Source organism: Chitinophaga sancti (assembly GCF_034087045.1).
GTDB classification, from domain to species: Bacteria; Bacteroidota; Bacteroidia; order Chitinophagales; family Chitinophagaceae; genus Chitinophaga; species Chitinophaga sancti_B.
The window spans coordinates 5,699,499-5,930,184 of sequence record NZ_CP139247.1 but is presented as its reverse complement, the minus strand read 5'-3'; the positions used below and the strand labels follow the sequence as shown (position 1 = coordinate 5,930,184).

201 protein-coding genes and 1 pseudogene (2 of these 202 only partly in view) are annotated in these 230,686 nt (G+C 43.0%); 93 read left to right on the top strand and 109 right to left on the bottom strand.

What is annotated here, in order from left to right; genetic code table 11:
• The 14 genes from SIO70_RS24045 to SIO70_RS23980 form a co-directional block, all read right to left on the bottom strand.
• Positions 1-855: the beginning of an alpha/beta fold hydrolase gene (locus tag SIO70_RS24045; protein ID WP_320575044.1), read on the bottom strand. The gene continues 6,093 nt to the left of window position 1, outside the view; the window shows 855 of its 6,948 coding nt (coding positions 1-855); it begins with the start codon at positions 853-855; its stop codon lies beyond the left edge, outside the window.
• A 74-nt stretch (positions 856-929) separates the two neighbouring features.
• Positions 930-1,424 (bottom strand): hypothetical protein, encoded by a 495-nt coding sequence (locus tag SIO70_RS24040; RefSeq protein ID WP_320575042.1) that lies wholly within the window; start codon positions 1,422-1,424, stop codon positions 930-932.
• A gap of 83 nt (positions 1,425-1,507) precedes the next feature.
• On the bottom strand, positions 1,508-1,936 hold the full coding sequence (locus SIO70_RS24035; protein WP_320575040.1) for a hypothetical protein: 429 nt from the start codon (positions 1,934-1,936) through the stop codon (positions 1,508-1,510).
• Positions 1,937-1,979: 43 nt separating this feature from the next.
• A complete protein-coding gene (locus SIO70_RS24030; protein ID WP_320575038.1) occupies positions 1,980-3,434 on the bottom strand; it encodes a hypothetical protein in 1,455 nt (484 codons plus the stop codon).
• Positions 3,435-3,444: 10 nt separating this feature from the next.
• Complete coding sequence (locus tag SIO70_RS24025; RefSeq protein ID WP_320575037.1) at positions 3,445-7,440, bottom strand: hypothetical protein; 3,996 nt, start codon at positions 7,438-7,440, stop codon at positions 3,445-3,447.
• 10 nt (positions 7,441-7,450) lie between these two features.
• Positions 7,451-8,362, bottom strand: a complete 912-nt coding sequence (locus tag SIO70_RS24020) for a hypothetical protein (protein ID WP_320575035.1) — start codon at positions 8,360-8,362, stop codon at positions 7,451-7,453.
• On the bottom strand, positions 8,359-9,879 hold the full coding sequence (locus SIO70_RS24015) for a hypothetical protein (protein WP_320575033.1): 1,521 nt from the start codon (positions 9,877-9,879) through the stop codon (positions 8,359-8,361). Before SIO70_RS24015 ends, SIO70_RS24020 begins: the two co-directional genes overlap by 4 nt.
• Entirely contained in the window at positions 9,876-19,490 is a 9,615-nt protein-coding gene (locus SIO70_RS24010) for a DUF6603 domain-containing protein (protein WP_320575031.1), read from the bottom strand. Before SIO70_RS24010 ends, SIO70_RS24015 begins: the two co-directional genes overlap by 4 nt.
• A gap of 43 nt (positions 19,491-19,533) precedes the next feature.
• Positions 19,534-21,126, bottom strand: a complete 1,593-nt coding sequence (locus SIO70_RS24005) for a lipase family protein (protein ID WP_320575029.1) — start codon at positions 21,124-21,126, stop codon at positions 19,534-19,536.
• A 156-nt stretch (positions 21,127-21,282) separates the two neighbouring features.
• Complete coding sequence (locus tag SIO70_RS24000) at positions 21,283-21,927, bottom strand: hypothetical protein (RefSeq protein WP_320575027.1); 645 nt, start codon at positions 21,925-21,927, stop codon at positions 21,283-21,285.
• A gap of 15 nt (positions 21,928-21,942) precedes the next feature.
• Positions 21,943-22,584, bottom strand: coding sequence for a hypothetical protein (locus SIO70_RS23995; RefSeq protein ID WP_320575025.1), 642 nt, complete (start codon positions 22,582-22,584; stop codon positions 21,943-21,945).
• 51 nt (positions 22,585-22,635) lie between these two features.
• Entirely contained in the window at positions 22,636-23,307 is a 672-nt protein-coding gene (locus SIO70_RS23990; RefSeq protein WP_320575023.1) for a hypothetical protein, read from the bottom strand.
• 21 nt (positions 23,308-23,328) lie between these two features.
• A complete protein-coding gene (locus SIO70_RS23985) occupies positions 23,329-23,460 on the bottom strand; it encodes a hypothetical protein (protein ID WP_320575021.1) in 132 nt (43 codons plus the stop codon).
• 44 nt (positions 23,461-23,504) lie between these two features.
• On the bottom strand, positions 23,505-24,116 hold the full coding sequence (locus SIO70_RS23980; protein WP_320575019.1) for a hypothetical protein: 612 nt from the start codon (positions 24,114-24,116) through the stop codon (positions 23,505-23,507).
• A gap of 1,015 nt (positions 24,117-25,131) precedes the next feature.
• On the opposite strand from SIO70_RS23980, the gene SIO70_RS23975 reads away from it, so the two are divergent.
• The 3 genes from SIO70_RS23975 to SIO70_RS23965 all read left to right on the top strand — a co-directional run bounded on the left by SIO70_RS23975 (position 25,132) and on the right by SIO70_RS23965 (position 30,684).
• Positions 25,132-26,187 (top strand): hypothetical protein, encoded by a 1,056-nt coding sequence (locus tag SIO70_RS23975; protein ID WP_320575017.1) that lies wholly within the window; start codon positions 25,132-25,134, stop codon positions 26,185-26,187.
• A 12-nt stretch (positions 26,188-26,199) separates the two neighbouring features.
• Entirely contained in the window at positions 26,200-27,159 is a 960-nt protein-coding gene (locus tag SIO70_RS23970; RefSeq protein ID WP_320575016.1) for a hypothetical protein, read from the top strand.
• An 852-nt stretch (positions 27,160-28,011) separates the two neighbouring features.
• On the top strand, positions 28,012-30,684 hold the full coding sequence (locus SIO70_RS23965; protein WP_320575014.1) for a gliding motility-associated C-terminal domain-containing protein: 2,673 nt from the start codon (positions 28,012-28,014) through the stop codon (positions 30,682-30,684).
• A gap of 214 nt (positions 30,685-30,898) precedes the next feature.
• On the opposite strand, the gene SIO70_RS23960 is transcribed toward SIO70_RS23965, so the two are convergent.
• Positions 30,899-31,288, bottom strand: a complete 390-nt coding sequence (locus SIO70_RS23960; RefSeq protein ID WP_320575012.1) for a helix-turn-helix domain-containing protein — start codon at positions 31,286-31,288, stop codon at positions 30,899-30,901.
• A gap of 130 nt (positions 31,289-31,418) precedes the next feature.
• On the opposite strand from SIO70_RS23960, the gene SIO70_RS23955 reads away from it, so the two are divergent.
• Together SIO70_RS23955 and SIO70_RS23950 are read left to right on the top strand one after the other, a co-directional pair.
• Complete coding sequence (locus tag SIO70_RS23955; protein WP_320575010.1) at positions 31,419-32,216, top strand: SDR family NAD(P)-dependent oxidoreductase; 798 nt, start codon at positions 31,419-31,421, stop codon at positions 32,214-32,216.
• Positions 32,217-32,227: 11 nt separating this feature from the next.
• Entirely contained in the window at positions 32,228-32,602 is a 375-nt protein-coding gene (locus tag SIO70_RS23950) for a DoxX family protein (RefSeq protein ID WP_320575008.1), read from the top strand.
• Positions 32,603-32,818: 216 nt separating this feature from the next.
• On the opposite strand, the gene SIO70_RS23945 is transcribed toward SIO70_RS23950, so the two are convergent.
• The 5 genes from SIO70_RS23945 to SIO70_RS23925 all read right to left on the bottom strand — a co-directional run bounded on the left by SIO70_RS23945 (position 32,819) and on the right by SIO70_RS23925 (position 40,046).
• The gene (locus SIO70_RS23945; RefSeq protein WP_320575006.1) at positions 32,819-35,920 is read right to left on the bottom strand and encodes an efflux RND transporter permease subunit; all 3,102 of its coding nucleotides are present in this window, start codon (positions 35,918-35,920) and stop codon (positions 32,819-32,821) included.
• Positions 35,921-35,926: 6 nt separating this feature from the next.
• On the bottom strand, positions 35,927-36,997 hold the full coding sequence (locus SIO70_RS23940; protein ID WP_320575004.1) for an efflux RND transporter periplasmic adaptor subunit: 1,071 nt from the start codon (positions 36,995-36,997) through the stop codon (positions 35,927-35,929).
• 1 nt (position 36,998) lies between these two features.
• Positions 36,999-38,342, bottom strand: coding sequence for a TolC family protein (locus SIO70_RS23935; RefSeq protein ID WP_320575002.1), 1,344 nt, complete (start codon positions 38,340-38,342; stop codon positions 36,999-37,001).
• An 85-nt stretch (positions 38,343-38,427) separates the two neighbouring features.
• Positions 38,428-39,123 carry a LytTR family DNA-binding domain-containing protein gene (locus tag SIO70_RS23930; protein WP_320575000.1) on the bottom strand — a complete coding sequence of 232 codons (696 nt, stop codon included), beginning with the start codon at positions 39,121-39,123 and terminating at the stop codon, positions 38,428-38,430.
• Positions 39,117-40,046 (bottom strand): histidine kinase, encoded by a 930-nt coding sequence (locus SIO70_RS23925; protein ID WP_320574998.1) that lies wholly within the window; start codon positions 40,044-40,046, stop codon positions 39,117-39,119. The genes SIO70_RS23930 and SIO70_RS23925 overlap by 7 nt, the downstream gene beginning before the upstream one ends.
• A gap of 471 nt (positions 40,047-40,517) precedes the next feature.
• Between SIO70_RS23925 and SIO70_RS23920 the strand changes: the two genes are divergently transcribed.
• Positions 40,518-41,816: a hypothetical protein gene (locus SIO70_RS23920; protein ID WP_320574996.1), complete on the top strand. Its 1,299-nt coding sequence runs from the start codon at positions 40,518-40,520 to the stop codon at positions 41,814-41,816.
• A gap of 486 nt (positions 41,817-42,302) precedes the next feature.
• Positions 42,303-44,804 carry a cation-translocating P-type ATPase gene (locus SIO70_RS23915; protein WP_320574994.1) on the top strand — a complete coding sequence of 834 codons (2,502 nt, stop codon included), beginning with the start codon at positions 42,303-42,305 and terminating at the stop codon, positions 44,802-44,804.
• Positions 44,805-44,850: 46 nt separating this feature from the next.
• Here the strand turns inward: SIO70_RS23915 and SIO70_RS23910 are convergent, their stop codons facing one another.
• Genes SIO70_RS23910 through SIO70_RS23900 form a run of 3 tightly spaced genes read right to left on the bottom strand, consistent with a single transcriptional unit; the run spans position 44,851 to position 47,420 of the window.
• Positions 44,851-45,828: an MlaD family protein gene (locus tag SIO70_RS23910; protein WP_320574992.1), complete on the bottom strand. Its 978-nt coding sequence runs from the start codon at positions 45,826-45,828 to the stop codon at positions 44,851-44,853.
• Entirely contained in the window at positions 45,825-46,601 is a 777-nt protein-coding gene (locus tag SIO70_RS23905; protein WP_320574990.1) for an ABC transporter ATP-binding protein, read from the bottom strand. Before SIO70_RS23905 ends, SIO70_RS23910 begins: the two co-directional genes overlap by 4 nt.
• 15 nt (positions 46,602-46,616) lie before the next feature.
• The gene (locus SIO70_RS23900) at positions 46,617-47,420 is read right to left on the bottom strand and encodes an ABC transporter permease (RefSeq protein ID WP_320574989.1); all 804 of its coding nucleotides are present in this window, start codon (positions 47,418-47,420) and stop codon (positions 46,617-46,619) included.
• 356 nt (positions 47,421-47,776) lie between these two features.
• Here SIO70_RS23900 and SIO70_RS23895 point away from each other — a divergent pair, with 356 nt between their 5' ends.
• The 18 genes from SIO70_RS23895 to SIO70_RS23810 all read left to right on the top strand — a co-directional run bounded on the left by SIO70_RS23895 (position 47,777) and on the right by SIO70_RS23810 (position 60,952).
• Positions 47,777-48,454 (top strand): BON domain-containing protein, encoded by a 678-nt coding sequence (locus tag SIO70_RS23895; protein ID WP_320574987.1) that lies wholly within the window; start codon positions 47,777-47,779, stop codon positions 48,452-48,454.
• Positions 48,455-48,541: 87 nt separating this feature from the next.
• Positions 48,542-48,697 (top strand): hypothetical protein, encoded by a 156-nt coding sequence (locus tag SIO70_RS23890; protein ID WP_320574985.1) that lies wholly within the window; start codon positions 48,542-48,544, stop codon positions 48,695-48,697.
• 99 nt (positions 48,698-48,796) lie between these two features.
• On the top strand, positions 48,797-49,510 hold the full coding sequence (locus SIO70_RS23885) for a DUF6629 family protein (protein ID WP_320574983.1): 714 nt from the start codon (positions 48,797-48,799) through the stop codon (positions 49,508-49,510).
• A gap of 729 nt (positions 49,511-50,239) precedes the next feature.
• Positions 50,240-50,485 carry a BON domain-containing protein gene (locus SIO70_RS23880; RefSeq protein ID WP_320574981.1) on the top strand — a complete coding sequence of 82 codons (246 nt, stop codon included), beginning with the start codon at positions 50,240-50,242 and terminating at the stop codon, positions 50,483-50,485.
• Positions 50,486-50,541: 56 nt separating this feature from the next.
• Entirely contained in the window at positions 50,542-50,910 is a 369-nt protein-coding gene (locus SIO70_RS23875; RefSeq protein WP_414017876.1) for a BON domain-containing protein, read from the top strand.
• A gap of 286 nt (positions 50,911-51,196) precedes the next feature.
• A complete protein-coding gene (locus SIO70_RS23870) occupies positions 51,197-51,958 on the top strand; it encodes an SDR family NAD(P)-dependent oxidoreductase (protein WP_320574977.1) in 762 nt (253 codons plus the stop codon).
• 102 nt (positions 51,959-52,060) lie between these two features.
• Positions 52,061-52,285 (top strand): hypothetical protein, encoded by a 225-nt coding sequence (locus tag SIO70_RS23865; RefSeq protein WP_320574975.1) that lies wholly within the window; start codon positions 52,061-52,063, stop codon positions 52,283-52,285.
• Positions 52,267-52,647 carry a hypothetical protein gene (locus SIO70_RS23860; protein ID WP_320574974.1) on the top strand — a complete coding sequence of 127 codons (381 nt, stop codon included), beginning with the start codon at positions 52,267-52,269 and terminating at the stop codon, positions 52,645-52,647. The genes SIO70_RS23865 and SIO70_RS23860 overlap by 19 nt, the downstream gene beginning before the upstream one ends.
• Positions 52,637-52,765, top strand: coding sequence for a hypothetical protein (locus SIO70_RS23855; RefSeq protein ID WP_320574972.1), 129 nt, complete (start codon positions 52,637-52,639; stop codon positions 52,763-52,765). The genes SIO70_RS23860 and SIO70_RS23855 overlap by 11 nt, the downstream gene beginning before the upstream one ends.
• A gap of 317 nt (positions 52,766-53,082) precedes the next feature.
• The gene (locus SIO70_RS23850; protein ID WP_320574970.1) at positions 53,083-54,357 is read left to right on the top strand and encodes a dihydroorotase; all 1,275 of its coding nucleotides are present in this window, start codon (positions 53,083-53,085) and stop codon (positions 54,355-54,357) included.
• Between the two features lie 44 nt (positions 54,358-54,401).
• Complete coding sequence (locus tag SIO70_RS23845) at positions 54,402-54,932, top strand: DUF4199 domain-containing protein (protein ID WP_320574968.1); 531 nt, start codon at positions 54,402-54,404, stop codon at positions 54,930-54,932.
• 24 nt (positions 54,933-54,956) lie between these two features.
• Complete coding sequence (locus tag SIO70_RS23840) at positions 54,957-55,904, top strand: glycosyltransferase family 2 protein (protein WP_320574966.1); 948 nt, start codon at positions 54,957-54,959, stop codon at positions 55,902-55,904.
• A gap of 6 nt (positions 55,905-55,910) precedes the next feature.
• Complete coding sequence (locus SIO70_RS23835) at positions 55,911-57,041, top strand: glycosyltransferase (RefSeq protein ID WP_320574965.1); 1,131 nt, start codon at positions 55,911-55,913, stop codon at positions 57,039-57,041.
• A gap of 70 nt (positions 57,042-57,111) precedes the next feature.
• Entirely contained in the window at positions 57,112-58,128 is a 1,017-nt protein-coding gene (locus tag SIO70_RS23830) for a dehydrogenase (protein ID WP_320574963.1), read from the top strand.
• Positions 58,129-58,139: 11 nt separating this feature from the next.
• Positions 58,140-58,718: a D-sedoheptulose 7-phosphate isomerase gene (locus SIO70_RS23825; RefSeq protein WP_320574961.1), complete on the top strand. Its 579-nt coding sequence runs from the start codon at positions 58,140-58,142 to the stop codon at positions 58,716-58,718.
• Positions 58,715-59,407 carry a nucleotidyltransferase family protein gene (locus SIO70_RS23820; RefSeq protein ID WP_320574959.1) on the top strand — a complete coding sequence of 231 codons (693 nt, stop codon included), beginning with the start codon at positions 58,715-58,717 and terminating at the stop codon, positions 59,405-59,407. Before SIO70_RS23825 ends, SIO70_RS23820 begins: the two co-directional genes overlap by 4 nt.
• On the top strand, positions 59,404-59,946 hold the full coding sequence (locus tag SIO70_RS23815; RefSeq protein WP_320574958.1) for an HAD-IIIA family hydrolase: 543 nt from the start codon (positions 59,404-59,406) through the stop codon (positions 59,944-59,946). The genes SIO70_RS23820 and SIO70_RS23815 overlap by 4 nt, the downstream gene beginning before the upstream one ends.
• Before the next feature lie 28 nt (positions 59,947-59,974).
• The gene (locus tag SIO70_RS23810; RefSeq protein WP_320574956.1) at positions 59,975-60,952 is read left to right on the top strand and encodes a hypothetical protein; all 978 of its coding nucleotides are present in this window, start codon (positions 59,975-59,977) and stop codon (positions 60,950-60,952) included.
• A gap of 9 nt (positions 60,953-60,961) precedes the next feature.
• Here the strand turns inward: SIO70_RS23810 and gpmA are convergent, their stop codons facing one another.
• The 5 genes from gpmA to SIO70_RS23785 all read right to left on the bottom strand — a co-directional run bounded on the left by gpmA (position 60,962) and on the right by SIO70_RS23785 (position 66,040).
• Positions 60,962-61,651 carry a 2,3-diphosphoglycerate-dependent phosphoglycerate mutase gene (gpmA, locus tag SIO70_RS23805; RefSeq protein WP_320574955.1) on the bottom strand — a complete coding sequence of 230 codons (690 nt, stop codon included), beginning with the start codon at positions 61,649-61,651 and terminating at the stop codon, positions 60,962-60,964.
• A gap of 24 nt (positions 61,652-61,675) precedes the next feature.
• Positions 61,676-61,954 carry a DUF3175 domain-containing protein gene (locus tag SIO70_RS23800; protein ID WP_320574953.1) on the bottom strand — a complete coding sequence of 93 codons (279 nt, stop codon included), beginning with the start codon at positions 61,952-61,954 and terminating at the stop codon, positions 61,676-61,678.
• Positions 61,955-61,958: 4 nt separating this feature from the next.
• Positions 61,959-62,141 (bottom strand): hypothetical protein, encoded by a 183-nt coding sequence (locus SIO70_RS23795; RefSeq protein ID WP_320574951.1) that lies wholly within the window; start codon positions 62,139-62,141, stop codon positions 61,959-61,961.
• Between the two features lie 453 nt (positions 62,142-62,594).
• Entirely contained in the window at positions 62,595-63,752 is a 1,158-nt protein-coding gene (locus SIO70_RS23790; RefSeq protein WP_320574949.1) for a zinc-dependent alcohol dehydrogenase, read from the bottom strand.
• Positions 63,753-64,030: 278 nt separating this feature from the next.
• Positions 64,031-66,040, bottom strand: a complete 2,010-nt coding sequence (locus tag SIO70_RS23785; protein WP_320574947.1) for an OmpA family protein — start codon at positions 66,038-66,040, stop codon at positions 64,031-64,033.
• 207 nt (positions 66,041-66,247) lie between these two features.
• Here SIO70_RS23785 and SIO70_RS23780 point away from each other — a divergent pair, with 207 nt between their 5' ends.
• Positions 66,248-66,679 (top strand): response regulator transcription factor, encoded by a 432-nt coding sequence (locus SIO70_RS23780; RefSeq protein ID WP_320574945.1) that lies wholly within the window; start codon positions 66,248-66,250, stop codon positions 66,677-66,679.
• Positions 66,680-66,807: 128 nt separating this feature from the next.
• Here the strand turns inward: SIO70_RS23780 and SIO70_RS23775 are convergent, their stop codons facing one another.
• Both SIO70_RS23775 and SIO70_RS23770 read right to left on the bottom strand, forming a co-directional pair.
• Positions 66,808-68,223, bottom strand: coding sequence for an alpha-L-fucosidase (locus tag SIO70_RS23775; RefSeq protein ID WP_320574943.1), 1,416 nt, complete (start codon positions 68,221-68,223; stop codon positions 66,808-66,810).
• Positions 68,224-68,377: 154 nt separating this feature from the next.
• A complete protein-coding gene (locus SIO70_RS23770; protein WP_320574941.1) occupies positions 68,378-69,874 on the bottom strand; it encodes a S8 family serine peptidase in 1,497 nt (498 codons plus the stop codon).
• 204 nt (positions 69,875-70,078) lie between these two features.
• Here SIO70_RS23770 and SIO70_RS23765 point away from each other — a divergent pair, with 204 nt between their 5' ends.
• The 5 genes from SIO70_RS23765 to SIO70_RS23745 all read left to right on the top strand — a co-directional run bounded on the left by SIO70_RS23765 (position 70,079) and on the right by SIO70_RS23745 (position 74,528).
• The gene (locus SIO70_RS23765) at positions 70,079-70,984 is read left to right on the top strand and encodes a hypothetical protein (protein ID WP_320574939.1); all 906 of its coding nucleotides are present in this window, start codon (positions 70,079-70,081) and stop codon (positions 70,982-70,984) included.
• 137 nt (positions 70,985-71,121) lie between these two features.
• The gene (locus SIO70_RS23760; RefSeq protein WP_320574937.1) at positions 71,122-72,063 is read left to right on the top strand and encodes a glycosyl hydrolase family 18 protein; all 942 of its coding nucleotides are present in this window, start codon (positions 71,122-71,124) and stop codon (positions 72,061-72,063) included.
• A 59-nt stretch (positions 72,064-72,122) separates the two neighbouring features.
• Positions 72,123-72,539 carry a hypothetical protein gene (locus SIO70_RS23755; RefSeq protein WP_320574935.1) on the top strand — a complete coding sequence of 139 codons (417 nt, stop codon included), beginning with the start codon at positions 72,123-72,125 and terminating at the stop codon, positions 72,537-72,539.
• A 20-nt stretch (positions 72,540-72,559) separates the two neighbouring features.
• Positions 72,560-72,982: a secondary thiamine-phosphate synthase enzyme YjbQ gene (locus SIO70_RS23750; RefSeq protein ID WP_320574933.1), complete on the top strand. Its 423-nt coding sequence runs from the start codon at positions 72,560-72,562 to the stop codon at positions 72,980-72,982.
• Positions 72,983-72,992: 10 nt separating this feature from the next.
• A complete protein-coding gene (locus tag SIO70_RS23745; protein ID WP_320574931.1) occupies positions 72,993-74,528 on the top strand; it encodes a M1 family metallopeptidase in 1,536 nt (511 codons plus the stop codon).
• A 17-nt stretch (positions 74,529-74,545) separates the two neighbouring features.
• Here the strand turns inward: SIO70_RS23745 and SIO70_RS23740 are convergent, their stop codons facing one another.
• Positions 74,546-75,016, bottom strand: a complete 471-nt coding sequence (locus SIO70_RS23740; protein WP_320574929.1) for a hypothetical protein — start codon at positions 75,014-75,016, stop codon at positions 74,546-74,548.
• Between the two features lie 224 nt (positions 75,017-75,240).
• Here SIO70_RS23740 and SIO70_RS23735 point away from each other — a divergent pair, with 224 nt between their 5' ends.
• The 8 genes from SIO70_RS23735 to SIO70_RS23705 all read left to right on the top strand — a co-directional run bounded on the left by SIO70_RS23735 (position 75,241) and on the right by SIO70_RS23705 (position 87,109).
• A complete protein-coding gene (locus tag SIO70_RS23735) occupies positions 75,241-76,659 on the top strand; it encodes an arylsulfatase (RefSeq protein ID WP_320574927.1) in 1,419 nt (472 codons plus the stop codon).
• A gap of 7 nt (positions 76,660-76,666) precedes the next feature.
• On the top strand, positions 76,667-79,348 hold the full coding sequence (locus SIO70_RS23730; RefSeq protein ID WP_320574925.1) for a glycosyl hydrolase: 2,682 nt from the start codon (positions 76,667-76,669) through the stop codon (positions 79,346-79,348).
• Positions 79,349-79,618: 270 nt separating this feature from the next.
• Positions 79,619-80,977 carry a 3' terminal RNA ribose 2'-O-methyltransferase Hen1 gene (locus tag SIO70_RS23725; protein ID WP_320574924.1) on the top strand — a complete coding sequence of 453 codons (1,359 nt, stop codon included), beginning with the start codon at positions 79,619-79,621 and terminating at the stop codon, positions 80,975-80,977.
• Positions 80,978-80,983: 6 nt separating this feature from the next.
• Positions 80,984-83,527, top strand: coding sequence for a polynucleotide kinase-phosphatase (locus SIO70_RS23720; RefSeq protein ID WP_320574921.1), 2,544 nt, complete (start codon positions 80,984-80,986; stop codon positions 83,525-83,527).
• Between the two features lie 183 nt (positions 83,528-83,710).
• Complete coding sequence (locus SIO70_RS33495) at positions 83,711-84,109, top strand: ADP-ribosylglycohydrolase family protein (RefSeq protein ID WP_414017875.1); 399 nt, start codon at positions 83,711-83,713, stop codon at positions 84,107-84,109.
• On the top strand, positions 84,043-84,945 hold the full coding sequence (locus tag SIO70_RS23715; protein ID WP_320574919.1) for an AraC family transcriptional regulator: 903 nt from the start codon (positions 84,043-84,045) through the stop codon (positions 84,943-84,945). Before SIO70_RS33495 ends, SIO70_RS23715 begins: the two co-directional genes overlap by 67 nt.
• A 368-nt stretch (positions 84,946-85,313) precedes the next feature.
• Positions 85,314-86,147, top strand: a complete 834-nt coding sequence (locus SIO70_RS23710) for an SDR family NAD(P)-dependent oxidoreductase (protein ID WP_320574918.1) — start codon at positions 85,314-85,316, stop codon at positions 86,145-86,147.
• A 152-nt stretch (positions 86,148-86,299) separates the two neighbouring features.
• A complete protein-coding gene (locus SIO70_RS23705) occupies positions 86,300-87,109 on the top strand; it encodes an SDR family NAD(P)-dependent oxidoreductase (protein ID WP_320574916.1) in 810 nt (269 codons plus the stop codon).
• 60 nt (positions 87,110-87,169) lie between these two features.
• Here SIO70_RS23705 and SIO70_RS23700 read toward each other — a convergent pair whose 3' ends face one another.
• Positions 87,170-87,751, bottom strand: coding sequence for a TetR/AcrR family transcriptional regulator (locus tag SIO70_RS23700; protein WP_320574915.1), 582 nt, complete (start codon positions 87,749-87,751; stop codon positions 87,170-87,172).
• A 73-nt stretch (positions 87,752-87,824) separates the two neighbouring features.
• Between SIO70_RS23700 and SIO70_RS23695 the strand changes: the two genes are divergently transcribed.
• From SIO70_RS23695 to SIO70_RS23685, 3 genes are all read left to right on the top strand, one after another.
• The gene (locus SIO70_RS23695; RefSeq protein WP_320574913.1) at positions 87,825-88,643 is read left to right on the top strand and encodes an SDR family oxidoreductase; all 819 of its coding nucleotides are present in this window, start codon (positions 87,825-87,827) and stop codon (positions 88,641-88,643) included.
• 643 nt (positions 88,644-89,286) lie between these two features.
• Positions 89,287-91,044: an ABC transporter ATP-binding protein gene (locus tag SIO70_RS23690; RefSeq protein ID WP_320574912.1), complete on the top strand. Its 1,758-nt coding sequence runs from the start codon at positions 89,287-89,289 to the stop codon at positions 91,042-91,044.
• Positions 90,986-92,782, top strand: coding sequence for an ABC transporter ATP-binding protein (locus SIO70_RS23685; RefSeq protein WP_320574911.1), 1,797 nt, complete (start codon positions 90,986-90,988; stop codon positions 92,780-92,782). The genes SIO70_RS23690 and SIO70_RS23685 overlap by 59 nt, the downstream gene beginning before the upstream one ends.
• A 21-nt stretch (positions 92,783-92,803) precedes the next feature.
• On the opposite strand, the gene SIO70_RS23680 is transcribed toward SIO70_RS23685, so the two are convergent.
• The 5 genes from SIO70_RS23680 to SIO70_RS23660 all read right to left on the bottom strand — a co-directional run bounded on the left by SIO70_RS23680 (position 92,804) and on the right by SIO70_RS23660 (position 97,504).
• Positions 92,804-93,205, bottom strand: coding sequence for a DUF1634 domain-containing protein (locus SIO70_RS23680; protein ID WP_320574910.1), 402 nt, complete (start codon positions 93,203-93,205; stop codon positions 92,804-92,806).
• A 1-nt stretch (position 93,206) separates the two neighbouring features.
• Entirely contained in the window at positions 93,207-94,043 is an 837-nt protein-coding gene (locus tag SIO70_RS23675) for a sulfite exporter TauE/SafE family protein (protein WP_320574909.1), read from the bottom strand.
• A gap of 10 nt (positions 94,044-94,053) precedes the next feature.
• Positions 94,054-94,734: a FadR/GntR family transcriptional regulator gene (locus tag SIO70_RS23670; protein WP_320574907.1), complete on the bottom strand. Its 681-nt coding sequence runs from the start codon at positions 94,732-94,734 to the stop codon at positions 94,054-94,056.
• Between the two features lie 100 nt (positions 94,735-94,834).
• The gene (locus SIO70_RS23665) at positions 94,835-95,764 is read right to left on the bottom strand and encodes an acyl-CoA desaturase (RefSeq protein ID WP_320574906.1); all 930 of its coding nucleotides are present in this window, start codon (positions 95,762-95,764) and stop codon (positions 94,835-94,837) included.
• A 63-nt stretch (positions 95,765-95,827) separates the two neighbouring features.
• A complete protein-coding gene (locus tag SIO70_RS23660) occupies positions 95,828-97,504 on the bottom strand; it encodes a TPM domain-containing protein (protein WP_320574905.1) in 1,677 nt (558 codons plus the stop codon).
• Positions 97,505-97,643: 139 nt separating this feature from the next.
• Here SIO70_RS23660 and SIO70_RS23655 point away from each other — a divergent pair, with 139 nt between their 5' ends.
• From SIO70_RS23655 to SIO70_RS23630, 6 genes are all read left to right on the top strand, one after another.
• Positions 97,644-98,471 carry an ABC transporter permease gene (locus SIO70_RS23655; protein ID WP_320574904.1) on the top strand — a complete coding sequence of 276 codons (828 nt, stop codon included), beginning with the start codon at positions 97,644-97,646 and terminating at the stop codon, positions 98,469-98,471.
• Between the two features lie 2 nt (positions 98,472-98,473).
• Positions 98,474-99,205 (top strand): ABC transporter ATP-binding protein, encoded by a 732-nt coding sequence (locus SIO70_RS23650; RefSeq protein WP_320574903.1) that lies wholly within the window; start codon positions 98,474-98,476, stop codon positions 99,203-99,205.
• Positions 99,206-99,211: 6 nt separating this feature from the next.
• The gene (locus tag SIO70_RS23645) at positions 99,212-100,024 is read left to right on the top strand and encodes an MlaD family protein (RefSeq protein WP_320574902.1); all 813 of its coding nucleotides are present in this window, start codon (positions 99,212-99,214) and stop codon (positions 100,022-100,024) included.
• Positions 100,025-100,121: 97 nt separating this feature from the next.
• On the top strand, positions 100,122-101,141 hold the full coding sequence (locus SIO70_RS23640; RefSeq protein WP_320574901.1) for a zinc-binding alcohol dehydrogenase family protein: 1,020 nt from the start codon (positions 100,122-100,124) through the stop codon (positions 101,139-101,141).
• A gap of 38 nt (positions 101,142-101,179) precedes the next feature.
• Positions 101,180-101,725, top strand: coding sequence for a hypothetical protein (locus SIO70_RS23635; RefSeq protein WP_320574900.1), 546 nt, complete (start codon positions 101,180-101,182; stop codon positions 101,723-101,725).
• Between the two features lie 141 nt (positions 101,726-101,866).
• Positions 101,867-102,130 (top strand): hypothetical protein, encoded by a 264-nt coding sequence (locus SIO70_RS23630; protein WP_083724621.1) that lies wholly within the window; start codon positions 101,867-101,869, stop codon positions 102,128-102,130.
• A 76-nt stretch (positions 102,131-102,206) separates the two neighbouring features.
• Here SIO70_RS23630 and SIO70_RS23625 read toward each other — a convergent pair whose 3' ends face one another.
• A complete protein-coding gene (locus SIO70_RS23625; protein ID WP_320574899.1) occupies positions 102,207-103,541 on the bottom strand; it encodes a HAMP domain-containing sensor histidine kinase in 1,335 nt (444 codons plus the stop codon).
• Positions 103,542-103,762: 221 nt separating this feature from the next.
• On the opposite strand from SIO70_RS23625, the gene SIO70_RS23620 reads away from it, so the two are divergent.
• Both SIO70_RS23620 and SIO70_RS23615 read left to right on the top strand, forming a co-directional pair.
• Positions 103,763-104,023: a hypothetical protein gene (locus tag SIO70_RS23620; RefSeq protein ID WP_320574898.1), complete on the top strand. Its 261-nt coding sequence runs from the start codon at positions 103,763-103,765 to the stop codon at positions 104,021-104,023.
• 162 nt (positions 104,024-104,185) lie between these two features.
• Positions 104,186-105,535, top strand: a complete 1,350-nt coding sequence (locus SIO70_RS23615) for an acyl-CoA dehydrogenase family protein (protein ID WP_320574897.1) — start codon at positions 104,186-104,188, stop codon at positions 105,533-105,535.
• A 40-nt stretch (positions 105,536-105,575) separates the two neighbouring features.
• Here SIO70_RS23615 and SIO70_RS23610 read toward each other — a convergent pair whose 3' ends face one another.
• Genes SIO70_RS23610 through SIO70_RS23600 form a run of 3 tightly spaced genes read right to left on the bottom strand, consistent with a single transcriptional unit; the run spans position 105,576 to position 107,105 of the window.
• Positions 105,576-105,968, bottom strand: a complete 393-nt coding sequence (locus tag SIO70_RS23610; RefSeq protein ID WP_320574896.1) for a hypothetical protein — start codon at positions 105,966-105,968, stop codon at positions 105,576-105,578.
• Between the two features lie 16 nt (positions 105,969-105,984).
• Entirely contained in the window at positions 105,985-106,518 is a 534-nt protein-coding gene (locus SIO70_RS23605) for a YceI family protein (RefSeq protein WP_320574895.1), read from the bottom strand.
• A gap of 14 nt (positions 106,519-106,532) precedes the next feature.
• Entirely contained in the window at positions 106,533-107,105 is a 573-nt protein-coding gene (locus tag SIO70_RS23600; protein ID WP_320574893.1) for a YceI family protein, read from the bottom strand.
• Between the two features lie 434 nt (positions 107,106-107,539).
• Here SIO70_RS23600 and SIO70_RS23595 point away from each other — a divergent pair, with 434 nt between their 5' ends.
• Positions 107,540-107,932, top strand: coding sequence for a helix-turn-helix domain-containing protein (locus SIO70_RS23595; RefSeq protein ID WP_320574891.1), 393 nt, complete (start codon positions 107,540-107,542; stop codon positions 107,930-107,932).
• Positions 107,933-108,067: 135 nt separating this feature from the next.
• On the opposite strand, the gene SIO70_RS23590 is transcribed toward SIO70_RS23595, so the two are convergent.
• The 8 genes from SIO70_RS23590 to SIO70_RS23555 all read right to left on the bottom strand — a co-directional run bounded on the left by SIO70_RS23590 (position 108,068) and on the right by SIO70_RS23555 (position 119,075).
• The gene (locus SIO70_RS23590) at positions 108,068-108,640 is read right to left on the bottom strand and encodes a hypothetical protein (RefSeq protein ID WP_320574889.1); all 573 of its coding nucleotides are present in this window, start codon (positions 108,638-108,640) and stop codon (positions 108,068-108,070) included.
• A complete protein-coding gene (locus tag SIO70_RS23585) occupies positions 108,637-109,203 on the bottom strand; it encodes a hypothetical protein (protein WP_320574887.1) in 567 nt (188 codons plus the stop codon). The genes SIO70_RS23590 and SIO70_RS23585 overlap by 4 nt, the downstream gene beginning before the upstream one ends.
• A 90-nt stretch (positions 109,204-109,293) precedes the next feature.
• Positions 109,294-113,478, bottom strand: a complete 4,185-nt coding sequence (locus tag SIO70_RS23580) for a DUF6531 domain-containing protein (RefSeq protein WP_320574885.1) — start codon at positions 113,476-113,478, stop codon at positions 109,294-109,296.
• 60 nt (positions 113,479-113,538) lie between these two features.
• Positions 113,539-115,386: a type VI secretion system Vgr family protein gene (locus tag SIO70_RS23575; RefSeq protein WP_320574883.1), complete on the bottom strand. Its 1,848-nt coding sequence runs from the start codon at positions 115,384-115,386 to the stop codon at positions 113,539-113,541.
• Between the two features lie 331 nt (positions 115,387-115,717).
• Positions 115,718-116,524 carry a phytanoyl-CoA dioxygenase family protein gene (locus SIO70_RS23570; protein ID WP_320574882.1) on the bottom strand — a complete coding sequence of 269 codons (807 nt, stop codon included), beginning with the start codon at positions 116,522-116,524 and terminating at the stop codon, positions 115,718-115,720.
• Between the two features lie 273 nt (positions 116,525-116,797).
• Complete coding sequence (locus SIO70_RS23565; protein WP_320574880.1) at positions 116,798-117,571, bottom strand: SDR family oxidoreductase; 774 nt, start codon at positions 117,569-117,571, stop codon at positions 116,798-116,800.
• Between the two features lie 527 nt (positions 117,572-118,098).
• Complete coding sequence (locus SIO70_RS23560; RefSeq protein ID WP_320574878.1) at positions 118,099-118,509, bottom strand: DUF6691 family protein; 411 nt, start codon at positions 118,507-118,509, stop codon at positions 118,099-118,101.
• Positions 118,506-119,075: a YeeE/YedE family protein gene (locus SIO70_RS23555; protein WP_320574876.1), complete on the bottom strand. Its 570-nt coding sequence runs from the start codon at positions 119,073-119,075 to the stop codon at positions 118,506-118,508. Before SIO70_RS23555 ends, SIO70_RS23560 begins: the two co-directional genes overlap by 4 nt.
• Positions 119,076-119,192: 117 nt before the next feature.
• On the opposite strand from SIO70_RS23555, the gene SIO70_RS23550 reads away from it, so the two are divergent.
• From SIO70_RS23550 to SIO70_RS23540, 3 genes are all read left to right on the top strand, one after another.
• Entirely contained in the window at positions 119,193-119,645 is a 453-nt protein-coding gene (locus tag SIO70_RS23550) for a MarR family winged helix-turn-helix transcriptional regulator (protein WP_320574874.1), read from the top strand.
• 26 nt (positions 119,646-119,671) lie between these two features.
• The gene (locus SIO70_RS23545) at positions 119,672-120,040 is read left to right on the top strand and encodes a hypothetical protein (protein ID WP_320574873.1); all 369 of its coding nucleotides are present in this window, start codon (positions 119,672-119,674) and stop codon (positions 120,038-120,040) included.
• A gap of 153 nt (positions 120,041-120,193) precedes the next feature.
• Complete coding sequence (locus tag SIO70_RS23540) at positions 120,194-122,428, top strand: cation:proton antiporter (protein WP_320574872.1); 2,235 nt, start codon at positions 120,194-120,196, stop codon at positions 122,426-122,428.
• Between the two features lie 371 nt (positions 122,429-122,799).
• Here the strand turns inward: SIO70_RS23540 and SIO70_RS23535 are convergent, their stop codons facing one another.
• Complete coding sequence (locus SIO70_RS23535) at positions 122,800-123,609, bottom strand: hypothetical protein (protein WP_320574871.1); 810 nt, start codon at positions 123,607-123,609, stop codon at positions 122,800-122,802.
• Positions 123,610-123,839: 230 nt separating this feature from the next.
• Here SIO70_RS23535 and SIO70_RS23530 point away from each other — a divergent pair, with 230 nt between their 5' ends.
• Positions 123,840-124,673 (top strand): protein-glutamate O-methyltransferase CheR, encoded by an 834-nt coding sequence (locus SIO70_RS23530; protein WP_320574870.1) that lies wholly within the window; start codon positions 123,840-123,842, stop codon positions 124,671-124,673.
• Positions 124,670-125,236: a chemotaxis protein CheB gene (locus tag SIO70_RS23525; protein WP_320574869.1), complete on the top strand. Its 567-nt coding sequence runs from the start codon at positions 124,670-124,672 to the stop codon at positions 125,234-125,236. The genes SIO70_RS23530 and SIO70_RS23525 overlap by 4 nt, the downstream gene beginning before the upstream one ends.
• Positions 125,237-125,339: 103 nt before the next feature.
• Here the strand turns inward: SIO70_RS23525 and SIO70_RS23520 are convergent, their stop codons facing one another.
• From SIO70_RS23520 to SIO70_RS23505, 4 genes are all read right to left on the bottom strand, one after another.
• Positions 125,340-126,911 carry an ATP-binding protein gene (locus tag SIO70_RS23520; protein ID WP_320574867.1) on the bottom strand — a complete coding sequence of 524 codons (1,572 nt, stop codon included), beginning with the start codon at positions 126,909-126,911 and terminating at the stop codon, positions 125,340-125,342.
• 148 nt (positions 126,912-127,059) lie between these two features.
• Positions 127,060-131,652, bottom strand: coding sequence for an efflux RND transporter permease subunit (locus SIO70_RS23515; protein WP_320574865.1), 4,593 nt, complete (start codon positions 131,650-131,652; stop codon positions 127,060-127,062).
• A 215-nt stretch (positions 131,653-131,867) separates the two neighbouring features.
• Positions 131,868-132,974 (bottom strand): efflux RND transporter periplasmic adaptor subunit, encoded by a 1,107-nt coding sequence (locus SIO70_RS23510; protein WP_320574863.1) that lies wholly within the window; start codon positions 132,972-132,974, stop codon positions 131,868-131,870.
• A gap of 125 nt (positions 132,975-133,099) precedes the next feature.
• Positions 133,100-133,690, bottom strand: a complete 591-nt coding sequence (locus SIO70_RS23505) for a hypothetical protein (protein ID WP_320574861.1) — start codon at positions 133,688-133,690, stop codon at positions 133,100-133,102.
• Between the two features lie 122 nt (positions 133,691-133,812).
• Between SIO70_RS23505 and SIO70_RS23500 the strand changes: the two genes are divergently transcribed.
• Positions 133,813-134,439, top strand: coding sequence for a hypothetical protein (locus SIO70_RS23500; RefSeq protein ID WP_320574859.1), 627 nt, complete (start codon positions 133,813-133,815; stop codon positions 134,437-134,439).
• A 40-nt stretch (positions 134,440-134,479) separates the two neighbouring features.
• Here the strand turns inward: SIO70_RS23500 and SIO70_RS23495 are convergent, their stop codons facing one another.
• From SIO70_RS23495 to SIO70_RS23460, 8 genes are all read right to left on the bottom strand, one after another.
• Positions 134,480-134,791 (bottom strand): iron-sulfur cluster assembly protein, encoded by a 312-nt coding sequence (locus tag SIO70_RS23495; protein WP_414017937.1) that lies wholly within the window; start codon positions 134,789-134,791, stop codon positions 134,480-134,482.
• Positions 134,779-135,204, bottom strand: a complete 426-nt coding sequence (locus tag SIO70_RS23490; RefSeq protein ID WP_083724671.1) for a SufE family protein — start codon at positions 135,202-135,204, stop codon at positions 134,779-134,781. The genes SIO70_RS23495 and SIO70_RS23490 overlap by 13 nt, the downstream gene beginning before the upstream one ends.
• A 76-nt stretch (positions 135,205-135,280) precedes the next feature.
• Positions 135,281-136,510, bottom strand: coding sequence for a cysteine desulfurase (locus SIO70_RS23485; protein ID WP_320582071.1), 1,230 nt, complete (start codon positions 136,508-136,510; stop codon positions 135,281-135,283).
• A 99-nt stretch (positions 136,511-136,609) separates the two neighbouring features.
• Positions 136,610-137,935, bottom strand: a complete 1,326-nt coding sequence (gene sufD, locus SIO70_RS23480) for a Fe-S cluster assembly protein SufD (RefSeq protein WP_320574855.1) — start codon at positions 137,933-137,935, stop codon at positions 136,610-136,612.
• A 38-nt stretch (positions 137,936-137,973) separates the two neighbouring features.
• Positions 137,974-138,738, bottom strand: a complete 765-nt coding sequence (sufC, locus tag SIO70_RS23475) for a Fe-S cluster assembly ATPase SufC (RefSeq protein ID WP_320574853.1) — start codon at positions 138,736-138,738, stop codon at positions 137,974-137,976.
• A 56-nt stretch (positions 138,739-138,794) separates the two neighbouring features.
• Positions 138,795-140,237 (bottom strand): Fe-S cluster assembly protein SufB, encoded by a 1,443-nt coding sequence (sufB, locus tag SIO70_RS23470; protein ID WP_320574851.1) that lies wholly within the window; start codon positions 140,235-140,237, stop codon positions 138,795-138,797.
• 45 nt (positions 140,238-140,282) lie between these two features.
• Positions 140,283-140,567 (bottom strand): iron-sulfur cluster assembly accessory protein, encoded by a 285-nt coding sequence (locus tag SIO70_RS23465; RefSeq protein ID WP_320574849.1) that lies wholly within the window; start codon positions 140,565-140,567, stop codon positions 140,283-140,285.
• A 74-nt stretch (positions 140,568-140,641) separates the two neighbouring features.
• Positions 140,642-141,199 (bottom strand): NADPH-dependent FMN reductase, encoded by a 558-nt coding sequence (locus SIO70_RS23460; protein WP_320574847.1) that lies wholly within the window; start codon positions 141,197-141,199, stop codon positions 140,642-140,644.
• A 123-nt stretch (positions 141,200-141,322) separates the two neighbouring features.
• Here SIO70_RS23460 and SIO70_RS23455 point away from each other — a divergent pair, with 123 nt between their 5' ends.
• Positions 141,323-141,982 (top strand): metalloregulator ArsR/SmtB family transcription factor, encoded by a 660-nt coding sequence (locus tag SIO70_RS23455; RefSeq protein ID WP_320574845.1) that lies wholly within the window; start codon positions 141,323-141,325, stop codon positions 141,980-141,982.
• Here the strand turns inward: SIO70_RS23455 and SIO70_RS23450 are convergent.
• The 4 genes from SIO70_RS23450 to SIO70_RS23435 all read right to left on the bottom strand — a co-directional run bounded on the left by SIO70_RS23450 (position 141,962) and on the right by SIO70_RS23435 (position 145,606).
• Positions 141,962-142,453, bottom strand: coding sequence for an N-acetyltransferase family protein (locus SIO70_RS23450; protein ID WP_320574843.1), 492 nt, complete (start codon positions 142,451-142,453; stop codon positions 141,962-141,964). The genes SIO70_RS23455 and SIO70_RS23450 overlap by 21 nt on opposite strands.
• A gap of 450 nt (positions 142,454-142,903) precedes the next feature.
• On the bottom strand, positions 142,904-143,479 hold the full coding sequence (locus SIO70_RS23445) for a GNAT family protein (RefSeq protein WP_320574841.1): 576 nt from the start codon (positions 143,477-143,479) through the stop codon (positions 142,904-142,906).
• A gap of 2 nt (positions 143,480-143,481) precedes the next feature.
• Positions 143,482-144,558: an AI-2E family transporter gene (locus tag SIO70_RS23440; protein ID WP_320574839.1), complete on the bottom strand. Its 1,077-nt coding sequence runs from the start codon at positions 144,556-144,558 to the stop codon at positions 143,482-143,484.
• A 118-nt stretch (positions 144,559-144,676) separates the two neighbouring features.
• Entirely contained in the window at positions 144,677-145,606 is a 930-nt protein-coding gene (locus tag SIO70_RS23435; protein WP_320574837.1) for an AraC family transcriptional regulator, read from the bottom strand.
• Between the two features lie 451 nt (positions 145,607-146,057).
• Here SIO70_RS23435 and SIO70_RS23430 point away from each other — a divergent pair, with 451 nt between their 5' ends.
• The 4 genes from SIO70_RS23430 (at position 146,058) to SIO70_RS23415 (ending at position 150,619) form a co-directional block, all read left to right on the top strand.
• Positions 146,058-146,939 (top strand): DUF6089 family protein, encoded by an 882-nt coding sequence (locus SIO70_RS23430; protein ID WP_320574835.1) that lies wholly within the window; start codon positions 146,058-146,060, stop codon positions 146,937-146,939.
• Between the two features lie 602 nt (positions 146,940-147,541).
• Complete coding sequence (locus SIO70_RS23425; protein WP_320574833.1) at positions 147,542-147,862, top strand: hypothetical protein; 321 nt, start codon at positions 147,542-147,544, stop codon at positions 147,860-147,862.
• 374 nt (positions 147,863-148,236) lie between these two features.
• Positions 148,237-150,162 carry a menaquinone biosynthesis decarboxylase gene (locus tag SIO70_RS23420; RefSeq protein WP_320574831.1) on the top strand — a complete coding sequence of 642 codons (1,926 nt, stop codon included), beginning with the start codon at positions 148,237-148,239 and terminating at the stop codon, positions 150,160-150,162.
• The gene (locus SIO70_RS23415; RefSeq protein WP_320574829.1) at positions 150,134-150,619 is read left to right on the top strand and encodes a DUF6265 family protein; all 486 of its coding nucleotides are present in this window, start codon (positions 150,134-150,136) and stop codon (positions 150,617-150,619) included. Before SIO70_RS23420 ends, SIO70_RS23415 begins: the two co-directional genes overlap by 29 nt.
• A gap of 267 nt (positions 150,620-150,886) precedes the next feature.
• Here the strand turns inward: SIO70_RS23415 and SIO70_RS23410 are convergent, their stop codons facing one another.
• A complete protein-coding gene (locus SIO70_RS23410) occupies positions 150,887-152,470 on the bottom strand; it encodes a peptide chain release factor 3 (protein WP_320574827.1) in 1,584 nt (527 codons plus the stop codon).
• 47 nt (positions 152,471-152,517) lie between these two features.
• Between SIO70_RS23410 and SIO70_RS23405 the strand changes: the two genes are divergently transcribed.
• The 5 genes from SIO70_RS23405 to SIO70_RS23385 all read left to right on the top strand — a co-directional run bounded on the left by SIO70_RS23405 (position 152,518) and on the right by SIO70_RS23385 (position 157,743).
• Positions 152,518-153,825 carry an ABC transporter permease gene (locus SIO70_RS23405; RefSeq protein WP_320574825.1) on the top strand — a complete coding sequence of 436 codons (1,308 nt, stop codon included), beginning with the start codon at positions 152,518-152,520 and terminating at the stop codon, positions 153,823-153,825.
• A gap of 194 nt (positions 153,826-154,019) precedes the next feature.
• On the top strand, positions 154,020-155,024 hold the full coding sequence (gene tsaD / locus SIO70_RS23400) for a tRNA (adenosine(37)-N6)-threonylcarbamoyltransferase complex transferase subunit TsaD (protein ID WP_320574823.1): 1,005 nt from the start codon (positions 154,020-154,022) through the stop codon (positions 155,022-155,024).
• Positions 155,025-155,026: 2 nt separating this feature from the next.
• A complete protein-coding gene (locus SIO70_RS23395; protein WP_320574820.1) occupies positions 155,027-155,851 on the top strand; it encodes a tRNA1(Val) (adenine(37)-N6)-methyltransferase in 825 nt (274 codons plus the stop codon).
• Between the two features lie 21 nt (positions 155,852-155,872).
• Complete coding sequence (locus tag SIO70_RS23390; RefSeq protein ID WP_320574819.1) at positions 155,873-156,922, top strand: mechanosensitive ion channel family protein; 1,050 nt, start codon at positions 155,873-155,875, stop codon at positions 156,920-156,922.
• A gap of 320 nt (positions 156,923-157,242) precedes the next feature.
• Positions 157,243-157,743 (top strand): hypothetical protein, encoded by a 501-nt coding sequence (locus SIO70_RS23385; protein ID WP_320574817.1) that lies wholly within the window; start codon positions 157,243-157,245, stop codon positions 157,741-157,743.
• A 48-nt stretch (positions 157,744-157,791) separates the two neighbouring features.
• Here SIO70_RS23385 and SIO70_RS23380 read toward each other — a convergent pair whose 3' ends face one another.
• The 3 genes from SIO70_RS23380 to SIO70_RS23370 form a co-directional block, all read right to left on the bottom strand.
• Positions 157,792-158,991, bottom strand: a complete 1,200-nt coding sequence (locus SIO70_RS23380; RefSeq protein ID WP_320574816.1) for an NAD(P)-dependent oxidoreductase — start codon at positions 158,989-158,991, stop codon at positions 157,792-157,794.
• A gap of 116 nt (positions 158,992-159,107) precedes the next feature.
• Positions 159,108-159,503 (bottom strand): hypothetical protein, encoded by a 396-nt coding sequence (locus SIO70_RS23375; RefSeq protein WP_320574814.1) that lies wholly within the window; start codon positions 159,501-159,503, stop codon positions 159,108-159,110.
• 17 nt (positions 159,504-159,520) lie between these two features.
• Positions 159,521-159,718 carry a hypothetical protein gene (locus tag SIO70_RS23370; RefSeq protein WP_320574812.1) on the bottom strand — a complete coding sequence of 66 codons (198 nt, stop codon included), beginning with the start codon at positions 159,716-159,718 and terminating at the stop codon, positions 159,521-159,523.
• A 246-nt stretch (positions 159,719-159,964) separates the two neighbouring features.
• Between SIO70_RS23370 and SIO70_RS23365 the strand changes: the two genes are divergently transcribed.
• Complete coding sequence (locus SIO70_RS23365) at positions 159,965-160,366, top strand: NUDIX domain-containing protein (protein WP_320574810.1); 402 nt, start codon at positions 159,965-159,967, stop codon at positions 160,364-160,366.
• Positions 160,367-160,656: 290 nt separating this feature from the next.
• Here SIO70_RS23365 and SIO70_RS23360 read toward each other — a convergent pair whose 3' ends face one another.
• Positions 160,657-160,941 (bottom strand): pyrimidine/purine nucleoside phosphorylase, encoded by a 285-nt coding sequence (locus tag SIO70_RS23360; protein ID WP_320574808.1) that lies wholly within the window; start codon positions 160,939-160,941, stop codon positions 160,657-160,659.
• A gap of 383 nt (positions 160,942-161,324) precedes the next feature.
• On the opposite strand from SIO70_RS23360, the gene SIO70_RS23355 reads away from it, so the two are divergent.
• From SIO70_RS23355 to SIO70_RS23335, 5 genes are all read left to right on the top strand, one after another.
• Positions 161,325-162,341 (top strand): proline iminopeptidase-family hydrolase, encoded by a 1,017-nt coding sequence (locus tag SIO70_RS23355; RefSeq protein ID WP_320574807.1) that lies wholly within the window; start codon positions 161,325-161,327, stop codon positions 162,339-162,341.
• Positions 162,342-162,888: 547 nt separating this feature from the next.
• Positions 162,889-163,410, top strand: a complete 522-nt coding sequence (locus SIO70_RS23350) for a hypothetical protein (RefSeq protein ID WP_320574806.1) — start codon at positions 162,889-162,891, stop codon at positions 163,408-163,410.
• A gap of 554 nt (positions 163,411-163,964) precedes the next feature.
• A complete protein-coding gene (locus SIO70_RS23345; protein ID WP_320574804.1) occupies positions 163,965-165,248 on the top strand; it encodes a glycoside hydrolase 5 family protein in 1,284 nt (427 codons plus the stop codon).
• Between the two features lie 9 nt (positions 165,249-165,257).
• The gene (locus SIO70_RS23340; protein ID WP_320574802.1) at positions 165,258-167,489 is read left to right on the top strand and encodes a glycoside hydrolase family 3 N-terminal domain-containing protein; all 2,232 of its coding nucleotides are present in this window, start codon (positions 165,258-165,260) and stop codon (positions 167,487-167,489) included.
• 97 nt (positions 167,490-167,586) lie between these two features.
• A complete protein-coding gene (locus SIO70_RS23335) occupies positions 167,587-167,880 on the top strand; it encodes a hypothetical protein (RefSeq protein ID WP_320574801.1) in 294 nt (97 codons plus the stop codon).
• Here SIO70_RS23335 and SIO70_RS23330 read toward each other — a convergent pair.
• The 4 genes from SIO70_RS23330 to SIO70_RS23315 all read right to left on the bottom strand — a co-directional run bounded on the left by SIO70_RS23330 (position 167,864) and on the right by SIO70_RS23315 (position 171,568).
• Positions 167,864-169,339: a M28 family metallopeptidase gene (locus tag SIO70_RS23330; RefSeq protein WP_320574799.1), complete on the bottom strand. Its 1,476-nt coding sequence runs from the start codon at positions 169,337-169,339 to the stop codon at positions 167,864-167,866. The two genes, SIO70_RS23335 and SIO70_RS23330, sit on opposite strands and share 17 nt — an antisense overlap.
• Positions 169,340-169,521: 182 nt before the next feature.
• The gene (locus tag SIO70_RS23325; RefSeq protein WP_320574797.1) at positions 169,522-170,463 is read right to left on the bottom strand and encodes a 3',5'-cyclic-nucleotide phosphodiesterase; all 942 of its coding nucleotides are present in this window, start codon (positions 170,461-170,463) and stop codon (positions 169,522-169,524) included.
• A gap of 195 nt (positions 170,464-170,658) precedes the next feature.
• Positions 170,659-171,090, bottom strand: a complete 432-nt coding sequence (locus tag SIO70_RS23320; RefSeq protein WP_320574795.1) for a hypothetical protein — start codon at positions 171,088-171,090, stop codon at positions 170,659-170,661.
• Positions 171,091-171,202: 112 nt separating this feature from the next.
• Positions 171,203-171,568: a hypothetical protein gene (locus SIO70_RS23315; RefSeq protein WP_320574793.1), complete on the bottom strand. Its 366-nt coding sequence runs from the start codon at positions 171,566-171,568 to the stop codon at positions 171,203-171,205.
• 395 nt (positions 171,569-171,963) lie between these two features.
• Between SIO70_RS23315 and SIO70_RS23310 the strand changes: the two genes are divergently transcribed.
• The 3 genes from SIO70_RS23310 to SIO70_RS23300 all read left to right on the top strand — a co-directional run bounded on the left by SIO70_RS23310 (position 171,964) and on the right by SIO70_RS23300 (position 174,514).
• Positions 171,964-173,082: a 5-(carboxyamino)imidazole ribonucleotide synthase gene (locus tag SIO70_RS23310; RefSeq protein WP_320574791.1), complete on the top strand. Its 1,119-nt coding sequence runs from the start codon at positions 171,964-171,966 to the stop codon at positions 173,080-173,082.
• Positions 173,083-173,087: 5 nt separating this feature from the next.
• Complete coding sequence (purE, locus tag SIO70_RS23305) at positions 173,088-173,582, top strand: 5-(carboxyamino)imidazole ribonucleotide mutase (RefSeq protein ID WP_083727663.1); 495 nt, start codon at positions 173,088-173,090, stop codon at positions 173,580-173,582.
• A 203-nt stretch (positions 173,583-173,785) separates the two neighbouring features.
• Positions 173,786-174,514 (top strand): acyl-CoA desaturase, encoded by a 729-nt coding sequence (locus SIO70_RS23300; protein WP_320574787.1) that lies wholly within the window; start codon positions 173,786-173,788, stop codon positions 174,512-174,514.
• A 152-nt stretch (positions 174,515-174,666) separates the two neighbouring features.
• Here SIO70_RS23300 and SIO70_RS23295 read toward each other — a convergent pair whose 3' ends face one another.
• The 4 genes from SIO70_RS23295 to SIO70_RS23280 form a co-directional block, all read right to left on the bottom strand.
• Entirely contained in the window at positions 174,667-174,972 is a 306-nt protein-coding gene (locus tag SIO70_RS23295; RefSeq protein WP_320574785.1) for a hypothetical protein, read from the bottom strand.
• A gap of 122 nt (positions 174,973-175,094) precedes the next feature.
• Positions 175,095-175,361 carry a hypothetical protein gene (locus SIO70_RS23290; RefSeq protein ID WP_320574783.1) on the bottom strand — a complete coding sequence of 89 codons (267 nt, stop codon included), beginning with the start codon at positions 175,359-175,361 and terminating at the stop codon, positions 175,095-175,097.
• 59 nt (positions 175,362-175,420) lie between these two features.
• Positions 175,421-175,702 (bottom strand): RNA-binding protein, encoded by a 282-nt coding sequence (locus tag SIO70_RS23285; RefSeq protein ID WP_320574781.1) that lies wholly within the window; start codon positions 175,700-175,702, stop codon positions 175,421-175,423.
• Between the two features lie 90 nt (positions 175,703-175,792).
• A protein-coding gene (locus SIO70_RS23280) for an IS630 family transposase (RefSeq protein ID WP_320574779.1) occupies positions 175,793-176,925 on the bottom strand; the annotation gives its coding sequence in 2 pieces (ribosomal slippage) (positions 175,793-176,502 and positions 176,502-176,925; 1,134 coding nt in all).
• A 307-nt stretch (positions 176,926-177,232) separates the two neighbouring features.
• Here SIO70_RS23280 and SIO70_RS23275 point away from each other — a divergent pair.
• The 3 genes from SIO70_RS23275 to SIO70_RS23265 all read left to right on the top strand — a co-directional run bounded on the left by SIO70_RS23275 (position 177,233) and on the right by SIO70_RS23265 (position 181,013).
• Positions 177,233-177,787 carry a dihydrofolate reductase family protein gene (locus tag SIO70_RS23275; protein WP_320574778.1) on the top strand — a complete coding sequence of 185 codons (555 nt, stop codon included), beginning with the start codon at positions 177,233-177,235 and terminating at the stop codon, positions 177,785-177,787.
• A gap of 41 nt (positions 177,788-177,828) precedes the next feature.
• The gene (locus SIO70_RS23270; RefSeq protein WP_320574776.1) at positions 177,829-179,481 is read left to right on the top strand and encodes a hypothetical protein; all 1,653 of its coding nucleotides are present in this window, start codon (positions 177,829-177,831) and stop codon (positions 179,479-179,481) included.
• Positions 179,482-179,924: 443 nt separating this feature from the next.
• On the top strand, positions 179,925-181,013 hold the full coding sequence (locus SIO70_RS23265) for a ketoacyl-ACP synthase III (protein ID WP_320574774.1): 1,089 nt from the start codon (positions 179,925-179,927) through the stop codon (positions 181,011-181,013).
• Positions 181,014-181,129: 116 nt separating this feature from the next.
• Here the strand turns inward: SIO70_RS23265 and SIO70_RS23260 are convergent, their stop codons facing one another.
• From SIO70_RS23260 to SIO70_RS23225, 8 genes are all read right to left on the bottom strand, one after another.
• Positions 181,130-183,109, bottom strand: coding sequence for an SEL1-like repeat protein (locus SIO70_RS23260; RefSeq protein WP_320574772.1), 1,980 nt, complete (start codon positions 183,107-183,109; stop codon positions 181,130-181,132).
• Positions 183,110-183,268: 159 nt separating this feature from the next.
• Positions 183,269-183,844 (bottom strand): hypothetical protein, encoded by a 576-nt coding sequence (locus SIO70_RS23255; protein ID WP_320574770.1) that lies wholly within the window; start codon positions 183,842-183,844, stop codon positions 183,269-183,271.
• A 143-nt stretch (positions 183,845-183,987) separates the two neighbouring features.
• Positions 183,988-187,950: an alpha-glucan family phosphorylase gene (gene glgP / locus SIO70_RS23250; protein ID WP_320574768.1), complete on the bottom strand. Its 3,963-nt coding sequence runs from the start codon at positions 187,948-187,950 to the stop codon at positions 183,988-183,990.
• A 716-nt stretch (positions 187,951-188,666) separates the two neighbouring features.
• Positions 188,667-189,653, bottom strand: a complete 987-nt coding sequence (locus SIO70_RS23245) for a DNA/RNA non-specific endonuclease (protein WP_320574766.1) — start codon at positions 189,651-189,653, stop codon at positions 188,667-188,669.
• Positions 189,654-190,123: 470 nt separating this feature from the next.
• Positions 190,124-191,527, bottom strand: a complete 1,404-nt coding sequence (locus SIO70_RS23240; protein ID WP_320574765.1) for an MBL fold metallo-hydrolase — start codon at positions 191,525-191,527, stop codon at positions 190,124-190,126.
• A gap of 660 nt (positions 191,528-192,187) precedes the next feature.
• Positions 192,188-192,508 (bottom strand): hypothetical protein, encoded by a 321-nt coding sequence (locus SIO70_RS23230; protein ID WP_320574764.1) that lies wholly within the window; start codon positions 192,506-192,508, stop codon positions 192,188-192,190.
• A gap of 215 nt (positions 192,509-192,723) precedes the next feature.
• The gene (locus SIO70_RS33490; protein WP_414017874.1) at positions 192,724-192,819 is read right to left on the bottom strand and encodes a hypothetical protein; all 96 of its coding nucleotides are present in this window, start codon (positions 192,817-192,819) and stop codon (positions 192,724-192,726) included.
• Positions 192,820-193,033: 214 nt separating this feature from the next.
• The gene (locus SIO70_RS23225; protein WP_320574763.1) at positions 193,034-193,627 is read right to left on the bottom strand and encodes a Crp/Fnr family transcriptional regulator; all 594 of its coding nucleotides are present in this window, start codon (positions 193,625-193,627) and stop codon (positions 193,034-193,036) included.
• Positions 193,628-193,950: 323 nt separating this feature from the next.
• Between SIO70_RS23225 and SIO70_RS23220 the strand changes: the two genes are divergently transcribed.
• A complete protein-coding gene (locus tag SIO70_RS23220) occupies positions 193,951-195,126 on the top strand; it encodes an IS701 family transposase (RefSeq protein WP_320574761.1) in 1,176 nt (391 codons plus the stop codon).
• A 192-nt stretch (positions 195,127-195,318) separates the two neighbouring features.
• Here SIO70_RS23220 and SIO70_RS23215 read toward each other — a convergent pair whose 3' ends face one another.
• The gene (locus tag SIO70_RS23215) at positions 195,319-195,918 is read right to left on the bottom strand and encodes a hypothetical protein (protein WP_320574759.1); all 600 of its coding nucleotides are present in this window, start codon (positions 195,916-195,918) and stop codon (positions 195,319-195,321) included.
• A gap of 161 nt (positions 195,919-196,079) precedes the next feature.
• Between SIO70_RS23215 and SIO70_RS33485 the strand changes: the two genes are divergently transcribed.
• Complete coding sequence (locus tag SIO70_RS33485) at positions 196,080-196,385, top strand: transposase (RefSeq protein WP_414017873.1); 306 nt, start codon at positions 196,080-196,082, stop codon at positions 196,383-196,385.
• Between the two features lie 192 nt (positions 196,386-196,577).
• Here SIO70_RS33485 and SIO70_RS23210 read toward each other — a convergent pair whose 3' ends face one another.
• The 4 genes from SIO70_RS23210 to SIO70_RS23195 all read right to left on the bottom strand — a co-directional run bounded on the left by SIO70_RS23210 (position 196,578) and on the right by SIO70_RS23195 (position 202,407).
• Positions 196,578-197,090, bottom strand: coding sequence for an AAA family ATPase (locus SIO70_RS23210; protein ID WP_320574758.1), 513 nt, complete (start codon positions 197,088-197,090; stop codon positions 196,578-196,580).
• Positions 197,091-197,285: 195 nt separating this feature from the next.
• Positions 197,286-198,728, bottom strand: a complete 1,443-nt coding sequence (locus SIO70_RS23205) for a hypothetical protein (protein ID WP_320574756.1) — start codon at positions 198,726-198,728, stop codon at positions 197,286-197,288.
• A gap of 752 nt (positions 198,729-199,480) precedes the next feature.
• Positions 199,481-200,821: a hypothetical protein gene (locus tag SIO70_RS23200; RefSeq protein ID WP_320574754.1), complete on the bottom strand. Its 1,341-nt coding sequence runs from the start codon at positions 200,819-200,821 to the stop codon at positions 199,481-199,483.
• A 389-nt stretch (positions 200,822-201,210) separates the two neighbouring features.
• A complete protein-coding gene (locus SIO70_RS23195) occupies positions 201,211-202,407 on the bottom strand; it encodes an IS4 family transposase (protein ID WP_320574752.1) in 1,197 nt (398 codons plus the stop codon).
• A 459-nt stretch (positions 202,408-202,866) separates the two neighbouring features.
• On the opposite strand from SIO70_RS23195, the gene SIO70_RS23190 reads away from it, so the two are divergent.
• Together SIO70_RS23190 and SIO70_RS23185 are read left to right on the top strand one after the other, a co-directional pair.
• Positions 202,867-203,670: a toll/interleukin-1 receptor domain-containing protein gene (locus SIO70_RS23190; RefSeq protein ID WP_320574750.1), complete on the top strand. Its 804-nt coding sequence runs from the start codon at positions 202,867-202,869 to the stop codon at positions 203,668-203,670.
• 432 nt (positions 203,671-204,102) lie between these two features.
• Positions 204,103-204,843 carry a Cthe_2314 family HEPN domain-containing protein gene (locus SIO70_RS23185; protein ID WP_320574749.1) on the top strand — a complete coding sequence of 247 codons (741 nt, stop codon included), beginning with the start codon at positions 204,103-204,105 and terminating at the stop codon, positions 204,841-204,843.
• A 526-nt stretch (positions 204,844-205,369) separates the two neighbouring features.
• Here SIO70_RS23185 and SIO70_RS23180 read toward each other — a convergent pair.
• The 3 genes and pseudogenes from SIO70_RS23180 to SIO70_RS23170 form a co-directional block, all read right to left on the bottom strand.
• Positions 205,370-206,089: a hypothetical protein gene (locus SIO70_RS23180; protein ID WP_320574747.1), complete on the bottom strand. Its 720-nt coding sequence runs from the start codon at positions 206,087-206,089 to the stop codon at positions 205,370-205,372.
• Between the two features lie 145 nt (positions 206,090-206,234).
• Positions 206,235-206,657: a hypothetical protein gene (locus SIO70_RS23175; protein ID WP_320574746.1), complete on the bottom strand. Its 423-nt coding sequence runs from the start codon at positions 206,655-206,657 to the stop codon at positions 206,235-206,237.
• A 49-nt stretch (positions 206,658-206,706) separates the two neighbouring features.
• Positions 206,707-206,850 (bottom strand): annotated as a pseudogene (locus SIO70_RS23170) (transposase); the annotation flags it as partial.
• 282 nt (positions 206,851-207,132) lie between these two features.
• Between SIO70_RS23170 and istA the strand changes: the two are divergent.
• The 4 genes from istA to SIO70_RS23150 all read left to right on the top strand — a co-directional run bounded on the left by istA (position 207,133) and on the right by SIO70_RS23150 (position 211,929).
• Positions 207,133-208,683: an IS21 family transposase gene (gene istA / locus SIO70_RS23165; RefSeq protein ID WP_320574744.1), complete on the top strand. Its 1,551-nt coding sequence runs from the start codon at positions 207,133-207,135 to the stop codon at positions 208,681-208,683.
• A gap of 11 nt (positions 208,684-208,694) precedes the next feature.
• Positions 208,695-209,426: an IS21-like element helper ATPase IstB gene (gene istB / locus SIO70_RS23160; protein WP_320574742.1), complete on the top strand. Its 732-nt coding sequence runs from the start codon at positions 208,695-208,697 to the stop codon at positions 209,424-209,426.
• Between the two features lie 332 nt (positions 209,427-209,758).
• Positions 209,759-210,298, top strand: a complete 540-nt coding sequence (locus SIO70_RS23155; protein ID WP_320574740.1) for a hypothetical protein — start codon at positions 209,759-209,761, stop codon at positions 210,296-210,298.
• 512 nt (positions 210,299-210,810) lie between these two features.
• Positions 210,811-211,929, top strand: a complete 1,119-nt coding sequence (locus SIO70_RS23150) for a hypothetical protein (protein ID WP_320574738.1) — start codon at positions 210,811-210,813, stop codon at positions 211,927-211,929.
• Positions 211,930-212,102: 173 nt separating this feature from the next.
• Here SIO70_RS23150 and SIO70_RS23145 read toward each other — a convergent pair whose 3' ends face one another.
• From SIO70_RS23145 to SIO70_RS23120, 6 genes are all read right to left on the bottom strand, one after another.
• Positions 212,103-212,294, bottom strand: a complete 192-nt coding sequence (locus tag SIO70_RS23145; RefSeq protein ID WP_320574737.1) for a hypothetical protein — start codon at positions 212,292-212,294, stop codon at positions 212,103-212,105.
• 227 nt (positions 212,295-212,521) lie between these two features.
• Positions 212,522-212,794: a hypothetical protein gene (locus tag SIO70_RS23140; protein ID WP_320574735.1), complete on the bottom strand. Its 273-nt coding sequence runs from the start codon at positions 212,792-212,794 to the stop codon at positions 212,522-212,524.
• Between the two features lie 1,023 nt (positions 212,795-213,817).
• A complete protein-coding gene (locus SIO70_RS23135) occupies positions 213,818-214,990 on the bottom strand; it encodes a hypothetical protein (protein WP_320574733.1) in 1,173 nt (390 codons plus the stop codon).
• An 87-nt stretch (positions 214,991-215,077) separates the two neighbouring features.
• On the bottom strand, positions 215,078-215,827 hold the full coding sequence (gene istB, locus SIO70_RS23130; protein ID WP_320574731.1) for an IS21-like element helper ATPase IstB: 750 nt from the start codon (positions 215,825-215,827) through the stop codon (positions 215,078-215,080).
• 23 nt (positions 215,828-215,850) lie between these two features.
• On the bottom strand, positions 215,851-217,386 hold the full coding sequence (locus SIO70_RS23125; RefSeq protein ID WP_320574729.1) for a DDE-type integrase/transposase/recombinase: 1,536 nt from the start codon (positions 217,384-217,386) through the stop codon (positions 215,851-215,853).
• Positions 217,387-217,657: 271 nt separating this feature from the next.
• Positions 217,658-218,002, bottom strand: a complete 345-nt coding sequence (locus SIO70_RS23120; RefSeq protein ID WP_414017871.1) for a transposase — start codon at positions 218,000-218,002, stop codon at positions 217,658-217,660.
• A gap of 167 nt (positions 218,003-218,169) precedes the next feature.
• Here SIO70_RS23120 and SIO70_RS33480 point away from each other — a divergent pair, with 167 nt between their 5' ends.
• Positions 218,170-218,349: an IS3 family transposase gene (locus SIO70_RS33480; protein WP_414017870.1), complete on the top strand. Its 180-nt coding sequence runs from the start codon at positions 218,170-218,172 to the stop codon at positions 218,347-218,349.
• Positions 218,350-218,494: 145 nt separating this feature from the next.
• Here the strand turns inward: SIO70_RS33480 and SIO70_RS23115 are convergent, their stop codons facing one another.
• From SIO70_RS23115 to SIO70_RS23085, 8 genes are all read right to left on the bottom strand, one after another.
• Entirely contained in the window at positions 218,495-218,794 is a 300-nt protein-coding gene (locus SIO70_RS23115) for a phage antirepressor KilAC domain-containing protein (RefSeq protein ID WP_320574727.1), read from the bottom strand.
• 209 nt (positions 218,795-219,003) lie between these two features.
• Positions 219,004-220,536, bottom strand: a complete 1,533-nt coding sequence (locus tag SIO70_RS23110) for a hypothetical protein (protein WP_320574726.1) — start codon at positions 220,534-220,536, stop codon at positions 219,004-219,006.
• 419 nt (positions 220,537-220,955) lie between these two features.
• The gene (locus tag SIO70_RS23105) at positions 220,956-221,408 is read right to left on the bottom strand and encodes a hypothetical protein (protein ID WP_320574725.1); all 453 of its coding nucleotides are present in this window, start codon (positions 221,406-221,408) and stop codon (positions 220,956-220,958) included.
• 73 nt (positions 221,409-221,481) lie between these two features.
• Positions 221,482-223,038 carry an IS5 family transposase gene (locus SIO70_RS23100; protein ID WP_320574022.1) on the bottom strand — a complete coding sequence of 519 codons (1,557 nt, stop codon included), beginning with the start codon at positions 223,036-223,038 and terminating at the stop codon, positions 221,482-221,484.
• Between the two features lie 453 nt (positions 223,039-223,491).
• Positions 223,492-224,295, bottom strand: a complete 804-nt coding sequence (locus SIO70_RS23095; RefSeq protein WP_320574724.1) for a hypothetical protein — start codon at positions 224,293-224,295, stop codon at positions 223,492-223,494.
• An 872-nt stretch (positions 224,296-225,167) separates the two neighbouring features.
• Positions 225,168-225,608: a hypothetical protein gene (locus SIO70_RS23090; RefSeq protein ID WP_320574723.1), complete on the bottom strand. Its 441-nt coding sequence runs from the start codon at positions 225,606-225,608 to the stop codon at positions 225,168-225,170.
• A gap of 687 nt (positions 225,609-226,295) precedes the next feature.
• Positions 226,296-226,475 carry an integrase core domain-containing protein gene (locus tag SIO70_RS33475; RefSeq protein WP_414017869.1) on the bottom strand — a complete coding sequence of 60 codons (180 nt, stop codon included), beginning with the start codon at positions 226,473-226,475 and terminating at the stop codon, positions 226,296-226,298.
• 38 nt (positions 226,476-226,513) lie between these two features.
• A complete protein-coding gene (locus SIO70_RS23085) occupies positions 226,514-227,062 on the bottom strand; it encodes a hypothetical protein (protein WP_320574720.1) in 549 nt (182 codons plus the stop codon).
• A 470-nt stretch (positions 227,063-227,532) separates the two neighbouring features.
• On the opposite strand from SIO70_RS23085, the gene SIO70_RS23080 reads away from it, so the two are divergent.
• The 5 genes from SIO70_RS23080 to SIO70_RS23060 all read left to right on the top strand — a co-directional run.
• Positions 227,533-228,207 carry a hypothetical protein gene (locus SIO70_RS23080; RefSeq protein ID WP_320574718.1) on the top strand — a complete coding sequence of 225 codons (675 nt, stop codon included), beginning with the start codon at positions 227,533-227,535 and terminating at the stop codon, positions 228,205-228,207.
• Positions 228,208-228,258: 51 nt separating this feature from the next.
• The gene (locus SIO70_RS23075) at positions 228,259-229,158 is read left to right on the top strand and encodes a transposase (protein WP_320574717.1); all 900 of its coding nucleotides are present in this window, start codon (positions 228,259-228,261) and stop codon (positions 229,156-229,158) included.
• Positions 229,159-229,169: 11 nt separating this feature from the next.
• On the top strand, positions 229,170-229,364 hold the full coding sequence (locus SIO70_RS23070) for a hypothetical protein (RefSeq protein ID WP_320574715.1): 195 nt from the start codon (positions 229,170-229,172) through the stop codon (positions 229,362-229,364).
• A gap of 413 nt (positions 229,365-229,777) precedes the next feature.
• Positions 229,778-230,038 carry a hypothetical protein gene (locus SIO70_RS23065; RefSeq protein ID WP_320574713.1) on the top strand — a complete coding sequence of 87 codons (261 nt, stop codon included), beginning with the start codon at positions 229,778-229,780 and terminating at the stop codon, positions 230,036-230,038.
• A 2-nt stretch (positions 230,039-230,040) separates the two neighbouring features.
• On the top strand, positions 230,041-230,686 hold the 5' portion of the coding sequence (locus tag SIO70_RS23060) for a hypothetical protein (RefSeq protein WP_320574711.1). It continues 608 nt past the right edge of the window; 646 of the gene's 1,254 nt are visible here — the first part of the coding sequence; it begins with the start codon at positions 230,041-230,043; its stop codon lies off the right edge, out of view.

Sequence of the window (230,686 nt, the reverse complement as noted above, 5' to 3'; positions counted from 1 at the left end):
CTTCCAGGAAGAGAGTTGCAATCCTTCTGCACTGCTGATTTTATTACAGCAGTGGTCAAATGCAAAAGGTGGGGCCGCAGCTGCATTGGCCTGGTACTGACCGATGATCTTCAGCCAGAGGGCAGGAGCAGACATAAAGGATTGTGGACTGATGAAAACGCCGAAACCATGCTCAAAGAGGACGGTGAGCAGATGTCCGATCAATCCCATATCATGATGGAAGGGCAGCCAGCCGGCTACTCTTACAGATTCGCTGCGTTGGAAGACCTTGTACATGAAGGCGAGGTTGCTCATGGCTTGCTGATGTTTTATCAGCACTCCCTTCGGCGTACCGGTAGATCCGGATGTATACTGTATATAGGCAATATCTGTTTCATCGATTTCAGGCAGCGCCACGGCGGTAATACCTGGATGCTTGAGTCGTTCCAAAGGAATCAGTCGCACCTCCGAAAGATTGGCTGCCTGCAAGGTTTCCCGGAATAAGGATACCTGCTCATCCGGCAGGATAATCGTATGTATATGCTGTTGCTGCAGTATGCGAACAATGCGTTCTAGTCCGTTCTTATCCTTGTTATTACGCACAGGAGGCATGGGTGCTGGGATAATGCCTGCCATCATGCAACCAAAGAAGGTAATCGTGAAATCTGATTGTTCCGGTGCACACAACAACACCATCTCCCCAGGAGGCAAATGTGCATGTAAGTTTTCAGCGATTGTAGTACATTGCTGTTTCAGGGTACGGTAAGTGAAAACCTGTGACTCATGACCATTGTGATCCAGGAAAACAAGCGCCTTTTCATTTGCTTTGCCGATAGGGAACCTGGAAATAAGATCGATGATAGTGGTATGCTCCATGAAAGAAAATTTGAGGATAAGGTCTGAAAAAAGCTGCCGGCACTTAACCGTAGAAATGCCGGCAGCAGTAGATTTTACCAGGTCTGTTTTCCAAACTTGGTACAGATGGTACCGGTTTTGTGATCAACGCACCAGTAGATTCTTTTGCCACTTTCAAAACCGAAGTATACATCATACGTACTTCCACTGGCATCGCAGACTATGGTGTCCTTCAGTACATTTTGGGTAAAGCCCATAGCTGGGCCCAGTTCGCCGGCATTGTTGACCTTTTTGCCATTGATGACGAGATTTTTAGTTTCATCCAACATGGACCAGTTTTCATTCCACGTGCCAATGTCTCCCACAATTATCAATGTATTGCTGGTCCCTTTATTGGCAATGAGGTAATCGCAAATCTGTTTCAGGTTGAGTTGCGGAGATGCGGGAAACATCACTGCGTGTCCGCCTACTCTTTTGTCATCTGCGAAAACGGCAGTGAGAGACAGGCAGCTGTTGATATCAGGGTATTTCAAGGTGTCTTTCCCTGTAACCTGCTTTGCTTCGCCTTCTTTAATGGATATTTCTGCCATAAGAAATAATTTTATAGGGTTTACTAATGGTGTGAGCTAAACGAAAAAATGGGCTTGCAAAATCGCCGACCCGGATAAGTTGTCTATTTGCAAGGTCCATTTACGTCTGTTATTTTTTGGGTAGACAAGCTGTCTTCCAACGCTCTGCGTACCATGCGTTGAACGTACTGCTGTCTTTCTGTTGTAGAGGCTGTAGCAAGATTACCTTGTACCAGTGTAGCAGAAATGGTGGAGTTCCCGTTTATGCCATTGATCTGTACTTGCCAGTTGCGGCCGCCGCCAGCAATGGCGCCTTGTATATCGAGGCGCACAGTACCTTCCTCAATTCTCCATGGTGGCAGTCTCCATATATCTGCAAATGTCAGTCGACCGATGGCATTCTGCGCATCTACGATATTCCTGTTGGATACTGCGGAAGGGTAGTTGGGAATATTATTTCCAGCTGCAATGGTGATGGTACAATTAGGGTCTACCAGAATTTTTGGTTCGAGGGATTGGGGGTTCTCTGCCATAGCATGTGTTTTTAAAGGTGAAAAATGAATCGTTATCGATTTTTTATTTACCTGTATAAGGCACATTCAGCACACTGTCTATCTTACTGCCATCTGAGGCCTGCCCAGTAAGTCTGTATTGTGCCGCTTCCAGCTTTAATGTTTGAGATCCATTTTTAATCTGGTCGCCGGTAATACTGATATTGCCCGGATTGAGGGTAAGACTGGTGAGATTCGCAGTTATCCAGCTGAGTTTGTACTGGTCGCCGCTGACTTTGGTGTAATCGAAATACTGTATCTGCGGATGCGTATCATTGCTTCCCAGATAGTATACATCGAACTTTCCGCCAGGCTGCCATATCGTAAAAGTATATGGCTGTTGTGCCGGTATTTTTATTTCCACTGCCGGCCAGTCTGCCGGATCTGTTTGCCATACGACCTGCGTAAGGGCAGGATCCTTGAATTTGAAGTAGCCTATGCCTACCGGTTTGAGTTTGAAACTGATGGTCTGGCTCGGGTTCCTGTCTTTAAATCCAAAGGCGGTCAACTTATAATCGGATGTTGCCGGCATGCCACCGTAATTGCCCTGAAAAGCCTGTACTAAATCCATTCCCGGCGTTACCTTCCGCGGGGTAATCGGATTATTCAGCGGCTTGCCCGGAGGCTTCAGCTGCCAGCGGGAAGCATAAGTCAGATACCAGTAGAGCGTGACAGACTGGTCTACCGCGAGTGGCGCTGATCCTACTTCGTTATGCTGGCTCAGATCACCCGTATTATAAGCAACAAAGGAATTGATTTTTGCATCGCCATGATACAGCACTACGTATGTTTGCACACTTGGATCTGAGTTACCGTTGCCGTTGTATGCTATCAATGTGTAGGTGGTGCTGTCTAAGTCGGCGGCAATATCCACAATGCATGATCCTTTATATGGTGGCTTGTCGCCCTGCACAGGGAAGGTCCGCTGCTTGTCGCCGGTGGCGAATCCTGTTACAACTACCCTGGTGGCGCCGGTAGAATACCAGGTAAGAGTGGTTGTCTGATCCAGTCCTACCACCTGCTGCTGCAAATAAGCCATGATACTCAGGGCAGCCGGCTGGGTTTTAACGATATCCTTAGTACCAGTGGCAAAATCGGCGGATCCGAGGTATTCTGTAATGGTAACAGGGGCCGTGCCGGGCGCATCATTGATAGGTACCCGAAGAAAGATGATATGAATCTGCCCGCCTTTTGGAATAGGCACATTCATATTAGCAGTGATGACATAATCATCATTGCTGGCACTTTTTGCACAGCTGAAATACTTTGTATCTGAATCGGCGGTAAAACCAACATTGGTTACCAGTTTCGTAGCACCCGATCCCTGCGGGAAATTGATATGGATTTCATCACTGTCGGGGGCTCCTTCGAATTCAATGGTATCATTCGTATTGTTGGTCACATATAGATTCAGGTCCACTACCGAGTTAGTGAATATTTCGGATGGCTGGAACGAATAGTCAAAGGTCAGATTTGCCATAATCCTGTTTTTAATTATTTTCTGATAGTTGATTATTTGCGCCCGACAAGGTGATCCAACCTTCTGTCAGCCGCAGGTTATCCTGATCCGATGTCGCTATCGGCGTATATTGTTCGATAGGTTCTTCCGGTCTCCAGGTGGTCACATCTTTGCGGGCTACCCATCCCCATCTGCCGTTTACTTCGGCAGGTGTAGGCATCTTGATCTTGTCGGGATCGAGCAGCAGCGGCCCTGTCCGGAAGGTAGACTTCAGGTTCGACAACGCAGTGGATATTGGCCCTGTAGGCAAACTCACGCTGAACGTAGGCTGACTGCCAGGAATAACAGGGATGCCGCCGGAGGTATCTACCAGCATAGTGAGCTTAATGGCATTTCGTTGAGGCGTCAGCATTACTGTATGTCCTTGCTGTACATAGTTGGAGAGGAAGTCGGCACCGGTGAATTTTTGTGCAGCAAATCCCGCTAAATTGATCTTTCCCCTTGCATTGTGGGAAAACATCTTACGGAGCTCGTTTGTCTGACCATTGGCGCCATATACCGCATAGAAGGTATCGTAGTTATCCGCTTCAAAATACCCGATGGCGCCATTCCCTGTCAGGTAGGAATCGCCGATTCTGACAGGAAAGGGCGTATTCATATACGGAGGATCTACTGGTTTATAGTTCTGGTTGTCGTCATAATAGATCCCGGTGTCAATCCAACTTTGATTATACACAGGCGTTCCTGCCAGCTCCATATGCACTTCACCCCTTACCACCGCCAGCGGCCGGCCTAATAATACGGACTGGTTGGCAGACTGGCTTTGAAAACTGGTCATGGGCCATAGGGTAACGTCAATGACATTCATCAGGTCATCATAGGCGGCAGAACCGCTGAATCCTGTTTTCAGGAGACTGGTAATAAATGCCTGCAGGTGTTCATTCTCCAGTTCAGGTGGTGCTCCCAGCTTGGTATTGCTGCCAGGTACGGCATCCCATCTGACAGTATATTGAAAATCGACTTCTTCATTTCCATCCTCAATCTGCCTTTGTACTTTGATAATTGCGCCCTGGTTGCGGCCATTGGCATCAAATACCATGAGGGAATTATCGATATGATTAGGCATTACCCAGCCACAGATAGGACTGGTAAGGTCGGAGGAATTGGTATGAATAGCGTCGTTGTTCTGCTGTAAGAGGTTTAAATGCACAATCGCGGGTTGGGATACTCTTGGGGAGAGTTGTCCGTAATCCTTGATGTCTGGGTTTTTATAGTTAGGACTGCTGGTGGTTAAGTTCTCAGACCATAACACGTTCGGGAGTGCATCCAGTGGTCCGGCAAACCTGTCCTTGGTGGTTAATACCTGCCCAAAAGCATCTACTACCCAGAGATTCACCAGTTGGAAGTGTCCGGAGCGAATAGGGAAGAAAGGCTGTGAATCCACGTAGTTCACCAGCTTCGGTCTGTAATTAAGTTGGCTATCGCCCAACAGCTTTTTCACACTGGCATCTTTGGGCGCTGTATTGATGGAGATCAGCGAAGTAATGAGTTGTTTGGTGAAACCGCTCATAGACTGGGTCATTAAATCCAGGTGTCCTACCATGCCGGCTACTCTTTGAAGATCATCCAGCACATATGGCGGAATACCGTCAAATATAGGATCCTGCTGGAAGGAAGCCATTTTGGATTTGATTACCTGGGACGATTTCAGGTTCATCACCGCCCGGCCCAGCAGCACAATATTATTGGCGGGTGGTGTAAGGTTATCGCCTGTCCAGTCGAAATCAATATCTCCCAGTTTCCAGTTGTTTAGAGAGTTGGTGGCATCCATGGAAGAAGGAATGTATTGGATCTTCCAATCCATGTAGATGGGCGTCCATGGTTGTTGGGTAATGAATGCTACCGCAAACGGTGACGGAATTACGCCTTCTATACCAGAAACGGCTTTAAGTGCCTGGGGATGGAAACCCAGGGATGCAGAGTCATTCCAGACAGCCGTTTGTTGTGCCTGAATCTGTTGGGTAAGTTGTCGCATCTGGCTGTTACTGGGGGAGACGCCCGTCTTGCTGAACCAGATGGAAGCTATCAAAGCAGCGCAGGAAGTATCCAGTATCATGGTTTCCACCCATAGGTCCATGGCCTCTTTCGGGAAAATGTTCCAGGTGGGTATGGTCACCTTGTTCAGCAGATCTTCTGCTGCTATCAGCTGGGTTGTGGGGTTATTATTAATGGTGAAGGTTACACTGATACCTGTAACGGTTTGTCCCGTGAAGCGTACAAAGAGTTCTGTAGCATCTGTGTATTGATCCGGCGAGGTCAGTTTGGTATCGATATAAGCGCCGCCTACCATAATCACCGGATCTACGGGAGCTGCGGAAGGCAGCAGGTCTACTGCTTTCAGAACGAAATTGGCGCCCAGTTTTGTTGCAAAGGCAGCGGCATCTGTGCTGATTTCTGCCTGCTTCTGATCCCTTTCTATTGTTTGTGTTTGCAAAGCCTGGGTGATAGCCGCCATACTGTTGTTGACCTGGGTTTTGGTGGCTGCCGGCGTAGATTTTACAAACAGACTTTGTTTTACATGCAGCTGGAACATTTCCTGTCGCAGTGTGGATAGGTTCTGGTTCAGCGTATTCAGTTCCTGTTGCTTGCTGTTCAGCTGGGTCAGCGTTGCTGTATCTGCAGTGCTAAGGGGAATAGTTTGTTGTCCACCGGTACCCAATATATTTTGATTGGTACTTTCCGGACGTACTACTATCCATTGCTGCCCACTGTAATGTTGTTCAAAGCGATCAGCGTGGATAGCCATTTCAACGGCGGTAGGATCGTCGTTGAGTTGTGCGAGCATATCTTTTTGAAAGGCTTCCAGGGCTCTTTCCACGATGGGTATATTTGCAGGATTCTGCTGCTGACTTTCTACTACCTGTGTGGCCATGTAAGCGGAAATAGCTTCCATGGCGTTATTACCCACAGATATGCTCACGCCGCCTTCCGGGGTGGGAACGCCCGTGCCATAGGCTATCGTGTCTCCCTGCCATGCCACAGTAGCCATCGACTGGCAAATACACTGCCTGGGCAACGGAGGCTGATCTTCTTTCACCCCATATTGCTGACGCCAGGCATTCCAGGCAATCATTGCATTTTTAATCTGTGGCGGGAGTTGCAGTTTATTGGGATCAAACGGACCATCAAGGCCATGAGATTTTTGCCATGCCAGCCAGTCGTCTACCGCTTCCTGCACTTCTGCATATCCACCAACTGTCCAGCCAAACTGGCCCTGCAACATTTCCATCCAATCTTCATTGCTGCTGGTAGAAATGTCGTACAGCAAATCATCTGTAGGTTCATCATACCAACCCAGCAGGGAATAGGTATACTGTGCGGCAGTACTGTCTGCCGGATCATGGAGTGTAAATACATTCTTCACATTATCGTAGGCAACAGACCAGGATACATCACCAGGACCTACTGCCCTGATGATGGCTTCACCTAAGCGGGCTTCTCCTTTCCAGCTGGCCAGCGGCATAGCCTGGCCTATTCCTTTAATGGGGAAAGTAGGATCATCCGGATATGGATACTGACTGGCACCTGCTGTGGAGCCATTGTTGGTGGCATCCCGGATATCAAACAAGGTATCGCTGCAAACGATAGTGGCCTGCAGTTGCGGAGGCGCGGGATTGGGATTGTTTTTATCCTGTACCGGATAAGTAAACCGGGTAATCAGCCAGCGGTTGGGAACAAAAGGAAAGTTCACATTCATATCCGCAGCATCTTCAGCGGATTGTTTTCCCTGCCGCATACTAAAAGGGAGCGTCCACATGAGGTGTACACCTACATCCGGACAAGTACCCTGTCCAAATGGTGGCGGGTCGGGAATTTGCTTCATCCACAGGTTGTAGTAATTATTTTTGTTGGTGGCCCAGATGGTAGTAGAGTTTGTATCTGGTTTACCTATACGAAGTATGTCTATCGGCACCGGCACCATCACTACAGGGCCCGGCCAAACGGGGATATATTGGGAGTTTGCCATGATTCAGGGTTTAAGGTTGAGAAATGGAGCCTTCACATGCCGGCGAATTCATATCATATGGCTGCTTGCCTGCTCCGCGCACCATTTGTATGGCCATAGCGCCTGGCGATAATTTACCATCGGGAAGAGCGCCCGCTGGCATAGCCTTGGTGATGTTGTTTTTAAGGCCGGCGATATCAATCACTCCTTTCACGCCACTTCTGAATCCGCCGGATGCAGCCACAGGATCGGGACCATTAAAAATCTGCTCGCCGGCAGGATATGGATTAGTGGTAGGATATCCCAGGCCTCTCAGATATACTTTGAAGGTATCGGCGCCCGGATCCATGATAACGCCAAAATGAAGCCCTTCAGAAGGCTCAATGAAATTCACGGTATCTGGAAGGTCTTCCCAGATACAGAGCATGGTGTTATCAGACAGGCGATCCATACGCAGTATTCTCAGTAGCACTTTGTCTTTATACGCTTCTATTTCCAGCCCCGGCCATCCTGATACTACAGCGGAACGGAATATAACGCCTGTCATGCCACCACCGGCGGCTGTTACAGCAGGAGGTGTTTCATTCCTCAGATTGGCACGCAGCTGCATTTGCCGTACGTCTATCTGGGCATAGATGTCTTCGTAGAAAGTTTCGTTGAACACCTGCTCCCTGGACGAAAGCACGCCTACGCTGAGGGCGCCGTCTACCAGCCGGTCCAGCCAGTTCCTGTCTATGTAGAAGAACCGCATGGATTCCAGCGGTAGCATACGATTATCTGCTACCATGTATTCTACTGGTACGCCATACAGCAATGTGAGCTGGGCCAGCCAGTTAGTCAGGTTGTCCGGCAAATCGGGGAAAGGATAGTTTCCTTCCCTGGCGGCTAACAATTTCCTTGTTACGTCTGTGATGATGGCATCTCTGTTTCCCCATGATTTCATAGCTGTTCTCCTTTTATTTTTTTAACAAGCATCAATAGTGGATCTGCGTCATTTTCTACAATGGCGATTTTCTCTTCTTCGCTCAGTACGCCGGGTAGTCCTTCCTGTAACACTCTTTCTGTGCGACTCAAAATCTGTGGCCATTTTACTTTACTGAATCCGCCTGCCAGCAGCATACCCACTGCTGCGCGGGCATGCGCTGTAGGCATCATGTTATGTGCTTCTCCGGCAATGGCAATCATTTTTTCCCTATCCAGTTGTTTGGTGGAGTTGACAATACTGTTGAGATAATTATTCCTCCAGTTGAACATGGCGGATGAAAAATTGGAATCGGACAATGCCAGTAAACGGCCTGTCTGCCAGGCACTGCTATAGGCATGATTAAACAATCCGTTTTCCGGATCATAATGAATAGCATGGTCGCTGTAATGATAGGGACCATAAGAGAAATCGCGCTTGGTAGGAGAGGGTACGAATGGTCCTCTGTACCAGGAGGTACTTTCTTCTCCCTGCCGCATGTTATTCTGCATGGGCACATAACCCATCTGAATAGCTTTCTGCGCATCTTCGGATATCTGCCCGGTTTTGTCTGAGAGAGGCATCTGGAGCAGTTTCACCCCACCTCTGCCGGGTAAACAAAGATTTGCCATCAACTGGATGAAACTGCCTTGTGCATCCAGTGCCTTAAATTGCCAGGTCCCCAATAATACCAGTCGTATTTTGGTGTAGTCGCTACTAATAGTACTTCCATGAAGATGTGCCTGGTGTCCTTCATAAGACACGAGGTACATGGTATTCTGCCCGGGCGCCATCGGTAGCCTGTTGCTGAATACAAGGGAAAAACAGCCATCGTCTTCCATGCCCAGCAGAATTTTTCCATCCGTATTTACTTCACGTGCATGGGCCAGAAAGGGTAGCTCATCGATGCTTGGACAGATCGACTGGAAATAGGCAATATCGAGGTCTACTACAGAGACCTGCGTATCTTCTGCCCCGAATAAATCGCCCAGCGCGGGTGGAAGTATTTTGGGGTCTTTAGGACGAACCAGTTCAGATACGGTTACAGTTTGTGGTGCGCCTGCTTTTGCAGTACCGCTATTGGCAACCAGTTCATCGGGGTATATGGTTAGTAATCCAATCCATGGAATGGGGTTGCCATCGCCATCTTTGGCGGAGAGATTATTGTTTGTTTTTACCGCAGGGTCGATGTCTCTTGCCCAGGGAAGTGCAAAATTGGTAAATACCATATTGGGCATCACTGTATCATAGCGCCCTTCCTGGTTAGCGGGAGGGTATACCATATGAATGTCAGCAGGACTGATATTATACCTGGGGCCATCCACGACCAGCTGTTGTGTGGCCACATAGGGCGGCGGTGCTTCTCCCGGCAGGTCTTTGACCTGCTGCTCGGCTTTAAGGGTATATTCGCCGGCTTCCAGCGGATTAAGGATTGCATCGTAGAAGCGTATCATACCTGGGCCGATGGTGCCGGGATTGGTATCAAAACGGGATGTCATAGTGCCTGATTTTTGGAATGAATAGTGACAACAGTGGATTTTACATCTGAGTTGGTAAGATCCAGTCCTGCATTACGCAGATGCATAAAGTTGCTGACGATTGGCTTGTCTGTCGGTAATGCCGGCAGGCCATACATACCGAGTATCTTTACTTTATTATCTTTTGGTATGGCCAGAATGGCATTGTAACTATCAGATGGTGTACAAGGGTAAATCAGCAGCGTGCCTTTCTCTGTTTCGTGTACCTGTGCTGGTGGCAGATTGGCGCCCTGCATAGGAATAGTGCCGGCAGCAACAGCTACATCGAGCCTATCTGCACCTGTCTGTTCTTCCAGCAATACGCCGATGTAGTTGATGTCTGCAGGGAATACAGATTGTATCCAGCCACTAAGGGTATTTTGGTTGAGGTCTGTTACCTGGTTGTGTGACAGCAGATCAGCCGCATCTATCAGCCCTATATTGGACTTGGTACTGCGAACTCGTATACGTTGACTATTCTGTACCCTCACCATGGCAGCATCACCGAGTGCCCATACGGTGTTGGTCTTAAACAACTTTGAATCGATTTCCCAGCCACTGAATCCTTCTCCTGTGGCTTCATAACCCTGAACGGCCACCTGTGCTGTACCTTTGGCTATGCTCACACTTTGATCACCCACTACTGAGTATATGCCTGTGAGTCGGCCATGACGGTCGAAGCTAACAATGCGCAGCGCCAGATTTCCTTTCAGATGCAGCCTGGTGGCTGCCTGATGATCCACTGCCCAGAGTATGGACGTTCCATCGTAAAGCAATTTGGTGGTACCCAGGGCTTCAGCGGCTGCGCTGTCAATCGCCAGCCGTTTCGCTTTCCTGGTAATGTCGTTGTGCGCCTGATAATGGCTCCTGACAGTAGTTTGAAGCTTACCTGATTTGGTAGCCTGGTTACGGTTCACTTTGTACCTTTTCACCAAACCTACCAGCTGAGGCGCTTTCAGCTTTTTGACGATACTTGTTGCAGCCAGCGGTATTGCAGGTGGCTGTATTTTCCTTGCAGCTTCCAGTTCGCCATTGTTTTGGAAGACGGCCAGTCGCGCAATCACAGGAAGCGCTTGCAGAATCATGTCTGCAGAAGATGCCATCACACTGAGGTCCGGATTGAGCGGCGCCAGTATGTTGCTGGCAGCGATGCCCCCAAGGATCTTATTGCGTTGAATGATAACAGGATCACTCATGATGGAATGCATGATCACGTGATAGGCATTGTTCTGATCGCTTGCCGGATATCTTGCTGCTGGCGGGAATTTGATAACCGCCTTGTAAGGCAACATGCGGTAAGCGCCAATTTCATATTTGAGATTCTCTATGTTGAATGCAGGTACATTACCCAGGTAATTGTATTCATCACCATCCAGTATGATACCGAAAGTAGCGCCAGGGATTAGCATATTATCGCTCTGTGGCGGTTTGTTGCGGTCCAGCGGATCCTGGGACCACATCGCGGATGGCGCGCCATTGGTATCCACGATCATTTTAATTTTGCGGGCCGAAAGATCTACCGGATTACCTTTGCTGTCTGTCAGCGTAATCACCAGTGCAGCATTCAGGTTATCTACATAGCCCATTGGCCGTACCCCAACGGGAACGCCTTTCTGACTGAAGTTACTGTTGGTGACAGCCACATCAGATGCAGGAATCGATGATTTGGCACTAAGGGCGAAAGGATAGGGTTGAATGGTCCAGAGACTGTTATTATCGCTCAGCAGACCATAATCCGGATTGAGTTTCACAACCTGTTGTACAGGCACTTCATCTGCTGCTTTCACTTTCCGTTTGGCATTGCCCATCGTACTTCCCGGTAATGCAGGAGGTGGCAGGAAGGCGTCGGCAAATGCTTTCCAGGTGATATTATTGTCATTGGTTGCAGTTTCTCCTGAGCCCACAGGGATGGTGAAGGAAATTACGTACCAATCCACTTTCACATAACCATGTGTTGGCGGCCCTTCCAGGTGGAGAGTAGCACCAAGTTCTGCACGAATGGTGATGGAAACACCGAGGATGGTGGTTCCGAAAGATGCGCCCACTGTGATGCTAATACCTACATTGAAGTAGAATGGATTCCATTCGATGAGGAAATCTGCAGATGCATTCAGCCATGCTTTCAACGGGCCCAAATCATACGCAACGTTGAGGTATCCGCCCGCCATAACAGCCGTAGGACATAATGCAAAGTATGCGCCTCCGGCAATACTGATACTGCCTACGGAGATATCCATCTTCCACTGCATACCGAGTCGTGGAACAGTAGGATACCATGCGGGCTTATTGAAATCAGGATGGTAGCCACCCAATGAGATGACGAAATCACCGGCAGGTATAGTATAGGTGGATGTTTTAATATTTTTAAACCATAGGAAGAAAGCAAACCCTCCGGTCACTTTCACATCTTTCGATAATACGAATGAGTTGGGGGTCAGTTGTGCTTCTGCGGAAAGTATTCCATCTACTGGAAGGAAGGATATTTTGATAGCCAGCTCGAAGTAGGCCAGCGCCAGATTTCTTGGAATCTTTGGTGGCAGGGAGGTAAAGCTAAGCCCCAGCAAATTGACTTCCCATTCCTTGCCAAAGCTGAGGAACAGCAGGGCGGAGGTGGTCAACAGTTCGAAGGAAGTAAACTTCACACCTGCTGCCAGCCAGTACTTTCCTATTTCCGGATGTACTACTGAACTCAGTTGCTGCAGCGCCTTGCCCGGATCTTCTCCTTCTGCAAAAGTGCCATCCACGAGGCCTTTCAGCAGCGGGAAGTCCTGCACCTGGGTAATATCAGGAATCACCAGCGAACGGTTAAAACTAAAGCCCGCCGCGATACCTGTAATAAACAGGAATGGAGGGCCACCCAATGGCGAATTCAGCACAGCGAAAATGAACAGAGAAGGCATGGTGGCTGCACCAGGGGCAGACGATACCGGCACTTCCGCGTAAGAGCCCAATGCCATCAGCGAGAAGGTACCTGCTTTAATCACCGCCACACCGTTGTACATAATAACCTTCGCATTGTTGACAATGGTTTCTGTTTTTAAGAACCCGCCATTGATGGCAACAGCACCTCCATTGAAACTGATATCCAATCCCTGGAGGTCTGCCTTATATAAACTGAAGTTCGTTGGGTCAGTAACTGGAACGCCTACTGTTAAGCCTACTACGGATGCTTTAAGACCTGCCAGGGCCACATTACCGGAGAAGAGGAAGTCAAGTAGTTTATTCGTGTCTTCCCAACCTAAACCCAGACTATCAATATACAATGGACCAAAAGAACGTTCTATCGGTACAATTACCTGCGCACCATTACCCGTATTGGATTTCAGATTCACCCACAGTTTTTCTGTATAGGCAGTACTGACAGAAAATTCAGGATTTACAGGCGGATTACCAGCTGTACTACCTGAGCCGAGGAGGTTATTGGCAATAGGGTTGGTGCCCGCGGAACCAGCCAGTTTATCCGGCGCGAGCGATAATCCGATGTTCGCCAAAGTGACGCCTGCACCGAATTGTAAGCCAGGTTTTGCATTGCCTTTGAAGTCCAGTTCAAATACTGTTCTAGGCTGTACTGCACCAATTTTAAATCGCGGCTGATCCACAATAGGCTTGCCATTGGTACCAACTACATCAAAACCGAGATTATACAACAATAAATTGAACAGAGAGAAGTCTACATTCAGTTCATTGTTACCCGACTTAGTAATAGGCAGGTAGAAACCTATGCCCGGTTCTCCTGTGATTTTATTGGTACTGGATTTATCGATCCATTCGGTATCATCTGCTCCTATTTGTACTACGAGATTAGGCAGGGCTGCGAGTTTAAGGTTAGGTGCTGCCACTCTTACGCCATAGTAATCCTGCTTGCCCGCACGCGGTCCTACGGTAATTTTACCACTGTTCTTATCACCGAATTGCAACAGGGTTAATTCTGTCTGCATCAGCGTATAGAACAGATTGCCAAAGAACCCGGAGGGTGTCAGCTTGGTAAGATTATCGATACTGTTCAGTTCATATTTTCCATTGTTTTTCAGGATGAGAGACGTCGCTATCAACAGTGTAGCAGGTGTAGGCGCACCGGTAACAGAAGTCACGATAGGGGCTTCCAGCCAGTCTTTCACTTTTTGGATGTTGAGCACCAGGAGAGAAACGTATCGGGGTAGCACTACTTTTACTACTTGCAACAACCAATCGGTCACGCCCTGTTGCATGGCGCCCAGATCAGCGGTAGGTTTGCTGAAGAAATTCGGTAACAGTTCTACTGCCAGATCTGAATGTTTGGAGAAATCGGTACTATCACTGGTTGGGTCGAATACGAGATTGAATCCTTTGTTTAAATCATATGCAAACGTTAGACCCGGTCCGCTTTTATCATCTACAGGGATCAGCATATCCAGTGCAAAAGAGAAATCAAGTGTTCCATCTAGTTTCACACCTACGCCGGTTTCCGCAATTTGTATTTTCAATACCTGTGTATCAGGAAGAGTGAAGGTAGCCCACAGTCCTAAAAACCCATTGTCATTCAATCCTGCGAGAATGGTGATCGGTATCTTAATGTCTGGTGTAAATGCTAATCTGCCACCTTGTGCAGACACACCGGGCATTACATCTTTGAGCAATGTAATTAAACCCTGTACCGTTATTGGAGCGCCTGTTGGGGTAAATTTTTCCTGTAACCACGCGAGGGCAACCCGTTCAATCTGCTTGAGCAGATCCTGCTGTGATGTAGTCGCAAATGCAGATGGCGTAAGTACTTTGATGATGTTGTCTACCAGTTCTGTGGTATTGACGGTATCGCCAAATGCAATGAGTTTATCTACAAATACTTTGGCTCCGCTGTCGGATAATTTTTGTAATACAATCGGAACAAGGTTCTTCAAAGCCGCTGCAGCTGCGAGCCGGGCTGCCTGTTCGGCCAGTGTACCCCACCCAATGAAAGGCAGTAGTTGCAGCGAGAGGCCATTTGGGGTGCCTGGTTTGCCCTGCGCGATGTTGAGGAAAAAGTCGTTGTTATATCCGGTGTTGACAAAAAATGGAACGGTTATTTTTGAACCGGTGGAAACGGTAAGTTCACCAGCGAAAGAAGGCTGATAGTTACTATCCACACTCACCTGGAAAGACAGGATATTCAAAGTGCCCCACTGGTCGCTGATAACAAGGTCTTTGGTGTCAAAACCGAAAGTGGCTACTTCATTTTCTCCACTCATGGAAATTTCAAAGCCATAAGGCATGCCGCTGATGGTCATACCTTTGTTATCAGGCGTTACTTTGATGCCATTGGAGGCTTGTACTGCCGGCAAATGACTGAGCATTTGCACCAGTTTAGAGATACTGAATCTGCCGTTGGTGCCTAATACATCGTCGGAGAGGAGCCATCCCAAAGGATTTTCGAGAATGCCCATGAGGGCTGGCATCTGCCACTGCTGATCGGCAACAGATGTAGCAATAGCATGCCGTCCGTTCACCGCTTTTTGTACTGCCTGACTTTCTGTCTGTATTTGTTCTCCCAATCCCAGCCCAATGAAAATTTGTTGGATGAGCGGATATTTTTTCAGCAGCTGTTCTTCAAAAATGGCGTTGAGAAAGATATTGAGGGTAAAAGCTGGAGCCAGATCCGCGACGTTGTTGAGGAAGTCGCTGGTGTTAAACGGTATAAGATGGAGGGCTTGCGCGGCTGGTTTGCTGCCGTCCCCCCATATCGCTGATGCTTTAAATGCAGGCTTAAGTACGCCGGCTTCCAGCTTCAGGGTAAATCCACATCTCAGGGTTATACCTACGTTTGCGCAGTAAATATCCATTGTTCCTTCCAGCTTTTCGTTGCTGAGGTCTAGCTGTATGCCGCCACTGGTAAGGAGGAAGGAACCCAGCTGGAATGCGTCGGCTGGTAAAATACCAAAGGATATAACGCCGTTGGAATCGGTGCTGAAGGTCCAGCTGCCGGTCTTATACGGGCCCAGGTTCCTGGACAGATGCGCCGCCAGTTGTTTCAGGTTGGCGACGTTTGCGATATCAAACAGTTGCTGATAAAGTTGCTGGAATGTTTTGTACGGATTACTGATTAAATCAAGTAACACATACGGATAGACGGTATATCCATCCTCAGCAGGACCGCAGATGCCCATGCCCTGTAACAGCTGCAGCACCGGCTCAGGGAAGTTCGGGAACTGTATGCCGAAGATCTCAGACAGGAAGTTGAATAGCAGACTACGCTGTTCTTTTATGGCCAGCAGGCTATTGAACTGGGTTTGTATATAAGTGTCGAAATTCGCGAGTAGTCCATTCCAGCCTGCGGTGTTGATGCCCAGCAATCCGTCTGTGATATTGTTCTGCTGGATGTTGCGGAGGTCTGTTTCTCCATCGTGCGTTATCGTTAGTCCCAGCATGGACAGCAGGCTGTAGGCCTGCTGGAAGAGCGGTTTGGCTTTCACCTGTTCAAATGCCGCTTGCAGACCTGCATTCAGTAATACCATGAAGCCATTTTGGAACGCAGCTGTAAAGCCTGGATCCAGGAAGTCCTGTAAGGTTAATAGTGCTTTTGGCTGCTGGCCAGGTAAGGTGACGTTGACCAGCGTTACAACGGGTTCGAAATGAAATGACTTTTTGGTGGTATCGTAAGAGAGATTACAGCCAACGATCACTTTTTCGACGCTGCCCAGCGATGCTGGTAAATTAACCAGCATGCCATTCGGGTTGTAGAGAACTCCTGTCAGGCTGAATGAAGGCACCTGCCCATCGAAGAGGAGGTTACCGGTGGAAAGATTATATTTCAGTGCGTTTGCACGGGCGAGTAAATCGAATCCAAATTTCGTAGTGTCGTTGCCATTAGTAATCTGATATTGCCAGGAATTGGATCTGCCTGCGCCGAGACCTAATATCTGTCCGGTACCTTCATACCAGGCGATTCCTTCAAAACCTAATGGCAGCGGGAATATCCATGGATCGTCGAAAGTGCCGGTGCCACCGGTGGCAGGAGCTGCTTCAATCTGCGTGTTGATTACATAGGAGAGTAAGGAGAGCAGGCTTTTGGCATTAGCTGCTGAACCAAAGGTGGCCGACAGGTAGTTGCGCAGGTCCGGCCATGGATTACTCAGGCTGTTGAGTTTGAGTTGTTGGAAGCCGGTCCAGCTCAGACCTGTAGGGAATACCGGCGATTTGGTAATATCCGGAACCAGGCCCAGTGCACCAATGGTGAAGAGGGCAGCCCTGTTTTCCACGCGCATCAGTAAAGCACCGAGTGCACCTACCAGGAAAGGACTGAAAGCTGGTACAGCGTTTAGTACCAGATCTTTCAGGTTGGTTTGCTGATCGAAATTCAGGTTCTGTCCGAGGATAATATCCTGTCCGTTGATGATGAGTTTCGGTGAATCCACAAACATGGACCATCCCCATCCGCTCTGGCGGTTCCATTCGGCCGAGAGTTGTGATTTACTAACGCTAACGACTACACCTCCAATAGCCGGCGTCATGAATCCGTTTGGAAGCTGTAGCTGGGCGCTGACGGCAGGCAGCCAGGATGCATCTATACCAGCGCCGTTTGCAGGGAAATTCAGCGCAAGTCCTCCCATGTTCAGCGATGGCGCAATGTCTACACCAGCCACTGTAATCGTAGGCTGGAGCATCAGTCCCATCACCAGATCGATACTGTTGTCTGTATTTACCTGTTTGAAGGCCGTTAGGAAGGCTGGGAGACTACTGCTGCTCAGCGCAATACCGGCCATCCAGGGATCGTCTTTGGTACCGCTTCCTGTAACGGTTACATTAAGTCCTGATACAGTTTGTTGCAGTAAAAGCGCCATTTCCTGGATGATATAGGCAAATGCCGCCTTACCGTCTACCGGGTTGGCATATTGTAAGACTGCGAGATAATAATCTGCCCAGGCCTTCACCGGATTCAGGATGGAGTGAGCCATCTGCGTGCCGGAGAATGGCGCTGGGAGTGTAGCTGGCCAGTTACTCTTTGCACTGGCAGGCGTGATTAATCCGATCAATGCCCCTATGGTGTTGGCAAAATCGCTGGTGCCAATACCAATGAGGGTACCCAGTGCAGCACTGAGAGCAGCCGCGCCGGCTTCTGCCAGTTCGCCAGGAGATAAGAGATTTACTTTATCAAAAGAAGTTGTAGTGGTAATAACCTGGTTCAGGGAAAAATCAGGAACGATTTTTCCGTCGGAGCCCAGGATCAGTCCTGCCGTGAGGGAACCTACGCTGTTGCCATCATAGGATACCAAAGGCTGACCGGTCGTTCTATTTTGCAGAGCGAACTGGAATTGAAAATTTATTTCAGGAGAGGCAGTAACTGCCTGCGCGCTGAGTCCAAACTGTCCCAGTTCAAGGTTGGCCTGGGCGGTGAATACAGCAGGGGAGCTGCCTAAAGGCACATTGCTGCCGGTGAAGGAAAAACCGGGATAAAAGTAGCGGATGCCCCCTTCATCTACCGTGGTAGCCACGGCAAAATCCAGTTGCCCTATACTGCTGACATTCAGGATGCCTAACCGGAATGGATTTATACGTGTACCCGTTCCCGCTATTTGCAGATTGGAATTGCCGAGGAATCCGCTGAGAGCGGAGATCCATCCTTTCAGCGCATCGGGATCTGTACACAGTGCATTAAACCATTTAAAGAACAGCGTTTTAACACCTTCCGGATATTTCGCAGGATTGGAAGCTACCTCAAAAAGGTTATACCACTCCATTACAGGAAGGGTGATATTTGGTAGATTAGGTACCTGCGAGGTGAGGCCAAGTAAAGGAGTGATATAATTGAGGTATTGCTGTTGATTCGGGAAGACATAGCTAAGTGCTCCCATAAACAGGTTGGTGGCTATTTCCAGCATTTCTTGCCCGCTGATGGCCAGCAGGTCTGCGAGGGATTTATTGGCAGGAGGAGCGCTACCGAGCTTTAACGACAATACTTCCAGGGATACACTAAAAGGATCACTGGCGGCAACGTCTATCATGGCGCTGAACTTCACCCCGTCGAAAGAGATGCCGTTGATATCCACCAGCGGGAGTTTTGGATCGCCGCCCTGTGTGGCTACACCCAGACTTATGGGATAGCCCTGATCAGCAAAGGTAATTTTAAAGCTGCCGTTACCAATGGCTACGAAAGGCATTAAGCCCCAAACATTTACTGTAAGGAGCGGGGCGCCGGGAGGCACTTTCCAGGTATGCAGGACGCCCAGGCCCAGTACCGTTTCTTTTAAGCCGTTGTTTTCTTTCTGATAGCTGACCAGGTAAAACCCCGTAGGGTCATTACCATTTTTAATGGGATACCAGGTGCCGAGAAGCGCTGCATCCTGTATGGGAATGCCCAGGGCATTGCCTCCGATTTTACCCAGTATGGAAGTTAATAACTTTTCGAATTGCTCCGGATTGGCAGTAATACCCTGCTGGGTATTATTGATAGGATTGGCGAACCAGTTGGGGTTTAGCTGATAAACTTCCTGTTGAGGATCGGGCTGGGTGAGTAAACCTATCAATATTCCCATGCTGGCAAGTACGGGATCCAGGCCGGCAAAAGTTAAACCATTATCACCGATGCCGGCCATCGCCTGTTTATGTCTGGCTGATTTGGCGGCGCTTATTTCATTAATCATCGTCAATGATTTGTGGGTCAGGAAAATCGGAAATCACCTGGCATTATAAAAGTGCTGTGTCCAGTAGTTTCATGTAGTTGAGCAGATTGTGATAGTCCGGATCTTCATATTTCAATTGTCCCTGCAGCAGCACGGGAGTATTCACCTCATAATATCCGATGCTCATAAATCCTATGGCGAGAATATCATTCGGTCTTCTTATCTGGTAGCTGTTGCTGCCAAGCGCATTATTAAATACGGTGGAGAAATCAGCGTTGGCCGACATTAAGCTGCCAAAAGTGTACACTGCTTTCACCGTTTGAATTTTGGAGATTGCATAATTGGATGCGGCAATATTGGCGATAGCACCACCAAGACTGTGTCCTGTGAAGTAGAGATCTCTTGTGCTGTATGGTTGTAATGCAGTTTTGAGGGCATTGGCAAGGCCTGCATAAATGTTATATGCACCTATATTCACCTGCGCGGAACCCATTGGGCTCCATGGTGGCATGGTAAAGCCGGTGAGGGCTGTGTAGGTATTAAACTCTGTCCAGTTGATTTCTCCACGGAATACGACCACAATGGAGTTATTGGTGTCGCCTTTAAAGAGATAAGCCCAGGTGCTGCCGTTACTATCAATTTTTGTTAAATATTGATAATTGGCAGGTGCATCAGCGCCGCTGCTGTCGGGGTGCTGTGCCCAGTGATAGGAGAGCATGGCGAGTTTGGATAAGGAGAAAGCCATGTCTCTGGAGAATCCTGCGGGAGGATTAATATTTACAGGCTCAGGATCATTCTGAATCGGGCTACCACCCAGTGTTTGAGTATAGTATATAGTGGCTCTTTCCCACCATGGATCATCTGCATTTGGATCAAGACTCGCATTCACCGGGTTGTAGGTGCCCAGTAAGGAGAAACCAGCGGGAGAGTTGGGCCACTGATCTACATCATTGCCAGCATTGCCTGCTCTGGTAACCGTTACTGGCGCAGTGATGGTATTGGTAAAATAGGTAGCCATGTCGCTGTTCGCGAAGCTGGCATTGGTGAAAGTATAGCAGGGAGTAGGCGTAGAGGGCGCATTGGGTTTGATGCCTGTATTGGGATCGGTAGGACCCTGGTTGCCAATACGCAGATCCAGTGCAGCTATCTGTGCCAGTGGCGCACCTACTCCAAATCCGCAGATATACAGCGGACGGGAAGGATCTTCTCTTTTAATAACCGCATTCCATATCGGTCTGCGTAGGAATTGATAGGCGATGGAATACATAGAAAGTACTTGTGCTGTTGCCGGAATGGATTTTCCGGCAATGTCTGTGGGTAAGGTCTCCAGTTTAAAAGCACCATCATATTGGTACAGTAAAAATTTCAGCCAGGAGATGCCGACAGCCAGAATATCTACCTGGACTTTATTGCCGTCGTTATCCTGAACGGTTATTTTGACCATGTATCCCTGAGATGGGATAGGAACGATTTTATCGGTAGCGGGATCATTTTTGAATGGTCGTATGATGACATCCCACCCGGGAGGTAGGCTGGGATCATCGTCGAGTAAATCATAAATGTTTGCCTGTGCCGCAATCATTTCCAGGCTGGCGAGAGGAACATGAATATTGGTAGCCAGCGCAGTTGGTTCAGGAGCTGAATTAGTCTGTGCCATTGTATGAAGACGTTTTATGTCTGGAGAACAAATCTCCTTTTGTTCCCCAGACAGGTAATTGAAGAATTGATCGGAAAACCGGTCCCGGATTTGTAATAAGTCATTAGCGGGACCAGACCATGTTGATTTGCTATCGAACGAAAATATTTGCAGGAGTTATTCTTTGCGAATGATGATACTGGAAGGTGCGCCTGGATTTCCGGGGCCGCCTGGATTTCCGGGGCCAAAATTCCCACTGCTGCTAACGCCTGGCAGGCCGGCAGTACCTGGTGTGCCTGGAGCGCCATTAAATTCTTTTGCGATGATGTTGCCGTTGGGTCCGAGGCCTTTGTAGTATACCATGAGCGTATCACCATTACCACCGTCGCCACCACGTCCGCCATTGCCGCCCTGGCCACCATATCCCTGTGGGCCGTAAGAAGCGGGCGTGCATGTACTTTTGCTGTCAACTGCTCCTGGCGGTCCGCCCGGACCGCCGTCTCCCCCTACGCCGCCGGCGCCACCAATCTGGCCGTCGCCGCCACCTGCTTCTACAGTGCATTCACCTGTAACGATGCCGAGATGAATATCATTCAGCGGCATAGGGTTGCCTTTGCCACCTCCAATACCAGTACCACCTGTGGTGCCGGTAGTACCCATTGAGCCATTGGTAGGAGGACTTTGACAGTAGTAGGTACAGTTGGTACTGTTGTAAGCATATTGGCCGGCAGCTCCCTGATTACCGATGTTGCCGGCAGCCCCTTTTGTTCCAATCTGAGCCGGACTTGTATAAGGCGCGCCGATAATAAAAATTGAAGACATAGTATTTTTAATTTTTTATGGTACTTGACGAATAATCACCTGTGATGCGCTGCCTTTGGCGCCGGAAGGGCCATTGCTGCCATTTGTGCCCGTAGGATTTCCCGGTCCACCATTGCCTAAGCCACCAGGAGTACCTGGGTCTCCGAAGAAAGGATCCGGTGTGATAGAACCGCCGGAGATCTTGGTGTAATTGACGGTTACGGTAGTACCATCGCCTCCATCGCCGGCTTTACCCCCGTTGCCGCCAGTTCCTCCTCTCCCTTGTGGACCCTGGCTGGCAGATGTACATTTCCCTTTAGGATCCAAAGCACCGGCATTACCACCAGGTCCGCCATTGCCGCCAATGCCTCCATTACCGCCATCCTGGCCTCTTCCGCCACCCACACGAATGATTATGTTATCGGTTACTACGCCAAGATTCAGGGTAGTGGGAGGAGCAGGACGTCCTTTAGCCCCGGCAGATCCGGTGATACCAGTTGTTCCCTGACCGCCCTGCCCACCATTGCTAGGACCTGAAAGGCAGTAATAAGTACAGTTACTGCTATTGTAGCCGGTTTCGCCTGCAACACCCGGACTACCTTGTGTGCCGGTGCTGCCATTCCCGCCATTCGGGGCCGGGCTGGAATAAGGCTCTCCAGTAATTAAAATAGTAGCCATGATTTTATATTTTTTTGGTTTAGATAAGGGTGAATGAACGTAAAGTTCTTGCTAGGGTTCCTGACGTATGATGATGCTGGAGGCTGTGCCGGGATTTCCGGGAGCTCCGGTGTTGCCAGGGCCCAGATTACTGTTATTACTACTACCACCAATGCCTCCAGGACCGGGGGTTCCAGGAGTGCCATAAAAAGTAATAGGTTCAAGTTTACCATCGTTGATAGACGTATAGAATGCCATGATAGTAGCACCGTCCCCTCCATTGCCTGCATTGCCGCCATTGCCTCCTTTTCCGCCGGGGCCCTGCGCTCCCGCTACCCCGGCTGTACAAGGATATACAGGTGGGATATTAAAAGGAGGAGGGAAGGTGAATGCTGGATTATTACCAGGTTGGCCACCTTGGCCGCCAGTACCGCCTGTCCCTCCCTGTCCACCATCCTGGCCGGTGCCGCCACCTGCTTTAATAGTGACAGTACCGGTTACTACGCCTAAGTGAAGAGTACTGGGAGGAGCAGGACGACCTTTAGCGCCGTCCGCAGCGGTGGAACCGGTGGAACCGCTGTTTCCTACCTGCCCGTTGCCAGGCTTCCTGGTACAAACTATGTTGCTGTTTTCCACTGCAAAGGCGCCATCCACGCCACTTGCACCAATGGAACCGGTAGAACCCATGCTACCAGGGGTGCCTGAACTCGTATACGGTTCTCCTGTGAATAAGAAGGTTGTCATAAGAATAGTTTTTGTAACCGATTATTTCCCTGTAACCTTTATGGTACATTTTCCACCAATGCCATTGGCGCCACTTCCACCTGAATTCCCGGCGATGCCAGCATTGCCAGGATGACTATAAGGTCTTCCAGTAACATTGAATGTTGTTCCCATAGGAAATTTTTTGGATACGGTGAACAATGCAGGTACTGAACGTACTACAGCTGGGTGAAGTATTGTGTATGCAATGAACAATTGGTAGTGATCATAATTTCTGCATTCTGGCCTTCCGTAATTTCTTCGAAATTCATTACAACAGGATCTTCTCCTTTAATAGTGTAAGTTTCGTCTGCAGGGATATTCAGGTCTTGGCCAGTGAATACGGCTATTCTGCCAGGGAACATGAGGGAATTAATCAGTGGCTCGTATTCCTGCACTTTACGGGAATTCCCCATCACATAAGCATAAGCTGCTTGTCGCATTTTATCGTGGAGGTCTTCATCCATTCTGCCCAGTAATTCTGCTTTGGAGCCCACACTGGCCATCAGCTGGCGATGTTGATCCTCCAAAGGAGAAGGATAGTTGACGTGACTGTCATCCTGGTCATCAGGGACACCTACCATTTTTTTAAATTCCGCGATGGATCCAACACTGACATGAATTGGAGGAACGTCAGATTCAAGTGGATCGGAAGAAAATACCAGGTTCTTTTTTTGCTGTTGGATACTTTTAATTTGCTTGTTGAGCGTGAGGTGCACATCTGGCGCCAATCCCAGACGCTGATTAACGGATGCATGATTGTCTTTCTGTGCTTGTGTGAGCGTGTTCATAAGAGTATTTCATTTATGGAATAAAGAATAAAGAAATATTGCGGCTAAGTAGATGCACTTCCCGAAATTGCTCCAGGCTGAGTTTTCAAAGGATGTGTCATTTTAACAACAGGGGTATTGCTATTCAGAAAATGGAACGAGCGGATTAGAGATACCACTGCATCAGGAAAATTCCGGCTGTATAAAAGAAGTGTTATTGAAATGAATGGCGAAGGGAAAGTTACCACCGACCGGCATTTTGAGGGTAATTTCACAACGTTTATATCACAGTTAATTGAGGTTTAGAGTGATGAAAAATGGTAAACAATAACTTTGATGTGATCGAAAATAGATAAAAAAATCATTTCGCCAATAGGTCTATCCAGAGCGAATTTTTAATGTGTATTAATTTTATAAGTGTTTAAAAAATAATTTGGTTGTTGATACAGATGGTTTGGTAGTCGCATCTATTTTAGCGAAAGTGTGGCCAGGCTAAAATAATTTAAAAAAGGGTGATAACACCTATGCTGTTACCGAGCTTAACAGGGGGATGAAATAAAAAAACGCCGGTAGCATTAATTTGCAATTACAATTGCCGGCGTTTTCAAAGGGCATGGATTATTCCGCGTGAAGGTATTTTACTGGGTTGGCCAATGCTGCGCTAATAGTTTGTATGCTGATTGTAACGAGTGTAAGAGTGATAGCCATCACACCTGCTACGCCAAAAACCCACCATGGGTTAACCTGACGATCGCCAAAAGCGCCAACGTATTTTTGAAGGGTGGATGCATTCAATGCAGGGGATTTTCCGATCCAGAGGTCAGTTCCTTCGCCCATTGCAGTGTACGCTGTAAATAATTACCTCTCCCATCACTTACCGAGTCTACTATTACAAGTAATATTCTACCCCAAAAAATACAGTAAATTGCTCCTCATAAGGGGAACCAATACAATTATTCCTATTTCTTTCATGCTGTACCTCTCTGCCTGGAATGTGTAGCATTTCTTCAAAAAAATAAAACTAAACACCCAAAAAATGAAAACTACAATCTCCCTGATTGTTTGTGGGGTGGCCTTTGTCCTGTACTGTTCTTCTTGTCAAAAGAATTCAGACACCAAACCTACCTCAACGACCTCGTCCACCAAAAAAGTGATGGTAACCCTCCAGCCCGGAGGTGAATTTATCGTCGATCAGTCTGCCCGAAAGGTAAACGGTAGTATTTCCGCCAAAACAATACGGGATAGTGCCTATTATTCTGTAGAGATATGGAACGGTTCTACCAAATATGCATTAGGCATCTTTGACAACCCCGACTCTATCCATTTCCTGCTGGACCCTGCCTATACCTACAAAATTCGGCTGGTAGTATTGCAAAAAGGTACCGGCCCCGGATTATTTTATGATCTTTATCAATGGGGATCGTTGTATGGAAATACACAGGATGACGGCAAACCCCTATTCAACTATCCCATCGGTGGCATCCTGCAAAACCATATGGATTACACCCCCAACATTCCTAACTACGCTTATGGATTTGGAGAAAATGGCACCGATTATCAGACCTATACCAGTGACAGCACCAACGAGATCGTGACCCAAAGCTTAGGAGAAGCCACTACCTACGCCGGAGATGTACAAGGTTACACCGTCGATACTACCCACCCCAGCATCACCATTCCCATGCGCCGGCTGGTATTCGGCATTAAATACATCTGCCCCCAGCTTACACAGGGACGACTGGTAATCACTTTCGGCTGGCCTAATTATTTACCCGGGAAAGTATTGTATCCAAACACAATCGACAATAATCTGAGCATCTATTCTGCCGTTGGATTCTTAACAGCAGATACTTTGGTAATGGATGATGGCATCTATAATATCAGCGCAAGCATCAAATGGGAATTACCTGATGGCCGGACTTACAACATAGGAAGCAGCACGACTGCACTCCCTACGCCAGACCGGAATCACCTCCTCAATGTGAATATCACACTGCCCGTACTGGACAGTAGTGCTACTTCAGGCAATAGTACGCTAAGCCTGAAATATTCAACTACATCATGGTCAACAAATACTCCTATCAGATTCTAAGCAATTTTCATTATGAAAAATTACCTACTCATACTGGCAGCACTTTTTCTATCCTGTAAAAGAGATGCTACCACGCAACCTACTCCTCCTCCCACTACTGCTGAAAAGGTGACCATACACTTACAGCTTAGTGGCGACATTACTACCAGCATAGGCGACCTTCGCAAAGCATGGATCGCCGCCAGATCAGCCTATGACAGCACCATTTATGGTGTGAATATCAGAACAGGCCAGGGCACATTATACGCACAGGGATTATTTGACAACACTGACAGTATCAGCATCGATCTGCTGAAAGACAGTTCCTACATCGTCAACGTAGCTGCCATCAAAAGAGGCAGTAGCCTGGGATTATGGTGGCAACTTTCTACAGATGGGTATAAGCAATATGCTTATCCTATACATCGTACCCTGCGCAATCATATGTATTATGCTGCAAATGAAACAATGGAAACAGGTTTCATCGACTCTCTGAACAATATGAGTATCGTAACCGATACCCTTACAAATACATTTGCTAAATATCCCTTGTCAGAAGCCGATACTTATTTCGGTAGTACTAACTACACCGCACGCGATTCAAGCAATACGACGATTAGTCTACAGTTAAAAAGACTGGCTTTTGCCATCCGCTATGATATCCACAACCTGACCAGTGGATTTTTACAAGCTACCTACGGCGGACAAATGATCCCCGATACCATACATACAAACGATACTCTCCCCATCCAGATATACACTGCTGATCTTTTCAGAACACAGGATTCTATCCCCGGTGCACAGCTACAGGTCACACTTACCTGGATCAATGGAAGTGGAAATGCGGTCGTATTAGGTACCAAACCAATCCGGCCAAAACGTAGCTCGCTGACAGCTATCTCCGTTTTTCTGACTACAGATTCGTTGAATGTAACGCCCAATTTTCAGTTGACAGATACTACCTGGACAGGAACAACAGATTTTGATTTTTAAAAACGCAATAAGGACTATCATCAGCAGTGAAATGAAGATAGCCCCTTTTTTACACCATTCCATTGTTGCAAAAAAACAATCAGGTAGTCAATTTATAAAACCATTTCTTCACTAGCAGCTCTTCCAACTGTGTTGTATAGGAATTAAGTCTTGTTTTTCTGGCAGCAGTATTTGCGGAGTGGGTTCAAAGCTGTTCGCAACTGTCAAAACCTACCCTGTGTTTGGGCAGGGAATGATTCAATAAATTGAATAAGTGCAACGCTTTCTATGCTTTATTGACAACCCGTGCCTTAGTTTTAATAAAGGAGCCAACATTGTCACCATTCGTTGCCGGCACTGTGATTTCGTGGTAGGTTAGCCTGATTAATCAGTGAGCCAGGTTGTATTAATCAGATTCATTAAAACATACTAAAAGCTAAGATTAATATTGCTTTAGCTACAAATGTGGTTTATAAATTACATTAATAATTTTAAATAAATAGGGACTGAATATTTAAAAAAAAATATAATTTTACCGTTATAACGCCAACTGCGTAGTTAAACCATGAATGTTCCAGATAGCAGGTTGTAAAGCACGCTTTACGCTCGAAATTGAGCAAAACAACATTCATTTATAAACGGAAGTAAAGACAAGAAATTTGTCATGTTTATAACCGGAAATCTTCGAAGACCCAAAAATTTTATCCGGAAAGGGCTGCAATAAGTTATTCCGCAGTTCTATTCTTAATTGTTCGAACCTACAAATAATGAGACAATTACTATAATCCGGACGTGCTTTGTACTCCGATAATGTAATTAGGGACAATATATTTTTTACCCAATTGTAATGAGGTACTTACCTTATACCTGAACATGAAGCGTATTTTTATTTTTTGTCTGGCTATGTTCATTGCAGCAAAGTTATTCGCACAGGCATCATTTACAGCCCCAGATACGGTATGTATCAATCAACCTATCAGTATCGCCAACACCTCTACAGGAGTATCCACATATTTCTGGAATTATTGTGGCACTGATATTTATAGTACCCCAAAAATTACCAATATGGGGAACATCCAGAATATCCTTTTCACTCCCAGTTTCATGTGCCTGGCACAGGATGGTGATAATTATTACGGCTTTGTATCAAACTATGGCAATGCACGCCTGTTCCGGTTAAACTTTGGTACAAGTTTGCTCAATACCCCTACAATCGACGACTTAGGTACATTTGGTGGTATCGTTCCTCTTTACACACAGGGTGCCCAGGCAGTGAAAGATGCAGATGGATGGCACGTACTTGAATGTGGTGGATTAGGAGAAAGTATGGCGCGTATCATCAAAATTGATTTTGGTGGTTCTCTGGGCAATGCCCCTCAGAGTTGGGTAAACTGGGGCAATATCGGTACCCTTAACTTCCCTTCGGAACTGAATGTATTCCAGGAAAATGGCATCTGGTATGGACTTACTGTAAATTCCCAATCCAATACAGTCACCAGACTGACGTTTGGTACAAGTTTCGCAAATCCGCCTACCGGCGAAAATCTGGGTAACGTAACAGGTACCCTCAATTGGCCTACTGGCGTGTATCGCATGATGGACAATGGTAATTTATACTTCTTTATAGCCAATACCTATACTCAGTCAATCGTGAAAATGGCCTTTGGCAATTCCATCACAAATACACCGGTATCTACGGACCTGGGAAACGCCAGTGATAAACTAGCCGACCCAAGAGATATCGTCATGATAAATGAATGTGGTAACTTATATGGGCTGGTAGTCAACCATACAACAAATGATCTGGTAAAGGTGAGTTTCCCCGATGGTGTAAACAGTACTTCTATCACAGGTGAAGTTGTTGCTAACAGCGGTTTTGACTTCCCGGTATGTATGACTCCGCTCATACGCCAGGATAGTAGTCTGGTAGGGATCATCACCAGTGCAGCTGATAACTCCCTGGCAAGAATTCAGTTTGATGCCTGTGGCAACCCGCACCAGCCAACATCCTCTCTGGAGACGGCAGTTTCTCCTATCACTTTCAGTACACCTGGGGTGAATAAGATTCAATTGCTCACAGATGTAGACCTACCTACCCAGACATCCTATTGTAAAGATGTCGTGGTATTGGCTTATCCCAAACCAGATCTGGGGAAGGATACTTCCTTGTGTGGTGGTAATACCATTACGCTGGATGCCGGATTATACAGAAGTTATTTATGGAGCACAGGGCAAACAACCCGTATTATCAACGTAAACACATCCGGTGACTATTCTGTAACTGTCAGCAATGGCTATTGCACCGGCTCCGATACTATCTCCGTTTCCGGTAATGCTGCACTGGACATCAGCACCAGTGTTGTAACCAATATCGATTGTGGAGTAGAGTGGGGGCAGCTGGAAGTTATGCCTACAGGAGGAATCTATCCTTATACTTATTACATGGATGGGGTGTATAAAGGTGATGATTCCCTGTATCGTAAGCTGAACCCGGGTACTTATACTGTTACAGTCATCGACTCTGTGGGTTGTAAAACATCCGGTGATTTTACGGTAATAGAACATACCGACCGCATTATCCGTGCAACTGCCAGTGGGACTTTACCCACCTGTTATGATGCTACGGATGGCGCTATTACTGTACAGGTCAATAAGGGGGTCGCCCCATTTGAATACTGGATTGCAGGAAAGGAAAATACCAAACAATCCAATCCTGTATTTACCGGATTAACCAAAGGGGATTATAAAATCTATATCAGTAATGCGGTTTGTATGGATAGTGTGTTTATTGCATTATCCGTACCAACTGCATTGAAGGCAGAGGTTACCGTAACCGATGAGCTGTGTGAACGTGGGAATGGTAGTGTTGTGCTGGTAGCAACAGGTGGTACATCGCCCTATAAATATTATTGGGAGAATGTGCTCATGACCAGTAATCCGATGAATGATCTGTCTGCAGGTACTTATGCAGTAAGAATAACAGATGCTCATGATTGTGCATGGGATACGACGCTGAATGTATTAGATGTAATCACTTTACCAGTCACCATCTGGAACAGGGATACCACTATCAACATAGGTGAATCTGTCACATTAAAGGCTGCCAATGCAGTAGATTATGTCTGGACCCCCGCTGATGGACTGAGCTGTGTGGATTGTGCATCGCCAGTGGCTTATCCAGGTGAAACGACGACTTATGTAGTATCCACCTTAACCGGCAATAATTGTGTAGCTGCCGATTCGGTGACGGTCACCGTGACTTATAATAAGCACATATTCATCCCTACCGCATTTACACCGAATGGAGATGGGCAGAATGATGTGTTCAGAGTGAAAGGGAAGGGGATTGCTTATTTTCAGATGTCGGTTTACAATCGTAATGGCAATCTGGTATTCCAGAGCCGGGATATAAATCAGGGTTGGGATGGAAGATTGAAGGATGGATTATTGCCAATGGGAACATATGTATATATGATTCAGTTTGGTTATTATGGTGAAGAGAATAAGGTGAATATGGAAAAGGGTGTGGTGACGCTTATACGATAATTTATTTTTTGAATAAATGAAAATTCACTTACTTTTTATACCTATTGATTGTAAACAGGATAAAAGTTTTGGGATGTAGCAAAGGCCGGTAGCGAATGGTACGGGGCGCCCTGGCCTGGTCTGATATTCACGCTATGGGCCAAAATATAACTCGCTGACCAATCATTGGCAGTCATATTTTATTGACCTTTTCACAAACCCATCAAGGTTAAATTTACAGCGCCTTGCTCAATTGTTTTTGAAAGCGTTTCCGTGATTCTTTAATAGCAGGCATACTTGCATTCGCCCAATGGTAGAGAGTCATTAGTGGAGGAACCAAACTCTCGCCAAGCGGAGTAAGCGCATACTCAACTTTAGGCGGAATCTGTGGATACATTTTTCTTGAAACCAATCCGTCTGCTTCTAACGTCTTTAAGGTGACGGTTAGCATTCTTTGTGAAATAGTGTCGATCAGTTGATGCAGTTCATTAAACCGGAGGGTACCATGATCGCTTAACATGATCACCGTTAACATTGACCATTTATCACCTACCCGGTAAAGAACATCCTTTATCGGGCAATCTTCCCGGTCTTCTGCACATTTTTTTGAATTTTCTTTTTTCATATCTATTTGGTTATCAGCAATAGTTACATTGACGTAAGTGACTGATTTACAAATGCCTTCTTGTCTTATACTTAGTTACCAGGTATTTTTGACTTACAAAAAGTAAGTTAAATAGCAAAAGTAACAAATTATGGACTTAAAATTAAAAGGTAAAAGAGCACTAGTAACCGGATCAAGTTCGGGCCTCGGCGAAGCAATCGTAAGTTTCCTGGCTACAGAAGGTGCGTCAGTGATCGTACATGGGAGAAATGAAAAGCGCAGCACGGCAATTGCTGAAAGCATCCGGGAAACCGGCGGGAGCGCTGAATATGTCATAGGCGACCTGTCAACAGATGAAGGTGCTGATACCGTTGCTGAAGCTGCACTGGCGGGTGGTCAGATCGATATTTTAGTGAATAATATGGGCATTTATAATCCGCAGCCCTGGATGAATGCGACGGTGCATAATTGGAAGGATACTTACAACAACAATGTACTGTCGTATGTGCGAATGATCCATCGCCTGGTGCCGCAAATGAAAGGATTGGGGTGGGGACGCATCATCCAGATAGGTTCATCTGTGGCCATTCAGCCGATGAGTGTACAGCCTGATTATAGCGCCTCAACGGCTGCCCGGCATAACCTGACAGTTTCACTGGCACGGGAGCTTAAAGGGACAGGTATTACTTCCAATACAGTTTCTCCTGGTGCCATGTTAGTGGAAACGACTAAAAACATGCTGCTGGGTATGGCTGAAAAATTTGGATGGGGACAAGACTGGGCAGACATTGAAAAGAATGCGATAGCACAACTTGCATCAAATGATATCGGACGCTTAGGACGTCCGGAAGAGATCGCAAGTGCCGTGGCTTACCTGGCCAGCCCTTTGGCAGATTACATCAGCGGAACTGTGGTACGGGTAGACGGCGGTTTGGTACAATCCATTTAAATTTAAAACAAATGAGTACTAAGGCAAAGTATATCACAGGTTGGGTATTGACAGGCATTATTGTATTGATGCTGGTAGCCTCCGCAACAGATAAAATACGTAGTAGTGAACACGCTCTTGAAATGGCTGGGTCCTTTGGGATTAAGGCGGGAGTTTATCAGGTACTTGGTATGATCGAACTGCTGTCAGTTCTGCTGTTTGCTATTCCCAGAACCGGGATTTTAGGAACTTTACTTTTAGCATCCTACCTGGGAGGTGCATTAGCGACACATTTGCAACACCAGCAAAGTATTCTGTTTCCTATAGGAATTGAAGTGCTAGTCTGGATTACGGCTACCATCAGATTTAAGGAATTGGGCAATCGTCTCTTTCATCCGGGTATATGAGATAAAGGCGCTTGTTGCAAAATGACAATAAAGTAGGCAACCCCGAACCCGGAAAATATTAGGACGAAGGCATTTTGACGTAACAACAAATATGCCCGCCCTCGACAAGGCAGGCATTCACTTGCATACTGTTTTACGAAAAAGAGCCATTTAACCAATCTTACACTTTGGAATAAATGGCTCTTTTAATTAAAACCATATATCAAAAAAATGAGCTTATTTTTTACTGAATAATTTATTTACCCTTACCCGCCAGCCTTCAATTATCATATAAACACAGGGTACCAGTATCAGGGTAAACATCATGGAACTCGTCAATCCGCCAATGATCACCCAGGCCATTGAACCTTTCGTTTCCGAACCTGCCCCTGTAGACAGTGCCATGGGCAACATGCCGAATATCATGGCCAGGGTAGTCATCAGGATCGGGCGAAGTCGTTCTTTACCCGCTTCTATAAGTGCATTTTTTACAGGTAATCCTTCTCCTTTCTGTTGATTGGCGAAATCGACTATCAGAATAGCATTCTTCGCCACCAGACCTAACAGTAGAATAATACCTAACAAAGAAAAGATATTGATCGTTTTCAGCGTAAGGGCCAGGGCCAGGATTGCACCTATCAATGCCACCGGCAATGAAAACAGGACTACAAAAGGATACACCACGCTTTCGTACAGGGCTACCATTATCATATACATCAGTAGTATCCCGATTCCGATAGCCAGGAAAAGATTTTTGAATGAATCTGTCTGGTTTTTATTCATGCCCTCTTCTGAGACTTCTACACCAGCCGGCAATTTTACTTTTGCCAGCTTCGCCTTTATTTCCTCCATAATGCTACCTGCCGGCCGGCCTACCGTGGCGGCATCGACTTCCATTGAATTCATCCTGTCCTTTCTCTCGAGCACACCCTGCATCTGAATCTCCTTTATCACTGCAATTTCATTGAGAGGAACTATGCCACCCCTGTCATTATATATATTCAGGTTCCGTACATTGGAAATATTACTTCTGTCAGCATTATCCATCTGCAGGTTAATATTATACTCCTGCCCACCTTCCCTGTATTTCGTATTGTCATTACCTTTGAATGAATATTGGATGGCAGTACCTACGTTCTCCACAGATACACCCAGCTGTGCCATCTTATCTCTGTCCAGCTGGATGGAAATTTGCGTTTTAGCTTCTTTGGTACTATACTGTACGTAGTCAGCTCCTGCTGTACCGGCAACAATCTCCTTCACAATCGCTGCTGCTTTTGAAATGGAGTCCCTGTTATTCCCCTTCACCGCCAGCTGCACACCATAAGATGCATTTCCAGTGATGCCGGTTAGTTTAATGGTTGGTTTTACACCGGGAACAGTATTGATTTCTTCGCGCAGCAACTTCCCGAAGTCCTCGGTTTTAATCTTCCGATCTTTTTTGTCTACCAATGTAACTGTCACTTCTGCCAGGTTACTGTTATTGGATGCATTTGAACCAATACTCGCGCCGGACTGAGTGCCCACATTTGAAAATACATCCTTCACTTCCGGATGTTTTAAGATGAGCTCCTCTACCTGGGATACCACCTGGTTGGTCTGTTTCAATGAACTTTGTGAAGCCAGGTCGAGCTGGATATTTAATTCTCCCCTGTCACTCTGCTCCATAAATTCAGCACCAACAAATCCCGCCGGTACCAATGCAATGGTACCTAAAATGAGGAATGTGATAAAGATGATGACATATCTTTTATGCGTCAGTGACCAGTTCAATATTGTGACGTAGAACTCCCGCAACTGGTTGATTAATGACTCAAACCAGCCATTAACTCTTCCCCACAACGTATCATTTGTAAAATGACTCAGTTTGCCCCACCTGGATGCCAGTAAGGGCGTTAGAGTAAATGCAACAAATAAACTGAGCAGGGTGGAGAAAACAACCACCAGGGCATATTCTTTCACAATGTTTCCAATGATTCCACCTGCCAGGGCTAATGGAAGGAAAACAACCACGTCCACCAGTGTAATGGCAATGGCGGTAAACCCGATCTCTTTGCGGCCATCGATCGCAGCACTCCGTTTATCTTTCCCCATTTCAAGGTGCCGGTAAATGTTTTCCAGTACAACTATACTATCATCTACCAGGATCCCTACCACCAATGACAAACTCATGAGTGTCATCATGTTTAGGGAGAATTTGAATGCCCACATCAATATAAAGGTCGGTACCATGGCAGACGGGAGCGCTACCAGTACAAAACTTGAGCTGCGAAGACTATGCAAAAAGAACAACATCACCAGTGCCACAATCACAATCGCCAGAAATATATCTTCAATTACCGCATCTGCCGATTCCAGTGTGTAAATGGACTGGTCAGAGGCGATATGGTACTGCAGGTTATTATCTGCATATGTTTGTTTTAATGATTCCAGCTTTTGTGCTGCCAGCTGACAAACTTTTACCGTATTGGCATCAGATTGCTTTTTAATCTCTATACCGATCGCAGGTCTTCCGTTCAGACGGTTCAGGGTGCTTTCTTCCTCGTGCCCATCTGTAACCGAAGCTACATCACTGAGTAAGACCCTGCTACCATCCTGGTTCTGCCTGACAATAATCTGCTTTAATTCTTCAGGACTGGATACTTTTGCATTCAGATCAATAGAATACCGTGTCTGGTTATCGGAAAGTGACCCAGCAGGATAAGTTGCACCACTGTAAACAACCGCCTGGTTGACCTCGCTGATGGACAGGTTGTAGGCTTTCAGTTTATCATTGTCCAGCATCACATTAATTTGCCGCTCTATGCCCCCCGTAATATCTACCTGTGCGACGCCGGGAATGTTGGTCAACTGTGGCTTTAACTCATTATCAACAAAGTCATACAGCTTGGTATCAGACAAGGACGATGTCAGACTGATCTTCATAATAGCCTGATCATCTGTACTGAACCTGGACACAACCGGGTCATCCGCATTATCGGGAAGACTTGACTTTATCTGGTTTATTTTTCTTTCTGCATCCAGCTGTGCCTGTTTTACATCCGCATCATTTGTCAACTCCACAGAAACGCTTGACGCGCCCTCCTGTGAAGAAGAGCTCACCCTGTCAACACCCTCAATTGCGGTTACCGCATCTTCTATCGGTTTAGTCACACTGGTCTGCACCTCCTCTGCCGAAGCGCCGGAGTAGGAGGTGGTTACACTAATCATATTCGTCTCGAACTTCGGTAGCAGGTTATAATTCAGGCTACGATAACTTAGGTATCCAAACAGTAGTAAACATGCAAATATTACCGTAATGAATAGTGGACGTTTTATTGAAAATTCTGTTAAACTCATACGGAACTATTTGCTTTTGTTGATCGCATGTACGTTATTTCCTGAAACAACATTTATAAGGCCACTGGTGATCACCACCTGTCCTTCAGACAGGCCGCTCAGTACCTCAATCATATCATTGTTTTCCCGGCCAACCATAATCTTTACAGCGACTGCTCTATTATTCACGATGGTATAGACATATGGATTTTTTACTCCTTCAACCAGTGCAACTTTAGGTATCTGCAATGCATTCACTATCTCATTTTCCATCAGAGTAGCTTTCACATATAAACCTGCTTTTAATAGATGACCGTTGGTATTGTCTACCACCAATTCTACTGTAAAATTATGATTGTCATCCCCTTTGGGGCTGATGAAAGCAACCGTACCATGAAAGACCTTTCCTGGCAAAGATTCGGTCGTGATCACAGCCTTTTGACCGGGCTTTATTGCCATTATCCTGGATTCAGGCACATAAATCCGTGCCTTCAAAATCATTGTATTGAACACGGAAGCGATGGATCCGCCCGTGGTTACATATTCACCTGCTAATACTTTCTTTTCTATAATTGTACCTGAAACGGGTGAGATAATATTGGCTTTACTGATAGTGGCACGTAGCTGATCGGCATCCAGTTTTTTACTGTCCAGGTCATACCTGGCATCACTGACAGCATTTGCATTGGTGGCATTTCCCTGTAGTAACACTTTGTTGCGTTCATAATCCTGTTCCAGCTTTGAAATGGATAATTCTGTCGCACTCAGTTTTATTTTGTTCTCCGTCATGTCGATGTGTCCAACCACTTGTCCCTTGTTCACATATGTACCAAGCTCTATATGCAATACATCAATACGACCTGAGGTCTCGGCGGTAATGGTACCTTCATCCTTTGCGATGAGAGTGGCCGGCAATTGCAAGGTGTTGGATAAAGGTTGTTTCCTCACAGTATCTGTAAGTACATTGACCGCTATCTTTGACCTGTCTTCCGGTTTTTTATCTTCGTCCAGTTTCTTTTTGTTTTTGGTCAGTGTTAGAAAAATAATACCGACTACCACAACTGCAACGACTATAGTTATTATTCTTTTTCCAGTCATATTATTCAAGATTGTTAACGTAATTCAATAAACTGCCGTTTGCCTTTTCCATGGCTACTTTGGCATTGAGGTAATCTATCAGGGAATTAATGTAGTTACTCTGAGATTCTTTGTAAGAATATTCTGTGTCCAGGTACGATGAAAGGTCTGTTTTCCCTTCTTTGAATTCCACGGTGGCTTCAGAAAGGAGTTCTGATGCCAGTGATAGATTTTCTTTATTTTTTATCAAGGTCGTATAGGAGCTATATAAGTTCGCATTCGCATCCTGGAAATCAAGCTTATATGTTCTGGCATTTAAGGTGGCAGTCAGCTGCTGATTGGTCAGTGCTATTTTACTTTGCTGGTATTGACTTTGCTTTTTGAACCCACTGAAAATAGGCACACTTAGTTTCATGCCTATGACAGAATAGTCAAACCAGTCATTAAACGCATCTGAAGATTTAGTTCCATATGCATTGACTCCATACTTTGCATACAGGGAAAGCGTAGGAAGGAAGGCCGCCTTTTTCTGTTGTGCAGCGATCTCCTGCTTACGCAATTGTTGTAAATCAATGTTATAATCAGTAAGTTGGGTTAATGGTAAATTGGTGAAGCCAGGTGATGGTGCTGATTCATCGAACCTGATCCGGGTACTGACCGCTACTTCCGTTTCAAGATCAGCCCCTATTTCTTTTTTCAGCTGGTTTAAAGCCAGCCGGTAGTAATTTTCATTTGAGCTGATTTCGGCCTGTATATTATTCAGGTCCAGGCGGGTTTTATCGTACGAGCTTTTCTTCACTACACCCTGCTCATACCTAAGTTTCAGAATTTGCTCGAGTTGAAGATATTCTTTTTCATTCTCTTTCAGTAACCGCACTTTCTCTGCGTAGGACAATACGTTGTAATATGCCTTTACGGTATTATATACAATTAGTTCCTGCTGTTTCTTTAAGTTCAGATCGGCCAGGTCTTTGTCTGTTTTAGCGGATTTTATATTCAGCCAGTTAGCTTTATCAAAAAGGGTTTCATCGGCTTCCAGGTATGCCCCCGTGCTATACCTGCTACCCATCTGCAAGCGGAGTTCTTTGTCTGAGAGCGCGCCGGCAGGGATGACGGACGTTTGAAGTTTAAGGTTATAATCAAATGACGCATTGCCACTAACGGTCGGCAATAGTACTGATTTACTTTCCCGGATAGCTTCTTTCGATGCTGTTACTTTGTTTGCATAGATGAGGGAATTTTCATGATGGGCAAGTGCAAACTGTATGCAATCTTTAAGCCTTAACGTATCTGCCTTTTCCTGTGCTGCACTGTTGGCCTGAAAGAGCAGCAACCATGAAACAAAGCCAAGCATCATTCTTTTCATATAAATTTGAATTGATGCTCAAAATTAGGGAGGCAGGGGAATGGATTCAAAATAATCGGGTGAACCCATGCATAATATTGGAGAATCAGCTATTCTTGCTTTTAAGAATCTGGGCTATGTTCGTGCGATATGTATCCCCGATAGGAAGTGCGATACTTTTCAGTTGCACCATTTTACTGTTATAGGATACGATATCACTGACAGGGATGATGAATGAGCGGTGTATTCTAAGGAAAATCTGCTGGGGAAGTTTCATGGCGATCTCCTTCATGGACATTAAGGCGATGATTGGTTTGGATTCCTGGCGGGTAAAAATCTTAACATAATCATTTAACCCTTCCACATACAGGATTTCCGATAGCAAAATGTTCTTTAACTGGTATTTATGGCGGATGGTAAGAAATGACTGAACATCCGGCTGTATGTTCTTCATTCTCAACAAAACCCGGTTTACTGATTGTTGTAACCGCTCCGGGTCTATGGGCTTCAACAGGTAATCGACCGCGTCCAGCTCAAAACCTGCTACAGCATAATTGCTGTAGGCGGTAATAAATATAACCGGGGGTTTCCTGGTGAGCGATCTGTAAAAATCAACGCCGTTGAGATCCGGCATTTCAATATCCAGAAAAATAAAATCTACCGGGTAGTCGGATAGATAGTTTTTCGCTTTTTCCTTACTGGTAAAAGTCTTAAACAATGTCACCTCCGGAATGAGCTGTATGTACTCTTTCAACACATCTAACGCCAGTGGTTCATCGTCAATTGCAATACAACTTAACATAAAAGGTCTATTTTTAATTCCACATAATATTTCCCTTTTCTGGCAAGATGTGTGAGCGAATACTTGCCGGGATAGGTCATATCCAGTCGTTTGATAGAATTGCTGATGCCAATACCCGAGTGAAAAGAGGGCATATTGTTCTCATTTATATCATTGATACAGGAAAAGAAAATATAATTGTCAATGTAATGGATATCTATAATTATACTGCTTTCCACTTCTGAAGAAATCCCGTATTTAAAAGCATTTTCTATAAAAGGAATAAACACCAGCGGAAGTATATTTACCTGTGACATATCACCTTTCACAGTGACGGATACATGATTATTTTCGCTGAGCCTCATTTTCTGCATTTCAACATAATTCGTTACATAGTTGACCTCTTTTTCGAGTTCTACCAACGTATTGTCGGAATCATATAGTACATACCGCATGAGGTTAGACAATAATAACACCGCCTTAGGGGCCATTGGCGACTTTTTAATGATCATTGCATAAATTCCGTTCAGCGTATTAAAAAAGAAATGCGGATTCAATTGCTTTTTTAAATAAACCAGCTCTGTTGCTTTTATGGTATTCTCCAGCTCTTTTTTTTCCTCCCGCATTCTTTTCCAGTCTTCAGAGAATCGCATGGCAAATGCCAATACTAACCCCATAGCAGACATCAGGATAGTGCCTATGATGAAATTTGTTGGGCGGATATCAGGGTTATGTCCGTAAAGGTAGTCAAGTACTACATTTACTAAATTGGGTGTTGCTAAACAGGCTAATGCAATGGGAATAGTGTAAATTATATATTTATAATAATTTCCTGAAAGTATGAACCTTGGTATTAGCAGGCTGTAATTGATATAAAATACAAATACTGCAAATAGATTGTTGACGATGATTGTTACCCGCCATTCATCTGGTTTAATTTTCATGGGAAAGTCGGGAATAATAAATAAGGGCGCATAAAAAAATGCTGCTAAAAATAACACATGAACGATAATCGTGATCAATCTTGCTCTCATCTGGGGGGAAAGTAAAAAATTTCAATCATCCAATATAAAATTAATCGATCAATCCACCAATTTACCGGTAAATATGCTGCCGTTAATCCACTGATTTACTTTCTGTTTGTGATACATTTAATTCTCCCTGACAATTGGTTGGTTTATCCATTTTTTTGCCGAATAGTTCGTTTCACCGATAGATTTGTATGATACGAACAACAATTTATGAAGTGCTACCTACAAATTATTATTTATTGCCTTTCTGTTTCCTTTGCCTACGGCCAGTTACCTGCAACGCAAAAAGTACTTATTATTAAAAACGTTCAATCAGGGAAATGTGATACTATAAAAACAGGTAGCTTCATAAAATTATGGTTCTGGTCAGATAAAAAGATAAAGATGGAACAGCCCCTTACCAGGACTGATTTTAACAGACATACCTATTATGTTGAATCTGTACTTGTCGGTATAACTGACTCATGCCTGGTATTTATTAAACGGCCACCATTTATCCCTATACCTATTCCTGTTAAACTAGGGGCGCCAAGCTTTGACAGTATTAAATTTGAAAATATCAGGTCGATAAAACCACTCAATAGAAATGTGGATGCCGCTGCGAAGGGAGCAGCTATGGTGCCGGTGATGTCTTTTTTACCGGAATATTTTTCTTCTTCCCCTGGTATCTGGATCATGATGCCATCTATGCAACTGGCTACCACTTACTTTGGTGATGCCATGTTTCCGTATCACCATGTAAACAAAAAAAACAGTAACTATAGCCTGCTTACGGGTGAAATTCCGGCAGATACGATGTATTATGTTCAGAAAAGGAAAATGAATGGAGACAATGACTACGAATGGGAAATTGAAAGACTGGCACGGTACGAAAAAATGTATAACCATGTACGCAAGGAGATGACTGACCAACTGCTGGATTCCTATTTAAGCAACAGGGTCATCAGTATTACATTCGGTAATACCTATATTCCGCGTAGTTATCAAACGCCTGAGGATGTGAAAACGAGGATAAACATTGCAGAAAAGAAATTTTACTTTGGTATTGCTTCGGAGAGTTTTATCTCAGATAGACATCGGATAGGAACGGAGATCCAGATGAATAGAACAGAACGCTATAAGGCACTGATTGGCAGTAATGGTTCTTCCATCAGTGCGAGCACGGGTTTTATTTTATCTAATTATTCCTATTTTAAATGGGGGCTGGGAGGAATCTATAGCAAGCGATACAAAGCGAATCAGTGGATGAAGATCAGGGCACTGGATGAGGAAATTGCGAAAGAGAATGATGAAATAGAACTTGGTTATCTGAATAGCCGCAGAAGTTTCCTGAGAGGCTTGTTAGCCGCAGAACCAAGACCTTATTTAATGTTGGGTGTGGGGGCCGTAAATACAACCCTGATTAAAATAAAGGGGACCATGGCAGATATTGACGCCAAGGATTATTCGCAGAAGCGTTTTTCTATGGAAGCGGGAGTAGGTATGTTTACCAGGGCAGGCAAAAGATTCGCCTATGATTTGTCTGTTAAATACTTGTGGACACCTAAATATGATCCTTATATCGGGGGGTTGGAACGGTATAATGGATTTAGGGTACAGCTGAATATCGGGTATATTATGGGACCGGCATTTGCCCGGTATAAAAAAATGTTGAAGCAGGTGGCAATGAACCGGGAGCATTAACTCACTGGCATCTGCACTGACACTATTATTATTATCTGATTTGAATGTTGACGGGAAAGAATTTGTTAGCGGTTGTGACAATCGTTATTCTAATCCCAGTTTTTTGCTGGGAATGGAATATATCAGGAGCCTTACTGTAAGCAGGGAAAGTTTAAGGCCATTGCTTTATACAACTCATGGAAGGAATTGGACCGTCGACCATATTAAATTTCATGAATTAACGCATTTATTTGATGAGATTGATAAATCCAATGATGTAGATGAAAGACATATTCTTCATGGAAGATTTAAATCAAACTATAATAACAATGTCTATGCCTTTGAGTTTTTTGTAAAGTATGCGTCAGAAGAATTATAGCACCTCATAGAATCAAACGCTACCTCGCATTAAGAATCACCACCCTTGATGAGTTTAATCATTTCATTTCCCCTGAAACTTTACTAACTTACCAGAGTCCTCCATCCAATACCAATAAATCAGCCGGCATGAAAAACGTCAAATTAGAACCAGGGTTTTCAGGTTTGAGAAGCATGGATGTACCTGCACTTGTCAGGCAATATGGTAAGAACCAATTCATAGCAGCCCGGGAACATGGGTTTGCCAGGATGGTATGGGAGATCGTAAAAGAACCTATGTTTCTTATGCTTCTGCTTGCCTGCCTGCTATATTTCTTCCTGGGAGAGGTAAAAGAGGGACTACTCATGCTGGCAGCGATGGTTTTTGTCGGAGCTATTTCCATTTTTCAGGGCGTCAAAAGCTCCAAAGCCCTGGCGGCGCTCAAACAATATACACAACCAAGGGTTACTGTAGTCCGGGATGAGAAAGAACAGGCTATATTCTCGGAGGACCTCTTACCTGGCGACATATTATTGCTGGCAGAAGGAAACAGCATCCCCGCCGATTGTAAAATTGTACACGCCAATGATTTGAGTATTAATGAATCAATTATTACCGGCGAATCTCAGCCGGTGGATAAAAGTGCAGCTGAGGGGCACAACCTGCTTTTCCAGGGCACAACCGTCAATTCGGGAAGTTGTTACGCAATCGTCACTGCCATTGGCAACAGCACAGTTCTGGGAAAGTTGGGCAAATCGATCACAACTATTTCAACCCCGGGAACGTTGTTGCAAAACCAGATCGCGCAATTCGTGAAAATTATGGCGGCCATTGGGTTTATCACCTTTGCTTTAATCTGGTTAGTCAATTATCTTCATTCCGGAAGTATTATTCAAAGTCTCCTGTTAGGTCTTACCATCGCGATGGCCGTTATTCCGGAAGAAATTCCCGTAGCGTTTTCTTCTTTTATGGCACTCGGGGCATACCATATGTCAAAACTGGGCATCATAACACGCCAACCGCTAACGATAGAAAATCTTGGGGCAGTAAGTGTCATTTGCCTCGATAAGACGGGCACGATCACCGAAAATAGAATGGAAGTCAACAGTATCTATGATTTTGAAAACGACATTACAGAAATTATAACACCGGAAAGTGCTATTAAGAGCAGTAAAGTGCTTCGTTATGCGAGGCTGGCCAGTGAACAGGAGGCTTTTGATGCAATGGAAAAAGCCATCATAGCAGCTTATGAACGGGTTCCCCGCATAGAAGCCGAAAAGGAAGAAATGATCCGGGAATACCCATTAAGCGGTATGCCACCCATGATGACACATGTATACAGGATGAAGGGCAACATCATTGTTGCAGGAAAGGGAGCACCCGAGAGAATCCTGGCTGTCTGTAAAATGTCCCCGGCGGCTACCGAAAAAATAAATGTAGTTATCAGCAGTATGGCTGCCAAAGGACTTCGGTTACTGGGCATTTGCTCCGCCACCTTTACCGGAAAGGATTTCCCGGAACTGCAGCAGAACTTTAACTGGCAGTTCGAGGGGATTGTAGCTTTGTATGATCCTCCTAAGCAGGGAATAAAAAACGATTTTGACCAATGGTATGCCGCAGGTATAAAAGTAAAGCTCATAACAGGCGATAATAAAGAGACTGCTATGCATATTGCTAAGCAGGTAGGTATGCAATTGAATGGTGCCGCTATCACGGGCGAAGAATTAATGACCATGACTTCAACCGAAATTGTCAAAGTTGTCAGGGAAGTAGTTGTTTTTGCACGGATGTTTCCAGAGGCCAAGCTGAAGATCATTGAAGCATTGAAAGAAAGCGGTGAGACCGTTGCCATGATGGGAGACGGAGTGAACGATGGCCCGGCCCTGAAATCAGCCAATATCGGGATAGCGATGGGGGGGAGGGGCACGGAGATCGCGAGAGAAGCTTCGGACCTTATTCTCACGGATGACCGCCTGGAAAAAGTAACAGAAGCTATCAAACAGGGAAGAAAGATCTACTATAACCTGAAAAAAGCTGTTCGCTACATCATTTCCATTCATATACCGATTATACTTACGGCATCCCTTCCTTTATTACTGGGTTGGAGGTACCCTAATATCTTCACCCCCATTCATGTGATATTTCTTGAACTGATCATGGGGCCAACCTGCTCGATCTTTTTTGAAAAAGAGCCGGTGGAAAGCTCCATCATGATCCAGCCACCCCGTAAGAAATCGCAAAGTATATTCACCGGAAAGGAACTGCTGATCAGCCTTATTCAGGGTTTCATCATCGCATTCGGAATCCTTTCCCTGTACTATGGTTTTATGCAGAGCGGTAATACGATCGAATACGTGCGCACAATTATATTCCTTACGCTTGTAATCAGTAATGTATTTCTCACTTTCGTGAACCGGTCCTTCCAGGAAAATATTTTTAAAACCTTTCGGTTCAAAAATAATCTTGTCCCTTTTGTCTTGTCTGCCTCATTGGTTTTTCTGGCAGGAATAACTATTATTCCGTTTGTACAGCGTGCGTTTCAATTAACCCGGATCAGCGCGCGGGATTTTATTCTTTGCACGGGGGTAAGCCTGGTTATAACAGGATGGTTTGAAGTTTATAAAACGCTTTTAAAAAAGAAGTTAAGGTAGTTTCAAATACCTGTCAAACTGGTTGTTAATCCGTATCACTTGTTTATTATTTCTTTTTCCTGAAATAGCCTCTTAATAAAAAATTGTGTTGCAATGCCTCAAGGTCTGCATCTAATTTCTGGCTGCTGGTTTCCAGGTTCTTTAAAGTGATTTTAATGGAGGCGGCTGTGAGTGAATCGTTCAATAACACTCCTGCTACATTGTTATCCTGGTTTAGTCTTTCACTTGCCTTTTCGAGGTTGCCAGTAAATATGGTCACCGCATCAGCTGCTTTTTTCAATTGGAATAATGTTCCTTTAATAGAAGCATACATGACAGTATCTGTAACCACATCATTTATTGAATTACCTGGCTTATTGATTTTGTTGGAAAAATCTTTGAGATTTAATAAAACATCTTTACTGTTAATAGAAACGGCTTTAAAATTTGATGCGGTAGCCTGTAGGTTGTCAAACGTGTTGGAAAGCTTATTGGCCATTGCAGGATCATTTAATAATGTAGCTAACGTACCTTTCCCACTATCGATCTTTTTACTTATACGCTTAAAATCGTTTGTTATTTCCAATAGATTTATATTGTTGGCCTGTAAGGTTGCCAGCATATCATCAGTGCCAGCTATGTTTTCGACATGTAGAAGATCATTTGCCTCTGCCTGGGGCATGTTTTCACTTCCTCCATAAATAATTACTATTTTGTTGCCTATCAGTCCATCTGAACCGATTTTTGCCATTGCATCTTTATGGATATGTGATTGAGCTTCTTTCTCAATGTTCATCGTAACCAGCACCTGCGAGTTTTGATAGAATGTGATGTTCTTGACCGTACCCACTTTTACACCAGAAAACCAAACATTGCCCCCTTTTATTAAACCTCCTACATCATTGAAAACCGCATATATGGTATACGATTTTACGAATGTTTTTTTCTGCCCCCCTAAGGTGAAAATGGTAACCACTAATATCGCAAGGCCCAGTAGTATAAATATCCCAACAATTACGGGGCGGTTATTTTTAAATGTAGTCATTTGTCGTTGATGAAATTGTAATCATAAAAGGATTTTGCATTTGTATTTTTTTTATTGAATATTTCGCTAAAACTTCCGGGTATCAAAAACCTGCCATCTACTATCATGGTGACTTTGTCAGCAGTAGCTTTTGCACAGGTTAAATCATGTGTAATAATAATTGAGCTGGCGTTGTATTGTTGGCGAACCTTCACAATCAGGGCATTTATCTCTATGCAGGTGAGGGGATCAAGCCCAGATGTAGGCTCATCATACAACATTATTTCCGGCTTCATTATCAGCGTACGGGCAATGCCGATACGTTTTCTCTGCCCTCCGGAAAGTTCTGCGGGCATTTGGTTGATGGTTTGTAATAAATCCACATCATTCAAAACCGATTCAATGGCTTCATTCACCTCCTTTGTTTTTAAGTTACGTTTATTTCTTACCAGTGGAAATGCGAGATTTTCTCTGACGGTCATACTGTCGTACAAAGCACTGCTTTGAAAAGAGAAACCAATTTTTAATCTTAGTGCCTGTAATGCCTTCCCGGTTAATTTATTTACTTCCTGACCCAGCACTTTTACAGTACCACTATCAGGTTTTAGCAGACCGGAGATTATTTTTATCAGTACGGATTTTCCACTTCCGGAACGACCCAGCACCGCAAGATTTTCTCCTTTTAAAATATCAATGTCTATCCCATTCAGTACAATGTTCGTATCAAAGGATTTCTTTAAATCTTTAATAGAAATTACAGTGTCGTTATTGTAATTTGTTGCTGCTTCATTCATAACTCACTATTCAATTTATCTAAATGCATTTACAACCTGTACAATTACCATTTCCTCCACGAAAATCATAAACATCGAAAGGACTACAGCTACATTTGCAGCAGTACCTACGCCCTTGGTTCCATTTTGTGCATAATAACCCTGGTAACAGCCGGCTACGCCTATAGTAAAACCATAACACACTGCTTTGAAAACGGAAGCGGTAATATCAAGAAATGAAATTGTTTTGAAAGCACTGCTGATAAAGGCAGGAAAACTTGTCAACTCATTTTGATGAATATTTAGAAAAGACCCCAGCATCCCGATCAGGCCGGTGTAAATCACCAATATAGGAAGCATTAAAGTGATAGCTGTGATTCTTGTTACAACTAAATATTTAAATGGATTGGTACCGGATACTTCCATAGCATCAATTTGTTCGGTTACTTTCATGGAGCCCAGTTCGGCTCCCATATTAGAACCTACTTTTCCTGCGGCAATCAAAGCCGTAACCAACGGAGCAAGTGCACGGATGATAGCAATTGATATCAAAGAGGGAAGCCATGAGGTAGCTCCAAACTCTGACAGGGATGGGCGGGATTGCTTTGTAAATACGGTGCCGGTTATAAAGCCTGTTAACGAAATTAGGGGTAATGATCTGTAGCCAACCTGGTAGCACTGGTTGATTAATTCCTTCCATTCAAATGGTGCTGAAAAGAGTTCCTTAAAATACTGTAAGATGAATATATAAACGTTATAGATATCCCTGAAGAATGAATCTGCTTTTTTGGATAGTAAAAATTTTCCCGGTTTGGAGGTTACAGGTATTTCTGATTCCATGACGTTGTTTGATCGTTTCAAATATTTATTAATTTCACCATTCCTTTTACTTTATGATCTACCCATTTTAGAATCGCTGTTAGAACGGTTCCCTGGCAAACCTTTATTACCGCCTAAAAAATCCAAGTTACTTATAATACGTAACACAGTCATTCAAATGTGTGAATAATACAACTCATTCTTTTTATTGTGTAATACTTTCCAGTCCGGATAGACCGACCTTTACTAAATAATTAACCAAATCACTCCTCTTGCAGCCGTGAATACGAGAGAATAATGACAGTAAAGGAGTGCTGTATGATATAAACTGACCTTACATAATTGTAAGATTCATTTGCAATTTCAATTTTAATAAAATGAAAAATTACACAGACTTACAGAAGGATGTTCAGGATGCCATCAAATGGGAGCCTTTATTGAGCGCAACAGAAATTGGCGTAATCGTAAAAGATGGTGTAGTAACACTTACCGGTGTGGTAGATAATTATACTAAAAAATCTGAAGCTGAAGATGCTGCAAAGAATGTAGCTGGTGTTATGGCAGTTGTTGAAAAAATTGAGGTTAAATTCAGTAGCTCTTATGCTCCAAATGATGACAATGAGATTGCTTCCGAAATATTAAATGCTTTTGAATGGAACTGGCGTGTGCCAAATGACAATGTGAAAGTAAAAGTTGAAAAAGGATGGGTTACATTGGAAGGAGAATTTCAATGGCATTATGAAAGAACAGCTGCTAACGATGCTGTAAAGAATCTGTTAGGGGTAACGGGGGTTTCAAACAATATCAAAATTAAATCTGATTTAAATGCAGCCATTGTTAAAGCAGATATAGAAAGCGCACTTAAACTTAACTGGTCAATTTATGAAAATGACATTGATGTTAAGGTGTCTGGTCATAAGGCTACATTGACAGGTACTGTGGATTCCTGGTGCCAGAAAACTGAAGCAGGACGGATTACCTTTAATGCACCTGGCGTATGGTCAGTAGATAATGAACTGGTGGTTTATTATGATTATTCATTAATGGATGAATGAGTTTAAAAGAGAAGAATGCTTACCGTTTTTTTTAATTCATTAAATACAGTACAAGTTGAATACTACATTCAAATCAAATCATATATCATGAAAACGAAAGAGATTAAAGAATTGAAGGAAAAGCTGATTGTTTCAGTAAAGAAAACCCTGACTGCTAATAATAAAGGCCTGATTAATACACTTGAGAAAGACCTTGATAAATCTATTAAGGCTTTTTCAGTCAGGCACACACAAAAAACATAACCAACTGCCATCTGCCAATCCTTTTCCGGAGAGGGCCTGAAGGGTAGCATATTAATGAACTAATTGGTTGTTTAAATTAATTCAGCAAAAAAAAATCCTATGTGCTTTTCAGCCACTGCAAGCTTTAGCGCAGGTGTTGTGCTTGCCATTATTGGAGTGGCCACTTTTAAAAAAGTGAAACATTCCTCTCAGACTATGTTTGCGGCCATACCCCTTATTTTTGCGGTACAGCAATCAGCAGAAGGAGTACTATGGCTATCCTTACCCAATCCGGCATATTTGGCAACCCAGGTTTCCTTTACCTATATTTTCCTTTTTTTTGCACAGGTGGTCTGGCCTATTTGGGTGCCGGTTGCCATATTGCTGCTGGAAGAAGAAGCCGGCCGAAAACGGATGGGGCGTTACTTTGTTGCTGCAGGATTAATAGTAGGAGTATATTTTGCCTGGTGTTTAATAAGATATCCGGTTAAGGCTGATATTGTTGGGTACCACATTGCATATACATTAGATTTTCCTCCATCACTCAGAAAATATGGTATTGTATTATATGCACTTGCCACCGTTGTTTCTCCTTTCTTTTCATCCATTAAAAGAATATGGATGCTGGGTTTGGCGATTTTGACTTCATATATCATTTCTGCAATGTTTTATGAACACTATATACTTTCTGTCTGGTGCTTTTTTGCATCTATCATCAGCATAGCAGTATATGCAATTATGATAGAAATGGATAGGAATTATACGGCCGGCAAATCCTTGTACGCAGCACCGATGCCTATTTTTAAAGTGCAGAAATTGAAAAATAAGAAATGATACACTTTTGGAAGGTATCAGATTAAGGTAATGGTTGTTCCCACTTTTTTTCGATTGCTTTATCATTATTGCATTTACGCTGGTAAAAATAGGGGAGGAACTATACTGACTATCTTATTTATCAAAAGAAACCAACACTGGTATGACTATTTTTTTGCAAACAGCGTGGCTTTTTTTGTTGGCAATACCCGTTGCCTGCATAGCATGGACAGTTACACATGAAGAGGTATTCAGGGAACCAAGAGACTATTGCAGTAAAAAAAGTAAAACAGCCAAAACCTTATTAGTGCGGAAGTTTTTTTACCTGTTTACTTGTGAATATTGCTTTAGCCATTATATAGCTATAGCAACCCTCTTTTTAACAGGTTATAAATTACTAATGGATGACTGGCGTGGATATTTAATTGCGGGGTTTTCATTGGTCTGGGTAGCTAATTTTTACATGAGCCTGTTCAGTTTTATTCGCCAGAACATTAAAAAGGAGAAAACAGAAATTGAATGTATGGAGAATGGAAGGAAAATATAAATTTGCTTTGATGTATTGCTCATTCAGATCCGCCAACACGTCTCCACTACAGAATTCTGAAATACCATTTTAAGCGTCATGAAATTCAAAGTAATGTGTGAATCATGCAACTTATTTTAGTAACTGTATAACAATTTAAAGTACCCAAATCTTCACCTTTGTGTTATTGCAACATTTTCGCTGCAATCCATAATTATTCCGAAATGAAAAATAATGCAGAATTACAAAGGGATGTTCAAAATGCCATCAAATGGGAACCATTATTGAATGGAGCAGAAATTGGTGTTACAGCCAAAGACGGTATTGTTTCTTTAACAGGAACAGTAGATAGCTACGCTAAGAAATTGGAAGCCGAAAATACTGCCAAAAAAGTAATCGGGGTAAAAGCCGGGTTGAAAAAATCGCTGTTAAATTTCCAAACTCATGGATTAAAACAGATGGTGAAGTAGCCAATGAAGTCCTGGTTGGATTGAAAAATAACTGGGCAATTCCTAAAGACAAGGTAATGGTAAAAGTAGAAGAGGGGTGGGTTGCATTAGAAGGTGAATTACCATGGCATTACCAGAGAGAAGTAGCACAAAATGCTGTCAGTTATCTAACTGGTGTGAAAGGTGTAACCAACAACATTCAAATCAAACTGGAAAGCCACTATGTGATTGAAAAGAAAAAAGTTGAAAATGCCATTGCCAGAAACTGGTCCGTAAAGGATAATGATATTAACGTTTCTGTATCTGGAACAACTGTTACATTAACTGGAACGGTCAATTCCTGGTACCAGAGGGATGAAGCAGGCCGTATCGCCTGGAAAACACCTGGTATCCTGGATGTAAAAAATGAATTAGTTGTTGACTATGAATTTATGCTTATCGACTAAAAAATATTAAAACGGTGGAAGCGTTATTTTCCACCGTTTTTATTCCTTATGGAATAATATACCACCTTTTAAATTCCATTTATTCAATGTTCAACGCAAATTCAAAGTATCTACTTCTGCAAGCCGAGTAGTATGTTGATTTAAAAAAATTACAGGTAAGTAGTTTGAAATGCTATTAATTTCCTCAACGGTTTCAAAATGTTGTACTGCTGCTACCTGTCAATGGATCATTTTGAGATTGAATGAACAGGAATTGATATAACAGATATTAGAAACACAAAACAATATGAAAAAGTTAGAAAATAAAGTTGCGGTTATAACCGGTGGCGCAGGCAGTATAGGGAAAGTAACGGCAAAATTGTTATTAGAAGAAGGCGCAAATGTATTGCTGGTTGACCTTTCGGAAGACGCATTGAAAAATTCTGTGGAGGAATTAAACAGTGACCAGGTAAAATATTGTACTGCAGATGTGTCAAAGGCAGTTGACGTGGAACGTTACATCAATGAAGCGGTAAGTTTATTTGGAAAGATCGACATTTTTTTTAACAACGCCGGTATTGAAGGTGTGGTGAAACCCATTACAGATTATCCTGAAGATATTTTTGACAGGGTAATTGCCGTAAATGTAAAAGGAACATGGCTGGGCAATAAATATGCCTTACCCCAAATGAATACAGGCGGAAGTATTATCCTGACCTCATCAGTAGCAGGGCTATTAGGCTTTGCTGGTTTAAGTGCCTATGTAACCAGTAAACATGCTGTTGTCGGTATTATGAGAACAACAGCCATTGAAGCGGCGCCCCTGCATATCAGGGTTAATTCTATTCATCCGTCGCCGGTAAACAACCGGATGATGCGTTCGATAGAAGAAGGTGCATCCACCGGTCATGGCGAAGAAATAAAAAAGAAATTTGAGGCTGCTATCCCATTGGGTCGTTATGCTGAGCCCATTGAAATTGCAAAATTGGTATTGTTTCTAGCCAGCGATGACAGTCAGTTTATTACCGGTACAACACAGGTAATTGATGGTGGAATGTGTGCACAATAAATATTTTTAAAAACCTGTTATTTCACAGTTTAAAATAAAATAATAGATCGCTTTTTATATTATAATACCTGAAGGGGTTTTACTTAAATAAATGATAAAAATATGAAAACAGAAAATGAAATTACTAATGCCATTATGAATACCACAATGGGTATTCACCAGGATTTTCCGGAATTATCCAAATACATTATTGAGATGCCTGTTACAATTCCAAATGTAGCGAAGCCGGTTATCACCGTTGGCAATTTAGACGACTACAATACATTGCTAAACGAATTTGTTTCAAATTATTCAAAAGTAGAAAAGTTATGGAAAAAAAATATATAGGTATCTGGATGGATCATGCAAGTGCCTACCTGATGGAAATGATAGGTAGCGAAATGAAAATTAAAACTATCAATTCAAAATTTACCTACGAGGAAAAGAAGGAGACTTTGAATAAAGGTGAAAAAGCAATGCACCATAAAGAGCAGCATGAAGAATCTGCTTATTATAAAGAGATAGCTGCCGTCATAGAAAACTATGATGAGGTGTTAATTTTTGGCCCTACTGAGGCTAAAACTGAGCTGGTAAATTTGCTGAAAACAGATCATCATTTTGATAATAAAAAGATCGAAACCATGCAAGCTGATAGGATGACAGAAAATCAGCAGCATGCTTTTGTTAAAAAATATTTCTTTGCCCATTGATCAGGTATCGTATATCGGGTTATTAATGATGATGGATATCGCCAGCGTGACCTCACTCAATCTTACCACTTATTATCGCACTGGTAATGGATATCGCCAGCGTGACTTTACTCAATAACTGGTTTCAGGCCATTGTCAGCCTCCATATTACTTATCACATGAGAAACGCTCATCTAAGCGTAAATGGGTATTTATACCACCATCCGGCCATAGCCGATTCCAGCAATCTATGCCCTGAAGCCTGGCCCTTGCCTGCCTATACAGCGTGAAAACAACTTTCTCCCACAGTAGGAGGGGGCTTAGCAGGATTCAACACCTCGAAAGGGGCATCCCACACCCCATCAGCTTTTTTATCCCCGCCTGCACTCCTTACCCCGAATTTCTATTACTTTTGTCCCCGGTATTTCAGAACGGTTTAGACTCAGTTAGTATAGCATGCATATATTACTCAAAAACGTACAGATCACAGCTCCTGGTGCTCCCAACCATGGCCAGCAACAGGACATTTTAATCGAAAATGGCATCATCAGCCACATTGGAAACAACATCTCTGCGCCCAATGCCCGGATCGTAGAAGGTAAAAACCTCTCTGTGTCTCCAGGATGGACCGATGTATTCGCTCACTTTTCTGATCCTGGTCAGGAATACAAAGAAGACCTTCAAAGTGGCGCCGCCGCTGCTGCAAAAGGTGGGTATACCACTGTACTCATCGTACCCAATACCCAACCCGCCCTGCACACCAAGCCGCAAATCGAGTACGTCATCAGCCGTACCCGCCATACCGGGGTTCAGGTGCTCCCCATTGGTGCTGTTACCAAAAATATCGAAGGCACTTCACTGGCAGAGATGTACGAAATGCGCGAAGCCGGCGCTGTAGCCTTCTCGGATGGCCTGAAACCCATCCAGAGCCCAGGTATCATGCTCAAAGCTCTCCAATACGTAAAAGCCATCGACGGTACTATCATACAAATGCCTGATGACCTGAGTATCTCTGCTCACGGCCTCATGAACGAAGGCATCTACAGCACACAGCTGGGTATGCCCGGAAAACCTGCCATCGCGGAAGAACTGATCATTCAGCGGGACCTGGAACTGGCAGCATACACCGATTCCAAAATTCACTTTACCGGGGTAAGTACCGCCAAATCTATCCAGCTTATATCCGAAGCGAAGAAGAAAGGCGTAAAAGTGACCTGCTCCGTAACTCCATACCACCTGTCACTCACTGACAATCAACTGGAAACTTACGATTCCAACCTCAAGGTCAATCCACCCCTCCGCGGCAAGGAAGATGTAAAAGCCCTGCAACAAGCGGTGAAAGATGGGCTGATCGACTGCTTTGCCACCCACCACCTGCCACAGGACTGGGATGCCAAAGTCCTTGAATTTGAATATGCTAAGAATGGGATGATTGGTCTGGAAAGTGCCTTTGGCGTACTCCGTCAATACCTGCCGGAAGTGCCGCTGGAAAAACTGATCGATATGCTGGCCATTCAGCCACGGAGGATCTTTAACCTCCCTGCTCACAGTCTGGCTGTAGGTGCGGTCGCTAACCTCACCATCTTTGATCCGGAGGAAGAATGGACGCTGACCACCGCACATCTGGCGAGCAGGTCCAAAAATTCGGCGTATCTTGGCGCCCGGTTAAAAGGGTCCGTGAAAGGGATTATTAGTGGCACCAATACCCGGATCGCTGGCATAGAGGCTTAAGAAACCGGCACCAATGCCCAACTATAATAAATGTCATTTTGAGTATGAGTAATGCATCTTCTCCCAACCAGGGCGTTAAATGGGGTTTAATAGCAGGATTATCCGTCGTTGCTGTCGGGCTGATCTTCTATTTCACCAACCCGATCAAACTGCAAAGCCTCCTTTTCGGCGGCATCGAACTCGCAGTTACCGCCATCTGCGCCCTCCTGGCTGGCCTGGAACGCAGAAAGGCCCATGGGGGAAAAATAGATTTTAAGACCGTTCTGCAGCCTATCTTTACGACTTTCGTAATTTCACTGCTGATCGGGGTCATTTTTACCTATGTCCTATTCAATTTTATCGATCCTTCACTGGTAGAACAGATGAAACAGGCACATATTGCCGATGTGAGGGATATGAAAAACCTTTACAAAGCATTGGGTTACTCTGAATCCGATTACAACAGGGAACTAAAAGAGGCGGAAACAGGTGAATATGGCGTGACAATTGCAGGCAGTGTCATAAATTATCTGCAAAAGCTGATTAAATCATTCATCCTTTCTGCGATACTTTCCCTGATTGTTCGTAGAAAGTAACCATTTAATACATAGTAATTTAAGATGGATATTTCCGTAATCGTTCCCTTAAAAAACGAAGATGAATCACTGCCGGAACTGGCAGCATGGATAGACCGTGTCATGAAGGAGAACCAGTTTTCCTATGAAGTGTGGATGGTAGATGATGGTAGTACTGACAATTCTTGGGAGGTGATCCAAACCCTGGCCGCTGCCAACGCCAATATCAAAGGCATCAAGTTCCAGCGCAACTATGGCAAATCTGCCGCCCTCAACGAAGGCTTCAAGATGGCCAAAGGCGATGTGATCATCACCATGGACGCCGATCTGCAGGATAGTCCTGACGAAATACCAGAGCTGTACAGCATGATCAAAGAAGGCGGCTTCGACATCGTGAGCGGCTGGAAAAAGAAACGATATGATAGCGCCCTGACCAAAAACCTCCCTTCTAAATTATACAACTGGACCACTACCAGGATGAGTGGGGTCAAGCTGCACGACATGAACTGCGGCCTGAAATCCTACCGTAAAAAAGTGGTAAAAAGCATAGAAGTATATGGTGAAATGCACCGCTACATCCCGGTTATTGCGAAATGGAATGGTTTCCGCAATATCGGAGAGAAAGTGGTGGAACACCGCGCCCGTAAATACGGAGTATCCAAGTTTGGCCTGGAACGCTTTATCAACGGCTTCCTGGACCTGGCTACCATCATGTTCATCGGGAAGTTTGGCAAGCGCCCTATGCACCTCTTTGGCGCAATGGGTACCTTGTGTTTTATGATCGGTTTCGTCATCGCAGCATATCTCGGTTACGAGAAGATCTTCAATGATGTCTTTAAAATGACTGAACGCCCGATCTTCTATCTGGCACTGCTGGCCATGATCATTGGATCTCAGCTGTTCCTCGCTGGTTTCATTGGAGAACTGGTGACTAGAAATGCCGTGGAACGAAACGACTACCTCGTTGAAACTACTTTAGACCGCACGAAATAATTGCTGATGGGAAGAAAGAAGATACTTATCCTGGGACCCGCCTGGCCTTATCGTGGAGGTCTTGCCGCCTACAATGAAAGACTGGCTGAAGAACTGCAAAAGGACGCAGATGTAGAGATCTGGACCTTTACCCTGCAATACCCGAAATTTATTTTCCCCGGCAAAAGTCAATATGCGACAGAAGCGGCGCCGCCTCACCTGCATATCACCAGAAGGATTAATTCTATCAATCCGCTGAACTGGTTGAAAGTGGGCCGACAAATCCGCAAAATGAAGCCAGACCTGGTCATTGCCAAATTCTGGCTGCCACTTATGGGTCCTGCCCTGGGTTCCCTGCTGCGTTTAGGTAAAAGAGGCAATACCAAAGCCCTTTCTATCCTCGACAATGTGGTGCCCCATGAAAAACGTCCGGGCGATGTGGCCTTTACTAAATACTTCCTGAAACCGGTGGATGCCTTCATCGCCATGAGCCAATCCGTACTGGATGATCTCAAGGTGTTTGAACCAAATAAACCAGTATCACTCATACCTCATCCCATTTACGACAACTATGGCACGCCGATTTCAAAACCGGCCGCCAAAGCGGTATTGAAGCTGGATGAAAACAAAAAGTACATTCTCTTTTTCGGCTTTATCCGCCAATACAAAGGCCTCGATCTGCTCATGCAGGCTATGGCAGACGAAAGAATGAAAAAGCTGGATGTACACCTGATCGTAGCAGGCGAATACTACGAAGACGCCACCCCTTACAAGGAGTTGCTCGCCAAACTACAACTGGGTGACCGCATTCTCATGCACACCGATTTTATTCCAAACGACGCTGTTAAGAACTACTTCTGTGCTGCCGACCTGGTGGTACAACCTTATAAAAGCGCTACCCAGAGTGGCATTTCACAGATCGCTTACCACTTCGAAAAACCAATGGTTGTGACAAGGGTAGGAGGATTAGTCGAAATGGTGCCTGACAATGTAGTGGGTTTCCAATGCGAACCTGATCCTGCAGATATCGCTGCCGCCATAGAAAAATACTATATTGGCAACAGGGAAACCGATATGACAGCGGCTGTTCACATAGAAAAGCAAAAGTATTCCTGGGACAGACTGGCAAAAGAAATTCTCCGCCTGACAGGTTTGTAAGATATTTTAACGGTTTTTTAAATGTTCGGCCACAGGAATCATTTATCTTGCCGGTCCATATTATTTAAACATGATCTATCGTAGTAAAGCACCATTACGCCTGGGACTGGCAGGCGGTGGTACCGATGTAAGTCCATATTCTGATATGTTTGGTGGCGCTATCCTGAACGCTACTATCTCGTTATACGCCAGAGCAGCCATAGAGCCGATTGCTGAAAACAAAGTCCTTTTTGAGTCGGCAGACAGAAAAGAACAACTGGAATGCGAAGCCGTTTTCCCGCTGGCCTATGATGGTAAACTGGATATCCTGAAAGGTGTCATCAACCGTGTGGCAAAAGATTATGGTATTCCATCGGGTTTTAAACTCACTACCTTTGTAGATGCTCCGGCTGGTTCCGGTCTGGGTACCTCTTCCACACTGGTGGTGGCGGTGCTGGGCGCATTTGCAGAGTGGCTGAAACTGCCGCTGGGTGAGTATGATATGGCACACCTGGCTTATTGCATCGAGAGAGAAGACCTGCAACAGGCTGGTGGTAAACAGGATCAGTATGCCGCGACCTTTGGTGGTGTAAACTTCATGGAATTTTACGGCGATAAGGTGATCGTGAATCCCCTGCGCATTAAGCAAAAATACCTCGATGAACTGGAGAATAACCTGGTATTGTACTATACTTCTACCAGCCGTTTGTCCAGCAGCATTATTTCTGAACAACAGAAGAATGTAACGGATAAGAAAGAATCCAGCATTGAAGCCATGCACCACCTGAAAGAGCAGTCAGTGATGATGAAAGAAGCCCTGCTGAGAGGTGAGATCGATAAAATCGGAGAGATCCTGGACTATGGTTTTCAGCATAAGAAAAACATGGCCAAAGGCATTTCCAACACACAATTAGACGAAATTTACGAAGCGGCTAAAGGTGCCGGTGCTTCAGGAGGCAAGATCTCCGGTGCTGGTGGCGGTGGCTTTATGATATTTTACTGTCCACGGAATACACGTTATGCCGTAGTCGATGCCCTGAATGCCTTTGGTGGCCAGGTAAAACGCTATCATTTTACGCATCAGGGAGTGAACACCTGGACCATTTAAAAGCAGCAACAATGACAGAGAAAATAATTAAGACAATACAGGAAAGCATCGCGGTAAAACAGGCGATTATCAACGACGACGAATTAGTGAGAACCATCGCACAGGTAGCTAGTGTGATGACGGGTTGCTTCCAGCAAAATCATAAAGTATTATTTGCGGGGAATGGCGGTAGTGCTGCGGATGCGCAACACCTGGCCGCTGAGTTTTCCGGACGTTTTTATAAAGACAGAACACCACTGTATTCCGAAGCACTGCATTGTAATACCTCATTCCTGACCGCTGTCGGCAATGACTATGGTTACAGCGAAGTGTATGCACGCATGCTGCGTGGTATTGGTCAGGCAGGCGATGTGTTTGTCGGCATTTCTACCTCAGGCAATTCTGCCAATATCCTGGAAGCCATTAAGGTGGCCAAGTCCAAAGGAATGATCGTGGTAAGCATGACAGGGCAATCTGGTGGTAAAATGAAAGATGGAAGCGACTATCTGCTGAACGTACCTTCTACCGATACACCGCGTATCCAGGAGTCGCATATTACTATTGGTCATATCATTTGTGAAATTGTAGAAAATAACCTTTTCGGATCATGATTACAGAATGTATTGTATTAGCAGGAGGGCTGGGTACCCGGTTGCGTAGTGTGGTGGCGGATAAGCCTAAATGCATGGCCCCTGTGGGCGATGTTCCTTTTATAGATTACCTGTTGCGTTACCTGCTCAAAGAAGGAATGACGCATGTGGTATTATCATTGGGACACCTGTCAGAACAGGTGATAGAATACATTGAGTCCAACGAATGGATGTTGAAGGTGGATTTTGTGATCGAGGAAGAACCGCTGGGTACCGGTGGAGCGATCATGAATGCACTGGAAGAGTTGGAAGAAGATGCATTCTTCATCATGAATGGGGATACCCTTTTCAATGTAGACCTGTTTGATTATTCAAACTTTCACGAAGAAAAGGGGAGTGCATTGTCACTGGCATTGAAGCCGATGAAACAATTTGATCGTTACGGCAGTGTAAAGCTGGATAACAATAAAAGGATCACCGCTTTCCTCGAAAAGGAATATTGCGAGGAAGGGCTGATCAATGGTGGTATTTATGTGGCGAACAGGGAGTACCTGGAAAGTTTGGATCTGCCAAAGAAATTCTCCTTTGAAAAAGATGTACTGGAAGCACAGGTGCAAAGTGGTAAAGTGTACGGTTTTGAGAGTGATTCCTATTTTATAGACATTGGCGTACCGGCAGATTATGAGCGGGCGCAGCAAGAACTGGCATGATAGCAATAGATAATAGCTGGACGTTGTTCCTGGACCGCGATGGGGTCATGAACGAGGAGATTAAAGATGGGTATGTGCTGCAATGGGATATGTTCCGGTTTTCGGAAGGTGTACTGGCGGCAATGCCTGTGTTGAATGCCCGTTTTGGCCGTATTGTGATCACAACGAACCAGCGTTGTATAGGAAGAGGGTTGCTGACAGAAGAAGGGTTGGAAGATATTCATAGGCATATGCTTTCCGAAATCCGTACCCACGGGGGTAGGATAGATGCCATTTACCACTGTCCGGATGTGAATAATGACAGTCCCTGCCGTAAGCCGCAGTCAGGTATGGCGATGCAGGCCAAGGCAGCATTTCCTGAGATAGATTTCAGTAAATCAATAATGGTGGGGAATACCATGGGAGATATGAAATTCGGGAAACAGTTGGGAATGAAGACGGTATTTATCCCTTCTACCAAACCGTGGCAGGCATTTCCTGATCCGATGATCGATTTTAAGTGTGACAATTTATTGGAATTTTCGAAGATCATACAATAAATTTGTTTCATATAACGTAAATAAGGCTATGAAGAAAGTGCGCATAATTGGGTTATCCTGTCTGCTGTTTGTGGCTGCTACTGTACGGGGGCAAAGAATCAGTGCGACTGATGCGGCATCGTTGAACGCGCAGCAGGACTCACTGAAATACTTATCTGACCTTATTTTACGTGGCAGAGATGAAGATTCCCGGCAGAATGCAAGTGACCGTTTCATCCCAAAACTGGTGCAGGCGCTGAAGACCCCGAATTCTTTCTATTTTCCTTTTGATTCAATTACAACAGTTTCTATTCAATATCCGCAGGATAGTACATTCCGTATTTTTACATGGGGGGTGGAGCGGGAAAATACTTTTTTCCACCATTATGGGGCGATACAGATGCGTACGGAAGATGGGAAGCTGAAGTTGTTCCCGCTGTTCGATGCGTCTGATTATATATTGAACACGGATACGATTACGGATAATAAGAACTGGTATGGGTGCCTGTATTATAAGATATTGCAACGCAGGTTCTTTAATACGGATTATTATACCTTGTTTGGGTGGGATGCAAATAACCTGAGAAGTCAGAAGAAGATGATAGAGATGTTGTCATTTAAGGATGGCAAGCCTGTGTTTGGCGGACCATTCTTTAGTTTTGCGGAAGATACAGTGCCGAAGCCGCTGAAGAACAGGTTTATATTGGAGTATAAGAAGGAGGCGACGATTAGTTTGAGTTATAATGCGGAGATGGATATGATCGTGTATGATCATCTGATCTCTGAAACGAATCAGAAGGGGAAGCCATCTACGTATGTACCGGATCTGGATTATGAAGGGTTTAAGTGGAAAGGAGGGAAGTGGGTGCATATAGATAAGGTGTTTCACGATGCGTTGCAGTTAGGAAAGTATCCGGTGGGACAACCGTTGGATATGAAGAAGAAGGACCTGACGAATCCGAAGACAGCGGAGGATATGAATGAGGAAACGATGCAGCAGCAGTCATCGAAGAAGAAGCCGAAATAACGGTTATCCTCAGTGCAGATAATAATGCCTGATCCTGCTCAGATCATCATTCAACTCATACACCCACGGTGTTCCTGTAGGAATATCTAAATTTGTTACTTCCTCATCAGATAAGTGATCGATATACTGAATCAGTGCCCTTAGGCTATTGCCATGAGCCACAATGATCACTTGTTTTTTCTGTTTCAATGCAGGAATGATGGTATTTGTCCAATAGGGGAGTACCCGATCCATTGTCTCACTTAAATTTTCAGTAAAGGGCAATTCAGTGGGTAACAGATCTTTATACCTTGGGTCGTTTCCGGGAAAACGGGCATCTGTTTGGGCTAATTTTGGCGGGTGTTCGTGCGGATCCCTTCTCCATTTGTGCACCTGTTCTTCACCATATTGCAGCACAGTCTCTGCTTTATTCAACCCTTGTAAAGCACCATAGAAACGTTCATTTAAGCGCCATGATTTCTCTTCAGGAATGTACAACTGATCGAGAGATTCTAATGCTAAATGAAGTGTCTTGATCGCTCTTTTGAGCACAGAGGTAAATGCGATGTCAAAATGAAACCCATTATCAGCGAGTAATTTTCCTGCATGTATGGCCTGTTCAATGCCAGTTTGGGATAAGTCTACATCAGTCCATCCGGTAAACCTGTTTTCCAGGTTCCAGAGGCTCTCGCCATGGCGTAAGAGTACTAATTTTTGCATGCATAGGAATGCGCAAAAATGATGCTATTTTTTATGGCCAAAGACTTCCCTTAGTTTGTCCTTTGCTTCTTCCAGTACCTTTAGCTGCTGCTCAGGTAAATTTTTCCCTGCCCTGTTAATATAAAAATTTAACATAGACATGGCAGATCGGAAAGGCGTTGTTTTTCTCCGATGACTTTTATTAGCAGAGCGTTTGAGTGATTTCGCAATCTCTTCCGGATCATTCAGGGTAAAAACATCTTTTTTAAGATCCATTGCATCACTGGTCTCTGTTACATGTTTAGACCACTTTTTCTTAGCCATAACATTATTGTTTTGATACTTTCCAAATCGTATTCCCCGCATCATCCGCAACCAGCAAGGATCCATCTTTTGCTACAGCTACGCCTACAGGTCTTCCATACACCTCATCACCCTCTTTAATATACCCGGTCAGAAAATCTTCTGCAGGTCCCGAAGGCTTGCCATCATTAAAAGGAACAAAGATCACCTTATATCCGGTTAACACAGAGCTATTCCATGACCCGTGCTGGCCTATAAAAGCCCCTCCGTTATATTTGGCTCCCCATGAGTCGCCATTATAAAATGCCAGCCCTAATGAGGCCGTATGTGCCCCTAAAGGGAAATCAGGTACAATAGCTTTTTGCTAATTTGTCTTTGTCCCAACCTACTACCTTACTAAAGTTTTTTACCGACTTTTCCGGCGCAGGTATTAAGGAGTCTTTAACAGTATTCGTCTCCTGTTTTTGCCCATGATTACATGCGAACAGCGCCATTGAGAAAATTAAAACAATATATTTCATCTTCTAACTAGGTTAAAGCTGCAACGCCTGCTCTGTATTTCCGGAAAGCCAAATCAACCAAACAGTAGCTTTACAGCCCAGCAGGAGGAAAGAACCGACTTCCGGAAATGCAGATACAAGCGATGCTGCTATTAAATTTATTATGGTTTAAGGATCACCTTTACGCAATCATCTTCCTTATGCTTGAAGATATCATACGCATGTGACACATCTGCCAATGGTAATGAATGACTCACGATATCGTGCAACTTTACCTTTCCGGTCTCTACCATCTCCAGCAAGTGATCAATATAATTCGTAACCGGCGCCTGTCCCATCTGTATTTTAATCCCTTTATCAAATATCCTGTGTAGGGGGAAATTATCATAAGGACTGCCATACACCCCTACTACAGTAACCGTACCACCTCTTCTCACTGCTTTAAAACAGGATTCCAACACCTTCATTGTTCCTTTTTCAAAATTGATCACAGTCTTTACCTTGTCAAAGAAAGATCGCTCTGCCTCTGTACCCACCGCATCTACGCACACATCCGCACCTCTGCCACCCGTCAGCTCCCTGATCAGTTCCACCGCATTCACTTTGTGTGGATTAATAGTTTCCACATTGTTTACTGCTCTTGCTTTCTCTAGCCTGTAATCCAATGGATCGATAGCAATCACCCTGCCTGCACCCTGTAACCACGCGGCCTTCTGTGCCATCAGGCCAACGGGACCGGAGCCAAAGATGGCCACTGTTTCTCCACCTTTCAGTTGAGCCCAGTCAATGGCCGCCCATCCTGTAGGAAATATATCTGTGAGGAATAATACCTGCTCATCAGCAAGCGCATCTGGTATCTTGCGTGGACTCACATCTGCATAGGGCACACGTACATATTCGGCCTGCCCGCCACTATATCCACCATACAAATCAGTATAGCCAAATAGCGCGCCACCTTTGCCTTTCAGCATATCGCCCTGTGGTCCGTAATTTTCAGGATTAGAATGCTCACAGGCAGTAGGCAGCTTGTGCTGACAGAAATAACATTGCCCGCAGGCGATGGGAAAGGGTACTACAACCCTGTCACCTACTTTAAATTTATTTACGCCACGACCTGTTTCTTCCACAATGCCCATGAACTCATGACCCATGATCATGTCTTTGCTCTGCGGAAAAAATCCATCATAAATATGTAAATCGGAGCCACATATGACAGTAGATGTGACTTTCAGAATAAGGTCTGTATCCTTTTCTATAACCGGGTCTGCTACACTATCAAAAGAAATCTTGCCAGGATGGTGGAATACGGCTGCTTTCATATTGTTCATTTAAAATAGAACAATGGGCAATAACAGGGCCATGCCGTTTTTTAGGAGGTAATGCCAGATGAGGGCGCAATACAATGTTTCTAATCATACACACTTCAGGAAAACATCAGCATGAAATGAACCTCTTTTCATGTAAAAAAAAGAAGGTGTATAAAATAAAACTTTTCAAAAGTACGTAATGGACGACCTACTTTCATCAGGTACATGAATTAAAAGAGGCCGTATCTTACTTATGATACGGCCTCCTATTAATAAACACCAAACCCTGATTATCTATCAAACACTTCAAATTCAGTCCTTCTATTGGCCTGGTGTTCCTGTTCCGAACAATGCACACCGTTTGCACAACGGTTAATTAATCTCGTTTCACCATATCCAGTAGCTGTCATGCGCTCTTTTGCGATGCCCCTGGATACGAAATATGCTAATACAGAAGCTGCTCTTTTCTGTGATAATTTCATGTTGTAATTGTCATCTGACCGGCTATCCGTATGGAAACCCATCGCCACTTTCCAGGTTGGATTCTCCTTCATCAACGCAATCAGCTTGTCCAGCTCTCTTCCCGCATCTGGTCGTACATTCGCTTTACCCAGATCAAAATATACATTCGCAGGATTGAAACGGTTGCCCAGATCTATTTTATGCCCTTTCACATTTGCTTTTGCAATGATCAATGGTTTCTTTTCCGGCGCCGACACCTGTTTGATCTCTATTTTCTGCAACCACACATCCTGGTGTAACACCTGTGATTCTGTCAATCCATTTGTAGTCACAGAGCTATTCTCAGCAGGATTGTAAGTTACTCTCGTTGCATTCAAACTATAATCAGACAAACTATCCAGTACAAATTTGTAGTGGCCTTCATCGTCCGTCTCTGCCGTCAACACATTGCCTGTGGCTTTGTTAGCAAGTGTTACAGTAGCATTGCTGAGTGGTGCTTTCGTCGCTTTGTCAAATGCCTTACCTTCCAGGCTGAACACGAGGATCTTCCAGGGTGTAAAGCGGTAAATATCATCATTACCATACCCACCCGGTCTGTTGGAAGAGAAGTACAGCGTCTTGCCTGTATTATAAGCAGGGCTGAAATCATCCTGTGCACTATTTACGGGATACCCCATATTCACAGGCACCCAGTTACCATTTACCTGCTTTGCAGAGAAAATATCCAATCCACCTACACCTGGTCTGCCATCAGTTGCAAAGTAAAACACACCTGTACTATCCATGAACGGTGTGCGCTCACTACCCCCTGTATTGATGGATGGCCCCATGTTTACAGGCGTCTCCCACCTGCCGTCTTTCCCTCTTGTACAGTAGTAAATATCCGTACCACCTAAACCCCATGTGCCAAAATCAGCTACAAAGTAAAGTGTACGTCCATCAGCACTGATAAAAGGATCTCCCACACTATAATCAAAGATCTCATTATATGGAAAGCTGTCTATTTCCCAGTTACCGTTGGTATTGTTCCATTTAGATGCTTTCAGTTCTACATTCAGGGTATATAACTGCTCTGCAAAACGACCTTTCTTTTTTACAAGATTCGTCACTGCATAATACATGGTATTGCCATCAGCGGTATACGTTGCTTTCGCACTGTGATAATCTCCGTTTACATTACGGGAAAGCAGGCGGGTCGTACTACTGTCAAACCCATCACTTTCGTACAGGTGCAGATAACTACGGCCTGTAAAACCATATTTCTTTCTGCTGATGTTAGAATTAATAAACAGGCGATCATGACGCAAAGAATCATATGGGCGATCTGATGCAAATACAAACCTACCGTTTCTGAAACCAGTACCCCAATCGGACCACTGTGTATTCATGGCTTTCAGGTTCTCAAAATCTCCTTTCACCGGTTTCACTTTCCACTTCACGGCGCTGTCACAACCTTGTTTCATGCTGATCGCCAGTGGGTCATTCGGTTGTTTACCAAGGTAGGCCTCAAGTGCTACTTTCGCATCCTCATATTTTGCATTATTGATCAATACTTTTGCATAATGCAGCTCATCATTGGCAGTATGTTCCGGCAGTGCTACCAGTTTATTATACCAGGTTTCAGCAGCTGTATAGTCATTCAGTAACTGATAACTATCAGCAACTCCACGAATGGCTCTGACTGTTACTTTTTTGCTGAAGGCTTTTTTGTATAAAGGGATCGCAGCAGAATAATTATACAAGGATGCCTGTTTATCTGCTTCTTTTAAAACATATTGTGCATTCGAAAGGGTGGCAGAGAGCAGCATAATGCTGAACAGCGCAATCTTTTTATTCATATACAGGGAGAACGGTTAAAAATTGATCCCATAGGATCGGTTTCACATAGGCTAAACTGTAACCTTTCATCTCATATCGCATTGCAAAAGTACCAATGAGCTGATCTTCGTCACATAGTAGATATTCTATATGCCTGTAGTATAAGTACTACAAATGTGGAATTTATAATATTATAATTTTACCAGATGTAATCATATCCTTTATTGATGAAAACTATTTTGATAGCCTTAGACCCATCTATTTTCACTTATGGACTCAAACAGATCATAGCAACAATGGCCCAGCCCACCCGGATTGAAACTGCCGATACCCTCGATGCAGCATTGACCTTATTGGATTCCCGGTGTGTGGATCTGTTTATTACTGATTTGCATCCCGAAGTATTGGGAGCTGTCAAAGCAAAATGCCCTGAGATCAGGGTTATGGTGTATACAGCAGCTGATGAAAGAACATTTGCCATTGACAATTTACTGGCGGGAGCAGATGGTTACCTGAGTAAGAGTGCGAAAAAAGAAGAGATGGAGTATGCCGTAAAAACAGTATTAAACGGAGAGAAGTATATGAGCGCTACGGTGCGGCAGGAGATGCTGGACCAGCTCTGGAAAAAGAGAAGAGCCGGCCACAAAGGAGTATATTAATATCCTTTGCGGCCAGCTCTTTTCTTTGAAAATGTTTTTCATTCTCAGTTGGAGAATTACTTCTTTCATGAATGTTTTTTTTTTCTGAAAGAGAATTCAACTCTCTTTCAGAAAAAAAAACATTTTTATTAAGCTTCTACTTTGAACGCAGCGGCGTATTTCAGGCCACTTTGTTGTTGTAAATTCTTAGGTATTTTAATTTCAAGTTTGCCATTGTTGAGTTTCCAGCTCAGTTTAGCTTTGGTACCCAGCAGGGAAACACGTTTGATCTTAGCAGGTGTTTCGATCGTGAAAGCCACTGTCTCAGGCAGTTTCACCACATCGCTGTCGGACGTGTAAAAGGCGTAAGTAGCAGAGCTGTCTTTCGCCTGTGTATAGTACACATTGTTATCAGAGTATGGAGCTACCGGACGGGAAGCATGAATACCTTCGCCGTTGATCTTCATCCATGCACCAATGTCAGCCAGTCTTTCATAAGCCTGTGGTGTCCAGTCACCTTTCGCGCTTGGGCCGATGTTCAGCAGGAAGTTACCACCTCTTGATACAATCTTTACCAGCAGGGTTACCAGTTTCAGGGAAGACTTCATCTGGTCGGTATGGGTATACGTCCAGCTGTCGCCCATAGACATACAGGTTTCCCATGGGTACGGGAGTGGTTTTTCAGGAAGCGTTTGTTCAGGCGTTGCATAGTTCTCGAATTCACCGGGTACTTCTCTGTCTACTACGATCAGGCCTGGCTGATTTTTACGACCCATGGCAGCGATCTTAGGCATATCGATTTCCTGTTTGCCTCCTGGTCTTACCCAGCCACCATCCAGCCAGAGGATGTCGATCTTACCATAGTTGGTCATCAGTTCTTCGATCTGGCGGTAAGTATATTCTTTAAATGCGGCCCATTTTTCAGGGTACATTTTGATATTGTAGTTTGTGTTACGACCCATTACCGGGTAGTATTTCCACCAGAAATCCTGGCTATGCCAGTCTGGTTTGGAAAAGTAAGCACCGATCATGAAACTGTCCTTTCGGAAAGTGTCGAAGATCTCCTTGGCGATATTCGCTTTTGGATTCTTTGAGAAAGGTACATTCGGAGCGGTGATTTTGTAGTCCGTTTGTTTCGTATCGAACATACAGAAACCATCGTGGTGTTTGGTGGTGAATACCACATAGCGCATGCCTGCGTTCTTAGCGGCATCTGCCCACTTTTGCGGGTTAAAATCTACCGGGTTGAATTCATTCGGTAATTTTTCATAAGCTTCGCGATATACGTTGTAATCAGCGGAGTAAGGGCCTTTTCTCACCACCCAGTCATCAGGGCAAATGCTCCAGCTTTCTACTTCTTCCCAAAGGGTATAGGGACCCCAGTGCATAAATAAGCCAAAGCGTTGGTCCTGCCATTTATCCAGTTTACGGATCACAAGCGGATCGGTGGGAGCTACATACTCCTTGGACATGTGGTGCAAGCCATCAGTTTCCTGGGCTGTTGCTTGTTTTACAGACAGCATAGCTGCAAATAAAACGGAGCAAGCAACGATTGTTTTCTTCATGTATTCGACCTGATTTTATTTCAGGCTGTAATATGCGGAATCTTCACGGATTGATTGCGCATATTTTACCTGATATTGATATTAAAAGAAAAAAACGCTTCTGCCACTGGCAAAAGCGTTTTCATTTGGGTGTATATATGTAAATGGTTAGTCTTTAGCGGACAGCCTTCGCGGCGTTTACTTCACCATCACCGAAGTACTTATCCTTACCCGGAGTACCATAATCAGCAGACGATGCTTTCAGGATCAGGTCTACCAGCAATGGATTGGCGTACGGATATTTGTTGTAAATCAGCGCAGCTACAGCCGCAGCATGTGGCGAAGCCATACTGGTACCGGCTGACCAGCCATAGTAGTAGGTGGCAGAAGCTTCATCCCAGTAACCGATATTGAAGACAAAGTCGAATACGTATTCGTAGTTGATGATACCTCCTACGTTCACAACGGTGGTATTTGGAGGCAGTGTGTAGTTACCGCCTGGAGCGGCATAGTGAATAAAGTTCTTACCATAATTGGTAAAGATAGATGGGATGTAGAGAGACGTATCCTGGTTAATACCCCAGCCCAGCGGACCGGTAGAGGAAATAGCCAGTACACCTAATGCTGCTGCAGGGTAGGTAATAAAGCGTTTTTCTACATCGTAGTTGTATCCATCGTTACCAGCAGCAGCGATCACTGTAGTACCCTTGAGGGTAGCGTACAGGGTGGCTCTGTTAATAGCGGTGATCAGTTCTTTTACGTCGCGGTCATATTCCACTACGTAATCGTCAGATGGATCGTCGGGCGTACCGTTGTCATCTACGAATGTCTTGAGGGGCAGTTCACCACCCAGGCTCATGTTGATAACCTTAGCGCCATGGTTAGTGGCATAGAAGATACCGTCGATGATGCTGGAAAAGGCACCTGTACCGGCGTCGGACAATACTTTTACGAGTATCAGTTTAGCTTCCGGAGCTACACCGGCTACGCCATTGGAATCTTTCACGGCGGCGATGGTACCGGCTACGTGGCTACCGTGGCTAAAGCCTTCTTCGCCATGGTACTGGACTTCTTCACCTTCCACGAAACTGTGGGTGAGAATAATGTTAGGCTTGATTTCGGGGTTGTTGAGCAGGAACCCGCCATCGAGTACGGCTACCTTTACACCAGCGCCTTTGTAACCTTTGGCCCATGCTTCGGGTGCATGAACTGCCTGAAGACCCCATTGCAGAAAGCTGTATCTGTCTGTAAGGGCACTGGCACTTGATTTAGCATTGACAGTAGACGGGGCGTTTGTGCTGTAAGGAATAGAAGAACGGAAATTTCGCTCAGGCAGGCGCCAGTTCTGTACCAGGTCAATTGATACAGATTGAACACCGGGTACTTTCCTTGCTTTTTCAGGAAAGGACGGATCAGGAGTTTGTACACGAATGAGACCCAATTCTTTATTGGATTCTTTGAATACAAAACGCTTTACGCCGAGATTAGAAAGTGCTGTTGAGATGTCGTTCTGATCGACATTTTGCTCAGTAAGAATCAAAAATCCTCTGTCTTGTTTTGGGGTGGTGGCAAGCCCTTTGGCGAGTTTGACTTCCTGAGCGTCTTTGGAACAGGATGCCAGCAACATTAACAGTAAGAGGGGGAATGAAAATAGCAATAGATTTTTCTTCATGTAGTTTTGGTTTAACAATTATTGAATTTTGGTCCTGGTCTCTTTTGTATAGGTCTTCAAAAAACACAGATTGCGCTATTGGTGGTTATTCTGATGCTACGGGTTTCAAGGGTAAGTGAATGTACATTAATTGTTTGAAATTTCAATGCAGTACATTTTATCCTATTTAATTTATTTGTACTTTACATGGATAAATTAAGTCAAGTGAAATTTTTCGTTCGTTTACTCCTTTGCCTGCCATGCCTGTCTTATTACCACGCAAATGCCCAACAGGCCAAAGATCCCGCTACGTTAGTCCTGGAATGGAATACAGCCAACAACAAACAGGATATTGGAACACTCATTTTTTTTTATGATAGTGAAGTTTTGTTTTATGGCACCAAAATGAAAAAGCAGGATTGCATAGCCGGTAAACTCTCCATCTTTAAAAAGTACCCAGGTTTAGATCAGCAGATTGCCGGCACCGTGAAAACAGAAACCCTGGATAACGGAGATGTGAAATGTAGTTTTGACAAGGCGGTTACTACTAATGGTACTACTAAAACTTATGCATCTTATCTCGTATTTCATCAGATAGCCAATGCGTGGAAGATCACCGTGGAAAGCGACCTTACTACAGATGCGAATGTGGAGAAAAGGAAATGGAAGGCCAAAGGGGCCGTACCTTGTGATGCGGATGGGGACGGTGTAAAGGAATATGCGTACCTGGTACCGGCACCTATCGATACTACCCGGGAGATGTCTTGTCTGGATGATAGTTGTACATCTTATATACGTTTCTCTAATAAATCAATTCCGGAAATCAGGTTAGTCAACTGTCTGAACGGGGGCGTGGATATATTAGGAGATCTGAATAATGACGGGAAGGATGAGATTGGCATTAACCCGCAATGGTGGACCAGCTGCTGGAGTGGCTACCATGTATTTACATTGAAGAACGGGAAGTGGATAGATGCGGTGCCTGTAATCTCGACCCATTGTAATCAGTGGGAGCAGGGGGTGAAGGTGATTCAGAAAGATCCGAAGAAACCGGGGAATGTGATTATACATTATAGTGAGCTTACGGAAGATGACATTGTTACAAAGACAAAATCTATTCCTATAAAATAATTTTTGAATCGCTGCGCATAAATATTTTGTGCGTTGCGTTTTCATTGGTTACAATTCTTTTTCCAAAGCATAAGAGCTAATACCAGCAAAAAGCTGGTGTTAGCTCTTTTTCATTTATTCAAAAAAGGTACTGTACCATGAAACGTAATTCTGTTAATTTTCCACGACTCTTGTTCTTCCTGATTTTCCTGATGGCCTATTGTAAAAAAGAGCATACGACGACTACGAATCCGGTGGATGTCGATACGCCTAATACGCTGACAGCCCGCCCGCTCATGGTGGAATACTGGGGTGGTTGCTGCTATGACCGCAATGATGTAGGACCTTTGGATGCTATTCCGGATAGCGTGGATGTGGTGAATATATTTACCCTTGGGATAGGTAAAACATCCGATGGTAGCTGGGAATTTGAGCACAGGGGAGTGTCTGGTTATAATGACTGGAATGATGTATTGACAAAGGCGCATGCATTGCAGAAAAAAGGTGTCCGCATTGTATGTACATCTTTCTCCGGCAATATGGTCAATTTATCTGGTACAGAAGCGGCTAAGATGGCATCGATTGTAAAAGATTCACTGGACAAATGGCAACTGGATGGGGTAGATCTGGACCTTGAATATAGTGGTGCGACAACAAGGAATATAGATAGTGGCGTGATTGCTTTGGGTAAATACCTGGGACCAGATTCAAAGACAGGCAGGATCTTGTCAGTAGTGGATTATAACAATAATAACATTGCGCAGATCAAACGTACAAACAAGTATATTGATTATGTAATGACGATGTCGTACTGGAACACAGCGAAACAGGTACGGAGTATAGTGAAGTCTTACAGTGCGGCAATCGGGGATGTGAAAAATGTATTAATAGGAGTAGGGCAAGGTTGTGCGATCACTGCAGGACAGGCTACACCTACAGGAGAGGAGGTGAAGATTGCCGATACATTGAGAATGGCATTCCCGGGTTCGGGTATGATGGAGTTTGTGTTTGGATGTAGCTATCATCATAAAGATGCAAATGGGAACATTACAAAAGATGTGAGTTATACGCAGCATATCATCCGGCATTTAAAGCAGTAGTTCTAAAAAGAGCTTGTATCTTGTTTTTTTGATACAGGCTCTTTTTATTATATTGTCGTATGAAATATTTATTGCTTTTTTCCATGTTATTATTTGCCTGTCAGCCAGCATCCACTTCAGGCTCCGGTTGGTTAAATGGCACCTGGAAACTCTTATCTCACGCCTCCATTGCCAGGGGCGATACAACTGTAACGGACTACACCAAAGATCAGGAGATGATCAAGATAATCAACGACACGCATTTTGCCTTCTTAAACCACGGCGGTACATTCGATGCAGGTGGAGGCCGGTATACGCTGAGTGGTGACCAGTATACAGAGCACCTTGACTTTTATAATAACAAAAACTGGGAGGGGGGCGTCTTTACTTTTACCGTGAGTCTACATGGTGATACCCTCATCCAGAAAGGTATTGAAAAGGTAGAGGGCGCGGGTGTAGATCACGAAATCATAGAGAAGTATATAAAAGTAAAGTAGTAATGACTTAATTTCGGTGCATGAAAATGTACCAGGCATCGATACAACTACGCGCCAGAGCCCGTGGATTTCATCTGATTACATCCGAAGTATTGCAGGCTATTCCGCAACTAAGGGAGGTGAAGACGGGCATGTGCCAGGTATTCATCCAGCATACTTCTGCTTCATTGACCATCAATGAAAATGCTGACCCGACAGTAAGAATAGATTTCGAAACTTACTTTAATAAAGCCGTGCCTGAAAATGACCCGGATTACGAGCACAACGACGAGGGGCCGGATGATATGCCTGCGCACCTGAAAGCCGCTATGTTGGGGAGTTCGGTGATGATACCTGTAACCAATGGCCGGTTTAATTTAGGTACATGGCAGGGTATTTACTTGTGCGAACACCGCGATTATGGTGGGGCGAGAAGTTTAGTGATTACAATTTGGGGAGAATAAATTATCTATTATGAAGAATGGATTTTTTCTATGTCTGTGTGCTTTATGGTTCACAGGGGCAAAAGCACAGCAGATAGACGTACAGCATTACGATATAGATCTGACGCTGAATGATACGACGAATCGGATAGAGGGGAGGGTGACGATTGCCGTAAAGTATTTGCAAAATACGACCCGGTTAAAAATTGATCTGGCAGGAATGAATGTAAGTGGGGTACATGCAGATAATAAATTGCTGGATTACGAACAGGATTTGAATGCCCTCTATATAAAAGTGAATGCGAGAGCAGGAGAGAAGGGAGCGTATACGGTGATTTATTCTGGCACGCCAAAAGATGGGCTGTTCATTTCTAAAAATAAATACGGAGATAGAACTTTCTTTACAGATCATTGGCCTGACAGAGCGCATCAGTGGCTGCCTTGTATAGATCATCCATCAGATAAGGCGACCGTGACGTTTACTGTTACAGCGCCTGATCATTATACCGTGGTAGCGAATGGAGTGCGTGTTTCAGAAACCAATCTACCTGGTCAGTTAAAGAGAACGGTATATGATGAGAAGGTACCACTACCTATAAAAGTAATGGCTATTGCAGCAGCAGATTTTTCAGTTACGCATTCCGGTGATGTGGGAAAGATCCCTGTATACAGTTATGTTTTCCATGAAGATTCCAGCCATCAGGGATATGCAAGGGCTACGAATATTCTCCCTTATTTCATTCAGCAGGTAGGTCCTTTTCAGTTTGAAAAGCTGGCGAATATTCAATCTAAGACGATTTTTGGGGGGATGGAAAATGCCGGGGCAATCTTTTATGCAGAGAAATCACCTGAATATCCCGGCCTGGAATCATTACTGGCACATGAAATTGCTCATCAGTGGTTTGGCGATGCGATTACAGAGACGGACTGGCGACATTTATGGCTGAGCGAGGGTTTTGCTACTTATATGACGCTGTTATATATGGAGCATACTTATGGGGTGGATACCCTTCGGGCTTCTTTGAAAGAAGACAAAGCAAATATCATTGAATTTGCAAAAAAAAGGAAGACACCCGTAGTAGATACGACCGTACATAGTAATTACATGCAGTTGCTGAATGAGAATAGCTACGAAAGAGGAGGGTGGGTATTACATATGTTAAGGAGAAAGTTGGGGGATGAGCTTTTCTGGAAAGGCATCCGCCAGTATTTTAAAGACTTTAACGGACGCAATGCAGATACAGATGATTTCAGAAAGGAGATGGAGAAAATAAGTGGGCAGGATCTGAAAGGCTTCTTTACACAGTGGTTATATACGACAGCTATACCGAAGCTGCAGGTGAATATGAGTTACAATGAGAATATCCATGCGGTAAAATTGGAAGTGATTCAGCAGCAGACGCCTTTGTTTGAGTTTCCGCTGGAATATACGCTGGATAAATCAAAGCCTGTGCAGACAATATTAGTGAAGGATAAGGTCACCACCGTCATCATACCAGCAGTGACAAAGCCTGCCGGTATTTGGTTGGATCCGGATACGAACCTGCTGGCGGATATGAGTTTTTGATCCCGAAATGATCACCTTTACTTCCGCAATACCTTTTCCAGTTCATACAGTCTTCTCCTTAACTCAGTCAGCTCCACCTCCAGCAGATCTACTTTCTCACTGAGTAAGTATTGATTGTAATCGGAGATAATGGATAGCTCCCTGAGTTTAGGAAACAGATCGTGTTTAAAAAAGTGAAGGCCTGTTTCTTCGCCAAAAAATTCGTGGGCCGTTTTGGTCATATGGTTGTACAGGCAATAGCGTAGACCATCGGAACTATGCGTCCATGGGCTAATGTACAGCAATTCCCAGTTGTTGATCCGAAGCAACTCCACATCACCTTTTTTGTTTACAAATTGATAAGTTGTAGATTCCACATATCCGTTTGGTTTCAGTGTATCTGTTGTCATCAGTATGTAGGAATATTCCGGGAGTATGGAGATTGATTCCAGTGAATGTAAAGGACTGTAACTTCCATCTCCAAATATTGCATAGTATCTCACCATCATTTTCTATTGATTTAAACCATTCACATAACCTCTATAAACCTTGACACTGAGGGCGATATGAATTTAAGACAATTGAAACGAAAATATATCAAATATAAAAAAAGTATCTGATACGGTACCTTTCTGATTAAATTATTTACAATTCTGGGGGGTAACCGCTCATAAATTATTAGTCTATCGGTTTAGTAGGTTTTTGTACATTAGTCACCAGAAAATAAGAAACTATGCAACGTCGCTTTTACAGGATCCTGTTGTCAGGGTGGTTGCTTACCACCTCCATAACCGCCATGGCACAGCAAAAGAAACATTCGGACCGGCCGAATATCATATTTATCCTGGCAGATGATCTGGGCTATGGGAACCTCACATCGTTTAACCCAAAGAGCCCGATTCCCACCCCAAATATTGATAACCTGGGGGCAGAGGGAATTCGGTTTACCCGCTTTTATTCCGGCAATACGGTATGTGCACCCAGTCGTTATGCCTTACTAACGGGTAAGAATATGGGGCATTCTTATATCCGGGGTAATACCCGGTTGCCATTACGGCCGCAGGATAGTACCCTGGCTCAGGTGTTGCAGCAAAATGGCTATGCCACCGGTATGTTTGGCAAATGGGGCTTAGGCGAGATGGGAACGACGGGCTCACCAGAGATTAAAGGTTTCGACGAGTTCTATGGTTACCTCAATCAGGGGCATGCACATGATTATTATACGAATTACCTCTATCAGGTGAAAGCAGGCAAGATCAGTAAGATAAAACATGATACCACCGTGTATACCCACGATGAGATTATGGAGCATGCTTATTCATTTATCAATGAAAATAAGGACAAACCGTTCTTTTTATATCTTTCTATTACAGTGCCGCATGCCGAACTGGCTGCTCCCAAAAAGGACATGCAGCAGTGGCTGAACCCAGATGGAAGTTCTAAACTTGGGCCTGAAACGCCGTATGTGCAGAATGGGGGAACATATCGTAGTCAGCAAAACCCGCATGCTGCATTTGCAGCCATGGTTACCAAACTGGATCAGAATGTGGGTCAGATTCAGGCACTTATCAAACAATTGGGGTTGGATGACAATACTTACATCTTCTTTACCAGTGATAATGGTCCTCATAAAGAGGGAGGTGCTGATCCTGAGTACTTTAACAGCAATGGCCCTTTGAAGGGTCTGAAGCGTGATCTGTATGAAGGGGGTATCCGGGTACCTTTGCTGGTGCGTGCACCGGGGCATATTCCTGCCGGGAAGTTGAGTGATGAGGAGTGGGCGTTTTGGGATATCCTGCCTACATTCAGCGCATTGACAAAGTCAAAGACCCTTCAGGGTATAGATGGCCTGAACTACGCTTCGGTGCTGGAAGGTAAAAAGCCGGCTAAAGTGCATGATTATTTATACTGGCAGTTTAACGAAGGGTATATCCAGGAGGCCGTATTGCAGGGGGATTGGAAATTAATCCGGTTTAAATATAAAGGAAAGGGGGAAAGATTTGAATTGTACAATATAGTTGACGATATTGGAGAAACAAAAGACCTTGCTGCCGAAAACCCAGCTAAAGTAAAGAGCCTGAAAGCTATCATGGCAAAGGCGAAAACCCCGGCAGAAAACAAGGAATTTGACTGGTCTGATACAGAGAAATAAATTATATATGCATCCACGTATTTACCGGCTGGCTACCATTGGCCTGCTTCTTTGCGGCTTAAAGGCGACTGCGCAACACCCGGATTTTAAGGGCACTTACCCTGTATGGCCTTCTGTTCAGAAGGAAACCAAACCCTGGACCCGCTGGTGGTGGATGGGGAGTGCTGTAGATAGTGCTGGCCTGACGAATGCATTGAGGACTTATAATCAGGTAGGTTTTGGTGGGGTGGAAATCGCACCTATTTATGGGGCGAAAGGGTTCGAGTCAAAGTATGTGGACTTTTTATCTCCTCAATGGATACATTTATTGAAGATAGCGACTAAGCAGGCGACCCGGTTACATATGGGGGTAGACCTCACTACGGGGACTGGCTGGCCTTTTGGCGGGCCACAGATTGATCTGGCGCATGCAGCGGCAAAGATGGAGGTGCGGGTGTTATCAACGGTTCCGGAAAAAATTGATACGGGTATCGGGATTTTGCAGGCGTTAGTAGCTTATAAAGGAGTTACGCCTGTTCCTATTATAGACAAAGTGCAGGATGGGCATCTCCATTGGGAGCATCCCGCAGGCAATCTCACTGTGTATGCATTGTACAGCAGTCATACGAAACAGAAAGTAAAACGTGCAGCGCCCGGCGGGGAGGGGTATACTCTTGACCATTTATCAGGGGAGGCAGTTCAATTATACCTGCATCGTTTTGATAGTGCTTTCCAACAAGAGATACCCGATATCCGGGCATTTTATAATGATAGTTATGAGGTATATGGGGCAGACTGGACGCCTTCATTTTTACCAGAGTTTAAGCGTAGAAGGGGGTACGATCTCACTCGTTTTATTCGTGAGTTCACAGATAATAGGATCTCTGATACGATCGCCCGGGTCAAATCTGATTACAGGGAAACGATGGCGGAGTTGCTGTTGGATAACTTTACAAAGCCATGGACACAATGGGCGCATGATTATCATCGTATCACAAAAAACCAGGCACATGGTTCGCCGGGTAACCTGATTGATTTATATGCAACGGTGGATATTCCGGAGTGTGAGACATTTGGTTCCACCTATTTTCCAATTCCGGGTTTAAGGAGAGATAGTGCAGATATCAGGAATGTAAGTCCTGATCCGATCATGATGCAATTTGCTACATCAGCGGGGCATATAGCGGGTCATCCGCTTATTTCAAGCGAGACCTTTACATGGTTGACAGAGCATTTTAAAACATCGTTGTCACAGTGTAAACCAGAAGTGGAGCAGTCTTTCCTGGCGGGCGTGAATCATGTATTTTATCATGGTACTACGTATTCTCCTAAGGAGGTGCCTTTTCCCGGATGGTTGTTTTATGCATCTGTAAATTTTGTACCTGCTAATAGCTGGTGGTCGCATCTGCCGGGATTGAATGAGTATATAACCCGCGTGCAGTCAGTATTACAGGCCGGTAGGCCGGATAATGATCTGTTAGTGTACTGGCCGGTGTATGACATATGGAATGATGCGGATGGGATGGAAATGCCATTGTCAGTGCATCATATAGATAAGTGGTTGTATCCGACGGATTTTTATAAACAGGTAATGAATTTGCATGGCAGGGGGTATACACTGGATTTTGTGTCGGATAGTTGGATCGCCAAAACCAAGGGTTACAAAGCATTGATAATTCCGAAGGCGCATCTGATGCCCCTGACTACATTGCAAAAGATTATTGCGCTTGCGCAGAATGGTACTCCTGTGATCTTTCAGGCATTGCCGGAGGATGTACCGGGTATGAATGAGCTGGACACGCGTAGAAAAGAATTTCAATTATTGTTGAAGTCATTAGCTGGTAGGAAGAATATCATTATTACTCCTGATGTGGAAGGAGCTTTACATACAATAGGTATTCGCCGCGAAGCTCTTACAGATGCAGGGTTGAAATTCATTCGCCGGAATGATGGGGAGGATACTTATTATTATATCGTGAATCATACGGCAAATAAAATTGAACAGTTTATTCCTGTTAATCGCCGGGTATCACGTGTTTTTATGCTGGATCCATTGCGTGGTGATACTGGACTTGCGCAGATAGAGAATACAGATAGTACTACTCATGTGAAAGTACAACTGGCATCGGGAGAATCAATTATTCTAAAGGCAGAAGGGAAGTCTTCCATGGTCAATTATTTGCCATGGAAATACCTTGAAAATGCTGGCAAACCGCTTGTTCTGCAAGGCCCGTGGCAATTGGAATTCAAAGATGGCGGACCGTTCATTCCGGCAGCTGTAAAATTAGATAGCTTAGTGGACTGGACTACATTACCAGATACTGCTGTTACTTCATTCTCTGGAAAAGGGGTATACACAACAAGTTTTCAGTTACCGGCAAAGAACTCCAGGGAATACCTGTTGCAGCTTGACAAAGTGCATGAAAGTGCGCATATCTGGATCAATGGACAGGATGCGGGTATCATGTGGAGTATACCGTTTACACTTAGGATCGGCAAATACCTGCGTGCAGGGAAAAATGATATTCGTATAGAAGTGGCGAACCTGATGGCTAATCATATCAGGTATATGGACCGGCATCATATACCGTGGCGGCAATATCATGAAATTAATTTCGTCAATATTAATTATAAAGATTTTGATGCATCTAATTGGGGAATACAGCCTTCAGGGTTAGAAGGGAAGGTGACGATCACGCCTTATAACTAAATTATATTAATTCAGGTTTATTGGACAGGGCTGGCACCCGTGCAGCTGCGCGCGCAGCTGTTCGTGTGCTTTCTCAAGCAGCTGTTCGTGTGCTTTCTCGCGTAGTGCCGAGGGCATCAGCCCTCGACACTACGCCCCAGCGGAAATTTTGATGAATTCGAAGCATTCATCAAAATTTCCGCTATTTTATCTCCTTCAAATTTTTCCCTCCTGCGCAAATACCCTTCACACATCCTTTAGATATTTGCCAACATAATTTATATTGCAAATATGTTATTAACTATCACCAACTCACGCTACCCCGCCACTGACCTGGGTTTTCTGTTACACAAGCACCCCGGCAAAGTACAATCTGTCGAGGTAGTAAACGGTAAAGCTCACGTCTTCTACCCGGAAGCTAGCGATGAAAGATGTACCTGCGCAATATTGCTGGATATGGACCCTGTTGGACTAGTCAGGAACAGTGATGGCAACCCCTTTGCATTGGATCAATATGTAAATGACCGCCCCTATGTTGCCTCTTCTTTCATGGCCAGTGCCATCTCTAAGGGATTTAGCTCCGCATTGAACGGAAATTGTAAAGCAAAGCCAGAACTGGTGAGCATTCCCCTGCAACTCGAAGTACAACTTTCTGTCCTCTCAGTAAAAGGCGGCGAAGAAGTATTACAGCAACTCTTCCTTCCGCTGGGCTATGAACTGGCTGCTACCCAACACCCGTTGGATCCGCATTTCCCCGAATGGGGCGAAAGCCGGTATTTTACAGTCACCCTGAAAAATATCGTTACCCTGCAGGCATTGCTCTCGCACCTATACGTGCTCATTCCTGTAATGGACAATGAAAAACACTACTGGGTAAATGAGGAAGAGATCACAAAACTCATGAACAAAGGGAAAGGCTGGCTGGAAGATCATCCTGCCAAAGAATTGATTGTTCGCCGTTACCTCCGTTATCAGCGAAAACTCTCCAACGATGCATTGGCAGCAATCACCGTATCGGAAGATACCCCTGTAGTTGAAAAAGAATCCAAACAAACACTACATGATATAAGATTGAAAGCAGTCAGCGACGAAATCGCCCGTCTGCAGGTCACATCTGTTGTAGACCTGGGTTGTGGAGAAGGCCGTCTCATAAAACTGTTGCTGGAAAATAAACAGCTGCAACGCATCACAGGTATGGATGTATCTTCACGCAGTCTTGAAGTTGCTGCCAGAAGACTTAAGCTGGACAAGATGATCGACACACAGCGTAAACGTATCAACCTGCTGCAGGGCTCTCTCACCTACAGAGACAGGCGTTTGCAAGGTTACGATGTAGCGACGCTGGTAGAGGTGATCGAACACCTGGACGAAGATAGGCTGCTGGCATTGGAAAAGAATATATTCAATGAGATACAACCCAATACAATCGTGCTTACCACGCCCAACAAGGATTGGAACATCACCTTTACAGAAGATGAAACAATGAAGCGACACAGTGATCATCGATTTGAATGGACCCGTGGGGAATTCCAGTCATGGTGTGAGCACATCCGTGATGCATATAAATATACTTATCAAATAAAGCCACTGGGTGAGGAGATCGAAGCAGTAGGCGCACCCAGCCAGATGGCTGTATTCTCAAAACAATAACGAATTATGACATTAAATTTTCCGGAACTCTCCCTGGTAGTATTAGTAGGCGCATCAGGATCAGGGAAAAGTTCTTTTGCAAAAAAATGGTTCCGGCCTTCAGAGATTGTCAGCAGTGACGCCTGCAGGTTGATGCTCAGCAATGATGAAAATACACCCGATATATCTGAAGATGCATTTGAACTGTTGCACTTCATCATTGCCAAAAGGCTGAAGAGAGGCCTGCTCACGGTAGTAGATGCGACCAATGTAAATGCACAATACAGAAAGCAACTGGTGGCACTGGCAAGAGAATACCACATATTGCCCGTAGCGATCATATTGAATATGTCAGACCGGGTATGCCAGGACAGGAATAGAACCCGTACCGACAGGAACCTGCCGCCCCGTGTGATCAAGAGCCAGATGGTTGCCCTGAAAAGCGGTGTTCACAAGATCAGGGAAGAAGGTTTCAGAAGGCATTTTGAATTCCGTAACCCGGAAGCGTTAGATAGCATTACCGGAATAATAAGAGAACCACTGTACAATGACCTGAAACAGGAGGAAGGGCCTTTCGATATAATCGGTGACGTACATGGTTGTTATGACGAACTGTGTACACTGCTCACGAACCTTGGTCACACCGTTGATAAAGAAGCTTTTCGCATCACAGCTACCAATGGTAGAAAGATCGTATTCCTTGGTGATCTGGTCGATAGAGGGCCTGCTTCACCAGCAGTATTGAAACTGGTGATGCAGGCGACAGCAGAAATGGGGGCACTCTGTGTACCGGGTAATCACGACAATAAACTGCTCAAATACCTGAATGGTAAAAATGTACAGTTGCAGCATGGACTGGAACGTACGGCGGCACAGCTGGAAGGTGCCGATCCAGCATGGATAGAGAAAGTAAAAGTGTTCCTGGATGGACTGGTGAGTCACTACGTCCTCGATCATGGTAACCTGGTAGTAGCGCATGCGGGTCTCAAGGAGACCATGCAGGGAAGAGGTTCCGGGGCGGTGAGGGAATTCTGTCTGTATGGTGAGACCACCGGCGAAACAGATGAATTTGGATTGCCGGTGCGGTATAACTGGGCGGCTAATTACAATGGTAAAGCAGCTGTGGTGTATGGTCATACGCCAGTGATACGTCCTGAATGGTTTAACAATACAATAGATATAGATTCGGGGTGTGTATTCGGCGGAAGTCTTACGGCTTTGCGTTATCCTGAAAAGGAATTGGTGAGCGTACCTGCAGCGCAGGAATATGCGGTGCCATCAAGGCCGATCCAGGAGTCAATGAATGAGTTGAGCTTACAGCAGGAGCATGATAATGTACTTGATATCAGTGATGTCATTGGTAAACAATTAGTGGACACCCGGTTGATGAAAAGGATCGGGATCCGTGAAGGCAATGCCGCATCAGCGTTGGAGATCATAAGCCGATGGGGTGTGAATCCAAAGTGGATGGTGTACCTGCCACCTACAATGTCTCCAACTGCCACCAGTACTTTGCCTGATTACCTGGAACATCCTGGTGAGGCGTTTAAGTATTTTAAAGGCGAGGGGGTGAGCAAGGTCATTTGTGAAGAGAAACATATGGGATCCCGTGCGGTAGTGGTGGTGTGTAAGAATCCGGAAGTAGTAAAACGACGCTTTGGTATACAGGAGGATAGTATTGGGATAATCTATACCCGTACTGGTCGTGTATTTTTTGATGATGAAGTCATAGAACAGGCTTTCCTGAAAAAGATCGCTGATGTAATCACAGCGCGTGGTGGCTGGGAAGCTTTCAATACGGACTGGATGGTGCTGGATTGTGAGCTCATGCCATGGAACCTGAAGGCGCAGCAGTTACTTCGTAATCAATATGGAGCGACAGGAGCTGCCGGCAGATATGCGATGGAAGGAGCGGTAGCGAGTTTGGAAAAAGCAGCTACTAATCCAGCTGCATTACCTTTGTTGAGAGCGTATAGGGAGAGGGCAGTGATGGTCGATCAGTTTGCTACAGCCTATAGGCAATATTGCTGGGAAGTAAATGGTATGGAAGATTACCAGCTGGCGCCGTTCCATTTGTTGGCGACAGAAGGCAATACCTATTTTGACAAGGATCATGAGTGGCATATGGAGCAGTTGGCTGCGTTTGCAGGTGGTGAGGGGAATCCTATCATTGCTACTAAATATAGAGTAGTTGAATTGGGGGATGATAGCAGTTTGGCAGAGGCGATCAAATGGTGGGAAGGGATGACGAATAATGGGGGAGAGGGGATGGTTGTAAAACCATATAACTTCATCACAATGAATGATAAGTTCTTTGTGCAGCCGGCTGTCAAGGTAAGAGGAAGGGAGTATTTGCGGATTATTTATGGTCCTGAGTATACGTTGGAGAAGAACCTGACCCGATTGAAAGAGAGGGGGTTGAGTACGAAGCGTATATTAGCGCAGAAGGAGTTTGCACTTGGGGTGGAAGCGTTGGAAAGGTTTGTGGCGAAGGCGCCGTTGACGAAAGTACATCAATGTGTGTTTGGGGTGTTGGCGTTGGAGAGTGAACCGGTGGATCCGAGGTTGTAGGTGTTGGTTGACAAAGAGCGTTAATGCGGATTTGGTCTATTGGGAAAATTGGATTTTTGTCCTTGAATAGTGAAACAGTAGCTCTCAGGTTATAGGATTGCTGAGCAAAGGGAGGCAGTGTATGCTTGGAAGATTTAGCGTATTGACAGCGGAAATTGAACCGATGGTCTGAAATTATAAACTATGGATATAGCAGATCGATTTAAAGGCTGTATTATGGGCGGTGCCATTGGTGATGCATGGTGTAGTGCCTGGGAGTTTGACAATTTAAAAGATGACAAAACAACCTGGTACTGGGGCAAAAGGCCCGAACCCGATCGTAGTTGGAAGTTGACAGACGATACACAGCTAACACTGGCAACGTGTGAGATTTTAGGGATGCACAGAAAAATTGAGCCCGCTGTATTGGCGGCTCATTTTCTATTATATTATAAACAGGGAAGATTACAACCTTACCAGAATACACCTGGATGCAAAGTATCATCAAATCTGTTTGAATTTCGTAACTTCGCCCCATGGCAAATAGAGAAACACTCGAAGAATTCTACCAGCATAAATTTAACTGGCTGCCTGATAACCTGAAACAGGATATCGGGCATTTTAATGTATTCCGGATAGAAGATATCTTAAGCCAGGGTGGTACACCCATCCACTACGCCCGCAGGGATTTTTATAAGATCAGCCTGATCAGGGGCCGTACCGTCTATCATTATGCAGATAAAAGTATCGAAGCAGACGGGACCGCATTAATGTTCTTCAACCCCAATGTACCGTATACATACGAATCTTTACAGAATGAAAGGTCTGGCTACTTTTGCATCTTCAAAGAATCCTTCTTCACAGAATCGTTACGTACTAATATTAATGAACTTCCTATGTTTGCGCCGGGCAGTAAACCTGCCTACATGCTAAACAAAACCCAGGATAAGCATGTGAGTGCCATTTTCAAAAAGATGCTGGAAGAAATCAATGCTGACTATAAATATAAGTACGACCTGTTGCGCAACTATGTGACAGAGATGATTCATTATGCTTTGAAAATGCAGCCATCTGAAATGCTGTACCAGCATACAGATGCGAATGCCCGCATTACAGCGATCTTCACCGAATTGTTGGAAAGACAATTTCCAATCGAAACCCCTCACCAACGGTTCACGTTGCGTTCTGCCCGGGATTTTGCTGATAAACTGGCGGTACATGTCAATCACCTGAACAGGGCCATCCGGGAGACCACAGGCAAGACGACTACTGATCATATTGCAGAACGCTTACTGGGCGAAGCTAAAGCGCTACTGAAACATACTAACTGGAATATTGCGGAGATTAGTTATAGTCTTGGGTTTGAGGAACCGGCACACTTTAATAATTTTTTTAAAAAGCATACGAGTAGTACGCCTTCTTCTTATCGGGTTGTATAAAGCAGCTTTAAGAGGCATAACTGTAGTTTCGTCTTCTTATGGGTTTAATAAGGCATCTTAAAGAGGCATAAAACTGTAGTTTCGTCTTCTTATCGGGTTGAATAAAGCATCTTAAAGAGGTATAACCTTAGTTTCGTCTTCTTCTCAGGTTGTATAAAGCATCTTAAAGAATTATAATCGTTTCGTCTTCCGGTTGTAAAAAGCATTTTTGAGAATTATCTTATTATTACGTCTACTCGTTACCTCGCTAATTGATGCTTTTAGCCACATCTTACCTTGTTGTTTGAATTTTGTAATCAATGGTTTGAACCTTATAATAATCCGCAACCCTGCATAATCTAATTTTGTCCTATCAAAACGAGCAAGATATGGACAACAAAAAGACCTGGTTTGTAACAGGAGCTTCCAAAGGATTAGGCCTAAGTCTGGTAAAGCAATTGCTTGCAGCTGGTCAATCTGTGGCAGCGACCTCCCGTAATGCAGCGGCTTTAGCAGAAGCTGTGGGTAGTGATAATAATAGCTTCCTTCCTTTAGAGGTAGACCTGTCTGATGATAGGAGCGTAGCAAGCGCTATTCAATCTACCGTTGACAAATTCGGACAGATAGATGTAGCTGTAAACAATGCGGGTTACGGCATCGGCGGCAGTATAGAAGAATTATCTGATGCAGTTACCCGCACCTGCTTTGATATTAATGTGTTTGGTACCCTGAATGTGATCAGGCATGTATTGCCTTTCATGCGTCAAAAAAGGAGCGGGCATATCATTAATATATCTTCTATCGCTGGTATAACAGGAAATACCGGTTGGTCTGTTTATGCAGCCACTAAATACGCTATTACAGGTTTGACAGATGTATTGGCACAAGATGTAAAAGAGTTCGGCATACATGTTACTCTTGTAGCACCAGGTGCATTCCGCACCAGTTTCCTCACTGCTGAGTCATTAGTCATGACAGATACCCCAATTGCTGATTATACTGCGATCCGGAATTCTCATGCAAAATATGCAAGCATGGATGGAGAGCAGGCAGGTGATCCGGAAAAGGCTGCGGCAACAATGATACAGTTAGTAGATATGCCGGAACCACCAGTGTACCTTTTATTAGGCAGTGATGCTTATCAGCGGGGCCTGGATAAGATGGAACAATTGACAGCTGCTTTCAAAGCCACTGAATCCTTAACAAAGTCGACTGATTATTGATACTTGCTTTCAAAGCCACTGAATCCTTAACAAAGTCGACTGATTATTGATACCAGCTATCAAAGCCACTGAATCATTATCAAAGTCAACCGATTATTGACATCCGCTTTCAAATCCCCCGAACTTTTAACACAATTAGCCGATTATTAATTATGAATAAAGTATGGTTTGTAACAGGTGCCTCCAAAGGTTTTGGCCGCATCTTAGTCTCCCAGTTATTAGCACAAGGTTATAAAGTAGCAGCCACCTCACGTGATGCAGCTTCCTTAGTCGAATTTTCAGGGAATGATTTCCTGCCGCTAACGGTATCACTTACTTCAGAAGAAAGTGTAAAGGCCGCAATAGAAAAGACAATCAGCACATTTGGTAAAATAGATGTAGTCGTAAACAATGCCGGATACGGTCAGGTAGGTGCATTAGAAGAAGTAAGTGATAAAGACGCCAGAGAAAATTTCAATATAAACGTCTTTGGCTTATTGAATGTAATCAGGCAGGTAATGCCGCATTTGCGTGAGCAACGCTCAGGTCATATCATCAATATCGCGTCTGTAGCAGGTATGCTCGGAGGTTTCCCCGGATGGGCGATCTACTGTTCTACTAAATTCGCGGTAGTAGGATTGACAGAAGGTCTGCGTGAAGAGATCAGGGATTTTGGTGTGAAAGCCACCGTTGTATTGCCGGGTTATTTCAGAACCAACTTCCTGGGTGCTGATCTGAGTGTAACAGAAAGCAAATACCAGTCTGTAAAGGATTCTATTCAATGGCATGCAAACCTCGATGGTAAGCAACCCGGCGATCCTGAAAAAGGAGTAGCAGCTATTATTGAAATGGCAAAGAGTGATAATCCGCCATTGAATTTCTTACTTGGTAAAGATGCAGCAGAAATGGTACCAAACAAGTTGCAAAGCATCCTTGATGAGATCAATGAATGGAAGGAGCTCACTATTAATACCTCCTTTTAATAATTGATTACAAAATGGAGGCGCTTTTACCGAATTTACAAAAAGTAAAAGCGCCTCTTTTTATCCCAAAATTTGTATTGTCACCTTAATCACATCATCAAACCCCTTCTTATCAGCCTCCGGTATCTTCGCATATGTACTCAATCCCCATAAAGTATTAATCACAAACCTTGCATACGCCTTAGGTGATTGCTTTTTATTAATCACTCCCATTTCCTGACCCTTCTTTATCGCTTTTGCAAATGCCTCCTCCTGTGCTAACCTGTTTTCTGTCACAATTTCCGCCACCAGGTCATCACTCATCCCTGATTCTATTTTAGAATTCACCATCAGGCACCCTCTAATACCACCTTCAACACATCCTTTTTTAGTCGCCTCTAACAATTCCTTTATCGTCTCCATTACATTTGTACTTGTATTCAGCATTGCAATCACTGCTCCCGTTTGTTTTTCCCTATACCTCTTCAATGCTTTAATAAACAACGTATGCTTATCTCCAAATGTATCATACAAACTTGACCTGCTCAATCCCAGCGCAGTCAAAATCTCCTGGGGTGAGCTGCTATTATACCCATTCCGCCAGAAAAACTCCATCGCCTGATCCAGGACCACCTCTTCATCAAATTGTTTTGTTCTTGCCATAATAAAACAAAGATAAAAAATATTTGGAACTTTTGTTCCGTTATGAATATATTTGTGGAACAAAAGTTCCGAAATGAAACAAACAGTATTTATCACCGGTGCCAGCTCTGGCCTCGGCAAGTTAACTGCGCGCTATTTTGCCGCCAATGGATGGAATGTAGCAGCTACTATGCGTACGCCTGAAAAGGAAACCGAGCTTACCCAAATAGAAAATATACAGCTATTCAAATTGGATGTCACAAATCCTACCGAAGTAAAAGAAGCTGCTCATGGAGCCATCAATACCTTTGGTAAAATAGATGTAGTCATCAACAATGCAGGCGTAGGTGCCTATGGCCCATTAGAATTCGCCACCGGCCAAACGATCGACTGGCAATTCAATGTGAATGTAAAAGGGCCCATCCATGTTATTCAATCCTTTCTACCACACTTTCGGGAAAATAAAGCTGGTATGTTTATCAATATCAGTTCTTTCATGGGGGTTACTACGGCTGTGCCTGTAGGTTCGCTTTACAATATGTCGAAGTTCGCCCTGGAAGGCCTGATTGAAGGATTGTATTATGAATTAAAACCACTGGGCATAGAATTAAGATTGGTAGAGCAGGGGGGATCCGCAGGAAATAACTTCAAGGATTCTGTTATCTGGAATGAAAATCCTGCCATCACAGACTATGATGTTATTACTAATAAAGTGAAATCACTCATGTCTCACACAGATCCAGAATTGCTGGACGATCCGCAAACTATTGTAGATGTGATCTATGCACTAGCTACCAGACAAAGTCAGCAGTTCCGAACTGTTGTTGGTGCGTCAGGGCAGGGGCTGGTGGCCTTGCGCAATAGCATGCCCATTGAATCTTACCTTGAAAAAATGGAAACCTTTTTTGTATAAAAATGACACAAAAGTGGGGCTTTGTTGAAATGTAAAAATTACGTAACTTCATAACTCATCAAAGAAAAGGAGGTATTCATGGAATCTACAGTATATTCATGGAAACCTTCAGTTAGTATCGCCTAACTGGGTTGCTCCATCAAAAATAACTGTGACGCGGACGCGTCAAATTAAAGCTCCGGGCAAAACACCCGGAGCATTTTTTTTATCACCAAAACCTTCCCCGCAAACCACCCTGCAAAACCTTCCCCGCAAACCACCCCACAAAACCTTCCCCGCAAACCACCCACAAAACCTTCCCCGCAAACCACTCCACAAAACCTTCCGCGCAAACCACCCACAAAACCTTCCCCGCAATCCACCCCACAAAACCTTCCCCGCAAACCACCCTGCAAAACCTTCACCGCAAACCACCCTGCAAAACCTTCACCGCAAACCACCCCACAAAACCTTCCCCGCACCCCCCACAAAACCTTCCCCGCAAACCACCCTGCAAAACCTTCCATCCCCCCCGAAAAAAATCCCAAAATTTTTATCAAGTGTTATAAAATATCCCAACCACTCCTTCGTCTATCAATTTGGTGTAATTTAGCCGCTGCCACTGACGCACCGTTATGGCAACTTATTACTATTACAATCATTTATGAGGAAAAAAACAAGCCCACCTGCTTCCAAAGCACCGGCCCTTCCTGGTATCACCTCCATCCTGACGCCCTATAAAGGTATGGTCACCCTCCTGATCTTCCTTGCCCTGCTCAGCAATGGCCTGAACCTGGTCCTGCCATGGCTCATCTCCAGGGGTATCGACGCCTATACAAATGGCCACCTGGACATGTCCGGACTGGTCACCGAATTCGTGCTCGCCGCCGCTTTCATTTTTATTTTTACCTACCTCCAGAGCATTATTCAAACTTACACCTCTGAGAAGGTAGCCAGCGAACAACGTACCAAACTGGCCGATAAAATATCCCGCCAGCAATACGCCGCCATCCAGGCCGCCAACCCCTCCAAGCTATTGACCAACCTCACCACCGATATTGACACAGTAAAACTGTTCGTGTCGCAAGGTATTGTGTCCGTATCTTCCTCCCTTTTTATCATCATCGGCGCCAGCACCCTGCTACTCGTCATGAACTGGAAACTGGGTCTCTGCGTCATCACCATCATCCCTGTCATTGGCCTCGCCTTTTACATGGTATTAAATAAAGTGCGCGCCATCTTCAAAAAAAGTAAGGAAGTCATCGACCGCCTCAATAAAATTATCAACGAAAGCGTGATGGGCGCTGCCCTCATCCGCGTTCTCAATGCTCAGCAACAGGAATACGACCGCTTTATTTCTCCAAACAGCGAATCCAAAACGCTTGGCATGGCCGTAGTCCGACTCTTTGCCGGTCTGGTACCTGTCATCTCTTTTATGGCAAATATGTCCCTGCTGGCGATTCTTATGCTGGGTGGCCACTATGTGATCAATGGCAGCATGTCCTTAGGTGAATTAGCGGCGTATAACAGCTATGTAGCCATCCTCATCTTCCCGATTGTAGTGATCGGCTTCATGAGTGGCCTGATCGCTCAATCTGCCGCCTCCTATTCCCGTATTGCCGAAGTACTCTACGCTCCGGATGCTGTCGATACCGGCACTATACAGCGTACCATAGATGGCGATATTGCGATGGAAAATGTAAACCTCACACTGGCAGGCAAGCCCGTTTTAAAAGATATCTCTTTCAGCGTGAAAGCAGGTACCCGCACTGCCATCATTGGCCCAACTGCCGCCGGAAAAACACAGCTGCTCAATATACTTGTAGGCCTGCTGAACCCCGATGGTGGGAAGGTGACCTACGATGGCACCGACCTGAAAGATTACGATAAAGAACGACTATTACAACAAATAGGTCTCGTATTCCAGGATAGTATCCTGTTCAATATGAGTTTAAAAGAAAACATCGCTTTCAATGAAACTGTCAGCGATGCCCTGATGGAAAAAGCCATTTCCACCGCTGAACTCAAAGACTTTATCACTACCCTCCCCGAAGGCATAGAAACCATCGTTTCTGAACGTGGTACCAGCCTTTCCGGTGGCCAGAAACAACGACTGATGCTGGCAAGAGCCCTCGCCATCAATCCTACGATTTTGTTGCTGGACGACTTCACAGCCAGGGTAGACCCAAATACTGAACAGCTCATTCTGCAAAATGTGCAGCAAAATTATCCTGACCTGACCCTGATCTCCGTAACACAAAAGATCGCCTCTGCTGTGCACTTTGATCAGATCATCCTGCTGATGGAAGGAGAGATCATTGCAATCGGTACGCACAATGAACTGATGCAATCCTGTCCTGAATATGTGCAGATCTATAACTCTCAACGCAGTACCAGCAACTATGAGCTACAACCTGAATAAACTGGCTGCCGGTCAGGAAACGAAGACCGGTACAGCGCTCAAGAACTTTTTACCTTATCTGCGGCCAGACCGGAGCACACTGTTAGGGGCACTCGTTGCCATCCTGATCAGTACTTCCATGAACCTGTCCATCCCTATCCTGATAGGGCATACGATCGACGTTTACGTTACACATAAAGACTTCGACGGGGTACTGTTATTTTCAGGTATCCTCTTTGGTATATTCCTCATTTCTCTCACTGCCAGCTACTTTCAGACGAGCCTGATGGGAAAAGTAGGTCAGAATATCCTGTACCGTCTACGCAATGATGTGTTCAGCCGCCTGCAAGCATTGCCGATTGCATTTTTTAATCAGAACAAAGCCGGCGATCTCATATCCCGTATCAATAATGATACTGACAAGCTGAACCAGTTCTTTGCACAATCCCTGGTACAATTTATCAGTGGTTTTGCTTCTATGATCGGGGCCTCCATCTTCCTGCTCAGTATTCATTTTACGCTGGGTATCGCTGCAATTGCACCAGCCATTTTATTACTGATCATAACAAAGATTACCGGCCCGATCGTTAAAAAGAAGAACGCGGAAAACATGAAGAGCACCGGTGGCATGAGTGCTGAAATCCAGGAAAGCCTGAACAATTTCAAAGTGATCATTGCCTTTAATCGCAGGGATTATTTCCGGAAGCGTTTTGATATTGCAAATAAAGAACAATACAAAACCGCTGTGACAGCAGGTCTGGTCAATAACTTCTTCATGCCTTTATTCAGCCTTTGTGCAAACCTCGCCCAACTGGCTGTACTGGCATATGGTATTTACCTGATCTCCCAACATGAGTTTACCATTGGTTTGCTCATCAGTTACCTGTCATACTGTACTTACTTCTACAACCCCATGCGTCAGTTTGCTATTTTGTATACCAACTTCCAGGTGGCAATGGCAGGCTGGGACAGGATTTCACACATCCTGAACATGGAGTCTGATCTGCATGTAATTCCTGCTGCAAATACGAATGGCAACGCACCCTTGCTCGCATTCAAAGATGTGAACTTTCATTATCCTGATGGAAAAGACATTCTCCATCATATCAGTTTCGAAATGGAACGCGGCAAAACATATGCTTTGGTAGGGCCAACCGGTGGTGGTAAAACGACCACCGCATCTTTGATTGCAAGGTTGTTTGATCCCACAGGAGGTACGGTGCTTCTGGATGGCAAAGATATCCGCAGCTTTACGGATGAAGAACGTACGCAGAAGATTGGTTTTATCCTGCAGGAACCGTTTTTATTTACCGGCAATATTTATGAGAATATCATTTACGGTAATAAAAAGTACGGGAATTATAGCCTTGACCAGTTGCAGGAAGTGATTCGTACTACGGGTTTAGATACTTTACTTACCCGCTTTGATGGCGGATTGGCAACGCCTGTGCTGAGTAGCGGGGATAGCCTGAGCCTGGGTCAGAAACAACTGATCGCCTTTATGCGTGCGGTGCTCAGAGAACCTGAATTATTAGTATTGGACGAAGCAACTGCCAATATCGATACTGTCACTGAACAATTGCTGGAAGAGATCTTACAGAAATTGCCTTCGCATACTACGCGTGTGATCATTGCACATAGATTGAATACGATTGAAAATGCAGACGAGATCTTCTTTATCAACGCAGGAGAGATCGTGAGAGCAGGGTCATTCAGTGATGCTATGAACATGCTGCTACATTATGAAAGAAAGAGCTAAAAACCAGCAGGGCTGGGAGTATCAACCTCCCAGTCCGCTGAATATGCTGAATATAATAATGCTCAGAACAATTAAGGTGATCACCACATAGAGTTTATCTTTTTCCATCGCAAATGCGATGACAGAAAATGCAATACGGGTGATAGGTGTTGCTAACAATACCACAACGCCCAACTGTATAATCGCCATTCCATCGCCGCGTGCTACCCCATGAAAAATACCCGGTAAATGTCTTACATACTGAGGCGCACCATTGAATACATGATACTGCGGCATACCGCCACCATGGCTGGATAAATAGATAATACCACCAATGAATGCAATGATGCTGGATGTGATCACACCCCAACGTAATTGTTTTCCGATAAACATCTCCACATCTCTTTCCTGCCAGAATTCTTTTGAAAATAACTGTTTCATCATCTTACAATTTACCTGTTAAACCATTATAGATCATCTGTATGGCGAGTGCGCTGATCACTATGCTAAAGAGCAGTCTCAGTTTCTTTACGTCCATTTTCATCAGCAGTCTGGAGCCACCAAATGCACCTGCCAGTACCCCCAATACGACCGGCATGGCAATACCCGGATCGATATAACCTCTTTGCAAATACACCACGGCACTCGCTGCAGCTGTGACACCGATCATGAAGTTGCTGGTTGTAGTAGATACTTTAAACGGAATACGCATCACATTGTCCATCGCTAATACTTTCAAAGCACCGGAACCAATCCCCAACAGCCCTGATACAATACCTGCAAGGGTCATGAGGGCATACCCTCCACCTACACCACGTACTTTGTAAGGCACCATTTCGCCATTCACCGGATAAGAGTTATTTAGTTTGAGAATGCTCGCCAGTTTGCTGTTGCTGGTATTATCGCCATGCTCATTCTTTTTACGGATGGTCATTGCTGCGCTGAAAAGCAGTACCACACCGAAGAGGACCGCTACCACCGAAGTCGGTGTGTAAATAGCTAATAATGCCCCGATAATCGCACCGGTAGTCGTGGCAATTTCGAGGAACATACCAATACGTACGTTCGTGATTCCTTCCTTGATATAAGCCGCCGCAGCGCCCGATGAGTTAGCGATAGAGGCTACCAGCGACGCACCGATTGCATAGCGGATGTCTACATGAAATACAATCGTTAGTAATGGAATGAGGACCACGCCTCCTCCAAGGCCGGTAAGAGAACCGAGCATGCCAGCCATAAATGCGCCGACAAGCAGGATAAGTGAAAATAATAGTATCGACATGACAATAAGTTTAGAAGTTCGTTTCCAGGATTTGGGTCACAACCCTGGTTGCGGCAGCGATATCCTGATTTTTGATAGCATTCAGCAGGTCAGCATGTAGCTGGTGCGTTTGTTGGAACTGTTGTACATGCGGTTTCTCCCGCTGTGAAAACGATTCCCTGATTACCCCTGTAAATGTCTGGTATAAGTCAGCGAGCACACTGTTGTGAGAGGCCTGGGCAATCGATTTATGAAACCGGATATCTGCATCAGCAGCAGCTTCGTAATTTTCTGATTGAATGGCCTGCCACCTGTCGTTCAGGGCGGCGCTAATATAGCTGAGGTCCTGATCATCCCTGAATAGGGTAGCCAATCTGGCAATCTCAATTTCCAGTAGCGACCTCACCTGGTTTACTTCCATCCTGGCAGCACGGCGAAGACGCTTATCCAGTGATTCATTGTTCTCTGTACTGCTCACAAAGGTGCCTGCCCCTTGTTGTACCCGCAGGATCCCCGCGTTGGAAAGTGTTTTGATCGCTTCCCTGATGGTGGACCGGCCTACATTGAATAGCTCCATGAGTACGGGTTCCGGGGGAATTAACTCACCGGGTTTATATTTCCCCAGCGAAATGTCCTGTTGCAATTGGTAGATGACCTTATCGGCCAGTTTGATTGAATTTGCCATCTTTCTTAAACGTCTGATGTTTGACAAAGGTAGGATGTTTTATTCAAACATCAGATGTTTAGTCTTAGAAAGCATAAAAAAACTCCCGCCTGGTCAGACGGGAGTTCTTAAAATATTGTTTAATCTCTTATTTATTAACTTCTACTGAATCATTTGCTGGAAAACTAGGCTCTAACTGTCTGCTTTTTTCCTTTAAAAAATTAGAATTTTTCACTTTTTCAGGTACCCCCCTGATATCCCAAACTATACCAAACACACCTAATGTCCTGATGATGTAATAGGTAATATCAATTTCCCACCAATAGAAACCTTGTTTGGTTGCACTCTGGTAATAGTGGTGGTTGTTATGCCAGCCTTCACCGAGGGTCAGGAGTGCCAGGATTACACTATTCTTTGAGTAATCGCCGGTCTCATATCTTGGCTTACCAACTTTGTGCATCAGTGAGTTGATGGTAAAAGTAGCATGGTATACGAGGATTGTGCTCAGGAAGAAACCAATCCACAGGGTGGACAGACCAGCATGCCAGTCGAACCAACCAGTACCATTTATTTTATTACCCAGGAAGTAACTAACTACCATCAATACCAGACCTGGTACCCAGTGGTATTTATTCAGCCAGAAAAGCTCAGGTTGTTTAAAATCTTTGATCAGGTCAAAACGGGTTGGTTTGTACTCTGGTCCCATAATCCAGCCCATGTGTGCATACCAGAAACCATAAATATTTGCTGAGTGCGGATCTTCTGGCGTATCGCTGTGTTTGTGGTGAATTCTGTGATTTGCACCCCACCATAACACGCCTTTCTGAAAAGTACTCTGCGCACCACCCGCAAGTACAAACTGAAACCAACGGGAAGTTTTAAATGTACGATGTGAAAAATAGCGATGGTAACCACCGGTTACAAAGAACATCCTGGTTACATAAAGAAATGCACATAAAATCCAATCGAATGCAGTTACATGCGTGAAAAATGCCAGAAGAGGCAATAAATGCATGCCTAAAAAGTCAAATTGATGCCACCAGGTTGGGCCCTTCCTCAGTTGTTTTTCAGAATTCATAGTACAAAAGTATTTATTTATCCTGATATATATCAATGACCAAAATCAGTTATCGGTCAAATTTTACCAACTGCTGCTGGATCCGCCGCCGCCAGATGAGCCACCACCCCAGCTTCCGCTGGATGAAGAGGATGATGACCCGGAGGAGGAAGAGGAGGAGCCCGATGACGATTTTCGTGGTATTACAAACGTCTTTTTTTCAACAAAATTACAGTACCTGCATTCAGAAAATTGTATCCCTTCACCAGTTGAATATTCTGTTGCTCTTTTGACGGTTTGCGTACGTGTCTCCTCAAAGGTTTTATTATTACATTTAGGGCAGGTTTTTACCTTGGTGTAAATACTGTCGTACCCGATAGCTTTGTGGGTATCACAGTGCTTACAATACCATACATCATAAATGACCGATCCCACTTTCTCTTCTGCTGCCTGGATCTGATTCATGAATGCTTTTTTCTTATTTCTGTTTAGCAGCGTCATTGGCTGTGAGCAGGTGTCGCAGGCATACGGCTCGTAACGCAGTTTTTTCATGCGCTGGTAATGCCAGCGATGATAGGCGAGAAAGGGGATAGGGAATACGAAAGCAGTGAATAACAAGTTCTTATGTGCTATATCCAGTGCCTCATAACGGGCATGCCTGTCAGCAAATTCCCGTTTCTTCTCCCGGGCATTCGTCAGGGTATACCTGTAGGAAAGGTAGATGATCCAGGTCAGATAGCATAGACCTAAGGTGATCCAGAAACTATAGGGTATGTTCAGTGCATAACAGAGTACCAGCATGACGATACCGGGTGCCAACAGCACAAAGCTTTTGGCCAGCCAGGTGGTTCTGTACAGGTCATCTTTGTGTTTTTCTCCTTTGAGTATACCAAATATGATGAAACTGAAAATCAGGTAAAAGAAATAAAAGAAGATGGTGCCTACACCGGGACGTGAAATACCATTGTCCTGCAGTAAATAATTCGGGTCTCCCTGCGATTCATCTGGTGCGCTGCCTGTGGCAACATTGGCTTCGGCTGCGTCAGTTGCCAGAGAAGGTTCGGTTGCCGCAGCACCATCCGTATCAGCAACAGCGGCATTCACACCTCTATCTGCAACTACGCCATTCACACCTCTATCTGCAACTACGTCATTCACCCCCCCATCTGTAACGACACTATTCACCCCCGCATCAGCTGCCTCAATCGCAGTATCGGCCAGGACATCGCCATTATCCGCTTCATTCACCACGCCATCCGAATTTGTCAATATATCCGCTACTGCCTGCAAGCCTTTCTCCATTCCCTCATCATAATTATCCTTTTTAAAATAAGGGAGCATCATGGACTGCTGTATACGGAAACAGATTACATCCGGCAGATCGCCTTCCAGTCCATACCCTGTTTCAAACCGGATCTTGTGCTGATCTTTTACCAGCAGTACCACCAGTCCATTATTCGTTTCCTTATTTCCGGGTTTCCAGGTAGTAAATAAAAGATGTGATACATCTTCCACCGCCTGGTTGCCAATACTATTCAGCAACACCACCGCCACCTGCGCCTTGCCTGCCTGATCCAGTTTGCCCAGCAGGTCGTTCAGCGCCGCCGTGGTATTGTCTGAAATGATATGATCCGGATTGCTTACATACCCTCCCTTCTTCATAGGATCAGGGATCTCCTCCGCATAATTATGCTTTTTAGAAGTACACTGTACCAGTAGCAGGAGCATTAAAATAAAAAGCTGCCATTTTCTATTTCTCATGATAGTCCCAAAAATATTAAAAAAATGAAGTGATCACCCTGCTCTGCGGCGGTCATCCCACTCGTCCCCCCAACAATTGTGTAAAATAATACCCATTTACCAGCCATTTTATCACTAAAAACCAATAAAAAAGGGTGGCATGAAATTACATCTATTTACAGTAGCAGCATCATCAGAACTAATGCGAACGATTATGGCAAGTGCAATTACTTCATCCTTAAATAGATATATGGCCGCGGTGGGAGAGCAGGTCGCTTTTGCCACCCAGTTTGGCCGGAATATTTTTCGAAATGGCTTCGAATGGAATGAATTTCTCCATCAATGTTATATAGTCGGCGTTAAATCTATTTCCCTGGTAGCGGTATCCGGTTTTATTATCGGATTTGTGTTGACCCTGCAAACCCAGCCTACCATGAAACAATTTGGTGCAGAGAGCTTTGTACCAGGTATGGTAGCCATCTCCATTGTACGCGAAATAGGGCCTATGATCATTGCCCTGATCTGTACCGGCAAGATCGCTTCCAGTATAGGAGCAGAGCTGGGGAGTATGAAAGTGACGGAGCAGATCGATGCCATGGAAGTGTCCAGTGCGAACCCCATTCAATACCTGGTAGTAACCCGTATTCTGGCGTGTACGCTCATGGTACCTTTACTCACGGTCATGGCTGATGCACTGGCGTTTGTAGGAGGGTGGCTGGGCGTAAATACCCAGGGACATGTAAGCGGTACGCTCTTTTTTCGAAAAGCCTTTGCCGCACTGGAATTCAGTGATGTGATACCGGCTGTGGTGAAGACATTCTTTTTCGGATTTGCCATTGGATTTGTAGGTTGTTACAAAGGATATCATGCCAGCAGAGGTACTGAAAGCGTAGGTCTGGCCGCTAATTCAGCAGTGGTAACAGCTTCTCTCTGGATTATTTTATTAGATGCGATTGCAGTACAGATCACTAACCTGTTATATTATTAATTATGGATGAAGTTGTGATTCGCATAGAGCACCTGAAGAAATCATTTGGAGAAAATGAGGTGCTGAAAGACATTAACCTCGAACTACACAAAGGTGAGAATATAGTAGTACTGGGCCGTTCAGGGCAGGGTAAGTCTGTAACCATTCAATGTATAGCAGGGTTGCTGGAACCTGATGAAGGCAAACTGGAAGTGTTGGGAAAAGAGATCCCAACCTTAAATGAAGATGAACTAAAAGAAATCAGAAAAAAGATTGGGTTCCTTTTCCAGAGTGGTGCTTTGTATGATTCTATGACGGTAAGAGAAAACCTGGAATTTCCACTCACCCATGTTTTGCAGATAAAAGATAAGGCAGAACTGACGAAAAGGGTAGAAGAGGCATTGGACAGTGTTGGATTAACAGCGTCCATTGATAAATATCCATCTGACCTGTCCGGAGGTATGCGAAAAAGAGTAGGATTAGCCAGGACATTGATTCTGCGGCCCCAAATTATGCTGTATGACGAACCTACTACCGGACTTGATCCTATTACTGCAAGGGAGATCAGTGAGCTGATCGTGACCCTGCAGGAAAAATATGATACTTCGTCCATCATTATCACCCACGATATGCCTTGTGCAAGAATTACAGCAGACAGGATCGTGGTAATGAATGATGGAGAATATATAGCCACAGGCACGTACGACGAGCTGGCAAAATCGGAGGATGATCTCATTAATAACTTTTTCAAATAATACTGTATGCGCGACAAGACATCTCAGAAAGTGAAGGTTGGTATATTTACATCGGTCACCATCCTGTTGTTACTGGTTGGTATTTTCCTTATTGGCAGAAATAAAAATATGTTCAGGAGTACGATCACCTTATATGGTACCTTCAAAAACGTAGGTGGGTTACAGGTGGGAAATAATATCCGGTTTGTAGGTATTGATGTGGGTACTGTTGATAATATCGATATTTTGTCCGACTCTACTGCCAGGGTAACTTTGATCGTGCAGAAAAAAGTACAGCCTTTTATTAAGAAAGGGGCGGTGGCAAGTATCAGTTCTGATGGTTTGATGGGAGATAAGCTGGTGGCAATTAGTTCCGGCACGGCGTCTAATGTACCAGTCAAAGATGGGGAGACAATTAATGCAGTGGATCCGATGCAGTTTGATAAAGTGCTGGACAGACTTTCCGGCGTAGCTTACAATGCAGAAGTAATTACCGGTCAGTTGGCAGGCATTGCTACACAGGTGAATCAGGGCAAGGGAAGTATAGGCAGATTGTTGTATAGTGATAGTATGGCCAATGACCTGGAAGGTACTGTGAATGAGGCGAAGAAAACAATGAGAGCGGTGCATAAAGGATCAGAAGGATTTAGTGAGAACATGGAGGCGTTGAAACACAATTTCTTATTGAGAGGGTATTTCAGGAAGAAGGAAAAAGCGGCAAAAGAGGCGAACGAAAAACAACAGAAAGATGATAATAAGAAAAATCAGAAAGACGATAAAAAGAAATCAAAGAAAAAAGATTCCGATAGCGCTACTGTAAATATTCCTAAGGAAGGATAAACTTTCTACCAGGCCGGTGGCAGGCCGGGGTGGCCCCTGCAAAAAATCGTGGTTTTACCGAAGGTAAAACCACGATTTTTTGTTTTATTTTACAACCATGATAAAAATACTTACTTGTACCACACCTGGTCAATTTGATTATGGTCAAAAAGAAATGCCCGCATTAATGCCTAACCATTCGATTATAAAAATCAAACGTATCGGCATTTGTGGCACAGACCTCCACGCTTTTGAAGGAACTCAACCTTACTTTGTATACCCTCGTATACTCGGTCATGAACTAGCCGGTGAACTGGTAGCTGCGGACAACGCCCCTGGTTTTACCATTGGCGAAGCGGTTACTTTTATCCCCTATTTTAATTGCGGTACCTGCATCGCCTGTAGAAGCGGCAAGCCAAACTGCTGTACCCGTATACAGGTTTGTGGTGTACACATCGATGGTGGTATGGCAGAATACCTTTCCGTTCCCTCTTCTTCATTAGTACATGGCGAAGGCCTCGGCATGGAAGCGCTTGCGCTCGTGGAACCCCTCGCCATTGGTGCTCATGGCGTACGCCGTGCCGGTGTTACACCAGGTGAATTCGTCCTGGTGATCGGTGCAGGTCCTATTGGTCTTGGTATCATGGAATTTGCCCGCATTGCCGGTGCCCATGTCATTGCGATGGATATTAATGAAGGGCGTCTGCAATTCTGCAAAGACAAATTGAAGGTCGCTCATACAATTAATGCAACTACCGAAGATGTAATGACCGTATTACAGGAAATTACTAACGGCGATATGCCTACAGTTGTAATTGATGCTACCGGTAGCCAGAAAGCGATCAATAACGGTTTTCAATATATGGCGCATGGCGCCCGGTATGTACTGGTGGGTTTACAAAAGGGAGAGATCTGCGTGAGCCACCCGGAATTTCATAAAAGAGAAGCGACATTGATGAGTAGCCGAAATGCAACAAGAGAAGATTTTGAGCACGTGGTGCAGAATATGAAGAGTGGGGAAGTAGATCCGGTAACTTATATTACACACAGGGTAAAGTTCGAAGCCGTAAAAGATAAGTTTAACAGCTGGTTAGATCCAAAGACAGGTGTGATAAAGGCGATGGTCGAATTGGGATAACTTACACTTTTTCAATACCTTGTAAAAAACCAACACAGATGGAAGAATTAATCGCCGGCAAAGGTTCGAGAGTACAACACGCTAAACACGGTCCTGGCGTCATTATCGGTGTCAAATATGCACAATACGTAGTCACCTTTATGGACCAGGGCGTTATCGAAGTGGACAAAACTGATCCGCTTTTCGAAATCCTCCACATAGAAAACCAATCTATCGAAGTGGAAACTACCTCCGCCGTCGAAACTTCTTTATTAAAGATCCTCCGTCTCTGGGGTGAACCGAACGAGATCATCCCTCTTGGCGACAGGTGGGAAGGGGGCACTCTCCTTCTTCAACCAAAGGATGCTTCGTTGAAACCAAAAGAACTACCCATAGAAGTATTTTTTCATAAAATCGTGATGGTAAGAGATCGTCTCCGGGTACTCGAGCAACAAATAAACAGCCATAAACAGCTCTCCGACGAAGACAAAGTTAATATGCAACAATATATTACCCGCATATACGGCTCTCTGACCACCTTCAATGTGCTCTTTAAGCAAAAGGAACATTGGTTCACAGGAGAAAAAGGTGGAAAAGAAGACTAATCACTTATAGAATTTCTGCAACTCCGTGGCCTTAATTTTGTTATATTTAGGTAACGCAAAAAAAACAGCAGACAATCTACAACTATTACCTATTACGCTGTATGGACAATTTTGCGTATTGCATTTTAAAAGTGATGCCATATGAAAGATTTTACCTTGGACTTTGACCTGAAAGGCAGCAACTACATTGTAGTGGTAATGCCGCATGAATCAAGAGGAATCGAGCACTACAAAGCGGTGCTGGATGACGAACATTCCATCGATTATTTACTGCAGGTAAACGGAGATTTACAGCCAAATCCAGATTATGCAGCAGATCCGCAACTGGTTAATGCTATTGCAACGCGCATTTTGGAGGTGGTACATGTGGAAGACCGTGGAAATGGCGCCACATCTTATCCATGAGCTTACAACAGTGTGTAGTGTTTAAAGGCGGAACCTTATCCAGGGGGTAACTAAGGTCTATGTTAACAACAACACTTTACAACACTGTATAAGGCAGGTCGATATTAAAGACAGTACCTTTATTCTCTTGTGATGAAACGTAGATATTACCACCGTGTTGCTGCACCAGCTGCTTGCAGATATGCAACCCAAGTCCGGTGGAAGGTTCATGATGAAGTCCCTTCCGCCGGGCTGAAGTAAACCGGTCGAAGATATTAGGTAGCATCTCCTCCGGGATACCTATACCTGTATCAGCCACAGAGATCCGCACACCTCCACGATGCGGCCGCATACCAAGGGTTATATCCCCTCCATCAGGTGTAAACTTCAAAGCATTGTGTAGCAGGTTATCTACCACCCGCTGTAGTTTACCGGTATGAATATGTGCCTTTATCTCTCCCTGGGGCAACTCCAGCAAAACCCGCTGTTGGTGCCTGACTTGTTGTTGCCAGTTGTCACGCACATTCACCAGCCAGTCATTCAGGGAAATATAATTAGTTTGTAGTTTGTTTTCATCTGATTGTCTTGCGGCTGTGAGCAGTTCCTCGATAATCTGGTCCGCTGTACCGCAAGCCTCGCTGATCCAGGCCAGGTATTTATTCTCCTGCTCAGGGGTAAAAGGGTACTCCTGCATCAGGTGCAGCACAGAACGAATGCCCGAAATAGGGCTACGCAGGTCATGCGCTACAATCCCCAGAATTTCTGTCTTCAGTTTATTAGCGGCCGCTATCTCCTCATTTTTCTCCTCAATAGTTTTGATCTTTATAAAATAATTGGCATGGTAAGAATATAAGAGTCTGGAAACCACAAGAAATGCACACATCATAAGCCAGAATATAATCATATTACCTACCAGCGCTACCTTGTTCACCTGGAAGAGATGAAAAAAGAGGGAAAAGGTAGTCCCCGTAACCAGGCAAATGGTGATGAGTTGCCTGAATGAAAATACCTGTACCATAGCTATGACCAGGAAACCTATCAGCATCATGGTCATCGTGTTCTTAGGATTGTGTTGCGAAACGAATGTCAGTCCCATACAACTCCCAATAAAACACAGGGCAAAGAGAATGACAAGGAAATGGTATCGATTTTGCTGAAATTTATTTAACTTGCTACGGATCAGGTAGATAGCCAAAGCAATCACCGCTGAACTTATAAGCAGGAACCGCTGGATAATAATCAGTTGATGCTGTTGTCCCACAGGCAGGGAATTGCTCGCCGGCAAGGTCAGCGTAAGAATGTGGGTAATAAGCGTGGTAAACAATACAATCGTGGCAGTAATGCCAGTTACCCGAATATTCTGATACCGGATCTGCTGATAAAAGTCTTTTTTAAATGCCTGTTCGATCGCGGTGAATAAATATATTTTCATCTAAATTTGACGAGGTAAAATCCTGATAAGGTTATTATAAAACTTTCAATCGCGTCTTTAAACTTAGTAGGTATTGTGCATTGCACGCAAATGTACCGGTTTTGTGATTAAAGTGACACATTGTTTCCGTTAGACCCAGTCCTAATTCCCACCCTTTGAAGCGTAGACTTCGTATTTATTGAAAAAAACCAGGCGTGGTTACGCCCCAAATTTAGCCAGACATGGAACAACGCACCACTTTAGATCATCCATCTGAAATTGCTCAGTTCCTTACCAATTTGGTAGGGAAGGAAAAAATTAAAGACATCCGTTTTGGTTACAGGTTGCAGGACGATGAACCAGCTATTAAATTCAAAATCACGTTACGATTTCCTTACAATATGTTTGGGAAAAAGAAAATTGAAGAATTGATAGAAGAAAAGATTAAGCACGTACAACTGACGGCAGAAGTGCCAGCGAAGTTGTTGTTTTCAATTGTTTAATCAAACCGTTTGTCCGGAATAAGTTTCGAACTGGTTGCAGTAATTTCAGTCAGATCATTATTTTCAATTGTTTAGGCTATCAATTCTTTAGATAGCCTGATCCTCAGCCGGCTTTTAAAAGCTAGCTGAGGATTTTCTTATATTTATAAAAAACCTTCCCATATGGCAGTGAAATTTTCCACCATCAGACAGGCATTCCACTTACTCAAAAGCATTGATTTCGAACAGCTTGGCCATATCGCCGAAAAAGTGGACCTGCCAAAAGTAATGGCCGCAGTAGGCAAAATGAATGACCAGCAGCTAACCGGATTAATGAAAATGCTCACCAGCGGTAGCGGCCATAAGAAAGAACTTCCTCCCGTAAACGGGGACTTCTACGACCTTGCCGGTATGCTCACAGAAGAAGAACGCGCCCTGCAACTGAAAGTTCGTCATTTTATGGAAACGGAAATTCAGCCTATCGTAAACGAATACTGGTTCAAAGCTGAATTCCCCTTTGAGATTATACCCAAACTTGCAGCATTAAATATTTGCGGTGGCACCTTCAGGGGCGAGTACTCCTTTGTAATGGAAGGAATCATTGCAATGGAGATGGCACGGGTAGACTGCTCCATTGCCACCTTCTTTGGTGTTCAAAACGGTTTAGCCATGGGGTCCATTCATGCCCTCGGTTCTGAAGCACAAAAGAAAGAATGGCTGCCTGGTATGGAACAATTAAAGATCATCGGCGCCTTTGGTCTCACAGAACCCGAAGTCGGTTCCGGTGCCGCTGGAGGCCTGACGACCACGGCTAAAAGGGTAGGAGACAAATGGGTCTTAAATGGTCAGAAGAAATGGATTGGCAATGCCACCTTTGCCGATGTATTGGTTATATGGGCAAGAGATGTGGATGATAATCAGGTAAAAGGTTTCCTGTTACGTAAAGGGACACCCGGTTTCAGTGTAGAGAAGATGCATGATAAAATGGCCCTCCGCATTGTACAAAATGGTATCATCACCTTACAGGACTGCGAAGTTGCCGAAAGCGATCGCCTCGCTCATGCAAACTCCTTTAAAGATACTGCAAAGGTGCTGCAAATGACAAGAGCAGGTGTAGCCTGGTTAGCCGTAGGCTGTGCCAGAGGAGCCTATGAAAATGCCCTGACCTATACCCGTCAGCGTAAACAATTCGGCAAACCAATCGCCAGTTTCCAGTTAATACAAAACCATCTTGTAGAAATGCTCTCGAACCTCACGGCTATGCAAACCATGACGTTCAGGTTATCTCAGCTACAGGATCAGGGATTACTGGATGATGAACATGCATCTATCGCAAAGGTATTCTGTTCGCTTCGTACCAGGGATATTGTGAGCAGGGCAAGAGAAGTAATGGGAGGGAACGGTATACTGTTGGAATATAATGTAGCCCGCTTTGTAGCAGATGCGGAGGCTATCTATTCTTATGAAGGAACAAAAGAAATCAACTCTCTGATAGTAGGCAGAGCCATAACCGGCTTCAGCGCATTTGTATAAATTAAATCCGCCCCCTCCAATTCCGGGGGGCGGATTTAATTTAAATATTCTTAGCAAATAACGGCTTCAACGTCATCCATCCCAACACAGGGAAAAAGTGCATTGGAATCGCCAATCCCGGAAACAATTCCGGCATCTCAACATCCAAAGGCAGTTTATACCCGATCGGATACACAATGGTTGCAATTGTTATCACTGCATATAAAATATTAAACACCGCTTCTGTATGACCTTTCAGTACCTTGCTCAGTAAAAAATACCCAATCGCTGCCACAATATTCGCACCTATACAGGCTGCAAATATCTTTTGCAGGGAAATAATATTTTTAAACCCGTCACCCAGTGACTCTGTATATACCTTTTGATACACCAAACACGCCACTGCTGCCAATATACCTGAAACTACCGCTAATATTAATAATTTCTTCAGCATAAATTCAATTTATAAATTACTTCGTAACAGGCACCGCCAGCACTACTTTAATGACGTCGGCAACATCTCCACCTGGTTTACCAATATGGAAATCATTCCTGTTTACATTAAAGGTACCATTGAAGGTAGCTGCGTTTCCTTTTCTCACGAAATTGAAAGGAATAGTAAATTCCTTTTTCACACCATGGATCTCCAGATCGCCGGTTACCTGGTAACCAGCACCCGCTTTCACAATTTTCTTTGATACATAGTGCATTACTGGGAACTTCGCTGCATCAAACCACTCATCGCTCTTGGCATGCTTGTTCTGCAATGCATTACCAGTCTGGATAGAAGCCACATCTACAGTTACATCAAAGTTAGAAACTGCCAGATTCGCCTCATCAAAATTGATGGTGCCTTTAAAGCTCTTGAAGATGCCACCTACTTCATTGCTGCTAAATGCTACATTGTACTTTTCGGTGATTTTCCACAGGGGAGATACGATATTAAAGGCAAACACTGCTGCCGCCAGCAGCAGTGTTCCTGAAAATATGATTAATCTTTTCATTGCCGTTGTTTAACCTATTCTTTTACGAATTCGCCGTTAGCTTTCAGTACAACTTCGTCGCTCAGCATCTGAGTTGGCATAGAAGCGCCGATACCGAAATCAGTACGTTTGAAAGTACCGGTTACTTTGATACCTACTTCTTCTTTTTTGCTCATTGGGTTAGTAGTAGTACCGTTGATGGTCAGATCCAGGGTTACTGGTTTAGTTACACCGTGCAGGGTCAGGTCGCCGGTTACTTTGAAAGTCTTACCGCTTGCTTTCTTGATAGAAGTGCTCTTGAAAGTCAGGTTACCGAATTTCTCAGCGTCGAAGAAATCTGGGCTCTTCACGTGCTTGTCGCGCATTTCGTTGTCAGTGTTGATGCTGTTAACGTCTGCAGTTACTTCGATCACCGCGTCAGAGAAATCTGCTTTAGTAGCAGTGATCTTAGCTTCGTAAGATTTGAAGTTACCTTCGCTTTCAGAGATACCGAGGTGGGTAATGCCGTAACCCAGCCTGCTGTGCGCTTTGTCTACAGTCCAGGTGTTTTGAGCGAATGCAGTTGCAGATAATAACAGTGCTGATGCAACGATTGAGATTTTTTTCATGTTAGCTGGTGTTTTTGGATTGCTTTTATTTTAAAAATGAAATTTATTGTTTAAGGTGCTTAATACCGGTCTTTTTAAGACCGCCCCTTCTGTTAATCGAACGCATAGCCCTGTTTGTTCCCCTTAGCAGTCCTTCATGACCGCTATTAAAGTGCTTTTTGTGCCAGGCGATTCGGGACCGAAGATATATACTTTTTTAAACAAAATGTGTTTCAACATATATTTTAATGTAAATCCTTTATGGTGGCCTATCTTAAACTGATTTCACAAATTCTTATTAGTATTTGTTTGATAATTTGTTCTACTTTTACATAGAAAAGAGAGTCACTCTCTTTTGGAGAGCCAAAGGTAAATGGTGTGTAACTTCTAACAAAGAAGGCACCTGCCAGCGACTAACTTACCAAACGGTAACTAATATTGAAATTCAGTGGGTTATGATTGAAAATAATGCTGAGAAATTTAAGCCGGCTTTTTGTCCGATAAGACATGTGCTGGATCGGTTCGGTGATAAATGGTCCATCCTGGTAGTGGAACTGCTGTCTCACAAAGGAAAGATGCGGTTTAGCGAAATCGCGACCAGTATTGGAGATATTTCACAGAAAATGCTCACGGTTACCCTTCGTTCTTTGGAGGCAGATGGGTTGATTTCGAGGGAGTTTTATCCTGAAATACCGCCAAGAGTAGAATACGAATTGACAGAACTGGGGAAGAGCCTGATTCCGCCTATTAATAATTTGCTGCATTGGGGGCAGGAACATTTGGAGACCATCCTGGGAAACAGGAAACGGTATGAAGATGAAAAAGAGAAGAAAAAAGCCTACTCATAAGAAGTGGGCCTATTAAAAAGAAATGAACCTCCCGGGAATCGCTCAAACACCTGGCTGTTTCCATGAAGTATCCAAATAAAAACAGGCTGTATCGTATTGAGGATACAACCTGTTCCATGGCTCAGAAACCAGGTGCTACCTGAACAGGTTTTTTTCCTTACTGCTAACGTCCCTATAGGTCTGTAGGTATTCCATCATTTTCAGTTCCGCTTCAAACTCCACCTGCATCAGCGGATGATGAATATGTTTATTGGGATCATTGGTATCCAGTCCCAATTCGTTTGTCATGATCACATCTGCTACATCCAGTGGGAAGTAAGCACAGGCTGCGATAAATTCGTAGTTCCTTTCCTCTATATATACCAACCCACTTTCCAGGCATTCCATCAGTTTCACGACGCCGGTACCTTTTGCTTCGTCCTGGTCCAGCTGGTCTAAACTAATATCGTGCAGGCGCAGGATCTGGTTATCTACTTCCTCTTCTTCTATATTCGCTGTTTTGTCTACAGCATCCCACAGGTAGGCGAGGGCTTCGGTGAGGATTTCATAACCTTCTTCATCATCCAGTTCCAGTAGGTGATTGGCGTATTTGTGATACAGGTACTCTGCATTCCACACGCCAAAGAACAGGCATTGTTCAAATGGGAGATTGGTAAAGTTTTCTTTGAGTATTTTATCAAAAGAAGAAAAGGTCAATTGTTCCATCATCGGAAAATAGTTTTGTCTTTACTTGTGAGATTTTTCCCTTCCTGCAGATGCGCAAACAGTTTTGTCTGCGATCCCAACTCCTCCGCAAAAAACGGATCATCCAGTTTATACTTCGGTGGCGTTTCTTTCATTACAAACTCACTATCCTTTACTGCGTTCAGCACATCCATCGGGAACCAGGCGGTAGTCAGTATGGCATCAGGTTTCTTTTCTTTTGCATAGCTGAGGGTACTTTCTACTGCTTCCATCAACTTCAGTATCCCGCAATCTTTTGGCTTGGCAAAATCCAGGTCGTCAATATCAATATTTCGCACATGCTTTAATTGCTTCTTCAAATCTGCTTCTGTTATTGTGGAAGGGTCGTCTATGCCATTCCATAAAAATCCAATCGCATCCTGCAATACTTCATGTTCCCTGGCATGCCCATCGCCATCTAAATAAGGGCCATACTGCCTGTCAAGGTAATCGGCAGTCCATACACCGACGAATAGTAATTGCTCAGGTGATAATTTTGCCAGCTCAGGTTGAATTTTCTTTTTGTATGCTGAATAAGGTAATGCCATTTATATTGATTACTTGTTTTTACGATGCACACTCCACATGTGGCTTAAAGTGAGACCTAGGATCATTCGTTGAGAATTCATGCATGATACCTACGATGCACACTCCACATGCGGTTTACAATTACTACACGGCTCATTCTTCTGATACTTCGCCCACGAAATTCCCCACCTTGTAAACTTAGTCCCTTCCGGCGCATTCCTGATAATCACCCTCTCCGCGTGGTTTTCCAGGTTGTAAGCCTTTCTCACAGACTTCACCTTCGTCTTAGGTATTGGCTTCTTTTTATAAGCCACCCCACTATAAATATTCTCAGGTGGTACACCCAATTCTATCAACTTGGCTCGTTGCGCCGGTGTCAGCTTCGCACCATTACCAGAAGCAAACAACTGCTTCTCTCCACTAGGCAATGTACCTTCTCCAATAGATACCGTAGATTGATTAAACCCGATCTCCGGCTTCCCTTCTATATTTCGTTTCAGCAGGTTATGCGCCTGCTTTGCTTTATCTGCCAGCACATCGTCAAAGATGGGGTGTAAGCCCAATAAGTCAAACAGGTTCGTTGGGTCATTCACAAAACTATACAACCTGCTGCCGCCATCCAGACCAATAGGATCTTTGCTGATATAAATACCTTCGTCCGGACTATAATAACGAAAACGATTATAATATAACCCGGTCTCCACATCTTCATACTGCCCCTGATAGCGGAAGGGGATGAAACCCTTACTACCTACTAACTTACGAACCTTTCCATAAATATCCAATTCACAGGACCATTGTGCTACACCAGTGTCGTCGTATGCAGCAAAAGGTACGCCGAGATAATCAGAGAGGATGGAATAATGTTTACCATTCACGATCTTCGCTACCGGTATACAGGAGTCTCCTTCAAATACCCAGGTTACCAGGGTCGCTGCCGGCACGGGTTCTTCAGGCTGTGTGATATTGCCCATATCATCTATCCGGATCTGCGGACGATCATCCATGGCATAGGTCCATTCATGCATGGGGTTCTTGCCATCCCATACCCATCGGGTGATCTGGCCTTTGAATATCTTGGCCGTTCTTCTGCCCAGGGCATCGTATTCAAATCGTACGGTTTTGCCATCAGGTCTTGTTACCTGTTTTAAGGTGCCCCTGCCTGTCCATTCATATTCCCATACCTGTAGGTCAGCTGTGATCTTTCTGATCATAAAGCCTTCTGCATCGTATTCAAATCTTGCTTCGGGGGTTTCCTGCAATTGTCCGCCGGGAGCATACCTGCGGTCATTTTGTGATACGGATCTAAACAGGTTCCCTACTTTATCGGGTTGTCTGTAATCAAAATGGCCATCTTCATACTGTGCCCATGCAAGGTTACCGAAATCATCATGTGCAAATTTCACACTGCTGTTATTCAGGGCATTCACCATTTCACGAAGGCGTTGATTGGCATCCCAGCGATAATAGGTCTTGCGTACTGTACGATTGTTGCTGTTCACTGTTTGAGAAGCCGGCATCCCTGCTTTGTCATATGTCCAGCTGCTGGTGATGCCGCCGGGAAGTGTACGGGAAGTTTCAAGGCCAGGAAGGTCATATTGAATTTGAAGTGTCCATGGGTCCAGCGTGGCACCAGCTATGCCCCGCATGTCATCACCAACAGTACGTAACCCTTGCATATCCGCCCGCATCCCTGTCACATCCCCCATTCTATTCCTCTCCAACTTCACCCTCGCTCCCAATGAACTCTCCAACCTCACCCTTCTTCCATTCTCATCATACCTCGTACTTACCACATGGCCATGCTGCCGCTCTTCTATCACCCGTCCCATATTATCTCTCTTAAAACTCACCGTCCCATTCTCATTCACCGCCTCTATCATTTGCCCATTCCGGTCATACCCAAAAGCAGACCAGCTACCATCACTATGTTCCGCACGCACCAGCATTCCATTATAATCATATTCATATAATGTATGCCTGTTGTCTGGCCTTTCTACCTTAATCACCTTGCCGGTAGCATCCCGCACAAAACTATGACTGATGCCATCAAATCCTGTTTCCCTGATACTTTCACCACGTGCATTCCGAACAAACTGGTGTGATTCCCCTTTTTCATTAATGATACTCCGCAGTCTGCACTCCGTATCATAGATGTAATTGACCTTCACCCCATTTTCTTCTCTGCTGCGCAAATTACCTAATGGTGTATAAGAGAATTTTACATCATGATGCTTATCAACCGCACGCAGTACATGGAAGTAAGCATCATACTCCATCTGAATATGATTCCCATCCGGCGTTTCAATTTCGGTAATTCGCCCCAGCGCATCATACCTGAATCGTTGTACCTGCTGTGCAGGATTACTCGTGCTGGTACATAAGCCCCATACATCATAGGTCCAGGTAGCCACGCCACCATCAGGCAATATCATTTTGACAAGGTTCTGGTCCTCGTCATATTCCATACGCGTGACATTATCATCCGTATCTTCTACACTTGCAAGCTGCAATTGCTCATTGTACCGCATGATCTGTATACTGCCATCAGGACGGGTATTGGTATGCAGCAACCCATTGTCGGGGTAATAGGTATAGGTACTGCTATTGCCTTCTGCATCCATCCCAAGGATCATATTTCCTTCAGCATTGTACAAAAAGGAATAGCTACTGCCATCTGGTTGTACCACACTGGCCATATTTCCCATATCATCATAGGTATACCCGGCTACCGTTCCTTCTTCATCTATCTCCTGATAAATTTCGAAGTCTTCGGTATAATTAATAAAAGTTGAATGCCCCATCGGGTCCCTGACCTGGTGAATCACAAAATCAGGGGAGTAGTAGTAGGTGGTGGTTTGTCCCAGTGAATTCGTCACCAGGTTATAACCATCCTGTGGGTGGTATTCAATAAAACCTTCCAGCAGGCCACCATCACCCCATGTATGAATACAGCGTCCTTTCTTATCATATTCCCAATAGAAGGTTTGCCCGGTACGATCTGTTTTGGATACCATCAGGTGGTGCTTATATGTAATGCGGGTTGCCTGTCCCAATGCATCAGCAATTGCAACCAGGTCTCCTTCCTCATTATATGTATAAGATACCAGCAGTTTTTCCTGTCCGCGATGGTGTGCGGTCACACTGGTAATGCGGCCTTCGAAATCATTCTTAATATGTAGTTGTCTGCCCACACTATCCGTGATGCGAAGTAAATGACCTTTCTGGTTATAATGAAGGGTCACGAGGAAGTTCATTCGGTTATGAATAGCAAATAACCGGTATTGTTCATCAGCAGAACGGATCTTTTTAAAGGTATAAAAGAGTTTATCCTGATAATCGTAGAGTACATATTCATCTACATCCGTACGGGTCAGCAGCAGTTTCTCATGCCTGTTATATTCGTTATCACCGCTGTAAGGCAGGGCGTCAAATACTGCACTACGGCCATCGCCAAGCAGTACCACGGTGGCATTGTCAGCGGTAAACTCCTGCACCCGCATATCATAACTCAGGTGGGTGCCATGACCTAATAAACCATGGTGTTGACTATCACTATTCCAGGTACGTTCCCACACCAGCGGAATAGGGCCGGACATTTCAAAGTCAAGGCCTTCGGAAATTACGATACCCTGTACCAGGTCTACAGGTTCAAAACCATGTTTACAGAGGAATTTACTCAGTTTATTACTACCCAGTTTTCCTTTGAGGGCATGGTTGAATTTCGTCATCATCTTCCTGCCAAGTTTGCCGATGCCTTTTAGCAGGGCGCCAAATCCGAAGGAGGTAATGAGGTTCATGAGTACCCCTGCCCAGTCAGGTACATATGGACCACCTACCATTACGGGTTTGCCAAAAGAGAGGGGAATGGAAAAGGAGGTGGGTAGGTACATGCTGGGTTTTGGGATCAGCTTCTTGCCGGGTTTCAGGGAGAGGGGAAGACCAATATCGTTGCAGGTCATGAGCATATGACCGGTAGGACTGAGCATTCTGCCTTCTGCCAAAGTGTTTTTAGCACCATAGAAGTTGACAGAGTCATGGCCGATGAGTGGCGCAAGGAGCCAGGGGCCGCCCATGGGAAAGTGAAAGAGAATGATGATGATACCACTGGTATCACTCACTCCCCGGGGTACATGGTTGACTTTGGTGGAGGCGCCATGAAATGGAATGTAATCCATGGGGTCCAGCACAAAACCAATGTAAGGATGGGGGAGAGGAATGGGAAATCCAAAAAGAATAACGATATGGATATCCAGTCCAATAACTGGAACAAAGTGTTTATTGCTGATGAGCATGAGGGTCCGTTTAAGTGAAATGAAACAGGAAATTCAGGAAGCTTTCATTAAAAGCCAACCTTAACAATTCAATTTCAGCGTTCCTCCAATAATCCCCGTATCCGCCTCTCCATTCACCATCACGGACTTACTCGCCATTCCAATACTCGTTCCACTATTCACATTATACACCTCACTCTGCATCCTGATATTCGCACTGCTGATCGTTTCATGCAGGGTCACAGCATTATGAGTGATCTTATCCGCCGCAGATGTGATCTTATTCCCCTTATTATCTACCTTCACCTGCGCAGGCCCTTCTCCAATCACGACCAACTCACTCCCTTTCAAATGTATCTCCTTAGATAAGAACTCGATCTTATTCGGTGCATCTACTATAATATGATCATCTGTTTTTACAGTCACCAGGGTCTGGCTATTAATAGTAATATTCCCGGCACCATCCATGGCCATAGAACTCCCGTTCTTATCTGTCACCGTCACGCTCCCTGCTGCATCATTTAGCAGAATCGTATTTCCGCTCCGGGTTTTCAGTGCCTTCATGTCATTCCCTGCATTTCCATAACTACTTTTCGCCTTGCCATTATAGGTGGCACCCAGCACAAAAGGTTGCTCCGCATTCCCACCCTCAAATTCTGTAATGACTTCTTCACCCACTTCCGGCATAATAAACATTCCTTTATCACCTCCACCAGAAGCAGAAACCACCCTTATCCATGGCGTTTGTCCCGACTGCATCCAACGGAATTTTACCCTCACCCGGCCTAAGCCTTTAGGGTCGTTATTGTCTGTTACAGTGGCGGACTGTGGTTCACAATAGGGAATATTGGTATAGTCTACATGTGGCGCCGCTACATCCGTAGGTGTTCCTTCAAATACATTATAATAACTGCCATTTGCCCCGCAATAATGCTTAATGCCGGTGATCATAAACTCCCCATGATGCTGTTCCTGTGCAAACGCCGAATCTTTGATACTCACGGTATCTCCGATCCTGAAAGAAGGGTTCTTACTGCTCCCTTTCAACTGCACCATTTTTGACAGCTTACTCTTCTTTTGCAGGGTCGTCAGTTTATCCAGCTGTGTTTTGGCACTGCTGGTAAAAGGGTAGTTCATTTTAAACAACCCTTCCCTGTTATATAATTTTGAGCTCACATCATTTGCACGCTGTGAATAGGCGTTCATTTTCCCGGCGGCCTTTGCATTTGTGGTATCTTCCACCACACTATCCTGCCTGTAATCATACCCGTTGAATTTGGCATTATTGGGCACCACGGTTACTTCAATATTGAATTCAAGCAAATCCACCTGGTGGGTCAGTACGGTGGTCTTCGGACTGAATTTCCCGAATATCTGTTGCTGACCATCATAGAAAAACCACTCCCCATACCTTTCTGCTAAGCGCTTAATGAAGGCATAGGAAGTCTCTTTATATTGAACAATGTATTTAAGTGATTCTTTGGTGTCGGGGTTGATACTGGTACGTAGCAGGTTAGGAGGGTAGCTCTGGGTAGTAGCAGCAATAATATCAGAGAGCGACTTGTTTTCGAACGAAGCGGTGTGGTAATCATCTTCGAGCAGAATACTTGGGCTTTGTCCCCTGATGATGCAATTGCCATGCGTACCGTCACCCTGCTTGCCGGTAGCGATCTGCATCACAATCCCTTTAAATATCAGGTTTTGCACCCCGGGAAGCTGCTCTGCAGGGGCGACATTGATTTCAATCTCTTCACCCAGGAATTTGTTCGAGGCGCCGGAAATACCACCACCCAATTTCTCGAACCAGTCATAGCTGACAAAAATTTCAAACTCGTGGTGGCCATTTAAGTATTGCCTTAATTCTATAGATTGAAAAGTGTCGAACTGATTGCCGGCAATAGAAAATGAGGTTGCAGTATTAAGTGCCATAATATGGGTTTTTCTTCAAAGAATGGGGCATATGGGATAACAGGCTACAGTGAAAATAAAAACATGGTTAGTACGAAAATAACTAATAATATTCCTTTTTAGAAAAAGAAATCAATGGTTGGAGTATCATTTTGAATTTCGTCATGCCAGCCGCAGGCCCCTGCCTGATTATCTGTGCAGTTGCCGTAGACAAGCGGGGTGATGTATCCATTAAAAAAGCCTTTGGACATGACATCCAAAGGCTTTTAAATATTATAGGGAAAAGATAATAGAATTCCTGCCTCAAAACTTTGAAGAAAATGTTCGCATATCCCTACTTGTGTCCAGGCCCTTATTTTACGATACCAGCAAAGCGCTGATAGAACTGGGTCGGACTGTTTTCATTTTTGGGAGCATATTTCCCAGCAATGATAGGCACATAGATCACTCTTCTGCGGCTTTCTTCACCAATTACAGAGCTCAGCGCAACACGGTGCCAAAGGCGGCCATCATGTACAGTTACGTCACCGGCTGTAGGCGTGATAGCGATCTCATTCTTGTCAGGTGTGTGGTCAATGAAGTATTTCTTCTTGAACAGCATGCTCAGTCTGCTCTGTTTGTGTGTGCCTGGAATGATTCTCAGACCACCGTTCTCAACTTTCAATGTGCTCAGGTGTAAACCTACGTTGAGCATTGGATTCAGTTTACCACCCATAAAGATATCACGCAGACCGTCTGTATGCCAGCCCATTTTAGTGAACTTGCTTTCCGGACCATTTACATAGTGGTTAAACACCATCCCGTCTTTCTCGTTGATACCAAGGCGGGCACCAGGACCAATCAGGCTTAAAAGTGCATCGAAACGTTTGTCTTGCAATACCTCGGACAGTACAGGTGCATGCTGGTTGATGAAGGCAAAGCGTTGCACAATTGGGTCACCATTCAAGTCTTTACCATACTTGATGGGAACTCCATTTACTTTTTCTCTTTTTTCGGCGATCCATTTTTGCTGTACTTCTTCAGATGCTTTGATAATCTCCTGAACCTGCTCAGGAGTAAAGAACCTGGAAAAGTGTATGTATCCATGCTCGTCAAAAAATGCTTTTTGTTCTTCTGTTAGCGTATCACCTAGTGTAAACGTAGTATAAGCCGTAGACATGATGTGGTAAATTTATAGATGATTGGTGATTGATCACGAATTATTGAAAATAGTTTTTTTTATAAAAACCCCGTCAGTACAGGATAAATAGGTCAAGTGTTTTCAACAATACGGACACCATTTACTTTGCGACAAGCAGGTCAGCTGTAGTATTTGTATTGATAATAGTTTGTAACGCATTCTTTAGTCTACTAGGTTTGTAGGGTAAAGGTAATAGTATTTTATCTTGTACCCAAATAATAAATTGCACCGCGATTTAAGGGATGAATTTACTTATTTTTTATATAGATTACCAGCAATTTTTTCAACCATCGCCTTGGGAACCAATCGGGTGAAAAATGCTGTGGCCGCATTCAGTGCGCCTGGAATCAATTCGGATTTCTTTGCGAACATACCTTTTACCGCAATTCGTGCTACCTCGTCCGGCATCATGCCATACTTTTCTGCAGTGGCTTTGATGGCCTGCATGCCAGCTCTGTCGATAAAATTGGTATTCACGGGGCCGGGTGATAATGCAGTTACTGATACATTTGTGCCTTTCAGATCTGCCCTGAGACCGCGGGTAAAAAATAGCATAAAAGCTTTGGTAGCAGCATAGGTACTGAGTGTTGGTACTGCCTGGTAAGCAGCGGTACTCGCTACGTTCATAATGTAAGCAGCAGGTTGTTGCAACAGCATAGGCAGAAAATGATGACACAATGCCACCGGTGTCTGCATGTTTACCTGCAACATCCTGTTCTGATCTTCTAATGAAGTCTTGTCGAATTCACCCCATACAGCATACCCTGCATTGTTGATCAGGATAGAAATATTGTACTGTTTTTTCTGTACCCACCCGAACAACTCACCGGCTGCTGTGGGAACAGAGAGATCAATGCCCAGGTAGTCGACCTGTACCCCGTACTTAGTAATCAGTTCTGAGGCTACTACCTGCAATTCACTGGTGGATCTTGCTACAAGAATCAGGTTATATTTTTTTTCAGCCAATACGGTGGCTATGGAACGTCCTATCCCCTTGCTTGCGCCTGTAATGAGTGCGTAATTCATAATTATACTGGTTAGCCGCTGTGCTTAAGGAATACAGGAACAGCTGAGAACAAAATACAAAAATAAGTTATTTATTGAAGCGATAAAAAGAGAATTAATTTTTTACTGTAAGAAAAGTGTAAAAATCACTGAAAATGAAGACTGTACAAAAAAGAGAAGGGCGGTAAGAATACCGCCCTTAATTTTTTAACCATATCCTATGAAAAACCTAAATCAAAGATATACGACAGCTTGGTGCCGCCTAATCAATTTTGGTAAAGGATATATTTTATCTGGTAAACGTCATGAATTAACGATCGTTAACTAAAAATTAACAAAAAACACCTCATTTTAGGTAACTAGTACTCACTGGTATTTAATTAGTTAACTCCGTATTAACGAAAGAAGTAGGAAGACCTGTTTAAATCTATTGATTTTAACATACCAACCCTTAAAATTGTTGCAATATTAACTTCGTGACAACTAATGTGGCAACCTATCCCTGACCACTCCATACACCCACGGTTCGCAATCATATGATGCAGGCGCTAATGTGGCAACCTATCCCTGACCACTCCATACACCCACGTACCCAATATCGCACTCAGCAGCGCCACCCCCATCACGGTAAATCCTGCACCTACCTGTGCAAATAACGGCCCCGGACATGCTCCCGTCAATGCCCATCCAAACCCAAATAACAACCCTCCATAGATATTCCCCTTCGAAAAAGGCTTCTTTGGAATGATAATCTCCTCACCACCGAACGTTCTGATTTTGAACTTTTTAATGATGGTTACGGAAATAAGACCTGTAACTACTGCCGACCCAATTACCCCATACATATGAAACGACTGTAAATGAAACATTTCCTGAATTCTAAACCAGGATAATACCTGCGATTTTACCAGCACAATGCCAAAAAGCATCCCGACAAATGTATATTTTATGTTCTTCATGATAAGTTCAGTATAAAAGGTAAGATCAGATTTGACATAATAAATCCACCCGCCATAAAACAACAAGTGGCGACCAATGATGGCCATTGCAAAGTTGACAATCCCATAATTGAATGCCCCGAAGTACACCCACCGGCATACCTTGTTCCAAAGCCTACGAGGAATCCTCCCACAATTATTAGGATAAAACCCCTGATTGTCAGTAGGGCTGGCCAGTTAAATAACTGGCTGGGTAACAGATAATTGTGGTTGGTAATGCCAAATTCACCTAAAGTGTTTTCCAGCTTTGGACTGATTTGAACAGGGGAGGGATCTGCCAGCCAGTGAGCTGCCACAAATCCCCCGATCACGATACCCCCGGCAAAGAACAAATTCCAGATCTCCTTCTTCCACTCATAGGTAAAAAAGGGAATTTTTGTCGGAAAACAGGCGGCACAAATATGTCGGAGAGAAGACGAGATGCCAAATGAGCGATTGCCCAATAATAAAAGCAAGGGAACCATAAGCCCGATAATGGGCCCCGCTATGTACCATGGCCATGGTGATGAGATCAATTTTAAAAGCATAATTTTATGGTTGGAGGATGTATATACAAATATAATCAACCATAAATATCCACATAATGTTAATAGAATGGAATACTCCTAATATGTTGCAACACGCATATTCCTTATCTTTGATACATGAGAATTGAACAAGCAATTAACCAGCGCAAGTTTAAGGATGATCATCACAAAATGGTGGTGAACCTCCTTTACACGGGTAACTGGCTGAGAGATTCCCTCGGCGCCAACCTGAAATCCTATGGGCTGCTGCCCCAGCATTACAATGCTTTACGCATTATCCGTGGCCGTCATCCGGAACCTGTTTCTGCCGGTAGCATCAAAGAAGTCATGCTGGACAAAGCGAGCGATGTGACCCGCTTACTCGACAAACTTGAAAAGCTGGAATACGTACAACGCAGATTGTGCCCGCACAACAGGCGTAAAATGGACATTAACATTACTCCTAAAGGGTTGAAGTTGCTGGACGAAGTTGATGTGCCTATGGATAATTTTTACAACGACATTTCTGAAAGATTAAGTGCCGAAGAAGCTGCGCAGCTGAGCGATTTGCTGGATAAGGTGCGGAGATAGGGGCAGAAAAACGTATCTTCGTCCTTATGCGTCACCTTCTTCTATATATCATCATATTCTTTTCTTTTTACCAGGCGGGTGCGCATGTGTGCAGGAAAAAGTATGAAGCTGTAGAAAATAGGAAACCTGTAATCACTGTACTGAAAGTAGTAAAGAGCGATCCGAAACCTGGATGGTGTAACGGTACCGGATACCTGCCGGAAACCATTGTTGATTTCAACAACTGTTTTAGTTCCCCTAACAAGTTTGTTTATAGGCCTGGTACAGGTCATTTCAGCGCGTATTTTATACCGCGGCTGCCACTGTATGCGGTGGTGTTGTCTACAGGAAGGCTCCTGGTAGATATACATGCTATTGTCAGAACGCTTATTTTCCCTAACCATAATTTCTGGTAGTTGTTTTGAATACTGACTTTACCGGCATTTAGATTTTAGCCGGCCGAAGGCTATTCCGCCCCCGCGAAAAATTGACTTGTGCCAAAGGCATAAGGCAATTTTTCGCCGCTCTGTTTTCATTCGCAATGGAATTTTAACCACTAATACGACCAGATGATTCATTTAGCACCGTTAATAAAAGACCTGGCATTAATCCTGATAGCAGCAGCTGTTACCACCCTCATATTCAAGCGTCTACGTCAGCCGCTGGTACTGGGGTACATTGTAGCAGGCTTGCTGGTAGGCCAACACGTTTCGCTTGTTCCAACCGTTTCCGATGAAAAAAATATACATATATGGTCTGAAATAGGTGTTATCTTTTTACTGTTCAGCCTCGGCCTCGAATTCAGTTTTAAGAAACTAATTAAAGTAGGTGGGGCCGCCTCCATTGCCGCCATCGTAGAAGTCATTTTCATGCTCGCCCTCGGTTACCTCCTGGGGCAGATAATGGGATGGTCTGCAATGGACAGCATCTTCCTGGGGGGGATCATATCCATATCTTCCACTACTATTATTATAAGGGCCTTCGAAGAATTGGGCGTGAAAGGCCTGAAATTCGCCGGCCTCGTATTCGGCATCCTCGTCGTTGAAGACCTGGTCGCCATCGTACTGCTGGTGTTATTATCGACCCTTGCCGTAAGCCGACAGTTCGAAGGCGGAGAAATGCTGATTTCTGTAGTCAAACTCGTTTTCTTCCTCATCGCCTGGTTTGTAGCAGGTATCTTCTTTATCCCCAGTCTGCTACGCATGACTAAGAAGATCATGAACGAAGAAACCCTGCTGGTTACATCCGTTGGCTTATGTCTGCTCATGGTGGTGCTGGCTACCCAGGTAGGGTTTTCTCCTGCACTGGGCGCTTTTATCATGGGGTCCATTTTAGCTGAAACCACCCAGGCAGAAAAGATTGAACACCTTGTAAAACCTGTCAAGGAGTTATTCGGTGCTGTCTTCTTTGTTTCTGTAGGTATGCTGATCGACCCTTCTATGCTGGTAAAATACGCCGTACCTGTACTTATCATTACCGTCGTAACGCTGATAGGTAAGACATTGAGTACCGGGTTAGGTGCACTTTTATCCGGGCAGCCATTGAAGACCTCCGTTCAGGCAGGGATGAGTCTTGCACAGATCGGGGAGTTCTCGTTTATCATCGCCCAACTCGGTCTCACGCTCAATGTAACAAGTGAATTCCTGTACCCGGTAGCTGTGGCTGTATCGGCAGTGACTACTTTCACAACTCCATATATGATCAAACTATCCGACCCTGTTTATGAAAAACTGTCAGATATGTTGCCACATCGCTGGAGGACGGCCATCAACCGGTACAGTGCCGCGGCACAAACCATCTCGGTTGTAAGTGACTGGAAAGTATTGTTAAAGAGTTACTTTACAAACATCATTATTTGTACAGTCGTCCTGCTGGCGATTATATTATTGTCCTCCTACTACCTGCTACCGATTGCGGGTAAGTACAACTGGGGCCGTATTGCAAGTGCAGTCGTTACACTCTTCCTGCTCATGCCTTTTTTGTGGGCATTGGGTTTCAGAAGGATCAGCAGTTCGGAATCGAATCGCATTTGGGAACAGAAAAAGTATAGAGGTCCGCTGATGCTGTTGCGGATTGCACGTATTGTGGTGGCGGTGTTCCTGGTAGGGTTCTTTATCGACCGGTTCTTCTCTTACTCTGTGGCATTGACTGTAACAGTGATTATGATCGTATTGATTTTCGTATTGCGCCATAAGATCGGAGATTTTTATACCACGATCGAAGAGCGGTTCTTTACCAACTTCAATGCAAGAGATACGAAAGTAGGGAATATCAATAAGTCGGTTTTAGCTCCCTGGGATGCGCATTTGGCCGTGTCTGAGATCAAACCACTTTCGCCGGTAGTAGGTCAGACACTGGAGGAGCTGCAACTGAGGGAAAATTATGGAATCAATATCGCATTGATCAATAGAAGTGGAATTAAGATGTATGCACCCGATAAAAATGCGAGATTGTTTCCGGGTGATGTGGTGACGGCCATAGGTACGGACGAGCAATTGCAGAAGTTCAATCATTACCTTGAACCGGCGAATGCTGCGATAGCTGTGCCGGTGAATGATGGAGATCCGATTGCACTGAAGCAGTTTTTGGTGGCAGAGAGATCTGCGCTGGAAGGCAAGACGATTCGGGAAGCAGGGATTAGGGAGCGGACCAGTGGAATAGTGCTGGGAATAGAGCGAAAAGGACAGCGATTGTTGAACCCTGCTTCACTCACAGTATTGCAGGCGGGAGATATTGTGTGGATTGCAGGAAGCGGTGGTAGATTGTATGCATGGTTGAAGGAGATAAATGCAAAAAAGGATTAATTGAACATTCATAAATGCTTTAATTATAAAAGGGTGTCTCATTGGTTTGAGACACCCTTTTGTTATATTGGAAAATATTGACAGTCTACAAAGGAAACATTCACGATTTACAGCGAAATTTACAGTTATAGAGGAAACATTCACAGTTTACCGGAACCATTGACAGTTTACTGCAAACGTTTTCAGTTTACAAAGGAACATTCACATTTTAAGGGAAACCATTGACAGTTTACAGCAAACGTTTTCAGTTTACAATGGAACATTCACATTTTAAGGGAAACCATTGACAGTTTACTGCAAACGTTTTCAGTTTACAATGGAACACTCCCATTTTAAGGGAAACCTTGACAGTTTACAGCAAAACATTCCCATTATTCCCAGGTCAGTTCAGTTACCACTTCCTCATTGCTACCACTATTCTTAGCCGTTACCTGTGCAGGATACTGCTTACTATTATAATTATATGCGTAACTTTTAGAAATCGCATTCGCCCCATTCGCTGTTGTAATCACCTCAGATACGATATTATTCGCAGACAGATTTACCGCATTCAGGTCAGTGATATAACCAAAACCCGGTACGCTCTTCTGTGAATTCAGTTTGTCATCATACTTGAATGCAACAGTAGAACTCAATGCAAATGCAACATTGTTTGCAACACGACCCATGTTTTCCTGTTGGATAATATTGCCTTTCTGATCCCATGTGTACAGCTGACAATAGTGATTTTCAAATGTTTGTTTCCCGGCTGGCATCACAAAGAAATACCTCGCGGTTAACTGCCCCTTGGTGTCATACACCAGTGAATCGTAGCCAGATACCTGGTCCTCTTCATAATAACTGATCTTGTCAATACGGCCCTTGCTATCATACCCAAAGGTAGAGAATAGGGTAGGAGCCTGACTTTCATCGGCTGTACTCATTGTTTTTACAAGTTTGCCGGATTGATAAACCGGGATACGCACATCTGTGTACTGATCATCACCCATGGCATGAGTAGTTACCAGTTTGGCAATACTTTTGTCTGCATTGTACGTTAGAACTGTTTTGTCAGTCGGCGAAGAAATCGCATGGAGAAGGCCTCCATTGTTGTCGAAAGGTGCAGGCTTGAAAGCGCAAATAGCTAATGCTGCTGACAATACGGTAGCGCTTAGCGCTCCTCTGTTTAAGGATAAACTCATGTTGGCAATAGTTAGGTTATAAAGATACTTCTCGCAAATACTTACGGAATACATTGTAAGTTGGATTTCGGCAAGTATTTATATATGTTTTGAAGTAAATATATTATAGATTGTGGCGGAATATGGTGAAGAACTTTCTCACATTGGGAAACAGTGTTTGGCAGACACTACACAAATGCCGGAAAACTTTACGAAATTACGCCCGGGAATAAAAGAATAATGAATCGATAATGAAGGAGAACGTACATCATTTGAAGGATGAGGAAGTAAATATATTGTTGAACGATTTGTTGGAACAATATGGGTACGACTTTACGGATTACTCTTTCGCTTCTGTCAAGCGGAGGTTACAGAGAGTATATACAAATGACAGGTTCCCCAGTTTTGCTGAATTTCGTTATAGAGTGAGGATGGACAGTAGTTACCTCACTCACCTGATGGAGCAGATCACTGTCAATGTAACGGAGATGTTTCGGGATCCGGGTTTTTTTCAGGCATTGCGCAAGCAGGTGCTGCCGGTTTTGGCCACTTATCCGTTTATCAGGATCTGGCATGCAGGGTGTTCTACTGGTGAAGAGGTGTATTCAATGGCGATCTTATTACAGGAGATGAACCTGTTGCACAAGTCAGTTATTTATGCGACCGATATCAATGAGAGTGTATTGGAGAAAGCCCGGAAGGGGATTTTTCCTTTAGCCTATATGCAGCAGTATTCACAGAATTATCAGCAGTCTGGCGGACAACATGATTTTTCTCAGTATTATGCAGCGAATTATGAGTACGCAAAGTTTTCAGAGAAGCTCAGTGAGAAGATCGTTTTTTCAGCACACAATTTAGTGACGGATCGTTCTTTCAATGAATTTCAACTGATAATCTGTCGCAATGTGTTGATTTATTTTAACAAGGAATTGCAGGACAAGGTATTGCACCTGTTTAGTGATAGCCTTGAGCCGCTGGGCTTTATGGCGCTGGGAGCGAAGGAGACATTGCGGTTTACAACCGTTGCGCCGTTGTTCAAACCATTGGCTCAGAAAGAAAAAATCTGGAGAAAAATAGCTACATGACAATTTCGATTCCCCGAACATTAGTGATAGGAGGGTCCGCTGGTAGTCTGGATGTATTGTTACAATTAGTACCGTTATTAGATCCGGCATGTAAGCTGGCAATTATTATTGTATTGCACCGCAAGAGCGATAACGATACGTTATTGTCTGATTTGCTGGCATCAAGGAGTATTTTGCCTGTAAAGGAAGCAGAGGAGAAGGATTTGCTGACGGGGGGAATGGTGTATGTGGCGCCGGCAGATTACCATTTATTGATAGAGCCGGATGGAACGATCACGTTGGATTATTCTGAGAAGGTAAATTATAGCAGGCCGAGTATAGACGTGACATTTATTTCAGCTGCGGAGGTCATAAAGGAGCGGTTGGCTTGTTTATTACTATCTGGAGCGAATACGGATGGAGGTGAAGGGTTGCAGATGGCAAAGGCGATGGGAGCGGTAGTAGCGGTGCAGGATCCGGCGGAGGCGGAGGTGTCGTTTATGCCGAAGTATGCGATGGGTGTGGTGAAGGTGGATAGGGTGTTGCGGCAGTGCGATATGGTGGAATGGGTGATGTCTCTTTAAATTCAAAGGCTCTATACATTCAGAAAAAAACCGCTTTTGCCGAAGGCAAAAGCGGTTTTTTCTGGGCCGCTTGGCCTGCGGCCGGCTGGGAAAACGTTCTTTTTTAATTCGATTGTTTCAGCGGCAATACCATAATAAATCTTGTTCCCTCATCTTCTTTACTTTGTGCGCTGATAATCCCCTGATGCTTCTCAATCACTTTCTTTGCTATACTCAATCCAATACCAGTTCCCTCATACGCATCCGCACTATGCAATCGCTGAAACAGCGTAAATATCTTTGGTAAGTACTTTTCATCAAACCCAATCCCATTATCACTCACCACAATCCTGCAAAAATTCCCGGCTTCCAGTACGCTACTTTCGAATTCTTTCTCCCCTACAATTTCCGACTTGATCGTGATCAATGCCCGCACCCCGGGTCTTCTGAATTTCAATGCATTACTGATTATATTCTGTAATGCCTGCCGGATCTGCCCTGGTATGGCTTCCAACACTGGTAATTCTTCTACCACGATCTCTGCATCAGCATCTCTAACGGACAATTCCAGGTCTGCTAAGATCTCATTGATCAACCCATTCAGGTTGACCGGCTCAAAAGTATTATCTGCTGATAGCCTGGAGTATTTTAATAGATCGCTTATCAATTTGCTCATCCTTTCAGAAGAACTCACAATCCTTTCCATATACTGCATGGCATCCGGGTTGGCCGCCAAATGTCTGTCACGGAGGATCGTTCCAAATAACTGGATCTTCCTGAGCGGCTCTTTCAAATCGTGCGAAGCCACACTGGCAAACTGCTGTAATTCATAGTTACTCGTTTCCAGCGCCTGGTTCATTTCCTGCAGTTCATGTGTACGCTCCTCCACTCTTTGTTCCAGGATCTCATTCGCTTGTTTCTGATGGGCGATATCGGTAAATGTACCTACCCATTTTACAATTCGTCCATCTTCGTCAATTGGAATGGCCCTGAGCAAATGACATCTGTAATGATGAGTGAGCCTGTTATGCAGGTACACTTCTTTTTCAATAGGTTGCCCTGCCAGGATCGCATTCTCCCAAACTTTTTGTTCCAGGTGGTCCTGGTCATAGGTAGCGGGAAAATCATCCAGGGATGGGGAATAATAGAACCAATGCCGGTTCGCATATTCTACATTTCCATCTCCTCTGGCGGTAAATGCTACCTGGGGGAGGGACTCAAGAATGGAATGCTGCTCCTGTACCTTTGCATTCAGGGCCGCCTGCGCCTGTTTACGCACTTCCACCTCCTGACGAAGGTTTTCATGCATAGCCTGCAACTGACGGTTCTGTTCATATAATTTAATGAAAGTCTTTACTTTAAGCAGAAAAATATCAGGGTCTACTGGTTTGGTTATGTAATCTAACCCTCCAGAAGCGTACCCCTTGGCAATGAATTTTTTATCCTTATTGACAGCAGACAGGAACAGGATAGGTACGTCCCTTGCTTTACTATATCCGGAAATGGTTTCAGCTACCTCAAAGCCATCCATACTAGGCATCTGTACATCTAAAATGATGAGTGCATAGTTGTTCTTAAGGATCTTTTTGAGTGCTTCTTCACCTGATAACGCGGTATCAACTTCCAGATCGTGTAATTCTAGTGTCTTTCTAAGTGATAGAATATTTTCCGGCTTATCATCGACGATTAATATCATTCTTCCATAAATTACTGGCCACGGGGACTACTCCAAAAATCGAGCCGTAGCCGGTATAAATGTATATTAAAATGACTTAATAAGTTGGAAAAAAACAAACAGCCCCCACTTGCATATGCAAATGAGGGCTGTTTGTTTTTTCTTCTCCCTACATACCTCCTAAAGCCCTATACAACTCAATCGTCCCCAAAAACAACTCCTTCCTGGTATTCGCCAGCGCCAACTCTGCCTCCAACACACTCTTCTGCGCTGTAATCACCTCCAGATAGTTCGCATACCCCGTCATATAAAGGTCATTCGCCGTCGAAACCCCATCCTTCAACATCGTTACCTCGGCTGCTTTCAGCCTGAATGCCTCCTGGCCATTATGCAACTGGCTCAGCGCCGTCATCACTTCCTGGTACCCATCTATCACTCTTTGTCTGTAATTATAAAATGCGCTCAATGCCGTTGCCGAATTCACCTGGTACTGTGCTGCCAGCTGCTTCTTATTGAATATCGGCGCCGTCACACCCCCTAATAACCCATAAGCCACTGACCCCGTATTAAATAATAAATTCGCCCTGAAACTATTAAACCCTACATAAGGATTGATATTCAACGATGGCAAAAACGCCGCCTTCGCTGCTGCCACATCCGCTTTAGCTGCACCCAATTCCAATGCTGCCTGCTGAATATCCGGACGATGAGATAACCATGTCGCTGGCATTCCTTCACTGGCATAAGGAGGCAATGTCGCTGTCAGCAAAGAAGTATCTCTCGGTATCGCCTGCGGAAACCGGCCTAGCAAGGCATTCAACTGATTTTCTAACCTTATTGTCTGTTGCTGAATCCCCATCATCAAACTCTGTGTATTCAACAACTGCGCATGAAATTGCTGCACTGCCAGCAATGTCGCTCTTCCCGCTTCCTGCTGAATACGTACTGTAGCCAATGCTGATTCCTGCAGGACAATATTGCGTTGCAATACAGTTCGCTCATTATCCAACGCCAATAGCTGGTAATACATGCCCGCTACATTCGCTATCAACTGCATGGTCACCAGTCGTCTTCCCTGCTCACTCGCCAGCATCCGCTGCTGTGCCGCTTTCTTAGCATTCTTCAACTTACCCCACAGATCTATTTCCCACGCACTCTTCAAGCCAATAAAGTAATTCGGGGTTGGATTCGGTATCTTTTGATTATTGTCTATATTCTGTGAAAGGTTGGTATCATAGTTACCCACGCCATTCATGGTATAATCACCATATCTTTCTACACCTGCATCTATAGCTGCATTCACAGCCGGCAACCATGCTTTGCTGGCTACCAGCAACTGTGCCTTTGTCATTTCCACCCGCTGCAAGGCCAACTGTATATCCGTATTATTATATAAGGCAGTATCCAGTAATTGCCTGAGATATGGGTCTGCAAAAAACTTTTGGTAAGTAAGTGGGGTTGTAGCTGTTGAATCTTTTGCTTCATTTGATGCATTTGTTACAGCCCCCCCAGGCACCGACTTCACCTCAGCCATCGCAGGCACCACAGGCGCCTCAGGATACTCCACAGCCTTCGGCGTATAACAACTACTCATCAACACCCCTAATACCAACACCGTCACCACATGATGCGCCTTCACCACATGCGGCTTCCTCCTCTTCTCTGCTATACCTGCAAACAGCACATACAACCCCGGAATCACCACCACACCGAATATCGTTCCTATCAACATACCACCCGCTGCCGCCGTACCAATCGACCTATTCCCCATCGCACCTGCTCCATTCGCAATACACAAAGGGATCAACCCCGCAATAAACGCAAACGAAGTCATCAAAATCGGCCGCAAACGAGACACCGCACCTTCCTTCGCACTTTCCAATATCGAAGCCCCATGCTTATGTTTCAGGATCGCAAACTCTACTATCAATATCGCATTCTTGCCTAACAAACCTACCAGCATCACCAATGCCACCTGCGCATAAATATTATTCTCCAACCCCGCCAGTTTCAACGTAAGGAAAGCCCCGAAGATGCCCGCCGGTAGTGATAATATCACTGGCAATGGCAGTAAGAAACTCTCATACTGTGCAGCCAGTAACAAATACACAAACAACAAAACAATCGCAAAAATGTACACTGCCTGGTTACCAGAAAGGATCTGTTCTCTCGTCATCCCACTCCACTCATAACTAAATCCACGTGGCAGTTTCTGCTTCGCCACTTCTTCAATGGCTTTGATAGCATCACCACTACTATATCCTGGCGCCGCATCACCGTTCACCATCGCCGCTGTATACATATTATAACGTGTGAGCTGCTCAGGTCCAAACACTCTTTCGAGACTTATAAAGTTGGAATAAGGCACCATCTCGCCTTTATCATTCTTGACATATAAATGCAGGATATCTTCCGGCTTGGTTCTATAACGGGGCGATGCCTGTACCATCACCTTGTACATCTGTCCGAATCGAATAAAGTTAGAGGCATAATAACTACCCAGCAATGTTTGCAACGTGCTCATGGCATTGTCGATACTCACGCCCTTCTTCGCTGCCATGGCCTGATCCACATGAATCATATATTGTGGAAAGTCAGGATCAAAGCTGGTAAATGCACTTCCGATTTCTTTCCTTTCTTTCAATGCGTTGATGAATGCCGTCGTTACATCCGCTGTTTGTCGTAAGTCACCGCTACCACTCTTGTCCAGCACCCTCAATTCAAAACCACTCGAGTTACCAAAACCCGGTACGGTCGGAGGTGGGAAGAACTCAATTCTTGCATCATTAATGTGGCGGGTATTTTTCTCTAATTGTGCTATGATCTCTTTCACCGAACGGTTTCTTTCCTCCCAGGGTTTCAGGTTCACCATACCCATACCATAGCTGGCACCCGCTACTTCACTCACCAGACTATACCCTGCCAGTGTAGATACTGATTCTGTTTCTTCCAGGTTCGCTGCTACTTTCTGTACCTCATCCAGCACAGCTTCCGTTCTGGACACGGTGGCACCTGCAGGGGTTGTGACGTTCACATAGATCATACCCTGATCTTCAGCCGGAATAAAGCCTCCGGGCAGAATGGCACTTATACCCCAGGTAGCAATGAAAAACAGTGCCAGCATCCCGATAGTGATCATGCGCCTGCCTGCAATATATCCTACCAGGTGCTGGTATTTCTTTTCTGTCTTATTATAACGATAGTTAAATTTATCGAAGAACTTTTGTAGCCATGTACGCGGCTTGCCCGCTGCATGGTGATTTTTGAGCATAATGGCACACAGGGCAGGCGTGAGGGTTACGGCATTGATACCAGATATTACAATTGCAATCGCCATGGTGAGGGAGAACTGCCTGTAGAACACGCCCACAGGCCCTGAGAGGAATGCTACTGGTATAAATACGGCAGACATGACCAATGTAATCGCTACCAGTGCCCCGCTTATTTCCCGCATGGCTGCCAGTGTTGCCTGCATGGGAGCCATGTGCTGATCATGCATTTTTACATGCACCGCTTCCACCACCACAATGGCGTTATCGACCACAATACCAATGGCCAGTACTAATGCAAACAGGGTGAGCAGGTTGATCGAGAACCCCAAAATTTGCATAAATGCCAATGTACCGATCAATGCTACCGGCACTGCCAGCGCAGGTATAAGGGTAGAGCGGAAGTCCTGTATAAAGAGGAATACCACGATAAACACTAAGAGGAATGCTTCTACCAGTGTACGTAATACCTCATGTATAGAGGCATCCAGGAAACGGGATACGTCGTAGTTGAAGTTGTACGTCATGCCCGGTGGAAAAGAGGTTTCCTTCAGTTCAGCCATACGGCTTTTTACATTCGCAATTACATCCTGTGCATTGGAACCAGGACGTTGTTTGAGCATGATAGAAGCAGAAGGCTTCCCATCTGTTTTGGATACCATGCCATAACTGAGTGAGCCAAATTCCACGTCCGCCACTTCTTTCAGCTGTAATACAGAGCCGTCGGCATTGGCGCGGATGATGATGTTTTTGTATTGTTCTGGTGTAAAGAATTTTCCGGTATAGCGTAAGATGTATTGTAATACCTGTGGATCATTGTCAGCGGCTTCCCCTGTTTTACCTGGGGCTGCTTCAATGTTTTGTTTACGGATGGCTTCCACCACTTCGTCCGCACTCACGCTGTAAGCCAGCATACGATCGGGTTTCAGCCATACGCGCATGGCGTATTCCTTCGCGCCCATGATCTCTGCAAAGCCAACGCCATCAATACGTTTTAACTCCTGCAATACATTGATGTCTGCAAAGTTGTAAATGAATTTTTCATTGAGCGTGCTGTCTTCGCTCATGATGTTGAGGTAGAGCAGCATACTGTTCACTTCTTTTTCCGTGCTCACACCGGCTTTGATCACCTCTTCAGGTAATTCATCGAGGATGGTGGCTACACGGTTCTGTACGTTTACTGCGGCCTGGTCCGGATCTGTACCAACGGCGAAAGAAACGGAGATCAATGTGACACCGGTATTGCTGGATACAGACGACATGTAGGTCATACCCGGTACGCCATTGATGGCTCTTTCCAGTGGAGTGGCCACGGCTTTGGCACATACTTCCGCATTCGCACCCGTGTATTTGGCGGTAACGGTAACGGATGGAGGGACGATGTCTGGAAATTGGGTGACTGGCAGAGAGAATAGTGCCAGTAGGCCCAGCAGGACTATGATTAATGAGATAACTAGCGACAGCACGGGCCGCTTGATAAATGTATCAAACATAAAATGATGTAAAAGATGAAAATGATTTATCTATCTGGTCGCACAACTTAGATGAATGCCACCGGATTGATAATTTGCTTTAAAGGGTACGGATGCTATCCAGCGGAATCACTACACAGACAGATCACTGCACTGCTAATTACAATGCCCTGATACTATCCAGCGGAATCACTGTACAGATAGATCACTGTACAGACAGATCACAACACTGCTAATTACAATGCCCTGATGCTATCCAGCGGAATCACCGTCGGATTGATCTGCATACCCTCTCTAAGATTGCGTACCCCTTCGTACACCACCCTGTCTCCCGGCTTCAGACCTGCCTGTACAATGTAACAGTTAGCCATCCTCGGTCCTGGACTAAAGCTTTTCATCTTTACATGGTTATTTGCATCCAGCAGGAATACATAGTTTTTATCCTGCATTTCAAACACTGCCTTCTGTGGAATCAGCATCGTGCTATCCAAATCAGCAGCGAGTCGTATCTTACCACTGGCGCCATGTTTCAGCAGCGCTTTCGGATTTGGAAATTTCGCTCTGAATGCAATGGAACCAGTACTTTCTTCAAATTCACTTTCGATCGTCTCTATCTTTCCTTTATAAGGATAGAGGGTGCCATCTGCCAGTATCAGCTCTACTTCTGCATGCTGGTTATCTTTTGCACTTCGCTTATGCTGTAAGTATTCAGTCTCCGATACATTGAAGTAAGCATACATATCCTGAATGTCTGAGACAGAAGTCAGCAGTGCGCCTTCGGCTATCAGGCTACCTGTTTTAGAAGGTAATCTATCAATATAACCGTTAAATGGTGCACGGATAGACGTATAAGCCAATCGTGTAGCGGCATTGGTTTCTGCACTGCGTGCTTCTTCCACCCTGGCATTGGCCGCAGCTACTTTCGCGCTGGCCACTTCCAGTTCTGTTTTGGCAATCACCTTTTTATCTACCAGCAATTGTACCCTTGATTGTTCCAGCAGCGCCGTTTTTGCGTCTGCAACCGCACTGCTGTAAGCTGCTTTGGCGCGTGCAAGTTCTGCTCTGAACTCTTCGTCGTTAAGACTAAAAAGTAGTTGTCCCTTTTGTACATGTTGACCCTCGTCTACATAGATTTTATTGAGGAACCCGTTTACACGGGCACGGATCTCTACATTCCGTACTGCCTCAATATTGGCTACGTAGTTCTTGTGTAATATAGTGTCTGTAAGTGCAAGTTGCACTACAGGATAAGTGTTCAGGTTATCCGTCGTATTATTTTTCTCTCCTTTGGTAATACATCCCCCCAGGGCGATGCTCAACAATATCACAGTAGTTGTGCGCATGATAGGTATCAGTCATTTGGTTTCGTGTATACAATAGGATGCCCGTAATGACGTATCAATCATAACGGGGGCCTTGTATACATAGTAATACAATTCTATTTCATCATCTATAAATGAGGAAATGCTCAAAAGAGGGTATACCTGAAGAGAAACTTATAGTAGGCGGGTAGAAAGGCATCATGCCATTGGTAGATGCCGGTTTTGTTTTCGTTTCCTGGTACATATTGGGCCAGGAGGAGCTGTAACTGTTGTAGGCGTGTTGTAAATGAGTACTGTTGTGAAGTAGCAGAAATATAGAATCGGCGCTTGTGACGGGGTTCGTGCGCGCGGGAAATGAATGCAATCTGATTCTCAGTGAGGTCTTCCGGTAAGTCTTCCATTAATGAGATGGGAAGGTGGAGGAAGAAGTGAGAAGGGTTGAGATCAAAGTGAGGACGATGGGTTGTTTGCGCACGAAAAGACAATTCCTGAGAACGGTGTGTAACCTGCGTGCGCATCGAAAGATCCTTAGGGGGGTGTACAGCCAGTGCACGATGCTGACGGTTGCTGGCTTGCAACGGCACATCCTGTGCACAGCTTCCTGGTTGTACCTGCAACCCTACATCATATAAACGATTATCCGTAGCATACCCCTTCAAACCATTAAAAATGGTCAGTAACAGGAAAACAAATAAAAACCTGTTCCGAAAGGTATGATCGGTTTTTAGTTGAAGCATATTAGTTCGCAATCGTCTGTTGATAGTTGCAAATATAAAAATTTACCGTTACATATCAAACAGCTAATGGATGAGTGGTGATGGCACTATCCTTGTTGCACATAATAATAAACGTAATCAGGATGAAAGCGCTACAACTTTTCGGAATCGTAATAATATCTGCCATAGCCTGTAATGACCCCGTGAAAAGTCCGGACAGGATGGCGGATGAAAAACAACAGGGAACCCCCAGTAGTGAGGATATCGCCATGCAGGCACAGCAGTTTAAGACTGCAGAAGGGCTGCGGAATTCGGGTGTGATGATAAAAGGGAATTATAAATTTGTGGTGAAAGTAAATGGAGATGGATCTGTACGATCACTCATGATCTCTTCACAGGACCTGAGAGGGGATACGACAAAACCTGCGCAGGATAGTACGGTGATATATGATGTGAAGGGGAAAGTTACCAATATGGATGTAAGTGACCTGGATGGTGATGGTAATCCCGAAGTGTTTGCATTTACAAAATCAGATGGAACAGATGCTGAGGGCAGTGTGTATGGATTGACATTTATACAGCACAAAGCGGTGAGGATCTTTTCGGGAGATGTAGATAAAGATAGTATTCCAGGATATAGTGGCAGGGATACCTTTTATGTTCAGCAGCGATATTTAGTGAGGAAATTTCCTGATGGTAAACAATTAAAGACCATCAGATACGCATTGAAAAAAGAAAATCAACGGTATATATTGAAAGAAGCTAAATAAAAAATGGCCACTGCATTACGTGCAGTGGCCATTTTCAATATTACATAAAACCTAATTCCAGTTTCGCTTCTTCACTCATCATATCCCTATTCCATGCAGGTTCAAAAGTAAGCGTTACATCACAATCTGTCACTCCTTCCACTGCTTTAACCTTCTCATCTACCTCACGTACAATATCTCCCGCTACAGGGCAGGCAGGTGCTGTCAGCGTCATTGTAATCCCTACCCTGTTATCATCATTAATCCTGATTTCATAAATCAATCCCAGTTCCCATATATTCACCGGAATTTCAGGATCATATACTGTCTTCAGTACATCTTCTATCTGATCTCTTAAGTTCATTGTTGCGATTTTACCTGGTAAGCTAATCCGTATATTTTCATCTGCTTGAGCATGCTCAGCAAGCCATTGGAGCGGGTAGGAGACAAGTGGCTGCGCAGGCCAATTTCGTCGATAAAATAAATCTCAGATTCGGCAATTTCCTTTGGCGTGTGGCCGGATAATACACCTACCAATAAACTCACCAATCCTTTTGTGATCACGGCATCACTGTCTGCCGTGAAGATGAGTTTACCATCTACCAGGTCAGTATGCAGCCATACCTGTGACTGGCAACCTTTGATGAGGTTATCGTCTGTTTTATATTTCGGGTCTATCAGTGGCAGATCCTTACCAAGCTGGATAATGTATTCATACTTATCCATCCATTCATCCATAAAGGAGAAGTCGGAAATGAGCTCGTCTTGTTTTTCGTTGATCGTCATACTTCCTGTTTATTAAACTCCGGCCTTCAGCCGGCAACCAGGACCTTTCCTTTGGTAGGAAATTCCTTTATTGATATTATCTCAACATGCCGGCAGCGCGATTGATTGCCACCACCAGTCTGTCAATATCTTCCTTATTTGTATACATTGCAAAACTCGCTCTCACCGTACCCGGAATGCAAAAGAAATCCATCACCGGCTCTGCACAATGGTGTCCCGTTCTGATCGCCACGCCCTGCTTATCCAGCAACTCACCCAGATCATACGGATGGATCGCATTTACTAAAAATGAAATGGCGCCAGATCTATTCTTTGGATTTCCAATGAATCGCAGTCCTTCTACAGTAGACAATTGCTCAACTGCATAGTTCACCAATTGCTCTTCATACGCATGAATATTTTCTATCCCGATCTCCTGCACATATTTCACTGCCGCACCCAAAGCGATCGCACCACTGATATCAGGGGTACCTGCTTCATATTTAAACGGCAATTCATTGTAAGTTGTCTTTGCAAATGTAACGGTCTTGATCATATCGCCACCGCCCTGATAAGGAGGCAGTTTATCCAACCATTCTCTCTTACCGTACAAGATACCAATACCGGTCGGACCGTACACTTTATGCCCTGAAAACGCGATGAAATCAGCATCCAGTTCCTGTACATCCAGCGGCATATGTTGAATAGCCTGTGCAGCATCCAGCATGACAGGAATATTGTGCGCATGTGCCTGTGCAATGATATCACGCACCGGGTTCACGGTACCTAAAGAATTAGATACATAGGCCACACTCACAATCTTCGTTTTATCAGAGAGCAGGTTAGTGTATTCACTCATGATCAACTCCCCATTCTCATCCATCGGAATCACCTTCAACACAGCTCCTCTGTCTTCACACATAATCTGCCAGGGAACAATATTAGAATGGTGTTCCATTGCAGACACAATCACTTCATCACCGGGCTTAATGATGCCTCTGCCAAATACATTTGCGATCAGGTTAATGCTATCAGTGGTTCCTTTGGTAAAGATCACTTCTTCATGCTCCCGTGCATTGATAAAACCCGCAATGATATGACGGGCGCTTTCGTATTCTTCAGAAGCTACCTGGCTCAGGTGGTGCACCCCACGATGCACATTACTGTTGTAATGCTTATAATACCGCTCCAGCGTATCCAGCACTACCTGTGGCTTTTGTGTCGTAGCTGAATTATCAAGATATACAAGCGGTTTACCATACACCTTTTCCTGCAACAGCGGGAAATCCTTTCTGATCTTATCTATATCTAATGCCGGTGCAGCGATATCTGGAACGTGTGCCATATTATTCAATTTTGAAAAGACGGAGGTCATGTCATACTAAGACGACATGACCTCCTGCAAAGATCGTAATTTCTTACGGAATTAATTATTGATAGCGCCGGTTACATACCTGCGGATCTTGTCGGAGAGAAACTCCTGTAATGCAGGGATATGTACCTGGTCGGTAATATCAAATGCAAATGCATTTACCATGAGTGTTTTGGCAGCTTCCTCACCAATACCACGGGAGCGGAGGTAGAACAATGCTTCTTCACTAAAGCGGCCTACGGTAAAACCGTGGCTACACTTCACGTCGTCAGCATATATTTCCAGTTGTGGCTGTGAGTTGATATTTGCCTTTTCGCTCATCAGCAGGTTATTATTCTGCTGGAAAGCGTTTGTTTTCTGTGCATCCTGGTGAACCATGATCTTGCCGGTGAAAACACCTTTTGCATTATCCAGCAGTACGCCTTTGTACAGTTCATTACTGTTACAATTGGGTACCTGGTGGTCCACGAAGGTATGGTTATCTACATGCTGCTGTTCGGTAGCGAGGAAGAGGCCATGCAGGTTGGTCTCTGTATTGCTGCCGGCCAGTGCCACGCTCAGGTTATTGCGCGTGAGCTCAGCCGCAGGCAGGGTGAAGTTGAAGTGATGGTAGCGGCTGTCAGCTTTCTGCAGGGCAGAGGTGTGGTAGATGTGGCGGCTATTTTTAATAGTGCTCTGTACATTGTAATGCCAGAGTTCCGCGTTCTCTTCCAGTACTACTTCCGTTACGCTGTTCACAAATGTGATTGCTTCTTCGTTCAGACCTACTGTGCTCTCGATGATTTCGAGGGTAGCGCTTTTATGCAGTATCACCAGGTGGCGGGGCTGAATGAAAGCATTAACAGCGGCTGTATATACATGAATGATGTGCAGTGGTTTATCGAGGCTGGCGTTTACACCTGCTTCAATGAACAGACCATCGGCAAAGAAGGCTGCATTGAGGGCTGCAAAAGGTTGTTTTTGCAGGTGGGGGTGTTTATCGAACCATGCCTGGAGTTGAGCATTCCCGGCGGCATCGCTGATTTTGGAAATAGTGATCTTTCCATCAGCAGGCAGCTGAGACAACGCTGTTTGCAGGCGTCCGTTCACCAGTACAGCGGTATAGCTGTCCAGTTTAGGAATGCCCGTACCGCGTAGTTGCTCGGCAGTTACAGTTGATTGCTCTTCTTCTGCCAGGGTGAATGCATCTTTCAGATAGCGCTGTATGTTAGTATAGCGCCATTCTTCAGTTTTGAGGGTTGGAAGGCCCAGGGAGCGAAAGCGGCTAAAAGCCTCTTTACGCGCAGGCAGGATGGCGTTGTTCACGTCCACCTGCTGTTCAGGACCCGGCATCCCGTTGGATATAAAGTCGTAAAATGATTTATTGATATCGCTAGTCATGTGTTGAAATCTATAGACCGATTGCCTGAGTTAAAAACTTATACCGATTCTTTCTGATGTACATCTTCTTTCAGCCAGTCGTAGCCCTTTTCTTCCAGTTCCAGCGCCAGGTCTTTGTTACCGGTTTTTACGATCACCCCATCAGCCAGTACGTGTACAAAGTCAGGTACGATATAATCGAGCAGGCGTTGATAGTGAGTGATCACCATGAATGCTTTGTCAGCAGCCCGCAGTTTGTTTACACCGCTTGCTACAATACGCAGCGCATCTATATCCAGACCAGAGTCAGTTTCGTCGAGGATAGCAAATTTTGGATCCAGCATTGCCATCTGGAAAACTTCGTTACGTTTCTTTTCACCACCAGAAAAACCTTCATTCAGAGAGCGGTTCATCAGGTTAGCATTAAAGTCCATCATCTGCTGTTTCTCTTTGGTCAGTTTCAGGAATTCCTTTGCTTCGATTGCAGGCAGACTATGGTAAGCCCTGATCTCGTTCAGCGCAGTCTTGAGGAAATTCAGGTTAGATACACCTGGAATTTCTACAGGGTACTGGAATGCCAGGAACACACCTTCACGGGCGCGGTCTTCAGGAGACATGTCCAGCAGGTTTTTGCCGTCGAAGATCACTTCACCTTCAGTCACTGTATAGTTCTCACGACCAGCGAGCACAGAAGCCAGGGAGCTTTTGCCGGCACCGTTAGGTCCCATGATGGCATGCATCTCACCAGCTTTGATTTCCAGGTTCAGGCCCTTTAATATTTTCTTACCGTCTACTTCTGCGTGCAGATTTTTAATCGTCAGCATGATATGTTTTGTTTCTCTGTTGTTTTCTTTGTAAATAATATATCTTTCCTTGTCTGCTATCCTACACTACCTTCAAGTGTAATGGACAGCAGTTTTTGTGCTTCTACCGCGAACTCCATAGGGAGCTGGTTCAATACTTCCTTTGCATAACCGTTCACGATGAGGGCTACTGCCTGTTCTGTATTGATACCACGTTGGTTGAGGTAGAAGATCTGGTCTTCCCCGATCTTGGAAGTAGTCGCTTCGTGTTCTACCGTAGCGGTGCTATTCTTTGATTCGATGTAAGGGAAGGTATGAGCGCCACAGCGATCGCCTATGAGCAGGGAGTCGCACTGGGTAAAGTTACGTGCATTGGCAGCGCGTGGACCTACCTGTACAAGACCGCGATAGGTATTATCACTGGTACCTGCAGAAATACCTTTTGAAATGATACGGCTGCGGGTGTTGCGACCCAGGTGATATATTTTGGTTCCGGTATCAGCAATCTGCTTGTTGCGGGTTACTGCTACGGAATAGAATTCGCCTTCAGCATCATCGCCCTGCAGGATCACACTTGGATATTTCCAGGTGATAGCGGAGCCGGTTTCTACCTGTGTCCAGGAGATCTTGCTGCTATTTCCTTTACAGATACCACGCTTGGTTACGAAGTTGTAAATACCACCTTTACCATCTTTATCACCGGGATACCAGTTTTGAACAGTAGAGTATTTGATCTCTGCATGGTTCAGCGCAACGAGTTCCACAACTGCAGCGTGCAGCTGGTTTTCATCGCGGCGTGGAGCCGTACAGCCTTCGAGATAACTTACGTAGGCATTATCGTCGCAAATGATGAGGGTACGTTCGAACTGACCGGTATTTTCCGCATTGATACGGAAGTAGGTGCTCAGTTCCATCGGACAGCGTACGCCTTTTGGAATATATACAAATGAGCCATCGGAGAATACTGCTGCATTCAGCGCGGCAAAGATGTTGTCAGAGTGAGGAACTACGGTACCCAGGTATTCTTTTACCAGGTCTGGATGTTCACGTACTGCTTCACCAAAGGAGCAGAAGATGACACCGAGTTCGCCTAATTTTTCGCGGAAAGTAGTAGCAACGGATACGCTATCGAACACCACGTCCACAGCCACACCGGAGAGCGCTTTCTGCTCATTCAGGGGGATACCCAGTTTCTCCATGGTCGCCAGGATTTCAGGATCAACTTCATCCAGGCTTTGTAATGATTTTCTTTTTGGAGCGGCATAGAAAGAAATCTTCTGGAGGTCTATTTCCGGCATTTTAAAGTGCTGCCATGCTGGCCACTGCATTTTCTGGAAGGCAGCGAATGCCTTCAGGCGCCATTGAAGGAGCCATTCTGGTTCTTCCTTTTTAGCTGAGATGTAGCGAATGGTATCCTCGTTGAGCCCAACGGGTGCCATTTCCATCTCGATGTCGGTGGTGAAGCCAAACTCGTATTCCTTGTTGGCTATGTCGTCAATTATTTCGTTGCTATTTCTCATTTTCCGGATTAATTAAGGTTGTGGGCCTCCTGTTTTTATTTAATATTATACAGCGAAGCTCTCGCCACAACTACATGTACGGGTAGCATTTGGATTGTTAAAGAAAAGCCCTTTACCGTTCAGACCGTCACTATAGTCTAATTCTGTACCGTAAAGATACAAGAGGCTTTTCATCTGTACTACTATCTTAACACCTTTATCTTCAAAGATTTGATCGCCTTCCTGTTTTTCAGACTCCTCAAATTTCAGTACATATTCCAGGCCTGAACAACCGCCTCCCTTTACGCCTACGCGCACAAAGGTGTCAGCTGCATGGTTTTCCTTGATCATCAAGTCCTTAATATATAAGCTAGCTTTATCTGATACTGTTATCATAATGCTTCCTTTTTTATGATATTAACCTATTACTTTATGTGTTTCAAAACCTGTGCTTCTCCTAACAGGGAGACCAGTCTATCGAACTTATTCTTGTATGGCTCGGTAAAATCTTTTCCGTCAGCGGTATACAGGTGTTCTTTCATAATGGGAACGGAGTAAGGTAATACCCACGCTCTCAATGCTTTCGCTACGGAATCCATCGCGTTGATACCCTGCATGGCCTGATGGCCATCTCCCCAGGACACCAAAGCTACGACCTTTCCGGTTAAATATGGATTACTGAGTTTGCTCGTCATTTCTAACCAGTCCAGTGCATTTTTCATGACCCCGGTCATACTTCCATGGTAGAGAGGAGTCAGCCATACGAATACATCTGCTTTGCAAAAGGCATCGCACATGGCCTTAACGGGTTCAGGCATATCGCCTTTCGGATATTCAAAGAACGGTATGTGACCGCCTTTGGGACTAAATACTTCTGTAGAGAAGCCTTTTTGGCGGAACAGTTCTTCAAAATAGGCAGACAGTCTGTTAGCCGTGGTATAAGGAGCGGTGTCCATCGTTCCATTGAAGATCAAGACGTTCATCTATGTCCTTTTGTTTATAGTTAAGCAGCAGGGCTTTTAAGCCGTGGAGCTCGTTGATTATCGCAACAAATTTTTTTTGTCTCCCACAAAATTACGACATTTGAGAATAAAACAAGTAAATACTTGGAAAATTATAAACCCATCACGAAAGCGACTGCAGATAGATTTTTGCAGTTACTGAAAACGAAGGGGCCTCAGTCGGCCGCTATGTTGGCGGCTGCTTTGAATATTACAGGAGAAGGCGCCCGGCTGCAACTGCTGAAACTGGCAGAAGAAGGACTGGTGATGTCGGTAACGACATCAAAGGGGGTTGGACGTCCGGTACAGATCTGGGATCTGACGCCGGTGGGGCATGCCCATTTTCCTGATACGCATGCAGAATTTACCTTACAATTATTAGAGACGATCAAAGTGGAGCTGGGCGAAGATGCCCTCGAGAAAGTCGTGGCTGCCCGGGAACAGCAGCAACATGAAAAATATTTTAATGCCCTGTCGGGTATTACTGATGTAGCAGATAAGCTGGAAGCATTTGCCGCCCTGCGTACCCGGGAAGGATACCTGGCGGAGTGGGCAGAAGATGGAGAAGGAGGTTATTTCTTTATAGAAAACCACTGTCCGATCTGTAATGCCGCCCTGAATTGTGCAAACATCTGTAAATCAGAACTCAGGACTTTTAAAAACCTGATGGGTGATGGGGTGGAGGTCGAGCGCGCTGACCATATTATCAGCGGCGCCCGAAGGTGTGTATATAAGATTGTCGTTTTAGTAAATCCGCTTTCCTAAAATATCCAGGCTTCTTTCTACGCCATCCAGTACGGCGATGTTGGGCAGATGTGCCCAGGAAGTGAAACCCAGTTTCTCAAATAATTTAATACTTGGCTCATTGTGGGAGAAGATAAATCCCAGCAGCGATTTTATGCCGATGGTCGGGCATTGTGCCATGGCGTATTCCAGTATTTTTTTGCCATAACCTTTACCTCGTTGATTCTCATCTAAATAGATACTGATTTCGGCGGTACCGTCGTAGGCCGGCCGGCCATAAAAGGACTGGAAGCTCACCCAGCCTATCATGATTCCATTTTCTTCTACTACCCATAAAGGGCGTTTTTCCGGGTTGTGAACATTGAACCAGGGCATTCGGCTTTCTACGGATACAGGTTCTGTGTCGGCGGTGACCATACGGCCTGCGATGGTGCTGTTGTAAATGGCTACAATAGCCGGCATGTCGAGGGTGGTGGCGTTTCTGAATTGCATGGGAGCAAAAATATAAAGTTTTTGGAAAGGAATGATAAGGGTGTTTGTAACGCCAAAAATGCTGAAATACCCCCCGTGGAACGCCTCATCCCATGTCAATTCCTTTGGCGTGATGCTCATGGTATGCTGAAATACCCCTGTGGAAACCCTTATCCCATCTATATCCTGTTGGACTATCCCAGCTATTGCACGTCCATAGGTCTTCGCCGGGGATAACCCGCCTATAACCCGCCCATAAGCCGCCTATAACCCGCCAATATCCCGCATCTATATAGAGGCGGGTTATCTACGGGATACCTACGGGTCATTAGCAGTTTATGGTGGGGTTACCTTACTTTTTCACCTAAGGTTGTTTGCTTATTCCTGTCTGGATGAAAGCCTGGCCGACCTTAAATGCCGAAAGCCCGCTATTGCTTGTTGCAACAGCGGGCTTTCGGGGCCGTTTGTAATTTAATAATGTAACTCGTAATTGTAGTCGCCGGACAGGAGGCTAAACATATAAGCATCCACAAATTGCCCTTTCTGGAAAAATGCCTGTCTTAGCAGTCCTTCCTGTTGGAACCCTAATCGCTTCAGGAGGAGAATAGATAATTTATTATCCGGATCTACTACGGCTTCTATGCGGTTCAATGCCAGTTCCTCAAAAGCATATTGGAGCAACCGGTTCAGCGAGGCGGTCATTATGCCCTTGCCCCAGAAGGCGGGGAGGAGGTCATAGCCCATCTCTGCTTTATAATGTGTTTTATTGATATGATGCAATCCACAGGTGCCGATCAGTGTATCATTGTCGGGTTGATAAATGCCCCAGCGCATACCTTCCCCACTCAACAGTTTTTCCCTGAAAAAGGCGACTAACTGTGCTGCCTCGGATACATTGATGAATCGTTCTATATCCATAAAACGGGTCACCTTTTCCGACGAAAATAAATTGAACAATGCGGCGATATCCTTTTCACTGATGGGTCGCAGGAGTAAATCATCTGCTACCAACACTGGAACCTCCACCTCTTTATGTAGATTATTCATGCTTAATTTTTCCGGCGCACTTTCACTTTTTTAAGTGTTACATCACCCAGTAAAATGGCCCACGGCTTCATTTGATCGATATTCTCAAAAATAATTTTCAAAATTGCAATGAACGGAATAGCGAGGAACATGCCTGGAACGCCCCATAGCAGGTTGCCGCATACGACTGCGAGGATGGTGACAAGTGCGTTGATCTTTACCTTGCTGCCTACGATGCGTGGCAGTAGGACATTGCTATCCAGGAAGTGTACGACAAGCAGACCAACACCTACCTGTATCGTAGTGCCCAGTGAACTGTTCGTCAACGTGAGCAACATGGAAATGATCGTGGCCACATAAATACCCAGGTAAGGAATGATATTAAATATAGCGGCCATGATGCCTAACAGTGTCGCATACTTGATACCCAATATCCAGAAGAGGGTACAGTTTACGACGGCGACTACCACCATTTCAATCATCAGGCCTGTAACGTATCCTTTGATGATCAGGCGTGTTTCAACAATCACGCTGAGCAAGGTCTCGCGGTGTTTGGCATCGAACACGGTGATGAGGAAAGTGACCAGTAAGGAACGATAGAGCAGCAGGAAGAACGTATATAATAGTACGAAAATGATAAAGATCAACAGGGAAGATAAAGACAATAAGGTCGTGCTCACAAAAGTAGTGGCAGAGCCTAAAGTGCCCATGGCCAGTTGCTCTAAATAATCCATCTGGCGGGCGGCGTCAATATGAAATTTCATATTGATCCAGGCCTGAAGGTCGGTGATAGTATGAAGCAATTGTTGTTGTAAGTGTGGAAAATCGGCAACAAATGAGCCCATTTGAGAAGCAAGGATCATGCTTATTCCAAAGAGGATGATGACGATTAATATGATGCAGGTAAGGGCGGCCATGGCTCTTGAAAAGCGACATTTTTCGAGAATACTGGCAACGGGGAGGAGCATGATAGCTATCAGAAAAGCGAAGGCCAGCGGAACTAGCAGCTCGTGTCCTAATCTGGCGATGTACATCAGCAGGATGACGGAGAGGAGGGTGAAGGCTAGTCTTGCATTAAAGGGTAGCTTTACTTCATTCATGGGATGGTTGTGTAGATTTTTTATAAAGGAAGGTAAAAAAGAGCAATAAATTGGCCAAACCACAAATAAAAAAGGATTTGCCGTAGGGCAAATCCTTTTTTATTTGTGGTTTTATGCATTATAATAACTGCTTCATATAAGGAATAAAGATCTCACACTGATTCGGCCCTACCATAGAAATAAAGAAATGGTTTCCGCTCATCTTAAATACACCTTCTTTCACATACCGGTCTATAAACTCATACATCGGTATCCCTGCCATGGCAAAATCTATAGGCACGGGTAGTTTAATATAATGGCCGGCCGGTATCCTTTTAGCCATCAGGTTTTCTTTCATCACCACCTCCATAAAGCCGGAAGTAACATCTTTGCTGGGCAAAAAGATCCCTGCAAATATGCTCATTTGTTCATACGAAGTGACCGGTACAGAATCAAGCGTACTCGTTATCACCTTTGCCTGTGGTAACTCCTGTGCCTGCAGTATCCTGCGCAAACGGATCTCCTCTCTTGTCATCTTCATGATCATCTGGGCTATCGGATCCTGGCCCCTGGATAAGATCGTATAGTATAACATGCTATCCGGCAGGTACTCCTTCTCCGTCCGCTCAAAATTAAAATACGAAGTTAAGTTATCACCTTTCTTATTAAATGCTTTCACAATCGCATCTACTAAATGTAGCGTACGTTGCTCATTCGGAAGGGTAGGGATTTTCCTGAAACCACGTGGACTCTTGTCATAATACTGGGTAAATGCTTTTGTAAATGCCGCTACAGTAGCGTAACCGGTTCGTTCTGAAATCTCGCTGACATTATATCCGCTATGCCTGAGCAACCCTGCAGAGAGTTCCAGCCGGTGACGTTTTACATATTGCCAGTAGGGCTCTCCAATCACCTGCGTAAAACTGTGGTAAAAATAGGAGTAGGAAATTCCGAGCCAGTCAGATACGTGTTTCATCTCGAAAGAATCCGAGACATGATCATCAGCAAAACACAGTGCTTTTAGTGCTAACAGCTCCATTTGCTCCTGAGCGGAAGGTTTTTGTTTCATAGCTGAACTTTTAAAGAAAGAGCGATCGATAAGGGCTAAATGAGGTTTGTTGTAACCGATCATTTTATCCAAAAAACAAATAGTATTTTATGATAAATTGATACTATTCGAAAGTAAGGTATTAGCTGCAGATAATAAAAAAAACGTTTCAACAAATATAAACGTTTAAATCCGCTGACACTGAGCATTTAAAGATAATATGTGAGTGTTTTGATCTATGTGTAATTCTTTATTCGCTGGCTCTACAAATAATATTTGAGTATTTGATATTTGCTGAGTTAGTTGTTCAGCCTGCAAAAAAGTCTTATTTTAGCGGCCGTTGTTTAGAATGAGAATGCCTGCTTTACAATTTTATGCCAGTCTCCTTCGTTATAAAACAATGTCCTGATACCCCTTAGCAATACCTATCGAAATGCGATGAAAAAAGGTCGTTAATCAATCACGAAAGTTGATGCCAAATCTAATTGCATTGAGAAACCATTTTATGAATGTTATTTCCAGAAAGGTACTAGCTACTTTATTTGTTTGTCTCCCCTTTGCCGTTTTTGGACAGTACTGGCAGGTTGGTGGTGCATTAGGGATCAGTAATTACAGTGGTGATTTATCACAATCACGGGTGGATATGGGATATACCCGGTATCACATCGGATTGTTTGCCAAGCGGGATCTCAGTCCGCACGTCACATTGGGCGCAGGGTTTACTTATGCGCGCATAGCCGGGGCAGATAGCACTAACAGGAGAGCAGACCTGAAAGACAGGAACCTGAGTTTCCGTTCACCTATCATGGAGTTTCATGTCAGAGTTGAATTGAATTTATTTGATATAGACGACAAGGGTTGGACACCATATGTATTTGGCGGTGTTGGTGTATTCAGTTTTTATCCTACCACCCGCGATAGCAGTGGCGACATAGTAAAGCTGAGAGGTCTGAACACAGAAGGGCAGGGGCTTGCACAGTATCCTGACCGTAAGCAGTATAACCTGAGAAGTATTTCCATTCCATTTGGTGCAGGTGTAAAATTCCTGATTCGTGACGACCTGGTAGCAGGTTTTGAAATAGGATTACGTAAAACATTTACAGACTACCTGGATGATGTGAGCAAGGGTTACGCAGACTATAATACGTTGCTGGCAGCATATGGTCCTAATACTGTTCGCTATGCCTATAGGGGTTCAGGGGCGTATCCTACCGAAGGATTTCCAAGAGGTTCGCAGAAGTATGATGACTGGTATGTGTTTACCGGATTTACACTGGCGTACCGTTTTGGTGGAGGTAGTGGTCCATATAATCACTGGAAGAAGCAGAAAGTTTCAAACTGTCCAAAGTTTTAGTAAGTGTAAGTTGGTGCTGGTCAACGATCTTCAGGGAATATAGTTTTTGGCATACTTCTTGAAATTTCATAAGCAATACAGGAAAAAGAGAAAGTGATGTGCAACTGATCATTGAGCGAACGAATTCAGAAATCGCGGAGAGAGTAACGAATAAGATAAGAACTATGATGGTTGTACGCTTTTCCTCCCTGTTATTTTTTACCATTCTCCTCATGAAGATCCGATCGCGCTAACTTTAATTTACTTACTAAACTGTTAGGATCATGAAAAAGATATTATTTGTAATCGTATTTATTTTAGGAGGCTTCGTAGTGTCGAACGCCCAGCCTCCTAAGCCACCCAGGCCGCCGCATCCGCATTTTGCGAGACATCACAGGCCGCATCCTCCAAGACCGCGTCACAGGCCGCACAGACCACATCGGGTGATACATCATCGTCATCATCATGTGGTTCGTCACAGACAGCATCGTTATAACCACCATGTGTATAATAATGTTGCCGCGCCAGTGCACACTTTAAATGCCACTTTTAACGTTTAAGTATATATTATAATTCCTATATTTTAATTCCAATCTATTTTACCAAAAACTAAATCAAACAGTATGAAACAGATAGTAATAATGATGCTGCTGATGGGAGGAACCGTTGTAAGTGCAATGGCACAAAATGTACATCGTGGAAACGGGTATGGAAGAGGTTATCGGGTTCATGCTGGTCGTTGGGAGGATTGCAGTAAGAGTTATCGTGGTGCTTATTATGATTGCCGTCCGGGTGTGAGGGTGGTTCCAGTGCCAGCACCAGTAGCAGTATGTGCACCAGCGCCTGCGCCAGTAGTAGTTTATACGCCGGCACCACCGCCACCAGCTGAAGTTGTATATGTGAAAAGGCCAAGAGTGGTAGTTAATGCAAGTATTAGCTTATAATCGATATATCATTAAGGTAAAGGCTGTTCTCAAAGGAGGACGGCCTTTTTTGTTATTGGGGGATGATTAATGTTTTAAGGGGAGATGAGTTTGGTTTGAGAGTGAGGTGATTTTGGCTTGAGGGAGGGTGATTTCGGTTTGAAGGGGAAGTGGTTGTGGTTTGAGAGAGAGGTGGTTGTGGCTTGAGGGGGAAGTGGTTGTGGTTTGAGGGAGAAGTGGTTGTGGTTTGAAGGAGAAGTGGTTGTGGTTTGAGGGTGGGGGGATTGCCTTTGGCAGGCCAGCCCACAGCGTCATCGTCATCAAAATAAATACTTTTGCCGGAGGCAAAAGTATTTATTTTGGGTTTACCTTCGCATAAATTTTCGAATCTCCGTATGGCATATAAGAATCTAAAACACTTCATAGACACACTGGAAAAGGCTGGAGAACTGGTCCGTATCAAAACCTTCGTAGACCCAATCCTGGAAATATCCGAAATCACTGACCGCGTCAGCAAATCCCCTGGTGGGGGTAAGGCCCTCCTTTTTGAAAACACCGGCACAGACTTTCCCGTTCTCATGAACTCCATGGGGAGCTACAAAAGGATGTGCCTGGCATTGGGTGTCAATGAATTAGACGATACAGCCCACCAGATCGAAGACCTCTTCAAAATGCTTTCCAAACCAAAAGAAAGCATTCTCGATAAGCTGGCCATGCTCCCTAAACTCGGCCAATTCGCCAGCTGGATGCCAAAAGTAGTCAGCGGCAAAGGCGCCTGCCAGGAAGTGATCATGTCCAACCCGGACCTTACCAAAATTCCGGTTATCCAGTGCTGGCCTAAAGATGGTGGTCCATTCATCACCCTCCCTGTCATCCACACCAAAGACCCGCACACCGGTATCCGCAACGTCGGCATGTACCGTATGCAGGTATTTGATGGCCAGATGACCGGTATGCACTGGCATAAACACAAAGTATCCGCCAAACACTACAACGAATACAAGACACTGAAAAAACGCATGCCGGTAGCCGTTGTACTCGGTGGTGATCCTGTATATACCTATTCCGCTACGGCACCACTTCCTGAAAATGTGGATGAATACATGCTGGCGGGTTTCCTGCGCAAGCAGAAAGTAGAACTGGTAAAATGTATCTCTCAGCCAGATATCGAAGTGCCTGCTGATGCTGACTTCGTAATAGAAGGATATGTAGATCCGGAAGAAGACCTGATCTGGGAAGGACCATTTGGTGACCATACCGGTTACTACTCCCTGGCAGACTGGTACCCTCGTTTCCATGTTACCGCTATCACTCATCGTAAAGATGCTGTATATCCCGCTACCATTGTAGGTATCCCTCCCCAGGAAGATGCTTACCTCGGTAAAGCGACAGAAAGAATTTTCCTTGCGCCTATCAAAATGGCCATGGTACCTGAAATGATCGATATGGAAATGCCGGTAGAAGGGGTATTCCATAACCTGGTGATTTCCAAGATTAAGAAAGACTATGCCGGTCAGGCGCAGAAAGTGATGAATGCTATGTGGGGCGCGGGACAGATGATGTTCAACAAAATCCTTGTTGTCGCCGATCAGCACACTACTATCAGTGATTACAAAGCACTGGCGCAATATATGTTTAAGCATCTGAACCCTGGTACAGACATCTACTTCAGCCAGGGTCCGATGGATGTATTGGACCACTCCTGCTCTAAAATGGGCTTTGGTGGTAAGATGTGTATCGACGCGACTACCAAATACGACGAAGAAATTCTGGATAGCCACTTACAGGATATCAAACCTGCCGGTATCAATAAAGAAGAACTGCAAAAACGTTTCCCTGAAATCAAAGGGATCAATGATAGTCTGCTGGCCATGGATATTCCTTGTTTATTTGTTGCCGTACAAAAAGCACGTCCGCTGCATATCAAGGAACTGAATGAACAGCTGTATGCACTGCCTGAAATGCTGGGCATCAAGATGATCATTTTTGTAGAGCACACCGTGGATGTCAGTGATCTGGCAACTACCCTGTGGCGCTTCTGTAATAACCTGGATCCAAGAAGAGATAGCTTCGTAGTACGCAACCCTGTACCTGGCAAGCCTGGTAAAGAATGGGCGGGCGTAGGCATGGATGGAACCCTGAAAACCAGGCTGCTGGATGGTTTTGAGCGTGACTGGCCCAATATCGTCGTTGCAGATGACGAGACGATCCGTAAAGTAGATGAGAAATGGGCGGCGTTAAATATAGGACCTTTCCTGCCATCGCCATCGCTAAAATTTAAACCACAAATGTATGGGGAAGAAGCTGTGGTACCACAGTAAATACCTGCTGCTGTTATTGTTTTGCAATAACAGTTTTGCCCAGGTAAAGCCGGCCGACTTTAAGTACGTTGATCATATACTGGGGTATTGGCGTATGCCTACAAAGCACAGTACTTTTACAGAGTATTGGACAAAGTTGGATGAGAATACCTGGCAGGGAGTGACACATCGTATAACCGGTAAGGATAGTGTAGAGATGGATCATATGCAAATGGTGAAAAGTGGGAAGGATTTGTATTTCAGTATTGTGGCCGTGTCGGATCCAAAGAGTGGGAAGCCGGTACCGTTCAAGGTAACGGTGATACAAGCTAATGGTTTTGTGGCAGAAAACCCGGAGTGTGATTATCCGCAGAAGATAGTATATAAGTGGAAGAAGGAGGATGAACTGGAAGTTCATTATAAAGGGGAGAAGGAGAAGACATTCAGTGAGATCATATTGGAGTACAAAAGGAAATAATGGATTTCCCACTTGCGTAAATCTATTTCCCAAATGTATAAATAACAAAGGCAAAGCTGTAATAGCTTTGCCTTGTTGTTTTACAAGTCTAAGGACAGTCTGCAATTGTACTTCATTTGAGTTGGTCGTACAATTTATTATAACGCCGCGCCTGATCACAGGATGCGGCTATTTTTTTGCGGGCATTTTGAGGTGAGCTCTGCTCACCTCAAATGCCCGCCCGGCGATTGTGTTGCGTGCTTCGCACGCAACACAATCGCCCAAAATTTATTTATGAATTTCAGAAGTAAAATGAAACTCCACCTCCGGATTATTTGTCCGCTCTGTATTCAAATACCACTCACTCTGTGCCAGATAAACCAGGTGTCCATCCTTATCCTCCACCACATTCGCCTGTTTAAACCTTATAAACTCCTCTACCTTCGCCTTATCCCCTGTAATCCAGCACGCCTTATAAAAAGGCAAAGTATTGAACATACAAGACGCTCCATACTCCTGCAACAAACGATACTGTATCACCTCAAACTGCAGATCACCCACACAACCAATAATCTTACGATTACCACCATGCTGTGTAAACAACTGCGCCACACCCTCATCCGTCAACTGTCTCAACCCTTTCTCCAACTGTTTTGTCTTCATCGGATCCTTATTCACCACCTCCTTAAACAACTCAGGAGAGAAGCTTGGAATACCTGTAAAATAGAAGTTCTCACCTTCCGTCAGCGTATCTCCAATCTTAAAGTTGCCCGTATCAAACAAACCAACCACATCACCCGGATACGCATCATCTACCACATTCTTTTCCCGTGCCAGGAAGGTGTAAGGGTTACTGAATCGCACATCCTTATCTAACCTTACATGGTGGAAGAATTTATTCCGCTCAAACTTACCGGAACACACACGTAAAAACGCGATACGATCGCGGTGTCTCGGATCGAGGTTCGCGTGAATTTTAAAGATAAAACCACTGAATTTATCATCCGCCACCGGAACAGGACGGGTGCTTGATTCACGATCTCTTGGTGTAGGGGCGATCTCCACGAAGGTATCGAGCAGGTCTTTCACCCCGAAGTTATTCACGGCGCTACCAAAGAAAACAGGCGCCATTTTCCCTTCCAGGTATTCCGTATTCTCAAAGGTATCGTACACACCTTCAATCAGTTCCACATCGTTACGCAGCTGTGCTGCATCCGTTGCATTGAAAGTCTGATCGATAAAATCACTTGTCAGGTCAGACAGTGGAACGATATCATCATCTGTTGCTTTCTTGTTAGGCGCAAAGGATACAAAGCTCTTATTGTACAGGTTATACACCCCTTTAAAGTCTGTACCGCCGTTAATAGGCCAGCTCAGAGGGCGAACCTTGATACGCAGTTTTTCTTCCAGCTCATCCAGCAGGTCGAATGGGTTTTTACCGTCACGGTCCATCTTATTGACAAAGATGATCACCGGGGTATCGCGCATACGGCATACCTCCATGAGGCGTTCTGTCTGCTCTTCCACCCCCTTTACACAGTCGATGACCAGCACAACGCTGTCCACTGCGGTCAGGGTACGGTAGGTATCTTCTGCGAAGTCCTTGTGACCCGGGGTATCGAGCAGGTTTATCAGCATATCCCGGTATTCGAAAGTCATCACGGAGGTGGCTACGGAGATACCACGCTGCCGTTCGATTTCCATAAAGTCGGAGGTCGTATGTTTCTTGATCTTGTTAGACTTTACGGCGCCCGCAGTCTGGATGGCGCCACCAAAGAGCAGGAATTTTTCCGTCAGGGTGGTTTTACCGGCATCCGGGTGGGCTATAATAGCAAATGTCTTTCGTTTATTGATTTCGCTTGCGTACTTCATATGCGTTTGTACCAAAAATGTGTGCAAAGGTACGAATGAATTGTGAAATGGATGTAATCTCACAATTTATCATTACTTTACATTTAATCTATGATTGCCACAACGCTATGATTGCCACGATTAAAATATTATGGAGTAGCCTGAAAATGGCGGCCCAGGAGCTCAGAATGAACAAGCTCCGTACGTTTTTATCTCTTTTAGGAATCACAATTGGTATATTCTGTATCATCGCTGTTTTTACTGCAACAAATAGTTTGGAAAGTAATATCCGCAAAGGCCTGGAAGCCTTGGGTTCTGATGTGATCTTTATCCAGAAGTGGCCATGGGATGGCGGTCCGGATATGCCGTGGTGGAAATTTGTGAACCGTCCGCAGCCTGAGTACAAAGAGCTGCGATATATGACGGAAAAGACCCATACAGTGCAGTTTGCGGCATTTGCATTTTCATCTGGCAATAAGCGGATAGATTATAAAAGCGAATCTATGGAAGGGGTGGAGTTCCTACCCGTTACAGAAGATTATATTAAAATTCAGTCCCTGAAGATCATTGGAGGCCGGTATTTTGCCGGCAAGGAGAATGACGGGGCGAATGTGGCCATCCTGGGAGGAAATATCTGGGATGGATTGTTTGGGAGTCCGGAGGCGGCCCTGGGCAAGGTGATCCGGGTAGCGGGCAGGCCAGTTAAGGTGATTGGGGTACTGAAGAAAAAAGGTTCTGGTATGGATGCTATCAATTATGATAATACAGTGATGGTGCCGTATGCCTTTGGCAAAACGGTGGTAGATGAGCGGTTGTATGGAGATCCGTTTATAACGGTAAAGGCAAAGCCGGGGGTATCCGTAAAAGAGATGAAGGATGAGCTGACCGGGGTAATGCGGGCTATTCGCCGGTTGCGGCCTACGGAGGAAGATGATTTTTCATTGAATGAGATTACATCGGCGTCCGGGAACCTGGAAAGTATCTTTGTCAAGATCAATATAGGAGGGATTATAATAGCGATGTTTGCGCTGATAGTAGGTGGGTTTGGGATTGCGAATATTATGTTTGTGACGGTGAAGGAACGGACGAATATCATTGGGTTGAAGAAAGCCATTGGGGCCAGGAAGAAGGTGATTTTGATGGAATTCTTGCTGGAAGCGATTATGTTGTGCCTGGTGGGAGGTGGATTGGGTTTGTTGCTGGTGTACATGATTACGTTGGTGTTGAATATGTTTGATGTTTTTCCGGTGGCGCTGACGCTGAAGAATATTATAATAGGATTGAGTGTGAGTACGGTGGTGGGGGTGATAGCCGGGTTTATTCCGGCTTGGTCGGCTTCGAAGCTGGACCCGGTGGTAGCGATCAGGAGTACGTGACGTGACTTTTGTTCAGGTAGAAAATTCAATTCGGATAGAAATTTCATTCAGATAGAAGATTTATTCAGATAGAAATCTCACTCAGATAGAAGAATTCACGCTGATAGAAGATTTCATTCAGATAGAAGGATGTCCCCTTCAAAAATCCGCTTCGCCTTTAGGCAGAAGCGGATTTTCTTTTTAGTTTTGCATCCATGTCAGTAAAAATACTCGCGATAGAGTCGTCTTGTGATGAAACCAGTGCTTCTGTACTGGTAGATGGAAAGATCCTTTCCAATTATATAGCTAACCAGACTATTCATGAGCAATATGGTGGTGTAGTGCCGGAACTGGCTTCCCGTGCTCACCAGGAAAATATCGTTCCGGTGGTAGATTATGCCCTTAAACAGGCAGGTATACGTAAGGACGAACTGGACGCCATTGCTTTCACCCAGGCTCCCGGCCTGATCGGTGCACTGCTGGTAGGTAGTTGTTTTGCCAAGTCACTGGCGCTGGCGCTGAATAAACCGCTCATTGCCGTTCACCATATGCAGGCCCACGTGCTGGCCAATTTCATCGAAGATCCCATTCCTTCATTTCCGTTTTTGTGTCTCACGGTATCTGGTGGGCACACACAAATTGTGCGGGTAGATAGTCCGCTGCAAATGAAAGTGATTGGAGAAACCATGGATGATGCAGCAGGAGAGGCATTTGATAAGAGTGCGAAATTACTGGGTTTGCCTTATCCGGGTGGTCCTTTGATTGATAAATATGCGAAACTGGGGGACCCGACCCGGTTTAAATTCCCTGAGCCACAGATCCCTGAGCTAAATTTCAGTTTTAGCGGGCTGAAGACGGCTATTCTTTATTTCCTGCAGGAAAAAACCAGGCTGGATCCTGATTTTGTGCAGCAAAATATGGCGGATATATGTGCGTCTATTCAGCACAGGATAGTTAGTATTCTCATGAATAAACTGGTGAAGGCTTCGAAGGAGACGGGTATAAAAGAGATCGGCATTGCCGGTGGAGTGAGTGCGAACTCAGGTTTGAGATTGGCGTTGCAAACCTATGGCGGGAAGTTTGGCTGGAATACTTACATTCCTAAGTTTGAATATTGTACGGACAATGCAGCTATGATCGCGATCACTGCATATTATAAATACCAGGCAAAGGAGTTTGTAGGACTGGATGCGGTACCAGGTGCAAGAGCAGCATTTTAAGTATGGCGAATCAATTTTTTCGTTTCAAGGAGTTTACGGTGAATCAGGAAGATTGTGCCATGAAAGTGTGCACAGATGCCTGTTTGCAGGGGGCGTATACGGGTTGGTATGTAGTAGAAGAGGGATTGTTTGGTGGAGGCGTTCCACAACAAAAAGAGGCGGTGAGTGCTGATCTTACTTCAGGGAAGGCATTTGTAAGTGCTGATATTTCTTCAGGGAAAGTTTTACCGGCGCCTCGTATTTTAGATATTGGGGCAGGTACGGGATTATTGAGTCTGATGCTTGCGCAAAGATTTAGCGAAGCGTCTATTACTGCCATCGAACTCGATGTTGCGGCCGCAGGCCAGGCAAAACGAAATTTTGCCGAATCTCCCTGGGCTTCAAAATTAAATATCCTAACCGGTGATGCCCGCACATTATCATTGGAGGTAAAATACGACCTCATTATCACCAATCCTCCTTTTTATGAATCAGACTTAAAAAGTCCTGATCAATTAAGAAATCAGGCCATGCACACCACCACGTTGAATTACTCAGCATTACTGGATGTGATTGATAAAAATTTGTCTTTATCAGGCGTTTTCTCCGTTTTGTTACCCTATAAGCCTTATGCCACTTTTGAAGTATTAGCCACACAAAAAGGATTTTATTCCCGCAAAGTACTACACGTAAAGCAAAGTGTAAATCATGACAAATTCCGCACCATCGCTATTTTCGGCCGGGAAGAAACACCCCGCGATGAAGAAGTAATGGCCATTAAGGAAGCAGGCAATGATTACACAGCGGCATTCAAGGCATTGTTACAGCCTTATTATTTGTATTTATAAATTTAGTTAGAACATCACAGCATGGAAGGTTTAAATCAGATCTTTTGGGGGAATACTTTGTATGCCTATATCATCGCGTTTGGAGTTATCGTAATTGGGTTGATAGCACTCCGCATTATCAAAAGTATCGTATTACACAGGTTAAGAAAATGGGCGGAAAAAACCGTCAATACAGTAGATGATTTTATCATCAGCGTCATAGACCGGGCCATAATGCCGGCGCTGTATATCTCGGTGATTTATGGTGGTATTCATTACCTCACATTGCCGGTAAAGCTGGCGAATGGAATGCATGGTGTGATGATATTGATCAATACCTTTTTCGTGTTGCGGATGTTGACAATGCTCATCGAATATGCATTGCTCTCTTATTTACAAAAGCGATCCTATGCAGATGCAAAAAGGAGTGAAGTGAAGGGGATATTGATGATCATCAACCTTGTATTATGGTGTATTGCGATCGTGTTCCTGCTGGATAATTTCGGGTACAATGTGACAACGATCATCACGAGTTTGGGTATTGGTGGTGTGGCTATTGCACTGGCTTCACAGAACATATTGAGTGATTTGTTTTGTTATTTCGTGATCTTCTTTGACAGACCTTTCGAGATAGGTGATGCAATACTGGTAGGAGACAAGAGTGGCACGGTGATGGAGATCGGTGTAAAGACAACCCGTATCCGTAGCACCAGTGGTGAGGAAATGATCTTTTCTAACAAGCAATTGACAGACTCACGCATTCACAACTTCAAAAGAATGGAGAAGCGCAGGATTGCATTTGTGCTGGATGTGGTGTATGAAACTCCTGCCGATGTGTTAGAAGAGATACCTGCTATTTTAAAAACGATCATCACCGCCCAGGAAGGCATTGCATTTGACAGGGCGCATTTTGCGACTTATGGGGCGTATAGTCTGAAATTTGAGGTGGTGTACAATGTACTGACAGGTGATTATAATAAGTATATGGATATACAACAGGTGATCAACCTGGCTATTTTCAGAGAGTTTGCGAAGCGTGGTATTCAGTTTGCCTATCCGACACAGACGATATTCAATGCGAATAATAATTAATGGATATCATAAATAAATGGAACTCCTGAGGATGGCATAAATGGGAATCTGGTTGCATCTGGTATCCGAATTTAAAGGGGATATAACATAAGTAACAGGAAGGTCATGAGAATTGAATGTATGAAAATACTCTCTACCAGGTGTCCGAATTTAAAGGGATATAACATAAGTTACAGGAAGTCCATGAGAATTGGATGTACGAAAATTTTCTCCACCAGGTGTCCGAATTAAAAGAGCGTGTATCTGATTTTTGATACACGCTCTTTGCATTATAATCTTTGGACGGGTATTTCCAGTGGTTATTCGTATCTTCCGCGAATATGAATAATAATGAACATGATGACATAGTCACATTTGAGAAATGTATTACCTTCCTGAATGCTATCGGCATTCAAACAATATTCAGGAGTTTAGGCGACGATAGTTTTTTACCGGGTTTCCTGATTGAAAATGGTACTATCATTATCGACAGGAATACGTTGAAATACCCGGGAGATATACTCCATGAAGCGGGCCATGTTGCCGTCGTATCTACTAAGGATCGCTCCCGTTTAACAGAAAATGCGATTATCAAGCGGAAAGACAGGGAGGCCGAAGAGATTATGGCGATCGCCTGGTCATACGCGGCCTGCCTGCACCTTGATATAGACCCTGATTATGTTTTTCATGAAGAAGGTTACAGGGGTGGCAGTAGTGATATCATGGAAAGCTGTCGTATGAATGATTATATAGGAATATTAATGTTACAGAGTGTGGGCATGATGACGAAGGAAGGTGACAAAGAAGATTTTCCTCCTATGAAGAAATGGCTGCGTGCCTAAAAGATATACTTAAAAGGCGTCTCAATTACGATTGAGACGCCTTTTTCTTTATTGTGATACATAATCCTCCAGGTAACTAAAACGTTCTGTAAGCGCCCCATTTGTGGCAATAGTTGCATTGTGAATGATTGTACTCTCCGACTTTAATAAATCATCAAATACATACTTCATCAACTGATCTCCGAAATACTGCGAGGCATCTCTTGGCAATTCATTTGGCAGATTGCTCACACACATCATATCGACAGTATCCTGCAGGTATGGGGCTGTTTGTTGCCTTGTGTGCCGGTTCACGCCATATACCGGCTCCTCAATGGTGCAGTCACCCAGGTTACAGGGTACGGATCCATTTGTATCATCCGTGATATCAGCAATCACTTTGATCCTGAAGTTGCTTTTCGCCAGATCTTCCCAGGTGAACAGTGGTGGGATGCGTTCATCCCAATAGATCCCATTCATGAGAATATCCGATGCCGTTACAAAAGGCATAAACCGGCAATCATATTGATCAGGGTGCAGGTGGAAATCTTCCCTGCCGTAGGTCTTATCGGACTTTCTCAGGTAGAGCTCCCCGGCTTTTAACTGGGTGTATACAGGATAGGTGTAGGAGTTGATCAGGAACTCTTCTGGTGGCAGGTATTTAATACCCAGTAAGCCCATTACTTCCAGGGTACCAGCAGCCACCCGGCCTGAACCAGTGATCACAATCTTCAGCGGTGGTAGTTTGGCGCCGAAATAATGGTTGATCAGTTCTTTAAAATCATGGCAGGCGTAGACCGGTGTGAGTGAGAACGTGCCTGTTTTCCGGCCATAAGCCAGCAAACCATTGTGGGCGCCTACTACGCCGGCAAAGAAACCAAACCCCAATATCCTTTGTCCATCGGGATGGACGAGGCATTCATAATCGATGAGGTTGATTTTCTTTTCCAGGATGGTTTTCAGCATCTGCTGGTTCTGTGGTTGTTTTTTCCGTGTATGAGAAAAGAATAAATATGTCTTACCTGGCAGTAATTTTTCAGCAGGCACTTCTTTAATACCAAGCAGGATCTGGCAGTGAGACAGGTCTTCTGACAGCGTGATGCCGGCTCTCTCATATTCTTCATCCTTGTAGCAGCGCCATGGGGAGGGCTGTACGACGATGGTGACCTGGGGGTAGTGATGTGCAATCCATTGACATTGTTGTGGAGTAAAGGCGACGCGATTATCGTGGGGCTGTTTTTCTTCCCGAATCAGTGCGATATATAACATACTGGTGATTTGGTGTGGAGCCAAATATATTGAAAAAATAAACAGGCCGGAGAAAAACGCTGGTCTGATAAGTTAGTGTGCTTTTCTCACTTTCGCACTACCACTTATTTTTTTAGTCACCGATGGGTTGCCTGAATAATTAATTTTGGAACTACCAGATGCAGATGCAACCAGGGTGGTAAGGCAATTAACTGTCGCATGGGTACTTCCGCCGGTTTTTTACTCCAGCCGTTGTTGTTCTTCCCCATAATCTGTATGAAAGCACAAAACATTAGATGTCTGAGTAAGAACCTTTGCAACGCCAGCCATTTAAGTAATACTGGTTTTTTCTGTTGTTTTAAGAGGATATAAGCGGGTATTGTCACATCCAGCAAAGTATATAGCAGGTATAGAGGAACAAGTTGGAAGTTACCTGTGATACAGGTACCTATAAGCAGATAATCAGCAACGGGGGCGAGCGCCGGCACCACGATCTGGAATACCCATGTATATGGTAGTACGATCCAGGCCAATCCTTTGTTGGTGTTTGTTATGAGTTTTTTTCCATCGGAATACTACTTCTGTCGTTCAGAATAATTTCAATGGGTTTGCCGGCTAGTTGTTTTAATATATACGCAGTGGTAAAAAGTTGTGTGATCGTCCTACCATCGATATCTCTGTCAATAATATTGTCATGGAGGTCATTCAGGAATAATACCTTGTTTAGTTGGGTGAAGTCTAAAGCCATGGGTTAAATATTGTAGTAGTGAAAAGGTATGGAATTATTCTGGGAAATAAAATGATCGCCTCTGCAAAATAGGGCAGTGATCTATCTTCTTTGAAGTGGGCAATCAATTTATTTTTGACCTGGCTTTTGATAGTTCAGTTTTCTATTAGTGGATCTAAGTTTTCATTTGCAGTATATACAAGTGATGATTTATGTAATTTCAGTTTTGAATAGTGGATTTTGACCTTCTGATTTTATCTTTGTGGGATGAAATGTATATATACAGCCGGATTGGTGGTGGTCCAAAACAGGAAGTTATTATTGGCTTTTAGTAAGAATAAGCAGGCGTGGTACTTGCCGGGCGGGAAGATTGATGCAGGAGAGACGGCAGTGGCGGCTATGCAGCGGGAGGTGCAGGAGGAGTTGAATATATTAATTCCTTTGGAGGAGTTGAAGTGGTATTATCATATAACGGCGCCGGCATTTGGAGAGGTGGATATGATGATGGAGCAGGATTGTTTTTTGCATGAGTTAAGGCAGGAGGTGATGCCTTCGGCGGAGATAGGGGAGGTAAGGTTTTTTGATCTGGAGAGTTATGAGAGGGAGGAGAAGCAGGTGCCGGGCGTGTTGATCGCGTTTGGGAAGTTGAAGGAGGATGGGTTGGTATAAGGATATGTCACCTTTGATAGTTTTGATATCCGGAAATAGGGCAGGGGCGGTTTGCTGACGGTTGAACAGGGTAAGGTCGTATTGCGGGAAGTTTTTTAGTTTTTCGATGAGATTGCGGCCAATGAAGTTCGTGCCTCCGAGAATGAGAACGTGGGTCATGGGTTGAGTTTTAATGGAGAATGTAAGATAGTCAAAAATTTTAGTTTTAGGAGAGTGTCGATAGATAAAGGATTAACATTGATAATTAAATATTTGAATGCCGGGGGCTACCTCTCCGGCATTCAAATATTTTAATTGTAGAAACAGATATATGCTACATCTGTTTCGCAATTTACTTCAAATGAAGAGTTTTCAGACACATCAAAACGCTCGTTCTGCTTGTATTTCACCCACTCACCACCTTTCACTTTTGCACTCATTTCGCCTAACACAATGACCATTGTTTCAGGCGATCCGGTGTTGAATACATACGTTCCCTTTTTCATTACGCCGACAGTTGCTTTCCCTTTTTCTACTTCGATACCGAGGCTTTGCACTTTTCCTTCAAAATATACATTGTGCGAAACTGTACTCATAGTGTTGTTGTTTAATTTTGAGGGGCTAAATTAATATTTAATAATTATTTCTGAAATCCTAAAAGGGAGAGGAGCGTGGTAAAAGAACCTCCGCAAATCATCCGCCAGTAACGCAGGGTGTTCCCCTGCTGTAAAGTGCGCTCCTGCCGGCATTTGTCGGCGATGAGCTATTCGTTGTTGAAGATCGGTCAGGATTTGCTGGGCAATATTGATTCTGAAAGTTATCATCTGGTTTATTGATAATGGCAAAGGCCGGCGGTGGAAGGTCAGTAGGTGGGATGTTTATTTCCGGGCAAATTGAGTACTAGTACTATAGCAGTGAAACATAATATTAGCTGTAGATCAAGGAAATCCCTATTTTACGGAGTATTATAAATTTAACCATGACAAGAACACTTTTAGTTTTCGCGGCAATGTCCTTTTTTGCCTGCAAGCAACCTGCTACTAACCCAGCTCTAACATCAAGTACTGAAGACACAACCGAAATTAAAACCGGGGGGAACAAATTGATCGAAGTAGATGGTAAATACCATGTATGGACCAAAAAAGTGGGTGATGGTAAAATTAAAGTATTACTGTTACACGGAGGTCCTGGTTTTAGCCATGATTACATGGAATGTTTCGAAAATTTTCTGCCTAAAGAAGGGATGGAGATCTACTACTATGACCAGTTAGGATGCGGCAATTCTGACCAGCCGTCCGACACCACCCTTTGGACGGTATCCAATTATGTGGAGGAATTAGAACAGGTGCGGAAAGGCCTGCACCTGGATAGTTTTTATATAGTTGGTCATTCATGGGGCGGCATGCTGGCTATGGAGTACTTGCATAAGTATCAATCCCATGTTAAAGGTGCTGTATTATCCAATATGACAGCCGGGATGATTGATTATACCACCTATACCAAACAACTGAAGGCGCAATTCTTCTCAGCAAGGGATCTTGCTGTTTATGATTCATTGGATAAATTGAAAAAATATGACTCGCCTGAGTACAATGACTTGTTGATGAATAAGCTATATACACAGGCGATTTGCAGGTTGCCAGTGGAAAGTTGGCCGGAGCCTTTGCTCAGAGCGTTTAAGAAGGCGAATCATACGATTTATATACAGATGCAGGGAGTAGATGAATTTCATGTGACCGGAAATTTTAAGAACTGGGAATTCTGGGATAAACTGCCGGATATTAAGACCCCTGTGTTGGTGTTAGGAGGGATGCATGATGAAATGAGTCCGGAGGGTATGAAGCGGGAAGCGCAGTTATTGCCGAATAGCAGATTGTATTTGTGTCCGAATGGGTCTCATATGTCTATGTATGATGATCAGCAGCGGTATTTTACGAATCTGGTGGGTTTTTTGAAGGATGTGGATGGTGGAAAGTTTGTGGCGGATAAGAAGTAATTAGCAATTAATTTTTGAAAAGGTCGTCTCAGTTTTTATTGAGGCGACCTTTTCCTTGTAAGGAGATACTTCAGGAATCTAACCTACTGGTTACACATGCAACAAATTCCGTTCTCGGCCTTGGTGCACGAACTGTTCTGCAGCAGCTTTCAATTGCGCTCCTGATTTGGGTTTCAGTTTTGGCGGGGTAATAGCGCTTTAGTTTTTTTACGAGATAATCCACCTCCCATTGTTCTTCACAAGAGAAGAACAATCGGTCCTCTTTTTTCTTCTTTTTGTTGTCATAATCTGACCAGTCTTCATTTAAAACGGGATGTGCCATAAAGGATGAATTTTTATTTAATTAATAATTTATTAGCAAAGATAAATCATCTCCCTGAGGGGGAAACCCTGATACTATACGGGAAAAATCCCCTTTTATCCTAATGTAGGGGGGCGATTTTTTATAAACCACCTGACCTGAATTTTTAAAGGCTGTTAACCTTACGTTAACCGGATTGGACTTTTTATTTTGTATCCTTGTACATCAACCAAAATAGTAGTTTAAATGAAGTATGATCAGGAATACGTTTATACTTTGCTATTGCGAAAGCAGTTGGGGGGGCTGAGTGATCCTGAAGAAGAATGGCTTGAAAAGGTCTTTCAGGAAACTTGTAAGGGCAAGGGAGTTATTGCGGAGTTCTATGAAGGCCTTGGAAATTATACCAATGATATGCTGGATGATTTACGTGTAGAGACGCAATGGGCGGAGGTTGCCAGGATGCTGAAAAAAAGAACCTTTAAGGAAAGGATGGCAGATTTTATTGATCAGATACGCTCCAGATTATTTCCACTATGGATCATCAGGGTGATTGATCGAAAACTGGGTATTATAAAGCAGACAGACCCAGACAAGATATTCGTTGGTAAAATCCAGCAGTTCTTCCACATCCCGATTGCACTAGCCCGTTTATTCTGTGAAATGGCGGTACAGGTAGGGTTATATTTTACAAATAAGTTAAAGGAGCCATCAAAGCGGAAGGTGGGGAAAACAAGAACTTCAGCGGTAGTATTCGAAGCATTAAAATAGGGATATATAGGGGGACCATTTCATATCACATGGTTATCATCTGCCAGGAAAGAATTTATCCAGCGCATCTTTTGCGATTATATGCCTCAATGAAATTTTATTTTCATTAAGAGCAGTAGCCAGACAATAGGGCCTTCTCTCAGGATGATTTATATTAAATAAAATCACTTTCACCGAATACGCAACCGGATCTTTCCCAAAAGCTTCCCGGTTAAAATTGATTACCAATTGTTCAAATTTTTCAGTTTCGGCTGTCTCAAATCTTTCCCAATCACCACTCAGATATCACATGTCCTGAAAAAGATTAGTAATTGCTCCTACCACATTTCCCTGCCAGTTTACATTAAAAGTATAGTCCATAAAATGAATAAAGTTACATAATTTAAAATCAATATGTTACTTTCATGCGCCTCCTTTGCATGAAAAGTATCATCCCGCTAACCACCTTATCCCATGCATTCTATGATTTAAATGCAATGAAATAGATAAAAAAGTACTACATCTGTGGCATAAGTTAACCTACATTTGAAAAAGTTAACTAATTAAAATCACCAATGCCACGTTTTTCAATGAAAGCCCTTTGGCTGTTTCTCATGCTATGTACAGCCAAAGCCTCCGCCCAACAGGGATTTATTACAAAGTCCGGGCATCAGTTCTTCCTTCACAACAAACCTTACTACTACATCGGCACGAACTACTGGTACGGCAGTTTGCTCGCCCTGCAAAAAAACGGGAAGGAACGCCTGCAAAAAGAATTGGATTTCCTGAAAAGCCAGGGCATCACCAACCTCCGTGTACTGGTAGGTACAGAGGGCAAAGGATTGGTCAATGGTGTAGAGCGGGTAAAGCCTGCCTTCCAGTATGAGCAGGGTAAATTCAATATGGAGATATTAGACGGTCTTGACTACCTCCTGTACGAAATGGGTAAGAGGAAGATGTATGCCGTTCTATTCCTGAGTAATAACTGGGAATGGAGTGGGGGCTTTTTGCAATACCTCAGTTGGAATGGGATCATCACTGATTCCGTCATGCAGCGTAAATTGAACTGGAATGACCTTCGGGAAAATACCAGCAAATTCTACTCCTGTGCTCCCTGCCAGAAAGATTACGAGAATCAGGTACGCCTGGTCCTGAATCATGTAAATAAATATACCAAACAACGTTATATTGAGGAACCATCCATCATGACCTGGGAATTGGCAAATGAACCACGACCCATGATGACCGCTGCTGTAGAGGGATACAAAGAGTGGACCCTGACCATGGCCAGGTTCATCAAATCCATAGACCATCATCACCTGGTCACCCTGGGTACTGAGGGTATTATGGGCACAGATGAATCTGCGGACCTGTTTAAAGCCATTCATCAACCTAAAGAAGTCGATTATTTAACATTGCATATCTGGCCCAAGAACTGGGGATGGTTTAGGGATACCAGCATTGCCAACAGTTTGCCCGAATTGATAGTGAAGACCCAACAATACATCCGGCAACATGAAGTCATCGCTATTGAGCTGAATAAGCCACTGGTAGTAGAAGAATTTGGCTTGCCCCGTGATCAGCATTCATTTGATCCGGCAACTTCAGTTTATTCACGTAATCAATTGTACAATGGTGTTTTTGCTGAATGGGCCACAAGCCGTAAACAGGGAGGTGCTATTGCAGGATGTAATTTCTGGGCGTTTGCCGGCACTGCAAGGCCGGTTCCCGGGCAATTATTCTGGAAAGAAGGTGATGACTTCATGGGCGATCCCCCACAGGAAGAACAGGGTTTAAATTCCGTTTTCGATGCTGATACCCTCACCTGGAAAATCATCCGTTCCTATATATTAAATTAAATGACACTTATGAAAAAATTACTTTTATCTGTTGCAATTACTGCGGCCACCTTCAATGGGTATAGCCAATCCATCGATCAGAAGGTAGCGTCGCTGGTAGCGAAAATGACACTCGAAGAAAAAGCAGGACAGATGACCCAGATCAGTGTGGAAGCTTTTTTGAAAACTACAAATGGTCAGGTGAACGAGCCTCATGAATTTGACATGGCCAAATTAGAGGAAGCCATCAAAAAATATAAAGTAGGTTCTATTCTGAATGTAGGTGGCTATGCACAAACGGTAGAAGTCTGGAGGAGCAGGATTGAGACTATCCAGAAAATTGCTTTGCAGGAACGTCTTAAAATACCCGTTCTGTATGGCATTGACGCCATCAGGGGGAATAATTATACTTTAAATTCCGTGATGTTCCCTCAGCAGATTGCACAAGCGGCTTCTTTTAATCCTGCCATGGCTAAAAAGGCTGCAGCTGTTACTGCTTATGAAACACGTGCTTCATTTATTCCCTGGAATTTTAGTCCGGTGCTGGATCTTGGCCGTCAGCCTGTATGGCCCCGTATATGGGAGACCTATGGTGAAGACCCCTACCTGGTCATCGAAATGGGCAAAGCCGTGGTACAGGGATACCAGGGCGATGATGTCGTAACCGACAAATACCACGTTGCTGCCTGTCTGAAACATTATATGGGTTATAGCATGCCTTTAAGCGGACATGATCGTACCCCAGCCTGGATACCTGAAAGAGAGATGCGTGAATACTTCCTGCCTCAGTTTGCCGCCGCAGTAAAAGCAGGTGCAAAGAGTGTGATGGTAAACAGCGCGGAAATAAATGGGGTGCCTGTGCATGCCAACAAACATATTTTAACTGATATCCTGAAAGGTGAACTGGGATTCAAGGGACTGGTAGTGAGCGACTGGCAGGATATCGAATATCTTTATCAACGTCACAGAATAGCAAAGGACAATAAAGAAGCGGTGATGATTGCTATTAATGCCGGTATTGATATGAGCATGGTGCCTACAGATTACACTTTTACTACCGACCTTATAGAACTGGTAAAAGAAGGGAAGATCCCTATGTCTCGTATCGATGATGCGGTAAAAAGAATACTGAAAGTGAAATTTGAAACCGGTCTTTTTGATAACCCGGTAGGCAAAGCCAGCGACTATCCATTATTTAACGGCGAAGCGCATAATAAACTAAATTATGACCTGGCTGCAGAGTGTATCACTTTGCTGAAAAACACAAATAACATCCTGCCGTTGACACCGGGCAAAAAGATATTGGTAGCAGGTCCTTCTGCCAATTCAATGCGTTCATTAAATGGTGGATGGTCTCGTATCTGGCAGGGTATTACCAGCGATGAAACTGAAAAGGATAAGAACACCATACTCGAAGCGATGCAGCATGTATTTGGCGCTGCTAATGTAGTATATAGTGCAGGCGTTGATTTTGATAAAACACTCGATATCAGGGATGCGGTATCCAAGGCGGCCAATGTGGATGTGATCGTACTTTGTATTGGGGAAACCAGTTATACCGAAACACCGGGCAATATTGGCGATCTGAGGATATCTGATTCACAGATTGAACTGACCCGTGCTTTATCTGCGACTGGCAAACCTATTGTGTTTGTATTGACCGAAGGTCGTCCACGTATCATCTCTTCAATCGAGCCGCTGAGTGCTGCAGTCGTTCATTCCTACCTGTCAGGAAATGAAGGGGGAAATGTGATTGCAGATGTGCTGGCTGGTAAGATCAATCCTTCCGGAAAGCTGCCTTATACCTATCCCCGTTCTACCAATAGCCTGATCAACTATTATCATAAATATACTGAGACATTGCAGTTTGATGAAATGGCAGGATACAATCCACAGTGGGAATTTGGATATGGGTTGAGTTATACGCAATTCTCTTATGCCAATCTTACACTCAGCAATACAAATTTGACAGCTGCAAAAGCAATTACCATCACGGTCGATGTGACCAATACCGGGAAGGTAGCGGGTAAAGAGGCGGTATTATTATACGTAAGTGATGAAGTCGCTTCTATTACGCCTGAAGTAAAACGTTTGCGGGCATTTGAAAAAATTGAACTGCAGCCGGGCCAGAAAAAGACCGTTTCTTTTACAATAGATAAAGAAAGACTTTCTTTTATCAATGCACAATTACAGCGGGTGACAGAGCCGGGTGATTTCTCCGTTTCTGTAGGAGGATTGAAAGCGGCGTTTAAATATGAGTAATAATAACAAGGGAAGCCGTAGCACCGGCTTCCCTTGTTAAATATCAGAAAAACTGAATTACGAGCCAGTTAAGAAATAAAACCAATCAATAGGTATCATGAATAAAAACATTCATGAAAGAGGGAGTTCACTAACGGGGATGAAAACAATTTTCAGGGAAAACATTCATGAAAGAGGGAGTTCACTAACGGGGATGAAAACAATTTTCAGGGAAAACATTCATGAAAGAGGGAGTTCACCAACGGGGATGAAAACCATTTTCAGGGAAAACATTCATGAAAGAGGGAGTTCACCAACGGGGGATGAAAACAATTTTCAGGGAAAAGAGGCTGTCATCAATACTTTTGAAGCAACCTCTCTTCCTATATTAATATCTATTTTTCCAGCTTAAATCCATCTACAATTTTGGGTCTGTTGGCCGTATTTGCTACCCCTAAACCTGTTGCATACATCCAGCGCGTCATTTTCGTTAGCTTCTCAACATTGATAGTTGCAGCTTCATCAGCTGGTGTGTGATAACGCGGATGCGTGAGCGTAGTGAAGAAAATAGCAGGAATATTCTTTCTCACATATGGTAAGTGGTCGCTGCGGAAATAGAATCCTTCAAAATGGGACGCTTTGTCCCATTCAATATCCAGCTTGAATTTTGGCCCTTTGGCATTTTCTGCCAGCGCGATATTTGCCAGGTCTGATGAGTTCAGATGTGGAGGTGTGATGCCTAGTAAACCTGCACTGTCAGGTGCATTCATGCCTATCATATCAGCATTCAGTACGGCTACCAGCGATTGCTGTGGCACAGTAGGGTGTTCTGCAAAATAATAACTACCCAGTAGTCCACGTTCTTCTGCGCCATGCCATACGAACAGGGCACTACGTTTACCAGGTTGTTGGTGAAACGCACGGCCGATGGCCAGCAGCGCCACGCAGGCGGTTGCATTGTCATCTGCTCCATTTAAGATGGAATCTTTTCCGGGTTCAATGTTGCGTACCCCATCATGGTCTGTGTGACCGCTGAACAATACATATTCATTGGCCAGTTTAGGATCACTACCTTTCACTTTCGCTACTACATTCACAGATGGATAAGAGAATGCTTCCGCATATACGTTTGCCTTAAATTGTTGATTTGGCACACGCACCAGGTCCAGTGCATCAGCACCTACCCAGATAATAGGAATACCGTTCAATAATTGCCGGGATGGTCTGCCTTCTATGCGGTAGGTGCCACGCATACGGTCCTGAATGGCCCTGGACCAGGCTTGTTGTGCTCTGTCATCTGAAACAAATATAATTGCCTTTGCACCTTTTGCTGCGATTTTTTTGACGCAGTTTTGTACAACAAGCGTTACGTATCTCCATGGAATAATTTTGCGTGGGTCGGTCAGATCCTGTTCGGTGAATTGTAGAGCTACGACCTTTCCTTTTACAGTAGCTTCATCCACTGTTAAGGGATCATTTATAAATACGATGGGAGCATCTACCGAAGCAAAGCCTGGTTCCCATACGATCATGTCTTTCCAGAGAGAGAATGTGCGGTCGCCGATCTTTACGGTGCTATGATCATTTACACGTTCGCGTAATAAAGAATAAAACTGGAAATAAGTGCCATCGTCACCAGCGGGTTCCAGGCCCGCTTTGCGTGCTTGTTCTGCTACCCACATGGATGCTTTTAATTCATCCAGGGTGCCTGCTTCACGGCCTCTGAAGTGATCGCCGGCGAGGGTAAAGAGGTCGCGTTTTATTTCTGCCTGTTGAATAGCGTCAATGGGTGCTTTTTTTGATTGTGAATTTACCTGTCCGGCAATGCACAGGAGTGTACTAAAAGAAAATAGAAAAATATCTTTTCTCATATGGTTATCGTTGTGTATGAGTTATTGCGGGCAAAGGTAGGGAATATCATTACTCATTTAATAATCAGTCTTTTTCTCAATCGTAGTAATGCCATTATATTTTTAACCATCATACTCATCTACATATGCTACCGCACTATACGTGAACGGGCTTATATTTTTCTATTTGAAAAATAATGGCCTTATAGACGAATTAATTTAGCCTGCTCAGGAACTATCAATTTAACCTGCAAAGGATTGTTCGCCTTTAATTGCTCCCGTATCAGTTGCTCGCGATTACCACCTGGTTTGATATGCGTGATCACTACCGGAAAGCCCTTCAACGCCTCCGTACCAGCAAGAGACGCTAAATCCTGTAGCTCCGACATCAGCCAGTGTGGAGTAAGATGTCCGAATAATTGTTTATCCGGTTGCTGGTTATCAAAAGATACTTCTATAAAAATAGCCTTTAGTTTTTTGGCTTTCAACAAGGGTGCTGCCTGTTCCCATAGCTGGTGCAGTTTATCAGAATGTTCTACAGCATCCGCGCCAGTATCACCCAGGTATAGTAAATATGCTTCTTCATGCCGAACCAGGAACGCTGTACTCTGGTAAGGATTAGAATGGCTGAGCGGATAAGCGGTGACCTGCATAGCTGTGTTTTGCAAAGGTGCTTCGGTACCTGGTGTCAGTACTGTATAGTGATATTTGCCAAGAGCCGGTTTCTCGCCTTCATTAGCAAAATTAGCCCAGCTTTTCCAGGAAAAATATTTATCTCTTAATATATCCAGGCAATAATCCAGCCCATAAATATGCTTCGTACTATCATCCGGTGAATTGATGATCATACCGGCCAGATGATCAAGATGACCATGGGAGATCAGAAAACCTTTTACATTTCGCCTCAATACCTCAGTGGGGGTACCATGTAATAGTTTCGCCTGTATGGCTTTTTGAATGCCATAATTTACGGTGCCCGCATCCAGGCATACATAATCTTCACTTCCCTGCGGAGCGATCATATAAGCAGAAAGATTGCTTTCATCAGTACCTCCTTTCACACCCAGTGGTATCACTTTGAACGAAGTTTGCGCGTATGCAAATTGACAAAGTAGGATACCTGCTATTGTTAAGATATTTTTCATCAGCGATTATTTTTCTTATAATGGAATGAGATACTCCCAGTTCAATTCTTTTGCAAAATCGAGAGTTGTTTTCCATTCATTGTTTTTAGTATCTTTTCTACATAAGACCTGTTGCCGGCAATGCTTTCAGTGTGAAGGAGGGCATACCCGTTTTCATCTGCTGTTTTTACTTTTGCAGGATGATAAAGTTCATATTTAAGAGACGGCTTTATTCCACTTCGGGAATATCCCAAAGATATCCAGGTGTTGCCGTAGTAAGTTCCGTTTTAACACTTCGGGGCAGTCTTTAACGTCGGTATCGTAGGTTACGTACCAGTATATATTTAATGCTTCAATATTCTCCCGGATCATCTGTTTTTTCCAGGCAATATGTGCAGGTGTTTTACCAAACTGTGGGCTATTGATTATTTCATCTTTCAATCCTCCCTTTTTATTAGAGAGGGTACCGTCTTTTTCAATTTTTCCGGCATTTCCGATGTAGATCAGCTCCACTCTTCCTTTTTTCAATGCATAGACTACGTATACCCCACTCTTATCAGCAGGCGCATTACATACTGTCTGTAGATCTTTTTCTGGCGTGAGGAAGAAATGTTGCTGTGTTTTGTATTTATCTAATATCCCAAACATCGGGCAAAGATAGGATATCTTGCCTGATCATTGTACCAGCTGGTTCTGCTGTTTTTTATTTATGTGATATGCAGCTCCTTCACCGTTTCATTTCCCGGAAGGTGTACCGCCACTACCACCTGGTGGCATTCAACATGGGAATTAACACTTCAATATTCAGGTAAGTCGTTCTACCTGAAAAATAGAAGTTATAGGCCAGTGGAAGCACGATGGCAAATGCGATGGCCCCCACAATACCGGCGATGGGTTTGGCTGTAAACATCCAATAACCAGCTATGCCCGAAATGATAATGACGGCTATATGCCACAGAAGGGATTGAATGCCAAAAACAGGGCCGGCCATGGATAGCATCGCAACTATAACAAAGAGGGCCTCCCTGGTTTTTCCGTTCTCCTCCTTTTTTACTTTTTGATGAAAATATTCTTTCTTAAATGTTTGAAATTCAGCAAGGATTAGTTGTTTTGCCGTATTCATCAAAGCCCCAGGACATCAATTTCCTGACTGCTACATCGATTGTAAAGCCGGGCTGCAAAAATGAATGTCTTAATTCCTCCTTTTGCTCCTGGGATAGGGTACTATTCATGTCGTAATTAATATAGGTATGGGTGTGATATTGTCCGCTTACAGTTGAATAGGGATTATTATAATATATTATGTAATAATAATATGAATTTCGGAGATATAAAAGAGAATTCAGGGATATTTCCCAAAAAGGTTTAGTCAGGGGATTTGGGTTAATTATTACCTTATAAGGTAAAATGCCCGCAGGTAGGGCGTTTGCACGATTTTTCACATCCCGGTATTTCGTCGGTATTCAATGCTATTACGATCATTTGCAATAGTTTTATACCTTTGCATCCCAATTGAAGATTATGCTTGAAAATTTGAAAATAGGAATATTAGGAGGCGGTCAGCTGGGAGGTATGCTTTTACGGCATGCCATCGATCTCGGCCTCAGCGTTTCGGTGTTGGATAAAGATGCTAACGCGTCTTGTTCCCGTTATACTTCTTCTTTTACTATTGGCGATCCCAAATCTTATGAAGATGTGCTGGCATTCGGCAAAGGGCTTGATGTGATCACTATCGAAATAGAAGCTGTCAATATCGATGCCTTGCGCGAACTGGAAAAGCAAGGAAAAAAGGTATTTCCATCTCCGGATACTATTCAAGTGATCCAGGATAAATATACCCAGAAACAGTTTCTCCTGTCACACAATATACCAGTGGTGCCAGGTGTAGCTGTTGAAGGCAAAAATGATCTTAATAATCTCGAAAATAAATTACCGGGCTGTCTTAAAAAACGGCGCGACGGGTACGACGGTTATGGCGTAATGATGTTGAAGACTGCTGCAGATATTGCCAATGCATTTGACGTGCCTGGTGTGCTGGAAGAGTTGGTGGATATTAAACACGAAATTGCCGTAATCGTAGCAAGAAATGAACATGGCGCAGTAAAATGCTATGATCCTGTGATGATGGTGTTTTCCGAAGAAAAATTCGTACTTGAGTCTCAGGTAGCACCTGCTCAGTTAGCGGAAGGGTTGCAGGAAGAAGCCACCACGCTTGCTGAAAATATCGCCAATGCGCTAAACCTGGTTGGTATTCTTGCTGTAGAAATGTTTGTTACAAAAGATAATAAGATCTTAGTGAATGAGCTGGCGCCAAGACCTCACAACAGCGGTCATCACACCATTGAAGCCAGTACTACATCACAATACGAGCAACTGCTCCGGGCAATATTAGGGTTGCCCCTGGGAGACACTGCCCTGCATTTGCCTTCTATGATGTTGAATATATTGCAAACGGCTGCACTGTCTTCTAACAGGCAGGAGAAATTCACTTCCCTGTTGGACATTCCGGGTGCGCATCTTCACTGGTATGGCAAAAAGGGTAGCAGATTAGGCAGGAAAGTAGGTCATATTACCATCACAGGCAGCACAATGGAAGACATATCCTCAAAAGCTGAAACTATTCGGGAAATTTTAAATTAATAAATATGAAACAGGTAGAAGTAGGCATTATTATGGGCAGTAGTTCCGATGCGCCTATTATGCGTCAGGCAATAGAGGTGTTAAAGAAATTTGACGTAGGTTATGAGTTTAACGTCGTGTCTGCACACCGCACCCCCCAAAAAATGTTTGAGTACGCAACTACCGCTGAAGAGCGTGGTTTGAAGGTGATCATTGCAGGAGCTGGCGGTGCCGCACATCTTCCGGGGATGGTGGCTGCTATTACTACCCTGCCTGTAGTTGGTGTGCCGATCAAGTCTTCCAACTCCCTGGATGGTTGGGATTCCCTGTTATCTATTGTGCAAATGCCGGGTGATATACCTGTAGCTACGGTTAGTGTGAATGGAGCACGTAACGCTGGTTTACTGGCGGTTCAGATCCTGGCGACTGCTGATAGTACGCTGAGGGAGAAGCTGGCGGCGTTGAAGAAGGAGAATAATGATAAGGTTGCTAAGCAAAATGAAACCTTAGACCGAGAATAGAAGATCGTTTTTTAAAAAGGGGAAGCCGCTCTTTGAGCGGCTTCCCCTTTTTAAATCATTGTTTTATCCATTATCATTTTCTTAACATTATAAAGGTTACCTTCATGCAATTACTTTAAAAGATTACGCCTACATATTTTCATCTATCCAACAGAGCATATTTGAGATTTATTTCCAGCGTCCTCCGAAAAAACTCTCTAAATATGATAATTCTTATCTTTTTTATTTCCATCTGGTATCTTTCGTTGTTTTCGCAAACTTTTTTTCAGCATAGGTATGCAGCACATGGTGCTTTTGAGATGAGTAAAGGCTGGGAACGATTCTTTTTCATTGTAACGTATGTGACACAGGGTTCATCCTACATGAGTCCCAGGGCATATGCCGTCATGCACAGGCTACATCATGCACATACAGATACACCTTTGGATCCGCATTCGCCTTCTAACTCGTCCAACATATTTGCTATGATGTGGCATACGAGAACTGTCTATCAGCATATACTGCATCATAAAATGGATGTAGAAGAACGATACACAAAAAATGTCCCTTCCTGGGAGCGTTTGGATCGTTTTGCAAATGGAACCGTTTCACGATTAATGTGGGTTGCACTATACATCCTGTTTTTTATAGTGTTTGCTACAAGTCCATGGCAGTATTTGCTGTTACCAATTGTTGTTTCAATGGGTGCTTTTCATGGTGCGATCGTTAACTGGTTTGCACATAAGTATGGGTATATTAATTTCAAATTGAAAAATACATCGATGAATTTACTGTTCGTGGATGTATTAATGTTGGGCGAATCTTATCATAACAATCATCATAAACATCCGGCTTCTGTGAATTTTGGCCGTCGTTGGTTTGAAATTGATCCTGTTTATTATGTAATTAAGCTATTTTCATATTTCAAAATCATCAAACTTGCGCGAGCTTAAATTCATGTATATATAATACAAAAAAAGGGCTGTATCGTGCGATACAGCCCTTTTCTATTCGGTTACCTGATGAAAACAGTTAGCCGTTTAAGCGAATCAGAAGGATCATTTCTTTTTAACAAAATTCATTTCTATTGTGATCGCCTTCAATATTATTGATTGTACCGTACCATCTGTGAAAACTCTTGCAGATGCACACTGATCAGGTAAATTATTTTCTTTTGAAACCAGTCTATTGTTGGAATATCCCTGTTCCTGGAAATGTATTCCTTCGCTTTACCTTCAAGTCCTTGCTTTAACCTTCCCATATATTGACCTATCCACAATTGAACTGTGTGTTCATTTTTCATTCTGTCAACATGTTTTATCGAATTCAGAAATTCTGTATAGATCAGGTTGACGGAGACATATGCTGTCTCATCAAAAGTATGAAGGAGGTTTTCAGCTTTATTTTGCATAGACTTTTTGTTTTAATTAATAATCAATCAATTTGCGTGGCTGATTTCTGAAAATTATGTGAGAAGGGGTGGGGGAGTCGATGAATGTATCGTGGAGTATGTAGGCTCAGCCTATCTATCTATTATTCCAGCGTCCATAAAGGGTGATCGTCTAACGCGCTGTATATCTTAATGTCATCTTCATTTATCTCAAGACGAAACAAACTTTCATTTGCGATTTGCTTAAATGCCTGTATATAGAATATGCCATCCAGCATATGAATGACAATGGGTACAATACTACGGCGGTCGATAAAAAGAGAATTATTCAAAAATCTGAATTTATTATTCTCAGTTTTATCGTAATAAGCTCTGCTATATAATTTTTCATATATGTCGCTTACTGTCATATTTTAGTATTTTAATGACGTGGAAGGGACAAGCCCTTTCACGTCATTAATTTTTTTATTTACCAACGGTTGTTGTAATTAGACCTGGCGGGTTTTTCCTCCCTGGGTTTAGCTTTACTTGCCGTGATTGCCTTTCCATCTATGGAAGCACCGTTCATTTCCTGAATAGCTTTTTCAGCTTCAGTATCATCTGGCATGGTAATAAAGCCGAATCCCCTGCTGCGATTAGTGAATTTATCAATAATCACATTTGCGGAACTAACAGTGCCGAATTTAGAAAACTGGTTAGTGAGGTCCTCATTAACAACATAAGGACTTAGGTTGGACACATATATATCCATTTTGTACTATTTATTTATCTGTGAAAAATATCGATTGAGGTAATAATGCAGGTGGTAAAAAAGAAGGCTGTAAAGAAAACTAGTGTTATGTTAATTGTTAATTGACGGATATAATCTTTTTAACTTCACTCTTGCTTCTTTGTTGGTGAATTGCCAGTTTATTTGGCTGTTTTTATTGTTTCGGTGAATTTGCCATTCAGTGACCTCTTCTTTCACCTTCTCCATTGTAGATATATGCCTGTTCAGGCATTGTCCATTCAAGACGTGCAATTCTATTTCGGCCATATTTAACCAGCTTCCATGTTTTGGGGTATAGATGAATTCAAATCTGTCACACAGCCTTTTGGCTTCTTTGGGTTCAAAGGTCTCATAAAATGCAGCACCCGTATGCGTTTTAAAATTATCCATCACCAGGGTTATCTTTTTCGCTCTGGGATATTTCTTATCTGCGATTTCTTTAATAAACATTGCCCAATCTTTTCTGGCTTTGAATGCTGTTACCTCTACAAAACGCCTCCCTTTCAATGGTTCATTTGCCATGAATATATTTACCATGCCATGTCTTACGAACTCGTAATCTACTCTTCTTTCCTGACCAGGCTTCATAGCAACTGATTTTCTCAGTTCATCGACTAACTGCTTTGGCGACTCATCCATACAAACAACAGGATAATCAGCATCATAAGGCCGCTTATATACATCTAATACATTCTCCATGCTTGCCACAAATTCACTATTACAATGAGGGGGGATTACCCACCCTTTTAATTTCCATGGCTTAAGTTCATTTTTTTTAAAACCTTTCTTACTGTTACATGGGAGATGCTTTCTACATACTTTAATTCAACCATCTTGTCTGCCAGCAGCCGTAATGACCATTTAGCAAACCCCTTAGGTGGCTCACTACAGCATAATGTGACTAACTTCGCTTCTATATCTCCATCCACTTTGGATTCATAAATACGAGTTGAAGGTCGTCTTTCTAATACCCCTTCAAAACCCTCTTCAATAAATTTCTTCTTAACTCGATCTATTGTGCGCATCCCTACTTTCAAAACCTTACTTATTTGCTCATTAGTCACTTTTTCCGAGTACTTCCCCTCATCGCAATTTAATAAAATATAAGCCATACGAAAGGTTTGGGAAGTATGTGAACCTTTATTTATTATGCTGTGTAATTCTTCAACTTCACTCTTTGTCAATTTAACGGTATAGCGTATCATCTTCGATAAATATTCCTCAAATATACAACTCGTAACCGTCAATTATTAATTAACATAACACTAGCTTACTAATGCGTAAATCTCAATTGTAATCTTCTTAAAGGTATGGTTTAAATAGTTCTCTGCCTAATTTATTTATTTTCAAGGGGTATTTAAAGGGATATATTAGTCCTTTTTCCCCCTGGCAATTCAAATATTTCCCTGTATTTTTTTAATGCAAGCTGTGTTTAAATGTATGAGATAAGCCATAGTGAGTGCAAATTCATTCGCTGAAACTTACTATTTTGAGCACAATAAACTTAATCCCATGAGGAAGCTGATTTATGGCATTAACCTAAGTTTGGATGGTTGCTGTGATCATACCAAATTCAGCGGCGGAGATGATATCCTTGATTATTTCAGGGAATTGCTGGAGGGTGTGGATCTGATCATTTATGGAAGGAAAACGTATGATCTGATGGTGCCTTTCTGGCCGGAAGTTGCTCAAACACAATCATTGAATGAAGCTGGAAATGCATTTGCTAAGGTGTTTGCAAATCTTCAACGTGTTGTCGTTTCGAATTCTATAAACAATGTAGATGATGAGCAGACAATAATTATCCGTGATAACCTGAAGGAAGAGATTATCAGGCTAAAGCAGTTGCCCGGCAAAGCGATATCCACCGGGGGCGTGGAGTTACCTGCCCGATTAATTGAATGGGACCTGGTAGATGAATTTCATATGGTCGTTCACCCGGTGATCGTTGGGGAGGGACGGCGTTTGTTTACTGAAATCTCCCTGCCTGAATGCCTGGGTTTAAAATTAGGAGCATCGAATACGCTAAATAGTGGGTGCGTGGCACTACGATATGAAAGGATTTAAAATTAGGGTATTCAGGAATTTCATGTTTAATAAAATCAATTATGCCAATAATTCATCGCTCCACATTATTAGTGTTGCTGCTATTTTTTTCCCAATTAAATACCTTTTATGGGCAGTCAAATCGCATGGATGTAACTCCTTCAAGGAGGATTGTGAATATCGTCAATTTTATCCGATTGCTGGAACCCCGTGATCCTGCTATCACTGAAGACGTACTCTACCAGACGGTGGAAAAACAGGTAGCATTGATGAAACAATACCATCTTGGTGGCACCTTTCTACTGCAATACGATGCGCTGATGGATCCCCGTTACCAGCGTTTACTTAAAAGCCTTCCCAAAGATCAGTTTGAAATTGGTGCCTGGTGGGAACTGCCGCAACCACTTATAGAAAAAGCAGGTATTAAATGGAGAGGGAAATATGCCTGGGACTGGCATTCAGATATTGGTTTTTCTGTTGGCTATACGCCTGAAGAACGCGAAAAGATTATCGATGTTTATTTTAATGACTTCAAAAAGATATTTGGATACTATCCAAAATCAGTAGCCTCCTGGGTGATTGATGCACACTCCCTGAATTATATGTATGATAAGTATAAAATAGTGGCTTCGGCCAATTGTAAGGATCAGGTAGGTACTGATGGATTTACGCTTTGGGGTGGGTATTGGAACCAGGCTTATTATCCAAGCCGCATCAATGCTTATATGCCTGCCCAGCATGCCGAAAAGCAGCTTCCTGTGCCTGTATTCAGAATGTTGGGTAGTGATCCTATCCGGCAGTATGCGGATGGTGGTAAGGTAACAACACTGGAACCTGTGTATCCATATGCAGGTGGTAATGAACAATGGGTTCATTGGTTCTTAGATATTTTTTCCAGTGATCCGGTGCTGGGTTTTAACTATACACAGGCAGGGCAGGAGAATTCTTTTACCTGGGCTGCCATGCAGAAAGGGCTGGAAATGCAGCTGCCAATTATCGCACGGTTAAAGCAGGAAGGAAAAGTACAGGTAGAAACGATGGCGCAATCAGGTCGTTGGTTCCGGCAAATGTATAAGGTAACCCCTTCAACCACCTTTGCCGTGACAAGAGATCTGAATACCAGCAATAAGAAAACCATTTGGTACAACAGCCGTTTTTACCGTACAAATCTTTTATGGATGAATGGGCATTTGCGTATTGATGATATTCATTTGTTTAATGAAGCCGTACCCGATAAATATTTAAATAGTGTAACGAAGGTGAATCAAAGTTTCTTCTATACGCTACCTGTAGTAGATGGGTTTCAATGGGGAGAACGTGATAATCCGGCGGGTTTTAGACTAATGGAAATAAAAGATGGCAATGAGCAGGAGGTAAGTGGGGGAGATCCGGTATTTAGTAATACAGGACAAAGCACTACACATGTTTCCTGGCCGGGTAGTAAGGGTAGTTTTGAAATCGATCTGCAGGAAAACAAGTTGATAATAACCACAGGCAAAAGCAATACTGATAATTGGTTTCTGGATCTTTATGTGGCTACAGGGGCGAAAACTGCTTTTCAACAGGTGGATAGTGTACGTGCTACTTATTCATTTGATGGTCATACTTATTACCTGGCGGTGACGCAGGGTAGAGTGGAGACACATCCCATGGGTGGGTTATACCGGATTAAACCTGATCATGGAACTATTGTGTTGAAACTGCAAGATGATTAGATCCACCGGCACTATTTCCTTGAAAAGCTGCTGCTGAAGTTTATAGGTGATTATCAGCAGGAGCATTACCAGCATAATATATTGCATGCAGTGAGGGATATTCATGTGGCTGAGGGAAACTGGATGTAAGTTTACTGCAATGGGAATGTATATTAACCTGGAACCTATATTTAGATCAATTGACTTCACCTGATATTTTTTAGCAGAGGGCTCATCTGAAGTAAAATCGATAATATGTTGATTGTTTATCGTACTTTGAACAGGTTGATAAGAATCTTAATTCCAACAGTTAAGTGATTTTGTTCGCATCCAGTTCTTACTGATTCAAAAGTAAACTTATATAAAAGAATAAATTTTAATGTATTACATTTGTTCAAATTGTAATAACCAATTCGACGGTCAGTGATAGCAAGCAATCCGGGCGCATTATATCAAGGATAATTATGGATAAATATTTAAATGCGGTAATCATCGGTAGCGGAAGCTATATTCCGACTTTACGGATCTCCAACGATGACTTCTTACATCATATTTTTTACGACAAAGATGGTACAGCCTTGTCGAAGTCAAATAAAGATATCATCCAGCAGTTTGGTAAAATTACCGGCATAAGAGAACGCCGGTATGTTTCGGATGACCTGGTTGCTTCTGACATCGCGGGACTAGCCGCAGATGATGCATTAAAATCGTCTGGTATAGACCCGGAAAGTCTGGATTATATTATTGTTGCCCATAATTTTGGAGACATCAAGGCAGACAACAGGCGCAGTGATTTTGTGCCTGCGTTAGCATCCAGAGTAAAGCATCATCTGGGGATTATTAATCCTCTTACTGTAGCTTATGATTTGACATGGGGCTGTGCCGGGTGGCTGCAGGGTATTATCCAGGCTGACTTTTTTATAAAATCCGGGAGCGCAAAACGAGTGATGGTGATTGGTGCAGAGACTTTATCCCGGATCTGTGATCCTCATGATAGGGATAGTATGATCTATTCGGATGGTGCGGGCGCTGTAATACTGGAAGCTCAGTATGACACGCTTCAGGCTGGCATTCTTTCCCATGTGTCAAAATCTTATACAGATGATCTGGCTTACGTGTTGGGGATGGGACGCTCCTACAATCCTAATTTTGAAGGTGATGCATTGTTTTTAAAAATGAACGGGCGTAAACTGTATGAAAATGTTTTGAAAACTGTTCCATTGACAATTAAGGATTGTCTTGAAAAAGCTTCGCTTTCCATTCCAGACATTGATAAGCTGCTTATTCACCAGGCTAACGAAAAAATGGATGAAGCAATCCTGAGGGAACTTTTTAATATATATGGAGAAGAACAGCGGATACCTGTAGACATTATGCCGATGACGATTTCATGGCTGGGCAATAGCTCTGTGGCAACGCTTCCTACACTTTTCGATTTGATGATTAAGGGTAAGTTTGAAAATCAGAAGATTACTAAAGGAACGAATATTGTATTTGCTTCTGTAGGTGCAGGTGTTAATATGAATGCTATAGCTTACCGTGTTCCTTATTAAGTGATGGACAGTGTAATGGAAAAAAGAATCAGGTCGAACAATGGGATTAACTGGATCAGCGGGTGGTAAACTGAACCACCCACTGATCAGCGTGGCAGATCAAAATAATTGCGGCATTATTGACACCCTTGTATTAATTCACCAGGGATTTCAAGACCTGCTTTTCCTGCTGCTTCAATATGTACCTTAGCCTGATCTTTATCGATAAAGCCCTCTTCAAACAGGTATATTTGTGCCAGTTCAATATGACCCCTGACATAACCGCGTTCTATCGCTGTTTTAAAGTATCCTATTGCTGCTTTTATGTCTTTTGCGGTACCTAATCCCTGCTGGTGAAAAATTCCCAGATTATACGCACCAATTTCAGATTCATCTTTCTGGTAATACCGGAGAGCGATATCAAAATTCCCGTTTTCTTCATATAGGTATCCCAGCCAACCGTAATCCGGTTCTCCAAGTTTCTCTGCCTGATGGTAGTGGTACAGTGCCTGCTCAGGATCTGTATCATAAAGCAGAAATCCAAGGTTATTATGTGCCGCTGCCATACCATCCTCTGCTGCTTGTTGCAATAGTGTAATGGCTTTTTCTATATCAGGGGGCGTTCCTATGCCATTCTGATAGCATAGGCTTAATCCATTGATCGCATTTGTATTGCGGGCAGCAGCACCCTTTCCGTACCAGTAAAATGCTTTGTCATCATCTACATATCCCTCTATCATGTAATAAATATGCGCGAGGTTATTCATCGCATAGCCATATCCTTTTTCAGCAGCAAGTGTGTAGTGATAAATTGCTGACTGGTAATCCTGCCTGGCATAAGCATCTACGCCAATATTATACAATTCTTCAACCGGTGTGTAGGCATCAATAACAGTTTCTTCATCAGGCGTCTTTGCATATGCCAGTAGCCTGTCACGCACTACTTTATCATAATAAAAACTGTAGCCATCACTTTCGGCATCCTGTTGAACCAGCTCTTTATTTGCTCTTGATATTCCATATTTATCTATAAGGTAAACTTCCTTCCCCTTGATAGCCCAGGCAAAGCCCTGAGGAGGGGCTTTACGTACTATCAGGTCGAACTGCTCACCATTTTCAGTAAGACTGTAAAAACCATCTTTTAGTAGCAGGAATACATTTTCATGCAACAGTTCTATTTTTTCATATTTAAAATCGATGATCACTGTTGCATCTTCTGCCAGTATACCCCAGCTTCCATTCTTTTGTGCAATGTATTGACCATTGTACCCGACTTTGTTAATGTTTTCGTATGTTGGTTCCACAACAACTTCTCCCGAAACGTTGATGAGTCCTAAAAGGCCATTTCGCTGAACAATCGCCAGATGAGAATAATCAAAATCATAAGCCTCATCCCATTCCGGATGGACTATGATCTTACCTGATCTGTTCACATAGCCATATTTCTTCGCTTTCATTACAACCGCAATATCCTGTTCACTGAATTCATAAAATTCTTCAAATTGAGGAGGCAGTAATATTTCTCCTTCAGCACTTTTTAATCCCCATAATCCATTCTCATAGTAAATTTCTTCCATTCCCGATCCTTCATGGATGAGCTTCCATCCATAATTATAATCCGCGTAGTTCAGGAGTTCATCAAATGAATGAAAAGCCATGCTTACATGTTTGAGCTTGTTGTAAGACAACATGGAAATGTCGTTGTTGTCCATGGCACTGGTGATCATAGCATTGTTATACGCTATATCTGCCAGCCAGATAGCCGCCTGTTCGTTATGTGATGTCTCATCCATATTGAATACGTTCCGGGCATCCATGCTAAAATAAGGCTGGTCCAGGCTGTCCAGGTATTTAAATAGCTTATTTTTTGATGCAGTAAAGTTGCTTTTATTGTTAATGAGAGACTTTGTAGCATCCAGGAAGTTGTAAAATCTTTTCAGGTTTTCGATACCGGGTTTGGCATCATAGTATAAAATATCATTTTCAATGAAACCTCCACTTATTAGCAATGGTTGTAATAACAGTGGCATCTCATATTCCCATTCCATCATCATTATATCGTTCCTGTCTTTTCCTGAAGGGGAGTTGGTGTTACTTAAATATACGCTGTGCGACATGCAGCAAAGGTAAGAATTCTTTAAATGGGGCTATCATATAAGGCTAACAACGGGAAGAGTTCGTTCCCGCTGTTAATTTAATATTTTTATCAGGTGTTAAATACCGGGCCTATCAGGTCTGAAACAGGCGTCTCAACAGGAGGAGAAAGGGGAAGAGAACTAATGGATCATAAAGATAAGATCTTCATAATCATGCGCCCCTACGAAAACAGGAATTTCTGCCCAGGGAGCTTTTCCTTTGTTATCCCGGATGGTTTCAATCACGAGTTCCTGCACCCGGAGTATGACGAGATATTCCTGGAATTCGCATGCCTGTCGCAATTGATCGTTGCGGTAACTTTCGGATTCCATGTATTTTTTGTTGGCTTCCTGCAATGGTTCAAATCCTGTGATGGTAAGGGTTTTGGGGGCTTCTCCGCTGAAATCTGCCAGCCAGTCGGGGGTGTCGCGGTTCATAAGTGACTCGTAAGCCAGTAAATGCAGGAACCACTGGTCGTATTGTGTTGTAAAACTGTTCATTTCCAGGTATAGGGCCTTGATGTCCAGTTCCTCGTCTTCCGTCAGGATGGTATAGACATAGTTGAAATATGCTGTCAACGGTTTTTTTAGGTGTAGAAGGTCTTTGCCGATCACGTAATGGAAGTCGGTTGGTGAAAGTTGGCCGAGCATTGTTTCTGTTTCCCGGATCGCAGTATCAATTTGTCCTGCCTGGATAAGGTCCTGAATTTGTAGCATGGTACAAAGAAACGGCATATCTGGTAAATGGGTGGATTTTTTACCAGTTGTTTTTGTAATTAAATGTTAAGTGGAGCGTAATATATTTATGATAATTGTTATTTAATTGGTTGTATCATGATTTTACCTTTTTATGTGAGGCATTATGCCCATTTAACAAATGGCATCTCTGTTTTGTAAATCATTGAATAGTATTTTGCATAGATTCTGAATGCGAATTTGTATTCACCTGAATATTGTAATAATACATCGGCATTGAAAGTCGATTCTTTTTCATGCTTTTGGCACAACTGGAGGGTTTTTCTGAATAGCATTTCTGTGTCAGGATGTTTAAGTGTAAATAAAATCTCCGCGCCGATATCGTCTGACGTTAACATACCTGTATCAATGGTAATAGATGCGTGCAATTGTTCACCTGCTTTTCCTGAAAGCACCTGTTTCTTGTCTGGTATTACGTCTATGATTTTAATGCTATCCCATCCATTCAGTATTTTATCTTTCCATTCAGCAAGGTGTTTTGCCTGTTGGAAATTGTTTATGCCGAGAACAATGGTCCGGTCTTTTAATTTTTTATAGATATAATTATATTTTGACAGCATATTAGTCATGGATATAGCCTGGCCTGATCTGGCCATACTGTTTTTTATCATGGCTACCCAATTAACTGGTATACCATTTTCATTCCTTTTATAATAGAGCGGAATGATCTCGTTTTGAAGCATGTTGTATATTTCTTCCGCATCCAATGAATTCTGTATTTCCTGATCTGTAGCCTCTTCTTTTAATGCCCAGCCACAGTCACCTGCATATTGTTCTGCCCACCAGCCATCACGGGTACTAAAATTCAATGCACCATTGATGAGCGCCTTCATGCCACTGGTGCCGGATGCTTCTTTGCCTCTGACAGGAAAGTTAAGCCACAGGTCCACTCCCTGTACAAGCATGCGCGCAATGTCCATATCGTAGTCTTCAAGGAACAGGATATGTGGATCATTGGTATTGGTGTAAATATGTTGCAACATACGGAGACCATCTGTGTCTGCAGGATGTGCCTTACCTGAAAAAATTATTACTACTGGTTGCCGGGTATTTGAAATAATTTGTCTGAGTCTGTCCATGTTCTGAAATAAGAGATCAGAACGTTTATACCCGGTTATGCGTCTGGCGAAACCAATAAAAATTGTGTCGGGTTGCAGGAGTGCTGTGATGGCATTATATTTCTCCTGTGACTGATGGTGGCTGGCTTGTTGTTTATCCAGCAGGGATCTTAGCGATTGAACGAATTGTTTTTTAGCATTGAGTCTAAGTGCCCAGATCTGGTCGTCCTGAATAGAGCGTATTTTCTCCCATGGCCCATTTCCTGTTTTGAGGTCAATGCCGCATTCCTGTAATAGTTGTTGCCATTGTTCTGAAGCCCAGGTAGGGATATGAATACCGTTTGTGATGTATGTAAGCGGTAGTTCATCAGGTTGGATATCTTTCCATACAGCATGGAGCAGACCGGAAGTGACAAATTGATGAATACGGCTTACTGCATTAATTTCCTGTGCAGTTCTTGCAGCTAGGGTGAACATTGAAAATTCTTCGGTGTCGTTTGAAGGATTTGTTTTGCCCAATTTCATGAATTGTTGCCAGCTGATAAAATAGTTCTCTGGCAGACCTGAAAAGTATTTATGCAATAGTGTTTCGCTATATGTATCAATAGATGATGCCATAGAGGTGTGTGTAGTAAATAGCTGGGAGGATTTTACTATTTCGAAAGCTTCTTCAAAGGAAAGGTGATTGTCTTTTATTGCATTACTGATACGTTCTAATGCCATAAAGGCAGCATGCCCTTCATTACAGTGGTATACATCAATCGGGAGACCCAGCGCCCGGATTAACAATACTCCTCCGATGCCTAATATTATTTCCTGTTGCAGGCGTTGTTCTTTATCTGATGGGTAAAGCCGGGAGGTGATAAGCCTGTCCTGTTCATTATTCGTAATAACATCAGTATCCAGCAGGTATAGTGATGTTTTTCCTATTTGAATCTTCCATGCATTTATGTGTATTTGCCTTCCGGGAAAGGTTATAAGTAATTGCAATGGCTGATTATCACTGTTTTTTACTTCTTCAAGGGCATGTTTGGCAGGGTCCTGTTGGTCATTAATTGCTGACTGCATGCCTGTATCGGATAATTGTTGTCTGAAGAACCCTTCCCTGTAAAACAGTCCTATTGCCACAAGTCTTACATTCATATCGCTGGCGGTCTTTAAATAATCTCCCGCCAGTATGCCCAGACCACCTGAATAAATTCTGAAAGAAGATTCAATGCCGTATTCCATGCAGAAGTAGGCAACAGTGAGGTCGTCGTCGCGGTTATCATAACCGGATAGCCTGCAGGTATTCAATGCCGGTGCAGGTGTATTCGAAATATGAATTTCTCTCCATGCAGGGACTGAGTCCTGAATGGAAGAAATATCTGCGGGTAACGTACAGGGCTTATTTCTGAATAAGTCTTCTCTTTGCTGGCTTTCCGCCAGGGCTAGATGATATGCCTGTAAGTAATGTTTAAGTAGGGCGGGCCATTGATAATATTTACTGAGCTGCAATGCGCTATTACTCAACTCAGCCCGCACTGGGACAGGTGTTCCTGCGAACTGACTGATATATCCGGTCAGCTGGTCTGTAGCAACATCATCACTGATGTTTTTTCTTTGCAGGATAAAAATGCCTTTTCTTTCTGTAGGGTTGAGCTGGTTGACAGACTGACCAAAGCCTGACAGATCTGTTGTGACAGTTGGTATTCCGTACGCCAGGCTTTCCATTGGGGTATATCCCCATGGCTCATAGAAGGAGGGGAATATAGCGAGGTCAAATCCCTGCAGGAGGTCATAATATTGCATGTTGAATACACCATCATTACCATCCAGGTAAATCGGGGCATATATAATGCTGATATTTGAATGGTCAGGTATATTCAGATTGTTTTCACGTAGCAGTTGGCATATGGCATCTCTTTCCGGTGCATATGGATGATGGGTTGCTACATTGATTGTCGTATCCTTTGTTTGTTCTTTTATGGGCATATGGGCGGCAGGGATAAAAAGAAATGCTATTATTTTGAGTGGAAGGGGTTGTTTCTTTAGCGCGCCTATTGCATTTATAAAGAGGTCTATACCTTTATTATGAAATTCATACCGACCACTTTTTATGATGAGCAGTGTATTGTCAGGCAAAGTTTCCTTTAGGATATCAGCTGCCACAGATAAGAGCTTATGACGTGAAATGGCTTTTTGATTTTCGGCTACGGGTAATGCCTGAAAGCCATTGGGTGTAATGATATCTGGTGTTTTACCAAGGAAATAGCTGCATTCGCTGGCAGTGAAATCACTTACACAGCAAAAGCAATCGGCGATGTTGGCGGCTGTTTTTTCAAGAGAATGTTTTGCGGTCACCTGGTATGTTGCGGCCTGTTCATCAGGTCTGATCTGATTTATTGAGGCATACACCGGGATCCCGCTGCCAGCCAATGTTCTGCCCAGTACGGTAGCATGGGTGGTGAAAATGGTGGCGATCTGTGGTATGTTTTGTTCAAGAAATAAAATACCTGCGCCGGTCATCCATTCATGAAATTGTGCAACTATTTTATCTGTAGCATTCAGGTGTAACTGGTAGTAACTGGCTATAACATTTCCGGCTGCGTAACCAAACAATGCGGGGTCTATATAGTCCCATTTTCCTGTGAGGGAGTCAAGCCTGTATTTTTGCCATAACGCGCCAAAAATTTCATTTTTTTTATCGTAGAAGGTGGTGAAATCTATAAGGATAACCAGTGGAGATCCTGCTATATTCCACCGCCCGGTTTTTATTTTAAGCCCTTCTGTGGCTGCTTTTTCACTCCATGCTTTCAACAGGTTTTTATCTTCAATAAAGCCGTTATTTTGACCTTCTTGTTTTAAGAGATCAGGACCTATAAAAATATAGTGGTCACCCAGTTTTTGTTGTAGAAAGGATGCTTTGGTGCTGATCACTGTATAAATACCACCTACCTTATTACATACTTCCCAGCTTATTTCAAAAAGATAATCCGGGAATAGGAGGGGTGTTACGGGAGGTTGCATGAGTATTATTTTAGGGGCTTTTAATGACAGATTTATCAATCAGGTGAATGAACCACTGGTAGATTGTTACCATGGCTTTTTTAGTCGTTGTTAAAAATTACCTTCAGCACTTTTTCAGCAGTCCCTGCAGTGCCTGGGTAACTGGTTTAGCAAGTTCTATAAGAAAGTTGACCAGGACTTTTGTATACCAACGATTTCATGATGATTGGTTTTAGAAATAAATGATGAATTTTTCTATTTATTATTATTTCGCGCTTGTTGGATGGGGATCTTGTACATATGTTTTCTCTAAGTTAGAACTTATTATTCGTGTAAAAGTTGATGGTGGTTAGTTGATGGTGATCATTTTGTCGTTAATAGTCATCTTTTATAATGATGATTGTTATCATTTTAGTGAATGATCAGTTGTAATTTTTCTTCATGTGTTGTGCTTATTGCATTTTTCCTTTTTGGCTGCGAATACCAACAGTTTGGTTGTTGTTGGTTATTTTGGGGTATATTACGGCAGCTGAATTGTTGAAGAGGTGGTTTAACAGGAAGTTGCTAAAAAAGTAGCAGTTAATACTGAATTAGTTTCATATGGTAAGTATGCAGATGAATTATTTTTATTAAAGGCTGCATCCAAAATATTATTAAAAAATCGGCCTGGATCAATTGATCCAGGCCGATTTTATGGATGTAGGCTGACACAGCCTGCCAATATTGATGTGCTGCAACTACGGAACATAAACTTTTGATTTCAATGCAAGCTGCACTTTCTCTGGCAGATTTGATAACAAATGATAGCCGGTTGAATCTTCAATAGCTTTCACAGAGGTGATATATTTTCTCCAGCTGTTATCAATTGATTTATCATTATTTGGTGTATCGATAGCTACGATAGTCACATCGTTATTACTGAGTCGTTCCAGGTCATTATCGCCGGCCGGAATAACCACTACTACTTTCCAGATACGGGAGGGTACTGTCACCTTCCCCTGATCGATCGTTTTTACCTTGCCTTTTGATCCGGTACCGCCAGTGCCATAGCTTCCCATGATGATATAGCATTCATTGCCATGGCTCACGAGTGTATTTCTTGTATATTCCTCAAAGCCAGCCCATGTACGCTTGTTGTTCCTGGGCGCCTGTGGAATCATATTACTCATCAGAAAGGTAGATTCGTTAGCGCTGGTATTATTGGTACGGTCACCGGAAGGACAGTTATGTCCGCGGTCAAAGCCGGAGCTGATATAATCAGTGCCTTCTACATGATAAAAGTTGCGAGGTAACTCAGGATCTTCTCTGAAGTTATCAGTTCTGTAAGTTTTGCCAAGATCATTGGCGTCCAGATGCCAGCTTACCCAGTTAGGAGTACCCCGTTGACTGTTGTAAGATGCAACATAATAGGTTCTGTCTATAAGATAATTGTTGACAAGCATCATACATGGCTGTGCATCAGATGGATTGCCCAATAATAGATGACTGTTATCGCTGGTGGTCTTTACGTGTGTATCACAATTGTCGGAGGTTGAAGGTACAATAGTCCGGGAGGGGGGTGTACCCTGAGATGACTTTGTGGTATTGTGGGAAGATTTTGTTGTATTGGTTTTTTTAGGCTTATCCGGCGTCATATTTACTGACGATTCGCGCAGCCTCACACAAGTTACAAATACTATCAGCGCCACTGTAACGGCGAGGGATAATAGTTTTTTCTCTTTCATTAGTTGGCTTGTATTAGAATTTTGAATGATGGTAGGTGGTGTAAAATGCCAGGTGTCATCCTTAGGATGGGCGAGGATATGGCGTCAAAATGGTTTGGTGGCAATTCTTTTTTTCTGGCATATGCTTTTTTATTGTTCTCTTCCCTGGTACAAAGAAAGTTTAATCGTTTAAGTTAATTTCGGGCTGCAATATGCGATAATTTCAGCGAATAAACATTTACTGCTTAAAAATGAGATTATATTTATATCATTGTGGCTTGGGGGTTATTGAAGCTTGTGTGTAGTGGATGTGCTGTGCAAATGTACTAATGGTAGAATGGGTTAATATTTTAAGGTTGCTTTTATAGCCTATGTAGATTAATACTATTAAAAATAGAATAGGGATGAGAATCCCGTTGAATAACTGGCAATAAAAAAGGGGCATTCTCCTTAAGAATGTCCCTCCCATTTATTCTCAGAAATGGTTGAGTTTATTGCTGTTCAACCGGATTATTATCCTGTATCCATTTGTCCATGCCTTCTGAAAAATTCAGTACATTATTAAATCCTTCCCTTGCCAGTAATGAATAAGCAATTGTAGAGCGGTCACCACTCTGGCAATGAATCACAACTTTTTTATCCCTGCTGATCTTATTCATATTTTCAGGCAGGTGGCCAATAAATATGTTATTCGCTTTGCTGATGTGTCCGGACTTGTATTCTGTTGCACTACGCAGGTCTACTACCTGAATGCTATTGTTTGAATAAAGTTCCTTGAATTCATTAATGGAGATTACTGTTTCCTGCTCTGGTACGCCTCCGGCATTTACCCATTCATTTATATCCGGAATATACCCGTAAATGTTGTCAAGGCCAATTCGCATTAATTTTCTAATCAGATCATCCAGTTCATTGGGATTAGCTACTAACATAAAAGGTGTATCATAATCCAGGAACCAACCTGCCCATGTATTAAAGGAGTTATTCGCCTGGATATTGATACTACCGGGAATATATCCGGCGGCAAATATCCTTTTGTTTCGAGTATCGATCAGTTTGTAACCTTTCTTTAATGCGGATAGCAGCTCGTTGTTGTCAAGCGCTTTAATGGTGGGGACCTCTGTCAGCAAAGGGCGGTTTACCTTATTGAGCTGTTTCATTTTTGCAAAATATTTTGGAGGTTCCGGTTGATCTTCCAGCAGGTATTTTACAAATCCTTCTTCATCCTGTTGGAATTTGAAGGCCCAGTTTCTGATCATTTCATAGCCTGTAGTGGTAGAAGGTACGGCACCGAGGGCTTTCCCACAGGCAGAGCCGGCACCATGTGCAGGCCAGACCTGTACATAGGGCGGTAATGCACTAAATTTTTTCAGCGAGATGAACAATTGATGAGCACCGATTTCCTGTGTGCCTTTCAGACCAGCAGCTTTTTCGAGCAGATCTGGTCTGCCTATATCTCCAACAAAAACGAAGTCGCCCGTGAATAGCATTATTGGCGCATCGCTTGCAGGAGTGTCGGTCAATAAAAAACTGATGCTTTCAGGAGTATGTCCGGGAGTATGTAGGACCTCAAATTTTAGATTGCCCAATTCTATGATGCTACCATTTTTCAAGCCTGTATGATCAAATTCATATTGCCAATCCGGGCCCCCCTCATCCGACAGGAACATTTGAGCACCTGTCAGTGATGCCAGTTCACGGGATCCGGAGAGAAAATCAGCGTGAATATGCGTTTCAAGGATATGGGTAATATTCATCTTTTGCTGTTGTGCAATTTCCAGGTAGGTATCCACATCTCTTTTAGGATCTATTACAGCAGCTATCCCAGCTTTCTGACAACCAATAAAGTAACTGCCCTGAGCCAGGCTTTTATCATAAATGTGCTGAAAATACATAGTTGTTAGTTTTTCTGTTTAATGCAAAGATGTTGTATCCTGTTTTTACTATCATCCTGGGAATATTTGTCGAAGAGGATAACGTTCTTTCATAGCATTTGATATTATTTATGCCGAATTTAGACTATAATGCCGAGGTAAATACATACACTGGCACTTTATAACAAAATACCAACTACTACGGCAGGTTGTTCACTTGCTTATCTTTTTGCATGCATCATTCTAATTATGGCAGGCAAAGGCTGACACTCCCAGACTTTAGCATTACAGAATTACAATTCTTACAGCATATTATAGGTGACAAATGTTACACAGCGAGGTTAAAATAAAAAGCTGGGCAAAGTGACTATTAACAGTCTTTATTACAAGAAAGTGGTTAGTCCCGCTGGTCCTTTGGGTATAGACATTGGGGTGGTAACAGGATATTAGGAGCTGGCGGTGGATTTTCCCTGATTCCTGCCCTGGTATTAAAACTTCACTTACTCATGAAGGAGGCTGTGGGTACATCCTTGTTGGTGATTGCATTAAATTCGCTGATAAGTTTTCTGGGAAATGTAGTCTAGGTATTCAAGTTTTATGATACTTCTGGTAGTGATGAAAAATATTCAATCACTCGTAAGAGGAACAACTATGATGTGATAGGTCTATTTCAGGCTAAAATTAATTCGGATAAACACCATATTTTGCTTTGTTCTCTTCCCTGTTCTCAGGTTCTCCCATATTGCCATAAAATGGATGAGGTGAATTTTGCCGTTGTTTTTCCTTCTCTTTTGCTCTTATAGAGCGCTGTTCATTTCTCATGGCTTTCCATTTCATCTGGGCGGTTTTCTTCAGCATCTCTGTAAATTGCTTTCTTTGTTCTTCTGTAATTAGTTCAAATACCTTTTTGAACTCATCAGTATTTGAGTTGTGCATCAGGAGGAGCGCCTTCATGTGGCTATCACTTAGAGGGCCTTGAATATCAGGGAAGAGATCTGACATAGGGTTCTATTTGTAGGCGTAATTTAACTAAAATTACACTATCATCAATATTTAGCTAAGTGACATGCTTACATGTTAATAGCGTTGTGGTTTTAGCGTAATTAGAATCATTATGCAAGGAGTGCGCCATGCTAACCCTTTGTACCCACGTTTGCCGTTACATTTTTATGTGTGTAAATATAGAACATTCTGATAGATCTATTCCTCCCCTTGTTTCAAATTCCGCTTCTCAGTATCCATAGGATACCATTGAGAACCTCTCTGTCGCTATATATACGCGGACGGTCTTTGCCATCTTCGCTTGATACCACTTCTGGAATTAGTGGCTGTATTATAGCACATTGGTCATCAGTTAAATTTCCCCGTCTTGACAAGCTATAAAGATCTCAAAAATCTAAATGGCATTTATGAAATAAGTTCTAGTTATTTTAAGCCTGTATGCCTTGATTACAAAGCATACATGGGTATTTGACCCAGGATTTACCCGGACTGATCTATTTTTTTAAAGCGTTAAATACCGTTTCGTCAGGGCTGTCTTTCTTTAACCGTATTTTTTCTGATCCTACTCAGCGATTTGGGAGCGATACCCAGATAGTTGGCAATATGGTACAAGGGGACTCTTTGCAAAATTTCCGGCGATTCTTCCATCAATTTCAGGTAACGTTCTTTGGCATCAACTATCTGAAAGTGCAGGCTTTGTCGGACGATCTTCAAAAAAGCTCTTTCAACCAGAATCCGGAGCAGCTTTTCCAATGCTGGGATAGCAATAAGTAATTCATCCAGGTCCTTTTGATATAAAATATGTATCGCCGAATCTTCCAATGCCTTAATGTTGAGAAAAGAAGGGATGCCATTCAGCCGGCTATACATATCTCCAATCCATTCACCGTTGAAACCGAAATCAGTGGTATACTCCGTTCCATTTTCCAAAGAGCGGAAATAAACAAAAGCTCCCGATTGAACAAATGCCACGAAATCACAAACCCGGTCCTGGTATAAAACGTAATCTCCTTTTTTGATCTCCCTGTAGTTTAGCCGTGCAGCAAATGTCTGCCACTCTTCATCGCTCAAGGGACAAATGCTTTCAACCTGTTGTTTTAGATCTTGTTTATCTGTCATTCCACAAATACATATGAATTGTGGGACAAATTTACAAAAACAAAAAAGATTACCTCTGTTTAGTCAAATTATAGTTCTTTACATATTATAGTCGAAACTTTGCACGGAAGCGGGTTTTGCATACCTTTGCATCATCCCAAAAGAAAAGCCCAAACAGTAGAAACCGAACGGGCTTAATTAATAAACAAAAATATGAGTCGAAAATAAGCAATTTCCGACTCGTAGAGAGTCGGTTGTTACAATTTCTTCTCAGCTTCACATTTTACTTTAAAAGCAAGACAAAAGACGGAACAGCAAATGCATCTTCTTATTTGAAGGGCTTAATGGTTAGTCGACGACGTAATTGCCAGGTGATGGCTCAGGAACTTCAGAATACTAGTCAGCAATGCTTACACCATTTTATAACCGTTGGCAAGTGGTGTTATTCGAAGCTGATGGATAAGATAACTTTAGACTTCTGGCATCTTTTACAACAGTGTGGACTGGAAGACGATACTTGTTTTATAGTTGATGAAAGCGGCAATCCTAAAAAGGGGAAGCTCTCTGCAGGGGTGAAAAGGCAGTACTGCGGCCAGATTGGAAAAACAGACAACTGTCAGGTTGGTGTGTTTGGAGCTTTATGCGGAGGTAGCCTTGTTAATCTTGTTCAAGCCAGATTGTCTTTAGGATCAGAAGCCACTAAAATTGACCTTGCTAAGGAAATCATTGATCATGTAGTGCTAAAATTAAAGGTGAAGGTAAAATGGGTCTGCTTTGATGCATTTTATGGCCGAGATGCAAATCTATTGTGTTATTTGATAAAGATAGGTTTACCATTCGTTGCCGATGTACCAGATAGCCATGGGATCTGGCTGGAGGCATTCCAAATGAGAGTTCCAGTCAGCGTACCAGGAAAAAGAGGACCTAAAAATGTTTACGCACGACCAAACAGAGAATCTATATCAATCCGTAAATACATGTCTGGATTGAAAAAGAAGGATTGGACGTGGATGAAAATACGTCATCAAAGCAAAGGAAAAAAACTGTTTGCCTGGTTCCATTGCAGAGAGATTTATATATTCAATCCGTTAACAGAGAAGCGTCAGGTGCTTCAATTATTAATTAGAAAAGATGTTGATGGTACCATTAAATATAGCCTGTGCTATAAACCTGGGGCATCAATAAAAGAGTTGGCTTATATGCAGTGCAAGCGATTCTTTATTGAAAAATCATTTAGAGAAGGTAAAAAAGAGTTAGGACTAAATGAGTATCAGACCCGGAGCGCTCAAAGCTGGCATAAGCACATGGCTATGGTGATGTTGGCGCAACTGTTCCTGAACACTCAAAAACTCTTTTGCTATGAAGAAAAGGTTTGGGTAACAACACAAGACATCATCTTATTGATAAGATCTGTTCTCAAATTAACATTACGATCAATACGAAATATCATAGATGATATTCTTGCAAAACAGCCACCAGATTATAGAAAAATGAAGAAATTATTATTTATTCGAATTTGACTAAATCAAGTTACTTAAATATTGTAAAACTATCAATGGGTCTACGCAGGCTGCGTATTGTGGAACTACCTACCAATGAGGCATAATACAATAGCTGTTTCATTGCAGGAGAAGATTGACCTATAGTTGTCATGTTCTTGCGTGTATAGTTGCCACAAGCGAATAACATACACGGCCATAACATCATTAATCTTATTGTTTTTCCCATAACCTGAACCCTATACGGATGACCGGGGCAACATCTGCATTAGGTATCGTGTATTGTTCGCCATTGAAATCGCGGGTTTTATCGCCCCGCAAATACAAGTGCAGACCCGGTTGCAGGTATATGTATTTACTAAAGAAAAACTGGTAGCTGATACCCCCGCCAAAGTCATTGCTCCGTATATCCTGGCGAATGCCGGTAGACTTTTGTTCAATGGCAAAAGTGTGCATTTCCAGAAATGTATAGAGTTCCAGGTTCTTCCAGATATTATATCCCAGGAAGATACCTGGAGATGTTTTGTAGAATCGTTTGAAATCATCTTTTTGGTTTTTCAGTCCGGCAGGTTCTGCATTGTAGTGGCCACCATTAATAACGCTTACTCTGACGCGGAATTTATCGTAGCGGAATCCTACGGCGGCGTGGTACCCACCTGTAAAAAACATCGGGAAGAGCGATTCCGTTTCAATGGCTTGTTTAGCTTTGTAATGCGGTGGATCAGGATGCCAGAAACTGCTTTTCACACCATCCTGTGCATGCAGTACCATCCCGTAAAAGATGGCAATGGTCAATAATAGGTAACTTTTCATCTTTGAAGTGTTTTATCAATACTGCAAAGATGAAAAGTCTACACCACGCCATTGCTCCACATTTGTTACCAAATGAACTGGAAACTATCCCATGTTCCTTAATGAGGGCTTTTCAGTTTTTAGCTTTTTCATTTCCATCCGTATTCCATTCCGGATAAAATATGCTTTTATCCTTTATTTATCCGTTAAAAACTCAAACATCTTCTGAAGCAGAAAAGAATTTTGTTCGGGATTCGGGTAGGAATGCCAGGTTCGGCTCTGCTAACCATTATGTGAATACATGTTTCTGGCGTAGCCATCAGCAACAGGAAGTGGACAGGGTCATCAATGCAGCTGCAGAATCATTTAATGCAAAGATTAAAGCGTTTAGGAATGCGATGAGAGGTGTAAGAGATGTAGAATTTTTCCTGTTCAGGTTATCTAAAATTTATCCTTGCCACACAAATCCCCCCAGAAATTCAACTTGATCCATTACAACCCGAGACCAGAATCAAACAACCATAAAACAATGGGGCTGACCCAAAAGGGTACCCCCTCTCGGGTAGGTGATGGAGCCGAAATTGCTTTTGCGCAATTCTGAACGCCTTCATTTTACTTTTTAGTCAGCCCCAGCCAAGTGCCCGGTAACGAATCATTTTCGAACCAGTTGGCGGCTATTTTCAGAAAGCTATTTTATTTATTACCTGATCTCTACGGTTAAACAAGGCGCCGTTAACTTCAATAGTTTTTATATCCAATTGCCATATCCAGTCATTAAGTATATCATTTACCCTGTATCTAAGTTTAGGTAAATCTGATTTCTGGCAGGATATTAAATCTGGTTCTTCTATAGGAACGAACACAATGAGATCTATTGCATTGATTACTATTTGAGCGGTTTCAAATAATTGTTCAATATTCCTGGCTTCATCAATAGCATGGACATATGCCAGAATATCAATTGGACATCTATCAAATATTATATTTTCTCCGGATTTTGAGATTTGTTTTACCGAATATTCAAATTGTTTAATGAAGTCATGAACATCGGGTATATCAGAAAATATGTATCCTGATTCTTCGAGAGCATGATATGGTTCTATATGAAGGGTGTATCCGGGAAGACACTCCAGGATTTCTTCAGCTAATGTCGTTTTACCAACCTTATGGGCACCTATCACAGCTATCTTCATGTATATTGAATTTTGGATTCAAGGTTATTGTAATAATAAAAGGATATTTTAGAACCGGGAAGCAACCCGTTACACAGAATAAAGGCAAGACATTATCAATCAGATTGGCTACAGCCATTTATTCGGGGGAAAACCTGCTATTGCAAGGCAGCCAGGTCAATCACTTTGATTGGTGACAATAATATTTATAATTATTTATCTTGCCAGATCATTTATCAACAGACTAATCAATTTATCCATTTCCACAGTATTCTCCTTAGATTTACTCACCAATTTCAGCACAAGCATAGTTCGCTGTATATCCATCATTTCTAATAACTTATGCTGCTTCTCCCTTAATAAATCCCCTGGTATTATTTCCAATAATCTGGTGTAAAAGTCAGCCATTACATAGTCTTCATTTGAAGTATAATAGAAGAGCCAGGACGTATTAAAATGCATAAATTCATTAATATGAAAAGAACTACGGTAACTATATAGCTCAAAAAGATATCTTTTAGAATTAAATACAGCTGGTACTTCATCTATACGATTGTGAGCAATGAGATAATCGGCATATATCGTTTTGCCTACCAGATAGTCTGGGAAGAGTCTCAACGTTTCAAAAATTTCTGCTTCAGCACGATCAATATCGTTCAAAAGTAAATAGGCGTTATACTGATAATTCCTAAACAGCGGATTGTTTGGCCACTTTTTGATACAATCCTGGATCGTGGATAAAACTTTCTTTATCTCTTTGGAGGATGCTCCTTTTCTTGTAATCTGATTATATATCTTCTCAATGGCTACTCCCTCTTCCGGCGTCTTTATATATTCATTTTCATCCCCGTTTTCATTCCAATCTACCCCCTTATCAGCTATGGACAGCTCATTAATAATATCCAGCCCCCTCTCTTCCAGTCCAGGTTTCGTGATGGCCATTAAAAAAATATAAGAGAATTCCTGCATAAACAGCCTATAATTTTCCTGGGTGAGGTCACTAATAAATGACCTCCAATCATCCCTCGTCCATAAATGACAATCCGGGAAATCATCATCCAATTCTTCGGCGTCATCGTCCTCACCAAAATAATTACCATCTTCAATCAAGCCTTCTTTATCTAACACGGTATAATGATATTTCCCCTCTCCAGCATACCTTTTCAGGCATGCTAAAGCCGACGGATAACTATCTGAAGATGTTACAATTAAGTGTGGCAATCCATCTTTATCCCCGGTATGAATTTCTATCAAAGGAACTCTTTCATCATCTTCTTCCAGTAAATACTTCGTAATATTAACAAAATCCCGGTGCTGTGGAATATGGTATTCTGATGCAAACTCCTCTCCTGCAAATATGATGTTATGTGCCAGGGCGTATTCAATTTCTACCATTTCATTTTCCATCCCATAGGCTTCTGACAGCTCCGCCATATCCTCCTCTAACTGGTTAAAACCATAGAAGGTATCTTTAACACCAAGACATAACAAATCAACCAAGTAACCAGCAAAGGTGAAATTCCCATTCGTATGCTTTCGTATGATGGTCACATGAGCGAACTTGCTGCTATTCCAATCGGCATTTACCAGACAACGATCTATCTTCAACGTCCTGGCACGCGTTTTAATATACTTTTCAGGAGAAATGGACTGGTTCATTTTAAGTTCTATTCTAGATTTTTACAATCATCTATGGGGTAAAACGCAGGACGGCCAGCTTCCCGGCGATATTAAAAAGACGTTATGCACATCTTACTACTAATCATTAGAAAATGTAATTTCCAACTTCGCTTTCTTTTCACCAAAAAATTCATATTAAGGTATAAATTGTTAAGTGATATCCTGGGAGCATAAAACCTAACTCGTCTTAGAAATCTAAAGGAGACATTCTTCACCGATAATTAGGGGGAAGCCATTTGTATATTTGAAAATGTTTTCCTGCTATTTATTTGAATATTCCCGGGATTATTTCGCTCGGTTTGTCATTATGCAAAGATATTACCGCTGGAGATTTGTATTACCAAGTATTGCACCCGGAGAGAATTTATTATTCAATATATCTATGCGCCAGATGAAATATGGTATTTGTATTAGAAAAAGTACAGTTTAAAAATCCACGTAGTGCAGGTTGGGGCATGGGTCATTTCATGAGTCAAAGAATGTGGTAAAAGGTATGAAGATATGGTTTGAATAGTGTTGTGATTTAGGCTCCTAAAGTGATAAATAGGGGCAATTAAAAACAAGGAAATGTCGGAGATATTTCCGACATTTCCTTGTTTTTGTGCCCACTGGTGGTAAGTTTTCGAACCAAATAATATTGATTATGATTAAATTGAATGTATTGAGTAGCTAACTGGTGAATTCTAAAAGCATCTTTCTTATTGTAGTTAAGTAGGTTTCATTGAAACGGATTAGAAATTTATCTCAATATTATTCTGCCATAATCCAAAGGAATGGGCGGCCATTCCGTAAGGGCAATGAAACTTCTCTTTGCCCTTTATTATCTGCCACGGGGCTGTTTTACAGGTGTAGTGATCGTCTAAAACATCTTTTACTGGACACGTATTATAGATAGGGCATTCGCTTTTCTCATTGATTTTCGTTATGCTGTCAGCTATTAAGAGATCATATATTTCTCTATGGAACCAAAAGGTTTCGGCCGCGTCATAATTTTCCTGGTACTTTTCATTGACATCGGATAGTGTGGATTTAGTCCCAAGTAACTCACCGTCTTTTATATAGATTGGAGGGGGATAAAAATCAAATAATTCGGCTAGAAGTTCCCAGTTTTCTGTAAATGGCCATGAGAAATAGGTTTGCATTAATGGTTCATGTGTTTTGATCTTATAGACAGTTGTAATCAGATCGGCATACCAAGCAAGTGCCTTAGTAAGATGTTCCCGTCCTGGCCCTTTCGACCAATTTATAATATCGGGGAGTATTTGAGTTAGGGCTACTTCTCTTGAATATCCTCTTTTTAAAGCAGTAGCATTGACAATATCAATCATTACCTCCAGATTCTTATAGATTTCGATAGTGCTGCCTTTTAGTTCCTCTAATACATCCAGGAATACTGTGGGAGCCTGTATAGTATCGAGACAGAGGTCAATTAGGACATATTTGGTTTGTGCATCTGCGGTGATGTTGTAATATTGAAACAGATGCTCTCCGAATTGATAGGGAAAGGATGGCAAGCTATCAGCTTTAACCGATAATTGTATATTGGGATCTGATTTTTCTTCTGCCAGCTTTTGGGCATAGAAAGCTTGTACCTCTTGGAGAGCTATCAGTCCAAAGAACAATGGCTGAGGCCGACCTTCGAACTCAATAATATTAACAGCAAATTTCCTCACCTCACCGTCTAATGGGATGTCTTTTTCTTCTACAGTTCTCCTTTGAAATGGATGCAAGGCAAATTCTATATTGTGGACCTGGTTAGGATCACCACAATACAGATTATAAAACTTGCGAAATTTGTTAACTGATTCTCCAAAGGAGTCACGTGTCAGTGGGATACTAATTGTTCTGCCTACTTCTTTTGAGAAAATACCTGTGAGTGTTACCACATCACGTAGCCACAAGGAAAATCCAAATATGGCTGAGATAGTAGATATATCCTGAATATAATGACAATATTCATGAATAAAGGCCGGCATATCCTCTGGGATAAATAATTTGTCTGCCGGTGTAAGATTGCTTACATCGACAGAAAAGGTGCCGGGCCTGTAGGCTGCAAAGTTGTGATGTTTCATTCGGGCAATTAATTAGTAATAAATGTTGGAGCTAAAGCAGTTTAAAGAGGAAATTACTAGATTTTTCCTTAACTATTAAACCAGCTAAGAAATAAAATGAAATAGCTCCGATTCGATCTGTCAATTGATTATTAATTGATCCGGACCATTCTAAATTATAGGATCAAGTATTCAACTTGATCCGTGATTTGGCACGAAAAACATCACCTTCTAAAACGAAAAAACCTGCTCTAAGAGCTACCGTCTGGACACATCTCTAAAAAGAATCCAGCCTTGCATGACTGCAGTAAATTTCTGCAGCCCCATCCAAAAGGTAGTGATGCCGGGTTTACGTTCAGATAGATAGCCTTTCCAGCCACCTAATCTGGCTATGGCCCATATATATCTTCTCAGATCGGAAGATGTATATGGGTTTTTAGTTTATCCGTTTTGCCTTCTAACTGTTCGATCTGCTGTTCCAGACATACTATTTCTTCAGCAGAAAAGCAACTCTGAGGACAGGATTCTTCAGGTATTGAGTATGCTATCTGCATAATGAAAAGTTTGATGATGGTTTCGAGCATCATTAAACATAACTTTCTTATGGCTTTGGGTTGCGATAATTCACTCGCTTCAATATTAAACCCTTCTTTCTTCAAAATTCGAAATACTTCTTCGATGACCCACCGGCAGGTATACCATTCTATGCAAAGCAATGCTGTTTGTAAATCCTCTACTTTTTTTGTAGTCAGTAACCTCCAATGAATGGGGTTCTTTATATCATCTCCCACTTCTTTAGCTTCTATAGCGTATAAGGTGATATTTCTCGGAAGATTTCTATCGATGTATTGATTGCCTCTGATTGTTACTGTTGAAAAACGAACCTCTATTGTTGCTGTTCTTTTGGTTGTACTTCTTCTTTTATCGCCTTCTACTTTGACCTCATAAGAACCTTGCAAAGGCTGGCTGCCAAGGTATTCAAAAAGCTTTTGTTTTTCCTGGACTATCCGATTGGTTTTTGCCCTTATAAGCAAGTGGGTCTTAGAATCAGGAACAAGTGCAAATTGTTCATAAATATCACCTTCTCTGTCCTGGATGATAATAATCTCGCTTGCAGACTGTAGAATATTTTTACTTTTCAGGGAACTCTCTATCCATCTATAAGATTCCTTACCCTCTATGGGAAGCATCTTTTTTTGATGGCTCACATCTTTTTTAGCTTGTTCATGTGATCTGTTCCAAATCTTTATTGTGGAAAACCCATAAGGCATAAAACTTTCCGCATCTATAACAAATCCTGGATGTATATGAAACCCAAGACCATTAGTCGCAGCATTTGTCGTACCGATATAATCGTCCTTTTTTATCCTATTCTTGTGATTGTAAAGATTTACATCACTGGTGTCCTGAATGCACAACACTGGCCTGTTTCCAACACAACTAACACAATTGGAGGACATGTTTCTGATGATGTCATCTTCACTGACATGGTCATTTTGTAGAAAACGGTAAATGGCTTTGGCTTCTGAATCATTGCTAGCTAACCGTCTAATCGAATGTACACTATTAGCAAACAAGCGATTAAGAATGGAGTTACCTCTATTCATTAATCGCTTGTCTTTTATCTCGTAAAAATGCCTGCTTTGCACCTTTTTATTTCAAAAATAGAAATAAAATGTGTCCAGACGGTAGCTCTAAGAGCGGGTTTCATCTTTTGTACCCTACAGCGGAAGGTTTTCGAACCAATTAATTTTGATTATAAGCAACTTAAAGATTATATGGAATTTGAACAACATTTAAAAACAGGATTTTTCCCCTGTTCGTATTTTGTCTTTGTATGACCTTAATACCTAAATTCGTTTAAAATTTTTGACCTCAAAGAAATTATTGTTATGGAAAAAATTCAAGCAATTAAACCAGGCCCCAAACCCCAAAAGCAGAATGGTACAGATGATAAGAGAAGGCGGGTCGATCCTCCGAATAAACCTAAACATCCTGATTTAAAGCCTCACAAGCATAAGCCGAAGGATTAAATACTGGGTAATTAAATAGGAGTTTCCATAAATATGAAGCTTATATCACAGCGTGATGGTTGGGTAAATACTGGAGAAACCTGGTTATTTACTTCATCACAGCTTGAGGAATTAATTAATTGCATCAATTTAAAATTTAACATCATGGCTAGATGTACTGCACCGGTACGAGGACATCGTACAGCGAGTGCTGCAGCCGAATGCCCCGCATGCGGTAATCGTTATCGCAGCTATAGTTCGCCTTCATCCTATTCATCATCTTACTCTGCGTCTGAGAACTTCAGTAGCCGAAACAGCGGAACTGCAATTACCAAAAACACTAAGCCGCGTTGGTCGCGAGCCGGTTCTGCCATTATGTACACACCTGCTGAAGTGCGCACACTCACACCTGTTCGTGAAAATGTTGAAAAACGATCAAGCATGCCAGAGCTTCGTGATGTTTTTCTTTGTCACGCATGGGACGACCGAAAAGGTCCTGCTAAAGAGCTTCACGATCTACTTGAGTCTAAAGGAGTCTCTGTTTGGTTTAGTGAAAAAGACGTCTTGTTGGGTTCACCTTTGCTTCGGGAAATTGACAAGGGATTAGTGAAGTCACGAATTGGTATCGTATTGGTAACTCCTTCGCTATTGCAGCGCCTCAAGGGAGAAGGGATTGCTGATAAAGAACTTTCGGCTCTGTTGGCGCGAGATCTACTTGTTCCAATTGTGCATAACACAAATTATGAAGCTTTACGTGAAGTGAGTCCCTTGCTTGGTTCGCGAAGTGGTCTTAGTACTTCAGAGGATACAATGGTAGAAGTTGCGGCCAAGATAGCGGAGTTGGTGATCGTTCTTTAGCTGTGTTACAGTGTTCTTTCAATGATAAACAAAAACGTTGGAGATAGTCTTTCTGGCGTTTTGCCTTTGTGCCCAGCAGCGGAGCATTTTCGAGCCAACTTTTATTGATTGTTAGGGGATTAATAATGTCCAGTTAGGTGTTTGATACTTTTTCTGAGTTTAACATCGGATTAACTGATAGAAGTCAACAGAGGGCCAATTTTGCAGAATTCGGCCAATTGTTTGACTATTTATTAATAAGGAATACTAGGCGTGACGACCTCCCAAATAATAGTAACTGTGCAATAAGAGTGAGACATTTTATTCATCTTTGGGCAGAGAATAATTATTGGTCTCTTAATTTCCTATTTTAGTATAAAAAAATCATTTGGGAGTAGCTTAAGTAAGGATCAAAATCATAAAACTATAGTATTTAATTATTTAGCATAATTTATGAACACATCTGAAATAATTTCCAATACACAATTCAGTTTAAAGGTCTTAACATTAGCTGCACCAATTTACAGCGCTCACATTAATGATATATTTAAAGAAAGAAAAAGCAAAGTCCCATTTCCGGAATATGGGTCTCCAAAAGAAATCTTCATTAAAAACGTCTTTGAAAGAGTAGCTACATTAAACAGCTACAGCGATGAGCTGGAGTCTCTGTTGGTCTTTTTTGATATTGATCTTCAGTCAATATCTTCCATATACAGTGATAAAATCGATCCGGAAAGTTATTTGAAGTACCACTACGACAATTTTATAATCCGCCTTGCTACTTCCCTTGATCTATGTGGCAAGCTTGGAAATTTCATTTTTAACCTAGGAATCAATGAGCGGTATTGCTACGCACATTCTTTTGTAAAAAGACTTTCAGAAACGGCGTCTGCTAAAATTCTGCAAGATGCCAGTGACTATTTGGAGCATTACGTACAGCAGAGGAATGCAAAGGTACATGCTAGTAAAAGTGAAAACAACGTATTCGAGAAGGTCGTTTACTGGAACGAAATGGGCAGATTGATAAAGAACGATGAAATGGCCACAGATGCACTTTTGGCAACACTAACAAAAGAACAAATTCGAGATGAAATAGACCAAATGAGGGAGATTATTGACAAAACAGTCGGATATATTGCAGAATTTCTGGAAACGATGAGCAGCCAATTTGATGATAGGTTAGGTGTGCTATAACTTCGATTCCGTTTTAATGGAGCTCAGAAAATAATAATATTCTATTTAAATAAAAACATTGGAGATAATGATATCTCTGACGTTTTCTGAGTGCCTGATAATACGATATATCGAACCTATTGAGTCCTGATTAGAAATGACTTATACAATCAATTTATAGGTCAAAAAATAGAAAATCCGCTACTAGAGCGGATTTTCTATTTTAGTGCCCAGTAGTGGTAGGTTTTCGAACCAACTCGCACTAATTATCAATAGGTTAAGTTTACGTTGATTATAGAAGGCCTACACAGGTGAATTTTAAACAAGGGTCAAATATGCTAAGCCGTACCTCACAATATTACTGGTACCTACTATGGAAGGGAGAACCATTGATTTAAATGTATAAAGATTAAAATGACGGCAAGATCAAAACTATTTCGGTTTTTCGATAGTCACTATAATAGGTATCTTAGCAACCTTATCTAATTTAAGGTTCAATCAGTTTGTTTCTTATTGCCAGCACTGATTTTATACTATAAAGAATAGCTTAGATAAGCTCCCAATTATCAGACACGCGCGTATCATCTGGAGTCTGACCTTCATAATAGACATTGATCACTCCAAGAAACTGTGGGGCTGCTATGCCATCCAATCCCTCTAATGCCAGTCTGTAAGAATCTTCCCTATAATCCAGATCATGGCCCCAAAAATACCGGGAAGTGATGAGCATTGAAAACGGTAATGAGACACGAAGGGTACGCCAATTATCCGATTTAGAAACTTGCTTCAACATCTGGATAGCGGTGTTACTAGGGGATGCCCACATATTGCTTCTCCATGTGGACTCATCCGGAAATTTTAAAGGCCATTCTTGTGTTTTATGCAAGTATAGCAACAAATGAGAATAAGGGATTTTTGCATGTATTCTTTCCAACTGGTCAACAGACATCGACTCAAAGTTGTCATTGCTGCTGTCTCTTTTGGCTTCGAGGAAAGCAACTCCTCTTAGCTTTTCCCCGCTGGAAAACTGAATATTCACGATTAATGAAATATCACCTGCAATAGATTCCGATTTGCCTTTATTCTTATAAGAGAACCATTCAACAGTTTTAGTAAAGCCTTTATACCGCACTTGACGCTTTTGAAACATTGATCGCATGGCCTTCATTAAGGAATAAGTGATGTGGTTTTCATCCCATTCCAGTGGATAATTACCCTGTGTTACATTGGTGAATGTCTCTTCAAGTTCAGATATAAGTCTCTGCATCTTCGTTTTTGATTTTGGGAAAAACATTCAAAAAACTTTAAAATTGGGATTAAGAATTACAGTTGATAACGTTACATATTAAATCATTATAATTACATGGTATTATAATGTGCGGTGATACCACCGGTTTGACCTTGTGATATGATTACATCTCCACTAACATTACCAAGGATATACCGCTATTTACTTTTTTTTCTTTTTCTGTGCTCATTTTTATTGATTGTTTTGGATAATTGTTACGTTGCAATGTAGCAGCTGAATTGCTAATTCCGTTAATTTTTTGTTCAACGATTGTTGTCTTTATACTATCATTTTTTGGAGTAATGCTTTTATCCTTCTGGTTGAATGGAAACACCCCAAAATATGCAAGAATGGTCACTGTAGATGCAAGTCCCCCTAAGCAGGTGAATATCCGTATTTTTGCTTTTTTATTCTTAGTAGAATTCTCATTACCTCGTGTATTAATATTATTAGCTATAGTACCTCCGCTTTGATTCTGATTTAAAATAACATTCCCATGAATATTCCCCAAATTAATATCTCCATGTTTATTAGAGTTGCTTTCCATAATATGTGTTTTGGTGTATGGCTGTAAAGATACATGGTATTTTAAAATGCATACCTCCGTACTTTGCCTTCCAATTGTAAACGGTCGCCTCGCTAACACCATTTTCCCTGACCAGATCCTTAATAGAGATGCCTGATTCCTGTTTCTTCAGAATGGAGATAATTTGGTTCTCGGTGAATCGTACTTTTTTCATAATTGTATTGTAGATTCTGGAGGATGTTGACCCACTTCTCTGAATTATGTTGACCCACCATTCTGGAATGATAACCCACCTAAAAGGTGAATCAAATTCTGGGATGTTGACCCACCTCTTTTTTGAGATTTCATAGGTTGATATGCCCGAATTCTGGGATGTTGACCCACCTGGAATTTTATTTTTTTAAAATTCACTATGTCATTCTGTCATTTTGACCCACCCTGCAGGAGTAAATAGTAAGAGCTTTTTGTATTATATGCTCCTTAAAAATATGGGAGCATGGGACAAAAGCCAATAGCAATGGAACAATTAAAGCAACTTTTACAGCTTAAGAAGGATGGTGTAGGTATAAGGGAAATGGCTCGTCGGTTAGGCATTAGCCGCAATAGTGTGCGGAAATATTTAACCTTGCTTACGAATGAGAATGATAGCACTCAAAACAATCAAAATGATGTAGCACTGGCGGAACGAGCTTATGGTAACGAAAGCATGGCTCATGATGCACAACGGTTAGAGCAACTGATTAGCCATTTTAAGGATATACAGCATGAGCTGGGAAGAACAGGTGTTACCCGTCAATTACTTTGGCAGGAATATTTACGGCAAAATCCTGATGGATATGTATATAGCCACTATTGCCATCATCTGAATCAATTTCTTAAGAGGCTGGATGTTGCCATGCACATGGATTATATTGTTGGAGACATCATTATGATCGATTTTGCAGGCAAAAAGCAATCATATATAGATACAGATACGGGTGAAAAAATTGAATGTGAAGTATTCATTGCAATCCTTCCATTTAGTGGTCTTATATTTTGTATGTCGGTTCATACTCAACGTACAGTTGATTTTATTGCCTGCATCAATGCAATGTTACTTTTCTTCGGTGGTGTTCCGATCACGATCTTATGTGATAATTTAAAGACTGCTGTAATAAAGCCGGACAAATACGAACCAGTATTTACTGAAATATGTGGCCAGTTAAGTGAATACTATGCAACTACTTTTAGTGCGACCAGGCCGTATAGCCCAAGGGATAAGGCAATGGTTGAAAAAGCTGTAAATATAATATATAACCACATTTATGGCCCCCTTAGAAACAGAGAGTTCAACAGCCTGCAAGCTCTTAATGCAGCAATGTATGATCAGCTTATTCTTCTCAATAATAAACCTTATAGAAATACCCCTTATAGCAGGTGGTACTATTATGAGCAACACGAGAAAGCATGTTTGAAACCACTTCCATCCACGCCCTTTATTGTTAAAAAAGTTGTCCTGCTGACTGTCCAGCGTAATTATCATATTCAGCTTTCTGACGACCATCGCTATTACAGTGTACCTTATCAATACGTGGGGAAAAAAGTTAAGGTGTTATATGATAAACATTCCGTAGAAGCATATTTTGAATATCAAAGAATAGCTATTCACTTTAGGAACGACCAGCAAAAGTCTTACAATACTATACCTGATCACATGCCACCCAATCATCAGCGGATGCAGCAGATAAAAGGCTGGAACCGGGATGACTTACTAGCTCAGGCAGCTCGTATTGGGCCATCAACTCAACAAACAGCCGCAAATATCCTGGAAAACAGCATTTATATTGAACAAAACTATAAAGCCTGCTTTGGCATGTTGATGCTTCAGAAAAAGTATGGGGCTGACCGCCTTGAGCGAGCTTGCAAAAGAGCATTGCTGGGCACACGCGTTAATTACACTATGGTCCGGAATATCCTTGAACGGGGCCTGGATAGATCAGAGGAATCAAGAGAAGTAACTGTATTACCTACCCATGACAATATCAGGGGGAAGGATCACTATAAATAAAAAAGTATCAAATGATGAATGCAACACAAACACTTGAGCAAATGAAACAACTTCGCCTGCAGGGAATGTATCAGGCTTATAATGCTCAACTGGAATTACCTATGAATCAACAATTACAAGGACATGATCTTATTGCTTACCTGGTTCAATCAGAAGAACAGAATAGGAGCAATGAAAAGACTGCATACTATTTAAAACTGGCAAAGCTAAGACTGCCTGTAACAATAGAGCAAATAGATTGCAGCCCCGGACGGAATCTGACTAAACAGCAACTAGCTGTTTTAACCAGTAGCGATTACATAAATCAGGGGCAAAACATCTTAATTACAGGAGCGACAGGCTGTGGCAAGAGCCACCTCGCCTGTGCTCTTGGCCATCACGCATGCCTGATGGGATTTAAAACGACATATTTGAATATGAACCGGCTAATAGAGAAAGTAACACTCTCTAAACTGGATGGATCATATATCAAATTACTGAATCATCTTGAGCGACAGACTCTCATTATCCTCGATGACTTCGGACTGGCACCGATGACACAGGAGATCCGTCTTACTTTACTTCAGCTACTTGAGGATCGATATGGAAAGAAGAGTATAATTGTGACATCACAACTACCTGTCGCGAAATGGCATGAGTATCTTAATGATCCGACCTTGGCCGATGCAATCCTTGACAGATTGACAGCAAATGCACACAGGGTAGAATTAAAAGGAGAATCACTAAGACGAAGAAATAAATAATCATTGTATTTTACATAGCATTTAGCTCTTACTTTTATTACCTGCTACGCAGGTGGGACAACATCCCAGAGACCCGGGTCAACATAAACAGAATCTACAATTGTATTTAAGTTAGAGATTTTTCTCTAACCTCACAGGACCATTTTCGGGGAACTTACAGGTTATCGAACCAAATATGTTTGATATTTAGTAATCTATGTTGATAGTGAAACTGCTAAGTTACTTTTGATAAACGAACAAAAATTTAAATTCTGATGTTAATGATTAGCGATCAATCAAGTTAAATAGGGGCGTAAATTCTAAATTTCAATAATATCGGCAAAAATATGGTTATGACAGATGCTATGTTAGGCGTAGTTGGCACGCTTGGAGGTACAGTTATTGGAGCTATTTTGGGATTTGGAGGAACTTGGTTTAAAGATTGGTTGGATGAAAGGAAAGGAATTAATATTGATGTCGTGAGTTCGTCGGTTGAGTTACAAAAAATTAATGGTGAACAAGGAACTGTGAAATTTTATGTTAAATTAATAATACAAAATAAAAGTACTATTGCTCAACCTATTTGGGGATTATCCTTGAAATTCGGCTCTATACTCCATCCAATTTTTAATCAAACTGGAAGCAATGTTTCAATATTTTACACTCCTACAATCACACGTCCGGAGGAATCCGAATCACTAGACATCGAACCTAAGAAAATTCAACATATTGTGTTTGAATGGAAAGAAAGTTTAAACTTGGATTATCTTGAAGTTTATACGAACAACGATTGTATCGCAACTTATAATACCTTTAATGGTCCCCAATCATTTAAACTAAATACACCTTTTGTTGTTAAAGAGGTTAGATCTCTTCACGAAATTACCGAATAAATTGCCATCATGTCTTTTCTAATTCAGAGTAGCTAAATTTATTAATGGAATTCTTCTTTTGATAATCTGAATAGCGATATGGTTGGTCTCGTCCAGATTATTTTGTCCTAAAGACTTCTTTAACAGAAGACATCATATACTGTTTGCACTGCATTGTTATTGCTAATACATGTTTTCAAATTGTCCAGACCAAATTAGAGCATACCCAAATTTTAATGAAACGTGAAGAAGAAACATTCATTTTAAGTATATTTACTAATATTTATTATAACAACTTTTCAAAGGAAGGTGGGTACAATTATAGTGATGCTGTTTAATATACATTATGAATATAGGATCGTAATAACGTATTTTCCTTTCAATTTTTATTTCCTTTAAAATCTTATTGGCTTATATATTAGGAACTGCATAATTTACTGTGCTTCAGAAGAGGAATTTATATTTTTTATATTTTGTATGTAGTACTGGTTTAAGCCCCTTTCAGTCTTAAAAATCATCTTATACCCCAAGAAATGGAAAAGCTAATTTCTGATATTTTAAGTTCCATTAAATATTATTTCAAATTTTTAAAGCTTTTTAGGAAGAGCGAAGTAGGAGTATATTTTCTCCTTTTTAAGGATAAATCAGAAAATTTGGAAGTCAAAAAATACTCACTTCTATTGCTTTCATTTTTCTTTTTTTATATTATCGGCTGGGCAGCTAGTAGTTCCGACTTTAATATCAACTATGATTTCGTTAAGAATTCATACGAGGTGTTTATTAAAGATCTATCAATAAACAGTAGCTATAAAGATAATTTTAAAATGCTATTATCATTGTCTCTTATCCTGGAATTTACTGCTTTCATTTTCACAAAAAAGAAAGCGGACCGGATTATGCTTTCTAAGTTTAATTTTTTGTTAGCTGCATGGACATTTGTAATCTTAAGCCTTTTTATCATGGCAGGCACACTGATGATATCAATATCCAGGTGGTTAAGCCTTAAAGAGAGTACGCAGAATGCAATCTTGGGTATAATTGTGTTAATTGCAATCCTGCCCACATTGGTGCTTTTATTCTCGCCGTTTTTGGCTTTATCAGTTGCGAAAGAGAGAAGATTAGTAAGTGAAGGATTCGAATCAAAAGGATTCTTTTTAAATATCTTAATTCCAATATTAGTATTCATTTTAATGAAGGGGATTTTTGGTTCTAAATCGGTCGAAGATGATGTTTATTTTTCAAATGGTAATAGAGACAAAATTACGCTTAAAGTTACTTATAGCGGGGATTCACTGTATAGCCTAGAAACTTCATTTATTCTTGAGAACCAACACAGTCAGAACTTTATTTTGGCGCCAAATGAATTTAATTATTTTCTTTATTGGAATATCACAGATGATAATGAAGTAATTGATAGATCTGTGAGCGACACAATTTTTCTAAAGGAAGTAGATACTTCAAATTTCAATATTGCACTCAAAACCCCGCAACAAATCAGATTAAAAGGATATTTAACTCCTGATACATATAGAAGGCTTTTATTCTTAAGGGATAGCACTATACAAAAGCAAATCCATTTAAGCATCATAACGATAAACCTTAAAAAAGTACATTTAGCTTACCCAACATTCGAAATAATAGGAAGGGAATAGATTCGGATGATTAGAAGGAGATTGCAATATCATCCAACACGATTCCGGCAGAACAACAGTTATCGTTGTAAGTAATGCAGACAACGGAGAAGATACTCCTGCTGAATCAGCAAAAAAAGCATCTGAAATGCGAAAATTAATGCTTTCTAGGAATTTCGTCCCGTCAAATAAAGTCAACTTCCCTTTTCCACTCCCCAGCTACGATCCTTGAGGAAATTCTTGAGTTTTGATGGCGCAACCAAACAGCAGAAAGTCCATCCCTCAGTACCGTTGCCGTCGCGGCAAGTATCGATCCACCCATCTTTAACAAATTTCCGCTCCACCTCCTTAAACCCATTTTCCAACAAAAAGACGCTTTTTCCCATGTATAGCCGATTTAAATTTCAGTATAATAAAATCCAGGTCCGTTCCAGTGATCCGCTATACAAATAACGATGTTGCATGCGCACTCTCTTTGCGTACTTAAAAAAATCTGTTAAGTAAGGAGGAGGCCATTGGCCTCCTCCTTACTTAACAGATTGCGGACGTCCCCATTCCCACATAATCGCTAACACAATCTCCGCATTAAAACATATGTTATTTCTCAATAATGCTAGATGCCCGGAAAGAAACCATCTCCTTCGGCACTAGTAATAATCCCATCCTCGTAATAAACAGTATGAGTTGAATCCTGTCTGATAAATCCGTCTGAAACCATTGATCCCAATTCGTCGTTTATCAAGTTTCGCTCATAAGAATATGGGCTACTTTCCAATACTCGAACAAGCAACACCGTAACCATTTGTGGTGGTGCTCCGTCTACTTTTGGATTGGACTTCAACAATTCAACAATACTGTCTCTGAGCATTTGTTTTTTTGGGCTCATAATAAAAAAAAATTACCTGTTTTATCCTTTGCTGAGATTACCTGCCATAACTGTATAGTAAGCCGCCTCAGATGTTAGCTGAGAGCGCTGCAATTTAAAAAAATTAAGACATCCATCGGTTAATGCCATGTTAACAACCGCCAACTAAGTATACACACCTATGTAAACCCATTGCAACATCATCCACTTGTTAAAATAAAACACAATACATGGATATCCGATCAGCGTTTACGCTAGTGCGCCCGAATGTTCGATCATATCACGGAGGACGATAACGTATTGACCCAACACATGCAGAAGAAATAGCCCGGTTATAAGCCGTTACAAAACCTTAAAGCGCCTCAAAATTCCGAGGCACTTTTCTTTTATCTATTTGTCACGTCCATCCGTCACCCGGCTTCCTTTTTCGGTGTTGATGGATGGAACAGGGAGAGAATACCGAAAGCACTCCCTTGCTCCAACAAGAATTTCCCCCCTGCGCGGATTCCTCGCGCGGTAAAATTTTTGCTGGACGGTAGTTTTCTTTTCGGCGGTTTTCTCCCCTGTAGCCATCAACACCTACAGAAAGGGAAACCAATCATGACCGACTTTTACACCGAGAACTTAGGAAAATTTAGCTTCCGAGAAATCTGAATGCTGAAAGACATACTCGTGGCTTGGGTTGAAAACGGCTTGCCGGAAGAATTCAGCTTCGACAATGGGCGGCCGGCCATGAACATGAATAGTGGCTAAGTGTTTCTCGTAAACGATGATTATCAGGTTGCGATGATGAACGGCGATACATTGGAGCTATTCCATACCTAGCCCTATGGCGGAAAAGAAGGTTTCCTGTCCGATCTTATCGAAGAAAACCATCCTGATGAACTGTATGACGATGATGTTGAGTATGACCTAAACGCCGCCGGCATGTGCGGCTTTAACCTTCAACAGCCCTGGCTGGATCGTAAGATTGATAATATACTCGATATAGAGCTAAATTAAACCCGCTATCCGCCAAACAGCGTCCAATCCGGCGCTGTTTTTTTATTTGTCTCGTTCGATCTCTATTATAGAAATGAGATGATAACCACCTAGTCTATGGCCTTTCCAATTCTTTTTTGATACCGAAACCTTTTTATTTCCTTCGGTTGCGGTTAAATTACGACCATTCTGGATGGACTTCTTGAATATTTCGGGTAGGTCCGCTTTGAGTGCTTCTTTATAAAGAAGTTCCGTTAAATCTAATAGCTTTTTATGCGCAGTTGTCGCAGTCTCTGGATTATGAACGCCAAGTAAAAGCTTTAATTTCTTCGCTCGTTGAGCATCACCTATAACAAAGTAAGAGATAACATTTGAGATAATATCATGGTCATTAAGCGAAATTACATCAGAGCCTGCTTGCCACTCATTATCGCCGTAGTCATTATAAAACCCCGTTTCCAGGCCACTTTTTTTCAAGAAATCTTTCGCTTTGTAAGGAGACCATCCCATGTTTGGATCAACTTGGGGTGGATTGGCTTCGATTTTATTTAACTCCTTCATTTTTTTAAGAGAGAGCAACAATTCTTCTTTGGTTTTGATTTGATGACTAAAGAGTGAATTTTTCCATCGGTTAAAATCTTTCACTCTAAATTTGAAATGGAGAATAGCTGTCCTCTTAGCGAACGCATATAACCCTGTGTCTTGCAAAACCGTCCGAAGCCCGATAAATCCCGTTTCATAGCTCATATACACGGAAAGCAAAAAGATAAAGGGCAGAAAGCAAAGGGTCAAAATCGACGGAACGAGGAAATCGGATAAGGTATCTTTGGTTGCAAGCGATTTGAAGTGACCGATTATCCAATACAGAGCATATGCGATCAAACAGAAGCCGATAATGGAAAGTAGTCCGTTGACGAATTTCGCAACAGAGGCGTTCTTTTGATCTTTCCTAGCAAAGAAGGCAAGCAATACCAAGAACGTAGTTGCGGGTAAAATGAAAAGCTCGATCCAGTAGCTGAAGGTATGGACGCCTACCAGAAACTCCACAAAAGCCGTAAACTTGAATACGTCTTTTATTGCATCCGCATAGTAGGCTTTATTTTGCCGTATTTTGTTGATGTTAAACAGCGAAACTAGCCCGGCAGAAATAGACCAAAATACGGTATTCTTTATCTGCCCAGTATTCCAAATCCCCGTTTTTGTAATCGGTAATCTAAAGTGCAGAGTTTTTGGCAATCAGGAGTGCAGAACATTTGGTAACAATGGCTACACAATAAATGGCAACAAGAGTGCAGAGCATGTACCAAAAGTAAGAGAGTTGAGTTAGTCTTCAAAAATTGTTTTCCTGTTTTCCAGTCGGTAGCTCTTCCCACTAAGGCTTATGACCTCACACTGGAACAGTAATCTATCCAGTAAAGCTGTTGCCAATACTTCATCACCCAGCATCTGTGCCCATTCTGCCGGTTTTTTGTTGGTTGTAATAATGAAGGATGTTTTTTCATAAATCTGGTTAATAAAATTAAACATGCTCACCGCCTCTTTTTTCTCTACCGGGAATAACATGATATCATCAATAACAACAAGATGAGCCTGTAGTAACCGCTTGTATTCTGCTTTAGCAGTGTTGGTAATTTCTTTCATCTTCAGCGTATTGATCAGGCTATCAATGGTCCTGAAGTAAGCCTTATAGCCCTTTTTCACAGCTTCTGCGCATAATCCTGCTGAGATGAATGTTTTCCCGGTACCTGATGGGCCCATCAGGATGATGTTATAAATTTGGTCCATCCAATGAAGTTCCTGTAATTGGTGTAGACGCGTAATGGTAAGGCCATTACTGACGTTGTGATCATAATTAATCAGATCACAATACTTCGGCAGACCTGCCAGTTTCATTTTTTTTGTGATGTCTCTTTGCAGACGGAACGTTGCTTCCGTACTAAGAAAACTCAGGGTATAATCTAAATATCCCTGTGCTTGCGATTCTGCTTCAGTAATAAGATTATCAAGGCTTTTACTGATACCACTCATGTTAAACTGCTGGCAATACTGTCGGATTAATTGTTTTTGTTCCATTGATTTGTTTGTTAATATAGTTTTCAAAACATGTTATAATCGCTAATTGAACTTGTGGCTGGCTGCATTAGTGCCTGGTCAGGAAGCTTACTGTTTAAAGGATTTAGAAGTAATTTGGCTACTAGCGGCTCTTCCGAACCATCCTTTTGCAAATAGTGATAATAGGCTACAATGGCCTTAAAGTCAGTAGCTCCATTAATATGTTGCTCACTGCATTGGTTCAATGCCAGCTCAATGACCCTGGATGTTGATTGCATAGTAACCTGGATAAGTATTGACAACTGATCGCGTATATACCGGGGTTTATCCTCTCTGATAGCAGTGACCAGTTGTCGGGCCTTCTCCGGTTCTGTGACCAGAGAGTAGAACTGATCCTGGAGTTCTGTTATTCCCTTGCTTTTCTCCCTTCTATGGTCATTATTGATGATCTTTTCCCCTCTTGCAGTGCATACGAGGTGACGGCAAAGCTCCTGGCGACGAAGGTCATAGAGAACAATGCCGGAGCCTTCTTTTTCCAGTAGTATCTTGCTGCCTCTGCCTTTGTAAGTACCACTCGGAAGCGAGTAAAAGTTTCCCTTATAAGAGAAGCTGTTATCCTTTCTTACAGCATATTCCAGTGCTGGTTCTCGTTGTGTTATAACCGAATGATAAGGATGCAACAGGAGTTTTTCTATCTCCCATTCTGCTATAGGAGGTTTCCCGGTAAATCCATGGGCAACAGCATTGGCTGTTCGCTGTAACCAGCTGATAGCCTCTGCATTCAGCACATCGATATCCACAAAAGCCCTGTTATAGAGGAAGCTTTGCTTCACATACTTTACAACGTTTTCTACCTTACCCTTACTTTGTGGATCGGCTTTCCTGCAAAAGTGTAGTTTGAATCCGCGATCACGGCTATAGTTCTTAAAAGCATCGGTGAGTATAAGATCCCCTTTATTTTCATCTACCATAAACACCCGGTCCTGATCATACACCAGGGTAGCTGGAATACCCTCAATAAACATAAAGGCATTTTCGTGGGCTTCTATTGCCGAGTGAGAGGTAAACGGAGTTGTGGAGAAAAACACATATTTATAGCGGGAACGGGACAGCACTATCGTGAAGAAATAAACCTTTATTCTTTGTCCCTGGCTGTTGCGCATGTTGTATACGCCAAAATCAACCTGCCCTTGTTCTCCATAAGGTGTTTCTTCTACCATTTCAAAAATCCTGGTAGTATCCGTTTTGAGCAGATGATATTTCTGGCGAACCCAAACCACAAAGTTAAAGACCGTTTTTGGAGATACGGAAGGGAAATCTGTAAAATGCTCCTTCAGCCAGTCATGCATCTGGGCACTGGAGGTATCCAGGTATTGTTCCAACCGGGATTTTACAAAGCTTTCGTAGGGCTCCAATATCTTGTCTTTGTCTGAACTGCCCTGCAGGTATGCCTCATAATTGCGATCGTCCTCAATAGAGAGCAGCTTCTTTACCGTCCGCCAGTTTAGAACAAGCAACTTGCTGATATAGCTAATAGAGAAGCCATCCCTGGATAATTTATGTACTTCGTAATAGGTCATAAGTTTTGACAAGTAAAGGTTCATTGACATCGCCGGGGTAATTTATCCGACAAATGTGCGTCTTTCAATGCCCGGATGAACCCGGAACAGGAAAAGTTCTGCACTTCTTGTTGCCAATTTCTCTGTACTCTTGTTGCCAAAAATTATGTACCCTTGTTGCCAAATACTCTGCACTCCTGATTACGAAAAACTCTGTAGTTGTTGTTACCGATTACAACCTCCAGAATTTCAAGTAACAGATTCGTATTCCATATACGTCAAGGGGCATGCATTACTTTAGTACAGTACTTAACAAAGGTGAAAGTTCCGGAGAATATAGGTATGTTCCCGGAATAACTAAATTGTCTGTAGCTCTTCTGACACCATCCATGCTGATTGTGATCTCAATATTTAATACTGCTGAGGTGAATTCCTCACTGGTAAACTGGCTTCCTTGATCTGTATTTAAGATTTCAGGTGCGCCATACGTGGAAAGGGCCTTTTGAAGAGCTTCCAGGCAAAAATCAACAGTCATTGTATTACTTAGCGTCCAAGATAGCAGATACCGGCTATGCCAGTCTATAATCGCACACAGGTACATAAAACCTTTTGCCAACGGAATGTAAGTGATATCCATGTTACAAACAAAGTTGTTTCTGTCCATATTAAGACCCTTCAGCAAGTATGGATACTTCTTGTGGTACCCTGTCAAGAATTCAGGATGTTATTCAAAGCAGGTCAAATAAGGCAAAGCAAAGTATGAGCCGTAAAGGGAATTGCTGAGATAACAGTGTATGTGAAAACTTGTTCAAGATTCTCAAGTCAGAAACAGGACTTAATATAATTTACGATTCATTTGAAGTCACCAGAAGAGAGATATTTGAGTTTATAGAAATTTGGTATAATTGCAGGAGAATACATTCCCGGCTGGAATATATGGCACTTGAGCAATTTGGAAATTCTTTCATCAAACAAGCTGCTTGACTAAGTGTCTATTTTCTTGTTGCAAATCCAATTTAACTTTCATTGCCAAAATCTCCTTTTAGTGTAATTAAGAAATGAAAGGAAAGGAAAGGCCATCTGTCCCGGCGCCTAGGCGTATGGCCCTTATCTTTCACTCATCGGATCTTTAAACCTTGTCAAGCTCCATTTCCTTTAAAAGGGCCTCAATAAATTCAACTCCCGCCTCTGACACCAAGACGGAGGGAAATGCTGTAATGAATAACCCTCTTTTGTTGTATTTAGGAGTAAACTGCATCTTGAAATACCCAGCGTCACAGTAGCATTGGTAGGGCTCGTTATCTCTCATAATTATACCTTTCTCCCTTAGCAGTTTGTAAAGCTTGTTTCTACCCGTTTTTCCAATTTTTTTCGCGGTCTGAGCCATCGTAAACCATGCTCCTTCTTGGAGTTTCTCATTTCTTATCATATTTAGTCGTTTTATGCCATCAGACGATCCAGTACAATATGTACCGACCGGCTTCCGACTCCACTGCAATATGGTCAAAACATGAATCAACAAAAATAGCTTAACAACATAGCTTAACGGCCTAATCTAATACATTATATTGATTTTCAACAAACTACGATTTAAAACAAAATAACTTAACGCATCAAAAGTTAAGCTTTTGATTAAGGTTAAGCATCAGTTTTACCCGATTTCACCGCCAACATCGAAATAATCATTTTGTCGATGGCGATGCGATACTGGTCCTCCGTTTTTCGATGTTTCGTGATCGTCGAGTAACTCACTGGCAGATTATTAAGTGGGCGATCATCCGCATCGACAAAAACAAAATGCAGTCGCTTCAGGAAATCAGACTGCAAATTCTGAGGGTCGATCAGTCCCCTGTCGCACAATTGTTTGAATAGATAAAAAAGCGGTTGCTTATTCACTGTCTTACTACGTGCTGTACAAGTCCATCTAATTCTCAGGGGTGTTTCGTAGCTCTTTCCGCTGAACGCACTGGCTAATATCTCCAAGGAGGTTTCCTGAGAGATGCATATACCTTTCAAATGCGAGGAGAAGATTGCTACAAACCGTTCCAAGGGAATTCCTACAACTTGGAATACTTGTATATTAGGCAACGGTAGTGCTTGCACAAGCGGAGTGTCGGCGACCGGTAGAAGTGGGCTGTCTTTCAAAACGGCTTCAATAATTTCGTCAGGCTTACCACAAAAGACATTATATCTCTCCAACAGATATTTTATCATACTACGAGCGAATCTCTCCAGGAAGTCATACTTCTTATAGTCTTTATGCTGGGGTATTTTTTTAAGGAAATATTTTAGATGTTCCACACACCTATTTACGTAAAATTCCGCCTCCGAATGGTTAAGGCATACACTTATACGATCATCAATCAACGATCGGCTTTGTTGATATTGGGTGTACATCACAGAAAAAAGTTTGTCACCAAACCTGGATTTATGTTGTGTCCAATCTCCGGTTTCGGAATCTTGCTCCCAATATATGGTCGTCTCAGTCTCTTTGTCCCAGGCAAGTTCGGTTACGTGGAAGTAGTCGTCTGCGGAAGGCATGAAGGCTTGCCTTAGCTTAGCTATCCCATTGCGAAAAAAAAGATAATCGAAGTATTCAAATGGCTTTTCCTGCGAAGATTCGTCAGGATTGGGTTTCATTGTGGGGGGCACTCTAAAGTCTGCTTGATTGGTCGATTCGATACCTTCCTTTAAGAGTAACAAGAATGCATACATTTTCACCAGATAATGATCCATCCAGAAGAAATGCTCCTGAAAATCCTGTTCTGTTTTGATTATTTTATTCAGCTCATCTCCTTCCGAAATGTTGGAAAATGAGAATTGCTTATGACAATAGAGTCCAGTCGATTGCGTGATTAGTTGTCGTTGGCAAGCTTCAATCTCCACTAAAAAATGCGCCAAGAATCTTAGTTTTTCCAGCTTCAAGTATACTTCGTCGACCATCCCTTCTAAGGACTGGATCGCTTTGTACATAGTATTCTGGAGTCGCTGTTTATATTTGGTAACGCTATCCTGGTAGTTAAACCGTATGACCTCCGAAGTCACATCCTCACCATCAACTTTTGCCACCAAGGCCTCCAGCGTGACCGAGGCTCTACCGGCTAGTTCTAAAAAACTTACGAAATCGTCTCCAAACCTGAAGTCAAAAGTTCTAACTGATCCTTTTATCATATTCTCCTTAGTAGTTTACTGGATAATTTACTGCTGCAACAAATTAGCTCAATCTCATGTTTTCTCAAAATTGCATTAACTCGAAGTGAGTATTCCAAATAGATAAGACAATTTTAGATAGCTTTTGTTGACCATAAGATCTGCAGCTTTTAAACGTCGGACCAATCAGCAACGACAGAAGCGATGAAATGTGGATAGATAATTGTTTCGGCAGCAGATCGTATTTATTGAATCACTAATAGTAAACATTTCATATGGATCAGATGAGTATCGAGTGGCTACAGGTGATCTCCATTGAACTCTGTAAGAACCCTCATTTCCCGGAACCGGCCCAGGAATTCCGGCCAGCAGATATACGAAGATGCCAGTGATTAATGCTGTCGAATCGGTCCTGCCCTGTACCCGATTTTGAAGGTCGGCTATGTCAGCATACGTAGGCTCCATGGGCCAATAACTATTTTTATGCTATTAATGAGCTTAAATCCATCTATAACTGTATAGCCATTAGTTATTTTGAGCGAATACTCGTAACCCCGATGCTGCCATTTGCGACCCTTCCAACTGCCTTCTTCAATTTCTGACCTATTAAATAAACCCAGATCGTCAATATCTTTGCCAAACAATTGATTAAGTTTTTGATGCAGCATTTGAATTTCTATATACAGGATACGACTGTTATTGGTAGGCTTACTACGGGATAACATTACAACTATATAACTTCTATCCGCCGCAACCATTATATTTATTTTATTAAAATAATCAAATATAAAATAGGGAAGGTAAAAGGTTTGATGAATTCTTCCTTCATCGACATTTTCTTCGTAGTAATCCGAAGTCAAGAGATAATGAAATAGAGAAAGATGTTTCTCCAAGCTATCAATCTGTAATTAGGGTCTGCTGAATAAGTTTTCCGATGAATTATATTTCATTTTGACACCTTGCTATTTACCATTCCATACGTCTCATATATCGAGGTCTAAGTTGTGCATCCGGGCAACTCACCATTATCGTTAAATAACCCTCTGTTACCAGCCAGTAATAGATTTGGAGTAATGACAAAAAAGAACCTGCTGCCAGTTTAAGCAGATTCATAACAAAGTAAATAGACATCACCCAACTCTCAGCTGTATCCTTAAGACGGGCCTTGATCTTACCCAGACCGTATGCATTTTTCCCCTGTCCAAATTTCCCTTCAATCGCATTTCGTTCCGGCATCTGCTTTTGCAATAATCGCTTTTGCTGCTTACTATCTGATGAGGGCCGACCCAATGGCTTGCCAACATAACGGATCCCTTTTTCCTTCATGTATCGTCGGTTTTCACGTGTGCCGAACAACTGATCTCCTAATACCCGCTCCGGATAACACCCAAACAAGCGTTTATGGGTTTCCAGGCATTCGATTAGTAATCCTCCTTCATTGTAATTATCCCAACTCAGCTTCTCAATATGTGTGTAACCATCTTTCAACAACACCAGTTGCTTGCTGCCAAACTCCGTTGATACGCGGTCTTTGCCTCTCGGCATCGGACGCACATGCGGTTGATAGATACTTACAATCCGATCAGATATTTTCTGTTCTCTTTTCTTATACATCTCTACCTGCTGACGATACATTTCCTGGATCACTTGTATTAACGTCCACTCTTTCGGTTTCAATGTCTCCTTAAAAGTAGGTCCTGTTTCAATCAGCCAGTTGATATACTTTAAATCCCGCTTAACATATTGCAATTGCTGACGGATACCCCTGCGTATGTCTCTTTTGCTTTTGTTTTTCTTTTTGGCAATGTTCAAATATTGCTTCCTGGCTATATTGCGATACATCCGCGGCATAATCAGTTCAGCAGCCAGACATCCCCGCTCTATTATCCCTTCCAATTGACGGCGCCCCTCATTTAATAACTTAATATCCGTTGGATAATCGATCTGTTGCTCTGACACCGTCGCGTCTAACATCAATGTTCCTGATAGTCCTTCAGATGGCGTTTCTTTTACTATCTCTGCATCCGCCTGGCAGCCAACTTTATTGCTCTCTCCTCCATCCCCATCACTTTCATCCTTACTGCCGGCATCCGATGTTTTCTCTTCTTTCGCTTTGGTTAATCCCGCTTCCTGCAAGATAATCTCATTCAACCTGGACATCACCTCTACGCCTAACCGTTTTCTAATACTGACCATCAGCGATGCATCAAAGGGAGCTTCCTGTTGAAAACTGCTTAGACCTACAAAATATTGCAGATATATGTTTTCTGTGATCTGCTCTACTACCTCACGATCGTCTATATTCAGTATATGTTTGATGATCACCGCACCAATTACCATCCGCGCACTCAAGGTTGGCGCTCCGAAATCAGCCCGCATCTTTTTATAATACACATCCGCCAGTTTGTCCCACGGAATCTTTGCAGCGAGTATAACCCACCTGTTGGAAGTGGATAACTGCTGCGAGAAGGGTGTGGAAAAACCTTCTAATGTCAATTGTTTTGCAGGTGTATAACGTATCATGGCTGCATGCTTTTGGAGATGATTCATTCAATATTTATACACTATTCAAGCAAAAAACAGGCCATACAACATTGATTAACAATAGATTAATACTTATTCAGCACACCCTAAGTATTGCTTGTGATATTCTACAAACGCCTCGGGTTTGAGGATAATCGTGTTGATTTTCAGTTTTTCATATACCTACTGAGACTTTTTATAAGCTTTATTATTGTTTTATAAGTTCCACCCCAGGGATAAATCAATTTCTTAAGATCTTTAAATGCCGTTTCTTTAATGGTCGGTTTTAAACTTTCAGGACAGTCCTTGTCTAGGAAGTGTATTGCTTGTTTTAAATTCTTTGGTATACACTCGTGCTGAGCTTATATGGGTATATTTATAAGTAATAAAAATGCCAAGTATTCAAATATCTCATGCCTGATGTTAAATTTGTTTTTATATCTGTAAGTTCACCTATACTGAGGAATCTTTAGTGATTCCTCTACGCGTAAATAAAAGGTGGGTCTCGTCTTTTGATTTTGAGAATATACTTTCCTTTCCTGTTAAAGTTAACAGGACAAGGGCAGCAACAGCAAGAATAGTTACGTATCCGACTATAGAATAGAAGGAACCAAAATTTTCAACGCCAATAACTAAATAATTGGTTGCGGTATAATAGAGCAATGATAACCACATAATGATTACAAAGAAGTTAAGCACCTGATTAATTTTTGTTACACTATAAGGATAAGGTGATGTCAAGTTCGTAAATTTATTGAATTTAAAATAATATCCCTGACTGACATTAGTTTTATATAGATGACCATATACTTTTCCTTCAAGTATTTCAGCGTGCTTTTCCCAGTTAATTTGCCAGTATTTGCTACCACGGTTTACCAAGTACCAACTTGTCGAAAAAATGACCCCAAAGCAGTTTAAAAAGAAAACGACCTTCAAGCCCTGTTCATTCGAGCTATTCAAATTGGAAAAGGCTACAAAATATCCAGCAAATACAGCAACCAACATCGTCCAGTAGTAATTGGTTCTTTTCCAGTACATATCAATTTCGAAGCGTCTAGCATTGTAAACTTCCTTTAAGATATCCTCTAGTTTGCTTTCCTTGAAAAGATCAAAATATTCGGTCTCTGTTTTTATTTCTTTAATAGGCAATACCTGGTTATTATTAGTGTCTCTTTTTCTGAAAATGCCGGCAATCCAGAAAAAAATAAAAAGCGCAGGCAAAAGGAACAGCAGTAGGAATAGGCAATCTGGTTTCATTAGGTTTAGTTCGTTTGTGATCGAAAATATAATATTTCTGAGGCAAGCATGCCCTCTGCAAACAGTAAAACATCATGGGAAAGAAATTGTTTAACTTTATTTACCTAAGCATGTAACTTTTATTTAATGTGAGATTAGTATCAGATACTCTTCAAGATTTTCAATGGCCTTATTCATACAGCTTATTAATAATCAATAGCATTTGGTTCGAAAACAATCCGCCACAGGGCACGAAAAAAGCAAGAACCGCTCTTAGAGCGGTTCTTGCTTTTTAGGCTATTTCCTCAATATTTTATACGTATTTCATAATCAACATAATATTGGTTCGATCAAAAACTAAGTAACTATATTTGATATCCTATAATATAAACATGGTCAAGGCCCTTGATGACCTATTGTCAAATCAAATCCGGACAACGGCCTGCTGGCGCAGGAACTCCAGAATACCAGTCAACAGTGTTTGCATCACCTTAAAACTTTTGGTAAGTGGTGCTATTCTAAGCTGATGGATAAGATAACGTTAGATTTCTGGCATCTTTTACAACAGTGTGGACTGGAAGATGATACTTTTTTATAGTTGATGAAAGCGGAAATCCTAAAAAGGGGAAACTTACATTGGTTATCTTGAAGAAAAACTACAAGCTATAGATGTGGGCGGCAAGAGTTGTTGCCAATTTAATATTATGTACGGGTTATATCATAACCAAATTTTTTAAAAAGCTCAATTACATCGTAAAATTTATAGTAATTAAGATACAACCAGATTTCCATTCTTAGCTCGTTACTTTTGCTATGATTTTCTTTATTGGCGAGGATGTCAATTTGATATTTTAGGTAAGGTTCAATTTGTTTTTTATCAATTAGCTCCGCATTTAGATATTTGTTAAATAAGGCCAAGCGATCGAAATATTCATCAAAGCATCTCTTATTTTTGCTTCGATAGGTGTAAAGCTACCTTGAATTGAGTCGACCAGTAATGCTTCAGTTAAAAAATCGTCGCTGATAACTACTGTATCACCATTTGTAAGCCCGGTGATTGTTCGTTGATTATAATCCAAGAGACTATTTACTATTTTGACATTTGGGAGATCACTGAATTTTTTAAACTCATTTGCTGTGAATTCTGCTACTTTCCATGTTTGGGAGTTTTTTATTGAGGTGGATGTAAAGTATAGTGATATAGCGGTTAAGAAAATACCTATGATTTTTAGCCAGCCTTCTAAATCTATTTTTTTAGGCTTGGGGGATGGGGGCGGATTATGTACGGTTAGTTCTCCGGATACCACTATTGGGGGAAGCGATTTAATTTCCATAGTTATTTTAATATGTAGAATTTAGGAAGATTTGTGCTGAAGTTATTGCCATTTTTTACGAGGTAAATATTATAATAGTGTCCCTGGCAAATATTGTTGTAACTCATATTAAATGTGAATGACGTAGTCATTGATTGGGAATTTTTATGAGCTTCTGCAAAGTATCCGTCTGTAAACTTTTTCAAAGTGAGCAAATCTGGGAGTTTAAATTTCCAGTGTTTTCTCGGCTGTTGCTGTTGCTGCACTTGTGATTTGTAGGTGCAATATGTGTAATATAATGAATCTGGGGATGCTTTGTAGGTAGATAAATTATTGTAGTGAAATGTTAAGGTTATTTTACTGCCAAGAGGAACTCTGATTGTATTTCTGTTAAAGTATATGGGGGTGTCATTGACAGATACGGTTAATTTGGGAGCTTGTCCGAATAGCGTAGATGTAGAAAGGAATAGATATAATATTGGGATTGGAAGGTGTTTCATTAAGTCTTGTATTTAAATTGGGATAATCAAAATCGGCGATTATAATTTGCAATTTACAGAGAGGGTATATAATAACCAATACCAGGTAGTTTGTATTTTTATATTAAATAAGGGCAATTGGTAGGTAGTGCTATATTCTGCAATTGTAATCTTACCTATATTTTGATCCAGTCAGGATTAGAATTTTGAATATTTTTTTAGGTAATATCTATTTACAGAACTCTAGCGGAGGAATAATTCCAAGCGCCTGATGAGGTCTGCAAGTGTTATAATCATTTCTCCACTCTTCTGCCATCAGCCGTACTTCTGCTAATGAAAAAAAGTGATGCGCATCAAGCATCTCTCTTCTTATTGAGCCATTATTACGTTCGACAAAGGCATTTTGCACCGGTTTACCAGCCTTTATAAACTATAGCTGAATGTTTCTTACCCGACACCACTGTTGCAACTGATCACTGACGAACTTAGGGCCATTGTCAACTCTTTTTTTTGTGGCTCGCCTCTCAGTTCAACTAGCTTTTTCAGTACCCAGATAACTCTGAGGCTTGGTAATGATTCATCTATCTCAATCCACAATGATTCCCGGTTATAATTATCAATAACATTTAACAACCGAAAACGTCTTCCGTCAACCAGGAAATCGCTCATAAAGTCCATGCTCCAGAATTGATTAATCACCTCAGGAACTGTTAAGGGCTGTTTTATCCATTCAGGCAGTCTACGGTTGATCTTACGCCTGATATTCAGTTTTAACAGCTTATAGACCCTGTAAAGTCGCTTATCTTTCCATGGATGACCTTTTCTTCTCAAACGGTGGTAGCACTTCCAGAACCCGATAGAAGGATGTTTCTTTATCAGTTCCTCCAGCGCCTCCATTAATGCACTGTCAATTTTAGTTTTCCGATTATAACCAAATGAAGATCGGGGTACGCCTAACAGCTTACCAGCCGGACGCTCACTCACTTTCTCCTGCACCAATAACTCTATTACTTGTCGTTTGTCGTCAGGCTGCCGGGCTTTTTTTCCAGAACATTCCGGACTGCATCATTCTCAAGAGTCAGAGAAGAAAATTAAGGGAGAGCAGTTGCTATTATTAAATCATCTAATAAGAAGTTCGCTTCATCCTGCATTGTGAGCACTAATAGTAAAAACCTGAGATAATGTCTCTGCTTTTTATTTGATCTAACAGAATTGTTACTTTTTAACTCTCATTGCAATGTTCTTTAAAATAATATATTCGCCTTAATCTTGCAACCACTCAATTTAAAACCTATTAAATGGGCGTTACGAAAAAACTGATTGAGGATCATAGAGCGGTTTCTAATGGGCATGGTCATTTTTGTCCTCTCGGCTATTTGAAAAATACAAACTAGTTGGTATTTTATTTATAAGCATGGAAACCTACCTTTATTTTTAGTTTATTCATGAATTTTATTATTGATTTTATGAAGAAAATTTCTGTCAAAGACTTAGTTGCATTTAGGAAAAAGTCGGATAGGGGAAAGAAATCGTTTGTTGAAAATATTAAATCGAGCAAAATCGAAGTTCCTGCAAAAGGTGGCGGTGATTATTGGATAAGTAGCCTAAGTGCCATTTCTAAATCTTATAAAGAAGATGATCTAGACATAACTAACGGAAAAATTAAAGAATTACAGAAAAAGATAAAGGGTACAAAACATCGTATTACAAAGGATATGTACCAACGGAATATTTCAATTCTTGAAAGGTATAAAAATTTGGATCCTGCAAAAATACGTGTAAATGGAAAACTATCATTTCTTAAAAAAAGTTCAGGCAATCCGTTACTTACTATTAAGGGTTTGCAAATTGAAACTAAGCCAAGCCTTATTTATACATTTGGAAGTAAGGGCGAAAATATAGGGGCAATTTGGTTTACAGCGAAAGTGGAAGGGTATAAAATAGAAGAAATTAGTATCTTTTGTGACGTATTATATAGGTTTCTCAAGCATAATTATTCAAAGAAATATCAGATAGCTTCCAGGTATTGTATAGCTGTTGATATGATAAGTGGGAATATGATAGATTTTTCTGATATTGAGAGCGGAAGCCTTGCTAAAATACTCCCAAACACATTGGATGAGATTAGTAAGTTGATGTGATGGCATTCAACGCTTAGCCGTACTCGTCAGCTTTATGGGGAAGAAGAGTTCATGACCTTGTTTAAACTGGTATTAAAACAATGTATAGATAAGGAGTTGATAGCAGGTAAGCGACAGGCCATTGATAGTGTGTTTGTCAAGGCCAATGCCTCCATGGCTAGTATAGTTGAGCGCCAAATACTTGAGGATGTATCATCTTACAATAAAGAACTTAACGAAAACATTGATGATGATAATGCTTCTGATAAGCAACCTACTGTCTCTGATAAAACGCAGGTAAAAAAAAAGACTGCTTCCGATAAGCTAAACAAACGTAGTAATCAAAGTCATTTCAGTCCCTCAGACCCGGATGCCCGGATGTCATATAAACCTGGCAAGATTACCAGGCTTAATTATCCTGGTCAGGTAAGTGTAGATACAGCACATCATGTCATAACTCATATTCAGGCATTTCATGCCGATCAGGGTGATGGCGGGTGTCTACCGGAAGTCATAAAAAAGACAATGGATAATCTTGCTGTTGGTGCATTGAGCGTAAAAGAAGTGCTTGCTGACGCAGGCTATAGTAGTGAAGTAGCGTTAACAATGCTGGCAGAAAATAATATTGAAGCATTTATCCCTAACAAGTCAGGATATAAAGAAAACAGAGATGGGTTTAACTACGATTCAGACAATGATCGATATAGTTGCCCCAATGGCAAACACCTTACTTTCCGGCACCTCAAAAAGAAAGGAGAGAATACACACAAAATTTATAAAAACAATATAGCAGATTGCCTGAATTGCCCATTCAAAGGCAGCTGTGCTAACTCGGTAGGATATAAAGCCATAGAAGATTCTATAGAAAAAAAGCTTTATGAGCAAATGAATCAGCGGGTCAACACTGACAAAGGTAAAAAATGGCCCGGCTTAGATCCAGTACTGTGGAACCAGTGTTGGGAACACTGGTGAATTTCACTGCAATGTCGAAAGTTTACACAAAAGGTATAAATCTTGCCAACAAATGTATGATTATGGCAGCGGTTGCTTACAACCTTAAAAAACTAATAAATGGAGTGGCTGCAAAGATCAGAAAAAGGAGGCCAAACCGATTAAAAAAAGGTATAGCAAAGCCTAATGAAGCCTTTTTTGCTATGGTGCTAACAGGAGGGCTATAACTAAAAACTTTAAATGGTTAAAAAGTGAATGCCTGAATAACCATTTGCTAAGCAAATTCAATTATTCAGCCATTTGATTAAGAGTTGTGCAACGGCCACATATCTCCGACCTTTTCTTGTTTAAGGGGGTCGAGGTGGATCAAGTTGAATTTCTGGGGGATTCGGTCGTTAAGGGAGCAAGGTTGAAATTCCTCATGGATATAATTAGTAAAGTATAAATTCAAGCCAAGCTAAATAAAAAGAGTCCTACCTTTCATTTCCTCTTTGTTATCCTCGTATAATTTTAGTTACCCTCCATATGATCGCGGAGATGAGTACTAGATTACTAAATGAAAAATACAAACTAGTTGGTATTGATTGGATATTCTTTACACCTGATATTTGCAACAGAATTTATCACTAAACCTCAAATCATGAAATTTGCATTAATTCTTGCATCTGATATCCCTAAGAAAGACTGGATATGTTATGCTATAGCTGATTCATCTTCTAAACTCAGGGATTTGAATTGCTATAATTCCAATTCGCTTAAACTGCCTAAATCACAATATCCGGGAAAAATAGACAATACTCCTGTAATAGTACGCAGTTGCGAAACTGGCAGTAATAGTGAATTCAGAATAGTTGAAATAAATAACCTCCAAAATTTTAATGGCTCTTTTAATCTTCAATAATTATGCAGAAAAGCATTATTTCGGCACTGTTTCTGGCAGCAGTATGTGCTTGTCAAACGCCTAAAGTTTTTAGATACTATTCTGGCAAAGAAGATAAAGTCCAACAGTTAAGTAAACCGTCTGATATAAAGAATTATTTTAGCCTGAATGCGTTTGTCTTGACACCAACTGCCGGTTCGGATAAATTGATTACAGACTTATCAGACAGAGGTCAGCAAGCCATAATTGAGAGCATGAACTCCAAGACTAAGACATCAAAAGAATTGGTTTCCACTATAGCCGGACCAATTTCTAATGCCTCTTCTGCTGGTAATTTTAAAGGCAGTCTAATCTGGAAGAAAAGAGTGGTAATCAACATCACAAAAGTTGATAAAGAATGTGCAAACCGGCTTCAGCAAATTCTTATCGACATTGACATTCCGTCTGCCTACAAGGATAAAGTTGAATACGTAAGCTGGGATAAAATAGCAACTGAAAAACAGTCGATTGATTTGGGTAAAATCACTCAGAATAATTCAACCGCATACTCTTTTTCTCCAGAAATCGATTTTCTCGGGATTTTACAGGGAAAGGGCATTGGTTCCGTTTCAAATACAAAATCTACGACAGCAGAGAAATCATATACTTCACGACTTGCTGGTTTGAATG

Bases quoted from the DNA above. Each gene is read 5' to 3' on its own strand.
- SIO70_RS24040 (WP_320575042.1), bottom strand. From the start codon at position 1,424: ATGGCAGAAATATCCATTAAAGAAGGCGAAGCAAAGCAGGTTACAGGG.
- SIO70_RS24035 (WP_320575040.1), bottom strand. From the start codon at position 1,936: ATGGCAGAGAACCCCCAATCCCTCGAACCAAAAATTCTGGTAGACCCT.
- SIO70_RS24030 (WP_320575038.1), bottom strand. From the start codon at position 3,434: ATGGCAAATCTGACCTTTGACTATTCGTTCCAGCCATCCGAAATATTC.
- SIO70_RS24025 (WP_320575037.1), bottom strand. From the start codon at position 7,440: ATGGCAAACTCCCAATATATCCCCGTTTGGCCGGGCCCTGTAGTGATG.
- SIO70_RS24020 (WP_320575035.1), bottom strand. From the start codon at position 8,362: ATGAAATCATGGGGAAACAGAGATGCCATCATCACAGACGTAACAAGG.
- SIO70_RS24015 (WP_320575033.1), bottom strand. From the start codon at position 9,879: ATGACATCCCGTTTTGATACCAATCCCGGCACCATCGGCCCAGGTATG.
- SIO70_RS24010 (WP_320575031.1), bottom strand. From the start codon at position 19,490: ATGATTAATGAAATAAGCGCCGCCAAATCAGCCAGACATAAACAGGCG.
- SIO70_RS24005 (WP_320575029.1), bottom strand. From the start codon at position 21,126: ATGGCACAGACTAATTCAGCTCCTGAACCAACTGCGCTGGCTACCAAT.
- SIO70_RS24000 (WP_320575027.1), bottom strand. From the start codon at position 21,927: ATGTCTTCAATTTTTATTATCGGCGCGCCTTATACAAGTCCGGCTCAG.
- SIO70_RS23995 (WP_320575025.1), bottom strand. From the start codon at position 22,584: ATGGCTACTATTTTAATTACTGGAGAGCCTTATTCCAGCCCGGCCCCG.
- SIO70_RS23990 (WP_320575023.1), bottom strand. From the start codon at position 23,307: ATGACAACCTTCTTATTCACAGGAGAACCGTATACGAGTTCAGGCACC.
- SIO70_RS23985 (WP_320575021.1), bottom strand. From the start codon at position 23,460: ATGGGAACAACATTCAATGTTACTGGAAGACCTTATAGTCATCCTGGC.
- SIO70_RS23980 (WP_320575019.1), bottom strand. From the start codon at position 24,116: ATGAACACGCTCACACAAGCACAGAAAGACAATCATGCATCCGTTAAT.
- SIO70_RS23975 (WP_320575017.1), top strand. From the start codon at position 25,132: ATGAAAACTACAATCTCCCTGATTGTTTGTGGGGTGGCCTTTGTCCTG.
- SIO70_RS23970 (WP_320575016.1), top strand. From the start codon at position 26,200: ATGAAAAATTACCTACTCATACTGGCAGCACTTTTTCTATCCTGTAAA.
- SIO70_RS23965 (WP_320575014.1), top strand. From the start codon at position 28,012: ATGAAGCGTATTTTTATTTTTTGTCTGGCTATGTTCATTGCAGCAAAG.
- SIO70_RS23960 (WP_320575012.1), bottom strand. From the start codon at position 31,288: ATGAAAAAAGAAAATTCAAAAAAATGTGCAGAAGACCGGGAAGATTGC.
- SIO70_RS23955 (WP_320575010.1), top strand. From the start codon at position 31,419: ATGGACTTAAAATTAAAAGGTAAAAGAGCACTAGTAACCGGATCAAGT.
- SIO70_RS23950 (WP_320575008.1), top strand. From the start codon at position 32,228: ATGAGTACTAAGGCAAAGTATATCACAGGTTGGGTATTGACAGGCATT.
- SIO70_RS23945 (WP_320575006.1), bottom strand. From the start codon at position 35,920: ATGAGTTTAACAGAATTTTCAATAAAACGTCCACTATTCATTACGGTA.
- SIO70_RS23940 (WP_320575004.1), bottom strand. From the start codon at position 36,997: ATGACTGGAAAAAGAATAATAACTATAGTCGTTGCAGTTGTGGTAGTC.
- SIO70_RS23935 (WP_320575002.1), bottom strand. From the start codon at position 38,342: ATGAAAAGAATGATGCTTGGCTTTGTTTCATGGTTGCTGCTCTTTCAG.
- SIO70_RS23930 (WP_320575000.1), bottom strand. From the start codon at position 39,123: ATGTTAAGTTGTATTGCAATTGACGATGAACCACTGGCGTTAGATGTG.
- SIO70_RS23925 (WP_320574998.1), bottom strand. From the start codon at position 40,046: ATGAAAATTAAACCAGATGAATGGCGGGTAACAATCATCGTCAACAAT.
- SIO70_RS23920 (WP_320574996.1), top strand. From the start codon at position 40,518: ATGGAACAGCCCCTTACCAGGACTGATTTTAACAGACATACCTATTAT.
- SIO70_RS23915 (WP_320574994.1), top strand. From the start codon at position 42,303: ATGAAAAACGTCAAATTAGAACCAGGGTTTTCAGGTTTGAGAAGCATG.
- SIO70_RS23910 (WP_320574992.1), bottom strand. From the start codon at position 45,828: ATGACTACATTTAAAAATAACCGCCCCGTAATTGTTGGGATATTTATA.
- SIO70_RS23905 (WP_320574990.1), bottom strand. From the start codon at position 46,601: ATGAATGAAGCAGCAACAAATTACAATAACGACACTGTAATTTCTATT.
- SIO70_RS23900 (WP_320574989.1), bottom strand. From the start codon at position 47,420: ATGGAATCAGAAATACCTGTAACCTCCAAACCGGGAAAATTTTTACTA.
- SIO70_RS23895 (WP_320574987.1), top strand. From the start codon at position 47,777: ATGAAAAATTACACAGACTTACAGAAGGATGTTCAGGATGCCATCAAA.
- SIO70_RS23890 (WP_320574985.1), top strand. From the start codon at position 48,542: ATGAAAACGAAAGAGATTAAAGAATTGAAGGAAAAGCTGATTGTTTCA.
- SIO70_RS23885 (WP_320574983.1), top strand. From the start codon at position 48,797: ATGTGCTTTTCAGCCACTGCAAGCTTTAGCGCAGGTGTTGTGCTTGCC.
- SIO70_RS23880 (WP_320574981.1), top strand. From the start codon at position 50,240: ATGAAAAATAATGCAGAATTACAAAGGGATGTTCAAAATGCCATCAAA.
- SIO70_RS23875 (WP_414017876.1), top strand. From the start codon at position 50,542: ATGGTAAAAGTAGAAGAGGGGTGGGTTGCATTAGAAGGTGAATTACCA.
- SIO70_RS23870 (WP_320574977.1), top strand. From the start codon at position 51,197: ATGAAAAAGTTAGAAAATAAAGTTGCGGTTATAACCGGTGGCGCAGGC.
- SIO70_RS23865 (WP_320574975.1), top strand. From the start codon at position 52,061: ATGAAAACAGAAAATGAAATTACTAATGCCATTATGAATACCACAATG.
- SIO70_RS23860 (WP_320574974.1), top strand. From the start codon at position 52,267: ATGGAAAAAAAATATATAGGTATCTGGATGGATCATGCAAGTGCCTAC.
- SIO70_RS23850 (WP_320574970.1), top strand. From the start codon at position 53,083: ATGCATATATTACTCAAAAACGTACAGATCACAGCTCCTGGTGCTCCC.
- SIO70_RS23845 (WP_320574968.1), top strand. From the start codon at position 54,402: ATGAGTAATGCATCTTCTCCCAACCAGGGCGTTAAATGGGGTTTAATA.
- SIO70_RS23840 (WP_320574966.1), top strand. From the start codon at position 54,957: ATGGATATTTCCGTAATCGTTCCCTTAAAAAACGAAGATGAATCACTG.
- SIO70_RS23835 (WP_320574965.1), top strand. From the start codon at position 55,911: ATGGGAAGAAAGAAGATACTTATCCTGGGACCCGCCTGGCCTTATCGT.
- SIO70_RS23830 (WP_320574963.1), top strand. From the start codon at position 57,112: ATGATCTATCGTAGTAAAGCACCATTACGCCTGGGACTGGCAGGCGGT.
- SIO70_RS23825 (WP_320574961.1), top strand. From the start codon at position 58,140: ATGACAGAGAAAATAATTAAGACAATACAGGAAAGCATCGCGGTAAAA.
- SIO70_RS23820 (WP_320574959.1), top strand. From the start codon at position 58,715: ATGATTACAGAATGTATTGTATTAGCAGGAGGGCTGGGTACCCGGTTG.
- SIO70_RS23815 (WP_320574958.1), top strand. From the start codon at position 59,404: ATGATAGCAATAGATAATAGCTGGACGTTGTTCCTGGACCGCGATGGG.
- SIO70_RS23810 (WP_320574956.1), top strand. From the start codon at position 59,975: ATGAAGAAAGTGCGCATAATTGGGTTATCCTGTCTGCTGTTTGTGGCT.
- gpmA (WP_320574955.1), bottom strand. From the start codon at position 61,651: ATGCAAAAATTAGTACTCTTACGCCATGGCGAGAGCCTCTGGAACCTG.
- SIO70_RS23800 (WP_320574953.1), bottom strand. From the start codon at position 61,954: ATGGCTAAGAAAAAGTGGTCTAAACATGTAACAGAGACCAGTGATGCA.
- SIO70_RS23790 (WP_320574949.1), bottom strand. From the start codon at position 63,752: ATGAAAGCAGCCGTATTCCACCATCCTGGCAAGATTTCTTTTGATAGT.
- SIO70_RS23785 (WP_320574947.1), bottom strand. From the start codon at position 66,040: ATGAATAAAAAGATTGCGCTGTTCAGCATTATGCTGCTCTCTGCCACC.
- SIO70_RS23780 (WP_320574945.1), top strand. From the start codon at position 66,248: ATGAAAACTATTTTGATAGCCTTAGACCCATCTATTTTCACTTATGGA.
- SIO70_RS23775 (WP_320574943.1), bottom strand. From the start codon at position 68,223: ATGAAGAAAACAATCGTTGCTTGCTCCGTTTTATTTGCAGCTATGCTG.
- SIO70_RS23770 (WP_320574941.1), bottom strand. From the start codon at position 69,874: ATGAAGAAAAATCTATTGCTATTTTCATTCCCCCTCTTACTGTTAATG.
- SIO70_RS23760 (WP_320574937.1), top strand. From the start codon at position 71,122: ATGAAACGTAATTCTGTTAATTTTCCACGACTCTTGTTCTTCCTGATT.
- SIO70_RS23755 (WP_320574935.1), top strand. From the start codon at position 72,123: ATGAAATATTTATTGCTTTTTTCCATGTTATTATTTGCCTGTCAGCCA.
- SIO70_RS23750 (WP_320574933.1), top strand. From the start codon at position 72,560: ATGAAAATGTACCAGGCATCGATACAACTACGCGCCAGAGCCCGTGGA.
- SIO70_RS23745 (WP_320574931.1), top strand. From the start codon at position 72,993: ATGAAGAATGGATTTTTTCTATGTCTGTGTGCTTTATGGTTCACAGGG.
- SIO70_RS23740 (WP_320574929.1), bottom strand. From the start codon at position 75,016: ATGATGGTGAGATACTATGCAATATTTGGAGATGGAAGTTACAGTCCT.
- SIO70_RS23735 (WP_320574927.1), top strand. From the start codon at position 75,241: ATGCAACGTCGCTTTTACAGGATCCTGTTGTCAGGGTGGTTGCTTACC.
- SIO70_RS23730 (WP_320574925.1), top strand. From the start codon at position 76,667: ATGCATCCACGTATTTACCGGCTGGCTACCATTGGCCTGCTTCTTTGC.
- SIO70_RS23725 (WP_320574924.1), top strand. From the start codon at position 79,619: ATGTTATTAACTATCACCAACTCACGCTACCCCGCCACTGACCTGGGT.
- SIO70_RS23720 (WP_320574921.1), top strand. From the start codon at position 80,984: ATGACATTAAATTTTCCGGAACTCTCCCTGGTAGTATTAGTAGGCGCA.
- SIO70_RS33495 (WP_414017875.1), top strand. From the start codon at position 83,711: ATGGATATAGCAGATCGATTTAAAGGCTGTATTATGGGCGGTGCCATT.
- SIO70_RS23715 (WP_320574919.1), top strand. From the start codon at position 84,043: ATGGCAAATAGAGAAACACTCGAAGAATTCTACCAGCATAAATTTAAC.
- SIO70_RS23710 (WP_320574918.1), top strand. From the start codon at position 85,314: ATGGACAACAAAAAGACCTGGTTTGTAACAGGAGCTTCCAAAGGATTA.
- SIO70_RS23705 (WP_320574916.1), top strand. From the start codon at position 86,300: ATGAATAAAGTATGGTTTGTAACAGGTGCCTCCAAAGGTTTTGGCCGC.
- SIO70_RS23700 (WP_320574915.1), bottom strand. From the start codon at position 87,751: ATGGCAAGAACAAAACAATTTGATGAAGAGGTGGTCCTGGATCAGGCG.
- SIO70_RS23695 (WP_320574913.1), top strand. From the start codon at position 87,825: ATGAAACAAACAGTATTTATCACCGGTGCCAGCTCTGGCCTCGGCAAG.
- SIO70_RS23690 (WP_320574912.1), top strand. From the start codon at position 89,287: ATGAGGAAAAAAACAAGCCCACCTGCTTCCAAAGCACCGGCCCTTCCT.
- SIO70_RS23685 (WP_320574911.1), top strand. From the start codon at position 90,986: ATGTGCAGATCTATAACTCTCAACGCAGTACCAGCAACTATGAGCTAC.
- SIO70_RS23680 (WP_320574910.1), bottom strand. From the start codon at position 93,205: ATGATGAAACAGTTATTTTCAAAAGAATTCTGGCAGGAAAGAGATGTG.
- SIO70_RS23675 (WP_320574909.1), bottom strand. From the start codon at position 94,043: ATGTCGATACTATTATTTTCACTTATCCTGCTTGTCGGCGCATTTATG.
- SIO70_RS23665 (WP_320574906.1), bottom strand. From the start codon at position 95,764: ATGAATTCTGAAAAACAACTGAGGAAGGGCCCAACCTGGTGGCATCAA.
- SIO70_RS23660 (WP_320574905.1), bottom strand. From the start codon at position 97,504: ATGAGAAATAGAAAATGGCAGCTTTTTATTTTAATGCTCCTGCTACTG.
- SIO70_RS23655 (WP_320574904.1), top strand. From the start codon at position 97,644: ATGAAATTACATCTATTTACAGTAGCAGCATCATCAGAACTAATGCGA.
- SIO70_RS23650 (WP_320574903.1), top strand. From the start codon at position 98,474: ATGGATGAAGTTGTGATTCGCATAGAGCACCTGAAGAAATCATTTGGA.
- SIO70_RS23645 (WP_320574902.1), top strand. From the start codon at position 99,212: ATGCGCGACAAGACATCTCAGAAAGTGAAGGTTGGTATATTTACATCG.
- SIO70_RS23640 (WP_320574901.1), top strand. From the start codon at position 100,122: ATGATAAAAATACTTACTTGTACCACACCTGGTCAATTTGATTATGGT.
- SIO70_RS23635 (WP_320574900.1), top strand. From the start codon at position 101,180: ATGGAAGAATTAATCGCCGGCAAAGGTTCGAGAGTACAACACGCTAAA.
- SIO70_RS23630 (WP_083724621.1), top strand. From the start codon at position 101,867: ATGAAAGATTTTACCTTGGACTTTGACCTGAAAGGCAGCAACTACATT.
- SIO70_RS23625 (WP_320574899.1), bottom strand. From the start codon at position 103,541: ATGAAAATATATTTATTCACCGCGATCGAACAGGCATTTAAAAAAGAC.
- SIO70_RS23620 (WP_320574898.1), top strand. From the start codon at position 103,763: ATGGAACAACGCACCACTTTAGATCATCCATCTGAAATTGCTCAGTTC.
- SIO70_RS23615 (WP_320574897.1), top strand. From the start codon at position 104,186: ATGGCAGTGAAATTTTCCACCATCAGACAGGCATTCCACTTACTCAAA.
- SIO70_RS23610 (WP_320574896.1), bottom strand. From the start codon at position 105,968: ATGCTGAAGAAATTATTAATATTAGCGGTAGTTTCAGGTATATTGGCA.
- SIO70_RS23605 (WP_320574895.1), bottom strand. From the start codon at position 106,518: ATGAAAAGATTAATCATATTTTCAGGAACACTGCTGCTGGCGGCAGCA.
- SIO70_RS23600 (WP_320574893.1), bottom strand. From the start codon at position 107,105: ATGAAAAAAATCTCAATCGTTGCATCAGCACTGTTATTATCTGCAACT.
- SIO70_RS23595 (WP_320574891.1), top strand. From the start codon at position 107,540: ATGATTGAAAATAATGCTGAGAAATTTAAGCCGGCTTTTTGTCCGATA.
- SIO70_RS23590 (WP_320574889.1), bottom strand. From the start codon at position 108,640: ATGATGGAACAATTGACCTTTTCTTCTTTTGATAAAATACTCAAAGAA.
- SIO70_RS23585 (WP_320574887.1), bottom strand. From the start codon at position 109,203: ATGGCATTACCTTATTCAGCATACAAAAAGAAAATTCAACCTGAGCTG.
- SIO70_RS23580 (WP_320574885.1), bottom strand. From the start codon at position 113,478: ATGCTCATCAGCAATAAACACTTTGTTCCAGTTATTGGACTGGATATC.
- SIO70_RS23575 (WP_320574883.1), bottom strand. From the start codon at position 115,386: ATGGCACTTAATACTGCAACCTCATTTTCTATTGCCGGCAATCAGTTC.
- SIO70_RS23570 (WP_320574882.1), bottom strand. From the start codon at position 116,524: ATGTCTACGGCTTATACTACGTTTACACTAGGTGATACGCTAACAGAA.
- SIO70_RS23565 (WP_320574880.1), bottom strand. From the start codon at position 117,571: ATGAATTACGCACTCATTACAGGCGCAAGCAAGGGGATAGGACGTTCC.
- SIO70_RS23560 (WP_320574878.1), bottom strand. From the start codon at position 118,509: ATGAAGAACATAAAATATACATTTGTCGGGATGCTTTTTGGCATTGTG.
- SIO70_RS23555 (WP_320574876.1), bottom strand. From the start codon at position 119,075: ATGCTTTTAAAATTGATCTCATCACCATGGCCATGGTACATAGCGGGG.
- SIO70_RS23550 (WP_320574874.1), top strand. From the start codon at position 119,193: ATGAGAATTGAACAAGCAATTAACCAGCGCAAGTTTAAGGATGATCAT.
- SIO70_RS23545 (WP_320574873.1), top strand. From the start codon at position 119,672: ATGCGTCACCTTCTTCTATATATCATCATATTCTTTTCTTTTTACCAG.
- SIO70_RS23540 (WP_320574872.1), top strand. From the start codon at position 120,194: ATGATTCATTTAGCACCGTTAATAAAAGACCTGGCATTAATCCTGATA.
- SIO70_RS23535 (WP_320574871.1), bottom strand. From the start codon at position 123,609: ATGAGTTTATCCTTAAACAGAGGAGCGCTAAGCGCTACCGTATTGTCA.
- SIO70_RS23530 (WP_320574870.1), top strand. From the start codon at position 123,840: ATGAAGGAGAACGTACATCATTTGAAGGATGAGGAAGTAAATATATTG.
- SIO70_RS23525 (WP_320574869.1), top strand. From the start codon at position 124,670: ATGACAATTTCGATTCCCCGAACATTAGTGATAGGAGGGTCCGCTGGT.
- SIO70_RS23520 (WP_320574867.1), bottom strand. From the start codon at position 126,911: ATGATATTAATCGTCGATGATAAGCCGGAAAATATTCTATCACTTAGA.
- SIO70_RS23515 (WP_320574865.1), bottom strand. From the start codon at position 131,652: ATGTTTGATACATTTATCAAGCGGCCCGTGCTGTCGCTAGTTATCTCA.
- SIO70_RS23510 (WP_320574863.1), bottom strand. From the start codon at position 132,974: ATGCGCACAACTACTGTGATATTGTTGAGCATCGCCCTGGGGGGATGT.
- SIO70_RS23505 (WP_320574861.1), bottom strand. From the start codon at position 133,690: ATGCTTCAACTAAAAACCGATCATACCTTTCGGAACAGGTTTTTATTT.
- SIO70_RS23500 (WP_320574859.1), top strand. From the start codon at position 133,813: ATGAAAGCGCTACAACTTTTCGGAATCGTAATAATATCTGCCATAGCC.
- SIO70_RS23490 (WP_083724671.1), bottom strand. From the start codon at position 135,204: ATGACGATCAACGAAAAACAAGACGAGCTCATTTCCGACTTCTCCTTT.
- sufD (WP_320574855.1), bottom strand. From the start codon at position 137,935: ATGACTAGCGATATCAATAAATCATTTTACGACTTTATATCCAACGGG.
- sufC (WP_320574853.1), bottom strand. From the start codon at position 138,738: ATGCTGACGATTAAAAATCTGCACGCAGAAGTAGACGGTAAGAAAATA.
- sufB (WP_320574851.1), bottom strand. From the start codon at position 140,237: ATGAGAAATAGCAACGAAATAATTGACGACATAGCCAACAAGGAATAC.
- SIO70_RS23465 (WP_320574849.1), bottom strand. From the start codon at position 140,567: ATGATCAAGGAAAACCATGCAGCTGACACCTTTGTGCGCGTAGGCGTA.
- SIO70_RS23460 (WP_320574847.1), bottom strand. From the start codon at position 141,199: ATGAACGTCTTGATCTTCAATGGAACGATGGACACCGCTCCTTATACC.
- SIO70_RS23450 (WP_320574843.1), bottom strand. From the start codon at position 142,453: ATGCAATTCAGAAACGCCACCACCCTCGACATGCCGGCTATTGTAGCC.
- SIO70_RS23445 (WP_320574841.1), bottom strand. From the start codon at position 143,479: ATGAATAATCTACATAAAGAGGTGGAGGTTCCAGTGTTGGTAGCAGAT.
- SIO70_RS23440 (WP_320574839.1), bottom strand. From the start codon at position 144,558: ATGAATGAAGTAAAGCTACCCTTTAATGCAAGACTAGCCTTCACCCTC.
- SIO70_RS23435 (WP_320574837.1), bottom strand. From the start codon at position 145,606: ATGAAACAAAAACCTTCCGCTCAGGAGCAAATGGAGCTGTTAGCACTA.
- SIO70_RS23430 (WP_320574835.1), top strand. From the start codon at position 146,058: ATGCCAAATCTAATTGCATTGAGAAACCATTTTATGAATGTTATTTCC.
- SIO70_RS23425 (WP_320574833.1), top strand. From the start codon at position 147,542: ATGAAACAGATAGTAATAATGATGCTGCTGATGGGAGGAACCGTTGTA.
- SIO70_RS23420 (WP_320574831.1), top strand. From the start codon at position 148,237: ATGGCATATAAGAATCTAAAACACTTCATAGACACACTGGAAAAGGCT.
- SIO70_RS23415 (WP_320574829.1), top strand. From the start codon at position 150,134: ATGGGGAAGAAGCTGTGGTACCACAGTAAATACCTGCTGCTGTTATTG.
- SIO70_RS23410 (WP_320574827.1), bottom strand. From the start codon at position 152,470: ATGAAGTACGCAAGCGAAATCAATAAACGAAAGACATTTGCTATTATA.
- SIO70_RS23405 (WP_320574825.1), top strand. From the start codon at position 152,518: ATGGATGTAATCTCACAATTTATCATTACTTTACATTTAATCTATGAT.
- tsaD (WP_320574823.1), top strand. From the start codon at position 154,020: ATGTCAGTAAAAATACTCGCGATAGAGTCGTCTTGTGATGAAACCAGT.
- SIO70_RS23395 (WP_320574820.1), top strand. From the start codon at position 155,027: ATGGCGAATCAATTTTTTCGTTTCAAGGAGTTTACGGTGAATCAGGAA.
- SIO70_RS23390 (WP_320574819.1), top strand. From the start codon at position 155,873: ATGGAAGGTTTAAATCAGATCTTTTGGGGGAATACTTTGTATGCCTAT.
- SIO70_RS23385 (WP_320574817.1), top strand. From the start codon at position 157,243: ATGAATAATAATGAACATGATGACATAGTCACATTTGAGAAATGTATT.
- SIO70_RS23380 (WP_320574816.1), bottom strand. From the start codon at position 158,991: ATGTTATATATCGCACTGATTCGGGAAGAAAAACAGCCCCACGATAAT.
- SIO70_RS23370 (WP_320574812.1), bottom strand. From the start codon at position 159,718: ATGGCTTTAGACTTCACCCAACTAAACAAGGTATTATTCCTGAATGAC.
- SIO70_RS23365 (WP_320574810.1), top strand. From the start codon at position 159,965: ATGAAATGTATATATACAGCCGGATTGGTGGTGGTCCAAAACAGGAAG.
- SIO70_RS23360 (WP_320574808.1), bottom strand. From the start codon at position 160,941: ATGAGTACAGTTTCGCACAATGTATATTTTGAAGGAAAAGTGCAAAGC.
- SIO70_RS23355 (WP_320574807.1), top strand. From the start codon at position 161,325: ATGACAAGAACACTTTTAGTTTTCGCGGCAATGTCCTTTTTTGCCTGC.
- SIO70_RS23350 (WP_320574806.1), top strand. From the start codon at position 162,889: ATGAAGTATGATCAGGAATACGTTTATACTTTGCTATTGCGAAAGCAG.
- SIO70_RS23345 (WP_320574804.1), top strand. From the start codon at position 163,965: ATGCCACGTTTTTCAATGAAAGCCCTTTGGCTGTTTCTCATGCTATGT.
- SIO70_RS23340 (WP_320574802.1), top strand. From the start codon at position 165,258: ATGAAAAAATTACTTTTATCTGTTGCAATTACTGCGGCCACCTTCAAT.
- SIO70_RS23335 (WP_320574801.1), top strand. From the start codon at position 167,587: ATGAATAAAAACATTCATGAAAGAGGGAGTTCACTAACGGGGATGAAA.
- SIO70_RS23330 (WP_320574799.1), bottom strand. From the start codon at position 169,339: ATGAGAAAAGATATTTTTCTATTTTCTTTTAGTACACTCCTGTGCATT.
- SIO70_RS23325 (WP_320574797.1), bottom strand. From the start codon at position 170,463: ATGAAAAATATCTTAACAATAGCAGGTATCCTACTTTGTCAATTTGCA.
- SIO70_RS23320 (WP_320574795.1), bottom strand. From the start codon at position 171,090: ATGTTTGGGATATTAGATAAATACAAAACACAGCAACATTTCTTCCTC.
- SIO70_RS23310 (WP_320574791.1), top strand. From the start codon at position 171,964: ATGCTTGAAAATTTGAAAATAGGAATATTAGGAGGCGGTCAGCTGGGA.
- purE (WP_083727663.1), top strand. From the start codon at position 173,088: ATGAAACAGGTAGAAGTAGGCATTATTATGGGCAGTAGTTCCGATGCG.
- SIO70_RS23300 (WP_320574787.1), top strand. From the start codon at position 173,786: ATGATAATTCTTATCTTTTTTATTTCCATCTGGTATCTTTCGTTGTTT.
- SIO70_RS23295 (WP_320574785.1), bottom strand. From the start codon at position 174,972: ATGCAAAATAAAGCTGAAAACCTCCTTCATACTTTTGATGAGACAGCA.
- SIO70_RS23290 (WP_320574783.1), bottom strand. From the start codon at position 175,361: ATGACAGTAAGCGACATATATGAAAAATTATATAGCAGAGCTTATTAC.
- SIO70_RS23285 (WP_320574781.1), bottom strand. From the start codon at position 175,702: ATGGATATATATGTGTCCAACCTAAGTCCTTATGTTGTTAATGAGGAC.
- SIO70_RS23275 (WP_320574778.1), top strand. From the start codon at position 177,233: ATGAGGAAGCTGATTTATGGCATTAACCTAAGTTTGGATGGTTGCTGT.
- SIO70_RS23270 (WP_320574776.1), top strand. From the start codon at position 177,829: ATGCCAATAATTCATCGCTCCACATTATTAGTGTTGCTGCTATTTTTT.
- SIO70_RS23265 (WP_320574774.1), top strand. From the start codon at position 179,925: ATGGATAAATATTTAAATGCGGTAATCATCGGTAGCGGAAGCTATATT.
- SIO70_RS23260 (WP_320574772.1), bottom strand. From the start codon at position 183,109: ATGTCGCACAGCGTATATTTAAGTAACACCAACTCCCCTTCAGGAAAA.
- SIO70_RS23255 (WP_320574770.1), bottom strand. From the start codon at position 183,844: ATGCTACAAATTCAGGACCTTATCCAGGCAGGACAAATTGATACTGCG.
- glgP (WP_320574768.1), bottom strand. From the start codon at position 187,950: ATGCAACCTCCCGTAACACCCCTCCTATTCCCGGATTATCTTTTTGAA.
- SIO70_RS23245 (WP_320574766.1), bottom strand. From the start codon at position 189,653: ATGAAAGAGAAAAAACTATTATCCCTCGCCGTTACAGTGGCGCTGATA.
- SIO70_RS23240 (WP_320574765.1), bottom strand. From the start codon at position 191,527: ATGTATTTTCAGCACATTTATGATAAAAGCCTGGCTCAGGGCAGTTAC.
- SIO70_RS23230 (WP_320574764.1), bottom strand. From the start codon at position 192,508: ATGTCAGATCTCTTCCCTGATATTCAAGGCCCTCTAAGTGATAGCCAC.
- SIO70_RS23225 (WP_320574763.1), bottom strand. From the start codon at position 193,627: ATGACAGATAAACAAGATCTAAAACAACAGGTTGAAAGCATTTGTCCC.
- SIO70_RS23220 (WP_320574761.1), top strand. From the start codon at position 193,951: ATGGTTAGTCGACGACGTAATTGCCAGGTGATGGCTCAGGAACTTCAG.
- SIO70_RS23215 (WP_320574759.1), bottom strand. From the start codon at position 195,918: ATGAAAAGTTACCTATTATTGACCATTGCCATCTTTTACGGGATGGTA.
- SIO70_RS33485 (WP_414017873.1), top strand. From the start codon at position 196,080: ATGCTTTTATCCTTTATTTATCCGTTAAAAACTCAAACATCTTCTGAA.
- SIO70_RS23210 (WP_320574758.1), bottom strand. From the start codon at position 197,090: ATGAAGATAGCTGTGATAGGTGCCCATAAGGTTGGTAAAACGACATTA.
- SIO70_RS23205 (WP_320574756.1), bottom strand. From the start codon at position 198,728: ATGAACCAGTCCATTTCTCCTGAAAAGTATATTAAAACGCGTGCCAGG.
- SIO70_RS23200 (WP_320574754.1), bottom strand. From the start codon at position 200,821: ATGAAACATCACAACTTTGCAGCCTACAGGCCCGGCACCTTTTCTGTC.
- SIO70_RS23195 (WP_320574752.1), bottom strand. From the start codon at position 202,407: ATGAATAGAGGTAACTCCATTCTTAATCGCTTGTTTGCTAATAGTGTA.
- SIO70_RS23190 (WP_320574750.1), top strand. From the start codon at position 202,867: ATGAAGCTTATATCACAGCGTGATGGTTGGGTAAATACTGGAGAAACC.
- SIO70_RS23185 (WP_320574749.1), top strand. From the start codon at position 204,103: ATGAACACATCTGAAATAATTTCCAATACACAATTCAGTTTAAAGGTC.
- SIO70_RS23180 (WP_320574747.1), bottom strand. From the start codon at position 206,089: ATGCAGAGACTTATATCTGAACTTGAAGAGACATTCACCAATGTAACA.
- SIO70_RS23175 (WP_320574746.1), bottom strand. From the start codon at position 206,657: ATGGAAAGCAACTCTAATAAACATGGAGATATTAATTTGGGGAATATT.
- istA (WP_320574744.1), top strand. From the start codon at position 207,133: ATGGGACAAAAGCCAATAGCAATGGAACAATTAAAGCAACTTTTACAG.
- istB (WP_320574742.1), top strand. From the start codon at position 208,695: ATGATGAATGCAACACAAACACTTGAGCAAATGAAACAACTTCGCCTG.
- SIO70_RS23155 (WP_320574740.1), top strand. From the start codon at position 209,759: ATGACAGATGCTATGTTAGGCGTAGTTGGCACGCTTGGAGGTACAGTT.
- SIO70_RS23150 (WP_320574738.1), top strand. From the start codon at position 210,811: ATGGAAAAGCTAATTTCTGATATTTTAAGTTCCATTAAATATTATTTC.
- SIO70_RS23145 (WP_320574737.1), bottom strand. From the start codon at position 212,294: ATGGGAAAAAGCGTCTTTTTGTTGGAAAATGGGTTTAAGGAGGTGGAG.
- SIO70_RS23140 (WP_320574735.1), bottom strand. From the start codon at position 212,794: ATGAGCCCAAAAAAACAAATGCTCAGAGACAGTATTGTTGAATTGTTG.
- istB (WP_320574731.1), bottom strand. From the start codon at position 215,827: ATGGAACAAAAACAATTAATCCGACAGTATTGCCAGCAGTTTAACATG.
- SIO70_RS23125 (WP_320574729.1), bottom strand. From the start codon at position 217,386: ATGACCTATTACGAAGTACATAAATTATCCAGGGATGGCTTCTCTATT.
- SIO70_RS23120 (WP_414017871.1), bottom strand. From the start codon at position 218,002: ATGGATATCACTTACATTCCGTTGGCAAAAGGTTTTATGTACCTGTGT.
- SIO70_RS23115 (WP_320574727.1), bottom strand. From the start codon at position 218,794: ATGATAAGAAATGAGAAACTCCAAGAAGGAGCATGGTTTACGATGGCT.
- SIO70_RS23110 (WP_320574726.1), bottom strand. From the start codon at position 220,536: ATGATAAAAGGATCAGTTAGAACTTTTGACTTCAGGTTTGGAGACGAT.
- SIO70_RS23100 (WP_320574022.1), bottom strand. From the start codon at position 223,038: ATGATACGTTATACACCTGCAAAACAATTGACATTAGAAGGTTTTTCC.
- SIO70_RS23095 (WP_320574724.1), bottom strand. From the start codon at position 224,295: ATGAAACCAGATTGCCTATTCCTACTGCTGTTCCTTTTGCCTGCGCTT.
- SIO70_RS23090 (WP_320574723.1), bottom strand. From the start codon at position 225,608: ATGGAAATTAAATCGCTTCCCCCAATAGTGGTATCCGGAGAACTAACC.
- SIO70_RS23080 (WP_320574718.1), top strand. From the start codon at position 227,533: ATGAAGAAAATTTCTGTCAAAGACTTAGTTGCATTTAGGAAAAAGTCG.
- SIO70_RS23075 (WP_320574717.1), top strand. From the start codon at position 228,259: ATGACCTTGTTTAAACTGGTATTAAAACAATGTATAGATAAGGAGTTG.
- SIO70_RS23070 (WP_320574715.1), top strand. From the start codon at position 229,170: ATGTCGAAAGTTTACACAAAAGGTATAAATCTTGCCAACAAATGTATG.
- SIO70_RS23065 (WP_320574713.1), top strand. From the start codon at position 229,778: ATGAAATTTGCATTAATTCTTGCATCTGATATCCCTAAGAAAGACTGG.